Origin of the sequence: Klebsiella sp. HN106, from assembly GCF_051209435.1 — a bacterium.
GTDB lineage: Bacteria > Pseudomonadota > Gammaproteobacteria > Enterobacterales > Enterobacteriaceae > Klebsiella > Klebsiella oxytoca.
Window position 1 is genome coordinate 284,996 of the sequence record NZ_JBLURD010000002.1, and the last position, 230,686, is coordinate 515,681.

Consider the following 230,686-nt stretch of genomic DNA (forward strand, 5'->3'; position numbering starts at 1 on the left):
TTGATTACTCTGCATTAACGAATTCTTATGAATTAAAAATTGCACACCATTTCTCTGAAATGGTGAAAAAACCGTATAACAAAGATGATGTTATCACTCATCTTTGTTAGTTGATTATGGCTAAAATAACCCGGGATTAACCATGCAGATAAAGAACACCATTCCAGCAGAATTTATATTTAACTCTGCGTTGTTGAAAAACATCGAACATATGGTGCGAATGGAGAACGAGGCCGTGAGCAATGAACGTTTAATCGTTGAGGTTCAGCGCCGTCTGAATGTCGAGAAAAATGAAATACTCGCTGACTTATACACCCAGACGCTGCATATGTTACGCGCGAAAAATCATCACTAAGCGTGATTTGTTAAAGTATTCTTTAATTAACACTTCTGCCTCGGAGGACAAATGAATAACGACAAGCAAGGTCTCTTTTTTAATCATTACGATCTTTGGATTAACAATAACCTTCTTCGTCAAGGATTACATCTTGTACTAGATTCATTATCACCAGGCTGTTTTCATGGAAAATACGTCTTTTTCACCAGCGATAACTATTATGCGGTGCTCAATCATCATTACGACCGCAAAAGAGTTCGTTTTGTCCTGCTCACCGACGGCAACGATCTGAACTTCCTTAGCGAAATTCCGATGTACAGAATTCCTGCGCGCTCAACGCCCGCTGAGATAAAATCTTTTATTCTTCGCCCGACGTTGTTTGGTAAAAAACCTGACAGTGAAGCTGAAAGTATTGTTTTTACCAACCGCGAAAAAGAAGTGATTCGCCTGATGAACGATGGCGAAGCGATGGTTAATATTGGGAAGTCACTGAATTTACATATTAAAACAATTTACCAAATTCGCCTGACCTTAATTAAAAAACTAGGCTGTTCTGGTCGCACTGATTTTTTTAATATTAGCCGCAGCGAAACATTTAAAGCCTGGACTCAGCAAAATTTCTGATAGTTTACCTGCCAGCGCATGTTGCCATGCTTCAGGAAGACAAGCGGCGGAAAAACATCTCTAAGAATGTTCCGCTGCTAACCCTCTAAGACACTTACTCTCCGTGAAACTCGATGGTAAAGCCCTGACTTTGCCAGTGGCTAAGTAATTCTGCCTGCAAAGGGGTCAGCGCGCGGCCGGTCCAGACAAAAATGTGCTGACCCGGGAACAGTTCCGGGCGAGGAGAGTCGAGCGGTTCCGCCAGCACATTAACGTGCCAGGCGCGCTGGGACAATCGCCATGCTTCCAGCCACAGGCGAGTGCGATCTTCATTACCCCATCCTACTAACAGCGTCTCTTTACCCACCTTCTTACGCGATTCCGCAAGGATGGACGCCACGCAATCTATCAAAATGCCATCCAGCATACTGATGATAGCCAGGGAAGTGTTCTGGTCGAGATTAAGCTTGCTGCGCACGGGGACAAACAGCCGGTCAATAAGTTTATCTACGGGATATTCATGGCTGAGGGACATGATGCGGGTGCGTAATTTTGAGGGCTGAACACCTCGCAGAAGCGTCATCATCTCTTCCTGGAGCAGGACGGCTGCGTCTTGCGTTTCAGGCTGATGGCCTTCCAGAAGCGCCTTAACTTTGCCAACGGAGACGCCGCGATCGATCCAGCGTTTGATTTCCTCAATCCGCTGAACGTCCTCCTCGTCAAACTGGCGGTGTCCCCCCTCGCTTCTCTGCGGCTTCAGCAGACCGTATCTACGCTGCCATGCACGCAAAGTAACAGGGTTGATTCCGCAACGTTCGGCAACTTCACCGATGCTGTAATATGCCATTAGCGCCCTCTAACCTGATAATACTTTACCGACTAAATTAACTAATTTAGACGAGTTGTACAATTAACTTTTCTTGTACAGCTAAAATTAACAGGTCGGACGCCAATGTACACAGCAAAAAACAAGGCTTATTTTGCCGTTATACACGGCTTTTTAAGCGAAACGCTGCGCTGAGCAGCGTTCAAAAAATTAAAGAAGCTCGCAGGCTATTTTTTTCTCCGGCCAGGCTACCGGCGGAATGCCCCCGAAGCACGGGCTGGCAAATAAATTTCCCTGGAAATGCGTAATCCCCGCTGATTCCAGCCACATCCACTCTTCCGCCCGCTCAACCCCCACCGCTGAAATGGCAATTTCCAGGGAATTACAACATTTAATAATCGCCTGAACGATTGCCTGTTTCGGGCCGTGCTTATGGATATCTTTGACCAGCTGGCGATTAATCTTAATGCGGTCCGGCTGAAACTGCGCCAGCAGCACTAGCCCGGCAAACCCGGCGCCAAAGTGATCGATAGCCACGCGAATTCCCGCAGATTTTAGCTTTCGTACTGAATCGGTAAATTCATCAACGCGAGAAATCGCTTCGCTCTCGGTAAATTCCACAATAATTTGCTCGGGAATCAAACCACTGGCTTCAATTTCAGCCAACAGAAATTCGACAGCGTTGGGAACATTGACCAGCGTCATGGGTAACAGATTAATCGACAAGGTGCGTCCACGAAGATGCAAACGTCCCGCCATGGCGAAGGCGATGCGCTTACTGTGCAGATCCGTCCAGTAGATTTCCTCTCGCGAAAGTCCGTCAAAATAGACCGCTGGCGATTCACCGGAGTTGGTGCGCAGCAGCGCTTCATAGGAGACGACCTCTTTGGCAAACGGATCGATCACCGGCTGAAAAGCAAAGCTGCACTCGGCCTGCTCGAGCGGGGTTTCAGGATACCAGGCCTCGTCTTCTATCACAAAGTCCCAGCTTTCGGCCGCAGGAATTTCGTAATAGTTCTCCTTTTCCGTGGCTTCGACGAAGGTACGGAAAAAGTGGAGAGCTCTGTCGTCATAGATGAGCTGATATTTTGAGGTTCCTTTGTCCAGCACGGCCTGCAGAACTTCATCGCGGTCAAACTCTCGTAAATCAAAGAGTTCCATACCGATTTTGCCAAAGCGACGGGTTGGCCCATGGTCTCTGAGGAGCTCAACGAGGTTATGGTGCCGCGGGTCTTCGCAGATATGGCGATAAATTTCCTCAACCTTCTCTTCAGGTCCTTCTAATAGTTGAAAAAAATGGGTGCCGTTAAAAAGCAAAATACCCGACACGTCTTCCTGACCATTTTTTACATTTGCTGCAGCAACCATGCTTTCGAGCGATTTAATTGACACGTTGTCGCAGATATGGCTGCGATAAATGATGGTAGTGAGCATGAAATTTCCGACAGAAGAGATGAATGCTAATGAGATATTACAGTAGCAGGTCTACCCACATAAGTCCTGTAAAACAGCGCGCGTCCTTAACAAATAAATCACATTAACATCCTCTTTTCGCTGACATTCTTACCATCCTGCACACCTGTACAAGCCGTACATCTCCATTCGCTGTTTACCTTAAGATTTGTACAATTTAAAAAGCATACAAATCAATATGTTATAAAAAATATTAAGAAAATTAACATATTTTTTCCATTTTCTATGTACAAGTTGGCAAACATTGTATAACTTTAATCGCAACTTTACTGATAATTGAACTGACAGGAGCACATATGCAGCAGAACGGTTACATTCCTGACACGGCTAACGCTATTGCCCATTACTTCAATAAAGCTTCGTTGCCTTCTCAGCAGGAAACGTTGGGACAGATTGTTATGGATATCCTGAATGAAGGACGGAACCTGAATCGCAAATCCCTGTGTACGAAACTGCTGAGTCGCCTTGAAGTGGCTTCAGAACCTGAAGAAGAAAACCATTATCAAACGTTGATTGGTCTCTTGTTTGAGCATCAGGGGTAAAAGTAGCTTCAGTTATCTGGTGATTTAAGTCGTTACTGAATGAGGAAATATAGGGGATGGGCCAGTATCTGACACGGATTACCGGCTTGCTACTAAATTCCCAGTCAAGGAGATGACAATGATCAGAGATACCGTTATGAATCACAATGATTATGATCCATTAACCGATGTATTGATTGGAGAGGCTGTCCTCTCGCTACTCAAAAGCAAGGGGCCTATTAGTAAACAAGCACTGATCGGTAAACTCCAGGCCATGCAGGCCGGAGAACAAGATAAAAAGCGGCGGAATGCAATTGGGCGTATTATCGATGAAATCAGTAATATGGTAGCTCGCCGTGGAAACAACAAAACTGTGGGTACTTCAGGCGCTAAACACAATTGGGATAAGCCGAATTCATTATTAGGCTCCCCTCAGCAGCCAGGTACTAATAAAATACACTGACCTCTAACGGTCGAATGTTTAACTCACAACGTAGAGAATATGATGAGACAGACTATGCATCAGCAACCGGATATTTACGCAGGCCTGAACGATACCGCACTCTCTGAATATTTCCGCAACGCAGGCGACAGGCTGATCGATGAATCAGCGGTGATGTCACTGGCTATCAGTAGCATCCTGGAGTCTGAGGGGCATCTCAACAATAAAGCGATTATTCTGTGGTTAATTACGGCGCTGGAGACTACCAGCGATGTCGTAACCGCCGACGTTATCCGCAAAACGCTGGAAATCGTCGTAAGCTACACCATGGATGATATCTGATTTTTTAACCGGCAGTCATTCACAGGGATGTCACCTATCGCTAAGCGAATGGTTGTTTCGTTATATAGCTGTGGATACATCTACAATCCATGCGCAATATTATTGTTCTTAACACTCGCCACCGCTGAGCAGATGACTCATCTGCTCAGCGGTGTGTGTTAATTATAAATAAGATTTAATTTATTTTTGCTCGCCCTCGCCAGAAATAAACGCGATAGTTTTTGTTTCAATAAAGCCTGCGGTATTGGGTTATATGACCGCCGCCAGACGGCGAATCCCCTCAGCCAAAACCTCTGGCGGATGGTTTGCAAAGCCAAGCAATATTCCCTCACGTGACATTGGCCGCTGGCAATAGCGCGCAAAAGTTTGTACACCTAAGCCTATCTGGCGCGCCTTCCGCACCACCTCCTGTGCCCGTAAGCCATCCAGCAGCCAGCAGACTATATGCACGCCGGAATCCGTAGGATGCACCAGCATGCGCCCGGAAAAATAGAATTTAATCGCCGCCTCCAGCGCGCTTTTTCGCTCAAAACAGGCTTTACGGATCCGACGAACGTGGCTGGCATAGTGCCCCTCGCGGATGAAACGCGCCAGAACGGCCTGTTCCAGATATCCGCTACAGAGGTCAGTATAATATTTGGTGATGGCAAACTGTTCGCGCAAATGCTCGGGGACAACTAAAAAGCCCAGACGAAATGCCGGATACATCATCTTAGAGAATGTACCCGCATAGATGACCCGCTGATGTTTATCCAGCCCCTGTAACGCCTGCAGAGAGCGGGCGGCATAGCGAAATTCGCTATTGTAATCATCTTCGAATATCCAGGCGCGGTTAGCTTCCGCCCACTCCAGCAGAGCAAGCCTCCGCGGCAGACTCAGCGTGCCGCTGAGCGGAAACTGATGCGACGGCGCGGTATAGACCAGCTTAGCCCCGGGATAATGGTCTATTCCATCCTGAATATCCATGCCCTCATCGTCAACCCGAACGGGCCGAACAACGGCTCCCCTGGCGGCGAATGCACCGCGAGCGCCGTTATATCCGGGATCGTCCAGCCAGACTTCATCGCCCTTTTCCAGTAAAGCCTGCGCGGCGATCGTCAACGCTTGCTGAATGCCGTTAACAATAATCACCCGATCTTCGTGGCAATTTACGCCGCGCGTCGCCTGTATATAGTCGCTGATTGCCTGACGCAGCGGCAGGAATCCCCAGGAGGAGGCGTGCGATGCGAGTTCACGGCGCGATTGCCGCCAGACGCGCCCCAGCAATCGCCCCCACAAAGCATGAGGGAAAAGATCGGTACAGCCGATACCGACGGCGAAAACCGCGCCCATCTCTCCGCTATCTTCGCTTTCCGTCCATGAGGGTACCAGGGCTGACACATCAGGGTTCAGCGGCCCAACGCTGGCTATTGCCGTTTCCGGCGCCGTCGGCGACCCGTACTCGCTAATGACGTGATCCGGAATATGGTCGCAGACAAAGGTGCCTGCCCCCTTGCGCGTCAGCAGATAGCCTTCATCAATCAGGCGCTCAAACCCGGCAATGACCGAGTTGCGGGAGATCGCCATCATCTCAGCCAGCGCCCGGCTGGAGGGTATTTTTGCACCCGCCGATAACCGGCCATCCAGAATCGCGTGGCGCTGGGCGTGATAGACCTGGTCTTTAATCACGCCGCGCGTTAATAACAGTTCCAGGAACAGAGGGGCAATGGGTTTTGGCATGAGCGGCAGCGGCATCAACGTAATAAAAGTGGATCCTATAAATATACAGAAAGTGTCACTTTTTAGGAACCAGAACGCCTCCTATCATAACGCACAACCATCCGGTTTCTAAAAGTAAGGAATAAGCATGAAGAGCCAGAAAACCGACGTTAACCTCGCGGAAATTACCCTCCAACCCGCAGCTGAAACTGACTTTGCCGCGTGGCTGCCGCTGTGGAAAAGCTACCAGACGTTTTATCGCGTCGACATCCCGGACACCGTCACGCAACTCACCTGGAAGCGTTTTTTCCATTCTGTCGAACCCATGTATTGCGCGGTGGCAAAATGCGAAGGCAGGATTGTGGGATTCGTTCACTATCTCTTCCACCGCTCTACCTGGGCCGAAAGCGACTACTGCTATCTGGAAGATTTGTTCGTTGATCCGGCCGTTCGGGGCCAGCATATCGGCAAACAGTTGATTGAGTATGTACAGCTACAGGCGCGGAAGCGTCACTCAGCCAGCCTGTACTGGCACACGCATGAAACCAATCTGCGGGGTCAGCGCTTGTACAACTGGGTCGCGGAGAAAAGCGGCATGATTGAGTATCGTATGCGGGTGAAATAGCCCTTGCGCCAGGCGTAAAAAAACCTCGCCGCGGCGAGGTTTCGGTCACACCTGCGGGCTTAACGAGCGTTGACCACCACCCACATCGGGCCCTGGCCTACGGCATAGCGCCCTTTTTCCTGCAGCAGCCCCTGCTTGCCTTCGATTTCATACACCGCAATATGATGCGATTTCTGACCGGCAGCGATGAGGAATTTGCCGCTATGATCGAGATTAAAGCCGCGCGGCTGGGTTTCGGTATTTTGATAGCCCTCGATGGACAGCACGCTGCCGTCTTCCGAAACGCTAAAGATGGTAATAACGCTGGCGGTGCGATCGCAGGCGTAGAGGTGACGGCCATCGGACGTCAGGTGAATATCCGCCGCCCAGCGAACGCCGGTGAAATCAGGCGGCATCATGTCCAGCGTCTGCACGCACTCGATTTTGCCGTGTGGATCCTTCAGCTCCCATACGTCAACGGAGCTGTTCAGTTCGTTAACGCAGTAGCCGTATTGCTGGTTCGGATGGAAGACCATATGACGCGGGCCAGCGCCTTCAACGGTGGTCACCTCAGCCGGTTCCTGGGCAGCCAGGAAACCGTCGTCGCTCAGGGTAAACAGGCAGATACGATCCTGTTTCAGCGCCGGAACCCACAGGGTGCGATTGTCCGGGGAAATATTTGCCGAGTGGCAGCCTTCCAGCCCTTCCACCACCGCCACCGCTTCCCGCGGCAGGCCGTCCACCAGCGGCGTAACGCTTACGCAGCCCGCATTATAGGATGCGCTGAACACAAAGCGGCCCTGATGATCGGTAGAGATGTGCGTTGGGCTACCGGGCAGCGCGGCTTCGCCAGCGAAGGTCAGGGCGCCATTATCGGGCGCAATGCGGTAGGCCAGTACGCGAAACTCCGGACGCACGCCGACGTAGAGATACTCTTTGTTCGGGCTCACCACCATCGGCTGCACCTGCCCCGGGGCATCAACAACCTGCACCAGGGTCAGTTTCCCCTCAGGATCCAGATCCCAGACGTGAATCTGCTGGCTTTCCGGGCTGGCGGTATAAACGGTTTGTTTCATGAATACTCCTTCCTCACTGCACGTGGAAATTTCATTTTTCAGACTAACGGCGCCCTGAAAAATACAATACGCATACACAACATTTTTCAGATTGCCTCCAGGCAGCCTGAAAGATCAAGTGTATCGGCTCTTTAGCGGTAGATGCTGAAAAGTTTGCCGGAATGGCACAGCGGTGTACCATCATAGCCTGCTAACTTTTCATCATTAACCGGAAACAACACATGACCTCACGCGTGATTGCCCTCGATTTAGACGGCACGCTCTTAACCGGCAAAAAGACCATCCTCCCCGCCTCGCTCGACGCGCTGGCTCGCGCCAAAGATGCTGGATACCAGATCATTGTCGTCACCGGACGACATCACGTCGCTATCCATCCTTTTTATCAGGCACTGGCTCTCGATACACCTGCAATTTGCTGCAATGGTACTTATTTGTATGATTATCATGCAAAAAAGGTGCTTGAGTCCGATCCGATGCCGGTCGATAAAGCCCTGAGCCTGACGGAGCTGCTGAACCAGCATGATATTCACGGCCTGATGTACGTTGATGACGCCATGCTCTACGAGCAGCCGACCGGGCACGTCATCCGCACTGCCAACTGGGCCCAGTCTCTGCCCGTCGAGCAGCGCCCGGTATTTACTCAGGTCGACTCTCTGGCGCAGGCGGCGCGCGAAGTTAACGCCGTGTGGAAATTCGCCCTGACCGATGAAGATACCGCCAAACTGCAGCGTTTTGCCCTGCACGTTGGCCAGACGCTGGGCCTGGAGTGCGAATGGTCGTGGCACGATCAGGTGGATATTGCCCGGGAAGGCAACAGTAAAGGTAAACGCCTGGCGCAGTGGGTGGCGTCCCGGGGACTGTCAATGCAGGATGTTATCGCTTTCGGCGACAACTATAACGACCTCAGCATGCTGGAGGCCGCCGGCACCGGCGTAGCGATGGGCAACGCGGTAGAGGAAGTGAAAGCACGCGCCAACGTGGTGATCGGTGAAAACGAAACCACCAGCATCGCCGACTACATCTATCGCCACCTGCTGTAATCAGGCGGCTATCGACACGCTTTTTATCTGCGCATACAGCCGCTGGCCCGGGGCAACGCCCAGATCATCGCGAGCCCAGGGGCTGATGCGCGCCCACAGCGTGCGGCCGCTTATCTCCAGCCTGACCTCAACCTGCCCATGGCTTTCAATACACTGCATAACCTCCGCGGGCAAAATATTGCGAATACTGGTTTGCTGAGCGGGCTGCAGTACCAGAGACACGTCCGAGGCCTGAATGCGGATGCGCGCGGTTTCGCCCAGCGGCCTGTCAAGCCGGTTGACCCATATCTGCTGGTCGCCGATCGCCAGGGCGGTCATCGTATACTGCGGATGCTGGGCGGCAACAATCGCGCTCAGGATGGTACTTTGCTGATCCTCGGGCAGCCAGGGGTGCATCACGCTACTACTCCACACCTCTTCCAGGCAGCCAAAGGCTTTCACCTTCCCCGCCTCCAGCACCAGCACGTTATCCGCCAGGTGCTGGATCTCATCAAGAGAGTGGCTGACGTACAGCATCGGGATGTTAATTTCGCGCGCCAGCCGCTGCAGATAGGGCAACAGCTCGCGCTTGCGCGGAATATCCAACGATGCCAGCGGTTCATCTAACAGCAGCAGCTCCGGCGCGGTAAGCAGCGCCCGGCCAATCGCGACCCGCTGTTTTTCTCCGCCGGAGAGTCCTCCCGGTAGCCGATCAAGCAGTGGCGCAATGCCGAGCAGATCGACCAGCTTATCGAACTGTCCGGCCATATTTTTTGCCATGCCATATTGCAGATTACCCCGCACTTTATAGTGCGGAAACAGGCGCGCGTCCTGAAAAACATAGCCAATGCGGCGTTTTTCCGGCGCCAGGCAGATACGTTTTTCAACATCGTTTAGCACTCTGCCGTTAAGGACAATGCGCCCCTGCTGCGGGCGGGTCAGGCCGCTAATAGCGTTGATCAGCGAGGTTTTTCCCGCGCCAGAGACGCCGAATACCGCTGTAATGCCGCTGGCAGGGAGCGTCTCGCGGATTTGCAGACAGTGGGTTCCCAGCGTCTGGGTAAAATCGAGTTCAAGCATGTTATTTCCCCATCCGCTGACGGCTGAGGCGGGCCAGCCATTCGGAAATCAGCAGCGATACCAGCGCCAGCACAATCGAAATCAAGCATAAACGCGCGGCTGCGCCCTCGCCGCCGGGAGTCTGAATCAGGGTATACATTGCTGAAGGGATGGTACGCGTTTCACCGGGAATATTGGAAACAAAAGTGATAGTGGCGCCAAACTCGCCCAGCGAACGGGCAAAAGCCAGCACGGTGCCGACGATAATACCGGGTAGCGTCAACGGTAGCGTAATAGTGAAAAATACGCGCCAGCGCCCAGCGCCCAGGGTACGCGCCGCCTGCTCAAGCTTGATGTCCACCCCTTCCAGCGCGAGGCGAATGGCCCGCACCATCAACGGAAAGGACATGACCGCCGCCGCCAGCACCGCGCCGCGCCAGCTAAACGCAAAGCTCAGCCCAAACCAGTCATATAGCCAGCTGCCGATAAAGCCGCGGCGCCCCATCGCAATCAGCAACAGATAGCCCACCACCACCGGCGGCAGCACCAGCGGCAGGTGGATAACGCTATCGAGCAGCGCTTTGCCGGGAAAATCCCGACGAACCAGCAGCCAGGAAAAAAAGATGCCGAAAGGTAAGCTAACTACCACCGCCAGGGAGGAGACTTTCAGGCTCAGCAGTACCGCCTGCCATTCAGGATCGCTTAAGAACATTAGTGGGTAGTGAATCCGTAACGTTTAAAGATGGCGGAAGCTTCCGGCCCTTTTAAATAGTCATAAAACGCGCTGACCGTCGCACTGTTATGCCCGTCGACGATAGCCAGCGGATATTCCACCTTCTTATGGGAATCTTCCGGGAAGGTTCCGACGACTTTTACGCCTTTGCTGGCGACCGCATCAGAGCCGTACACGATCCCCAGCGGGGCTTCGCTGCGTTCAACCAGGGCCAGCGCGCCGCGCACGTCCTCTGCCGGCGCCAGCTTCGGCGACAGGGTTTCCCAGGCTCCCAGCTTTTGCAGCGCCTCTTTCGCATAGATGCCAGCAGGCACGTGTTCCGGGTCACCTACGGCCAGGCGGCCGCCTTTCAGCAGGCTGGTCCAGTCGGTTTTATCATTGATGTTTATCTCGCCCTGCGCGCTGGCTTTTGGCGCCACGACAACCAGGCTGTTACCGAGAAGGGTCGTCCGAGAAGCAGAATCAATGCTCTTTTTCCCGGCCGCGTAATCCATCCATTTTTGATCGGCGGAGATAAACAGATCCGCCGGCGCGCCCGCTTCAATCTGGCGCGCCAGCGTGGATGAAGAAGCAAATGAAGAGACAACCTCAACGTTCTTCTCTTTCTTATACTCTTTAGCGATATCCTGCATGGCGTTAGTGAGCGATGCTGCGGCAAAAACCGTCACTTTGCCCTCATCCGCCAGCGCGTGACCGGCAACGCAGAGCGTTAACGTTGTTCCGGCAAAAAAGCGTAACCATTGACCTGCCATCTGAATCTCCCGTAGGTTCGTTATGTAGCTGACAATATAACGATAGAGCCAGGACTTTCCCAGAGAAAATTAGGGGTAATGAGCGGAGGATCAAACGAAGGGGGAAAAATAAAAACGCCCGGTCAAACCGGGCGCGGGGGAAATCAGTGGTTTTGCGGCCTGCTGTCTTTATGGCCGGCTCCGGAGAAGAGGTTAAACACTTCGCCCAGCCCGTAAATCAAACCCAGGATGACAGCCATCACCACAGGGACCATGACTACGGCAAAAACCAGACTTTTCAATAGCTCTAACATGGTTGGCTCCAGAAAGTACGAATACTTTATTGTAACGAATTCCGCCGGAAAAACACGCCCCATTTGTGCGGTGCCTCACGGACTGCCGCCGCAGAAGCATCTTGCAAGATGACCGCTATCGGTCACAATACCTTTTTTTCATCAGGACATGATTATGCAGGCCGAAATTCTCCTTACCCTTAAATTACAGCAGCGCCTGTTCGCCGATCCCCGTCGTATCGCCCTGCTGAAGCAAATTGACCTGACCGGCTCCATTAGCCAGGGGGCCAAAAATGCCGGCATCAGCTATAAAAGCGCATGGGATGCCATTAATGAAATGAATCAGCTCAGCGAGCAGACCCTGGTTGACCGGGCGACCGGCGGCAAAGGCGGCGGCGGCGCGGTCCTCACCCGTTACGGGCAGCGGCTGATTCAGCTCTACGACCTGCTGGCGCAGATTCAGCAGAAAGCGTTCGATGTCCTGAGCGATGATGACGCCCTTCCCCTCGACAGCCTGCTGGCCGCCATTTCGCGATTCTCTCTGCAGACCAGCGCGCGCAACCAGTGGTTCGGCACGATTACCGGCCGCGACCATCAGCAGGTTCAGCAGCACGTAGAGGTCCTGCTGGCCGACGGGCAAACCCGTCTCAAAGTCGCGATTACCGCCCAGAGCGCCGAGCGTCTTGGCCTGGATGAAGGCCAGGAAGTATTAGTGCTGCTGAAGGCGCCGTGGGTTGGCATCACCCTGGATGCCGCGGAGGCGGTACAGGCTGATAATCAGCTGTCCGGCCGAATCAGCCGCATCGAACGCGGGCCGGAGCAGTGCGAAGTACTGATGGCGCTCCCGGATGGTCAAAGCCTTTGCGCCACCCTGCCGGTGGAACAGACGCGCGATCTGGCCGAAGGCGCGGAAGCGATAGCATATTTCAATGCCGATCGCATCATTCTCGCCACGTTATGCTAACGCCATTGACATTGTGGGCGTGAAGACGTATCCCTGAAATAAATCGCTGCAAAAAGTGGGATACACAATGTCATCATTGCAAATTTCGCAAGGCACGTTTCGCCTGAGCGACACCAAAACGTTAAATATTGAACAACTCTGCGTGCAGGCTGGCGAGAGCTGGGCTTTCGTCGGCAGCAACGGCAGCGGGAAGTCGGCCCTTGCGCGGGCGCTATCCGGAGAGCTGACACTGCTCAGCGGACAGCGCGAGAATACGTTCGCACGCATTACCCGCCTCTCTTTTGAACAGCTGCAGAAGCTGGTCAGCGATGAGTGGCAGCGCAACAACACGGACTTGCTCAGCCCCGGAGAAGAAGATACCGGACGCACGACAGCGGAAATTATCCAGGATGAGATTAAAGACCCCTCCCGCTGCGCCCGCCTTGCAGAACAGTTCTCTATCAGCCACCTGCTTGAGCGCCGCTTTAAATATCTCTCTACCGGAGAAACGCGTAAGACTCTGCTGTGCCAGGCGCTGATGGGCGACCCCGACCTGCTTATCCTTGATGAGCCGTTCGACGGTCTTGATGTCGCCTCACGCCAGCAGCTTGCGGCGCTGCTGGCCACGCTCAACGGCGAAGGGATCGCCCTGGTGCTGGTTCTTAATCGTTTCGATGAAATCCCGGAGTTCGTTCAGTTTGCCGGCGTGCTGGCGGAGTGTGTTCTGAGCGAAACCGGCGAAAAGCAGGCCCTGCTGCAGCAGGCGCTCATTGCCCAGCTGGCCCACAGCGAAAGGCTTGATGGCATGACGCTGCCGGAGCCCGATGCCCCGGCCGCGCGTCTTGGGCTGGACGACGATGCGCCGCTCATCGTGCTCAACGACGGCAGGGTTTCCTACAATGACCGCCCCATCATTAATCATCTGAACTGGACGGTAAATCCCGGCGAACACTGGCAGATAGTCGGCCCCAACGGCGCCGGTAAATCGACGCTACTCAGCCTGGTCACCGGCGACCATCCCCAGGGCTATAGTAACGACCTGACCCTGTTTGGCCGCCGCCGCGGCAGCGGGGAAACGATCTGGGATATTAAGAAGCATATCGGTTACGTCAGCAGCAGCCTGCACCTTGAATACCGCGTCAGCACCAACGTACGTAACGTGATTCTCTCGGGCTATTTCGACTCGATTGGCATCTATCAGGCCGTTTCCGACAAACAGCATAAGCTGGTGCAGAACTGGCTGGATATTCTGGGGATTGATAAACGCACCGCCGATGCGCCGTTCCATAGCCTCTCCTGGGGGCAGCAGCGGCTGGCGCTGATCGTCCGCGCGCTGGTCAAGCACCCTACCCTGCTGATCCTCGATGAACCGCTGCAGGGGCTGGATCCGCTCAACCGCCAGCTGGTGCGCCGCTTTGTTGATGTGCTCATTAGCGAAGGGGCGACGCAGCTGCTGTTTGTCTCCCACCATGCAGAAGACGCTCCCGACTGCATCACCCATCGCCTGGCATTTGTGAGCAGTGGAGACGGTTACACCTACCGGGTCGGCCCGCTGGAAAAATAAGCCTGTAAAGGGGTCTGTGGATCCCTTATTTTTTCAGAATAATAGCCTGACCATAAATTAACCCCCTGTTCTATAATCAAAAAATCTTAAAAGCTACGGCTGGAAATTTTAGTGTAAACGATTCCACCAATTTGCCCTGTGTCACACTTTTACCTTCTTTGGTATGCTATCTTCTTCTCACACGATAAGCCTATTGGAGCGAATCATGAAAGTACTGGTTACAGGTGGTAGCGGTTACATTGGAAGTCACACCTGCGTTCAACTGCTACTGCAGGGACACGACGTGATTATTCTCGACAATCTCTGCAACAGTAAGCGCAGCGTATTGCCAATCATTGAACGTCTCGGCGGCAAAAGCGCCACCTTTGTTGAAGGCGATATTCGTAATGAAGCGCTGATGACGGAAATTCTTCACGATCACGCCATTGAAGCGGTGATCCATTTTGCCGGCCTGAAAGCCGTCGGGGAATCCGTCGCCAAACCGCTTGAATATTACGACAACAACGTAACCGGAACGCTAAAACTCGTTTCCGCTATGCGCGCTGCGGGCGTGAAAAACTTTATTTTCAGCTCCTCCGCCACCGTCTACGGCGACCAGCCCAAAATTCCTTATGTCGAGAGCTTCCCGACCGGTACTCCGCAGAGCCCGTACGGCAAAAGCAAGCTGATGGTTGAGCAGATCCTGACTGACCTGCAAAAAGCGCAGCCGGACTGGAGCATCGCACTGCTGCGCTACTTCAACCCGGTCGGCGCCCATCCATCGGGCGATATGGGCGAAGACCCGCAGGGCATTCCGAACAACCTGATGCCGTATATCGCGCAGGTCGCGGTCGGGCGCCGTGAATCGCTGGCGGTATTTGGCAACGACTACCCAACCGAAGACGGCACCGGCGTACGTGACTACATTCACGTCATGGACCTTGCCGACGGCCACGTCGCGGCGATGGAAAAACTGGCCGACAAAGCCGGCGTGCATATCTATAACCTTGGCGCAGGCGTCGGCAGTAGCGTACTCGACGTGGTCAATGCCTTTAGCAAAGCCTGCGGCAAACCGATTAACTACCACTTCGCGCCGCGCCGCGAAGGCGACCTCCCGGCCTACTGGGCGGACGCTGAAAAGGCCGACCGCGAGCTGAACTGGCGCGTGACGCGCAACCTTGACGAAATGGCGCAGGACACCTGGCACTGGCAGTCCCGTCATCCGCAGGGTTATCCAGACTAAGGAACCTTCATGAGCGTATTTAACCCCGTCGACCATCCACATCGTCGTTATAACCCGTTAACCGGGCAGTGGATTCTGGTTTCTCCGCATCGCGCCAAGCGCCCCTGGCAGGGGGCGCAGGAAACGCCGGCAAAGCAGACCTTGCCCGCGCACGATCCGGACTGTTTCCTTTGCCCGGGCAATACCCGCGTCACCGGCGACAAAAACCCGAACTACACCGGCACGTTTGTTTTTACCAATGACTTTGCGGCTTTGATGACCGATACCCCTGATGCCCCGGAAAGCGACGATCCGCTGATGCGCTGTCAGAGCGCCCGCGGCACCAGCCGGGTCATCTGCTTCTCGCCAGATCACAGCAAAACGCTGCCGGAACTGAGCGTTGAGGCGCTGGAAGGCGTGGTTAAAACGTGGCAGGAGCAGACCGCCGACCTTGGAAAGAGCTACCCCTGGGTGCAGGTCTTTGAAAATAAAGGGGCGGCGATGGGCTGCTCCAACCCGCACCCCCATGGGCAGGTGTGGGCCAACAGCTTTCTGCCTAATGAAGCGGAACGCGAAGATCGTCTGCAAAAAGCGTACTTCACCGAGCACGGCGCGCCGATGCTGGTGGATTACGTGCAGCGCGAATTAGCCGACGGTAGTCGTACTATCGTTGACACTGACCACTGGCTCGCCGTGGTTCCTTATTGGGCCGCGTGGCCTTTTGAAACGCTGCTGCTGCCAAAAGCGCACGTCCAGCGCCTGACTGATTTAACCGACGACCAGCGCAGCGATCTCGCGCTGGCGCTGAAAAAGCTGACCAGTCGTTACGACAACCTGTTCCAGTGCTCATTCCCCTACTCCATGGGCTGGCACGGCGCGCCGTTTAACGATGAAGAGAATAATCACTGGCAGCTGCACGCCCATTTTTACCCGCCGCTGCTGCGTTCCGCCACGGTGCGTAAATTTATGGTCGGCTATGAAATGCTGGCTGAAACCCAGCGTGACCTGACGGCCGAGCAGGCCGCCGAGCGTCTGCGCGCTGTGAGCGACGTCCATTTTCGCGAATCCGGAGTATAACCATGAGTCTGAAAGAGAAAACCCAAGCCCTGTTTGCTGAGAAATTTGGCTACCCGGCCAGCCATGTTATCCAGGCCCCAGGCCGCGTTAACCTGATCGGCGAGCATACCGACTATAACGATGGGTTCGTGCTGCCCTGCGCCATTGATTACCAGACGGTTATCGCCTGTGCGCCGCGCGACGATCGTACCGTGCGGGTTATTGCCGCCGATTACGACAATCAGACCGATGAATTCTCTCTCGACTCGCCGATTACCAGCCACGACACCCAGCAGTGGTCAAACTATGTCCGCGGCGTGGTGAAGCATCTCCAGCAGCGGAATAACGCCTTCGGCGGCGCGGACCTGACGATCAGCGGTAACGTGCCGCAAGGCGCCGGGTTAAGCTCCTCGGCTTCGCTGGAGGTCGCCGTCGGCACGGTGTTCCAGCAGCTGTACCACCTGCCGCTCGATGGCGCGCAAATTGCCCTGAACGGCCAGGAAGCGGAAAATCAGTTCGTCGGCTGCAACTGCGGCATTATGGACCAGCTGATCTCCGCGCTTGGTAAAAAAGATCACGCTCTGCTGATCGACTGCCGCTCCTTAGGGACGAAAGCGGTGTCGATGCCGAAAGGCGTCGCGGTAGTGATTATCAACAGTAACTTTAAGCGCACCCTGGTGGGCAGCGAATACAACACCCGTCGCGAGCAGTGCGAAACCGGCGCGCGCTTCTTCCAGCGTCCGGCTCTGCGCGACGTCACGCTGCAAGAGTTTAACGCCGTGGCTCACGAGCTTGATCCGGTAGTCGCCAAACGCGTTCGCCACGTGCTGACTGAAAACGCCCGCACCGTAGAAGCCGCATCGGCGCTGGAAAAAGGCGACCTGCAGCGGATGGGCGAACTGATGGCGGAATCTCACGCCTCCATGCGCGATGATTTTGAAATCACCGTACCGCAGATTGATACCCTGGTAGAGATCGTCAAAGCGACCATCGGCAACAAAGGCGGCGTTCGCATGACCGGCGGCGGCTTCGGCGGCTGTATCGTCGCGCTGGTGCCGGAGGAGCTGGTTGATACCGTGCAGCAGGCCGTTGCCAGAGAGTATGAAGCGAAAACGGGCATTAAAGAGACCTTCTACGTCTGCAAACCGTCGCAGGGAGCCGGGCAATGCTAAAGCAAACAACGGAGCTGGCGCCGGACGGCCAGCCATGGAATCTTCTTACCCTGCGTAACGACGCAGGCATGACGGCCACCGTGATGGACTGGGGCGCGACGCTGCTCTCCGCGCGCGTGCCCCTGGCGGACGGTAGCGAACGAGAAGCGCTGCTCGGCTGCGCAACCCCCGGCGACTATACGCGCCAGGCCGCTTACCTTGGCGCTTCCGTAGGCCGTTACGCTAACCGTATTGCCAACAGCCGCTTTACCCTGGATGGCCAGCTCATCAATCTGACGCCCTCCAACGAGGCTGGCCATCAGCTCCACGGCGGACCGGAAGGTTTTGATAAGCGCCGCTGGCAAATTGTTAGCGCTGACGCTCGCCACGCGCTGTTTTCTCTCTCCTCCCGCGATGGCGATCAGGGCTATCCTGGTAATCTGACGGCAACCGCGCACTACCGCCTGACCGACGATAACCGGATCGCTATTGAGTATCGCGCCACCGTGGACCAGCCGTGCCCGGTGAATCTGACAAACCACGTCTATTTCAACCTCGATGGCGTGCAGAGCGACGTGCGCAACCATAAGCTGCAAATTTTTGCCGATGTTTATCTGCCCGTCGAAAGCGACGGTATTCCGGGGGGAGATCTGCAAAACGTCACCCTGACCAGCTTCGATTTCCGCACGCCGAAAACCCTGGCGGACGACTTCCTGCGCGACGAAGATCAGCAAAAAGTAAAAGGTTATGACCATGCCTTCCTGCTACAGGCGCTGGGGAATGCCGATACTCCGGCCGCTCACGTCTGGTCGCAGGACGAAAAGCTACAGATGACGGTTTATACATCCGCCCCCGCGTTGCAGTTTTACTCCGGCAACTATCTTGGCGGCACGCCGTCGCGCACAGCGCAGGCGTACGATGACTGGCAGGGCCTGGCTCTGGAGAGCGAGTTCCTTCCAGATTCTCCGAATCATCCGGAATGGCCGCAGCCGGATTGTGTACTGCGCCCCGGCGAAGAGTACGTCAGCCTGACGGAATATCAGTTTATCGCTCGATAGCCTCTGGCCCTCCCGATGGAGGGCTTTTTATCATTTTGCTGAAAATTACGTCACTTACAGACAAAAACATAACCTCTGTTTTACAAGCACCTTACACTGAGCCACTATTTTCGCTATGGTTAGGGATAAGCATTGCCGTGAGGTAAATCGCGGCAATATAATGAGAATAGTTATCAATCAATAAATATACACACTACAGATTTCGGGTCGCATCAAGGCGGCAAATGAGCAAATCCCCGGGAACATAGTGAACTATGTGACCAGGGTGAGTGAAAGTAGCCAACGACGAGGCGGCGCGAAAGATGACGTGTATTGAGGAGTAAGTGTATGGCTGTAACTAAGCTGGTACTCGTTCGTCACGGCGAAAGCCAATGGAATAACGAAAACCGTTTCACCGGTTGGTATGACGTTGACCTGTCTGAAAAAGGCGTTGGTGAAGCAAAAGCGGCCGGTAAGCTGCTGAAAGAAGAAGGCTTCAGCTTCGACTTTGCTTATACCTCTGTGCTGAAACGTGCCATCCACACCCTGTGGAACGTGCTGGACGAACTGGATCAGGCCTGGCTGCCGGTTGAGAAATCCTGGAAACTGAACGAACGCCACTACGGTGCGCTGCAGGGCCTGAACAAAGCGGAAACCGCTGAAAAATACGGTGACGAACAGGTTAAACAGTGGCGTCGCGGCTTTGCGGTAACGCCGCCGGAGCTGACCAAAGACGATGAGCGCTATCCGGGCCACGATCCGCGCTACGCCAAACTGACCGATGCAGAACTGCCGACGACCGAGAGTCTGGCGCTGACCATCGACCGCGTTGTGCCATACTGGAACGAAACGATTCTGCCGCGTCTGAAAAGCGGTGAGCGCGTGATTATCGCCGCTCACGGCAACTCCCTGCGTGCGCTGGTGAAATACCTCGACAATATGGGCGAAGCAGAGATCCTTGAACTGAACATCCCGACTGGCGTACCGCTGGTGTATGAGTTTGACGAAAACTTCAAGCCGATCAAACACTACTATCTGGGTAACGCCGACGAGATCGCTGCGAAAGCGGCTGCCGTTGCCAACCAGGGCAAAGCGAAGTAATCCTCGCAGGATGTAAAAAAAGCGTGGAGCAATCCACGCTTTTTTTGCGCCGTTCGCTGCAGACTTAACCGCGACGCGCTTTTACCGCCTCGGCCAGCTGGCGAAGAAGCGTATCGGTATCTTCCCAGCCGATGCAGGCATCGGTAATACTTTTACCGTAGGTCAGCGGTTCGCCGCTTTCAAGACTCTGATTGCCTTCCACCAGGTGGCTTTCAATCATCACGCCCATAATCGACCGCTCGCCGCCGGCAACCTGCTGACATACGTCAGCGCCGACATCCATCTGCTTTTTAAACTGTTTGCTGGAGTTGGCGTGGCTGAAATCAATCATAATTTGAGCGGGCAGACCTGCTTTCGCCAGACCGACCTTCACTTCGGCAACGTGCTGCGCGCTGTAGTTCGGCTCTTTTCCGCCGCGCAGGATAATATGGCAATCGCTATTACCGCTGGTGTTCACAATTGCCGAATGCCCCCATTTGGTCACCGACAGGAAACAGTGCGGCGCGCCAGCGGCGTTAATGGCGTCGATAGCCACTTTGATGGTTCCATCGGTGCCGTTTTTAAATCCGACCGGGCAGGACAGACCGGAAGAGAGCTCACGATGCACCTGCGACTCCGTGGTCCGCGCGCCAATCGCGCCCCAGCTCATCAGATCGGCAAGATACTGCGGCGTGATCATATCGAGGAATTCCCCCGCCGCGGGCAGCCCGCTGTCGTTGATATCAAGCAGCAGCTTGCGCGCGATACGCAGGCCATCGTTGATGCGGAAGCTGTTATCCATATGCGGATCGTTGATCAGCCCTTTCCAGCCGACGGTGGTACGCGGTTTCTCAAAATAAACGCGCATCACGATTTCCAGCTCGCCTTTTAGCTCTTCACGAAGCTTAAGCAGACGTTCAGCATACTCTTTTGCCGCCGCCGGATCGTGAATGGAGCAGGGCCCAATGACCACCAGCAGGCGATCGTCATTCCCTTTCAGGATCTGATGGATCGCTTTACGAGCATGCGCAACGGTATTGGCAGCATTTTCGGTAGCGGGGAATTTTTCCAGGAGCGCAACGGGAGGTAATAATTCGTTGATCTCTTTAATACGTAAATCGTCGTTCTGATAATTCATCTTATTTCCAGCGTTGCCATACTTATCCAGTGAAATGCAATCCCTCCAATCTATCTCTTCATGCAAAAAGTGTAAACGTGATTTTACAGTAGCGGCAGAATATTCCTGGAAATAGGCTAAAAAACGCCATAAAGTCGCGGAATAGTGGCCACAAGCTATAATTTTTAACTGTTAGGACTTAATTTTCTTTAGCATTCAGCATTATATATTAATGCCGCTCGCTATCACCGAAGCTTTAACCACAACGAGTCAAACCTCCGGCAAATGCACTGTTGGAAGAGGTAATTCGACAAATCGACATAACAGGAGCATCCAATGAAAATGAATAAGCTAACCAGTCTTCTCCTCGCAGCAACCCTTGGTCTGGCCAGCGGCGCGGCCCTGGCCGCCGATACCGGGGCGCAGTCGAATAATGGGCAAGCGAATGCAGCGGCCGACGCGGGCCAGGTCGCCCCCGATGCGCGTGAAAACGTGGCGCCAAACAACGTCGACAACGGTAAAATCAACTCCGGTTCCACCGATACCAATGGCACCATGCTCCACCCTGACGGCTCGACCATGAACCATGACGGCATGTCGAGCGACGAAGTGCACAAAAACTCAATGTGCAAAGATGGCCGCTGTCCGGATACTGATAAAAAAGTCGGTCAGGACGAAGCGACGAAAACCGACGGTACCACCCAGTAAGCTGAGTACCGGACACCAGGGAGGAGAGCTAAGGCTCTCCTTTTTTTCATTCTATTCACCCCAGAAAGGGAATCATGTCATAAAGTAATCATCAAAATAATAATGTAGGGAAGGCACCATGGGGCAATCACACTCGCATAATTCTGCGCAACCCACCGAAGATAAAAATGCCCGTCGGCTACTGCTGGCGTTCTGCGTTACTGCCGGGTTCATGTTGGTTGAGGCCGCAGGCGGACTCATTTCAGGTTCACTGGCGCTGCTGGCCGATGCCGGGCATATGTTGACGGACGCAGCAGCGCTGCTGTTCGCCTTTCTGGCAGTGCGTTTCGCCAGTCGACCGCCGAATGCGCAACATACCTTTGGCTGGCTGCGGCTGACCACGCTGGCGGCTTTTCTCAATGCCATTGCTTTAGTGGTCATTACGATCCTCATCGTCTGGGAGGCCATTCAGCGCTTTCATCATCCGCAGCCGGTGGCCGGTAAAACGATGATGGTTATTGCGGTTGCCGGCCTGCTGGCCAATATTCTGGCCTTTTGGATCCTGCATCGCGGCAGTGAAGAACGTAATCTCAATGTGCGGGCCGCCGCTCTGCATGTGCTGGGGGATTTACTCGGCTCGGTCGGGGCGATTATTGCCGCTATCGTGATCCTTACGACCGGCTGGACGCCTATCGACCCCATCCTGTCCGTGCTGGTATCGTGCCTGGTTTTGCGCAGCGCCTGGCGTTTGCTGCAGGAGAGCGTCAACGAACTGCTGGAGGGGGCGCCGCGCTCGCTTGATGTTGAGGCACTAAAGCGCGATCTGCGTCGCTCAATACCGGAGGTGCGCGATGTACATCACGTCCACGCCTGGCTGGTCGGCGAAAAAACGGTGATGACGCTGCACGTGCAGGTGGTGCCGCCGCACGATCACGATGGCCTGCTGGAACGGATCCAACATTTCTTACAGCATAAGTACGAAATTGGACACGTAACGGTGCAGATGGAGTATCAGCCCTGCAGCGGCCCGGAGTGCCGTCTCAACATGACGCACGCCGGGCATGGCCATCACCATCACCACTAGCGTGAAAACGCGCGAGAGCCTCGCTCACGCGCGCTATTAATCCACATCCGGCTGCCGTTGAGGGCGATGAATGTCAGAATCAAATATTCGAGCGACATCGCATAAACCCCCTGGAGGGCGAAAATAACGACGCTAATAACGTTGATGATCACCCACAGCAGCCAGTTTTCAACGTATTTTCGGGTCATCAGAATCATCGCCGCAATCGAGAGTACCATCATGCAGGAGTCCCAGAACGGGAATGCGTCTGGCTGCAGCGCCGGCATAACGACCTGCAGGCCCAGGGCGTGCATCAGCGCAACGGCAATCCTGGTCAGATACGCAAAAACCGGATCGATAAATAGCGTCATCAGGCCAATCGCCACCACGCAGGCCGCCAGCCAGCCTAACGCTTTCGGCAGCGGTAGCCAGCGGATTTGCAGCTCAGCCTGGTTATCGCTGGTCTGTCGTGACCAGGCATACCAGCCGTAGACGTTGGCAACAAAGAAGAAGACCTGGAGCAGAAGGCTGGCGTACAGCTGGATCTGAAAAAAGATAATGGCAAACAGCGTGACGTTGATTAACCCAAAGGCATAGTTGACGATCTTCTCCAGGCTCGCCAGCCAGATACACAGCAGGCCTGCGATAGTACCGACGGCTTCAATCCACGACAGATCATATCCCCCGGCGCCAATGGGTATGTGAACTAAAATATTCTGCGTACTAAAAAAATCCATCTTATCCCCAGAGCGTACTGTGACGCAGTAATGAACTATCCCCGAAGTGTAGCCGCAAAATCGAGCATTCTGTTTAGCGGAACCAGCGCCCCGGTACGCAGCTGTTCATCAACATGAATTTCATGTTCAGCGCCCCCGTTCTCCAGCGCTTCAGCAATGGCCTGCAGGCCATTCATCGCCATCCACGGACAGTGCGCGCAGCTGCGGCAGGTCGCCCCTTCGCCTGCCGTAGGGGCTTCCAGCAGCTCTTTTTCCGGCACCGCCTGCTGCATTTTGTAAAAAATACCCCGGTCGGTGGCGACAATCAGCTGCTGGTGCGGGAGCGTTTTTGCCGCACTGATTAACTGGCTGGTTGAACCTACCGCATCGGCCATATCGACGATCGCCTGCGGTGATTCCGGGTGAACCAGAACCGCAGCCTGCGGATATAGCGCTTTCATTCTTGCCAGCGCTTGAGTTTTGAATTCATCATGAACAATACAGGCCCCATGCCAGCACAGCACGTCGGCGCCGGTCTGTTTTTGCACGTAGCTGCCCAGATGGCGGTCCGGCGCCCAGAGGATTTTTTCCCCCATGCTATCCAGATGCTCAATGAGTTCCACTGCGATACTGGAGGTCACAACCCAGTCGGCGCGAGCCTTAACCGCCGCAGAGGTATTGGCATAGACCACAACGGTACGGTCCGGGTGAGCGTCACAAAAAGCGCTGAACGCCTCGATCGGGCAGCCAAGATCCAACGAACACTCCGCCTGCAGCGTGGGCATCAGGATGGTTTTTTCCGGACTGAGGATTTTTGCCGTTTCTCCCATAAACCGTACGCCGGCGACCAGCAGCGTAGAGGCGGAATGTCGGGCGCCGAAGCGCGCCATTTCCAGAGAGTCGGAGATGCAGCCACCGGTCTCTTCAGCCAGTTGCTGAATTTCGGGGTCGGTGTAGTAATGGGCCACCATTGCCGCATCGCGTTCACGCAGCAGGCGTTTAATTTTTTCACGATAGAAGTGCTTCTCATCGCGGTTTAACGGCATGGGCTTGGGGGGAAAGGGATAAATTGCCGCTTCCGGATCAAACATTACGCTCATCTTGCAGTCTCGTTTCACTGGCTTAACTTGAAAACCGCAATAACGCCCGAAAAACGGCATTATTCGGTAATGGTGTTTTATATGCTAAACAAGATAGCCGATTGTGCAGAAAATGTCGTGAGGAATTTTGCCCTCAGGGACCATTTCCCGGAGGCGATGCTGCGCATCTGTCCGGGCTGCCAAACCTGCAGAACGCACGAATCTGTAGCCCGGGCAAGGCGCGTCAAGCGCCGCCCCCGGGATGAAGCCACGCAAAGGCATCAGGCCCGGCACATTTCCCGGAGGCGATGCTGCGCATCTGTCCGGGCTACTGGCCTGTGCCAATTGTAGCCACGGTAAACACAGCGCGACGGTAGAATAACGCAGCATTAAAGTATTGCGGATTGTTGTGATTTTCGAGGAAATGGCAGATAGCAAAAAAGCGCCTTTAGGGCGCTTTTTTGCATTGGTGGGTCGTGCAGGATTCGAACCTGCGACCAATTGATTAAAAGTCAACTGCTCTACCAACTGAGCTAACGACCCCTTGCGGGTTTACTGCTAACTGGAACGATTCAGGATGGGGCGTCGTGCAGGATGACTCGGCTTTGCCTCGCCCTACGGGCCGTTGCTGACGCAACGCTATCCTTCACGCTTACTACCCGCCCTCGGCTGAGGATTGGTGGGTCGTGCAGGATTCGAACCTGCGACCAATTGATTAAAAGTCAACTGCTCTACCAACTGAGCTAACGACCCGCTCGGGTACTGCCTGAATATTCTTCACTCGTCACCAATTCCAAATTGGTGGGTCGTGCAGGATGACTCGCTTTCGCTCGCCCTATGGGCCGTTGCTGACGCAACGTTATCCTTCACGTTTAACATCTGAGTTTAATGTTAAATTGGTGGGTCGTGCAGGATTCGAACCTGCGACCAATTGATTAAAAGTCAACTGCTCTACCAACTGAGCTAACGACCCGAGTGGTGGGTGATGACGGGATCGAACCGCCGACCCCCTCCTTGTAAGGGAGGTGCTCTCCCAGCTGAGCTAATCACCCGATACTGCGCTGGATACATCTTTTCACGGTGGCTCGTGCAGGATGACTCGGCTTCGCCTCGCCCTACGTGCCGCTGCTGACGCAACGTGATCCTTCACGTTTTACTATCGCGTTCCACCAGAACGATTGGTGGGTCGTGCAGGATTCGAACCTGCGACCAATTGATTAAAAGTCAACTGCTCTACCAACTGAGCTAACGACCCACTATTTTCGTCGCTTTGGGCTTGTTCGATATCCCTTGGCAACGGCGGCATATATTACTGATTTCAGAATTCAGCGCAACAACAATTTAGATAAAGATTGCTTAACTGCTTAGGATTCATGCGACAAGACCAGAAATGATGCGATTTCTGGTCATGCCATAATCATCCGAGGGCGTTAAGGCGTTTTTGCGCTTGTTTGGCTCCGTCGGTGCCAGGAAATTTACTGACCACCTGCTGATAAACCGCTTTGGCTTTTGCGGTATCGCCTTTGTCCTGCATGATTACGCCGACTTTAAACATCGCATCGGGCGCTTTCGGAGATTTAGGGTAGTTTTTCACCACGGAAGCGAAATAGTACGCCGCATCGTCCTTTTTACCCTTATTGTAATTCAGTTGACCGAGCCAGTAGTTGGCGTTCGGCTGATAAGTTGAATCGGGGTACTTTTTGACGAAGTTCTGGAAAGCCGCCATCGCGTCGTCCTGGCGGGAAGCATCCTTCACCAGCGCGATAGCCGCGTTGTAATCGGTGTTTGCATCGCCGGTCGACGCCGGAGCGCCTGATGAAGCCGCTGGCGCGCTTGCCGCAGCGCCTTGCTCACTGGCTGACGACGGGCTTTGCGCGCCCGTCGCGCCGCCACCGCTGCTCAGACCGTCGATCTGCAGCAGGATCTGCTTCTGGCGTTCAACAACCTGATTCAGCTGATACTGGCTTTCCTGAATTTGGCCGCGCAGGGAATCAATATCGGACTGATTATCGGAGAGTTGTTGCTGGAGCTGGGTTAAAAGCTGGCTGTGCGCATTGGAAATACGCTCGAGTTGAGTGACACGGTCTTCGACCGAGCCTGAGCCGACACTACTGATTGGCGCCTGAGCAAAAGCGGCCCAGGGGGCCGCTATGCCAACCAGTAACGACAGACTCAATAGATGATGTCTGAAGTTACTGCTCATGCAATTCTCTTAGTAAACCAGTACGGCGCGACGGTTTTTGGCGTAAGCCGCTTCGTCGTGGCCCAGTACTGCAGGTTTTTCTTTACCGTAAGAAACGATGGAGATCTGGTCAGCAGAAACACCTTTGCCCTGCAGATACATCTTAACGGCGTTAGCACGACGCTCACCCAGAGCGATGTTGTATTCCGGCGTACCGCGCTCATCCGCATGACCTTCTACGGTCACTTTGTAAGACGGGTTGCTACGCAGGAAGTTAGCGTGCGCGTCCAGCATTGCAGCGAAGTCAGAACGGATATCGTATTTGTCCAGATCGAAGTAAACGATATTGTTCTGCTGCAGCTGTTGCATCTGCAGACGAGCCTGCTCTTCGGAAGACATGTTGCCGCCGTTAGCGTTACCGTCCATACCAGTGCCGGCACCCAGCATGCCTTCACCGCTCTGGTCGTTGCTGGCGTTCTTGTTAGAAGAACACGCCGCGATTGCCATAACCGGCAGAGCGATCAACAGCCCTTTCAGCACTTTGTTCAGTTGCATTTCTTTGATTCCTTTAATAATCAATTATTTATTATCACAGATACGGCGACCAGGCAGGCGATTTTACCTGTCCATCAGTTGCCGGAAGACGCGCTTTGAAACGCCCATCTGTAGAAACCAGATTCAGCACGGATCCCATCCCCTGAGAAGAGCTGTAGATTACCATAGTGCCGTTAGGTGCCAGACTTGGCGTTTCATCTAAAAACGTTGATGACAGAACCTGCACACCACCCGCTTCCAGATCTTGTTTGGCAATGTGCTGCTGACCACCGGCCGAGCTTACCATTACCATAGTTTTACCATCAGCGCTCACGTCAGCATCCTGGTTTTGTGAACCTTCCCAGGTAATACGCTGCGGCGTGCCGCCATTAATATTGACTTTATATACCTGCGGACGTCCCGCCTGGTCGGAAGTAAAGGCCAGATTCTGGCTATCCGGGAACCAGCTTGGTTCGGTGTTATTGCTACGACCATTGGTCACCTGGCGAATCTGACCGGATCCGAGGTCCATCACGTACAGGTTCAGGCTACCGGTTTTCGACAGAGCGAAGGCCAGTTTGCTGCCGTCCGGCGAAAACGCCGGGGCGCCGTTGTGCTGCGGGAACGAAGCAATCTGACGAACGGAGCCGTTAGCCAGAGTCTGCACCACCAGCGCAGAACGACCGCTTTCAAAGGTTACGTAGGCCAGTTTCGCACCATCCGGAGACCAGGCCGGAGACATCAGCGGCTGGGTGGAACGGTGAACGAGGAACTGGTTATAACCATCGTAGTCGGATACGCGCAGTTCGTACGGGAACTGGCCGCCGTTCTTCTGCACCACGTAAGCGATACGGGTACGGAAGGCGCCCTTGATGCCGGTCAGCTTTTCAAATACCGCGTCGCTGGCAGCGTGCGCGGCATAGCGCAGATACTGCTTAGTTACTTTAAATGAGTTCTGTGCAAGCACGGTACCCGGCGCGCCGCCGGTATCAACCAGCTGGTAGGCCACGTTATAGGAGCCGTCAGGGTTTTGCGTCACCTGACCCACCACAACGGCGTCAATACCCAGCGCAGACCATGCCGCAGGCTGTACTTCCTGAGCGCTACCCGGCTGCTGAGGCAGGCGAGAGCGATCGAGCGGATTAAACTTGCCGCTGTTGCGCAGGTCAGCCGCCACGATACCGCCCACATCTTCAGGTGCAGCACCCTGCCCCGCCCACTGGAACGGCACTACGCCGATTGGGCGTGCCGAGTCAACCCCTTGGGTAATCTCGATGCGTACTTCTGCGTGCAGCACTGCCGCCCACAGCATTAAAAAACCAAATGCTACTCGTAATGCCTGCTTCATCATATCTCCCTTATCCAGGCGGAAAGCCCACGATAATTTAGCAGAATGTTAACAAACCCAAATACACAAAACTACTAAAACCCTGTGACTACAATAGATTGTTTTTCCCCGCTTGCACGGGGAAAAATATCACTGAGGTTTGAAGTCCAACGGCGCATTTTTGAATACTTCATATACCGCCTGACTAGGCGGTTTTGGGAACTTAGCCTGTCGGGCTGCTGCAAGAGCGGCCTGACAAAGCGCAGGATCCCCACCTTCAGACTGTATATTTAGCAACATGCCATCCGGAGCAAGTTTAATACGCAAGGTACAGGTCTTGCCTGAGTAAGACGCTGCGTCGTAAAACTTACTTTCAATGGCAGATTTGATCTGCCCGGCATAATTGCTGATATCAGCTCCTGATGCGCCATTATTTTTAGTATTACCACTCCCGGCAGCAGATGCATTGCTCCCTTTCGCCCCACCGCCAGTTTTAGGCGCATTCTTACCGGAGCTCAGGTCGCCGAGCAGATCGTCCACGCCGTTGGCCTCTTTGGCCGCAGCGGCTTTCTTCGCGGCTGCTGCCTTAGCGGCTGCGGCTTTCGCTGCTTTGTCTGCGGCGGCCTTCTCTGCTGCTGCGGCTTTGGCTGCCGCAGCTTTCTCAGCGGCGGCTTTTTCCGCTGCGGCGGCTTTCTCGGCTGCTGCTTTCTCAGCAGCGGCTTTCTGCGCGGCGGCTTTTTCTGCCGCTTTTTCGGCAGCAGCCTTTTCAGCCGCAGCCTGTTTCGCCGCTTCTTGCTGCGCTTTTTTCTCTGCCTGCTGCTGCGCTTTCTTCTCGGCTTCCTGCTGAGCTTTCTTCGCTGCATCCGCTTCGGCTTTCTTCTGCGCGTCCGCGGCCGCTTTCGCGGCTTCTGCTTCTGCCTGTTTCTTCGCATCCGCCGCCGCTTTCGCCGCAGCGGCTTCGGCTGCTTTCGCCTGAGCATCGGCCTTCGCTTTTGCATCAGCGGCGGCTTTGGCGGCAGCTTCCTGCGCCTCTTTCGCCTGAGCGTCCGCTTTCGCTTTGGCCGCTGCGGCGGCTTTCGCCGCGGCTTCTTCCGCCTGTTTCTGCTGCTCTTTCGCCTCTTTAGCCGCTTCCTGCGCCTGCAGACGCTCCTGTTCCAGCTGTTTTAGCCGTTCCTGCTCGGCGGCCTGCTTTTCGCGCAACTCTTCCGCCTGCTGCTGAGCCTGCTTTTCACGCTGCTCGGCGGCGCGGCGGGCGCTGGCCTGCTGCTGCTGTTGACGGTCATAATTCTTCACAACCGCCCCCGGATCGACCATAACCGCATCTATAGAAGAGCCCCCGCCGCCGCCGGCAGAAGCATCCAGATGCTCGTCAAACGAACTCCAGATCAGCAGCGCTATCAAGACGATGTGCAGCGCGACTGAAACTATGATCGCTCGTTTAAGCTTGTCGTTTTGTTCGGTTGCCTTTGACACTATCGGTTCCCAAAAACTGTTCGCCTGTTCCCGTTCGATGACGTCGGCCGCGGGACACGTTTGTCCCACCGTCGCCATATTGGCGGGGGTGCGTATTGCGAGCGATTAGATCGGCTTAGTCATCAAGCCAACCGATTTAACCCCTGCGCTATGCAACAGGTTAAGCGCTTTAATAATCTCATCGTATGGCACCTCTTTCGCACCGCCGATCAGGAACACCGTTTTCTCATTCGCCTCAAGTCGACGCCTGGCTTCGGCAATAACCTGTTCAGGCGGCAGCTGCGATAGCGTTTCCGGGCCAATTTTCACGTTGTACTGCCCGACTCCGGAAACCTCAACGATCACCGGCGGTTCATCGTTGCTTTTTACCGCCTGCGATTCCGTTGCGTCCGGCAGGTCGACCTCTACGCTCTGCGTAATGATCGGCGCTGTCGCCATAAAGATCAGCAACAGCACCAGCAGGACATCCAGCAGCGGAACGATGTTGATCTCGGACTTCAGTTCGCGACGCCCGCGTCCACGTGCTCTGGCCATGGCTTACCCCTTATTGCTTTCGCTGCTGGTAAACGCCTGACGGTGCAGAATAGCGGTGAACTCTTCCATAAAGTTGTCGTAGTTCAGCTCAAGTTTGTTCACGCGCTGGTTCAGACGGTTATAAGCCATAACCGCCGGGATAGCGGCAAAGAGACCAATTGCGGTCGCAATGAGCGCCTCTGCAATACCCGGTGCCACCATTTGCAGCGTCGCCTGTTTTACCGCGCCCAGCGCGATAAAGGCGTGCATGATCCCCCATACGGTACCAAACAGACCGATATACGGGCTGATAGAACCTACCGTACCGAGGAACGGGATGTGCGTCTCCAGGGATTCCAGCTCGCGATTCATCGAGATACGCATCGCGCGCGATGCCCCTTCAACAATTGCTTCCGGCGCATGGCTGTTGGCGCGATGCAGACGAGCAAACTCTTTAAAACCGCTGTAGAAGATTTGTTCCGAACCGGTCAGATTATCGCGACGGCCCTGGCTTTCCTGATACAGACGAGAAAGCTCAATACCTGACCAGAACTTATCTTCAAACGCTTCGGCTTCACGCGACGCCGAGTTAAGAATGCGCGTTCTCTGGATAATAATGGCCCAGGAGGCGATAGAAAAACAAACTAAAATCAACATGATAAGTTTAACCAGAAGGCTTGCCTTCAGGAACAAATCAAGGATATTCATCTCAGTCACTGCTTAAACTCCGCGACAATAGACTTGGGAAGCGCACGAGGCTTCATTAAGAGTGGATCAACGCACACGATCAGAACTTCAGCTTCATTCAAAACCACGTTCTCGGCGTTGACGATTCGCTGCGTGAAAACCAGGGTCGCCCCTCGCATTGAGGTTATCTCCGTCTGGATTTCGAGCATGTCGTCGAGTCTGGCGGGCGCAAAATACTCCAGCGTCATTTTGCGAACCACAAAGGCAACTCGTTCAGCCAGCAAAACCTGTTGGCTGAAGTGATGATGGCGCAGCATCTCTGTGCGTGCTCTTTCATAGAAAGCGACGTAGCTGGCGTGGTAAACCACACCACCGGCGTCGGTGTCTTCGTAGTAGACCCGAACCGGCCATCGAAACAGCGTTGTATTCACTTTACATCCCGGTAATGCAACAAAAGGTTAGTGCTTTCAAACTTCGCTACTATACGCGCGGGAATCGTGGTTTGGAATGGGGGAAAGTAAACGAGGAGTAAATTTTTATGGGCTTATGCAAGCCCATATGGTTAACAGAGATTTCTTATTCAAAAGAAGAAAAAGAACAGGCCCAAAACGAGCACAATATCAGCGATAAGCGGACAAAAAATTCCCTGCCAGTGGATGGCGCGCGGGCGAAAGCCCACGCCGTGGATAACGCCGGTACACACCGCCCACATCAGCAGGAAGCCGTGCCAGATTTCCAGCTCACTGGTTTTGGCCGCAAAGCGCGACGGGTCCCAGAAGATGCAGCCCGCTAGCGCCAGCGCCATCAATAAGGAAAGCGCCCTTAACGGGCGCTTGTCCATTATCGCGTAAAGAGTCGCGATAATACTCATCAGTGTTCTTCTTTACCTGCTTTGGTGGCTTCCACGTGCTCAAGCGCCAGCGCGGTAATCACCCCAAAGGCACAAGCAAGAAGCGTTCCCAAAATCCATGCGAAATACCACATATATAGCTCCTTACCTTAGTACAGCGAGTGGGTGTTCTTTTCGATGTCTTCGCGAGTGATGCGACCGAACATTTTCCAGTAACACCAGGTGGTGTAGGCCAGAATAATCGGTACGAAGACAATCGCCACGTAAGTCATCAGGTTCAGCGTCAGCTGGCTGGAGGTGGCATCCCACATGGTCAGGCTCGCGTTCATCGCCGTGCTTGAAGGCATAATGAACGGGAACATGGCGATACCGGCAGTCAGAATGATGCACGCCAGCGTCAGCGAGGAGAACAGAAATGCCCAGGCGCCTTTATCTGCTTTGGTCGAAATGACGGTCAGCAGCGGCAGCGCCACGCCCAGAGCAGGAATCGCCCATAGCGCCGGCATATTATTAAAGTTCACCATCCACGCGCCGGCCTCACGAGCCACTTCTTTGGTCAGCGGGTTAGACGGGCCGGTATGATCCATGACGGATTTCACTACGTAACCGTCGATGCCATAGTAGACCCAAACGCCTGCCAGCGCGAAGCAGACCAGCGTCACCAGCGCCGCTACCGTTGAGACGGTGCGGGTACGCAGGTGCAGTTCGCCCACGGTACGCATCTGCAGATAGGTCGCGCCCTGCGTCAGGATCATCGCCACGCTAACAATACCGGCCAGCAGTCCAAACGGATTCAGCAGCTGGAAGAAGTTGCCGGTGTAGTACAGACGCAGATATTCATCAACGTGGAACGGAACGCCCTGCAGCAGGTTACCGAACGCCACGCCAATCACCAGCGGCGGTACGAAGCTGCCGACGAAGATGCCCCAGTCCCACATATTACGCCAGCGGGTATCCTCAATCTTCGAGCGGTAGTCGAAACCAACCGGACGGAAGAATAAAGATGCCAGCACCAGGATCATTGCCACGTAGAAGCCGGAAAACGCGGCGGCGTAGACCATCGGCCAGGCGGCAAAGAGCGCGCCGCCTGCGGTGATCAGCCACACCTGGTTTCCGTCCCAGTGCGGAGCAATGGAGTTAATCATAATTCGACGCTCGGTGTCGTTACGACCGAGGAAACGGGTGAGCATGCCCACCCCCATGTCGAAGCCATCGGCGACGGCAAAACCAATGAGCAGAATGCCAATCAGCAGCCACCAGATAAAACGCAATACTTCATAATCGATCATTTGACGACTCCTGTCTTAGCGTGCCGACTGAATAGCCGCAGAGGACTGTTCAAAGTGATAGCGACCGGTTTTCAGGCTGCTTGGTCCTTTGCGGGCAAACTTGAACATGAGGAACAGTTCAGCCACCAGGAACAGCGTGTACAGGCCACAAATCAGCACCATAGAGAAGATCAGGTCGCCCGCAGTCAGCGACGAGTTCGCTACAGCCGTTGGTAGCACTTCACCGATAGCCCAGGGCTGACGGCCATACTCAGCAACAAACCAGCCAGCTTCTACGGCAATCCACGGCAGCGGCAGGCCATAGAACGCAGCGCGCAGCAGCCATTTTTTCTCGCCAATGCGGTTACGAATCACGGTCCAGAAGGAGGCGCCAATAATCAGCAGCATCAGCACGCCGCACGCCACCATGATACGGAAGGCAAAATAGAGCGGCGCCACGGCAGGAATGGAGTCCTTGGTCGCCTGCGCAATCTGCGCTTCCGTCGCGTCGGAGACGTTGTCGGTATAGCGTTTCAGCAGCAGACCATAACCAAGATCTTTCTTCACGTCGTTAAACCGATCGCGAACGGCCTGGTCAGTTGAACCTGCACGCAGCTGTTCCAGCAGCGCGTAAGCCTTCATCCCGTTACGGATACGCTCTTCGTGCTGAACCATCAGATCCTTCAGGCCGGTAACCTGTTTATCGACGGAGCGAGTCGCAATGATGCCCAGCGCGTAAGGAATCTGAATCGCGAAGCGGTTCTCCTCTGCTTTCTGGTCAGGAATACCAAACAGGGTAAAGGCCGCCGGAGCAGGCTGAGTTTCCCATTCTGCTTCGATAGCCGCCAGCTTGGTTTTCTGCACGTCGCCCATTTCGTAACCGGATTCATCACCGAGAACGATAACGGAGAGGATTGCCGCCATGCCGAAGCTTGCTGCGATAGCAAAGGAGCGCTTGGCAAAAGCAAAGTCGCGCCCTTTGAGCATATACCAGGAGCTGATAGCAAGAATGAACATCGCGCCGGTCACGTAGCCGGAAGCCACGGTATGCACGAACTTAACCTGAGCCACCGGGTTCAGAACCAGCTCAGAGAAGCTGACCATCTCCATACGCATGGTTTCAAAGTTGAAGTCCGACGCAATCGGGTTCTGCATCCAGCCGTTAGCGACAAGAATCCACAGCGCCGACAGGTTGGAGCCGAGCGCTACCAGCCAGGTCACGGCCATGTGCTGCACTTTACCCAGACGATCCCAACCGAAGAAGAACAGACCTACAAAGGTAGATTCGAGGAAGAAGGCCATTAAACCTTCAATGGCCAGCGGCGCACCGAAGATATCGCCCACGTAGTGAGAGTAGTAAGACCAGTTTGTCCCGAACTGGAACTCCATGGTCAAACCGGTTGCCACACCCAGAGCGAAGTTGATACCAAACAACTTGCCCCAGAACTTGGTCATATCTTTATAAATCTGTTTGCCGGAAAGGACGTAGACCGTTTCCATGATGGCCAGCAGGAACGCCATACCAAGCGTCAGCGGCACAAACAGGAAGTGGTACATCGCGGTCAAGGCAAACTGTAAGCGCGACAGTTCGACTATATCTAACATCATGACTCCTTGCTCATCGCATGAAGACTCCGAGAGTGAACCCCGTTAGAAAGGGTCACACGCATGCCCCAATACAAATTTATTTGCTTCTTCTCGTCACGCCCGTTTCCTCTGTCAAGGAAACGGTAGTGGTGAAAAGTTACAAACATGTTAACAAAACACCCAAATTGATCCCGTGATTATATTACGCTGCAAAACCCTTACAATAAATAGGTTTTTATTGTGATAAATTTGCAGTTTTCGACGGCGATCAATTTATAGCGAAAATATCAGATTTTGGTCAATTTGATCCGCGACAATTTAACTCCATTTCTTGTTCTTTTCCAAGTTTTAAACATTGATTTAAATCAATTTTCATTTTAAATGTTAATTATGTTTACTGTGTACAACACTAGTAAACACAAGGTTAACGGTATGTTTTTCAGGAGTGTCATCAGTTACTGAAAATGATAGACCATTTATTTCACAGCGGAGCGGTACTTAATGAGCCCTCGTGAGCGGCTTAAATGCCGACCTCAACTGATAATGTTGCGTAGTTCACAGATTTTTTTTATCAAGTTACTATCGTTTATTTTTTTACTGATTATATTTATCATTGCATTTACCTTTAATTAACACCCCTATGTGACTATCGTTTATCCCGTCACCGCCGCCCATCGATTTCTTTTTTGTGCAGGTCAGGCCCCCTACTCTTCTTAAGGATCATCTGCAGTCTGCATTTTTACTCTCTGACGACGTATGTCTGCCTCATCAACAAAAATAGAATATGAAACGAACAATTCATCATTTGATAGCTTTATTCTAACAAATTGCCTTTGACACATATAAAAACCAGCCCATAAATTCCGTTACCGCGCTCACAGAAAATTTTAAAGAATTGTATTTAACCCGTTATTTAGAAATACAGAAGCCAGCCAAAAATAAAATAAGATCTCGCTCACAAACATCGCAATATATTTATTACGAGAACTCAAAAAGGACCAATCAAATTTATAAGCATTAAGTACATCACTATGATAAACAAAGAATTTTTAACGAAAACTCAAAAATGCGCTTTTTTTGAATGATATTCTGAAAATAGATCAATTGCTTCCTCCCGACGAACCAAAGACACTCCAGCCCTATTAACAGGCATCCATAACCCAGGCTGCCAAATATTAGATCGTCGTTTTTATTTTTATACCATCAGCCCTACAGAGGATTACCCATGAAGAAATCAACACTCGTTATTGGCGTCATTGGTGCTGACTGCCATGCAGTAGGCAATAAAGTCCTGGACCGCGTTTTTACTGCCCATGATTTTCGCGTAATCAATCTGGGCGTGATGGTCAGCCAGGATGAATATATTGATGCCGCCATCGAAACTGGTGCGGATGCCATCGTCGTGTCGTCGATTTACGGCCACGGCGATATCGATTGCCTGGGACTGCGCGAGCGCTGCATCGAACGCGGTATCGGCGACATTCTCCTTTACGTCGGCGGCAATCTGGTGGTCGGAAAGCATGACTTTGCCGACGTTGAAGCGAAGTTCAAAGAGATGGGGTTCAACCGCGTTTTTGCCCCCAGCCACGATCTGGAAGACGTCTGCCAACTGATGGCAAACGACATCAACCAGCGCCATGGCGTTAAACACCCGTGTCTGGAAGAGGCCATCTGATGCAAACCGTCTCAGTCGATATCGGCTCGACGTGGACCAAGGCGGCCCTCTTCACCCAGGAGGGGGATGAGCTGACGCTGGTAAACCACGTTCTGACCCCGACAACCACCCATCACCTGGCGGAAGGCTTTTTTGCCAGCCTGAACCAGGTGCTTAACGTTGCCGATGCGCGCCCGCTGCTGAACCGCGGTGACGTCACGCTGAAATACTCCTCATCGGCCAAAGGCGGTCTTGCCGTCGCCGCGATGGGGCTGGTGCCGTCCATCACCCTGGAGTCAGCAAAAGTCACCGCCCACTCGGCGGGGGCCAAAATCGCCCAATACTACTCTTATAAACTGAATCGCCACGACATTCAGGCGCTGGAAGCCTCGCCGCCGGACATTCTGCTGTTTACCGGCGGGACCGACGGCGGTGAAACGAGCTACGGCCTGGCTAACGCCCACGCGCTGGCGGAGTCAACGCTCGACTGCGCCATTATCTATGCCGGCAACCGCGACATTCAGGACGAGATTCAGACCATCCTCGGCCATAAAGATCTGACCACGGTAGACAATATTCTGCCCGATCTTGATCACCCGAATCCGTACGCGGCCCGCAAGGCAATATGCGATGTTTTCTTATCCCGGATCGTCAAAGGTAAAGGACTGGACGTTATCGTCGCAGAAACCGGCGAAGAGCCGATGCCAACGCCGTGGACCGTCTACGAGCTGGTGAAAACCATCAGTCATTACGACAGTACGTGGAAAGAGTTCATGCTGATCGACATGGGCGGCGCGACTACCGATGTCTACTCCGCCAGCGCCAACACGCTCTCGCCGGATACCGTTCTACACGGCGTTCCGGAGCCATATGTAAAACGCACGGTGGAAGGCGATCTCGGCATGCGCGTCTCGGCGATGGTTGTCGGTGAAAGCGCCCGGGAGCTGGTGAACGTGGTCTTTGCCCACCAGCCGCAGCGTCAGGAGGCTTTTTACCGCTATCTGCGCCATCTTGTCGCTCAGCCGGATTATCTGCCGGCCAGTGAAGAAGAAAAGTATTTCGACACCGTTCTCGCCGGGCTCTGCGTGGGCTACGCCAGCGAACGCCACGCGGGAACCAAAAAACAGGTCTGCACCTGCGTGGGCAACGTCGACCTGCAGATGGGGCGCGACCTGACCCCGGTGCGCAAAGTCGTCGGATCCGGTGGATGGCTCTCCCGCGCCAGCCGCTTTGACATCCACCGCTGGCTGAAATACCGCGAACTGGATGACGACGGCAGACGCATTCTCTTACCGACCCAGTTTGACTATTACCGCGATGCAAAAGGCATGCTTCCGCTGCTGGCAAACGTTGCCAGGCTTTATCCCGAACTCGCCGCTCGCACCAGCATTCACTGTTTAACCCTATAAATGAAGGCAGCTACGAATGGAACTTCGAAATAAAAAATTAACCCATGACGAATTCATGACCGAGCGGCATCAGGTATTGCAGACCTGGCATACCGGCAAGGACGTTGAGCACTTCGAAGATGGCGTGAAGTACCAGCAAACTATTCCAGAGAAAAAACGCTTTTCTCACGCCCTGCTTAAGGCCGACCAGGAAGGTAAAACGTTGAGCCAGCCGCGCGCGGGCGTAGCGCTGATGGATGAACACATTGCGCTACTCAAGACGCTGCAGGAAGAGTGCGATCTACTGCCCAGTACCATCGATGCCTACACCCGCCTTAACCGTTACGAAGAAGCGGCGGTCGGCATTCAGAAGTCTATCGAAGCGGGTACCTCCAAACTCAACGGTTTACCGGTGGTTAACCACGGCGTCGCTGCCTGCCGCCGGATGACCGAAGCGCTGGAAAAACCGGTGCAGGTACGTCACGGTACGCCGGACGCGCGTCTGCTGGCGGAAATTTCCATGGCCAGCGGCTTTACCAGCTACGAAGGCGGCGGTATCTCCTACAACATTCCCTACGCCAAGCGCGTGACCCTGGAGAAGTCGATTCGCGACTGGCAGTACTGCGACCGTCTGATGGGCCTTTATGAAGAACACGGCATTCGAATTAACCGCGAACCTTTCGGCCCGCTAACCGGCACTCTGATCCCGCCGTTTATGTCCCACGCGGTGGCGATTATCGAAGGGCTGCTGGCGCTGGAACAGGGCGTCAAATCAATTACCGTCGGCTACGGCCAGGTGGGCAGCCTGACCCAGGACATTGCAGCGATTAAGTCGCTTCGCGAACTTTCTCACGAATATTTTGGCAATTACGGTTTCGACGATTATGAGCTGAGTACCGTCTTCCACCAGTGGATGGGCGGCTTTCCGGAAGATGAATCGAAAGCATTCGCCATTATCTCCTGGGGCGCGGCGGTGGCCGGCATGTCCGGCGCCACCAAAGTGATCACCAAGAGCCCGCATGAAGCGTTCGGTATTCCAACCGCAGCGGCCAACGCGCAGGGCCTGAGGGCCTCCCGCCAGATGCTCAATATGGTCAGCGATCAGAAGTTCCCGCCGTGCGCCGCGGTAGATCAGGAAGTGGAGCTGATAAAAAGCGAGGTACGCGCGGTACTGAAGAAAGTCTTCGAACTGGGTAACGGCGATATCGCCCGCGGTACGGTGCTGGCCTTTGAAGCGGGCGTGCTGGACGTGCCTTTTGCTCCGGCATCCTGCAACGCGGGCAAAATTCTGCCGGTTCGCGACAATTCCGGCGCTATTCGCGTGCTTGAAGCTGGCGCGGTTCCGCTGCCGAAGGACATCCTCGCCCTGCACCACGATTACGTCGCAGAACGTGCGCATTTTGAAGGTCGCAAGCCCTCATTCCAGATGGTTGTTGATGACATCAACGCGGTATCCCACAGTCAATTAATAGGAAGACCATAATGAAAATTAAACAGGCCCTTTTCACCGCTGGCTACTCCTCATTCTACTTTGATGACCAGCAGGCGATTAAAAACGGCGCGGGTCACGATGGATTCATCTATACCGGCGCGCCGGTTACCCCCGGATTTACCTCCGTGCGCCAGGCAGGTGAATGCGTTTCCGTGCAGCTAATTCTGGAAAACGGCGCGGTAGCGGTCGGTGACTGTGCCGCCGTACAGTATTCCGGCGCCGGCGGCCGCGACCCGCTGTTCCTCGCGGAAAATTTTATTCCCTTCCTCAACGATCATATTAAACCGCTGCTGGAAGGCCGGGATGTCGATACGTTCCTGCCGAACGCCCGCTTCTTCGACAAGCTGCGCATCGACGGCCAACTGCTGCATACCGCCGTCCGCTATGGTCTTTCCCAGGCGCTACTCGATGCCACGGCGCTGGCCAGCGGCCGTCTGAAGGCGGAGGTGGTTTGCGACGAATGGCAGCTGCCCTGCATCCCGGAAGCGATTCCTTTATTTGGTCAGAGCGGAGACGACCGCTATATCGCCGTGGACAAGATGATCCTCAAAGGCGTCGATGTTCTGCCGCATGCGCTGATTAACAACGTTGAAGAGAAGCTGGGTCTGAAAGGGGAGAAACTGCGCGAGTATATCCGCTGGCTGTCCGACCGCATCTTAAGCCTGCGCACCAGCCCCCGCTACCGCCCGACGCTGCATATCGATGTTTACGGCACCATCGGCCTGATTTTCGATATGGACCCGCTTCGCTGCGCCGAATATATCGCCAGCCTGGAGAAAGAGGCCCAGGGCCTGCCGCTCTATATAGAAGGCCCGGTGGATGCCGGCAACAAACCGGATCAGATCCGCATGCTGACCGCCATCACCAAAGAGCTGACCCGCCTGGGTTCCGGGGTGAAAATCGTCGCCGACGAATGGTGTAACACCTATCAGGATATCGTTGACTTCACCGATGCCGGCAGCTGCCACATGGTACAGATTAAAACCCCGGACCTCGGCGGCGTCCATAACATTGTGGACGCGGTGCTGTACTGCAACAAACATGCGATGGAAGCCTATCAGGGCGGGACCTGTAACGAAACCGAGATCAGCGCCCGCACCTGCGTTCACGTCGCGCTGGCCGCGCGTCCTGTACGCATGCTGATCAAGCCAGGCATGGGCTTCGACGAAGGTCTTAACATCGTGTTTAACGAAATGAACCGCACCATCGCGCTGTTGCAGACTAAGGATTAAGAGATGGCTCGTACCTTTAAGATCTTATCGCCGACCGCGATTCTGGGTTATGGCTTTCCGGAAGAGAGCTTTCTTAAAGCCATGGCGGAGTCTCCTGATCTGATTGCCGTTGACGCCGGTTCATCCGATCCCGGCCCCCATTATCTGGGAGCAGGTAAACCCTTTACCGACAGAGCCGGAGTGAAACGCGATCTGCGCTATATGATCGTCGCCGGCGTAAAAAACAGTATTCCGGTGGTGATCGGCACGGCCGGCGGCTCCGGCGCGGCCCCGCACCTGGAGTGGTGCCGGCAAATCATCCATGAGATTGCGCAGGAAGAGCAACTGTCGTTTTCCATGGCGCTGATCCCGTCTGACGTCGAGAAATCCATCGTGCATCAGGCGCTGGATAACGGCAAAATCACCGCCCTCGACTTTGTGCCCGAGCTGACCCACGAAGCTATTGAAGAGAGCACCTATATCGTCGCCCAGATGGGTATCGAACCGTTCCAACGAGCGCTGGCCGCTGGCGCCCAGGTGGTGCTGGGCGGACGGGCGTACGATCCAGCCTGCTTCGCGGCGCTGCCGATTATGCAGGGCTTCGATGAGGGACTGGCCCTGCACTGCGGCAAGATCCTTGAATGCGCGGCCATTGCGGCGACCCCAGGGTCCGGCTCCGACTGCGCGATGGGGATCATCGACGACAACGGTTTTACGCTGAAAACCTTCAATCCACAGCGCAAATTCACCGAAACGTCCGCCGCGGCGCACACGTTATACGAGAAGTCCGATCCGTACTTCCTGCCGGGGCCCGGCGGCGTGCTGAACCTCAAAGGATGCAGCTTCAAAGCGGTCAACGAAGGCGAGGTGTACGTTAGCGGCTCTCGCCACGAAGAGACGCCCTACGCGCTGAAGCTGGAAGGCGCGCGTCGGGTCGGCTTTCGCTGCCTGACCATTGCCGGAACCCGCGACCCGATCATGATCGCCGGGATCGACACGATTCTTGCCGAGGTACAGGCCAGCGTGGCGCGCAACCTCTCGCTGAGTGACGACAGCATCCGCATGACTTTCCATCTGTACGGAAAGAACGGCGTGATGGGCAATCACGAACCGATGAAAACCGCCGGGCACGAGCTGGGGATTTTACTGGACGTCGTCGCCCCGACTCAGGATACCGCCAACAGCGTCTGCTCGCTGGTGCGCTCTACCCTGCTGCACTACGGTTATGAAAACCGCATTGCGACCGCGGGCAACCTCGCCTTCCCGTTCTCGCCTTCCGATATCCAGAGTGGCCCGGTGTATGAGTTTTCAATCTATCACCTGATTGAAGCCTGCGACGCGCTGCGCTTTGACTTCCATATCGAGCAGGTCACGCCAGAAGGAGTTCAGGCATGAAACAATCTCTATGCTCACTGGCGCAGGTGATCCGCTCCAAAAACGCCGGGCCGTATGAATTAGTTTTAGATATTTTATTTAAAACCCGGGAGGATTATCAGCGGGTAAAACGATCTGAGCAATTAACTCCGCAGCTTATTGCCAGCTTATATAACGTGAGACCTGATTTTATTCATCGCATTGTCTGGTTTGACCCGGCTAACGCGGTAAAAATTGTCATGCCGCGGGATATTATTTCCGGCAACGTTGGCGACAATGATGTTTATGGCGCTCAGCAACATGCGCCGTTATTAAGTATTGAGTTCGATTTCTAATTCTATATCCAATGGATTTCGAGTTGCATTGAGGCGGCAACTGAAGGACAAATTCGTCAGGAACGAATTTGAACAGCCGGAGGCTGCCTTCGGTGAGGGACATGGATGTCCCTCATTCATTCCCAGGAGCGTACATCCGTACATGACGGGGGTGAGCAAAGGCAGCCAACAAAAATGCAGCCTGAAAGACAACGGATTTAAAAATACAACAACATCCCTTGGTGTACAGGATTTCGCTGTATCACTGTATTCCAGACAATTTATGCGGTTGGTCACCACAGGCGCCCGTCTGAGCGGTTTGCAGGCTCAGGCGTGCGCTGCCCTACAACACTTCACCGACTAACCTCGATCCGATGGAGTAAACATGAAAAAAATAAGTTTAACCAAAATGATCATATTAGGCCTGATACTCGGCATGATTGCCGGGGTGGCAATTAATAATATGGCATCGGCTGATACAGCAAAATCATACGCGCAGGATATTTCTATTTTCACCACCATATTTTTACGCATGGTAAAAATGATTATCGCTCCGCTGGTAATATCCACGCTGGTAGTTGGCATCGCCAAAATGGGCGATGCTAAAACGCTCGGGCGGATATTCTCGAAAACTTTTTTCCTGTTTATTTGCGCCTCGCTGCTGTCGATTGCGCTGGGGCTGGTGATCGTTAATCTGTTCCAGCCGGGGGCGGGGATTAATTTCGTCGCCCACGATGCCGGAGCGGTCGCGGCCGTTCAATCTGAGCCCTTCACACTGAAGGTATTTATCTCTCACGCGGTGCCGACCAGCATCGTTGATGCGATGGCGCGCAACGAAATCCTGCAAATCGTGGTGTTCTCCATTTTCCTCGGCTGTAGCCTGGCGGCTATCGGCGAAAAAGCCGAACCCATTGTGAAAGTGCTCGATTCGCTGGTCCACGTAATGTTGAAGCTGACGGGCTACGTCATGCTCTTCGCGCCGCTAACCGTCTTTGCCGCTATCTCCGGGCTGATCGCCGAGCGCGGTCTGGGCGTAATGGTCAGCGCCGGTATCTTTATGGGTGAGTTCTACCTGACGCTTGGCATGCTGTGGGCGATGCTGATTGGCCTGTCGGCGGTCATTGTTGGTCCGTGCATTGGCCGTCTGACCAAAGCGATCCTTGAGCCCGCCCTGCTGGCCTTCACCACGTCCAGCTCTGAAGCCGCCTTCCCGGGCACCCTCGATAAGCTGGAAAAATTTGGCGTCTCTTCCAAAATCGCCAGCTTCGTTCTGCCCATTGGCTACTCCTTTAACCTGGTTGGCTCCATGGCCTACTGCTCGTTCGCCACGGTGTTTATCGCCCAGGCCTGCAACGTGCACCTCGGCATGGGCGAGCAGATCACCATGCTGCTGATTCTGATGCTGACCTCAAAAGGGATGGCGGGCGTACCGCGCGCCTCAATGGTGGTTATTGCCGCGACGCTGAACCAGTTCAACATTCCGGAAGCGGGCCTGATCCTGTTGATGGGCGTCGATCCGTTCCTCGATATGGGTCGCTCCGCCACTAACGTAATGAGTAACGCCATGGGCGCCGCCATCGTTGGCCGCTGGGAAGGCGAGCACTATGGAGAAGGCTGCCGCGGCACCGCCCCGGTCAAAAAACCCGAGCAGGAGCGTCCTGCCAGCGAAACGTCCGAAGTGGCGATGTCCTGACGGCAAGATGGCTACGAACCCCAGGCCGGATCTATCCGGCCCGGTTCCTCTCAATAATCTCAACAGGACATACCATGAACGTTAAATTTCTCGGCACCTGCCTGTTCACCGCCAGCTTATTGTTTAGCGGCGCCTCCGCAGCTCAGGGCGCACCGGACTACGCCAGCATTATCGAGCAGGCGCATCAGAAATATAAAAATAACCACGAGGGTAAAGTCGCCGACTACATCCCCGCTCTGGCGACCTATAGCCCGGATAATTTCGCCATTACGCTCGCGACGGTAGAAGGCAAAATTTACCAGACCGGCGACGTAAAAAAAGCGTTCCCGATGGAGTCCCTGAGCAAAGTGTTCACCCTGGCGCTGGCAATGGAGCAACGCGGACCGCAGGAAGTGTTGGATAAACTCGGCGCCAACGCCACCGGCCTGCCCTTCAATTCCGGATTAGCCGTCGAACTCACCCAAGGCGCGCCGGAGAATCCGTTAGTCAACGCCGGCGCCATGAGCACCGTGAGCCTGATTGCGGCGCAGGACAAAACCGACCGCTGGAATAAAATCCTCAACAATCTCAGCGCCTGGGCCGACAGTACGCTGAGCGTGAACGAGCCGGTATTTCAATCCGAAATGGCAACCAACCAGCATAACCAGGCGCTGGCCATGTTGATGCATTCCTACCGCAGCTTTTATGGCGATCCGCAGGAAGCCGTCGAAATCTACACCCGTCAATGTTCGGTGGATATCACCGTTGAGCAGCTCGCCAAAATGGGAGCCGTGCTGGCCAACGGCGGTAAATCGCCGTTCAACGGCAGGCAACTGCTTAACGCCAGCTATGTGCCGCAGGTACTGGCGGAAATGGCGATAGCCGGGCTGTACGACGGCAGCGGCAGATGGCTGTATAGCGTCGGTATTCCGGCGAAATCCGGCGTTGCCGGCGGGATGATCGCCGTGGTGCCGGGGCGGTACGCCATCGCCGTCTACTCCCCTCCGCTGGATGCAGCCGGTAATAGCGTTCGCGCCCAGCAAACCATCGAGTACGTCGCTAAAGCGACGCAGGCCAATCTCTTTTTCGCGAAATAGTGAGATGTCACATGTCTAAACCCTTTGTCTGGCAGGAACTCTTTGTACAGAGTAAAGATAATACGGAATATGAACTACTCAGTAATCAACATGTTAAGGTGACAGAGTTAGATGGTGAAGAGGTCATCAAGGTTGCGCCCGAAGCGTTAACGTTGCTGGCTCAGCAGGCATTTTATGAGGCTTCATTTTTCCTGCGCGCCGGACATTTAAAACAGATCGCCAGTATCCTGCACGATCCGCAGGCCAGCAGTAACGATAAATACGTTGCGCTGCAGCTGCTGCGCAACGCCGAAGTCTCGGCAAAAGGCGTGCTGCCAAACTGCCAGGATACCGGGACCGCAACCATCGTGGCGAGCAAAGGCCAGAACGTCTGGACCGGCGGCAACGATGCTGAAGCCCTGAGTCAGGGCGTCTACAACACCTTCCAGGAAAATAATTTACGCTATTCGCAAAATGCCCCCCTCGATATGTACACCGAGGTCAACACGGAGACCAACCTGCCGGCGCAGATCGACATCAGCGCCGTGCCGGGTAGCGAATACCGCTTCCTGTTCGTCAACAAAGGCGGCGGCTCGGCGAACAAAGCAGCGCTGTTTCAGGAAACAAAATCCATCCTGCAGCCGGAAAAACTCACCGCCTTCCTGATAGAAAAAATGAAAGCGCTGGGCACCGCCGCCTGTCCACCGTACCACATCGCCTTTGTGGTGGGCGGCCTCTCGGCGGATCAGGCATTGAAAGTGGCGAAGCTGGCTTCGACCAAATATTATGACAATCTGCCCACCAGCGGAAATGCGCTGGGCCAGGCGTTTCGCGATACTGCGCTGGAGGCGACGTTGCTTAACGCCAGCCGCGAGTTCGGCATCGGCGCGCAGTTTGGCGGCAAATATTTCGCTCACGATATTCGCGTGATCCGCCTGCCGCGGCACGGCGGCTCCTGCCCTATCGCTATGGCCCTCTCCTGCTCCGCCGATCGAAACATTAAAGCCAAAATCAACAAGCACGGCATCTGGCTGGAGAAGCTGGAACATAACCCGGGCAAGTTTATTCCTGATTCTCAGCGGATAGAAAACGGGGCGCAGACCGTCCAGCTCGACCTGAATCGGCCGCTGCGCGATATCCTTCGCGATATGTCAGCCCTGCCGGTCGGTACCCGGCTGTCGCTGAGCGGTCCAATTGTCGTCGCCCGCGATATTGCCCATGCCAAAATTAAAGAGCGGCTGGATAATGGCGAACCGATGCCGGCTTACATGCGCAATCATATCGTCTACTACGCCGGACCGGCGAAAACGCCAGACAATCTTGCCTGCGGCTCGCTGGGTCCCACCACCGGCGGACGGATGGACGGGTATGTTGATGCTTTCCAGGCCGCGGGCGGGAGTCTGATCATGCTCTCAAAAGGCAACCGCAGCCCACAGGTGACCGAAGCCTGCCTGAAACACGGCGGTTTTAATCTCGGCAGCATCGGCGGTGCGGCGGCTCTGCTGGCGCAGCAGTACGTGAAAAGTTTACGCTGCCTTGAGTATCCGGAACTGGGCATGGAAGCGGTATGGATGATGGAAGTCGAAAACCTGCCCGCGTTTGTGCTGGTTGACGACAAAGGCAACAACTTCTTTAGCCAGTTCGAGCAGCAGCACCGCTGCGCCACCTGTCCGGCAGGGCACTAAGGAGCATTTATGCACGCGCGAGGTAATCCTGACCGCCATCGTCAGCGCCAGCAGAAGCTGAAAACGCAGGTTGATACCCGCGTGGCGGCGGCAACGGAGCAAAAAGGCATCTTGATCGTCTTCACCGGCAACGGTAAGGGCAAATCTACTGCCGCCTTTGGTACGGCAACGCGAGCCGTCGGACATGGTAAGCGCGTCGGCGTTGCCCAGTTCATTAAAGGCCAGTGGGATAATGGAGAGTACAATACGCTGCATCCTCTGGGCGTTGAGTTTCACATTATGGGCACCGGCTTTACCTGGGAAACGCAAAACCGGGAAACGGATATGGAGGCGGCATCGGCCGTATGGCGAGAGAGTAAGCGCATGCTGGCCGATCCGAGCTACGATCTGGTGGTGCTGGATGAGCTCACGTATATGCTGGCGTATCGCTACCTGGATCCACAGGAAGTGATTGCCGCTATTGTCAATCGTCCGCCGCAGCAGAACGTGATTGTTACCGGCCGCGGCTGCCATGCCCGCCTGCTGGAGCTTGCCGATACGGTCAGCGAGCTGCGCCCGGTGAAGCACGCCTTTGACGGTGGTATTCAGGCGCAGGCAGGAATCGACTGGTAGTTTGACCCGGCTCGCGCTGCGTTCTGCTCCCTGGGCTACTCTGCGCGCTGCTCCCGGGGGCGGCGCTTGACGCGCCTTGCCCGGGCTACGGGTTCACCGCCGTTTGCAGCGCGGTAGCCCGGACAGGTGCGCAGTACAGGTTCACCGCCGACTCCGGGCCGGTAGCCCGGACAGATGCGCAGCATCGCCTCCGGGGAGTTCAACGACTCTGCTCTCTACTGGGGTATTCTGCGCGCTGCTCCCGGGGCGGCGCTTGACGCGCCTTGCCCGGGCTACGGGTTCACCGCCGTCTGCGGGCCGGAAGCCCGGGCAAAGCACCGTCAGGCAGCCGACACCACCGATTTTTGCAGCAGCCAGTCGCGAAATACCTGCAAATGACGGGATTCCGTTTTATCCTCCTGCCACGTCATAATAAAACGGTTACCGGTACGAATCGGCACATCGCAGGGGATCACCATCTCACCGCTATCCAGGTCATGCTGAATGGCAAAACGCGGCAGTAGCGCGACTCCCAGATTTGAACGCACTGCCGCAATCAGCATCGAGAGCAGATCGAAACGTGGACCGATGTTGATCTGCGGGCTGGTGATATTCGACAGCGCAAACCACTCCTGCCAGCCGTGAATCCGCGTGCTTTGATGCAGCAGCGGAAATTCGCCCAGCAGCTCCTCCACCGCCAGCTTTTGCCCGGGTTCCGACAGCAGTCCGCAGCCGCACACCGGCAAAATTTCCTCTTCAAACAGATACTCCACTTCAGACCACGGCGAGCAAAAATCCTCGCGCATAATGGCGGCATCGTACTCGCGGCTCAGAAAATCACTCATGCTGGCCAGCGAATGAATATTAACGATGATGTCAGGATTTAATTTATTAAACTCGCGCAGGTTGGGGATCAGCCAGTGGGTGCTAAAGGTGGGATTAACGGCCAGTTCAAGAACCTGCACCGTCGGTTGCCAGGTCATAATCGAATTGGTATCACGCTCCAGTTTGTTCAACGTTTCTTTAACGATAGACAAATAATGCTTGCCGGCCTCATTTAAAAAAATCCTTTTTTTAGCATGATTAAATAATGACGTATGGAGGAAATCCTCCAGCGCCGTGACCTGTCGGAACACGGCGCTTTGTGTTAAAGCCAACTCTTCCGCTGCCCGGGTATAACTTTCATGGCGAGCCACAACCTCAAAAGTCACCAGTAATTCAGTTTTCGGTATTTTTCCTCTCATAACGTCTTCCATTTACGGCGTGCAAAAATTGTTTAATAGATAAAAAAAGCGCGCAAGGACATCAGGTTAGCCCCCGGTGTTATATTTTATTTTACCGTCAGGTGTCATTGATCTATTCCATGATTAATGCATACTATCACTGATCAAATAATAACCAATGATACCCAGGCGCTACAATAAAGACAATTTAAACAACGTGATTGCTGCACAATTAAAAGCATTAAGTTGTCAATATTTTTTCACGTTAACTTGTTTATTAGCGAAGACATGAAGAGAGCCAATGGGAATTAATTACCTGACCATGGGCATAATTGAAAAATTCCGCGATCGGGCACACATTATGAATGCTCCAGGAAAAATCTGTATTAGCCTGAATTCGAGGCTAACCGATGCGAGGTGAAGATCTCCAGAGGTTCCGTTCGCGGAACGACTGGGGGGTCGTGCGGTGAGCAGCGCGGAACACCCGGCAAAAGTAGCTGGTTTGCGCAAACTGAAGCTTACGCGCCACGCTGTCTATGGAATTAGCCGGGTCCCCCAGCAGCTCTCCGGCACGCTGCATTTTCTTCTGATTGACCCACACCTTAAAATTTACGCCCTGACGCTTTTTAAAAAAACGGCTGAAGTAGTTAGCGCTGAGACAAACATGGGCGGCAACAGATTCCAGAGACAGCTCATCATATAAATGTTCATCAATATAGCGCAGCGCAGCCGCCAGTTTTATTTCATGCGGCGATTTTTGCGCATAATAAAAAGTGCTCTTTTGTCGCGCCAGTCTCGCACCTTCCTCCTCTGCTTCTTCCATCGCTGAGTAATGACTAACGATGAAATGCAGAAGCCTTATCGCCGCCGAGCGATGATTATTATCGGTTGCTGCTCGATGGTCAAAAATAATATACCCGCATATTTTATTGCTTTGAACCAGCGGTAGGGAAAAGAACTCTGCCCCCGCATAGCAATCGGGCAAGCGACCGTCGGTTACCTTAATAACCGTCGCCGTCAGCCCCGTTGCCCGCGAAAAAACATCTGTTAACGAACTAAAAAAAACGATGCCATTATCCCTTTTATTTTCCGCCATCTTATTCTCCGTAAGCTTTTGCAAGCGGTTAATATGCAAAATATTACGGATAAAAAGGATGATGACTGACGCAAAAAATAATCTCATTTAAACAGATGAATATGATCAAAATGCACAACCGTTACGCCGGTTCAGGAGGTCGATGCCTGAGAGCTGCCCGCGCTCAGGCGGCCAGCGTTCTCAAACTTTAACGAATCTTCACAGAAAACTGTGAGCACAAATTTCTGACCGACAAATGATTAATTGTTATATTTCATACAGTTATAAAAATACCATGCGTTTTCGTGATGTTGTTGTTTGTGAGAATCATCATGTGAATGTGAAATGCCCTCCTGAATAATAGGTTCAATGTGAAAACAACTTGAACGGAGTGGATCCATGGCCGTCACTACAGGCGTTATCGCCGACGATTTTACCGGCGCAACGGATATAGCAAGCTTTATGGCTGAACAGGGCTGGCGAGTCGCGCTGCTGCCCGGCATGCCCGATATCACTCAGTGCTGGAACGAAGAGGTTGACGCTATCGTCATCTCGTTGAAGAGCCGCGCTTTACCGGCAGAACAGGCCGTCGCCCAGTCCCTGGCCTGCGCCCGCTGGCTAAGACAAAACGCCGGCGTCCGCCAGCTCTATTTCAAGTATTGCTCAACCTTTGACTCCACGCCGGCGGGCAACATCGGCCCGGTAAGCGATGCGCTGATGAACGACATTCAGGCCCCGCTAATCGTTCACTGCCCCGCTCTGCCGCAAAATGGGCGCACGGTGGTCCACGGCCATCTGTTTGTGAACGGGGTGCTGCTTAACGAATCCGGTATGGAAAAACATCCGCTAAATCCGATGACCGATGCCAGCGTACCGCGCCTGCTGGCCGCGCAGACGGCCAGCCCGGTTGGGCACATTGCTCTCAATACGATTCGCAGCGGTGTGGAAGCGGTCACTTGCGCCTTAGAACGCTATCAGATTGAAGGAACGCGCCATGTGATTGTCGATACGCTGGACGACACCGATCTCCATACCCTGGCTCAGGCGCTGCAGGAGTATCCGCTGCTGGCCGGAGGTTCCGGTCTCGGCGGCGCGCTGGCCGCTAACGCTGGTGGTCATCCTGTTGCGTCGCCGCACCGCTTTCCCTCTCCCGCCAGAGCAGTCGTGTTCTCCGGCAGCTGTTCGACGATGAGCAACCGCCAGGTCAACCGCTATAAAGCCCAGGCGGCATCCTGTTTGCTTGACGTTGCCCGCTGCCTGTCGGATACCGAAAGCTACAGCGACGAGCTGTCTACCTGGGCGATGGCGCATATCAACGACCCGCTCGCGCCGCTACTTTATGCCACCCAGCCGCCAGAGGCGCTACAGCGCATTCAGCAGGAATACGGCGAACAGGCCGCCAGTCGGGCAATCGAACGCACTTTCGCCCGGCTGAGCGCCAAACTTCTGGCCGCAGGCGTCAACACCTTTATTGTCGCTGGCGGAGAAACCTCCGGCACCGTCGTGGAAGCGCTACAGGTGAAGCGCCTGGCCGTCGGCAGAGCGATCGCGCCGGGCGTACCTTGGGTCTTCTCCTCCGGCCTGGCGCTGGCCCTGAAGTCAGGCAACTTTGGCGACGAAGATTTCTTTTTTACGACCCAGGAGTATCCATCATGAATCCGGTGAGTGAACACCAACTCCGCGAACAGCTGGTCCACTATGGGCGCTCGCTGTTTATGCGCGGCTACAGCAGCGGCGGTTCCGGCAATCTCAGCGTGAAGCTGCCGGACGGCGGCTATCTGGTGACCCCAACCAATTCCTGTCTGGGTGAACTGCAGGCCGCCACCCTGAGTCGACTGGATGCCGATGGCGTGCATCTCAGCGGCGATAAGCCGTCAAAAGAGGTCCCTATGCATCTGGCGTGGTACCGCCACCGGCCTTCCTGCGGGGCCGTAGTACATCTGCACTCTCCGTGGCTGACCGCGCTCTCCTGTCTACCGTGCGCCACGCCGGAAAACTGCCTGCCGCCGCTAACGCCGTACTACGTGATGCGCGTCGGACGGCTGCCGCTGCTGCCCTATTTCAAACCCGGACACGAGGGCATTGCCAGCGCGCTCAGTGACATCGCCGCAGACCATACGGCGGCGCTACTGGCCAACCACGGGCCGGTAGTGAGCGGTCGCTCGCTGCGCGAGGCGGTGTTTAACGCCGAAGAACTGGAAGACAGCGCCCGTATCTGGCTGACCTTAAAACCGCTCGGCTATGTCCCGCTCTCAGAAGCAGCGGTGGCCGAACTCGAACAATCCCGACCGGCCTGAGGTGCGATGATGATCCCGGAACAACGGCGCGACTTTATTTACCGCTACGTGCATGAAAAAAACGCCGCCTCCTTCAATGAACTGGCGGAGCTGATGAGCGTGTCGCATATGACGGTACGCCGCGACATTCAGTTGCTGGAAGAAGAAGGCAAGGTTATCGCCATTAACGGCGGCGTAAAGCTCAATAACCTGCTTAAATCCGAGCTGCCGTGGCGAGAGAAAGCGGAGTTGCATCATGAAGTAAAACGCAAAATGGGCCAGCTGGCGGCGATGCTCATCGAGCCGGGTCAAACGCTCTACCTCGATGCCGGCACCTCGTTGTTTGAAGTGGCGAAAGCGGTGGCCGCCAGCCGCTGTTTTAACCTGACGGTCGTCACCAACGACTTTTCCATCAGCCACTACCTGATGGATATGCCGCATATCACGCTCTATCACACCGGCGGCCTGGTGGACCAGCGCAACCGCTCAAGCATTGGTAAAAGCGCCGCCAGCTTTCTTCGCACCATTAATATTGACGTGGCGTTTCTGAGCTCCTCTTCGTGGGATACCGAACGCGGGATGTCAACGCCGAGCGAAGGGAAAGCCTCGGTCAAGGAGGCGGTGCTCACCGTTTCCCGGCGTCGGGTACTGGTCTGCGATAGCAGTAAATTTGGCAAATACGGCATGTTCCATATCTGCGGGCTGGAGCAATTGACCGATATTGTTTCTGATAACCGGCTACCGGAGGATGCGCAACACACTATTGCCAGCCAGGGGGTGAAACTGCATCTGGTAGATAGCCGGGAGGGAGCGCATCATGCTGAAGCTCGCGGCTAACCTCGACTGGCTATTTACCGATTTACCGATAGCGGCCCGTTTCCAGGCGGCAAAAGCGGCCGGTTTTCACGGTATTGAAGGGCTATTTCTCTGGCAACACCCGCTGGAACAGCTGCAGGCGGCACAGCGGCAAACGTCTCTACCGCTGGTGCTGATGAACGCTCCGGCAGGCAACTGGTCTCAGGGTGAACGCGGGCTGGCAGCGCTACCCGGGCGCGAAGAGGAGTTTCACCGCAGTCTGGAGCGGGCTCGTCATTATGCCACGGCGTTGGGCTGCCGCCGGGTTCAAGTTATGGCGGGCTTGCGCTGCGACGCTCTGACGCATCAGGCCCAGCTTGAGCTCTTGCGCAACAGGCTGCGTATCGCCTGCGATGTGCTGGCTGTTGCGGGAATAGACGTGCTGATTGAACCATTAAACTCGCAGGATATGCCCGGCTATTTTATTGATAGCTTTCCGCTGGCCGCAGCAATCATTGACCAGGTCGCCAGGAACAATATCGGTTTACAGTTTGATATTTATCATTGCCAGAAAATTCACGGCAACGTCGCCAAAAATATTGAACGCTACTTTACGCTTATCAAACATATTCAAATTGCTTCCGTTCCTTATCGCCATGAACCTGGGACCGGCGAATTAAATGAAGCATGGTTATTCGATTTTATTAAAAAAATGAACTACAGGGGCTGGATTGGTTGTGAATATCAACCCTCAACATCAGGCCCCGAATCATTACGCTGGATAACGCCTTACCTGGAATTTTAATCTCTCTGTACCGGAGGAAAATATGTCGGATACCGTTATTATCTCGCTGGCACCCGTTGCCGCGGATTGCCCTCGAGTCATACCCGAAGAACTGGCGCAGGAAATACTCGCCAGCGTAGAATATGGCGCGGCGATTGTTCATCTGCACGTCCGTGATAAGCAGGGGCGTCTGACGCCGGACACCGTCGATTTTCAGGCCACAATCGACCCTGTGATGCGCCACTCAAACCTGATAATTCAGGCCTCTACCGGCGGCGTCTCTTCGCTGTCCATCGCCGAACGCTGCGCGCCCCTGGCCTGCTCAGGAGTGGAGATGGCGTCGCTTAACGTCGGCTCCGTTAACCTTGGCGATGCCGTTTACTTTAATCCCGGCCCGGACGTCGAATATTGTGCAAGACAAATCATCGCGCATAACATAATTCCCGAGTTTGAAGTTTTCGAAATTGGCATGATTAATAATATCCTTGCTCTGCAGGAAAATATAAAATTCAAAACCCCGATGCTGTTTAATATTGTACTGGGGCATCGCGGCACTACCCCCGCCACGATTGATACATTAATTGCCATGCGCAGCATGCTCCCCCGCGAGGCCTTATGGGGAATAACACATTTTGGCAGAAAGAATTTCGACATTATCGCTGCCGCAGTCGCCATGGGCGCCAGCGAGGTTCGAATTGGCTTTGAGGATAGCTATTATTTAAGCGCGGAAGAAAAAGCCCAGAATAACCATCAGCAGGTCGCCAAACTCGCCACCCTGATTCGCAGCATGGATAAGAAAGTCGCCACGCCCGACATTGCGCGGCAAATGTTATCTATTCCCCCCCGGCAGCAATAACAACAGAAAGGACATTTCGCTATGACTATGACCACTGTTATTCACAAAACCGGTCTCGGCGTCAGCATCGCCGGTGCCGCCCTGGTGGCGGTTGGCGCGCTGATGCATTCACCCGCGCTCTGGCAGCCTGGGCTGGTGATGTTCACCGCCGGTTTTGCGGCGGGAGCAGGATACTGGCCGGGGTTACGCAGCTATCAGTTTACCTTGTGGATCATCGCCGGTTTCGTTGCCGCGATGACCTGGTCTACGGATCTGATCGTCTGGGGCGGCTTTAACATCACCCATAAATGGATCGTTTTCCTGGTCATCCAGGCCACTATGTTCAGCATGGGCACCAAGCTGACGATCCAGGATTTTATCGATGTCGCCAAAATGCCATGGGCGGTGTTTATCGGTACCTTCTGCCATTTTGTCATTATGCCCCTGCTCGGCCTGACCATTACCCTGGTCTTCAACTTTCCGCCGGAAGTCGCGGTGGGCATCCTGCTGATTGGCGCGTGTCCCAGCGGCCTCTCTTCGACGGTGATGGTTTACATCGCCAACGCTAACCTGGCGCTGGCGGTATCGATAGCGGCAGTATCAACCCTGGCGGCCACGGTGATGACGCCGCTGTGGGTTAACCTGCTGGCGGGCTCGATGATCGATATTCAGCTGACCGCAATGGTGATGGACGTGGTGAAAATCGTGCTCATCCCGATCGGCGCGGCGATCTTACACGACTACCTGAAAACCTACGCCAGTATACGCGGCCGCCGTATTGTGCAGGGACTGGCCGGGCTCGGCGCCCTGTGGCTGCTGTATATGAGCGCCGGAGGCTGGAACACGCTGTTCGCCAGCGCCGGCGCCGAAGCGCAAATGTACGCCGTGGTTGTCAACTTCGTGGCTGGCGGTCTCGTCTGGGCGCTGTTTTACAACTGGCTGTATGGTCGCGTTGAAGGTATTAAGAAAATCATGCCGACTATCTCGATGATAGGGATTATTTTCTTCACGACCACCGCCGCCGCTGCGGGACGCGACAACCTGGTGCAGGTCGGCTTCCTGCTCTGTTTCGCCATGCTGATGCATAACCTCGGCGGTTTCCTGATTGGCTATCTGATGAGTCGCTGGATCTTTCGCATGGACGTACAGTCCGCCCGTACCGTGGCCTTTGAAGTCGGACTGCAAAACGGCGGAATGGCGTCGGGGCTTGCCGCCGCGATGGGCAAGCTGGCAACAGTGGGCCTTGCTTCCGCGGTGATGACTCCGCTTGGCAACGTCAGCGGCTCGCTGCTGGCGAACTACTGGCGCAAAAAGGACGCCCGACAGGCGCAGGCCGCCGCGAACAACCCCGCTCAAACCGTTTCTGAACATCTTTCAAAAGGATAATCACCATGACGACTATCACTCTGGAACAGGCTTTACGCGCCGTAGCGTTCGCGCTTGACCTCGCTGACTCCTGCTATGCAAAGCGCCCGCTAAGCGTAGCGGTGTGCGACGCCAGCGGGGAGCTGCTCAGCTTCGCGCGGATGGACAATGCCAAATTGTTAACCATTGAACTTACCCAGCGCAAGGCGCATACCAGCAGTCGCCTCGGCTGTACCACGCAGGCATTTTTACAGCGCCTGCAAAAAGAGCAGCTGGACATCAGTTACTTTGCCGATCCGCATTTTACCGCCCTGCCCGGCGGGGTCCCGCTTCTGTACGACGGTAAATGTCTCGGCGCCGTCGCGGTAGGCGGGCTATCGGCACAGGAAGATCACGACGCGGCGCTGGCCGTCGCAGAAAATTTGCTTAAGGAGATAGCCCAATGAAAAAGATCGCTATGCTGCACACCAGTTCAGCGACGCTCGCGATGATGCAGCAGCTGATTGCCGATATCATGCCGGAAGTGGAAGTCATGCATCTGGTGGAAGAATCCATGATCAAGCAGGTAATGAAGGCCGGAGGGGTAACGCCGAATATTGCCGCCCGCATTGCCGACTACGTGCATATTGCCGAAAAAGCGGACTGCGATATTTTCATTACCGCCTGCTCTTCTATTGGCACGGCGGTGGAACAGTGCCAGTTTCTCACGCCGCTTCAGCTCGCCCGTATTGACAGCGCGATGGTCGAAGAAGCGATTGAAAAAGGCGAGCGTATCGCCGTGCTGGCAACCGTAGCGACCACGCTAAAGCCGACGCTGGATTACGTCCAGCGCAAAGTACAGGAGAGCGGTAAGCCGCGCGCCATTACCCCCATATTAATGGAAGAGGCATTCCACGCGCTGCTGGCAGGCGATATGGATACCCATGACCGAATCGTCAGTGAAGGGCTACAAAGCGCGTTTAGCCAGGCGGATGTAGTGATGCTGGCGCAAGCCTCGATGGCCCGGGTATTGCAGCAGCTCCCTGCCCCGCCGGTACCGGTCATGACCTCACCAGAAAGCGGGATTCGCTGGCTGAAAGCGCTGGCGGAGAGCTGAGTTACGGGCAAAAAAAAGGCCATCATCAGATGGCCAACCATGTCGAAACTGGACCAGCCCTTGACCATGCAGAAAGTCAGGGCTGTTTTTTTACTTATTACTTAATGACGGTTTTCAGCGCTTCGCCGATATCGGCCAGGCTGCGAACGGTTTTCACGCCAGCGGCTTCCAGAGCGGCGAATTTTTCATCCGCCGTCCCTTTACCACCCGCAATGATGGCACCCGCGTGCCCCATACGTTTGCCTTTCGGCGCGGTCACGCCGGCGATGTAGCCGACAACCGGTTTGGTCACGTGATCTTTGATGTAAGCGGCCGCTTCTTCTTCCGCGCTACCGCCGATCTCACCGATCATCACAATCGCTTCGGTCTGCGGATCTTCCTGGAACAGTTTCAGGATATCGATGAAGTTGGATCCCGGAATCGGGTCGCCGCCGATGCCCACGCAGGTGGACTGACCAAAGCCGTAGTCGGTGGTCTGCTTAACCGCTTCATAGGTCAGGGTACCGGAACGGGAAACGATGCCCACTTTACCCGGCTGGTGAATGTGGCCCGGCATGATGCCGATTTTGCATTCGCCCGGAGTGATCACGCCCGGGCAGTTCGGCCCGATCATGCGCACGCCCGCTTCGTCGAGCTTCACTTTCACGGTCAGCATATCCAGCGTCGGGATACCTTCGGTGATGGTGATAATCAGCTTAATGCCAGCATCGATAGCTTCCAGAATAGAATCTTTGCAGAACGGCGCCGGAACGTAGATGACGGATGCGGTTGCGCCGGTGGCTTCGACCGCTTCGCGAACGGTATTGAATACCGGCAGGCCCAGATGCGTGGTGCCGCCTTTGCCCGGGGTGACGCCGCCGACCATTTGCGTACCGTAAGCGATGGCTTGTTCAGAGTGGAATGTGCCCTGGCTACCGGTGAAACCCTGGCAGATAACCTTGGTGTCTTTATTAATTAAAACGGACATTATTTCCCCTCCACTGCGGCAACAACCTGCTGAGCTGCATCCGTCAGACTTTTCGCTGCAATAATATTCAGGCCGCTGTCAGCCAGTTTCTTCGCGCCCAGTTCGGCGTTGTTACCTTCCAGACGTACGACTACCGGTACGTTAACGCCCACTTCGGCAACCGCGCCGATGATGCCGTCGGCAATCAGGTCGCAGCGTACAATACCGCCGAAGATGTTAACCAGAACCGCTTTTACGTTGTCATCAGAGAGGATGATTTTGAACGCTTCAGTGACGCGCTCTTTGGTTGCGCCGCCGCCAACGTCAAGGAAGTTAGCCGGTTCGCCGCCGTGCAGCTTAACGATGTCCATGGTGCCCATCGCCAGGCCCGCGCCGTTAACCATGCAACCAATGTTGCCGTCCAGCGCGACGTAGTTCAGTTCCCACTGCGCAGCCTGCGCTTCGCGCGGATCTTCCTGCGACTGGTCGCGCATTTCGCGCAGATCCGGCTGGCGGAACAGCGCGTTGCCGTCAGCGCCCAGCTTGCCGTCGAGGCAGATCAGATCGCCCTGTTTGGTGATAACCAGCGGGTTGATCTCGATCAGCGCCAGGTCGCGCTCAAGGAAAATGGTCGCCAGGCCCATGAAAATTTTAGTGAACTGCTGAACCTGTTTACCTTCCAGACCCAGTTTAAACGCCAGTTCACGACCCTGGTAAGGCATCGGGCCCGCCAGCGGATCGAGGGCGATCTTGTGGATCAGATGCGGAGTCTCTTCCGCCACTTTTTCGATTTCCACGCCGCCTTCGGTGGAGGCCATGAAGACCACGCGACGGGAGCTGCGGTCAACTACCGCGCCCAGGTATAGCTCTTTATCGATATCGGTCGCGGCTTCAACCAGAATCTGGTTAACCGGCTGGCCGTTCGCATCTGTTTGATAGGTGACGAGACGTTTGCCCAGCCAGTGCTCAGCAAATGCGCGAATGTCTTCTTTGCTTTTTACTACCTTCACACCGCCCGCTTTACCGCGGCCACCAGCGTGAACCTGACATTTCACTACCCACGGACCCGCGCCGATTTTAGAAGCGGCTTCTTCTGCTTCACGCGGAGTAGTACAGGCATAACCCACCGGCGCCGGTAAGCCATAGCGGGCAAAAAGTTGTTTTGCCTGATATTCATGTAAGTTCATGTGTTCAGTCCATCCTTCAGGGAATAATTATCTTTAAACCTGTAGGCCTGATAACGGCGCCAGGGCGCGTTATCCGGCCTACGGTAGGTAATACTCTTGCTGACTACACGTCCAGCAGCAGACGAGTCGGGTCTTCCAGCAGCTCTTTAATCGCTACCAGGTAGCCTACCGATTCACGTCCGTCGATCAGACGGTGGTCGTAGGAGAGCGCCAGGTACATCATCGGCAGAATTTCTACCTTACCATTCACCGCCATCGGGCGATCTTTAATGGCATGCATACCCAGAATCGCGCTCTGCGGCGGGTTGATGATCGGCGTGGACATCAGTGAACCGAATACGCCGCCGTTGGTAATGGTGAAGTTACCGCCGGTCAGATCGTCTACGGTCAGCTTGCCGTCGCGGCCTTTTACTGCCAGCTCTTTAATTTTCTTCTCGATATCCGCCATGCCCAGCAGGTCGACATCGCGCAGAACCGGCGTTACCAGGCCGCGCGGCGTAGAGACCGCCATGCTGACGTCGAAGTAGTTGTGGTACACCACGTCATCGCCATCGATAGAGGCGTTCACTTCCGGGTAGCGCTTCAGCGCTTCCACTACCGCCTTCACGTAGAAGGACATAAAGCCCAGACGGATACCGTGACGTTTTTCAAACGCTTCGCCGTACTGCTTACGCAGATCCATAATCGGCTTCATGTTGACTTCGTTGAAGGTCGTCAGCATGGCGGTAGAATTTTTCGCTTCCAGCAGACGCTCGGCAACGCGCTTGCGCAGACGGGTCATCGGCACGCGTTTTTCAGAGCGATTGCCCAGCTGTGGAGCCGGAGCAGCGGCTGGCGCTGCGGCCGGGGCCTCCGCCTTCGCTGGCGCTTTCGCCAGGTGTTTCTCAACGTCTTCGCGGGTCAGACGGCCGCCAACGCCGGTGCCTTTAATGGCTGCCGCGTCGAGACTGTGTTCCGCCAGCAGACGGCGGATTGCCGGGCTCAGCGCATCGTTATTTTGCTCTTCCAGAGAAGCCTGCTGACGCTGGGCCGGAGTCGACTCTTTAGCATCAGCTTTCGCTCCGGACTCTTTGCCCGCGCTGTTACCTTCGCGCAGGCGGCCGAGGATCTGACGGGAAAGCACGGTGGCGCCTTCGTCTTCAATCACCGCGTCCAGAATGCCATCCGCTGAAGCCGGTACTTCCAGTACCACTTTGTCAGTTTCGATTTCTACCAGCACTTCGTCACGAACAACCGCATCGCCCGGTTTTTTATGCCAGGTGGCAACCGTTGCGTCAGCTACGGACTCAGGCAGGTCGGGAACCAGAATATCTACGCTACTCATTATGTATCCTTTAATTAATCGACGTTCAGCGCGTCATTGACCAGATCTTGTTGCTGTTTCTGGTGAACGGACAGGTATCCTACCGCCGGAGAGGCGGAGGCCGGGCGGCCTGCATAACGCAGAGAGGCCCCAAACGGAATCACTTCACGGAAGTGATGCTGGCTGCAGTACCACGCGCCCTGGTTGAGCGGTTCTTCCTGGCACCAGACAAAATCATGCACGTGCGCATAAGGCTTCAGCGCTTCCTGTACCGCCTGATGCGGGAACGGATAGAGCTGCTCTATGCGAACGATAGCGACATCTTTTTGCTCGTTTTTACGACGCTGTTCCAGCAGGTCGTAGTAAACCTTACCAGAGCACAGCACAACCCGCTTCACTGCTTTCGGATCGAGCTGGTCGATTTCACCGATCGCTGGCTGGAAAGTGCCGTTAGCCAGTTCGTCCATGCTTGATACCGCCAGCGGGTGACGTAGCAGCGATTTCGGCGACATCACGATCAGCGGACGACGCATGCCGCGCAGCGCCTGGCGACGAAGCATATGGTAAACCTGCGCCGGGGTGGACGGTACGCAAACCTGCATATTCTGCTCAGCGCAGAGCTGCAGATAGCGCTCCAGACGCGCGGAGGAGTGCTCCGGGCCCTGGCCTTCGTAGCCGTGCGGCAGCAGCATCACCAGGCCGCACATACGGCCCCATTTCTGCTCGCCGGAGCTGATGAACTGGTCGATGACCACCTGCGCGCCGTTGGCGAAGTCGCCGAACTGCGCTTCCCAGATGGTCAGGGTGCGCGGCTCAGCGGTGGCGTAGCCGTATTCAAACGCCAGCACTGCTTCTTCCGACAGCACGGAGTCCCAGACTTTAAAATGGCCCTGGCCGTTGTGCACGTGCTGCAGCGGCGTATAGGTTGAGCCATTTTTCTGGTTGTGAATCACCGCATGGCGGTGGAAGAAGGTTCCGCGCCCGGAGTCTTCGCCGGACAGACGCACCGAAATGCCTTCATCGACCAGCGTGGCGTAGGCGAGGTTTTCCGCGCCGCCCCAGTCAAACATCTTCTCGCCGGCGGCCATAAGCTGACGATCGCCGTAGATTTTCGCCACGCGCGACTGCATTTCAACGGCTTCCGGCACCGTACTGATGCGTTTTGCCAGCTCCTGCAGACGCTTAGGTTCAACTTTGTCCGGATAGCTCTCATCCCACTCGTGGTTGAGGTACGGAGACCAGGTAAAGGAGTGCATATTCATCGGACGCCACTCCTTCACCACGCATTCGCCGGCATCCAGCGCGTCGCGGTAGAGGTTAACCTGCTCAGTGGCGTCTTCCAGCGTCGCGACGTTATCCGCTTCCAGCTTGTCAGCGTAGATTTTGCGCGGGGTCGGATGCTTTTTGATTTTCTGATACATCAGCGGCTGGGTTGCGCTCGGCTCGTCGGCTTCGTTGTGGCCGTGACGGCGGTAGCACACCAGGTCGATGAAGACATCGCGTTTAAAGGTGTTACGGAAGTCCAGCGCCAGGCGAGTCACGAAAGCGACCGCTTCCGGATCATCGGCATTCACGTGGAAAATAGGCGCCTGGACCATTTTACCAATATCGGTACAGTACGGGGTAGAACGCGCATCCAGCGGGTTGGAAGTGGTGAAACCCACCTGGTTGTTGATAACGATGCGTACGGTACCGCCGACTTCGTAACCGCGCGCTTTGGACATGTTCAGGGTTTCCTGAACCACGCCCTGGCCGGTTACCGCGGCGTCGCCGTGAATGGTGATCGGCAGAACTTTGTTGCTGCTCGGTTCGTCGAGACGATCGAGACGAGCGCGGACGGAGCCGATAACCACCGGGCTGACGATTTCCAGATGCGACGGGTTAAACGCCAGCGCCAGGTGCACCAGCCCGCCTTCGGTTTCCATATCGGAAGAGAAGCCCATGTGGTACTTCACGTCACCGGTGCCGAGGTGTTCTTTATGTTTACCGGCGAACTCGTCGAACAGGTCCTGCGGTTTTTTACCCAGCACGTTGACCAGCACGTTCAGACGTCCGCGGTGCGCCATACCCAGCACCACTTCGCGGGTGCCGCTCTTACCCGCGTGGCGGATAATCTCTTTCAGCATCGGGATCAGCGCGTCGCCGCCTTCCAGCGAGAAGCGTTTAGCGCCCGGGAATTTCGCGCCGAGGTAGCGCTCCAGGCCTTCCGCCGCGGTCAATTCGCTGAGGAAGCGTTTTTTCTCTTCGGCGCTAAAGTTCGCTTTGCCTGCTACCGACTCAATGCGCTGCTGGATCCAGCGTTTTTCTTCGGTGGAGGTAATATGCATATATTCCGCGCCGATGGAGCCGCAGTAGGTCTGCTTAAGGGCGGAGATCAGATCGCCCAGCTTCATCGTATCTTTGCCGATGGCGAAAGAACCTACGTTATAGATCTCCTGGAAATCGGCCTCGGTCAGATCGTGGTAAGCCGGATCGAGATCCGCCACTCTCTCTTGCTGCCACAGTCCCAGCGGATCGAGATTCGCATGCTGGTGACCACGGAAGCGGTATGCGTTGATGAGCTGCAGGACTTTAACCTGCTTCACATTGGTGTCAGGGTCGGAAATCGAAGAAGTGTAACGCGAGGCATCCTTCGCCAGGCGGCGGAAATAATCACGCGTTTTGGAATGAAATTGATCCGGTTTGACTCCGGTGCCAGGTAACTGCTGGAACATAGAACGCCAGTTGGCGTCAACAGAGTCAGGATCGGTTAAGAAGTCTTCATAGAGCTGTTCTATCCAGCTCTGGTTCGAACCAGAGAGGTAAGAAGAGTCCAGCCAGGCTTTCATTGCGCCGTTCTGCATCGTGATCCCTTAAGCATTTATATGCTTATTTCGCCGTAGAAACTACCACGCACAGAAGTTGTACGTGCCGGGGTTCACTTGTTGCGGAGGAGTTGTGGTTTCGTCCGCTAAGGAACCTTTAAAAACTGCCATTAATCTTCGGCGTTCAGGCTGCGGTTGCGTTAGCTGCCTTCACTTACCCCGGTCACATAGTTCACTATGCTCCCGGGGATGCGTTCAGTTGCCGCCTTACCTCGCTCTGAACGCCTTGATTACTGGTACATATTTGGCGGTTTTTAAAGATTTCCTGCTATATCCCCCGGCGGCGCGAACGCTTGCCGGGGCTACTGCTTCGGATTGCCCGGATACGCGGTAGCGCCATCCGGGACAGACCGGGTTACTTACGCACTGCGCTGCAGCAGCATCGACTTAATATGGCCGATGGCGCGCGTCGGGTTCAGCCCCTTAGGACACACACTGACGCAGTTCATAATGCTGTGACAGCGGAATACGCTGAAAGCATCGCTCAGCCCTTCGAGGCGATCGCTGGTTTCGGTATCGCGGCTGTCGATCAGGAAGCGATACGCGGCCAGCAGGCCAGCCGGGCCGATAAACTTGTCCGGGTTCCACCAGAACGACGGGCAAGAAGTCGAACAACATGCGCAGAGAATACACTCGTACAAACCATCGAGTTTCTCACGCTGCTCTGGCGTCTGCAGATGCTCACGAGCCGGAGGATTTTGCCCATTATTCAATAAGTAAGGCTTAATCTTCTCATATTGTGCATAGAATTGCCCCATGTCTACCACCAAATCACGGATAACCGGTAATCCTGGCAGCGGACGGATAACAATTTTCTTACCCGGCTGATTCAGCGCGGAGATCGGCGTGATGCACGCCAGACCATTTTTACCGTTCATGTTCAGACCGTCGGAACCGCATACCCCTTCACGACAGGAGCGACGGAACGACAGCGACGGATCTTTCTCTTTCAGCTGGATTAACGCATCCAGCAGCATCATGTCACGACCCTCTTCCGCTTCCAGGGTGTAATCCTGCATACGCGGAGCATCGTCTACGTCCGGGTTATAACGATAAACTGAAAACTCGAGTTTCATATTCCTGTCTCCGCATTAATAAGTACGAATCTTCGGCGGGAATGCCGGACGCAGTTTCGGTTCCATATTGACGCTACGACGCGTCATGGATTCCGACTCTGGCAGATACAGGGAATGGCACAGCCAGTTTTCATCATCACGATCCGGGAAGTCGAAGCGGCTATGCGCGCCGCGGCTTTCGGTACGATAATTTGCAGACATTGCGGTGGCGTAAGCGGTTTCCATCAGGTTATCCAGCTCCAGGCACTCAACGCGCTGGGTGTTGAACTCGCTGGAAGTATCATCCAGACGGGCGTTTTTCAGACGCTCGCGGATGGCTTTCAGCTGCTCAAGGCCCTTCGCCATCGCATCCCCTTCGCGGAATACCGAGAAGTTATGCTGCATACACTCTTGCAGCGCTTTGCGGATTTCGACCGGATCTTCGCCATTCCGGTTGCCGTTCCAGCGGTTCAGACGTTCCAGAGAAGCGTCGATCTCGTCATCCGTCGCATCGCGCAGTACGCCCTGCTCGGCGATAGACTCTTGCAGATGCAGACCTACCGCGCGGCCAAAGACCACCAGGTCAAGCAGCGAGTTGCCGCCCAGACGGTTTGCGCCGTGTACCGATACGCAGGCGATTTCGCCTACCGCAAACAGCCCCGGAATCACCACGTCTTCGCCCTGCTCGTTGACGGTCAGCGCCTGGCCGCTCACTTTGGTCGGAATACCGCCCATCATATAGTGGCAGGTTGGAATGACCGGAATCGGCTCTTTCACCGGGTCGACGTGGGCAAAGGTACGGGAGAGTTCCAGGATACCCGGCAGGCGGGACTCAAGCACTTCTTTACCGAGGTGATCGAGTTTCAGCTTGGCGTGCGGGCCCCACGGACCGTCGCAGCCGCGACCTTCACGGATTTCGATCATGATGGAACGCGCCACTACGTCGCGACCCGCCAGGTCTTTCGCGTTCGGCGCATAACGCTCCATAAAGCGCTCGCCGTGTTTATTCAGCAGATAGCCGCCTTCGCCGCGGCAGCCTTCGGTCACCAGAACCCCCGCCCCGGCAATACCGGTCGGGTGGAACTGCCACATCTCCATATCCTGTACCGGAACGCCGGCGCGGATCGCCATGCCAACGCCGTCGCCGGTATTGATATGCGCATTGGTGGTGGACTGGTAAATACGGCCGGCGCCGCCGGTCGCCAGCACGGTAGCGCGGGCTTTGAAGTAAACCACTTCACCGGTCTCGATGCATAGGGCGGTACAGCCGACCACCGCGCCATCGGCGTTTTTCACCAGATCCAGCGCGTACCACTCGGAGAAAATCGTGGTGTGATTTTTCAGGTTCTGCTGATAGAGAGTATGTAGCAGGGCGTGACCGGTACGGTCAGCCGCCGCAGCGGTACGTGCCGCCTGCTCGCCGCCGAAGTTTTTCGACTGGCCGCCGAACGGGCGCTGATAAATCGTGCCGTTATCGAGACGCGAGAACGGCAGACCCATATGGTCCAGCTCCAGAATCGCTTCCGGGCCGGTTTTACACATATATTCGATGGCATCCTGATCGCCAATGTAGTCCGACCCCTTAACGGTGTCGTACATGTGCCATTCCCAGTTATCTTCATGGGTATTACCGAGCGCGACGGTGATACCGCCCTGTGCGGAAACGGTATGGGAACGGGTCGGGAAAACTTTGGAGAGCAGCGCACAGCTTTGGCCGCTCTGGGAAATCTGCAGCGCCGCGCGCATACCTGCGCCACCGGCACCAATCACAACTGCATCAAATTCTCTGACAGGCAATTTCATTACACACCCCACACCACAACAAATCCATAAAGAACGTAAGCCACCAGCGCAACAACGATCAGCAGTTGCAGAATTAAGCGCACGGCCAGTGGTTTAACGTAGTCCGTTAACACCTGCCACATGCCGATCCAGGCGTGGATCAGAATGGAAACGAGAGCCAGCAGGGTGAAGACTTTAGTGAACGCGGAGGAGAAAAAGCCCGTCCAGACTTCCCATGAAATTTCACCGGTGGTGGCAAAGAAGCCAACCATATAGATGATGTAGAGGGTCAGAACGATAGCGGTAGCACGGACCAGAATAAAGTCATGTACGCCGTTGCGTCCTAGTGCTGAGGCGTTGCTTACCATACGAGGACTCCTGCGAGAAGTGAAAGCACGACAGTAATAACAAAAGAAATTTTGGCGGAGCGTGTCCCTGATTCGAGAGTTTCTGCAAGATAGCCAAAATCCATCAGCAGATGGCGGATACCGACCACCGCGTGATACGCCAGCGCGGTCAGGATGCCCCACATGATGAATTTCACAAAGAAGCTATCCATAATGGATGCCGCTGTGAGGAAACCTTCGGGAGAGGAAAGGCTGGTGCCCAGCAGCCATAGCAGAATCCCGATCGCCACGAAGGTGATCACTCCGGATACGCGATGGAGAATGGACGCTATCGCCGTGATTGGGAACCGGATCGTTTGCAGATCCAGATTGACAGGTCTTTGTTTTTTCACATTTCTTACCATGAATAACGCCCACATGCTGTTCTTATTGTTTCCTTCCTCCGGTCTGCTTGCGGGTCAGACAGCGTCCTTATCTATAACTAAAAGTCATGTTAAAACGCCTTTCCAGGAGTTAAAGCGTGACAAAATAACGCTGGGTGGCTCGGGATTGCAGGGTGTTCCGGAGACCTGGCGGCAGTATAGGCCGTTCACAAAATCATTACAATTAACCTACATATAGTTTGTCGGGTTTTCTCCCGAACAGTGATCTATGTCACGATAACAACATATTTTTAATTTTTAATCATCTGATTTGACAAATATTAAACATTATTGTTACAACCATTACCAGATAAATGCAATAATACGCAAAAGTTATGGGGTCACTCTTTTACCTGAGAATAAGTTATGCAACAGTGAGAGAGTATTGACCGATGTAATCAGGACAGTTATTAGTGGTATATAGTTTTATAATATTCGGGCTGCTAAAACGCTGATTTGCTGCTGTTTCATCGTAGGCTGAAGACGTACCATCAAGCGCCCTTGCTCTGTACCCTGCCCCTTTCGCGACGCAGAGCGATGTGCAACATAACAAACTGGTAACGTCATCTGCTACGGGCCGAATGCAAATCCACCACCCCGGCAGTCTTAAGCAATAAAGGCGCTAAGGAGACCATAAATGTCTGATGCTAAAGCAAAAATCACCCTGGGTGGTGATACTGCTATTGAACTGGATGTGCTAAAGGGCACTCTCGGTCAGGATGTTATTGATATTCGTAGTCTTGGTTCAAAAGGTGTATTTACTTTTGACCCTGGTTTCACCTCAACCGCATCCTGCGAATCTAAAATCACCTTTATCGACGGTGATGAAGGTATCCTGCTGCACCGCGGTTTCCCGATCGATCAGTTAGCAACCGACTCTAACTATCTGGAAGTATGCTACATCCTGTTAAACGGTGAGAAACCGACTCAGGCACAGTACGACGAATTTAAAACCATCGTGACGCGCCACACCATGATTCACGAGCAGATCACTCGTCTGTTCCACGCGTTCCGCCGCGATTCTCATCCGATGGCCGTCATGTGCGGTATTACCGGCGCGCTGGCTGCGTTCTATCACGATTCGCTGGATGTAAATAACCCACGCCACCGCGATATCGCCGCATTCCGTCTGCTCTCCAAGATGCCGACGATGGCGGCAATGTGTTACAAATATTCCATCGGCCAGCCTTTCGTTTATCCGCGCAACGACCTCTCCTACGCGGGTAACTTCCTGAATATGATGTTCTCCACGCCGTGTGAAAAATATGAAGTGAACCCGATTCTGGAACGCGCAATGGACCGTATTCTGATCCTGCACGCCGACCACGAACAGAACGCTTCTACCTCCACCGTGCGGACTGCCGGCTCTTCCGGCGCCAACCCGTTCGCCTGCATCGCTGCGGGCATTGCTTCCCTGTGGGGGCCGGCACACGGCGGCGCCAACGAAGCGGCGCTGAAGATGCTCGAAGAGATCAGCTCCGTTGAACACATTCCGGAATTCGTCCGTCGCGCGAAAGACAAAAACGACTCTTTCCGCCTGATGGGCTTTGGCCACCGCGTGTACAAAAATTACGACCCGCGCGCCACCGTTATGCGTGAGACCTGCCACGAAGTGCTGAAAGAGCTCGGTACCAAAGACGATCTGCTGGAAGTGGCCATGGAGCTTGAGCACATCGCGCTCAACGACCCGTACTTCATCGAGAAGAAACTCTACCCGAACGTCGATTTCTATTCCGGTATCATCCTCAAAGCGATGGGCATTCCGTCTTCGATGTTTACCGTTATCTTCGCGATGGCGCGTACCGTGGGCTGGATTGCGCACTGGAACGAAATGCACAGCGATGGCATGAAAATCGCCCGTCCGCGTCAGCTCTATACCGGCTACGAAAAACGCGACTTCAAGAACGATATCGCTCGCTAAGTCAGCTTTCGCAGCGACAAAAAACGCGCCTGAAGGCGCGTTTTTTTATTGCTGGCATCCGGGGCACCAGTAAAACGGCCGCGACGAGAGCATGGTCCTCTCGATAATCCCGCCGCAGCGCTCGCAGACCTCACCCTGGCGATGAAAAACCTTAAAGCGAAACAGCGCGCCGTGGTGCTTATTGTCGTCCACCAGACCGCGCGTGTTATAGGACAAACGCGGGATCTCCAGCAGCGCATGGGCCAGCGCATCGAGCTGCTTTTCATCCAGTTCAGAGGCTTTGTGACGACCGGTTAGCCCAACCTGCCAGAGGATCTCCACGCGCAGATAGTTGCCCAATCCGGCAAGAAACGCCTGATCCAGCAGCAGTCCGGAGAACTGGCGGTTGCGGAATTTCGCCGACAGCAGCCGCTCTTTAACCTGTTCAACGCTAAGGCTCATATCGAGCACATCCGGTCCGACCCGCAGCAAAAATGGATGTCGGGCGAGCTGCTCGGGCGTCAGCATTTCAATATCGGAGGCGCTGTAGAGCAAAATCGCTCTACGCGCCGTCTGCAGCCGAACGCGCAACACGCGCGTGGTTTCTGGCTGCGCCCCCGCATCCACCACTCGCCAGACGCCATACAGCTGGTTGTGGCTATACAGCGTTAATCCGCCGGAGAAATGGGTCAACAGCGCCTTACCGCGTGTTTCAATGCGCGTCACTCGCTGGCCGACAAGCTGAGATTGGTAATGTTGTAACTGCGGGAAGGCGAACCACGCCTCAGTCAGGGGTTCGCCTTTAATCGCCGCTTCCAGGCTATCCGCCGCACGGCGAATTTCCGGACCTTCCGGCATAATAATATCCTTGTGTTAATGCGTTGCGCCGCCGCCGATTTTCACGTCGCCATCCTGCTGCAGGGCAACGGCGATAGCCGTTTCCAGCGCCGCACGCACCGTCTCTACCGCCATACTGGCGGCACCGGGGTGAGCCGCAGCCTGCTCAGGCAAATACGGAATATGGATAAACCCGCCCTTCACGCCGCTGCTGTTACGCAGGCTATGCAGCAGACCGTACATCACGTGATTACAGACAAACGTCCCCGCCGTCTGCGATACCGACGCCGGGATCCCCTTGCTGCGCAGCGCGGCAACGATCGCTTTGATCGGCAGCGTGCTAAAGTACGCCGCCGGACCGTCAGCCACGATCGGTACGTCAATGGGCTGCAGACCTTTATTATCCGGGATCCGCGCATCATCGACGTTGATCGCTACCCGTTCAACGGTGATGTCGACGCGACCGCCCGCCTGACCAATCGCCAGGATCAGGCGCGGCTGCAGCTCATCCAGCGCGACGTTCAGCACCGTCAGGGCCTCGCCGAAGACGCAGGGCAGCTGCCGCGCCACCACCGGTTGCCCGGCAATGATAGCGCCATCCAGCTGCTTTACCACTTCCCACGAAGGGTTAACCGCTTCGCCGCCGAACGGTTCAAAACCGGTAATCAATACGCCAGCCATCATCCCTCCTTACAGGAACATCAGGAAATAGAGCAAAAATACGTTCACGATAAGTAACATAATGCCGGTCGGCACCTGGGCTTTGATCACCGCGTTTTTGTCCGGCAGCTCCAGCAGCGCGGCCGGGACGATATTGAAGTTCGCCGCCATAGGCGTCATCAGCGTTCCACAGTAGCCGGAGAACATGCCAATTGCCGCCATCACCGCCGGGTTACCGCCGTGCTGCAGCACCAGAATCGGGATCCCGACCCCTGCCGTCACGATGGGGAAAGCGGCAAACGCGTTGCCCATCACCATCGTCAGCAGCGCCATCCCAAGGGTATAGACGGCGACGGCGATAAACCGGCTGTCCACCGCCAGATAGTGCTGCGTCAGCCAGGAGATGCTGTTGCCGACGCCCGCGGCGGTAAACAGCAGCCCAAGAACCGCCAGAATTTGCGGCAAAATAAACGCCCAGCCCACAGAATCCAGCAGACGGCGAGCTTCCTGTAACGGCTGAACCGCCGTTTCATGGGTCATGCGGATAGCCATTACCAGACCAATCAACGTGCCCGCAGTCATTGAAAACAGCGTAATCAGCGTGGCGTGATTGCCCGGGCCAAAGATGGCGACCTGCAGCGAGGGCAAATTATTAAACAGCAGGACGCCGATCACCGTCACTACCGGGATCGCCAGCGCCGGGAAAAACAGCCGATTGCCGAGGCGCGCGGCGCTGGCGCTGCGTTCTTCCTGCGAGCGCTGGTGATAACGACCGAGACGCACGCCGCCAAATCCGGCGATCAGCGCCAGCACCACGACCACCACGCCAACGCCGATATTGACGAGGCGCTTGTCGCCGACCAGCGCATAGGTCCAGTCGCCGAACAGAAAGACCACGCCGTACAGACCCCAGAACAGACCGGTTGTCAGCCTGCGCGGATTAGCCTTATCGCGCCATGACATCACCGCTACCACCAGCAGAACGACGCCCGCCAGCCAGTACAACCAGGTTTGCTGAAAATTCATACGGCACCGCCTTTCGCCTGCCCGGCGTTAACCTTGTCCAGCTCGCGCTGGAGATGACGGTCGAGGCGCCACAGGCGGGCAGAGTGGATCAGGAAGGCGCATACCGCCGTTGGGATCCCCCACAGGGCAATATGCAGCGGCTCAGTCTGAATGCCCCCCGACTCCAGCATAAAGTTATGCATAAAGATAATCGCCCCGAAGGCAACGAAAATATCTTCGCCGAAGAACAGGCCCACGTTGTCGGTGGCCGCTGACATCGCGCGCAGGCGATAGCGGACATTTCCCGGCAAGGCGCCAAAGTTTTTTTCCGCCGCCCCTTCCGCCATCGGCGCCAGAAGCGGGCGCACCATCTGCGGATGACCGCCCAGGCTGGTAAGGCCCATCGCCGCGGTCACTTCACGCACGAAAAGATAGACGATTAGCAGACGACCAGCGGTGGCGCTGCGGATTTTCGCGATCCACGTCTGCGCGCGCTCTTTCAGACCGTGCCGCTCCAGCAGGCCAATCACCGCCAGCGGCAACAGAAGAATAAACGGCAGATTGCGGGTATTGAGAAATCCTTCACCCAGCTTCTCCAGAATGGTCGCGATCGGCATATGCGCCGTCAGACCCGTGATGATCCCGGAAACAATAACCACCAGCACCGGGTTAAAACGCAGAACAAATCCGACCACGATCGCGGCAATGCCGATCAGCGGCCAGAGAGATAATGACTCTCCCATAATTACATCCTGTATGTTGTTGTGAAGTGTTGTTTGTTATTAATTTATTGATTAATAATATTATTTTTATTCTTCTGCTTCCGCGCTCACCTGAATGTTACGTCCGGCGAACGCCGCGCGCAGGCGACGCGCAAAATCCAGCGCATGCTCGCCGTCGCCGTGCAGACAAACGGTTTCCGCCACCACGTGCGCCCATTCGCCGGTGATGCTGCGTACCCGGCTGTGCTGCACCATTTCCAGCGTTTGCGCCAGCGACTGCTCTTCACTCTCGATCAATGCCCCTGGCTGAGTGCGCGGCACCAGGCTACCGTCCGCCAGATAGCCGCGGTCGGCGAAGACCTCCTGGCGGGTGGTCAGCTGATAACGCTGCCCGGCGCGAATCAGCTCGCTGCCCGCCAGGCCCACCAGCACCAGACCGGCGTCAACGTCATATACCGCTTTGGCGATAGCGTCAGCAAGCTGCGGATCTTTTGCCGCCTGGTTATAGAGCATGCCGTGCGGTTTGACGTGCTGTAGTTCGCCGCCCTGCGCGCGCACCAGCGCCGCCAGCGCGCCCACCTGATACAGCGTTTGCGCATAAACCGTCTCCGGCGGCAGCTGCATCGCCGTGCGGCCAAAATTTTCCCGGTCGGGGAAGCTGGGGTGCGCGCCCACCGCGACGCCATATTTCAGCGCTTCGCGCACGCACTGCAGCATCATCACCGCATCGCCCGCATGGAAACCGCAGGCGATATTGGCGGAAGAGACCAGCTGCAGTAGCGCGCTATCGTTGGCGCAGCCTTCGCCAAGGTCGGCGTTTAAATCAATCTTCATCGTTCAGTCTCCATGCCAGTTGTTCAAAATAACGTTGCCGGTCGGCGCGCGCCTTCAGCGCCTCCTCCAGAGAGCAGGGAACAAAGTGGATCGGCTGCCCCAGCGGGATTTGCGCCAGCTGATACATATCGGCCTCGATAATCGTCGCGATGCGCGGGTAACCGCCGGTGGTCTGGGCATCGTTCATCAGTACGATAGGTTGACCGTTATGCGGAACCTGCACCACGCCAGGCAGCAGACCGTGCGAAAGCATCTCGCGATCGGTCGTCCGCTTCAGCGGTTGCCCCTGCAGACGATAGCCCATGCGGTTGCTCTGCGGGCTAAGCTGCCACGGCGAACGCCAGAAAGTGTCCTGCGACACGCTGTCAAACTCCTGATACTCGGGGCCGGGCAGCGCGCGGATGCGGTTGCCGATGGGCAGTTGCTTCACCCCGCGCGGCCCGCGGAACTGCTTATCCGATTTCCCCAGCTTCAGTCGGTCTCCATCCTGCAAACGTCGACCTTCCAGACCGCCAATACCCACTTTCAGATCGGTACTGCGCGAGCCCAGCACCTTCGGCACCGCGATACCGCCCGCCACTGCCAGATAGCTGCGCACGCCGTGCTGTGGATTCTTGAGCACCAGACGCTGCCCGGCCTTGACCGCCGTCCGCCAGCCCACCCACACCGGCTCGCCGTCAAGCTTCGCCTCGCAGGCGGCGCCGGTGAGCGCGAACCAGCCGCTGCGTTCAAATTGAATATCCACCTGGCCCAGCGTGATCTCCAGCGCCGCGGCATTGGCCCCGTTGCCCACCAGCAGATTCGCGGTAACCAGCGCCGGTTTATCCATCGCACCGCAGCGGCTGATGCCCAGCTGACGCAGACCTTCACGCCCGCCGTCCTGCACCGAGGTATACATCCCGGCACGGATGATTTTTAACATACGCCCTCCTTTTGCGGGACGAAACGCACTCTGTCGCCGGAGCGCAGCAGCACCGGCTCCTTGCGCTTCGGATCAAATAGCGCCAGCGGCGTTCGGCCCAGCAGTTGCCAACCTCCCGGCGTCGCCAGCGGATAAATCCCGGTCTGCGCTCCGCCGATCCCCACCGAACCCGCCGGCACCAGCAGACGCGGTTCCGCCCGCCGCGGCATCGCCAGGCGCTCTGGCAGGCCGCCGAAGTAGGGGAACCCCGGCTGGAAGCCGAGGAACCACACCACGTACTCCACCGATGAATGCAGCTCCACCACCTGCTTTTCGCTCAGTCCGCTGTGGCGAGCCACTTCCCCCAAATCCGGACCGCCTTCGCCGCCGTAAACGACCGGCACCAGAATCTCCCGCGATTCCGGTTCGAGCGTATCGCACTCCTCCCACCAGATTTGCAGGCGCTCGATCGCGTCCCACGCCGTCTGCTGGGGATTTCGCAGTATCACGGTAATGTTGTTCATACCCGGAACGGCTTCCACCACCTCGGTATGACCAACCAGCCGTTGGGCTAATCGCCAGATCCGCTTCTGACTCTCCAGCGTCACCGGAGGTTCAAGCTCCAGTACGACTGCCGTTTCACCTAATAGATAACAACGCGCTCGCTGCACTTTTACCTCCGTTCATCAGGCCGGGTTCGGGATATCAATAAAGGTGACATCCAGCTCGGTATTTTCCGTCAGCCATTCGCTTAACGCGCGAATTCCGCCACGCTCGGTGGCATGATGTCCGGCGGCGTAAAAATGCAGCCCCTGCTCGCGCGCCGAATGGATGGTTTGCTCTGAAACTTCGCCGGTAATAAATGCATCAACGCCAAAGCGGGCTGCGCTGTCGATAAAGCTCTGGCCGCCGCCGGTACACCACGCCACGCGGGCCACTTTGTCCGGCCCGGTGTCGCCGCACCACAGCGGTTTGCGCCCCAGCCGCGCTTCAATCCACGACGCCAGTTCCAGGCCCGAGACCGCCATCGACAGTTCGCCCCACGGCACCAGCGGTTCAATTTCGCCCATCACGTTAATGCCGAGCAGCGACGCCAGCTGGGCGTTATTGCCCAGCTCCGGATGGGCATCAAGCGGCAGATGCCAGCCGTAAAGGTTGATGTCGTTAGCCAGCAGCGTTTTGAGGCGATTACGCTTCATGCCGCGAATAATCGGCGACTCGCCTTTCCAGAAGTAGCCGTGGTGGACGATGACCGCATCCGCCTCAAGACGGACGGCCTCATCAAGCAGCGCCTGGCTGGCGGTTACGCCGGTGACGATTTTCCGAACCGTCTCGCGACCTTCCACCTGGAGCCCATTGGGTGCGTAATCACTGATGGCCGCGCTATTGAGTTTTTCATTAATCAGTTGTTCCAGTTCACTATTTTTCATTGCCGTTCCACCAGGTCATCGTTTTATGCAGAGGAATAACATAACGGTATCCGCCCAATCAGTCGATAGTCCTGCCGCGTCGCCGTCAATTTTGCCCATTCACAAAATCCCGCAATTTGTCTACTCACCTTCTCGCGCATTCGTGTATATTTATGCACTATTACAGCATATTAAATAACCAGAAAGCCTATAAGGCCATGAATATCACTAGCGAGTGGCTATTCATGCAGAAAGATCGACTTTCATTTTTATGGCAGGACAAAGCGTTTCATGAACACACAATCTTCACAGCCGCGGGCGATTTATTACGTCGTCGCGCTGCAAATCTGGGAATACTTCAGTTTTTACGGCATGCGCGCGCTGCTCATTCTTTATCTCACCAATCAGCTCAAGTATGACGATAATCATGCCTATGCGCTGTTCAGCGCCTACTGTTCTTTAGTCTACGTCACGCCGATTCTCGGCGGCTTCCTGGCCGATAAGCTGCTGGGCAACCGTATGGCGGTGATGCTCGGCGCGCTGCTGATGGCCATCGGCCATCTGGTGCTCGGCGCCAGCGAAATCGCCCCCACCTTTCTCTATCTGTCGCTGGCGATTATTGTCTGCGGCTACGGGCTGTTTAAATCCAACGTCAGCTGTCTGCTCGGTGAACTGTATGAACCCACAGACCCGCGTCGCGATGGCGGTTTTTCGCTGATGTACGCGGCGGGCAACGTCGGGTCTATCGTCGCGCCAATCGCCTGCGGCTACGTACAGCAAGAGTACAGCTGGGCGATGGGCTTCGCGCTGGCGGCCGTTGGCATGATTGCCGGGCTGGTGATTTTCCTCAGCGGCAATCACCATTTCCGCCACACCCGGGGCGTGAATCGCGAAGCGCTGCGGGCGCGGAGTTTTGTCTTACCGAACTGGGGCTGGCTGCTGGTTCTGCTGATCGCCGCGCCGCTGCTGATCACCGTGCTGTTCTGGCAGGAGTGGTCGGTGTACGCGCTGATTGTCGCGACGGTGATTGGTCTGGCGGTACTGGCGCGGATCTACCTGCGGGCAGAGACCGCCAGGCAGCGTAAAGAGCTGCGCCTGATTATGGTGCTCACCTGCTTCAGTCTGCTGTTCTGGGCCTTTGCGCAGCAGGGCGGCAGCTCCATCAGCCTGTACATCGACCGTTTTGTTAACCGTCATTTTATGGGCTATGAGATACCGACCGCGATGTTCCAGTCGGTCAATGCCTTTGCGGTGATGCTCTGCGGGGTGGTTCTGGCGTGGCTGGTGAAAGAAAACATCAACGGCAACCGTACCGTGCGCATCTGGGGTAAGTTCGCGCTGGGCCTTGGCCTGATGAGCGCCGGGTTCTGCATCCTGACCCTTAGCGCACGTTGGTCAGCCGCCTATGGGCACTCCTCAATGCCGCTGATGGTGCTGGGCCTGGCGGTGATGGGGTTTGCCGAACTGTTTATCGACCCGGTGGCGATGTCGCAGATTACCCGTATCGAGATCCCCGGCGTGACCGGCGTGCTGACCGGCATATATATGCTGCTCTCCGGCGCTATCGCCAACTATCTGGCTGGGGTTATTGCCGATCAGACCTCGCAGGGATCGTTCGACGCCGCCGGAGCCGTCAACTATTCAATTAATGCCTACATTGAGGTGTTCAGCCAGATAACCTGGGGCTCGCTGGCCTGCGTCGGCCTGGTGCTGGCTATCTGGCTGTATCACTCCGTTAAGATCAGGGCTCGCCGCCTGGCGATGGAGTCTTAACTTCTCTGGCGGCTTCCCAGGTCGCCAGCGTCTCCAGCCGCGCCTGCTTGTGATCGACAATCGGGCGCGGATAATCCAGCGTTACGCCCTGTTTCTCCGCCCACAGCCACGGTTGATGCAGCGCTTTCTCAGGCACCCCGGCCAGCTCCGGTAGCCATTGACGAATAAATTGCCCCGCTTTGTCGAAGCGCTCTCCCTGGGTCGTAGGGTTAAAAATACGAAAATAGGGCGCGGCATCGGTGCCGGTCGAAGCCGCCCACTGCCAGCCGCCGTTATTCGCCGCCAAATCGCCATCTATAAGCTGTTCGATAAAATAGCGCTCCCCCAGCCGCCAGTCGATGCGCAGATCTTTCGCCAGAAAACTGGCGACAATCATCCGCAGGCGGTTATGCATCCAGCCGGTCGCATTAAGCTGACGCATCGCGGCGTCGACAATCGGGAAGCCGGTTTGCCCACGCTGCCAGGCCTGAAGCGCGGATTTATCGTCCAGCCAGGCAACCTTATCGGTCCAGCCAATAAAAGGCCGACCTTTACACAAGTCCGGGTAGTAAACCATCAGGTGGCGATAAAACTCGCGCCAGATAAGCTCATTGAGCCATACCGCTCCGGCTTCGCCATCCAGCGCCCGCGGCAGCTCCACCAGCAAGCGGTGCAGACACTGGCGCGGCGAGAGCGCGCCCACCGCCAGGCACGGCGACAGTCGGCTGGTCCCTTCGATGGCCGGAAAATCGCGCTGCTGTTCATATTCGGCGGCCTTTTGCTGGCAGAAGCCGCGAAGCCGGGCGATAGCGCTTTTTTCATCCGCGGCGAACAGTTCGCTATCAAATGACGTCTGTGGAAAATCTATTTTTACTGCAGACGAGGCTGTGACGGGCCCACCCGCTCGGACTTTCGGCGCGGCGACGCACTCCGGCAGCGCCTCCTGTAAACGCCGAATAAAAGCATTTTTAAACGGCGTAAATACCTTATACATTTCGCGGCTGCCGGTCAGCACGCTGCCGGGCGGCAGCAGCACGCTGTCATCAAACCCCTGACAGGTCACCTCTGCTAAGGTTCTCTCCACCGCCGCATCGCGCTGGCGCTCATTGATTTCATACTGGTAGTTGTAAAACAGATGCGTCACCTGCTGCTGCCGGCAAATGCTGACGAGTAGCTCTACGCTGGCGGTGAAATCTTCAGCATGTTCAATCTGCAGCGGGATCCCCTTTTCGGCCAGCGCCGCTTGCAGGCTGTGCAGATGGCTGACCATAAACGCCGCCTGGCGCGGCGCCATACCGTGCAGACGCCATTGCCCTGGCGTGGCGATGAATAATCCCAGCACCCTGGCATGCGGATCGCGGCAGGCGGCGGCGAGCGCCAGGTTATCGTGGATGCGCAAATCCGCGCGAAACCAGACCAGATGGGTGGCCATAACATTCCTTTCATCATGAAAATTGATAAGTTCGACGTATATTTAACCCTCCCGCAGGTTAACCTTCGGGGAGTGAATAAGTGTAAGCCACTCATGGCAAAAAAAAACCGCCGGATAAACCGGCGGCATGATGATAAAGCAATCTGTTGGCACGCTGTGTCGCGAGTCTGGCGGAGGAGACAGGGTAAATAAACCGCAATCTCAATACATTAGCCTGTTTCCACGGCGCGCACGCGCTGAGCCATAAGCCGTTATTAATAAAAATCTGCGGAGGCTTTTTCGGCCTGCGCCATCCATACCGGCTGTTCGCTGGTCTTTGCCCACACGCGGTGCAGCCAGCTGTAAAAACGGGCGCGATCTTTCCAGAACAGCATCACCGGCAGCGCCAGTACGCCAGCCGCCACGGCGAAAGCGCGACGCGCAAAGATGATATGAGCAGGATAAGTTTTGTACAACGCCATAATTTCTCTCCCCTTTGTCAGGCCGGCAAGCAAAGCCGGTAAAGTTAATCTGTTTCTCTGCTTAAAATAGTACCGCTTTGGCTGTAATTTTACTACTCATCCGACCACTAAAAAACACCTATTCAGGATTTATTTACATTCATCCGGTAATTAAGTTACATAAAGGTTAAATTAATACTAATCATTAGTTAAATTGTGGTTTTGGCCATTTTTATATTTTTTTTACACCCCCGTGGCTGATTTTTGCGAAATCTTTGCGCCCGACTTCCTATTCTCCTCGTAAATCAAAAAAGACATCCGGAGGTGGATTGTGACTACAGGCGTAATCGCTGGCGTAGCGCTGGTGTTCCTGTTGCTGGTTTATCTGGTTTATGCCCTGATACATGCGGAGGCATTCTGATGGCCGCTCAAGGTTTTTTACTCATCGCGACTTTTATTCTGCTGCTAATGATCCTCGCTCGTCCGCTGGGTACGGCGCTGGCGACGATGATCAATGATATGCCGCTACCGGGTCTGGCCCGGATTGAACGCGGTTTATGGCAGGCAGCGGGGATTCGTTCGCAGGAGATGAACTGGCTCCAGTATTTAGTGGCGATTCTGCTGTTTAACGCGCTGGGTCTGGCGGCGCTGTTCGCTCTGCTGATGTTTCAGGGCTCTCTGCCGCTCAACCCGCAGCATCTGCCCGGTCTGTCATGGGATCTGGCGCTGAATACGGCGGTGAGCTTTGTCAGCAACACCAACTGGCAGGCCTATGCCGGTGAAGCCACCATGAGTAGCCTTAGCCAGATGGCCGGGCTGGCGGTGCAAAACTTCCTCTCCGCCGCTACCGGCATCGCGGTGATCTTTGCCCTCACCCGCGCATACGCCCGGCAGAAAGTCACCACTCTGGGCAACGCCTGGGTCGATCTGACCCGCATTACTCTCTGGGTGCTGCTGCCGATTTCGCTGCTGATTGCGCTGTTCTTTATCCAGCAGGGCGTGCCGCAAAGTTTATCGCCGAATAACGAATTTACCTCGCTTGAAGGGGTACGCCAGATGCTGCCGTTGGGGCCGGTGGCTTCGCAGGAAGCGATAAAAATGCTGGGTACCAACGGCGGCGGCTTCTTTAACGCCAACTCGGCGCATCCCTTTGAAAACCCCACCGCGCTGACCAACCTGGTGCAGATGCTGGCGATCTTTCTCATTCCGGCGGCGCTGTGCTTCGCTTTCGGTGAGGCGGTGGGCGATCGCCGTCAGGGTCGGGCGATTCTGTGGGCGATGACGCTCATCTTCATCGTCTGCGTGGCGGTAGTGATGTGGGCAGAAACCCGCGGCAACCTTCACTTGCTGAGCCTTGGCGCCGACAGCAGTAGCAACATGGAAGGCAAAGAGAGCCGGTTCGGTATTCTCGCCAGCAGCCTGTTTGCCGTGGTCACCACCGCCGCGTCCTGCGGAGCAGTCAACGCCATGCACGACTCCTTTACCGCGCTGGGCGGAATGGTCCCTATGTGGCTGATGCAGATAGGCGAAGTGGTCTTCGGCGGCGTCGGCTCGGGTCTGTACGGCATGCTGCTGTTCGTGATGCTGGCCGTGTTTATCGCCGGGCTGATGATTGGCCGCACCCCGGAATACCTCGGGAAAAAAATCGACGTCCGCGAAATGAAAATGATCGCACTGGCGATCCTCGTTACCCCGACGCTGGTGCTCCTCGGCACGGCGCTGGCGATGCTGACCGAGGCCGGTCGCGCGGGCATGTTTAACCCCGGGCCGCATGGCTTCAGCGAAGTACTGTATGCCGTCACCTCAGCGGCGAACAACAACGGCAGCGCCTTTGGCGGCCTCAGCGCGGCAACACCGTTCTGGAACCTGCTGCTGGCATTCTGCATGCTGGTCGGCCGCTTCGCGGTGATTATCCCGGTGATGGCGATTGCCGGTTCGCTGGTGACGAAGAAAATTCAGCCCGCCGGCAGCGGCACGCTCGCCACCCATGACGCGCTGTTTATCGGCCTGCTGATCGGCACCGTGCTGTTGGTCGGCGCCCTGACCTTTATTCCCGCGCTGGCGCTCGGCCCGCTGGCAGAACATTTTTCCTTACTTTAAGCGATTGCGGAGCAACCTGTTATGAGTCGCAAATCATTAGCCCTGCTGGAGCCGACGCTGGTGCGTCAGGCCCTGCTCGACGCCGTGAAAAAACTGAGCCCTGCCGTACAGTGGCGTAACCCGGTGATGTTTATCGTCTGGATCGGCAGCCTGCTCACCACCCTGCTGGCCATTGCCATGGCGAGCGGGCAAATCGCCGGCAGCGCCGGATTTACCGCCGCTATTAGTCTCTGGCTGTGGTTCACCGTCCTGTTCGCCAACTTCGCCGAAGCGATGGCGGAAGGCCGCAGTAAAGCGCAGGCCAACAGCCTCAAAGGTGTCAAAAAGACCGCCTTTGCCCGTAAGCTGCGCGCGCCGCAGCACGATGCGCAAATTGACCACGTCCCCGCCGAAGAGCTGCGTAAAGGTGACGTGGTGCTGGTGGAAGCGGGAGATATTATCCCCTGCGATGGCGAAGTTATCGAAGGCGGCGCATCGGTAGATGAGAGCGCCATTACCGGTGAGTCCGCGCCGGTTATCCGCGAATCCGGCGGCGACTTCGCCTCGGTGACCGGCGGGACGCGTATTCTCTCCGACTGGCTGGTGATCCGCTGTAGCGTCAACCCGGGCGAAACCTTCCTTGACCGGATGATCGCCATGGTTGAAGGTGCTCAGCGCCGCAAGACGCCGAACGAAATTGCGCTAACCATCCTGCTTATTGCCCTGACGCTGGTATTCCTGCTGGCCACCGCCACTATCTGGCCCTTCTCCGCCTGGAGCGGTAATGCTGTCAGCGTAACGGTACTGGTGGCGCTGCTGGTATGCCTGATCCCCACCACTATTGGGGGCCTGCTGTCGGCCATCGGCGTTGCCGGGATGAGCCGCATGCTCGGCGCGAACGTCATCGCCACCAGCGGCCGCGCGGTTGAGGCGGCGGGCGATGTCGATGTCCTGCTGCTGGACAAAACCGGCACCATTACCCTCGGCAACCGCCAGGCTTCGGCATTCCTGCCTGCGCAGGGCGTGGAAGAAAAAACCCTTGCCGATGCCGCCCAGCTGTCGTCGCTGGCCGATGAAACGCCGGAAGGCCGCAGCATCGTCGTCCTGGCCAAACAGCGCTTTAACCTGCGCGAGCGCGATCTCCAGTCGCTGCATGCCACCTTTGTGCCGTTTACCGCCCAGACCCGGATGAGCGGCATCAACATCGACCAGCGGATGATCCGCAAAGGTTCCGTAGATGCCATCCGCCGCCACGTTGAGGCCAACGGCGGCCACTTTCCGGCCGATGTCGATAAGCAGGTTGAAGAAGTGGCGCGTCTTGGCGCGACGCCGCTGGTGGTCGCCGAAGGCGAGCGGGTGCTGGGGATTATCTCGCTGAAAGATATCGTTAAAGGCGGCATCAAAGAGCGTTTTGCCCAACTGCGTAAAATGGGGATTAAAACGGTGATGATCACCGGCGATAACCGACTGACCGCCGCCGCTATCGCCGCGGAAGCCGGAGTGGACGACTTTCTCGCCGAAGCGACGCCGGAGGCCAAGCTGGCGTTGATCCGCCAGTATCAAGCGGAAGGTCGGCTGGTGGCGATGACCGGCGACGGTACCAACGACGCCCCGGCGCTGGCGCAGGCCGACGTGGCGGTCGCGATGAACTCCGGTACCCAGGCGGCGAAAGAGGCGGGCAATATGGTGGATCTCGACTCTAACCCCACCAAACTGATCGAGGTCGTACATATCGGTAAACAGATGCTGATGACCCGCGGATCCCTGACCACCTTCAGTATCGCCAACGACGTGGCGAAGTACTTTGCCATCATTCCGGCCGCCTTTGCCGCCGTCTATCCGCCGCTGGCGATGCTCAACGTGATGCATCTGCACTCGCCCTCTTCGGCGATCCTGAGCGCGGTGATTTTTAATGCGCTGATTATCATCTTCCTGATCCCGCTGGCGCTGAAGGGCGTGAGCTATAAGCCGCTGACGGCCTCGGCGATGCTGCGCCGCAACCTGTGGGTCTACGGCCTGGGCGGACTGCTGGTGCCCTTTATCGGTATCAAAGCTATCGACCTGTTATTGACCCTGACCGGGCTGCTGTGAGGAAAAAACCATGTCATTCATTCGTCCTGCCCTTGTACTGTTTATTCTGTTAACGCTGCTCACCGGCGGCGTCTACCCGCTGTTGACCACCGCGCTGGGACAGTGGTGGTTCCCGCAGCAGGCCAACGGCTCGCTGGTGCGGATTGACGGCGAAGTGCGCGGTTCCCGTCTCATCGGGCAGAACTTTACGGCGCCGGGCTATTTCCAGGGCCGCCCTTCCGCTACGGCGGAGATGCCGGATAACCCGCTGGCCTCCGGCGGCAGCAACCTCGCCGCCAGCAATCCGGCGCTGGACAACGCCATCAGCGAACGGGTGCAGGCCCTGCGCGCCGCCAATCCGGACGCCAGCGCCACGGTTCCGGTGGAGCTGGTCACCGCCTCGGCTAGCGGGCTGGATTACAGCCTGACGCCTGCCGCCGCCCTGTGGCAGGCGCCGCGCGTCGCCAAAGCGCGACAGCTCAGCGTGGAGCAGGTCACGCAACTGGTGAACGAGGCAACGCAAAAACCGTTGCTCAGTTTTCTCGGCCAACCTGTGGTAAATATACTGCAGCTGAATATGTCGCTGGATGCCCTGAAGGATAAGTAAGATGAGTGATGAGCCGCTGCGTCCGGACCCTGATCGCCTGCTGCAACACGCCGCCGCCCCGCATCGCGGTAAGCTAAAGATATTTTTCGGCGCCTGCGCTGGGGTCGGTAAAACCTGGGCGATGCTGGCGGAAGCGCAGCGGCTGCGCGCCCAGGGGCTGGATATCCTGATTGGCGTGGCGGAAACCCACGGGCGTAAAGAGACGGCGGCGATGCTTGAGGGGCTGAGTACCCTGCCCCAGCGCCGCCTTTCCCACCGCGGGCGCTACGTGAAGGAGTTTGACCTTGACGGCGCCCTGGCCCGCCGCCCGGCGCTGATCCTGGTCGATGAGCTGGCGCACAGCAACGCGCCCGGATCGCGTCATCCTAAACGCTGGCAGGACGTCGAAGAGCTGCTGGAAGCCGGCATCGACGTGTTTACCACCGTTAACGTTCAGCACCTCGAGAGCCTGAACGATGTCGTCAGCGGCATCACCGGCGTGCAGGTTCGCGAAACCGTCCCCGATCCGTTTTTCGACGCCGCCGACGATGTGGTGCTGGTTGACCTGCCTCCGGACGATCTGCGTCAGCGGCTCAATGAAGGTAAAGTCTATATCGGCGGTCAGGCTGAGCGGGCCATTGAAAACTTCTTTCGCAAGGGCAATCTCATCGCCCTGCGCGAGCTGGCGCTACGCCGTACAGCCGATCGAGTCGATGAGCAGATGCGCGCCTGGCGCGATCGCCAGGGCCAGGAAAAAGTCTGGCACACCCGCGACGCCATTTTGCTCTGCATCGGCCATAACACCGGCAGCGAAAAGCTGGTGCGCGCCGCCGCCCGGCTGGCCGCCAGATTGGGCAGCGTCTGGCATGCGGTGTATGTTGAAACCCCGTCGCTGCACCGCCTGTCGGAGGCGAAGCGGCGGGCGATTCTCGCCGCGCTCAGGCTGGCGCAGGAGCTGGGAGCGGAAACCGCCACCCTCTCCGATCCCTCCGAAGAGAAGGCCGTTCTGCACTACGCCCGCGAACATAATCTCGGCAAGATAGTGATTGGCCGCCAGCAGAAAAGGCGCTGGTGGGATCGCGGCGGCTTCGCCGATCGGCTGGCCCGTCACGCCCCGGATCTCGATCTGGTGGTGATCGCGCTGGATGAAAAAGCCGCCTCCCTGCCGGCTCGCGCCAGCGATAGCCGGACGGCGATGGATAAATGGCGTCTACAGCTCCAGGGCTGCGTCGTCGCCATCGCGCTGTGCGCGGTGATTACCGTTGTCGCCATGCAGTGGCTGATGGCCTTTGAGGCCGCCAACCTGGTGATGCTGTATCTGCTTGGCGTGGTGATTATCGCTCTCGTGTATGGCCGTTGGCCGTCGGTACTGGCGACGGTGATTAACGTGGTCAGCTTCGATCTGTTTTTCGTTGCGCCGCGCGGTACGCTGGCGGTTTCAGATGTACAGTATTTACTCACCTTTGGCGTGATGCTGACCGTCGGGCTGCTTATCGGCAACCTCACCGCCGGCGTTCGCTACCAGGCGCGGGTGGCGCGCTATCGCGAGCGGCGCACCCGGCATCTGTACGAAATGTCCAAAGCGCTGGCGGTGGGCCGCAGCCGTGAAGATATCGCCGCCACCAGCGAACGGTTTATCGCCTCGACGTTTCAGGCGCGCAGTCAGCTACTGCTGCCCGATGAGATGAACCGGCTCTCTCCATTGACTCAACCCACCGCGGCCATCACCTGGGACGACGCGATCGCCCGCTGGAGCTTCGATAAGGGGCTGCCCGCCGGGGCGGGTACCGATACGTTACCCGGCGTCCCCTACCAAATCCTGCCGCTGAAAAGCGCCGCCCGTACCTGGGGGCTGGTGGTGGTGGAGCCGGCTAACCTGCGCCAGCTGATGATCCCCGAACAACAGCGCCTGCTGGAAACCTTTACCCTGCTGGTCGCCAGCGCGCTGGAGAGACTGACGCTCACCGCCAGCGAAGAGCAGGCGCGGCTGAACAGCGAGCGGGAAAGCCTGCGCAACTCGCTGCTGGCGGCGCTGTCCCATGATTTACGCACCCCGCTGACGGTGCTGTTCGGCCAGGCGGAAATCCTGACCCTCGATCTTGCCAGCGAAGGGTCGAAGCACGCGCCGCAGGCCAATGAGATACGCCAGCACGTACTGAACACCACCCGGTTGGTGAATAATCTGCTGGATATGGCGCGGATCCAGTCCGGCGGATTTAATTTGCATAAAGAGTGGTTAACCCTCGAAGAGGTGGTCGGCAGCGCGCTGCGCATGCTGGAACCGGGGCTCGGTGGGCGGCATATTCAGCTCGATCTGCCGGACCCGCTGCTGCTGGTACACGTCGATGGCCCGCTATTTGAACGGGTGCTGATTAATCTGCTGGAAAACGCGGTGAAGTACACCGGGCCGCAGGCGCAAATCGGCATCGCGGCGCATGTCGACCCGCACCATTTATTGCTTGAAGTGTGGGATAACGGGCCGGGTATTCCTCCAGGGCAGGAACAGGCTATCTTTGATAAATTCGCCCGCGGCAATAAAGAGTCGGCGATCCCCGGCGTAGGCCTGGGACTGGCGATTTGTCAGGCCATCGTTGAGGTGCACGGCGGAACGATTAGCGCCGAGACGCGCCCGCAAGGCGGCGCCTGTTTCCGTGTTACACTGCCGCGAGAAGCGCCCCCTGAACTGGAAGAGTTAGCCGAGGAAATGTGATTAACGTTCTGATTATCGAAGACGAAAATGCTATCCGCCGCTTTCTGCGCACCGCGCTGGAAGCCGACGGCATGCGCGTATTTGAAGCAGAGACGCTGCAGCGCGGGCTGATCGAAGCCGCGACCCGCAAGCCGGATTTAGCTATTCTCGATCTGGGTCTGCCCGATGGCGACGGCAACGCGTTTATTCGCGAGGTTCGCCAGTGGAGCCAGATGCCGATTATCGTGCTGTCGGCGCGCACCGAGGAGCAGGACAAAATCGCCGCCCTCGACGCAGGAGCCGATGACTATCTCAGTAAACCCTTTGGCATTGGCGAGCTGCAGGCGCGATTGAGGGTGGCGATGCGTCGCCATGCCGGCGCCCAGGCCGACGAGCCGCGGGTGCGTTTTGCCGATATTGACGTTGATATCCCCGCCCGCCGCATCGTGCGCGGCGATGAAGAGATCCACCTGACGCCGATTGAATTTCGCCTGCTGGTGGTCCTGCTCAACAATCCTGGCAAAGTGCTGACCCAGCGACAGCTGCTCAAACAGGTCTGGGGGCCAAATGCGGTGGAGCACAGCCACTACCTGCGGATTTATATGGGGCACCTGCGGCAAAAGCTGGAGGCCGACCCGGCCCGTCCGCAGCACTTGCTGACCGAAACGGGGATCGGCTATCGGTTTATGCCCTAGCCGTTGTCCCCGGCTCGCGCTTCGCTTAGCCGGGCTACAGTTCCTGCGCTGTTTCATCGCGGTGGCGCTGCGCTGACCGGGCTACGGGTTCACCGTCGACTGCGGACCGGTAGCCCGGATAAGGCGTTTACGCCGCCATCCGGGGAATGCAGACAATTACTGCCCGTAGTAGGCCCCCGCGCCGTGTTTACGCAAATAGTGTTTATCCAGCAGGGTCGCAGAGACCGGCTGTTCGTCAGCGCTTAACTGGCGGGTCCACATATTCATATAGGCAATCTCTTCCAGCACCACGGCATTATGCACCGCGTTCGCCGGATCTTTTCCCCATGCAAATGGGCCGTGGCCGTGAACCAGCGCGGCGGGCACGCTGAGCGGATCGGTATGCTGCGCGCCCAGCGTTTCGATAATCACGTGACCGGTATTGGTTTCATAATCACCGCGGATTTCATCATCGCTAAGGGGACGGGTACAGGGGATCGGCCCATAAAAATAGTCGGCGTGGGTGGTGCCCATCGCCAGCAGCGACCTCCCCGACTGCGCCCAAATCGTCGCATGGCGCGAATGGGTATGCACAATTCCGCCCACGCCGCTGAATGCCTTATACAGCTCAAGATGGGTCGGCGTATCCGACGAGGGCTTATAGCGCCCCTCCACCACGCTGCCGGTCGCCAGCTCCACCACCACCATATCGTCAGCGGTCATCACGGCGTATTCCACGCCGGAGGGTTTGATCACCACCAGCCCGGCGTCGCGATCGATGCCGCTGACGTTGCCCCAGGTAAAGGTCACGAGATTAAATTTCGGCAGCGCCAGATTGGCATCAAGAACCGCCTGCTTGAGGTTATCCAACATACTTCACTCCTGAATTCACAATGCCTTCATAGTGCGGTGGACGAAATGTCTGCTGGTATTTATCCGTTAGCCACGCTTTAGCGTCGGCGATTCTCTCGCTGTCCAGCCCGTCGTTTTTGGCCCACATCTCAATCAGCCAGGCGCCGCGATAGTTCAGCGCCGAGAGCGTACGAAATATCTCCGTGAAATCGACGCAGCCGGTACCGAATGGCACATCGCGAAACTGCCCCAGCGAAGCGTGGGACACCTGCTGCGTATCCTTCAAATGAATGGCGGTGATTTTATGAATTCCCTTACTCAACTCTTCGGGAACATCGTTTTGCCATGCGCTTAAGTTGCCGACGTCCGGATAGACGCAAAACCACGGACTACAGACCTTCCGTTCGAGATCCAACCAGCGGGAGATATTGCTCATAAAGGCGGTGTCCATAATCTCCATCGACAGCATCACCTGCGCTTTCGCCGCTTCGGCCACCGCCCAGTTGATGCCCTCAATAAAGTATTCCCGGGTCTGCGCCGAAGAGGATTCGTAATAGACGTCATAGCCTGCCAGCTGGATGTTGCGAATACCGACGTGGCTGGCAAAATCCAGCGCATCAAGCATCAGTTCCCGCGCCTTGAGCCGGGTCTCACGATTGACGCTACCAAAAGGATGGCTGCGGTGCGCGGAGAGGCACATGCTCGGCACATCGATACCGCTGTTAATTTTGTCGGCCACAAATGCCAGCCGCTGTCCACGGTTCCAGCGCAGCCTGGCCTGGCGTTCAGGACTCTCATCAACGGAGATTTCGATAAAATCAAACTCCAGGCCAGCCGCCATTTCGAAGCGTTTCGGCCAGTCCAGCGCAGCGGGAAGCGCTTTTTCGTAGATACCAAGTCTCGGTTTCATTGCGCCGCCCCCGTTGCCCTGGAGAGGCTTTGCGCGACCTCTACGTAACGGGCATAACCTTCGCGCAGCTGCTGATGCCGCTTGCCGTCCGGTTGATAACTGACCACCTCGGGCTGCGTGGCCGCTATCGCTTCGCTGAAGTTGGCGTAGGCTCCGCTGCCGGCGGCTGCGCACAGCGCGGCGGCTCGACATCCCGCCTGTTCGATGTCCACGACTTCCAGAGGAAGATTGGCCGCGTCGGCGTACATCTGGGTCCAGCCTCTCGACTGGCTCGGCCCGCCGGTAAAGCGAATTTTTTCAATACCCCGATTGAGTTCAATAATGCGGTCCTGATGTATCAGGTGAGAAAAAACGATCCCGCGGTAGATGGCCGCAATAATATCCTTTTTCGTATGATGTCCCGCCAGACCTACCAGCGCACCCGGCAGATCCATCGCCAGATTGGAACCGAACAGATAAGGTAAAAAAATCAGGTTGCTGTCGGTCTCTTGCGCAATCCAGCTTTCGAAATGGTCGTAGCAGCGGTCATCGTCAGGGAAAAACTGTTTCACAAACCAGGAGAGATTGCTCGCCGAAGTGGGGCTGCCCTCATGAACAAAATATTTGCCCGGAATGCAGTATTTTCCCCAAATGTAGGGATAGTCGCTGGCAATAATGCTGTCCGTCACCGAGGTGGCGATACTCCATGTACCGGCCACTGCGCTCAGGGTATCCGCCCGGTCAATGCCCGATGAGACGGCGGAGGCCACCACGTCGAAAAAGCCGCCGAATACCGGCGTTCCGGGACATAATCCGCAGTCCAGCGAGGCCTGCAGGGTAATGTGGCCCACGCAGTCCGTCGAGTTGACCACCGGCGCGGTCTTATCCGCCACTTCCTCAATGCCGAACAGCGCCATCATGTCGCGGTCGTAGCGGGAGGTAAGCTGGTTATAAAAATTGCTGCCGGAGATATTGGTAATTTCCGCCGTCGCCTCGCCGGTCAGACGAAAGCGAATGTAGTCGTGCACCATTAAAACGGCGTCGATTCTGTCGTAGTTGGCGGGCTCATGTGCTTTTAACCACGCCAGCAGCGATACCGGGTGCCCGGTCCACAGCTGCTGCAGCCCTTTGGGATAGGCCAGTTTATCGACCCCTTCGCGGTACCATTTTTTGACGAACGCCAGCGCCCGGGTATCGGATGAGATAATTCCGTTGCGCACCGGCTCGCCTTTTTTATCTATCGCGTACAACCCTTTGCCGTGCGAGGAGAAGCCGATCCCGCCAATACTTAACGCTGGCACCTGGCTTTCAAACAGCGCTTTTTTTATTACGCTGCAAACGGTATCCCATAGCTCATGCATGTTCCGCTCGGTAAAACCCGGCTGTTCGGTTAATACCTGTGCATATTGCGAAGCCACGTGGATCTCCTGCCCGCACTCAGTATATATCCCGGCTTTGGTGACCGTACCACCGATATCCACTCCGATAAAATTCATATCCCTTCGTCCCATAATTAATATAAGTTAACGTCTGGCTGAGCTAATAAAGGTGGCGCCCCAAATAATAAGCCCTTTCACCACGTACTGAACGTAAGGTGAGATCCCTAACAGGTTTAATCCATTATTCAGTACGCCGAGCATCATGGCGCCGATCAGCGTGCCAATAATCATTCCGCGCCCACCGGCAATCGATGCCCCGCCGAGCACCACGGCGGCAATAGCATCCAGTTCAAAACCGACGCCCGCATTAGGCTGACCGCTCATCACCCGTGAGGTAAAAATAAGACCGGCAAAACTGGCGGTAAAACCGCTGATCACATAAACCAGCAATTTATAATATTTAACCCGCAGTCCGCTCAGGCGCGCCGCTTCTTCATTGCCGCCAAGAGAATAAACATAGCGGCCAAACGGCATATGATTCAGCACGATATAAAAGATGAAATATAAAACCACCATCAGAATAATAGGTACCTGAATACCGAACAGATATTCACGGCCCCAAAAAGCGAATGAATCCGGTAAGCCGGAGATGGGATAGCCGCCGGTATAGATCAGTGCCAGCCCCTTCGCAATAATCATCGCGCCGAGGGTTACGATAATCGGCGGCATTTTGCCGTAGGCGGTTAAAAAGCCGTTCAGCGCGCCAAAGGCGACGCCGGAACCCAGGCCGATAAGAATGGCTAACCACGGATCTAAACCATAGTACTTCATTAATCCCGCCATCAGCGTACCGGCCAGGGCCATGACCGCGCCGACGGAGAGATCGATCCCACCGGTCAGGATGGCAAAGGTCATTCCGATGGCGATGATGGCATTGATCGAGACCTGACGGGCGACGGTAGATAAGTTATCAACCGTTAAGAAGTAGTCATTAAAAATAGCCATACAGGAAAACAGGAGTACCAGACCAACGAACGGCAGGAATGCAGGCATTTTTAATAAACTATGCAGCATCTTTTTATTTTTATCAGGAGACACGGCTGGCGCTAATGATACGTTTTCATTACTCATTTAATACTCCCTAAATAATATTACCGGCAGCATGCAGCATAATGACGGTGGAATTAATTTGGTCGTTCTCAAGCTCCGCAACGATATTACCGTCGCGAAAAACCATCACCCGGTCGCTGACGCCTATGACCTCTGGAAGCTCAGATGAAATCATAATTATCGCAATCCCCTGGGCGGTGAGGTCGCGCATAATCTGGTAGATTTCTGATTTTGCTCCGACATCAATACCGCGAGTCGGCTCGTCAAAAATAAGAATATTGACGTCATGATTTAACCAACGAGAAATAACGACTTTCTGCTGGTTACCGCCGCTCAACGTCCCCACCGCGGTCCCGGCATCTGGCGTTTTCACACCAACGTGGCTAATTAAACGCTCGGCGGTCAGGCGCTCTTCGTTATCGCGGATAAGCGAGAACTGGCAGGCGTGTTTGTTAAGCCAGATATTGTCTTTGACCGAAAAAGGCAGTACCAGTCCCTGCGTTTTGCGGCTTTCCGGCAACAGGCCGATACCCAGACGCAGAGCCCGATCGGTTGAATTTATCGTCACCTCTTTTCCGGCCAGACGGACGCGTTTTTTGTAGCATTTATCCGCGCCGGTCAGAGCCAGAATCGCTTCGGAACGCCCCGACCCCACCAGCCCGGCAAGGCCTAAAATCTCCCCTTTGCGCAACGTCAGCCGATTAACCTGACTACTTTCGGTCAGCTGAATTTCCGCCTCCAGCAGTATTTCATCATGCGCCAGCGTCCGCCGCTCGGGATAGATGTTCTCCACCTCACGGCCGACCATCATCTGGATCATCTCTGCGATATCGATATTGTCGACCTTTGCCGATCCGATATATTTGCCGTCGCGCAGAATACTCAGGCTGTCGCAGATTTCATATATCTCCTCCAGGTGATGCGAGATAAAGAACATGCCGACGCCTTTAGCCTTTAAATCGCGCATCACGCGGAAAAGATGTTCCGCCTCGCCAGGAGTTAGGGTCGCGGTGGGTTCGTCCAGAATGAGAATTTGCGCATCCAGCGACAGCGCTTTGGCAATTTCCACGAATTGCTGCTCGGCGACGCTGAGATGGCAGATTTGCTCGTCGGGATCGAGCGTGACGCCAAGCTCTTTAAAAATGCGTAACGCCTCCCGACGCATCGCTTTACGATCTAACAGGCCAAAACGATTTACCTTTTCACGATTAAGGAAAATATTCTCATAAGCGTTCAGATAGGGAATAAGAGAAAACTCCTGAAAGATAATCCCTACGCCGCAGGCAATCGCATCGCGATAGTTATGAAAATGCTGCTGCTTACCATCAATATAAATATTACCGGCGTCAGGTTGATAGATCCCGCACAGGATTTTCATCAGCGTCGATTTACCCGCGCCGTTTTCACCTAATAAAGCGTGAACTTCTCCACGAGCAAGGGTGATATTAACATTATCCAGCGCCTTGACTCCGGGGAAGCTTTTACTGACGTTTTTGACTTCCAGTAAGCTGGGCATAAACATCGCTCCATAATGGCTCGATAAAATAGCGAGCCATACTTTAATAAGAATCCGGCACGGCTCACCTGAATAAGCGAGAGCCGCTGTGGCGTAATAACGCGATTACCAGTGGAAATCTTTGGCGTTGTTTTTATCGATAAGCTTCACATCAACAGGAATCTCTTTAGGAATATTCGCCCCCCAGTGTTTTGCCAGGGCAATACCTAAGCCAATACGCAGCTGATCGCGCGGGAACTGTGCTGCGGTAGCAATAAACGGCGTATTACCTTTGGCAATTTCAGCCACCGCTTCCGGAGAACCATCGACGCTGACCAGCTTGACATCGCGTCCAGATGACTGAATAGCCGCCAGGGCACCGAGTGAGCCAACATCATTGACGCTGAAAATACCGTTGAGCGTCGGGTTGGATTGCAGCATATTTTCCGTCACGCTCATGGAGGTATCGCGCTCTTGTTTACCATTCAGTTTGGTAAGCACTTTAATATTGGGATGCTTTTTCATCGCATCTTCAAAGCCGCGCACGCGCTCCAGAATAGGCACCACCGGAATTCCGTCGAGAATCGCCACGTTGCCTTTATCTCCCAGCGCTTTGGCTAAATGCTCTCCGGCAATAAAGCCCGCATCATAGTTTTTTGAACCCACAAAAGAATCAATCGGACCGTTAGCCTGAGCATCTATCGCCACCACCACCACGCCGGCTTTTTTGGCGGCCAGGACGGCGGTTTCCGCGCCAACGCTATCTGCCGGGTTAATCAGCAAAATATCAATTTTCTTTTGCAGCATATCCTCAACATCGCTAATCTGCTTGGAGACATCATGCGCCGCATCCGCAGTATAGACGGTCGCGTTAATATCTTTTGCCGACTGTTCAAGCGACTCTTTCATGGTCACGAAATATTCGTTGTTTAATTCCTGGAAGGACATGCCGATAGTCAAAGGCTTAGCATTAACGCAGGCGACCATGCTCATAGCCAGAAGTCCTGAGAGTAATGCTTTGGTATTAAATTTTACAGGCATTCAATATCTCCTTATTGAGTTGTGCGCTGCGGAATATAAATTATTCAGCAGCGTTTTCATGGTACTAATGTTGCCTGATTTACTGAGCAATAAATTCACCACTGGTAATTAGCAGAGGCTACCGACATTTATCTCAGCAATCCCCATGATTGAAGAAATCCAGTATTGATTTAGCAGCCATTTATGAAAGTGCAGAACAATAAATATAAATGACGCGAGTGAATGATGATAAATTTATGGCTTGATAACGACCTTGATGGAATCCAGCGATTTGGCCATCTCAAAAGCGGCTTTCCACTCATCGATAGAATAGAAATGCGTTACCACGCCTTTGGCGGTCAAGAGGCCACGCTCAAAAAGATCGATAGCGATTTCATAGCTGTAGGGGCCGAGATGCGCACCGCGAATATCGAGCTCTTTGCGGTCGCCGATGATCGACCAGTCGGCGGTGGTTTCTTTCCCAAACACGCTAAATTCAACGAAGCGCCCCAGTTTGCGTATCATCTCCAGTCCCTGAGTCACGCCAACAGGCGCGCCGGTCGCTTCGATATAAACGTCGCAGCCGTATCCGTCCGTCATGGATTTAACAATGGCGACGGCGTCCTCTTTCGCCGCGTTGATGACCACGTCGGCGCCAAACGCTTTAGCCAGCGCCAGGCGATCTTCCATGGTATCGATGACCACCAGTTTCTTCGGCGTCTTAAGATGAGCGACCTGCACCATGCACAGCCCCAGCGGCCCGGCGCCGGCGATAACGACCACATCATCCAGTTCGATATCCCCGCGGCGTACCGTATGGATTGCACAGGCCATAGGTTCGATCAGCGCCGCATCTTCTTCACTTAATGATTCAGGAATTTTATGAATAATCGCGCGTTCGGAGAAACGCATATATTCAGCCATACCGCCATCGGCGACATCTTTCTGGAAGCCGTAAATATCATGGGTTTCACACATCCAGTATTTTCCGGTTTTACAGAAACGGCACTCATGGCAGGGAACAATCTGTTCAGCGAGAATGCGATCGCCAATTTTTAATTTATATTTTTCAGCGGAACCCGGGCCTAATTCAGCAACCCGACCGTAAAACTCATGGCCGGGCACTACCGGCGTTTTTACCCACGGATTATCACCCCAGAACATCGGCGCACCGTCCTGGGCCTTGCAATCACCGGCGCATATTCCACAGCCGTCAACCTTAATGACCACTTCCTTTTCTTTGGCGATCGGGCGGCGAATTTTCTCAAAGCGATAATCCTGGGGACCGTGGCAGACAACCGCTTTCATATCTTCAGGTAATTGTTCCATCGTAAACCTCTTTTTCGGATAAATAATGAAGAGGGACAGTATTGCTAATGCAATACTCCTCCAACTGGTACAGAGCGATTAAATGATGATGCAATTAGATTATTATTCAGAGCCTTATTTGGTCTCTACAATATGTACCTGATGCTGGCGATAGATATCGCCGGGTAACTCATTAGTGATCAAGATATCAATATCCGCCAGATCGCATATTTTATAAAGCGAATAGCGTTCAAATTTACTGCTATCGACCATCAGAATTTTTTGATCGGCAACTTTCAGCATCTCTTGCTTTAGCCGGACGTTGACTTCATTACTGTCTTTAATTTCCAGACCGGAGTCCAGGCCCTGACAGGAAAAAAACAGCTTATTGACCTTAAAATTGTTGATAATGAACTCAGCAACCGGACCGTGAAAGTCACCGTGACGCTCAGAATATTCACCACCAACGCTGACAATTCTTATTTTTTTGCGACAGGCTAAGGTTTGAATAATATTCAAAGAATTAGTAATAACGGTCAATTCAATGTCAGGTAGCTGACGGGCTAAAAACCAGCAGGAGCTGCTATTATCCATAATGATGCACTCATGCTCATGAATAAATTGCAGCGCACCTTTGGCGATGCGCATCTTACGTTCTGGCTGTTCTTTCGTGCGTTTAATAAAGGCTTCGGCTTTATCGACAAAGTTTCCGTTATTTGCCGGCATATCGGCAGCTAAAAACGATGCCGTATTTTCGGAAATCATTGCGCCGCCAAAGCTGCGCACTATTTTCTTATTCCTGGCCAGCGCAGTTAAATCACGTCGAATAGTTTCCGGAGATACACCAAATAATCGCGACAGCTCATTAACTCTGGCACATCCCTTTTCTACGACATATTCCACAATTAATGAGTGACGTTTAACTTGTAACATATAAGTTCTCAAGAAAGCATCCAGGATTTAATGACATAAATATAACAAAATCATCCATATCAGTAAGTGACATAAATCATACAAAATCAAAACAAGCTTTTAGCTTTTTTTAATTTGAAGTAGATCATATATATATATGGGAAATTTCATTTTAATCACGAGAAATTTGTGACTAAAATCGCAGAATTAGCCGTGATTGTTCACCTGCTCCGGTAGTTAATTCGGCAAAACGGGCAAACCCGGTCAACGACCTGATACCCGTTTATGCCCGATTCGGTCACCGTGTTACCGGATACCCCTGCCCCGTGAAGATAACGCGAAAAGTTAAATCTTTCGCCATCGCCATAACGTCATCAATTTTGCCGCCTCAGAGACCAGCAGCAGAGCGATAAAGAAAGCCGCGCCTTTAACTCCCAGGACCTGCGCGCCCCATAGCACCAGCGAAAGTGAGGGCAGCATAAAGGCCAGCCGCAGGGGCGTTTGCGCACAGGCCAACCGCAGGGCATAGCGGCTCTGCCGCCAGAGGAGAACCATCGACACGGGAATAGTGACAATCAGCAGCACATTCAGCGGGAACAGCCAGGCGGCCGCGGGGCCAAGGGTGGGTACAAGCTGGAGATAAGAGAGGATGTCGTCGTAGAAAGGCAGGCGCTGATGGTAAAGATTCCAGCCGAGAAACTGGATGAGATAAAAGAGATCCATCCCGCCCCAGAACCGGAAGACGTGTTTACGTTTTAGTTTCATCGCCGCCTTGCGAAAAAAATCAGGCCCTGAAACGGGCCTGATTATCATGTGGGAGATTAGGCGTTTTTCAGCACTTCGCTGACAATCTCCACCGCTTCTTTTTCAATCTGCTGACGGTGTTCAGCGCCGAGGAAGCTTTCACAGTAGATTTTGTAGGCATCTTCGGTACCTGACGGACGCGCGGCGAACCAGCCGTTGTCGGTCATCACTTTCAGACCGCCAATCGCCGCCCCGTTGCCCGGAGCCGCAGTCAGACGCGCGGTAATCGGATCGCCTGCCAGGGTGCTGGCGCTCACCATTTCCGGAGAGAGCTTAGACAGCGCCGCTTTCTGGGCTGAAGTCGCGGAAGCCTGCAGACGATTGTAGCTTGGCGCGCCGAAGCGCTCTGCCAGCTCGTCGTAGTGCTGCTGCGGGTTTTTCCCGGTCACCGCGGTGATTTCCGCCGCCAGCAGGCACATGATGATGCCGTCTTTGTCAGTGGACCACGGCGTCCCGTCAAAGCGCAGGAACGACGCCCCCGCGCTCTCTTCGCCGCCGAAGCCGAAGCTACCGTCGAACAGGCCATCAACGAACCACTTAAAGCCAACCGGTACTTCCACCAGCTTGCGGCCCAGATCGTTGACTACGCGGTCAATCATCGCCGAGGAGACCAGGGTTTTACCCACCGCAACATCTTTGCCCCACTGCGGGCGATGCTGGAACAGGTAGTTAATCGCCACCGCCAGGTAGTGGTTCGGGTTCATTAACCCGGCCGGCGTGACGATACCGTGGCGGTCGTAATCCGGGTCGTTGGCGAAAGCCAGGTCAAACTTGTCGCGCAGCGCCAGCAGGCCCGCCATCGCGCACTCGGAGGAGCAGTCCATACGGATTGCGCCGTCTTTATCGAGGTGCATAAAGCGGAAAGTCTGATCCACGTGGTCATTCACGATAGTCAGGTTTAGGTTGTAATGCTCGGCGATACGCTTCCAGTATTCGATACCGGAGCCGCCCAGCGGATCGACGCCCAGCGTCAGTCCGGCTTTCTGGATCGCCGCCATGTCGACGATATCCGCTAATCCCTCAACAAACGGCTGCACCAGATCCTGCTCTTTGACGTGACCGGAGGCCAGCGCCGCATCAAGCGTCATACGCTTCACGCCCTGCAGACCCGCCGCCAGCAGTTCGTTGGCGCGGTTTTCGACCACTTTGGTGACGTTGGTATCAGCCGGGCCGCCGTTCGGCGGGTTGTATTTGATACCGCCGTCTTCCGGTGGGTTGTGGGACGGCGTAATAACAATACCGTCAGCCAGCGGGCCGCCCTTTTTGTTGTGCACCAGAATCGCATTGGAAATCGCCGGCGTCGGGGTGAAACCGTTGTTTTCCTGCACGATAACGTCAACCCCGTTCGCCGCCAGCACTTCCAGTACGGAAATAAAGGCAGGTTCGGAGAGCGCGTGGGTGTCCTTCCCGACGTAGCATGGGCCGGTGATCCCGTTCTTCGCGCGGTCTTCAGCAATTGCCTGGGCAATCGCCAGAATATGCTGCTCGTTGAAGTTATGGCGCGCCGCGCTGCCGCGATGGCCGGAGGTGCCAAACTTCACCGCATGTTCCGCATTGCCTACTTCCGGCTTCAGCACATAGTACTGGGCAGTCAGTTGGGCGACGTTAATCAAATCACTCTGTTGCGCAGGTTGACCTGCGCGCTTATCGATTGCCATTGCCTGATCCTTCTGGTGCAAAAGTTAAATGACTAGATCGTACCGCAAACCTTTTCGATCAATTCCGCAGGGAACTGCATGGACTGCATGATGTGTTCGATCATGCTGCATTTGCGACCGGTATTGGTATTTGTGATAACCCACCACGGCGTACCGGGGACCTGCTTAGGCTTAGTCTGATTACCGTTTTTCTGCAGCGTGCGCTCATCTTCAGCGAAATAGACGCGGGTGCGCCCGTGCAGAGACTCGGTGGCCTCGGCAAACGCTTTGCTGTCTAAGGTGTAGAGGGTAGTCAGAACCAGCATGAATCGGTTTACCGCGCGCTTTTGTTCGGCATACTCATCAGATAACAGCAGCTCACGCATCGCGCGAACTTTATCCTTCAGAGGATTAGCGGGCTTCACGTCAACGACAGGCGTTGGCGCCGGTGCCGGAGCGGCTTTCGCTACCGGTGCGGCAGGCTGGGAAACGGCGGAAAACTTCAACATGCGCCGTAAAATGTCGGATGCACTCTCGCCAATATGCTTGGTGTGGCTGGCAATATAGCTATAGAGTTCATCATCAACTTCAATTGTTTTCATCTTAATCCAGTGCGATATCTTTTTCTGAATACAAGTTGTCGGGATTATAGGGACAAATCCCAACCGCGGATAGCGTCAAACCAGGATGACGGCAAAACTCAGAAATCTTCCGGGTCTTGCAGCCGGATGGCAGAATGTTCAACATAATACCCTAACCCGACGGAGCGAAAAAAAGAACTTTGCCATGAAATTAAATAGCCGAGCGCAATCTGCACAGAATCAGCACAATAATCCCCCTATCGTCCTGGTCCACGGCCTTTTTGGCAGCCTGGACAACCTTGGGATCCTCGCCCGCGATCTGGTTGTCGATCACGATACGGTGCAGGTCGACATGCGAAACCACGGTCTCTCCCCGCGCGCGCCGGAGATGACCTACGCCGCGATGGCTGAGGATCTGCTTGATACTCTCAATGAATCGCAGATTGAGAAAGCCACCTTTATTGGTCACTCTATGGGCGGCAAAGCGGTGATGACGCTGAGCGCGCTGGCGCCAGAGCGCATCGCAGGCCTGGTAGCTATTGATATCGCCCCGGTGGATTATCACGTCCGCCGCCATGATGAAATTTTTGCTGCCATCAACGCCGTTACCGATGCGGGCGCCGCTACGCGTCAGCAGGCAACGACGGTCATGCGTCAACACCTTAATGAAGAGGGCGTGGTTCAGTTTCTGCTGAAATCCTTTGTGGATGGCCAGTGGCGTTTTAACGTACCGGTGCTGTGGGAGCAGTACGACAACATCGTCGGCTGGCAAACCGTCCCGGCATGGCCGCATCCGGCGCAGTTTATCCCCGGCGGCAACTCCCCTTACGTGACCGATGCCTGTCGTGACGCGCTGCTGGCGCAGTTTCCCGAAGCTCGGGCGCACGTTATCGCCGGCGCCGGACACTGGGTGCATGCTGAAAAACCGGAGGCTGTGATCCGCGCCATTCGCCGTTATTTGACCTCTATCGCCGCGTAACTGCCTAAAATATACTCGACCGCGCGGCTTAATGTCCGCGGCCGTTGGCGCAGCCCGCCGCCTGATGTATTATGGCGCGCTGTCTGCGTCGGCTATGCCCGATAGCTTGTTTCCCCCGAAGTCACTCTGAATCATGGCAAAAGAACAAACGGACCGTACGACATTAGATTTGTTCGCAACTGAGCGTCGGCCGGGAAGACCGAAAACGAATCCGCTTTCGCGCGATGAACAGCTGCGCATCAACAAACGCAATCAGCTTAAACGCGACAAGAGCCGCGGCCTGAAGCGCGTGGAGCTTAAGCTCAATGCCGATGCGGTCGATGCGCTCAATGAGCTGGCCGAAGCCCGTAACATGAACCGCAGCGATCTGATCGAAGAGATGCTGATGACCCAGCTGGCAGCCCTGCGCGGCCAGGATAAAGCCTAAAACCCTCAAAAAATAAGCTTTCATGTAGCAGAGTGTGCAGTTGGGCGTGATTGCTGTTTCCGCGCCCTTCTCAGTTCTGCTATCATTGCCCCTATCTGCGGGCATTACGCCACTACCACATCATTAAGTTTCAAGAGGTTATTTTACTCATGGCAATCATCGGCATCTTTTTTGGCAGCGACACCGGCAACACCGAAAATATTGCAAAAATGATTCAAAAGCAGCTTGGTAAAGATGTTGCTGATGTTCACGACATTGCCAAAAGCAGCAAAGAGGATCTGGAAGCTCACGATATCCTGCTGCTCGGCATCCCAACCTGGTACTACGGTGAAGCCCAGTGCGATTGGGACGATTTCTTCCCGACGCTGGAAGAGATCGATTTTAATGGCAAACTGGTAGCCCTCTTTGGCTGCGGCGACCAGGAAGACTATGCTGAATACTTCTGCGATGCGCTGGGCACCATTCGCGATATCATCGAACCGCGCGGCGCAACTATCGTTGGCCATTGGCCGACCGCTGGCTACCATTTTGAAGCCTCTAAAGGCCTGGCCGATGACGATCATTTTGTCGGTCTGGCTATCGACGAAGACCGTCAGCCTGAACTGACTAACGAACGCGTCGAAAAATGGGTAAAACAGATTTCCGAGGAGCTGCACCTCGAAGAAATCAAGAATGCCTGAGTCTAAACGGCGTAATCACCATATTTCGCCGAATTGATAGATAAAAGCAATCAAAGTTATAGCTACAAGTTTTTAACTTTTAATCACATATCTGTACAATGTCCTCTGATTTAACGGGGTCGCGTGAAGCACTTTGTAGCGAGTGCCTCGTTTTTGACAGCATACAAGGCCCGATGCTTGCAGTTTTCATTTCACCATGGCAGTTCTATAATGAGACGCATTACATCGGGTGATTCTCTGTATTACTTCCGCTGATGGAAGTAGATCGTTTAGCAACAGGACAGATTCCGCATGACTGACAACAATACCGCATTAAAGAAAGCTGGCCTGAAAGTGACGCTTCCGAGATTAAAAATCCTGGAAGTGCTGCAAGGACCGGATAACCATCATGTCAGTGCGGAAGACTTATACAAACGCCTGATTGATATGGGTGAAGAGATTGGCCTGGCCACCGTCTACCGCGTACTGAACCAGTTTGACGACGCCGGTATCGTCACCCGTCATAATTTCGAAGGCGGTAAATCCGTTTTTGAACTGACGCAGCAGCACCATCACGATCATCTGATTTGCCTGGACTGCGGCAAAGTGATCGAGTTTAGCGATGATTCCATCGAAGCGCGCCAGCGTGAGATTGCCGCCAGACACGGTATTCGCCTCACCAACCACAGTCTGTACCTGTACGGCCACTGTGCAGAAGGCGACTGCCGCGAAGATGAACATGCCCACGACGCGGTAGAGAAATAATCACCGCATCGTTTATCAGCCAAAGCCAGCCTGCGGGTTGGCTTTTTTTTGCCCGCCATCTGCCGCCTCTTCCTCTCGCGCCTGAATACGTTTACTGTCGGTGCATCCTGCTTTATACGGAGTGCTTATGGAGCTTCGCCAGCTACGCTATTTTGTGCGCATTATTGAAACCGGCAGTATGGGCCGCGCCGCGCTTGACCTGAATATCGGCGTCTCCGCGCTTAGCCAACAAATGGCGCGCCTGGAAAATGAACTCGCCATTCGCCTGCTACAACGGACGTCTCGCGGTGTAATGCCCACCAGCGCTGGCCTCGCCTTCTATTCACAGGCGCAGCTGGCGCTGCGTCACGCTGATGATGCGGTTCTTGCTGCGCGCGAGGCGCGGCTATCTGGCCACGTCAGCGTCGGCATGGCCCCCAGCACCGCCTCTGTGCTCGGCGTACCCTTTATCAACGCGATGCGCGAAAGCTATGCCGACGTCCGCCTGCATCTGGTAGAAAGTCTCTCCGGCAACCTTGAACGCATGATCAACACCCGTCAGCTCGATTTAGCGATCGTGTTCCAGAAGGAGAAGCTTGTGCGCTGGAGCGCCAGGCCGATTCTTGAAGAGCGTCTGTTTCTGATTGGCACCCATAAGGTACTGGCTCCCCTTCCCGACGATAGCATCTCGCCGGACCAGCTCTCCGCTGTCCCGCTGATTATGCCAAGCCTGGGGCATGGGCTGCGCGGCAGGCTGGAGGCGATGTGCCAGGAGCATGCGCTTAATGTCGATGTGGTCGCTGAAATCGACGGTCTGGCCCTGCTGATGCGCGCCGTGCGCGACGGCCTCGGCGCCACTTTGCAGCCGGGAGCAGCGATTTCTCATCTCGACGGCGAGCCCCTGAGAGTGATCGGCATCAACAATCCGATACTCAGTCGGCCTAATTTTCTCGTCAGTCTTTCCGATGATGAACTGACCCCATCGGGTCTCGCCGCGCGAGTCATACTGGCAAAAGTCATGCGTCAGCTGGTCGAATCTGGCCGCTGGCCTGGCGCCAGCCTTTACGCACACTAAACCCCTCTTTAGCAATACGCCATAGCGTCCTGCCGCCCTGAGCGCATACATTTCCATTACAAATTTAACAATAAAGCAAACCGTAATGGAGCCAAAAATGGTGGATGTACTGGTGATTGGCGGCGGCAACGCTGCGCTATGCGCCGCCTTGACCGCCCGGGAATCCGGCGCGTCCGTGCTGCTGCTGGAGGCCGCGCCGAAAGAATGGCGCGGCGGAAACTCTCAGCACACGCGGAACCTTCGCTGTATGCACGATGCTCCGCAGGATGTGCTGGTCGACAGCTATCCGGAAGAAGAGTACTGGCAGGATCTGCTGCGCGTCACCGAGGGTAATACCAACGAAGCGCTGGCGCGGCTGGTGATCCGTACCTCATCACAGTGCCGGGACTGGATGCGCCAGCACGGAGTTAACTTTCAGCCGCCGCTCTCCGGCGCACTGCACGTCGCCCGCACCAACGCCTTTTTCATGGGCGGCGGCAAGGCTCTTATAAATGCTTATTACCGCAGCGCGGAGCAGATGGGTGTACAGATCCGCTACAACACCCCGGTCCAGGCGCTCGAATTATATAACGGCGAATTCGTCGCCGCGCTGGCGGGTGAAGAAAGGATTGCCGCAAAAACCTGCGTCCTCGCCGCCGGCGGCTTTGAGTCTAACCGCGAGTGGCTGCGCGAAGCGTGGGGACAGAACGATCGCGGCGAATGGCCAGCCGATAACTTTCTCATCCGCGGAACCCGCTTTAACCAGGGCGTGCTGCTGAAATATATGATCGACGCCGGGGCTGACGTTATCGGCGATCCCTCGCAGTCACACTGCGTCGCCATAGACGCCCGGGCACCGCTCTATGATGGCGGGATCTGCACCCGCGTGGACTGCGTATCGCTGGGCGTGGTCGTAAACCGCGACGCCGAGCGCTTTTATGATGAAGGGGAAGATTTCTGGCCCAAACGTTATGCCATCTGGGGGCGGCTGGTCGCCCACCAGCCGGGACAAATCGGCTATTCAATTATCGACAGCAAAGCGATCGGTCACTTTATGCCGCCGGTTTTTCCCGGCGCCCAGGCCAATACTATCGAAGAACTGGCTCGCCAACTGGGGCTGGACGCGGCGCGTCTGGCGCAAACCATCGCGCACTATAACGCCGCCTGCGTGCCGGGCCAGTTCGATCATACCTGCCTTGATAACTGCGCAACATCAGGCCTGACCCCACCGAAAACCCACTGGGCGCGGCCCATCGATTCGCCGCCTTACTACGGTTACGCCTTGCGCCCGGGGATCACTTTCACCTACCTCGGACTGTACGTCAATGAACGCGCCGCCGTCCATTTTGCGGGCAAACCCAGCCGTAACCTGTTCGTTGCTGGCGAAATGATGGCCGGCAACGTGTTGGGCAAAGGCTATACCGCCGGCGTAGGCATGTCGATTGGTACGACGTTCGGCCGCATTGCCGGCCAGCAGGCCGCCCGTGCGGCACAGCAGGAGATACATCATGAAGTCGCTTGAAAAGTTGATTATCGACGCGCAGATCATCACCGAGCCGGAAGCGGAAGTTGAACGGGTGATGCAGGTCTGTAACGCCTGCCGCTATTGCGAAGGGTTTTGCGCCGTGTTTCCGGCCATGACTCAGCGCCTGGCTTTTGGTAAAGCGGATATTAACTACCTGGCCAACCTGTGCCACAACTGCGGCGCCTGCCTGCATGCCTGCCAGTATGCGCCGCCGCACGAGTTTGCCATTAATGTCCCGAAAGCGATGGCGGAAGTCCGCCTGGAAACCTATCAGCACTATGCCCAACCCGCGGCTTTCAGCAGCCTTTACCGTCGGGCCGGCGTGACCACGGTGCTGGCGCTGGTCGCCGGTTTGATCCTCTTTTTGCTATTGGCGATGGGGCTCAATGGCTCGCTGCTTCATCCACCGCTGGCCGGCGATTTTTACCGGATATTTCCCCATAACCTGCTGGCCTGGATGTTTGGCTCGGTCTTCATTCTGGCCATAGGGTTACTGATGAGCGGGGTGATCCGCTTCTGGCGCGAGATTTCACCGGGTCAGCCTCAGGCTATCGACATCGCTACAGCCTCGCATAATGCGCTCACGCTGAAGTATCTCGACGGCGGGCACGGTAAAGGCTGCAACGAGGCTGATGACGCGTTTACCCTGATGCGCCGCCGTTTCCATCACTTTACCTTCTACGGTTTTCTGCTCTGTTTCGCCGCCACCGTGGTGGCTACGGGTTATCACTATATCGCCGGCTGGGAAGCCCCCTACCCGTTCTTCAGCGTACCGGTTGTACTGGGCACGCTCGGCGGTATCGGCCTGCTGGTCGGCCCGGCGGGTTTGCTATGGCTAAACCTGCGCCGCTCGCCGCTGCACGGCGATGCGCGGCAAAAACCGATGGATCGCGGCTTTATTTTGCTGCTGTTTTTAACCAGCCTGACCGGACTGGCCCTGCTGGCAGGGCGCGATACCTCGTGGATGGGCGTCCTGCTCGCCATTCATCTCGGCGTTGTGATGGCGCTGTTTTTAACCCTGCCATACGGAAAATTTGCCCACGGATTTTATCGGTGTGCGGCGTTACTCAAGTGGGCAATTGAGAAACGGCGCGGAAAACAGGCGGCAGTCGCAGGCGACTAGTCCGCTCCTCTTACCTCTATAAAAACAAGATAAAGACAATGGAGAGCAACCCCTATGACGCAATCATCATCGCGCGCCGGTACCTTCGGCGCTATTCTCCGCGTGACCAGCGGTAATTTTCTCGAGCAATTCGACTTTTTTCTGTTCGGTTTTTACGCCACCTACATCGCCAGAACGTTCTTTCCGGCGGAAAGTGAGTTTGCGGCGTTAATGCTCACCTTCGCCGTGTTTGGTTCGGGCTTCCTGATGCGCCCTATCGGGGCGATAGTGCTGGGGGCCTATATCGACAGAATCGGGCGGCGTAAAGGGCTGATGGTGACGCTGGCGATTATGGGCTGCGGGACACTGCTGATAGCACTGGTCCCCGGCTATCACGCCATCGGCGTTCTCGCCCCCATTCTGGTATTAGTCGGCCGTCTGCTGCAGGGATTCTCGGCGGGCGTAGAGCTCGGCGGCGTGTCGGTCTACCTGTCGGAAATCGCCACCCCGGGGAAAAAGGGGTTCTATACCAGCTGGCAATCCGCCAGCCAGCAGGTGGCTATCGTGGTCGCGGCGCTGATTGGCTACGCGCTAAACGAAACGCTTGGCCATGATGAGATCGCCGAATGGGGCTGGCGTATCCCCTTCTTTATTGGTTGTCTGATCATTCCGCTGATTTTTGTACTGCGGCGTTCGCTACAGGAAACCGAAGCTTTCCTGCAGCGTAAACATCGTCCTGATACCCGAGAAATCCTGAGCACGATTGTAAAAAACTGGCGCATCATCTCGGCGGGCACCTTACTGGTGGCGATGACCACGACCACTTTTTACTTTATTACCGTTTATACCCCAACCTACGGGAGAGCCGTGCTGCATCTGAGCGCTCGCGATAGCCTGCTGGTCACCATGCTGGTCGGCATCTCTAACTTTATCTGGTTACCGATTGGCGGGGCAATTTCTGACAGAATAGGCCGTCGTCCGGTGCTGATGGGCATCACCCTGCTGGCGCTGTTTACCACCTGGCCGGTGATGCACTGGCTCACCGCCGCGCCGGATTTTACCCGTATGACGCTGGTCCTGCTCTGGTTCTCGTTTTTCTTCGGTATGTATAACGGCGCGATGGTCGCGGCGCTGACCGAAGTGATGCCGGTCTACGTCCGCACCGTGGGCTTTTCGTTAGCCTTTAGCCTCGCCACCGCTATCTTTGGCGGCCTGACGCCGGCTATTTCCACCGCGCTGGTCGAGATCACCGGGGATAAAAGCTCGCCGGGCTGGTGGCTGATGTGCGCTGCGCTATGCGGACTTGCCGCAACTGCCATGCTCTTTACTCGCCTGAGCCGCAGCTATCAGCCAGCAGAAATACCCCGCTAAAATAGCCGCGGGCGGAGTTTACGCTCCGCCCGCTTTGCCCGTCTCCGCCTGGATTAACGAGGCGTATTGTTGCTGCGGATCTCTTTCCAGAGCTGGTCGCAGCGCGCCTGCACGGCCTGATCGTTACCGGTTTTGCGCGCCTGGATACACTGTTGATAGTCCAGCACCCGCACGCTTTCCTGGGTGGCGAACTGCTGGTGCTGTTTCTCTTGCTTAAGCACGTTCAGTACGCTCTGACAGGCTTCAAGCTTATCCGGGTTCCCCTCCGCGCTAGTAATGCAGGCGCTGTAGGCGTCTCTCAACTTTGAGTCTTCTTTCGGCGCTGGCGACTGCGTACAGGCAACCAGGCCTGTTGCCATAATAGCGACAAGCAGTAACTTCTTCATAAATAACCTCGGGATATTGCGGCAGGCTCACGCCCGCCGCTCAGGCATCAGAAAATGGTGAACGGTGCGATAACCATGAACTTCACGTCGCGCTCATCCTGGAAGATGTTGCCGTAACCGCCGCTCCAGCTCGGGATATCAGAGTGGTTGTCGTATTGCGTAAAGTGGAGTTTGAACAGCGTGCCCTTCGCGCGCCCTTCCTGAACGGTATACATGGCGTCCAGGCTATAGGCGGACTCTTCCAGGCGTTTATCTGGGTTGTAGTAGGCATCAGGCGAGGACATTCTGCCCGGCTTCGCATCCCAGGCATAGACATAGGATGCGCCAAAGGCCCAGCCCGGCATGTTCCAGTTCTTCATGTCATACATCGCGCCGAAGAACACCGCTTTTTCACCGTTGGCGTTGAAGTCCGAGCGGTTATCCCACCAGATATCCAGCCGACCGTTAGAAGAGGCGTAGGTTGGCGTCATACGCTGCAGGAAGTAGCCCTGCTGGCCGTCAGCTTTAACCCAGGTTCCTTCCAGACGCAGGTCCAGCACGTCGGCCACCTTATAGCCAAAGGTCAATGCCTGCAGCCACGCGGTGCCGTCATAAATATCGTTAGCCCCGCCGTTGCTGACTTTATCGCGGGTGCCGTAGAACTGATAGCTGGTGGTTAACGGCGTGCCTGCAACATCAAATTTATAGCTGGCTTTGGCAAAATACTGGTCGATGTAACCCTGGGCCTGACCAAATGCCGCTTCCAGCACCAGGTCGTTTTTAAAATCATATTTGGCGCCGAGAGAGTGAAGGTAATCCACCTTGGTTTTCTTATCGTTCTGGTAAAACTCATCCATCTCAATATGCCACGGCGCTTTATACTCGTTCGTCCACATATAGGAGAAACTCAGCGCGCCCGCGTCGCCATAGTCAAAATTAGCGCCGGCTTCCGCGCCCTGATAGGTGCCGGGCATAAAGCTCCAGTGCGGAGCCAGCAGCGTTTGGCCGGTTGGCTGAATATAGCCCGCGCGCGCCCACGCCGGACCAAATTTAAATTTTGCGGCAGCTTTATACAGGCTGATCCCGCTCTTATCGCCGGAATAGTCTTCGTCGTAGGTTTTATTGCGCGAGGAGAAAGCGATTTCGTTCGGGTGACCGCTCTCGCTGCTTTCGCCCATTTCGATGGCGGTAAAGGCAGCAACGTCAATGCCGAACATATCGGCGGCGTAGCCGGACTGGAAGTCGAGGTTGGCGTTCCAGGTAGAGTGCGACAGGTTAGTTTTATATTTGTCGCCGTCGGTGACATCTTTACGGTCGCGTTCACGTTGCCAGTAATAGATGCCGCCGGTTAACGTTGAATCATCAATGAACCCTTCTGCTTTTGCATCCGGCACCATTGCAAATCCTGACAGGGCTGTGACACCGGCAATAGCCAGCGCCAGCGTACTACGTTTGCCACTAAACGTACGCATATGCATATCCTCTTTGACGTTTTAAAAGTGCGGTTACCAGGGGCAACACGCAAAAAATAAAATAAAAATACTTTAAAAGTGGTGCGGTAAAAATTCGCATAACCACTGGCTATAGACTATTTTTCGTGACGCGAATTATCAATCTCTTTCGCCGACCAAAGATGAAGATTATGACAAAGCGCACATAATTTATGTCTTTTTGTTTCAGTCTTAGAAGTCACACATTTAGCGGGGGAAGTGCTTGCAAAAACTGACAAAATTAAGAGAAATGAAAGCGATTACATATTTCCAGGGGATAAAGGGAAAGGGGTAAAAATCGCGTTTATTACAATCTGTAAACAAGATTAATTCGCATCGCGAAAATATGAGATTTTAATTCTCTGATTCTGAATAAAAAAAACGCCGCTGTAAGCGGCGTTGTCATTCGCGGCGGAGAATTACGCGCCGACTTTTGCCCATGTATCGCGCAGACCGACGGTGCGGTTAAACACCAGATTGGTTGCGGTTGCATAGCGGCTATCCAGGCAGAAATACCCTTCGCGCTCGAACTGATACGCTTTTTCCGGCTGCGCCTGCGCCAGGCTTGGCTCGGCAAAACCCTGTTTGATAACCAGCGATTCCGGGTTCATCACCGAGAGGAAATCCTCCGCCGCGCCCGGGTTCGGTACGCTGAACAGGCGATCGTACAGACGGATTTCGACCGGCAGCGCGTGCGCCGCGCTCACCCAGTGAATCACGCCCTTCACCTTGCGGCCGTCGGCCGGATCTTTGCTCAGGGTGTCGGCATCATAGGTACAGAAAATCGTGGTGATATTGCCTTCCGCATCTTTCTCCACGCGCTCCGCTTTGATGACGTAAGCATTGCGCAGGCGAACTTCTTTGCCCAGCACCAGACGCTTGTACTGCTTGTTCGCTTCCTCGCGGAAATCGGCGCGATCGATCCAGATTTCGCCGCTGAACGGCACCTCGCGGCTGCCCATCTCCGGTTTATTGGGATGATTCGGCATAGTGACGATTTCGCTGCCGCCCTGCGGATAGTTTTCGATCACCAGCTTAACCGGGTCGATAACGGCCATGGCACGCGGAGCATTTTCGTTCAAATCTTCGCGGATGCAGGATTCCAGGGCAGCGATTTCGATAGTGTTGTCCTGCTTGGTCACGCCGATGCGTTTGCAGAACTCGCGGATAGACTCTGCGGTATAGCCGCGACGGCGCAGGCCGGAAATGGTCGGCATACGCGGGTCATCCCAGCCTTCGACGTGTTTTTCCGTCACCAGCTGATTCAACTTACGCTTGGACATCACGGTGTATTCAAGGTTGAGGCGCGAGAATTCATACTGACGCGGATGCACGGGAATGCTGATGTTATCCAGCACCCAATCGTACAGGCGGCGGTTATCCTGAAACTCGAGAGTACACAGAGAGTGGGTAATTCCTTCCAGCGCATCGCTGATGCAGTGGGTAAAGTCGTACATCGGGTAGATGCACCACTTGCTTCCGGTCTGATGGTGATCGGCAAACTTAATACGGTACAGTACCGGATCGCGCATCACGATAAACGGCGAAGCCATATCGATTTTCGCGCGCAGGCAGGCTTTACCCTCGGCAAATCCACCGCTACGCATTTTTTCAAACAGCGCCAGGTTCTCTTCCACGCTGCGATCGCGATACGGGCTATTTTTACCCGGCTCTTTCAGGGTGCCGCGGTACTCACGGATCTCATCCGCTGACAGTTCATCAACGTAGGCCAGGCCTTTATTGATTAATTCAACCGCATACTGGTGCAGCTGATCGAAATAATCAGACGAGTAGCAAACATCCCCGGACCAGTGGAAACCTAACCACTGCACGTCGTTTTTAATCGACTCAACGTATTCGATATCTTCTTTCACCGGGTTGGTGTCATCGAAACGCAGGTTGCATTGGCCCTGGTAATCCTGAGCGATACCAAAGTTCAGGCAAATAGATTTTGCGTGGCCAATGTGCAGATAGCCGTTCGGTTCCGGTGGAAAACGGGTATGAACGGTGGTGTGCTTACCAGTAGCCAGATCTTCATCAATGATCTGACGAATAAAGTTAGTCGGGCGGGCTTCTGCCTCACTCATCGTGGGTTCCTCAAAGCGTAAACAACGTATAACGGCACATGATCTTACAAGCAGGGCGTAGAGACAACTATTAGTTACGCAAAATACGTATCAGAAGGAGATTATGGGGTTGTTTGCGGTAAAAAAAAGCGGCGCAGGTTTCGCTGCGCCGCCGAGGCATAAACGCCACTCAGGAGTCTTATTTGCCTTTAATTTCGTACAACGGCGTCTGGCCCGCTACAACCTTGCCGGTTGCCTGGATAACCAGCGCGCTGTAGTCGTCGCTGTTGCTGCATACGACCGGGCTAATCATCGAACGTGCGTTAGCGTTCAGGAACTCAAGATCCAGTTCCAGAATCGGCTGACCCGCTTTCACTTCCGCGCCCTCTTCCACCAGGCGTTTAAAGCCCTGGCCGTTAAGCGCAACGGTATCGATACCCATATGGACGACGATTTCCGCGCCGTTTTCCGTCTCCAGACAGAAAGCATGGTTAGTGTTGAAAATCTTCACTACGGTGCCCGCTGCCGGCGCAACAACAATCTTATCGGTCGGTTTCACCGCCACGCCGTCGCCGACGGCTTTGCTGGCGAAGGCTTCATCCGGCACCTGCTCCAGGGCCACAATGTCGCCAGTAATCGGCGAAACCAGCGCTTCGACGGTTTTCGCGTTAGCGACGGCCTGCGGTTTAGCGGCCGGAGCGGCTGCGGGCGCGCTGTTTGAAGTCGCTGCTGCTGCGGCAACCGGGCCGCGGGCAACCACTTTCTTCATTTCATCACCGACGGATTCGGCTTTCGCACCGACGATAACCTGGATGGTCTGCTTGTTCAGTTTAACCACACCGGAAGCACCGAGGCGCTTACAGGCCGCATCGTTTACCAGCGCGGAGTCCGCAACGGTCAGGCGCAGGCGGGTAATGCAGGCATCGATCGCTTTCAGGTTATCGGTACCGCCAACCGCCGCAATGTAGTTGGTCGCCAACTGGGTTAAGCCCTCTTCGGTATTGCTGTTGGCTTCTTCAGTGACCACATCATCCACTTTATCTTCACGACCCGGCGTTTTCAGATTGAACATGCGGATTACCGCGCTGAACAGCAGGAAGTAGATAACGAAGAAGACAACACCCATCACAATCAGCATCCAGACGTTCTTGCTGGCTGCCGGCAGGCTGTACATCAGAACATAGTCGATAGCGCCTGCAGAGAAAGAGAAGCCCGCATGGATACCCAGCGCCGTCGCAACGAACAGGCTGATGCCGGTCAGGATAGCGTGCAGGAGATACAGCAGCGGCGCCAGGAACATGAACAGGAATTCCAGCGGCTCAGTCACACCGGTCAGGAATGCGGTGATGGCAACCGACAGCAGCATACCGCCGACCATAGGACGACGCTCTTTAGGCGCCGCGAAGTACATCGCCAGCGCCGCGCCCGGCAGACCGAACATCATGATCGGGAAGAAGCCGGACATAAACATCCCCGCGGTGCCGTCACCGGCATAGAAGCGGTTGATATCACCGTGGAATACCGCGCCAGCAGCGTTAGTGAACTCACCAATCTGGAACCAGGCGATGGTGTTCAGCACCTGGTGCAGACCCGTCGGGATCAGCAGACGGTTGATGAAACCAAAGATACCGGAGCCGAGCGCGCCCGCGCCGACAATCCATTCACCACCAGCATGGATGGCGTTTTGCACCGGCGGCCAGACGTAGCCGAAGATGGCTGCCAGTACCAGACAGAAGAAGCCGGTTGCGATCGGCACAAAGCGTTTGCCGCCGAAGAAGCTCAGGAAGTCAGGCAGTTTGATGCCCGACCAGCGGTTATACACGGCGCCGCCGACCAGACCGGTAATGATACCTGCCAGGACGCCCATGTTGATGGCCGGGTTGATGGTGACCATCGCTTTAGTCAATACGAAGTAACCTACCGCCCCCGCCAGCGCTGCGGCACCGGCGCTGTCTTTCGACCAGCTGGATGCAACACCGATAGCGAAAATCAGCGCCAGGTTATCAAAGATTGCCCCGCCCGCCTGCGCGATAAACGAAATGTTAAGCAGATCGGGTTGCCCGAATCGCAGCAGCAGCGCCGCGACCGGCAGCACTGCGATAGGGAGCTGTAACGCCCTACCGAGTCGCTGGAAAAAACCTAAAATATTCATCTTATTCCCCCTATGAGACCCCGTTGAGGCTCATTAAAGCCACTTTATTATTGTGTAACCTGGTTAAATTTTTAACTTACCTGCAAAGTGTCTGAAAAATTAATTCGTCTCGCAAATTAAATGGCTATTTTTTGTGACAATAGTCACCAAATATCGTATTCACCTCCGCCTTTGACTGGCTAACAACGAAAACTTATTTTATCATTCAAAAAATCAACACGGATTGACCCCGGTCGGCGCAGTAACTGCAATACTCTTACTAGTATGCTGGCGCCAATCCGCCAGGTTCTAATTTAACTATTGAGGTGAACAATGAGACTGATCCCCCTGGTAACTGCTGAACAAGTCGGTAAATGGGCTGCCCGGCATATCGTTAACCGCATCAACGCGTTCAAACCGACTGCAGACCGTCCGTTTGTCCTCGGTCTGCCTACCGGCGGTACGCCTCTGACCGCTTACAAAGCGCTGGTTGAGATGCACAAAGCAGGCCAGGTTAGCTTTAAGCATGTTGTGACCTTCAACATGGATGAGTACGTTGGTCTGCCGAAAGATCACCCGGAAAGCTATCATAGCTTTATGCACCGCAACTTCTTTGATCACGTTGATATCCCGGCGGAAAATATTAATCTGCTGAATGGTAACGCGCCGGATATTGATGCAGAATGCCGTCGTTATGAAGAAAAAATTCGTTCTTACGGTAAAATCCACCTGTTTATGGGCGGCGTGGGTAACGATGGCCACATCGCTTTTAACGAACCAGCCTCTTCTCTGGCTTCACGCACGCGTATTAAAACCCTGACCCACGATACTCGCGTAGCGAACTCCCGCTTCTTCGACGGCGACGTTGATCAGGTGCCGAAGTACGCGCTGACCGTTGGCGTGGGCACCCTGCTGGATGCGGAAGAAGTGATGATTCTGGTACTGGGCCATCAGAAAGCGCTGGCGCTGCAGGCGGCGGTTGAAGGCAACGTTAACCATATGTGGACTATTACCTGTCTGCAGCTGCATCCGAAAGCCGTTGTGGTCTGCGATGAGCCGTCCACCATGGAACTAAAAGTTAAGACCCTGAAATATTTCAACGAATTAGAAGCTGAAAACATCAAAGGTCTGTAATGTAGTCTCGTCCCGCGGCTGCCCCCGCGGGACAATCATTTTTGATAACCGGGGGTCGTAATGTATGCATTAACCCAAGGCCGGATTTATACCGGTCATGAAATTCTGGATGACCATGCGATTGTTATCGCCAATGGCCTTATCGAACGTATCTGTCCTCAAACAGAGCTGCCAACCGGTATCGAACAGCGCTCGGTTGATGGTGCAATCCTTGCCCCCGGTTTTATCGACGTCCAGCTTAACGGCTGCGGCGGCGTGCAGTTTAACGACACGGCGGACGCGGTGACCGTTGAAACGCTGGAAATTATGCAGAAAGCCAATGAACGCTCCGGCTGCACCAGCTATTTGCCCACCCTGATTACCGCCAGCGATGATCTGATGAAACAGGGCGTGCGCGTGATGCGTGAATACCTGCAAAAACATCCTCACCAGGCCCTGGGTCTGCATCTTGAAGGCCCGTGGCTGAATATTGTTAAAAAAGGCACCCACAATCCGGACTACGTACGTAAGCCGGATGCCGCGCTGGTCGATTTCCTGTGTCAAAACGCGGATGTCATCACCAAAATCACCCTGGCGCCGGAACGCGTGGAACCAGAAGTTATCCGTAAACTGGTCGCGGCAGGCATCATCGTTTCCGCCGGTCACTCCAACGCGACGCTCAAAGAGGCAAAAGTCGGCTTCCGCTCCGGCATCACTTTCGCTACCCATCTGTTTAACGCCATGCCGTATATCACCGGCCGCGAACCGGGTCTCGCCGGCGCGATTTTCGACGAGCCGGATGTCTACTGCGGTATTATCGTCGATGGTATGCACGTCGATTACGCTAACGTTCGCCTCGCTAAACGCCTGAAAGGCGATAAGCTGTGTCTCGTTACTGATGCAACGGCTCCGGCAGGCGCCAATATTGAGCAGTTCATTTTTGCTGGTAAAACAATATACTACCGGAACGGCCTGTGCGTAGATGAGAACGGTACCCTCAGCGGGTCTTCATTGACCATGATTGAAGGGGTGCGTAACCTCGTTGAGCATTGCGGCATCGCGCTGGACGAAGCGTTACGTATGGCAACGCTCTACCCTTCCCGTGCGATTGGCGTAGACAAACAGTTGGGCTGCATTGCCCCGGGGATGGTCGCTAACCTGACCGCATTTACCCGCGACTATAAAATCACCAAGACCATCGTTAATGGTAACGAGGTCGTCACTGAGTAAGTAAAGTATGACAGCAGGCGGACAGGCTCAAATTGGTAACGTCGATCTCGTAAAACAGCTGAACAGCGCGGCCGTTTATCGGCTCATCGATCAGCACGGCCCCATCTCGCGTATCCAGATTGCGGAACAAAGCCAGCTTGCCCCTGCCAGCGTAACGAAAATTACGCGTCAGCTTATTGAACGCGGGCTGATCAAAGAAGTCGATCAGCAGGCCTCCACCGGGGGCCGCCGCGCTATCTCCATCGTTGCGGAAACCCGCAGCTTCCACGCCATCGGCGTACGCCTGGGCCGCTATGACGCCACCCTGACGCTCTATGATTTGAGCAGCAAAACGCTTGAAGAAGAGCACTACCCGCTGCCGGAAAGAACCCAGGAAACCCTGGAACACGCGCTGCTAAATATCATTGCCGCCTTTATGGAGCGCTGCCAGCGTAAAATCCGCGAACTGATCGCCATCTCGGTGATCCTGCCGGGACTGGTCGATCCGGAAAGCGGCGTCATTCGCTACATGCCGCACATCCAGGTTGAAAACTGGGGTCTGGTCGAAGCGCTGGAAAAAAAGTTTAAGGTCACCTGTTTTGTCGGTCACGATATCCGTAGCCTCGCGCTGGCGGAGCACTACTTCGGTGCGAGCCACGACTGCGAAGACTCCATTCTGGTGCGCGTACACCGCGGAACCGGCGCGGGGATCATCTCCAACGGGCGGATTTTTATTGGCCGTAACGGTAACGTCGGCGAAATCGGCCATATTCAGGTCGACCCCTTAGGCGAGCGCTGCCACTGCGGTAACTTCGGTTGTCTGGAGACCGTCGCCGCCAACGCGGCAATTGAACATCGCGTTCGTCATCTGCTGGAACAGGGTTATCAGAGCAAAATCTCCCTCGATGACTGTACGATCAAAACGATCTGTAAAGCCGCGAATAAAGGCGATGCGCTGGCCTGCGAGGTGATCGAGCACGTTGGCCGTCATCTGGGTAAAACTATCGCCATCGCCATTAACCTGTTTAATCCGCAAAAAGTGGTGATTGCCGGTGAGATCGTCGAAGCGGAAAAAGTGCTGTTGCCGGCTATTGAAGGCTGCATTAACACCCAGGCGCTGAAGGCATTTCGTAAAAATCTGCCGGTGGTCCGTTCTACGCTCGATCATCGTTCTGCCATCGGTGCTTTTGCTCTGGTCAAGCGCGCGATGCTTAACGGGATCCTGCTCCAGCGTTTGCTGGAAAGCTAAAGCCGCTTTATAGTTTCGCCTTTCTTTAACGATGTCGGACAGTCCATGACCATTCAAAACGTAATTTGTGATATTGACGGCGTGCTGATGCACGACAATGTGGCCGTACCGGGCGCCGCCGAATTCATCAAGCGCATTCTCGAAAAAGAGATGCCGCTGGTGATGCTGACTAACTACCCTTCGCAGACCGGCCAGGACCTGGCGAACCGCTTTGCGACCGCCGGAATTGATGTCCCTGATACTGCCTTTTATACCTCTGCGATGGCCACGGCGGATTTTCTGCGCCGTCAGGAAGGTAAAAAAGCCTATGTGGTCGGCGAAGGCGCGCTGATTCACGAACTGTACAAAGCCGGCTTTACCATCACTGACGTCAATCCTGATTTCGTTATCGTCGGTGAGACCCGCTCCTTTAACTGGGAGATGATGCATAAAGCGGCGTTTTTTGTCGCCAACGGCGCGCGCTTTATCGCCACTAACCCGGATACGCACGGCCGCGGCTACTATCCGGCCTGCGGCGCGCTGTGCGCCGGCATCGAGAAAATCTCCGGGCGTAAGCCGTTCTATGTCGGTAAACCAAGCCCGTGGATCATCCGCTCCGCGCTGAATAAAATGCAGGCGCATTCGGAACAAACGGTTATCGTCGGCGATAATCTGCGCACGGATATTCTGGCGGGCTTCCAGGCCGGTCTGGAAACTATCCTGGTGCTTTCGGGCGTTGCCACGCTCGATGATATCGACAGCATGCCGTTCCGCCCCTCATGGATTTATCCTTCCGTTGCGGAAATTGATATTTTCTGAATAAAACCACGTCTCATGACGTGGTTTTTCTCTTTTAAAGCCCCAAAAAAACCCTTCATCTAATAAAAAAGCCTCATTATTAAATATCATTCAATGAAAGCGCTTAAAACATGCTCTTTTTTCACTATTCAGCAATCGTCATTGCATTATTTCCTTTTCCAGCCGTAAAACCCTTGCGCCCTCCGCCCCTTTGCGGCATTTTCTTAAGCACGCACCAGGGCTTCGCAACGAGACGAAGCCTGCACAACATCAAATAAGACAGGGTAACGGAGAAGGCTATGTGTTCGATTTTTGGCGTACTGGATATTAAAACTGACGCAGGCGAGCTGCGTAAAAAGGCACTGGAGCTCTCCCGCCTGATGCGCCACCGCGGCCCGGACTGGTCCGGCGTCTATGCCTGCGATAAAGCCATTCTGGCGCATGAACGCCTGTCAATCGTTGACGTGAACGCTGGCGCACAGCCGCTGTATAATGCCGCAAAAACGCACGCGCTCGCCGTCAACGGGGAAATCTACAACCATCAGGCGCTGCGCGCGGAATACGGCGATCGCTATGCCTTCCAGACCGGTTCCGACTGCGAAGTCATCCTCGCGCTGTATCAGGAAAAAGGTCCGGACTTCCTCGACGATCTGCAGGGAATGTTTGCTTTCGCGCTCTACGACAGTGAAAAAGACGCGTACCTGATTGGTCGCGACCACATCGGGATTATCCCGCTGTATATGGGCCATGACGAACACGGCAACTTCTACGTCGCTTCAGAAATGAAAGCGCTGGTACCGGTCTGCCGCACGATTAAAGAGTTCCCGGCAGGCAGCTACCTGTGGAGCAAAGATGGCGAAATTCGCCAGTACTATCAGCGCGACTGGTTCGACTATGACGCGGTGAAAGACAACGTCACGGACAAAAACGAACTGCGTCAGGCGCTGGAAGAGTCGGTGAAAAGCCACCTGATGTCCGATGTTCCGTACGGCGTACTGCTCTCCGGCGGCCTGGACTCATCGGTAATTTCCGCTATCACCAAGAAATTTGCCGCCCGCCGCGTCGAGGATCAGGAAAAATCCGAAGCCTGGTGGCCGCAGCTGCACTCCTTCGCCGTTGGGCTGGAAGGCGCCCCCGATCTGAAAGCCGCGCAGGAAGTGGCTAACCATCTGGGTACCGTGCATCACGAGATCCACTTTACGGTCCAGGAAGGGCTGGACGCGATTCGCGATGTTATCTATCACATTGAAACTTACGATGTCACCACCATCCGCGCTTCGACGCCGATGTATCTGATGTCGCGTAAAATCAAAGCGATGGGCATCAAAATGGTGCTCTCCGGCGAGGGTTCTGATGAAGTGTTCGGCGGCTATCTCTATTTCCATAAAGCGCCAAACGCCAAAGAGCTGCACGAAGAGACGGTACGCAAACTGCAGGCGCTGCACATGTTCGACTGCGCCCGTGCGAACAAGGCGATGTCCGCCTGGGGCGTTGAAGCCCGCGTGCCGTTCCTCGATAAGAAGTTCCTTGATGTGGCAATGCGTATCAACCCGCAGGATAAAATGTGCGGCAACGGTAAAATGGAAAAACATATTCTGCGCGAATGTTTTGAATCTTATCTGCCAGCAAGCGTCGCCTGGCGGCAGAAAGAGCAGTTCTCTGACGGCGTCGGTTACAGCTGGATCGACACCTTAAAAGAGGTGGCCGCTGAACAAATTTCCGATCAGCAGTTGGAAACGGCCAGCTTCCGCTTCCCGTACAACACGCCATCGTCGAAAGAAGCCTATCTGTATCGTGAGATCTTTGAAGAGCTCTTCCCGGTACCGAGCGCCGCAGAATGCGTGCCTGGCGGCCCGTCCGTCGCCTGCTCCTCCGCAAAAGCGATCGAGTGGGATGAATCTTTCAAAAAAATGAACGATCCGTCCGGACGCGCGGTGGGCGTACACCAGTCGGCCTACTAAGCCTCGTTTTTTGCCAAACGGACTCTTCGGAGTCCGTTTTTACTTTGAGCCTTATTTAAGCCGCTAAAAACGATAAATAACCAATAATTGCCGATTATTGCGCCACGCTGTTCGCAACCTAACCAAACAGTTACTTTCAGCCCATTTTCAATGAAAAAGAGGTTGACGCTTCAAAGCTCAATACGCATAATGCGCCCCGCAACGCCGATAAGGTAACGCGAAAAAAAAGATGGCTACGTAGCTCAGCTGGTTAGAGCACATCACTCATAATGATGGGGTCACAGGTTCGAATCCCGTCGTAGCCACCATCTTTTTTGCGGGAGTGGCGAAATTGGTAGACGCACCAGATTTAGGTTCTGGCGCCGCAAGGTGTGCGAGTTCAAGTCTCGCCTCCCGCACCATTTACTCGTTCGCGTTGTAAGTAAAAGTTTTTTTTGTTGGGGTATCGCCAAGCGGTAAGGCACCGGTTTTTGATACCGGCATTCCCTGGTTCGAATCCAGGTACCCCAGCCATATTTTCGATGTTTGCGGTTAACCGCGACGGTATTGGGGTATCGCCAAGCGGTAAGGCACCGGTTTTTGATACCGGCATTCCCTGGTTCGAATCCAGGTACCCCAGCCATCGAAAATAGAATACGTATCTGGCTACGTAGCTCAGCTGGTTAGAGCACATCACTCATAATGATGGGGTCACAGGTTCGAATCCCGTCGTAGCCACCATATCAAGGAATTATTGATTCAGTTCGATAAATCCAGAAAGAAATTGGGGTATCGCCAAGCGGTAAGGCACCGGATTCTGATTCCGGCATTCCGAGGTTCGAATCCTCGTACCCCAGCCAATTTCAAAAGACGCTCGCTTCAGAGGAGCGCTTGTTGAAGTCTCTCCAGGCTGTGATTAAGTCTGACTTCAGCACAAGATAGCCAAAATAAAATTGGGGTATCGCCAAGCGGTAAGGCACCGGATTCTGATTCCGGCATTCCGAGGTTCGAATCCTCGTACCCCAGCCAATAAATAGCAAAAAGCTCGCTTCGGCGAGCTTTTTGCGTTCTGGTATTTCGGCGATACCGGCGGAACTTCCCGACCCGGCCGCATCTACGGCAGCCGGGCCGCTCAACGTTACAACCCCAACGCGTATTTCAACGCCTGACGCTTCAGTCCGCCAGCGCGCTCGGCCGCCATCAGCCCAATATTTCTCAGTATCCGCACCGGTGGCAAATCGTTGCTAAATCCGGCGTAAAACAGATCCATCCCCGACTGCATAATAAAATTGTCCGCCTGACGGCGCGTCTGGTAGCGCTTGAGCACCGGTAGGCTGGCCCACTCTTCGCCGTGGGTTTTTGCCCTGGCCAGGACATCCAGCAGCGCATCGACATCGCGATAGCCCAGATTGACCCCCTGCCCCGCCAGCGGATGAATGGTGTGCGCAGCATCGCCCACCAGCGCCAGCCCAGGTTTGGCATACTGCAATGCATGGCGACGGGTCAACGGAAACGCGCCCGCGCTTAGCGGCGTCATCTCTCCCAGCCGCGCCGGGAAGTGGCGAATAATTTCCTGCTGTAGCTGAGCCATGCTCATGCCCTGCAGCTGGCGAATCCTCGCCGGCGTGTCGTACCACACCAGCGAAGCCCAATGGTCGAACAGCGGTAAAAACGCCCGTGGCCCCGCAGGGGTGAACTGCTGCCAGGTACTATCGCCGGGATCCTCCGCGCACTGCACGCTGATTAACATACAGGATTGTTGGTACTGCCAGGCATGGATACCGATTCCTGCCAGCTGCCGCACCTGTGAACTGGCGCCGTCCGCGCCCACCACCAGCCGCGCATCAAGCTGGCTGCCATCGGTCAGCGTGACCGAAGCGTGCGTCTCTGCGCGACGCATCTCCTGAAGCGATGTGCCCACCCGCAGGGAGATGTTCTCGTGGGTCTCCAGCGCCTGCCATAGGGCACGCTGCAGGACGTTATTCTCTACCATATAGCCCAGTTCCGGCAGCTTCAGCTCCGCGGCGTTAAACACCACATGCGCGCTTTCCCACTCCCAGGTCTCGAGCTGGCGATAGGCATGGGCGCGCATGGACCGCACGCTATCCCAGACGCCCAGGCCTCTCAGCAGCCCTACCGATGAGGCGCCGATCGCCGAAATACGCACGTCAGGCGTGGAAGAAGCGTCAAAAGCCGGCGGCGCGTTTTTTTCAATGACCGTCACCGTAAAGCCCTGCTGCGCCAGGCCTAGCGCCAGGGCGCCGCCGACCATCCCGCCGCCAACGATAACGACATCTGTTGCATGAATTGTCATGGCTATTATCCTTAAACCCGAATCTCCTCAGTTTACCGGATTTTTATTCGGCTTGCGGTGATTACGGTCGTACTGGTCAGGGCGCGGTCAAAGCATTACAATACGCGCCCTGCAATCCTGGCTTTATATCCGTCACCCTTCACATTGCAGAGCAACATCCGGTGAAGACGCTGACTTTGGGTATACCTAATTAAGCATGAGCAAGTCGATGACAAAAAAACTCCATATTAAAACCTGGGGCTGTCAGATGAACGAATACGATTCATCAAAGATGGCCGATCTGCTGGATGCCACCCACGGGTATCAACTCACCGAAGTGGCGGAAGAAGCGGATGTGCTGCTGCTCAATACCTGCTCAATCCGTGAGAAGGCTCAGGAAAAAGTTTTCCATCAGCTAGGACGCTGGAAGCTGTTAAAAGAGAAGAACCCCAACCTGATCATTGGCGTTGGCGGCTGCGTGGCTTCTCAGGAAGGCGATCATATTCGCCAGCGCGCCCACTATGTCGATATTATTTTTGGGCCGCAGACCCTGCACCGTCTGCCGGAAATGATCAACTCGGTACGAGGCAACCGCAGCCCGGTCGTCGATATCAGCTTCCCGGAAATCGAAAAGTTCGACCGCCTGCCGGAACCGCGCGCCGAAGGCCCAAGCGCCTTTGTTTCCATCATGGAAGGCTGCAATAAGTACTGCACCTACTGCGTGGTGCCTTACACCCGCGGTGAGGAAGTGAGCCGCCCAAGCGACGATATCCTGTTTGAAATCGCCCAGCTTGCGGCTCAGGGCGTACGTGAAGTCAACCTGCTCGGGCAGAACGTGAACGCCTGGCGCGGGGAAAACTACGACGGCACCACCGGTAGCTTTGCCGATCTCCTGCGTCTGGTTGCGGCGATCGACGGTATCGACCGGATCCGCTTTACCACCAGCCACCCCATCGAGTTCACCGACGATATCATCGAGGTTTACCGCGATACGCCGGAGCTGGTCAGCTTCCTGCACCTGCCGGTACAGAGCGGTTCCGACCGCGTGCTGAACCTGATGGGCAGAACCCATACGGCGCTGGAATATAAAGCGATTATCCGTAAACTGCGCGCGGCGCGTCCGGATATTCAGATCAGCTCCGACTTCATCGTCGGCTTCCCTGGCGAAACCACCCAGGATTTCGAGCAGACCATGAAGCTGATTGCCGATGTGAATTTCGACATGAGCTACAGCTTCATCTTCTCCGCGCGTCCGGGAACGCCGGCGGCCGATATGGTCGACGATGTACCGGAAGAGGATAAGAAGCAGCGTCTGTATATTCTGCAGGAGCGCATCAACCAGCAGGCGATGGCCTGGAGCCGCCGTATGCTCGGCACCGTGCAGCGCATTCTGGTGGAAGGCACCTCACGCAAGAGCATCATGGAGCTGTCTGGCCGCACCGAGAATAACCGCGTGGTGAACTTCGAAGGCTCGCCTGAGATGATCGGTAAGTTTGTTGATGTCGAGATCACCGACGTCTGGACAAACTCCCTGCGCGGTAAAGTAGTGCGCACCGAGGACGAAATGGGTCTGCGTATCGCGGAAACCCCGGAGTCGGTGATTGCCCGTACCCGTAAAGAAAACGATTTGGGCGTCGGCATCTACCAGCCATAATCCGTTCAGGCCTGCCGCTCCGGCAGGCCTTGTATTTCCTCTCCTGAACCCAATATCTACAGCGATGCTTGCGCCATATTCCGATGACGTGAATAATTTCCTGACCGGCTACCCTCCGGCTATCAATGTATAAGAGGAACAGTTTGAATACAGACACTCGCGAAATCACCCTTGAGCCCGCGGACAACGCCCGTCTGCTGAGCCTGTGCGGCCCGTTTGATGACAACATTAAACAGCTGGAACGCCGTCTCGGCATCGAGATTAACCGTCGTGACAACCACTTTAAACTGACCGGCCGGCCGATTTGCGTCACCGCAGCGGCGGATATCCTGCGCAGTCTGTACGTTGATACCGCACCGATGCGCGGCGAAATTCAGGATATTGAACCGGAACAAATTCATCTGGCGATCAAAGAAGCCCGCGTGCTGGAGCAGAGCGCCGAAAGCGTGCCGGATTACGGCAAGGCCGTGAATATCAAAACCAAGCGTGGCGTGATTAAGCCGCGTACGCCGAATCAGGCGCAGTACATCGCCAATATTCTTGACCATGATATTACCTTCGGCGTCGGCCCTGCCGGGACCGGGAAAACCTACCTGGCGGTCGCCGCAGCGGTAGACGCGCTGGAGCGCCAGGAGATCCGCCGTATTCTTCTGACCCGTCCGGCGGTTGAGGCCGGCGAAAAACTGGGCTTCCTGCCCGGCGATCTGAGCCAGAAAGTGGACCCGTACCTGCGGCCGCTGTACGACGCGCTGTTTGAGATGCTCGGCTTCGAGAAAGTTGAAAAGCTGATTGAGCGCAACGTGATTGAAGTCGCGCCGCTGGCCTATATGCGCGGCCGTACGCTGAACGATGCGTTCATCATTCTTGATGAAAGCCAGAACACCACCATCGAACAGATGAAAATGTTCCTGACTCGTATCGGCTTTAACTCTAAGGCGGTCATTACCGGCGACGTCACACAGATTGACCTGCCGCGCAGCACCAAATCGGGCCTGCGCCACGCAATTGAAGTGCTGGCAGAAGTCGATGAGATTAGCTTCAACTTCTTCCATAGCGAAGACGTGGTGCGCCATCCGGTGGTTGCCCGTATCGTTAACGCCTATGAAGCCTGGGAAGAAGCAGACCAGAAACGTAAAGCAGAGCTGGCCGCCGAGCGCAAACGCGAAGCCCAGGAACAGGAGCATAAATGAGTCAGGTCATTCTCGATTTACAGCTGGCTTGCGAAGATAACAGCGGAATGCCGGATGAAGCCCTGTTTCAGCGCTGGGTCGATAGCGTTATTCCGCAGTTCCAGGAGGAGTCGGAACTCACGATTCGGCTGGTTGATGAAGCGGAAAGCCACGAGCTGAACCTGACCTATCGTGGGAAAGATAAACCGACTAACGTGCTCTCTTTCCCCTTCGAAGCGCCGCCCGGCATCGAAATGCCGCTGCTTGGCGATCTGGTCATCTGTCGTCAGGTGGTCGAGCAGGAAGCGCAAGAGCAAGGTAAACCGCTGGAGGCGCACTGGGCGCATATGGTCGTCCACGGTAGCCTGCATCTTTTGGGCTATGACCATATTATTGATGAAGAAGCGGAAGAGATGGAATCCCTCGAAACGGAGATAATGCTTGCTCTGGGCTATGAGGATCCGTACATTGCCGAGAAGGAATAACCTGTTGCCGGCTTTGCCGGCGACTGGCCGCTATGCCGGGCGCTGAGTATACGCGTGACGAGCGACTATTTAACCAACATGAGAACCCATACGACGCCATGAGCGACGACAATTCACACAGTAGCGACACAGTAAACAGCAAAAAGGGATTCTTCTCCCTGTTACTCAGCCAGCTTTTTCACGGGGAACCGAAAAACCGTGATGAACTGCTGGCGCTGATCCGTGATTCCGGGCAAAACGACCTTATCGACGAAGATACGCGCGATATGCTCGAAGGGGTAATGGATATCGCCGACCAGCGCGTCCGCGACATCATGATCCCCCGCTCGCAGATGATTACCCTGAAACGCAACCAGACGCTGGACGAGTGCCTCGATGTGATCATCGAATCCGCCCACTCGCGTTTCCCGGTGATCAGCGAAGACAAAGATCACATCGAAGGGATTCTGATGGCCAAAGATCTGCTGCCGTTTATGCGCAGCGATGCTGAAGCCTTCAGCATGGAAAAAGTGTTGCGCCCGGCGGTTGTCGTGCCCGAAAGCAAGCGGGTTGACCGCATGCTGAAGGAGTTCCGCTCCCAGCGTTATCATATGGCTATCGTTATCGATGAGTTTGGCGGCGTCTCGGGTCTGGTGACCATTGAAGATATCCTTGAGCTGATCGTCGGTGAGATAGAAGACGAATATGACGAAGAAGAAGATATCGATTTCCGTCAGCTGAGCCGCCATACGTGGACGGTACGCGCGCTGGCCTCAATCGAAGACTTCAACGAAGCCTTCAGCACCCACTTCAGCGATGAAGAGGTTGATACCATCGGTGGTCTGGTGATGCAGGCCTTTGGTCATCTGCCTGCCCGCGGCGAGTCTATCGACATTGATGGTTACCAATTCAAGGTCGCAATGGCCGACAGCCGACGTATTATTCAGGTACACGTAAAGCTTCCTGATGATGCCCCGCAGCCGAAGCTGGAAGACTAATCCAACGGGACGATTAACCTAAATGGTATTTGCCTCTCTCATTGAACGCCAGCGCGTACGCCTGCTGCTGGCGCTTTTATTCGGAGCCAGCGGAACGCTGGCTTTTTCACCTTATGACATCTGGCCGGCGGCGATTATTTCATTAATCGGCCTGCAGGGCTTAACCCTCAACCGCCGTCCTGTGCAAAGCGCCGCGATCGGCTATTTCTGGGGCTTAGGGCTGTTCGGCTCCGGTATTAACTGGGTCTACGTGAGTATCGCGCAGTTCGGCGGTATGCCCGGGCCGGTCAACGTTTTCCTGGTCGTTCTGCTGGCCGCCTATCTCTCTCTGTACACCGGATTATTTGCCGGTATTCTTTCGCGCCTGTGGCCAAAAACCAGCTGGGTACGCGTTGCCATCGCCGCCCCGGTGATATGGCAGGTTACCGAGTTTCTGCGCGGCTGGGTGCTGACCGGCTTTCCGTGGTTACAGTTTGGCTACAGCCAGATCGACGGTCCGCTCAAAGGGCTGGCGCCCGTTATGGGCGTCGAGGCGATTAACTTCCTGCTGATGATCGTCAGCGGTTTGCTGATACTGGCTATCGTGCAGCGCAGCTGGAAGCCGCTGGTCGCTGCCGTCGTGCTGTTCGCCCTGCCCTTCCCGCTGCGCTATATTCAGTGGTATCAGCTGCTGCCGGAGCGCGCGACCACGGTTTCGCTGGTACAGGGAGATATCCCCCAGGCGATGAAATGGGACCAGGATCAGCTACTCAATACCCTGAAAACCTATCTGGATCTCACCCAGCCGCATATGGGCAAATCGCAGCTGATCGTCTGGCCGGAGTCGGCGATACCGGATCTGGAAATTAATCAGCAGCGCTTCCTCAGTATGATGGATGACCTGATGCGGTCGAAAAACAGCTCGCTGATTACCGGCATCGTCGACGCGCGCCTGAACGCGCGTAATCGCTACGATACTTACAACACCATTATTACGCTGGGCAAAGATAACCCGTACAGCTACGACTCAAAGAATCGCTACAACAAGAACCATCTGGTGCCGTTTGGCGAGTTTGTGCCGCTGGAATCGATTCTGCGTCCGCTGGCGCCATTCTTTGATCTGCCAATGTCCTCTTTCAGCCGCGGTCCGTACGTACAGCCGCAGCTGGTGGCGCATAACATGCGACTGACGGCGGCTATCTGCTACGAGATCATCCTTGGCGAGCAGGTGCGGGATAACTTCCGCCCGGACACGGATTTTCTGCTAACCATCTCTAACGACGCGTGGTTCGGCAAATCTATCGGCCCGTGGCAGCATTTCCAGATGGCGCGTATGCGCGCGCTGGAGCTGGCCCGTCCGCTACTGCGTAGCACCAATAACGGCATAACCGCGGTCATCGGCCCGCGCGGTGAAATTCAGGCAATGATCCCGCAGTTCACCCGCGCCGTGTTAACCAGCAAAGTGACCCCAACGACAGGACTGACGCCGTACGCTCGTACGGGAAACTGGCCGCTGTGGGCGTTAACCATCCTGTTCGGTTTTGGCGCCCTGCTGATGAGTCTGCGCCAGCGCCGTCAATAATTCCTCCTTTCTCTTCTACCGCGGCGGCTTTCGTCGCCGCGATCATCTCTTCCTTTCGTTGCATATTGGCACGGCCATTGCTTAATAAATTCCCGTAGCAACGCGATCCTGAGGGGTACAACCCGGTTGCACCACCACAGATCATCAGGTAGCGCTATTTTGGTGCAATGGGGGATTTTTGCCTTTAAATGGTGCGGTGCGCCTCGCAAAAACCAACAATATAGCAGCAAAATCTTTACATTAAGCCAAACTAAATGCTAACAAACACATACAAATGCTGCACACAAAGACGGCAGCCATAAAAAGCACACACATTCACAATGGGTATCAATAGCGTTTAACGACGCTGAGGATAAGGAGTCGGATATGCAATTACGTAAACTGGCCGCAGCAATGCTGGTCATGGGACTGACCGCCGGCGCGGCGCAGGCAGAAGACGCAGCAGCAACCACCGGCCAGAGCACTCTGGATAAAATTGCCAAAAACGGCGTCATCGTCGTTGGTCACCGTGAATCATCCGTTCCATTTTCTTACTATGACAACAAGCAGCAGGTCGTAGGCTACTCCCAGGACTACTCAAATGCGATCGTTGATGCCATCAAGAAAAAGCTGAACAAACCGGATCTGCAGGTGAAGCTGATCCCGGTTACGTCTCAAAACCGTATCCCGCTGCTGCAAAACGGTACCTATGATTTCGAATGCGGTTCCACCACCAACAACCTTGAACGTCAGAAACAGGCGGCCTTCTCCGACACCATTTTCGTTGTCGGTACCCGTCTGCTGGTGAAAAAAGGCGGCGCGATTAAGGACTTTCCGGACCTGAAGGATAAAGCCGTCGTCGTCACCTCCGGAACTACCTCCGAAATTCTGCTGCATAAGCTGAATGACGAGAAAAAAATGAACATGCGCATTATCAGTGCTAAAGATCACGGCGACTCTTTCCGTACCCTGGAAAGCGGACGCGCGGTGGCCTTTATGATGGATGACGCGCTGCTGGCGGGCGAACGGGCGAAGGCGAAGAAGCCGGATAATTGGGAGATCGTCGGCACGGCGCAATCTCAGGAAGCTTACGGCTGTATGCTGCGTAAAGACGATCCGCAGTTCAAAACGCTGGTTGATGAGACGGTAGCCCAGGCGCAGACCTCCGGTGAAGCCGAAAAATGGTTCGACAAGTGGTTTAAAAATCCTATTCCGCCAAAAAACCTGAATATGAATTTTGAACTCTCTGACGAAATGAAAGCGCTGTTCAAATCACCTAACGACAAAGCTCTTAACTAATTAAAAAAACAAGGGGCAGGAACTCCTGCCCTCCCGATTGTTGCTACGGCGCGGACAGACTATACGGCGGCTGGTCGTTCCCCAGCGGCCGCGAATACCGAAACAGGCTGAGCAATAATCTTCGAGGGTAGCGCTGCTACCCTTTTTTTTCCAGGAGTCATGTATGTCAATAGACTGGAACTGGGGGATATTCCTGCAACAGGCCCCGTTCGGCAATACTACCTATTTAGGCTGGCTATGGAGTGGTTTTCAGGTCACCGTTACGCTGTCGGTCACGGCCTGGATTATCGCCTTCTTCGTAGGCTCGCTATTCGGTATTCTCCGTACCGTCCCTAATCGTCTACTCTCGACTATCGGTACCTGTTACGTTGAGCTGTTCCGTAACGTTCCGCTTATCGTGCAGTTTTTCACCTGGTATCTGGTGGTGCCTGAACTGCTGCCGGAAAATATCGGCATGTGGTTTAAGTCCGAGCTGGACCCTAATATTCAGTTTTTCGTTTCTTCGATGCTGTGTCTGGGATTATTTACCGCCGCTCGCGTCTGCGAACAGGTTCGTTCCGGCATCCAGTCCCTGCCGCGCGGCCAGAAAAATGCCGGGCTGGCGATGGGGCTGACGCTTCCGCAAACCTATCGTTACGTGCTGCTGCCCAACGCCTACCGCGTTATCGTGCCGCCAATGACCTCTGAAATGATGAACCTGGTGAAAAACTCGGCCATCGCTTCCACCATTGGACTTGCCGATATGGCCGCGCAGGCGGGTAAACTGCTGGACTACTCGGCCCATGCCTGGGAATCGTTTACCGCCATCACCCTCGCCTACGTCTTTATCAACGCCGTCATCATGCTGATCATGTACGTGGTCGAACGTAAGGTCCGCCTGCCGGGCAATATGGGGGGTAAATAATGTACGATTTTGACTGGAGTTCTATTATCCCTTCCATGCCATACCTGCTGGCTGGACTGGTCATCACGTTAAAAATCACCGTGACCGCGATTGTTATCGGGATTGTCTGGGGGACGATTCTGGCCGTGATGCGCCTGTCGAGTTTCCTGCCGCTGGCGTGGTTTGCCAAAACTTACGTTAACGTCTTCCGTTCTATTCCGCTGGTAATGGTACTGCTGTGGTTTTATCTGATTGTCCCGGGTTTCCTGCAGAACGTGCTTGGCCTGTCGCCGAAAACCGATATCCGGCTGATTTCGGCGATGATCGCCTTTTCCATGTTTGAAGCGGCTTACTACTCGGAAATCATTCGTGCCGGTATTCAGAGTATCTCCCGCGGCCAGTCCAGCGCTGCGCTGGCGCTGGGCATGACCCACTGGCAATCTATGAAGCTGGTGATCCTGCCGCAGGCGTTTCGCGCCATGGTACCGCTGCTGCTGACTCAGGGCATCGTCCTGTTCCAGGATACCTCACTGGTTTATGTCCTGAGCCTGGCCGACTTTTTCCGCACCGCCTCGACGATTGGCGAACGTGACGGAACCCAGGTGGAGATGGTGCTGTTCGCAGGCGCCGTATATTTTGTTATTAGCCTCAGCGCATCGCTGTTGGTCAGCTGGTTGAAGAAAAGGACTGTGTAATGATTACCCTGAAAAATGTTTCAAAATGGTATGGTCACTTTCAGGTGCTGACCGATTGCTCCACGGAAGTGAAAAAAGGCGAAGTGGTGGTGGTCTGTGGGCCTTCGGGTTCGGGTAAATCAACGCTGATTAAAACCGTCAACGGCCTGGAGCCCATCCAGCAAGGTCAAATCATCGTCGACGGCACCACCGTCAACGATAAAAAGACCAATCTCGCCAAACTGCGCTCGCGGGTCGGGATGGTATTCCAGCATTTCGAGCTGTTCCCGCACTTATCGATTATTGATAACCTCACCCTGGCGCAGGTTAAGGTGCTCAATCGCGATAAAGCAGCTTCTCGAGCAAAAGGGCTAAAGCTGCTGGAACGCGTGGGGCTTTCCGCCCATGCTGAAAAATTCCCCGCTCAGCTCTCGGGCGGCCAACAGCAGCGCGTGGCCATCGCTCGCGCGCTGTGCATGGACCCCATCGCCATGCTGTTTGATGAACCCACTTCCGCGCTTGACCCTGAGATGATTAATGAAGTGCTGGACGTCATGGTTGAACTGGCGAATGAAGGGATGACCATGATGGTGGTTACTCATGAAATGGGCTTTGCGCGTAAGGTCGCCAACCGGGTCATCTTTATGGATGAAGGTAAAATAGTCGAAGACGCCGATAAAGAAGCGTTTTTTGCTAACCCGCAATCAGAACGCGCCAAAGACTTCCTCGCCAAAATTCTGCACTAGGTTCTGCGGCGCGCACGATATCACCGTGCGCGCCCGCAGCCCTTCCCCTTTCAATCGCTTCATCTCAAGGCGTCAGCTTCACAACGTGAAGTAAATATTTCACAAAGAATTCAGGGGCCGGTGAATGGATAAACCGCCACGGCATCGTTAGCATACAGCCTCTCGTAATAATCCCCCCGGAGTATGAATTATTTAAAAATAATATTTCAATCGACTTGCTATACGTCGCTGGCTATTTCCGACCGCGCATAGCTATTAATAATAATCTCACTCAATGAAACAAACGGATATTGCTTCATGTGGACTAATACCAACAGCCTGGCCATTATTTTGTGTTTAAATCTGCTCACCTGTTTTACTGCCCGCGCGGGTATTGAGGCCGCAACGGTAAACCAGGTTGAACAGGATAAAGCCCGTGAAAGCGCATTAATGCCCCATCAGCAGCAATACCAATCCTCTCGTAGCCATGTAAAAACGCAAACTTTAATATTTCCCGAAGAAGCGACCTGCAGATATATCACGCAAGTTGATATTGCCTCCGAGGACAAAGCAAAAACCACCGCCCTCCTCGGAAAGATCGCCTCCCAGGCGATTGGCCATTGTTTAGGTGTGGAAGGAATTCGTCTGCTGACGACCGCTTTGCAAAATGAGCTGATAACGCAAGGGTATATCACTTCCCTGATCGATGTTCCGTCCCAGTCATTAGAAGGCGGCATTCTGAAGATAACGCTTGTTTATGGCAAAACGGGGCATATTGCTTTTGCGCCGAATAGCGCCACGACGAACCTGTGGACCTCGATGCCCACGCATACCGGTAAGATCCTGCGCCTTAGCGATCTTGAACAAGGAATGGCTAACCTGCAACGCCAGCCTGGCGCCAGCGCCCATATGAAACTGCGGCCGGGGGAACATATCGGCGAGAGCGATATTGAAATCGCCCGCGTAACGGATAAACAGTGGCAGGTTGGCGCCTGGCTTGATGATGCCGGTAGCCGCGCCAGCGGGCGCTATCAGGGCGGCGGCGCGCTGTACCTGTACGATTTATCCTCACTGAACGATATTCTGTCCATCTCGGCAGGCGGCGACGTTGAATTCAACCAGCACAACGACGGCAACCATAACGGCAACCTTTACTACTCCGTACCTTTTGGTTACTGGTCATTGAGCATGTACGGCTCCTACAGCCAGTACCGCCAGCTGTTTAAAGGAAGATGGTCAAGCATCGATTATAAAAGTAAAAACCGTTATTACAGCGCGACCCTTAGCCGCCTGCTTTCACACACCCGACAGCAAAAAACGACCGCCGATCTGCGCATAGCGAAAAGCAGTTCACACTACTTTTTTGGCGGCGATGAGCTTTACGTCATGCGCAAACAGAATCCGGTCTGGGAATTAACCCTGCGCCACCAGCGCTATTTTAACAATAAAATTGTTGACGCCAGCGTGGGTATTCAGCGCAGCCTGCCGTGGCTCAGCTCCGTGCCTACGCCAGAGGAAAAAGCCGGTTTATACAGCCGCCATTCGCGCGTCGTGCATGCCGATATTCAGGCATTAATGCAGTTTGCCGCAACCGGCGATAAATTTAGCTGGATGCCGCGTTTCCATGCCCAGTTCAGCCCGGATATATTATCTTCGGACAACCAGTTTAATATCGGCAATCGCTGGACGATTCGCGGTTTTGACGGCGAAAATACGCTATCGGCCAATCAGGGCTGGTACTGGCGTAACGATTTTAGCTGGAATATGCCTACTGCCGACCGGCAGTTATATCTTGGACTCGATTTCGGCAGAATCATCGGCAACGAGCGCGCGCGGCAAGGGAAAAGCCTTTCTGGCGCAGTCGGCGGGATCCGTGGAGAAATAGTATCAACGCAATATGACTTTTTTATCGGCACGCCTATCAGTAAACCTGATGACTTTCATAGCGATGCCATGAATATGGGCTTTTCATTACAGTGGAGGTATTAGTTTTCATCCGCGCATTACTGCTATTTACTGATTCATCTTTTTATATTTAAAGGAATAAATTACATGTTTAAATTCAAGGTTTCCTATGTTGCGCTGGCGGCAGCGCTAAGCTCATCCGTTGTTTATGCCGACCCGTCAAGCTATACGCATAGGTCAGGGGCAAATGTTATTGATATTGAAGCGCCTAATGCCGCAGGCGTCTCGCATAACTTATATCGCGAATTCAACGTCGGCCCTAACGGCACTATTTTAAACAACAGCGCCAGCGACGTGAACCACAGCACTCACGGTAATATCGCAAAGAATAATAATCTGACCAACGGCAGCGCTTCCGTTATTTTGAATGAAGTCACCTCCAATAAAATGAGTAACCTGCAGGGCTTTATCGAAGTTAACGGGCAAAAAGCCGATGTCGTGATCGCCAACCCCAACGGCATCACCTGCTCCGGGTGCAGTTTTATCAACACCAACAAAACGGTACTCACCACAGGCCAGGTCAACCTGAGCGATACCGGGGCGATTGATAGCTATACGGTCACACAAGGGAAAATCACCATCGGTGATAAAGGTATGAACGCATCCACTAACTATGCCGCCCTGCTTGCGGATGCCATTGCGATTAACGGCACCGTGACCGCCGCCAGTGCAGCCGTCGGCGCGGGCAATTTTACGTATAATAACCAGACCGGGGAAATGAACTCCCTGGGTAAAACAGCAACGGTTATGCAGATGATCTTTCCAGAATACAGCATTGATATCAGCAACCTGGGCGGTATCAAGGCCAATAGTATTAGCATGGTGGGTAATACCTTAGGTCTTGGCGTGCGTAATAAAGGCACTATTACCGCAAATGCCGCGCTCGCCATGACCAGCTATGGTTCTCTGGTTAATGAAGGTTCCATCAACACGAACGGCCTTATGGCTAAAATGGCATCTTTGGGCGATATGAAAAATACAGGTACAATTAATAGTACTGCTTACGTTACGCAGCTCAGTAGTGTGGGCACCCTGACCAATGAAGGCACAATTGCCAGTAGTAAACAGATTGCCATCAGCGCGACCGGCGATCTTGTTAACGCCGGCACGATGAAGGGAACGCAATTGTTATCCGTAGCCAGCGGGGGCAATCTCACCACCCGTAAGGGCTCAAATACCGTTTCCGATGGTCAGTTAGCGGTTTCCGCCAACAATATTGACAACGCGGGTTCAATGCGCGGCAATATAACCTACGTCGAATTCAGCGGCGATAAACTCAAAGTCACCGGTGAGCTCCGGGGTCATTCCACTCTGACCGTGCAATCTAAAAAGGATGACAAAGTCAATTCGGGGTTAATTTATAACACAGGAAGTATTTCCGGTAATGATGTAACGATTATCACTAACGGAAATTTGGATCAGGAGGGTAATATTATTGGTCAAAACTCGTTATCGATTAAAACTAATGTTTTAGACAATGTTTATTATATTTATGGGAAGTCACTAAATATTGAAAGTAATTATGTTCGCAACAGAGCAACAATCGATGGCTATAATAACACTATTAGCGCGGCCAACGGCATTCTTAATGAAGGGCAAATCTCTGCGAGCGGAGATTTGACTCTGAATACGCTAAATCACGCTAATATCACCAACTACAACACCATCAAAGCCAATGGTTCTCTCACCATGACCACAGGAACTGTTAAAAATGGCGGCTACCGCTGCGGCTTTTTAAATCTGGCAACCTGCGGTAAAGGCTCTATTTCCGCTAACAAGCTGGTCCTTAACTCTTATCATAACTATGCCTCTGAAATGGGCGGGCAACAACAGTATAAATATGCTGAAATAAATACTATTCGTTAAAAAATAAGCGATGCGCTGGTAACGGCGCATCGCCAATAATTAACCACAACAGGCCACGCCTTGCATCAGGCAAAGCCCATCCACCTTTAGCAAGCGATCGCCATCGTCACCTCGTGCATCGAGCATCTTATTGCAAACTAATTGGGTCAATAGAATATGCGGTGATACCTGCGATGGGCTGCACGATAATCCGTAGCTGAGTGAAAAAATGTGTAGCAAACCAGTTGAGATAAAAAAGATGAACGACGTATTCTTAAAACGGAAGCCAATATAACTTATATTGGCTAAAAAATTTACAATTAATCATTTTTAATCGGGCCCGATGCAATAATTATGCACCAGACCCGATCGATCAGGGCTCGAATGGACGACGCTGGAACTGATCGTGCCCGCATTTTGGACAACGCGGCAGCACGTCCGGCGTATAAACCGGCAGATGATAATGACACTTCTCACAAACCAGATTGCCGAGTCCAACCACTTCGCCGCTGTGATAAACGCCGTGGTGGCTGAGATCCTGGAAGACTTCGCGCCACTCAAGCTGGGTTTTGTCAGTGATATCCGCCAGCTCCTGCCACAGACTCTCCTTAATCACGCGCATAAAGACGCTATCGGTGAGCTCCTCCTGGCTCTCTTCATAGCTGAGCGCAAACTCTTCCAGATCGCGTCTGACGGCGCGAATGACGTTGTCGATTTCACTCTGCGTTAACTCGCCGGACTGGCTAATTCTTACCCTGGCCTGCTCCACCAGCGCATCGATATCGCGTTCTCCATTGCGTAACCGCTCGCTGAGCGTCGACACCAGCTCTCGGTAAAACTGAGCTACCTTGTTCATCTTTTCGCCTCCGGTGTGGTTAACTTCTTCTAATGATAGACGTTATCTGCGCATAGCTCTGCCCGTCATGCCACAGAGTCGCGAAATATTCTCTGGCGCTTTCCTCGCGGTAAGTGTGTGAAAGGCTGTTTTGACGTTGGCGTTTGGGCTATGCTATGCCGATCTGAAATAACACATCCATTGGCTACATTTTGTAGCTGTATTGAAAACAGGACCACTGGCTGCCATGCAAGAGCAATACCGCCCGGAAGAGATAGAATCAAAAGTCCAGCAACACTGGGACGAGAAGCGTACCTTTGAAGTTACCGAAGACGAGAGTAAAGAGAAGTATTACTGCCTGTCGATGCTTCCCTATCCTTCTGGTCGACTACACATGGGCCACGTGCGCAACTACACCATTGGCGACGTGATTTCCCGTTACCAGCGCATGTTAGGCAAGAACGTGCTGCAGCCTATCGGCTGGGATGCGTTTGGCCTGCCTGCGGAAGGCGCGGCGGTGAAAAACAACACAGCTCCGGCACCGTGGACCTACGACAATATCGCCTACATGAAGAATCAGCTGAAAAAGCTGGGCTTTGGCTATGACTGGAGCCGCGAAGTGGCGACCTGCACCCCGGAATACTACCGCTGGGAGCAGAAGTTCTTCACCGAGCTGTATAAAAAAGGCCTGGTCTACAAAAAAACCTCCGCGGTGAACTGGTGCCCGAACGACCAGACCGTTCTGGCAAACGAGCAGGTTATCGACGGCTGCTGCTGGCGCTGCGATACCAAAGTTGAGCGTAAAGAGATCCCGCAGTGGTTTATTAAAATCACCGCCTACGCTGACGAGCTGCTGAACGATCTGGACAACCTGGATCACTGGCCGGATACCGTGAAGACCATGCAGCGTAACTGGATTGGCCGCTCCGAAGGCGTCGAAATCTCCTTCGACGTTAACGACTACGCCGACAAGCTGACCGTCTACACCACCCGCCCGGACACCTTTATGGGCTGCACCTATCTGGCCGTGGCGGCGGGTCACCCGCTGGCGCAGCAGGCAGCAGCCAATAACCCCGCGCTGGCGACGTTTATCGACGAATGCCGCAATACCAAAGTTGCCGAAGCCGAAATGGCAACTATGGAGAAAAAAGGCGTCGATACCGGTTATAAAGCGATTCATCCACTGACCGGTGAAGCCATCCCGGTCTGGGCGGCAAACTTTGTCCTGATGGAGTACGGCACCGGCGCGGTAATGGCCGTTCCGGGTCACGATCAGCGCGACTACGAGTTTGCCAGTAAATACGGTCTGGAGATCAAGCCGGTCATTCTGGCCGCCGACGGTTCCGAACCGGATCTCTCCGAACAGGCGCTGACCGAAAAAGGCGTGCTGTTCAACTCTGGCGAATTCGATGGTCTGGATCACGAAGCTGGCTTTAACGCCATCGCCGATAAGCTGGCTTCACTTGGCGTCGGCGAACGTAAAGTGAACTACCGCCTGCGCGACTGGGGCGTTTCCCGTCAGCGCTACTGGGGTGCGCCGATTCCAATGGTGACGCTGGAAGACGGTACCGTAATGCCGACTCCGGAAGATCAGCTGCCGGTAATTCTGCCGGAAGATGTGGTCATGGACGGCATCACCAGCCCCATTAAAGCCGATCCTGAGTGGGCGAAAACCACCGTAAACGGCCAGCCGGCGCTGCGTGAAACCGATACCTTTGATACCTTCATGGAATCCTCCTGGTACTACGCGCGCTATACCTGCCCGCAGTACGACCAGGGCATGCTGGACCCGGAAGCGGCGAACTACTGGCTGCCGGTGGATATTTATATCGGCGGTATCGAACACGCCATCATGCACCTGCTGTACTTCCGCTTCTTCCACAAGCTGATGCGCGACGCGGGCATGGTTAACTCTGACGAACCGGCAAAACAGCTGCTTTGCCAGGGCATGGTGCTGGCGGATGCCTTCTACTACGTTGGCGCGAACGGCGAGCGTAACTGGGTCTCTCCGGTTGATGCGATCGTTGAGCGCGATGAGAAAGGCCGCATCGCGAAAGCGAGAGATGCTGAAGGCCATGAACTGGTCTATACCGGCATGAGCAAGATGTCCAAGTCGAAAAACAACGGCATCGACCCGCAGGTCATGGTTCAACGTTACGGTGCCGACACCGTGCGTCTGTTTATGATGTTCGCCTCGCCGGCTGACATGACGCTGGAGTGGCAGGAGTCCGGCGTGGAAGGGGCCAACCGCTTCCTGAAACGCGTCTGGAAACTGGTTTACGAGCATACCACGCAGGGTGAAGTTGCCGCGCTGGACGTTGCCAGCCTCAGCGAAGATCAAAAAGCGCTGCGCCGCGACGTACACAAAACGATCGCTAAAGTGACCGATGATATCGGCCGCCGTCAGACCTTCAATACCGCGATCGCGGCGATTATGGAGCTGATGAACAAGCTGGCGAAAGCGCCGCAGGAAAGCGAACAGGATCGCGCGCTGATGCGTGAGGCTCTGCTGGCGGTCGTTCGCATGCTCAACCCGTTCACCCCGCACGCCAGCTTTACCCTGTGGCAGGAGCTGGGCGGCGAAGGCGATATTGACAACACGCCGTGGCCGGTTGCGGACGAAAGCGCTATGGTTGAAGACACCACGCTGGTTGTCGTCCAGGTAAATGGTAAAGTTCGTGGTAAAATTACCGTTGCGGTAGATGCAACCGAAGAGCAGGTGCGCGAGCGTGCGGCTCAGGAGCATCTGGTCGCGAAATATCTCGACGGTGTGACCGTGCGTAAAGTGATCTACGTTCCGGGTAAACTGCTCAATCTGGTCGTTGGCTAAGCGCGGGAGGAAGCGTGCGATATCTGGCAACATTGTTGTTAACTCTGGCGGTGTTAATCACCGCCGGTTGTGGCTGGCACCTGCGTAGTACTACGCAGGTTCCGACCGCAATGAAAACCATGATCTTCCAGTCGGGCGATCCAAATGGTCCATTAAGTCGCGCTGTCCGTAATCAGCTGCGCCTGAACGGCGTCGAGCTGGTTGATGCCAGTACGCTGCGCAAGGATATCCCTTCCCTGCGTCTGGAGTCATCGTCCATTCAGAAAGACACGGCATCTATTTTCCAGGATGGCCGTACTGCTGAATATCAGATGGTGATGACGGTGAATGCCAGCGTCCTGATCCCTGGTCATGATATCTATCCCATCACGACCAAAGTCTACCGTTCGTTCTTCGATAACCCGCAGGCGGCGCTAGCGAAAGATGCCGAGCAGGACATGATCATTCAGGAAATGTACGACAAAGCAGCCGAACAGCTGATCCGTAAGCTGCCGAGCGTACACGTTGCGGATGTCGAAGCCACCAAAGAGGATGAGAAGCCGGTGAACGCCGCTTCCACCTCCGGCAATCGCGTCTCCACCACGCTGGGTAACTGATGATTCGGTTGTACCCGGAACAGCTCCGCGCGCAGCTCACTGAAGGGCTGCGCGCGGCCTATCTGCTGCTTGGCAACGACCCGCTGCTGTTGCAGGAAAGCCAGGACGCCATCCGCGAAGCCGCTGCCGCCCAGGGCTTTATCGAACACCATACCGCCAGCATTGATGCCAGCACCGACTGGTCTGCCCTTTTCTCCCTCAGTCAGGCGATGAGCCTGTTTGCCAGCCGCCAGACGCTGCTGCTGATCCTGCCGGAGAACGGCCCCAATGCGGCAATCAACGAACAGCTCGCCACGCTTGTCAGCATGCTGCATGACGATCTTCTGCTGATCGTGCGTGGCAATAAGCTGACGAAAGCGCAGGAGAACGCCGCGTGGATCGCCGCTCTTGCCAGCCGTGCCGTTCAGGTTAGCTGTCAGACGCCGGAATATGCCCAGCTGCCGCGCTGGCTTGCCGCGCGCGCAAAGCAGCATCATCTGCAGCTTGATGACGCAGCCAGCCAGCTACTGTGCTACTGCTATGAAGGCAATCTGCTGGCGCTGGCGCAGGCTCTGGAGCGCCTGGCGCTACTGTGGCCGGACGGCAAACTGACCCTGCCGCGCGTTGAGCAGGCAGTCAACGACGCCGCGCATTTCACGCCTTATCATTGGGTTGATGCGCTGCTGGCGGGTAAAAGCAAACGCGTCCTGCACGTTTTGCAACAGCTGCGGCTGGAAGGCAGTGAACCGGCTATCCTGCTGCGCACCCTACAGCGTGAACTGCTGCTGCTGGTCAACCTGAAGCGGCAATCAGCCCATACGCCGCTGCGTACCCTGTTTGACAAGCATCGGGTGTGGCAAAACCGACGCCAGCTGGTCAGCGACGCGCTGGCCCGCCTGAGCGCCGACCAGCTGCGCCAGGCCGTCACGTTGTTGACCCGCGCCGAGCTCACCTTTAAGCAGGATTACGGGCACTCCGTCTGGTCCGAGCTGGAAAGTCTCTCTTTGTTGCTCTGCCATAAAGCGCTGGCAGACGTTTTTATTGATGGTTGATATGACTCAGTTACAGGCGATGTACGGCGGCACCTTCGATCCGGTGCATTACGGTCACCTCAAACCGGTGGAAATTCTGGCCAACCAAATCGGCCTCAATCGCGTCACCATTGTGCCTAACAACGTGCCGCCGCATCGCCCGCAGCCCGAAGCGACCAGCGACCAGCGACGGCATATGCTGGAACTGGCTATCGCCGATAAGCCGCTGTTTATCCTCGACGATCGTGAACTTAGGCGCGATACGCCGTCCTATTCTGCGCAGACCCTGCGCGAGTGGCGCCAGGAGCAGGGGCCGGGACGGCCGCTGGCGTTTATCATAGGCCAGGATTCGCTGCTGACTTTTACCTCCTGGCACGACTATGCCAGCATCCTTGATAACGTTCATTTGATCGTCTGCCGACGCCCCGGCTACCCGCTGACGATGGCGTGCGAGCAGGATCAGCAGTGGCTGGACAAGCATCTCACCCATGACGTCGAGCGGCTGCATAGCGCCCCGGCAGGCGTTATCTACCTGGCCGAAACGCCGTGGTTTGATATCTCAGCAACCCTTATTCGCCAGCGTCTGGAAGCAGGCGAGTCCTGCGCGGACATGATGCCGGAAAGCGTGCTTGAGTATATCCACCAGCAAAATCTTTACTGCTAGCCTAGCAGCCAGGACGGTCTCAGAGACGCCTTTCGAGAGGGTCATCATGAAATTATGGTTAGTTCGGCATGGCGAAACCGAGGCCAACGTCGCAGGCCTCTACAGCGGGCATGCCCCCACTGAGTTAACGGAACGTGGAATCAGACAGGCCCAAACGCTCGGACAGCGTCTGCATGCCGTTCCGTTTGAGCGCGTGTTTTGTAGTGAGCTTGAGCGCACCCAGCGCACGGCCAGCCTGCTGCTGGGGGAACGGAGCATCCCCCGTCATACCTTCGCTGAGCTCAATGAAATGTTCTTCGGCGACTGGGAAATGCGCCACCATCGCGATTTGCAGCAGGAAGATGCTGAAAACTACGCCGCCTGGTGCGCCGACTGGCAGCATGCGGCGCCTACCAACGGAGAGGGCTTTCAGGCCTTTTCCGAGCGCGTTTGCCGCTTTACTGCCACCCTCTCTCAGTATCAGGAACTTAATCATCTGCTGATCGTCGGTCACCAGGGGGTTCTGAGCCTGTTAATCGCTCATCTTCTGCACATGCCGGCTTCGGCGATGTGGCACTTTCCCATCGAGCATGGCGCGTGGAGCCTGATCGATCTCCAGCCTGAATTCACCACGCTGCGGGTGCTAAATAGCCGGGCCGTTTGGCTGGCGGAAGAAGAATTGCGCGCAGACCATTGACAGTGCAAAGCAGGCTGCTATTCTCCGCAGCCAGGCTGTATCCGCTATTTGAACTTTGCAGAAATTGTTTTACAAAAATGGCGATGCAATCATCGGCGATGGATGGGATGATAGCCGCCTTCACCGCCCGTTTATCGACATTTATCCCGACTTTGCCAACAGTTCGGGTATACTGTCAGGCTGTTTATTGTTTTTCACTCTTCACACACCCAGGGGGAACTCTTGCAGGGTAAAGCACTCCAGGATTTTGTTATCGACAAAATTGATGACCTGAAAGGTCAGGACATCGTTGCCATTGACGTTCATGGCAAATCCAGCATTACAGATTGCATGGTCATCTGCACAGGCACTTCCACGCGCCATGTTATGTCCATCGCTGACCACGTCGTGCAGGAGTCTCGCGCCGCCGGGATGCTGCCGCTGGGCGTTGAAGGCGAAGCCGCCGCGGACTGGATCGTGGTCGATCTCGGCGACGTTATGGTTCACGTCATGCAGGAAGAGAGCCGTCGTCTGTACGAGCTGGAAAAACTCTGGAGTTAACGCGTGAAGCTGCACCTGGTAGCCGTTGGCACCAAAATGCCGGACTGGGTTCAGACCGGCTTTAGTGAATATCTGCGCCGTTTTCCAAAGGATATGCCGTTCGAACTGGTGGAAATCCCCGCCGGTAAACGCGGCAAAAACGCCGACATCAAACGCATTCTTGAAAAAGAGGGCGAAATGATGCTGGCGGCAGCAGGCAAAAACCGCATCGTCACCCTGGATATTCCGGGGAAACCGTGGGATACGCCGCAGCTGGCGCGCGAACTGGAACGCTGGAAACAGGATGGCCGCGACGTCAGCCTGCTTATCGGCGGTCCGGAAGGCCTTTCACCCGCCTGCAAAGCGGCGGCGGAACAAAGTTGGTCGCTCTCAACGCTCACCCTACCTCACCCGCTGGTTCGCGTACTGGTGGCCGAGAGTCTGTATCGGGCGTGGAGCATTACCACCAACCACCCTTACCACCGTGAGTAATGATGACCAGGGTAGACTAAGCAGCGAATGAAATTACAGAATTCTTTCCGCGACTATTCGGCTGAATCCTCGCTGTTCGTGCGCCGGGCGCTGGTCGCTTTTTTGGGGATTTTGCTGCTTACCGGCGTACTGATCGCCAACCTTTATAACGTGCAGATTGTGCGTTATACCGACTATCAAACGCGTTCAAACGAAAACCGCATTAAACTGGTCCCGATTCCGCCGAGCCGCGGCATTATCTACGATCGCAACGGCACGCCGCTGGCGCTTAACCGCACGATTTACCAGCTGGAGATGATGCCGGAGAAGGTCGACAACGTTCAGCAAACGCTGGATGCGCTGCGCGACGTTATCGATCTCACCGATGACGATGTGGCGAACTTTAAAAAAGAGCGCGCCCGCTCGCATCGTTTTACCTCCATTCCGGTCAAAGTTAACCTCAGCGAAGTGCAGGTTGCCCGTTTCGCGGTCAACCAGTATCGCTTTCCCGGGGTGGAAGTTAAAGGCTATAAGCGCCGCTACTATCCCTATAACTCCGCTCTGACCCACGTTATCGGCTACGTCTCTAAAATTAACGATAAAGACGTCGATCGCCTGGATAAAGAGGGCAAGCTGGCAAATTACGCCTCCACGCACGATATCGGCAAGCTGGGGATCGAGCGCTACTACGAAGATGTCCTGCACGGGCAAACCGGCTATGAAGAGGTTGAAGTGAACAACCGCGGCCGCGTGATTCGTCAGCTCAAAGAGGTGCCCCCGCAGGCCGGGCGCGATATCTATTTAACGCTCGACCTTAAGCTCCAGCAGTATATTGAAACCCTGCTCGCCGGCAGCCGCGCGGCGGTCGTCGTCACGGACCCGCGAACCGGCGCTATCCTCGCGCTGGTTTCGACGCCAAGCTACGACCCTAATCTGTTCGTTGACGGTATTTCCAGCAAGGATTACTCCGGACTCCTCAACGATCCTAATACGCCGCTGGTCAACCGCGCGACCCAGGGCGTTTACCCGCCGGCTTCGACGGTTAAGCCATACGTTGCGGTCTCAGCGCTCAGCGCCGGGGTCATAACCCGCAACACCAGCCTGTTTGACCCCGGCTGGTGGCAACTTCCCGGCTCGGAAAAACGCTACCGTGACTGGAAAAAGTGGGGCCACGGCCATCTGAATGTCACCAAAGCGCTGGAAGAGTCCGCCGATACCTACTTCTATCAGGTTGCCTATGATATGGGTATCGACCGCCTGTCTGAGTGGATGGGTAAATTCGGCTACGGCCACTATACCGGCGTTGATCTGGCGGAAGAGCGCTCCGGTAATATGCCGACTCGCGAATGGAAGCTCAAGCGCTTCAAGAAACCGTGGTACCAGGGCGATACCATCCCGGTCGGGATCGGACAGGGCTACTGGACCGCAACGCCTATTCAGATGAACAAGGCGCTGATGATCCTGATTAACGACGGAGTAGTTAAAGTACCGCATCTGCTGCAAAGCACGGTGGAAGACGGTAAACCGGTGCCCTGGGTTCAGCCGCATGAACCGCCGGTCGGAGACATTCACTCTGGCTTTTGGGAAATCGCTAAAGACGGGATGTATGGCGTAGCCAACCGAGGCAACGGTACCGCGCATAAATACTTTGCCAGCGCACCTTATAAAATCGCGGCCAAGTCGGGTACCGCCCAGGTCTTTGGCCTGAAAGCCAATGAGACCTATAACGCACACAGAATCGCCGAACGCCTGCGTGACCATAAACTGATGACGGCGTTTGCCCCTTACAACAACCCCCAGGTTGCCGTAGCCATTATTCTTGAGAACGGCGGCGCAGGTCCGGCAGTCGGTACCATTATGCGTCAGATTCTCGATCATATAATGCTGGGCGATAACAACACCAATCTGCCGACTGAAAATCCGGCGGTAACGGCTGGGGAGGATCAATAATGACTGATAATCCGAACAAAAAATCGCTATGGGATAAAATCCACCTCGATCCCACCATGCTGCTTATCCTGCTGGCGCTGCTGACCTACAGCGCGCTGGTTATCTGGAGCGCCAGCGGTCAGGATATGGGCATGATGGAGCGTAAAATCGGCCAGATCGCTATGGGGATTGTTATTATGATCGTCATGGCGCAAATCCCGCCGCGGGTCTATGAAGGCTGGGCGCCCTATCTCTATATTTTCTGTATTATTCTGCTGGTGGCGGTTGATGCCTTCGGCGCCATTTCCAAAGGGGCGCAGCGCTGGCTGGATCTCGGCATCGTTCGCTTCCAGCCGTCGGAAATCGCTAAAATAGCCGTACCGCTGATGGTGGCGCGCTTTATCAACCGCGACGTGTGTCCGCCATCGCTGAAAAATACCGCCATTGCGCTGGTGCTGATTTTCCTGCCCACGCTGCTGGTCGCCGCGCAGCCTGACCTCGGAACCTCGATTCTGGTCGCCCTGTCCGGTCTGTTTGTCCTGTTTCTCTCTGGCCTGAGCTGGCGTCTGATTGGTATTGCGGTGGTGCTGGTCGCCGCCTTTATTCCAATCCTCTGGTTCTTCCTGATGCATGACTATCAGCGCCAGCGCGTAATGATGCTGCTCGACCCGGAAACCGATCCGCTCGGCGCGGGTTACCACATTATTCAATCAAAGATCGCTATCGGCTCCGGCGGGTTGCGCGGTAAAGGCTGGCTGCACGGTACCCAGTCGCAGCTGGAGTTTCTGCCAGAACGCCATACCGACTTTATCTTTGCGGTACTGGCGGAAGAACTGGGGCTGATTGGCGTACTGATCCTGCTGGCGCTGTATATACTGCTTATCATGCGCGGACTCTGGATCGCCGCCCAGGCGCAAACCACCTTTGGCCGAGTGATGGCCGGTGGTTTAATGTTGATTTTATTCGTTTATGTCTTCGTAAATATTGGTATGGTAAGTGGTATTTTACCGGTGGTGGGGGTACCTTTGCCGCTGGTCAGCTACGGGGGCTCTGCCCTAATCGTATTGATGGCCGGGTTTGGTATCGTCATGTCGATCCATACTCACAGAAAAATGTTGTCGAAAAGCGTGTAAGGGGTTCGCGATGCGTAAGCAATGGCTGGGGATCTGCATAGCAGCAGGGCTGCTGGCGGCATGTTCGGGTGAAGACGTTCAACAGAAAACGGTCAGCACTCCACAGCCGGCCGTTTGCAATGGCCCAACGGTGGAGATTAGCGGCGCCGATCCGCAGTACGAAACGCCTAACGCCACGGCGAATCAGGATTATGAACGCGACGGCAAAAGCTACAAAATCGTTCAGGATCCGTCCAACTTTACCCAGGCCGGTTTCGCCGCTATCTACGACGCCGAGCCCAACAGCAATCTGACCGCATCGGGAGAAGCGTTCGATCCTACGCAGCTCACCGCTGCCCATCCTACGCTGCCGATCCCAAGCTACGCGCGGATCACCAACCTGGCGAACGGCCGCATGATCGTCGTGCGCATCAACGATCGCGGGCCTTACGGTAACGATCGCGTGATCTCACTGTCGCGCGCCTCAGCCGATCGTCTGAATACATCAAATAATACCAAAGTACGTATCGACCCTATCATCGTCGCACCGGACGGCTCGCTTTCCGGGCCGGGCATGGCCTGTACGACGGTAGCCAAACAGACCTACGCCCTGCCGGCGCGCCCGAATCTTGACGGCGACGGCAGCGCGGCGATGGGGCAACCCGCGCCAACTGACGTGCACGCCATCAGCAACGCAACGCTGAAGCCGGAAGATAGCACCGGCGCACCGGTCAACAGCGGCGGTTTTCTCGGCGCGCCGACGCCGCTGAATAACGGTGTGCTGGAAGGCAGCGAGCCCGTGGTGCAAACCGCGCCGGTTACCGCGCCGGGTTCTGTTCAGGGAAGCGTAGCGCCCGCCGCCGTCGCGACCGCAGCAGTGACGCCAGCCGCAGCGGCAAGCGCCAACGGCGATTTCGTCGTACAGGTCGGCGCCGTCAGCGACCAGTCCCGTGCGCAACAGTACCAGCAGCGTCTGAGTCAGCAATTTTCCGTTCCGGGCCGCGTCATGCAAAACGGCGCGGTGTGGCGTATCCAGCTTGGCCCATTCAGCAGCAAAGCGGAGGCTAGCACGATCCAACAGCGCCTGCAAAGCGAAGCTCAGCTGCAATCATTTATTACTCGCGCCAACTAAAGGCATTGGTCCAGCCGCCCCGGTTCATTGCGTATGACAAAGTCATTAACAAAGTCGTACGCAATGTCGGATGCTGGTTCGTAGTGCATTTGTTATAGTAAGGCACTTTTTTAACTCCATCACGGATGCCGTTGTTCAGACCATGAAGACCTCTTTTACCGCTCGTTTACTCGTTACGGCGCTCTCCGTGGCAGCGCTGTCCTCCGCTGCCCGCGCCGATGACCTGAATATCAAAACTATGATCCCAGGCGCCCCGCAGATTGACGCCGAATCCTGGATTCTTATCGATTACAACTCAGGCAAAGTGCTGGCGGAAAACAACGCTGACTCCCGTCGCGACCCGGCAAGCCTGACTAAAATGATGACCAGCTATGTCATTGGTCAGGCCATGAAAGCGGGCAAATTTAAAGAGTCCGACCTGGTCACCGTAGGCAACGACGCGTGGGCAACCGGTAATCCGGTGTTCAAAGGTTCTTCGCTGATGTTCCTCAAACCGGGTATGCAGGTGCCGGTATCCCAGCTGATCCGCGGTATCAACCTGCAGTCGGGCAACGATGCCTGCGTGGCGATGGCCGACTACGTCGCCGGTAGCCAGGACGCCTTCGTCAGCCTGATGAACAACTACGTTAACGCGCTGGGCCTGAAGAACACCCATTTCCAGACCGTTCACGGCCTGGATGCCGATGGTCAGTTCAGCTCAGCGCGCGACATGGCGCTGATTGGCCAGGCGCTGATTCGCGATGTTCCAAACGAATACACCATCTACAAAGAGAAAGAATTTACCTTCAACGGTATTCGTCAGCTCAACCGCAACGGCCTGCTGTGGGATAACAGCCTCAACGTCGACGGCATTAAAACCGGCCACACGGATAAAGCGGGCTACAACCTCGTGGCATCGGCAACTGAAGGCCAGATGCGCCTCATCTCCGCCGTGATGGGCGGTCGTACCTATAAAGGACGCGAGTCCGAAAGCAAAAAGCTGCTGACCTGGGGCTTTCGCTTCTTTGAAACCGTTAACCCGATTAAAGCCGGTAAAGAATTCGCCTCTGAACCTGCCTGGTTCGGCGATAGCGATCGCGCCTCTCTCGGCGTGGATAAAGACGTTTATCTGACGATTCCTCGCGGTCGGATGAAAGATCTGAAAGCCAGCTACGTGCTGAATAATGCCGAGCTGCACGCGCCGCTGCAGAAAAACCAGGTTGTGGGCACCATTAACTTCCAGCTTGATGGCAAAACCATCGATCAGCGTCCGCTGGTGGTCCTGCAGGAAATCCCGGAAGGCAATTTCTTCGGTAAAATCATTGATTACATTAAATTAATGTTCCATCACTGGTTTGGTTAAAAACCGAACGCTTGAAAGTGTGATTTACATCCCCATATACTAGATATCCTGATAACTCCCACACGTCGTGGGAGTTATTATTTTTTGTTGTAACACCGGAGCTGACATGAAAACCAAACTTAACGAACTGCTTGAATTCCCTACCCCATTTACTTACAAAGTAATGGGACAGGCGTTGCCGGAGCTGGTTGACCAGGTGGTTGAAGTGGTACAGCGCCATGCACCAGGTGATTACTCTCCGACGGTAAAACCCAGCAGCAAAGGCAACTACCACTCTGTCTCTATTACCATCAATGCAACCCATATTGAGCAGGTAGAAACCCTCTACGAAGAGCTGGGCAATATTGAAATCGTTCGGATGGTGCTGTAAATCTCTTCCCCTGACCCGGCGTCCACGCCGGGTCATTCTCGCTTTCTCGCTGTGATATACTTCCCCACTCAAATCATTCTCTCTCTGCGGAGACGTTGTTTTGCAGCACAATAAAATTCTCATCCGCCAGCTCGGCCTGCAACCTTACGAACCTGTCTCGCAGGCAATGCACGAGTTTACCGACACCCGCGACGAGACTACGCTGGATGAAATCTGGCTGGTAGAGCACCATCCCGTATTCACTCAGGGGCAGGCAGGCAAAGCCGAACATGTTCTCGTTCCCGGCGAAATCCCGGTGATTCAGAGCGATCGCGGGGGGCAGGTCACCTATCACGGTCCCGGCCAGCAGGTGATGTACGTTCTGCTGAACCTGAAACGCCGTAAGCTGGGGGTGCGCGAGCTGGTCACGCTTCTGGAGCAAACCGTCGTGAACACCCTGGCGGAATATGACATCGAATCACACCCGCGCGCCGATGCTCCCGGCGTCTACGTGGGCGATCGGAAAATCTGCTCTCTGGGTCTGCGCATTCGTAGAGGTTGCTCATTCCACGGCCTGGCGCTAAATATCAACATGGATCTGTCGCCGTTCCTGAGAATTAACCCCTGCGGCTATGCCGGAATGGAGATGACGCAGATGCGTCAGTGGCAGCCAGATGCCCAGCCGGAAAACGTATCGCCACGTCTGGTCGCTCATCTGCTGGCGCTCCTGAACGATCCGCCCTCGGAATACATTTTATCCCGTTAGCCATCACGTCCCGTTGCCGCGGGACGTCTCGTTTTTCCTCGGGCCGGATTAAGCCTTTTATTTGCAATCTATCATCACTAATAAAATAAATGTGACCGCTATAATGGTGCTAATTATCACTAGCGGAAATAAAGAGTGGACGACAATAACTCTCAGGCAGAATCAGGCGATCGGCTTGACGATCGCCACGGTCGGCAGATGTTTCGCATTCTGCGTACGATAGACCTCAATTTACTCACTATTTTTGAAGCGGTTTACGTCCATAAAGGCATCGTTAACGCGGCAAAGGTACTCAATATCACGCCGTCGGCGATAAGCCAGTCAATCAACAAGCTGCGCGCGCTCTTCCCTGACCCGCTATTTATTCGTAAGGGACAGGGCGTGACCCCCACGGCCTACGCTACGCATCTGCATAAGCATATTAGTCAGGGGATGGAGGCGTTTCTCAACGCGCTGGATCTCACCGGCAATACGCAGCGGGAGCGGGTGATAACGATTGCCACTTCCCCGGCTATTGGCGCGTTAATCATGCCGGTTATCACCCAAAAACTGCGGGCCGTCTTTCCCCAGATACTGCTGCACAATATCGCTATCAACGACGCAGTCAGTCAGCTAAACCAGCGTCAGGTGGACCTGCTTATCGACAGCTATCCCCACAGCGGGCAGACGATTACGCACCATGTGCTTTACCAGGACAGCGTGCACATCTTCTGCCGGGCAGGACATCCGGCTCTCGCCTTGCCTGCAACCGCAGATAATCTTAGTCAATATGAATTCGCTCTGCTGCAGCCAGAGGGGCAGCGCTACACCACCATCCTGCGTCGCCTGCAGGAACACCTCGGCGAACGCCGCTGCGGTTTTAGTAGCTACAATCTGTTAACTCAGGCGGCGCTGGTCAGCGAAAGCGATATGCTGGGGCTGATAACTTCCGGGATGTTTTCTCTGGTTGACAGAATATGGCCTTTGAAAATGATCGACTTCGCCCCTCTGCGCGAAGAAAAAATTGATATTGCGTTGCACTATAACAAGCTCAGCGCGCAGGAACCCTTGTTGAAAGAGATCGTCGGGACAATTCGTCAGGCTTTCTAGTCGATAAGGCACGTGTGGGAAAAGCATAAAACAACAACTATTTTACAATTTGCCCGGCAAGCAGGCTGCTTTATGCCCCGTATCAATGATATACTGCCTGCGTTTAATTCAAAAATAGTTGATAAATGCAACATTTACTTGAATTGATTCGCTTTCCTTCGTCACTCGCAACTGGAACACGCACGCTATGAGTAAACCCATTGTGATGGAACGCGGTGTTAAATACCGCGATGCCGATAAAATGGCCCTTATCCCGGTGAAAAACGTGGCAACTGAGCGTGAAGCTCTGCTCAGAAAACCGGAATGGATGAAAATCAAACTTCCGGCTGACTCGTCCCGTATCCAGGGGATCAAGGCAGCGATGCGTAAGAACGGCCTGCACTCCGTGTGCGAAGAAGCCTCTTGCCCTAACCTCGCGGAATGTTTTAACCACGGAACGGCGACCTTTATGATCCTGGGCGCCATCTGTACCCGCCGTTGCCCATTCTGCGATGTTGCCCACGGACGCCCGATAACGCCGGACGCCAACGAGCCGCAAAAGCTGGCGCAAACCATCGCCGATATGGCGCTGCGCTATGTGGTTGTAACCTCCGTGGACCGCGACGATCTGCGCGATGGCGGCGCTCAGCATTTTGCCGACTGCATCAGCGCGATTCGTGAAAAAAGCCCGACGATCAAAATTGAAACTCTGGTGCCGGACTTCCGCGGCCGTATGGATCGTGCGCTGGAGATCCTCCAGGCCACGCCGCCGGACGTGTTTAACCATAACCTGGAAAACGTTCCGCGCCTCTATCGTCAGGTTCGCCCTGGCGCCGACTACAACTGGTCCCTGAAGCTGCTGGAGCGCTTTAAAGAAGCGCACCCGGAGATCCCGACGAAATCGGGACTGATGGTGGGTTTAGGCGAAACGAATGCTGAAATCATTGAAGTCATGCGCGATCTGCGCCGCCACGGCGTGACGATGCTGACTTTAGGCCAGTATCTGCAGCCGAGCCGCCACCACCTGCCGGTACAGCGCTACGTGAGCCCGGATGAATTCGAAGAGATGAAAGCCGAAGCGATGGCAATGGGCTTTACCCACGCCGCCTGCGGACCCTTTGTTCGTTCGTCCTATCATGCCGACCTGCAGGCCAAAGGTATGGAAGTGAAGTAATTCCTGTTGCGACCGCGGCGTTATATTTGTAGCGCAGCGGTCTTTCCTGCCACTCATTTTGCTCGCCAATAATAAAACCCAACGCGGTAACAGTTAGTTGCATCTTTTTAAGCAAAATCCGTGCAGATGACAAAAAGAGGCCGCAGCGCTATCGCTGCGGCCTCTTTGCCGACGCGGTTTCCCCGTCGGTAGCGAGCCTCCTTCAGCGGGAAACTCGTCGCGAATTACTCTTTATGAGAGAGCTTCTGCGCCGGAGCCTCTTCGGCACTGGTCTTTTTCGCACTATCATCGTCATCGCTCATGGCTTTTTTGAAGCCTTTGATAGCCGAGCCCAGGTCTCCACCCAGCGTGCGTAACTTTTTGGTACCAAACACCAGGATAATCAGCGCTGCGACTACCAGCAGTTTGGTAATACTAATCTCACCCATAGCTAACCTTCTTCTCTAATACAAGCTGCGAATACGCCATCATACACGCATACAATTAACGGCTATTTGACGCGCGGACACAATAGCAATCTGTAACAAGGTGAATCAAGCCTTGTTTAAAAAAACGTCATAATAATTGCGGTGGCGCAAAGCGACGATTCTGCAGCACCGGCAGGCGCTCTCTTACCTGCTGAATATAATCGGTTGAAAGCTCCGCGAAAATCAGCTGCGGCTGCTCCCCTGCCCCGGCAATCGTCGTTCCTAAAGGATCGACAATTCGACTCTGACCAATATTACGCGTTCCGCACTCCCCCGCAGCGACAATATAGCAGGTGGTATCCAGCGCCCGTGCCGCCAGCAGAGTCGCCCAGTGATGCTCTTTCAGCGGCCCTTTTACCCACGCGGCGGGCAGGACAATAAGCTGCGCGCCGCTGAGCGCTAAGGATAGCGCCAGCTCAGGAAAGCGTAAATCGTAACAGGTCATTAACCCGACTCGCATCCCGTCGACCTCAATGAGCGGCGGAATTTGCTGACCGGCATCGACCAGCCGGGATTCCTGAATATTGAAAGCATCATACAAATGCAGTTTCTGATATTGCGCAATAATTTTCCCGTGACGTAACGCCACCAGCGTATTCGTTGCCCGCCCTTCTGCAGACGGCACGTGCAGGGTCAGCACCGTCGTCAAGGGACTGTTTTCGCTTTCCGCCAGCAGAAGCTGTAAAAAACCGCCGTCCAGCTGCTGGGCGGACTTGACTGATAAATCCGCATCGGCGTCGTTTCGCGCCAGCAACGCCTCGGGTAGCACCAGAAGCGTTGCTCCGCGCTCCCCTGCCTGACGCATCATGCTCACGCAGGTCTGAGCATTGACCGTCCAGTCCGGCGTTACGGCAAATTGTCCGGCAGCAACAAGCATCTTTTCTCTCCCGTCAGGTAATTCATAGCCAGCAAGGTATTTCGCGCGCTACACTCGAAGTTTAGTCGCAATCAATAAGCAGAGAACAATCGTGTTGCAACTCCTTTTGGCTGTATTTCTTGGCGGCGGCACCGGCAGCGTTTTGCGCTGGTGGCTGGGTATGAAGTTTAACCCCATGCACCATGCTATCCCCATTGGTACTCTCACCGCTAACCTGCTAGGGGCATTTATTATCGGGGCCGGTCTGGCCTGGTTTAATCGCCTGACGGACGTCGATCCGATGTGGAAGCTACTCATCACTACCGGCTTTTGCGGCGGGTTGACCACCTTCTCCACATTTTCCGCTGAAGTGGTGTTTTTGCTGCAGCAGGGGCGCGTTAGCTGGGCGCTGCTGAACGTTTTCGTCAATCTGTTAGGTTCATTTGCCATGACGGCCGCTGCGTTCTGGCTGTTTTCGCAAGCCGCCAGCCGCTAGACGCAGGCAAAAAAAAACCCGCTGAGAGCGGGTTTTTATATTCTGCTGACGCGTTGCTTAGATAGGCATTACGTTTGCAGCAGAAGGGCCTTTGGCACCGTTAGTGATTTCGAACTCTACGCGCTGACCTTCAGCCAGAGTTTTGAAACCGTTGGACTGGATTGCAGAGAAATGTACGAATACATCTTTGCTGCCATCTTCCGGAGTAATGAAACCGAATCCTTTGGACTCATTAAACCACTTAACGTTACCTTTAATCTTAGACATCAAAATTACCTTTATATGAAAAAATCGACACTAATACTGTGTCGGGTATCAGTACACCAATTGTGGTACCTTTTGTCCAGCGCAACTTTGCTAAAAAGTGATAAAAGTCTCTATCTTTTTGGGCAGGGTTCACATTAGTCTTTGTTTTTCCTCAAGACAGCCTGCTTATCTCTTTTATTGCTATGGAAAATCGCCTCAAAACTGAATGCGTGCCCATGCGAAGTAAACGTTTCCGTTGTTATAGGTGCCGGGAATATAGGTCATCTGGAAGGTGGCCGGGCCGTAGCCGATGGAAGCCAAAGGCAGCACTACCGGGATCGGGATATATTTCCAGTTGTCACGCGCCGTGACACCGAGCGTATAGCCTAAGCCAAGATGGAAATTATCATCTGCCAAAGGTCGCCAGGTCTTCTCCCAGCCATAGCCGCCGATGGGCTCCCACTTATTATAAGAATCCTTAAAAGCCATCAGATAGATGCCATGCCAGTTCCCTTTATCATCCCAGCGTGAAACGCCAAAACCGGCACCCCAGGGGCGCTCGTTGTACCTGTCGGTTTTCTCCTTGTCATAGGCAAAACGCGCATGCCAGGTCACCGCAGGGATATAAAGATCGTAGTGCTCAGGCTCATTCCAGGTCTGCGCAACGTTATCAGTCAGCGTGTTGTAACCATCGCGAAGCGTCGAGCTGAACGAAGCGTTAGCAGAAGTAGACGACAGCAGCAGCCCCAGGCACCCAAGAAAAAAACCTATAAATCGACGATGCATTAACACTTTTCTCTTACCAGTATCATTTTTTGAGCGGGTTAAAATAGCAAGGATAAGCTTAATACTTCCTTAACGAAATTAGGCAAACTCTTGATTTGCCCGCTACAAAAAATCTGAAAAACTCTCCGCGCGGTTTTGCCGGTTACGCCAGTAAAGCCCAACCATCCAGGGATTCTCATCGATTTATTGATTTGCATCAGCGAGTTTTGCCCGTTTTTTAGGCACATTCCCTCACTAAATTTTTCCTTCGCTTTATTTATCAGTAGATTCTTTGGGTTAATGGTTTAGGGGTTTAAGAATGCTTACGCTAGTAGAGATCCTGATTGGGATTGTGGTCATTGTGGGCGTCGCCCGCTATATCATTAAAGGTTATTCCGCCACCGGAGTGCTGTTCGTCGGTGGCTTAGTATTACTCATCGCCAGCGCGCTAATGGGGCATAAGATTTTACCTGGCGACGCAAAGAGCACCGGCTACTCTGCTACCGATATCGTTGAGTATATTAAGATACTGCTCATGAGCCGCGGCGGCGACCTCGGCATGATGATCATGATGCTCTGCGGTTTCGCCACCTATATGACGCATATTGGCGCCAACGATATGGTCGTCAAACTGGCCTCAAAACCGCTGCGCTATATTAACTCCCCTTATCTACTTATGATCGCTGCTTATTTCGTGGCCTGCCTGATGTCGCTGGCTGTTTCCTCAGCCACCGGCCTGGGCGTCCTGCTGATGGCCACGCTGTTCCCGGTCATGGTCAACGTTGGTATCAGCCGCGGCGCCGCCGCCGCAATCTGCGCCTCCCCGGCGGCGATTATTCTCTCACCGACTTCCGGCGACGTCGTGCTGGCCGCCAAAGCCGCCGAAATGCCGCTGATTGACTTTGCCTTTAAAACCACGCTGCCTATCTCTATCGTGGCGATTATCAGCATGGCGATTGCTCACTTCTTCTGGCAGCGCTATCTGGATAAGAAGGAAAACGTCGCGCATGAAATGCTTGATGTGAACGAGATCACCACCACCGCCCCTTCTTTCTACGCCATCCTGCCGTTTACGCCGATAATCGGGGTGCTGATTTTTGATGGCAAATGGGGTCCGGAGCTGCACATCATTACCATCCTCGTACTCTGCATGCTGCTGGCGGCAGTTCTGGAATTCTGCCGCGGCTTTAATACTAAAAATGTGTTTAATGGGCTGGAAGCGGCATATCGCGGGATGGCCGACGCCTTTGCCGGTGTGGTGATGCTGCTGGTCGCCGCTGGCGTCTTTGCGCAGGGGCTGAGCACCATTGGCTTTATTAACGGCCTGATCTCCATTGCAACTTCTTTCGGCTCCGCCAGTATTATTCTGATGCTGGTTCTGGTCATTCTGACCATGCTGGCGGCGATGACCACAGGCTCTGGTAATGCCCCCTTCTATGCTTTCGTTGAGATGATCCCGAAGCTGGCGCACTCGTCCGGCATTAACCCGGCTTATCTTTCGATCCCGATGCTGCAGGCGTCTAACCTTGGCCGAACCATTTCTCCGGTCTCCGGCGTCGTGGTCGCCGTGGCCGGTATGGCAAAAATTTCGCCGTTCGAAGTGGTGAAACGCACCTCTGTCCCGGTACTGGTTGGTTTATTAGTGGTTATTATCGCCACCGAAGTCCTCGTTCCCGGTAGCGCAATCCGCTAACGCTGAAACCGTGTGAAAAGGCGCCTGCTGGCGCCTTTTTTATGCTTTAATAACTCAAAGTTATTAATGACCATTCGTCATCAGGAATAAAAATGTTCAGGAAGGATTTCGTCGCTCTCGCTCTTTTGCTAAGCGCTTCTCAGGTCAGCGCCGATCCGCTGATCGCAACGCAATACGGCGATTTCGATCGCTACGTGCTGGCCCTCTCCTGGCAAACGGGGTTTTGCCAGAGTATGCAGGACCGAAACCGCAGCGAGCCGGAAGAGTGCCGCCTGCAGCAGGAACCAGACAACAAAGCCGATTTTCTCACCGTTCACGGCTTGTGGCCAGGCCTGCCCAAATCTATCGCCGCGCGCGGAGTGGACGAACGCCGCTGGATGCGTTTTGGCTGCGCGACCCGCCCTGTTCCCAATATGCCTGAAGCGAAAGCCGGGCAAAAATGTCGGGCGGCTGAAACCGGCCTTTCGCTGGAAATGGCGAATAAGCTTAACGGCGTGATGCCGGGATCCGGCGGCAATTCATGTCTTGAGCGTTATGAATACGCCAAGCACGGGGTTTGTTTTGGTTTCGATCCTGACAATTATTTCGGCACTATGGTGCGCCTGAACGGCGAGATTAAACAAAGCCCCCTTGGTCATTTCCTGGCCAGTCACTATGGGCAGACCGTTAGCCGGGATGATTTCAATGCTGCGGTCGCAGAGGCCTATGGAAATCAGAACGTTAAGGCTTTCAAGTTAACCTGTAACGGCAATCCCGCCTATCTGACCGAGATGCAAATTTCCATCAAAGCGGCGGCCATCAACGCGCCTCTCGCGGTAAATTCATTCTTACCTCAGCCTCATCCCGGGAACTGCGGTAAACAATTTCTGCTGGATAAAGCCGGCTAAGTTTCATACGGTTTAACTATTGTTCATTGATGAATGTGCGTTTAATCACTTCAAACCATCCGCAAGTCTCAGTATGATGAGAGAACATTAACCCTTGCCATTTTCGGTGAGGGTTTTCTTTTACGGACAGGTTCCTGGATAACATGGAGTATGAGATGACCAGACCCGCAATCATCATTAATGAACTGGATGCAGAACGCATCGACAGGCTGCTGGAACAACCGGCATTCGCTAACTCGCCGGTAGCGGACGCACTGAACGACGAGCTTGACCGCGCGCAGATGCTGGCTCCGGAAGCCATGCCGCATGATGTTGTCAGCATGAATAGCCAGGTGAGATTCCGCGATTTAACCACCGGCGAAGAGCGCATCCGCACGCTGGTTTTCCCGGCTCAGGTGACCGATAGCGCCACCCAGCTCTCGGTTATGGCGCCGGTTGGCGCAGCGTTGCTGGGGCTCAAGGTCGGCAGCGCCATTCACTGGGAGTTGCCCGGCGGCACCTCAACGCATCTTGAAGTGCTGGAACTGCTATACCAGCCGGAGGCCGCAGGCGATTTTCACCGTTAATCTCCCCGCTGCCTGAAGCGTTTCGCGCTTTATCCAGAGGATGTCGCTACATCCTCTTTCTGCACCTTCTCCTCTACGCCTCTCTTTTGACAAACTTTTACGCCACCCTCTAACCGATCTGACAATTTTGCGACCTGAATGGCACAATATTTTCCTATAATATGTTGATATAAAAGCAGACGAACAAGGAGGAATGCATATGTATAAAACAATCATTATGCCCGTTGATGTCTTTGAAATGGAGTTAAGCGATAAAGCCGTTCGCCATGCGGAGTTTTTAGCCCAGCAGGACGGGGTTATCCATCTTCTCCACGTACTGCCCGGTTCATCAAGCTTTACCATGAGCCGGTTTACCGCCGATCTGCGCCGCTTTGAAGAGCATTTGCAGCATGAAGCAGAAACGCGCCTGAAAACAATGGCCGGGCATTTCAGCATTGACCCGTCGCGAATCAAAATGCACGTTCGCTTTGGCAACGTGCGCGATATGGTCAATGAACTGGCCAATGAAATTAAAGCCGACGTAGTGGTGATAGGCTCGCGTAATCCGTCTATCAGCACGCATCTGCTCGGCTCCAATGCCTCAAGCGTGATCCGCCATGCGCATATTCCGGTGATGGTGGTGAGATAGCGTCAGAGAGCTAAAAAAAGAGGCTACCCAGGGGTAGCCTCTTTGCTGTGCAGGTTCGGTCTTACTTTATTATGAATTATGCCGTTTTAGTGCGGATCAGATAATCAAACGCGCTCAGAGACGCTTTTGCACCTTCGCCGGTAGCGATAATAATCTGCTTGTACGGTACGGTTGTGCAGTCCCCCGCCGCGAAGACGCCCTTCACGTTAGTTTCACATTTCGCATCAATGATGATTTCACCCATGCGGTTGCGCTCAATCGCCCCTTCCAGCCAGTTGGTATTCGGCAACAGGCCAATCTGTACAAAGATCCCCGCCAGCGCGACGTGATGCTCATCGCCGCTCACGCGGTCACGATACTGCAGGCCGGTCACTTTACTGCCATCGCCCACCACTTCTGTGGTCTGGGCATTGAGGATAATATCGACGTTCTTCAGGCTGCGGACTTTATCCTGCAGAACCTGGTCGGCCTTCATTTCCGGCGCGAATTCAAGCAGCGTTACATGTTCAACAACGCCTGCCAGGTCGATGGCCGCTTCCACACCGGAGTTACCGCCGCCGATAACCGCCACGCGCTTACCTTTAAACAGCGGGCCGTCGCAGTGCGGACAGTAGGTTACGCCCTTCGTGCGATACTGATCTTCACCTGGAACGTTCATGTTACGCCATTTCGCACCGGTGGCAATGATAACGCTACGCGCTTTCAGCACCGCGCCGGAGGCGGTTTCAATCTGGTGCAATCCGCCTTCAACCGTCGCAGGAATCAGCCTGGAAGCGCTTTGAGAATCAATAACATCAACATCGTATTCGCTGACGTGCGCTTTTAATGCGCCAGCCAGTTTCTGACCTTCGGTCTTCGGTACCGAAATATAGTTTTCGATATCAACGGTATCCAGCACCTGGCCGCCGAAGCGTTCACCCATCAGACCGGTACGAATGCCTTTACGCGCTGAGTAAACGGCAGCCGCTGCGCCTGACGGGCCTGAGCCGACGATTAAGACATCATAGGATTCACGTTTATTCAGCTCTTCCGCCGCACGTTTTTCCGCACCGGTATCCACTTTGGCCACAATTTCAGTCAGCGTCATGCGACCCTGGCCAAACTCTTTACCGTTCATGAATACCGCCGGTACGCCCATCACGTTGCGTTCGGTGATTTCATGCTGATAAGTGCCGCCGTCAATCGCCGTGTGCTTGATACGCGGGTTCAGTACCGCCATCAGGTTCAACGCCTGAACCACATCCGGGCAGTTATGACATGAAAGTGAATAGTAGGTTTCAAATTCAAAATCACCGTCGATATTGCGGATCTGCTCCAGCAGGCTCTGGGCTTCTTTTGACGGATGGCCGCCGGTCCACAGCAGAGCCAGAACTAAAGAGGTGAATTCATGTCCCAGCGGAGAGCCGGCAAAGCGCGGCCCCTGGCTGGAGCCTGGGTTGGTAATGAGGAATGACGGCTTACGCACCGCCAGGCCGTTATCTTCTTTGAAGGTGACTTTATCTGACAGTTCAGCAATTTCAGCCAGCAGTTCCCTGATTTCTGCCGATTTAGCGCCGTCATCCAGCGTGGCAATCAGCTCAACAGGTTTGGTCAGCTTCTCAAGATAGGCCTTGAGCTGGGTTTTCATGTTGGTGTCGAGCATTTTTATCTCCTGGGCTTAAAACATCATCATGCAAGCGGCCTCGTTCAGGCAGCCTGAATGCGCTTGCATCATGGTGTTGGAATAAAACGGGCGCAGATGCGCCCAGATATTACTACGCAATTTCCTCAGCATTTCGCGCAAGAGCAAGGCGGCTAGCCTGAGAATCCCCGGAAGCTTACCTCAGTAAGTGACCGGGGTGAGCAGGCGACGCCAACGCAGCAATTGCGTGAAAGGAGACGGAAATTTAGATTTTGCCGACCAGGTCCAGAGACGGAGCCAGAGTCGCTTCACCTTCTTTCCATTTAGCCGGGCAAACTTCGCCTGGGTGAGAAGCTACGTACTGAGCTGCTTTGATTTTACGCAGCAGGTCAGACGCGTCGCGGCCGATACCTTCAGCGGTAACTTCGATAGCCTGGATGATACCCTGCGGGTCAACAACGAAGGTTGCACGATCTGCCAGACCTTCATCTTCACGCATGTTGTCGAAGTTACGGGTCAGGGCGCCAGTCGGGTCGCCAATCATCGCATATTTGATTTTAGCGATGGTTTCAGAGCTGCTGTGCCACGCTTTGTGGGTGAAGTGGGTGTCGGTAGAGACGGAGTAAACGTCTACGCCCAGCTTCTGCAGTTCTTCATAATGATCTGCCACGTCGCCCAGTTCAGTCGGGCAAACGAAGGTGAAGTCAGCCGGGTAGAAGAAGAAGACGCTCCAGCGGCCTTCAGTATCTTTCTCGGTTACTTCGATGAATTCACCGTTTTTGAATGCCTGGTTTTTAAAAGGTTTGATTTTGGTATTAATTAAGGACATCTATACTTCCTCCGTGTTTTCGTTGAGGTCTAAGTTAACGAATTTTTCCTGACTCGACCAATGCGTTTGCATTATCGAATCAATAAGCGTTATCTAACAACCGGAACAAGACAACTTTGTGAACCTGTCAACGCGATGGCAAACTTCTGTCGCGTTTCGCATTATATGCGCTGAAAAGTAAAAAGGCCGCCCTCGCAGGCGGCCCCGTTACCTGAAACACCCGCAGGTAGGTTCAGCGCCAGTAGCTGGCAATGTGTTGCGCTCTACACCTTAATGTAACAGCTCAGGGATTACATCACCCACAGAACGAAAGGGCAATCCGCCCGGCCGCAGGTCTTACCTATGGCTGTAATAGGTTTTACCGCTACACTTACTCTTCTCTTTGATTTTACAAGGCATAATTATGTTAAAACGACTGTTCTTTCTGAGCTTATTACCTTTTTACTGCTCTGCAGAGGAGCTTCCCGCCCCCGTAAAAGCGATAGAAAAACAGGGAATTACCATTATTAAACCCTTCGAGGCGCCCGGAGGGATGAAAGGCTGGTTAGGGAAGTATCAGGATATGGGCGTCGCCATCTACCTCACGCCGGACGGCAAACACGCCATCTCGGGCTATATGTACGACGAAAGCGGTACTAATCTTAGTGAACAACTCTTCCAGCAAGAGCTCTATACCCCCGCGGGCCAGGAGATGTGGAAAAAGCTGGAAAGCGCTCGCTGGCTGCTTGACGGTAACGAAAACGCGCCGACGATTCTGTACGTTTTTGCCGATCCCTTCTGCCCCTACTGCCAACAGTTCTGGCAACAGGCTCGTCCGTGGGTAGAATCAGGGAAAGTTCAGCTGCGCACCCTGCTGGTTGGCGTCATAAAACCGGAAAGTCCCTCAGCCGCGGCGGCCATCCTGGCCAGCAAAGACCCGGCGAAAACCTGGCATCACTATGAGCAGTCTGGTGGCAAAGCAGCGCTAAATATTCCCACCAGTATTCAGCCAGAGCAAATGAAGATACTTAATTTCAACCAACAGCTGATGGACGAACTCGGCGCCAGCGTCACCCCTGCTATTTATTACATGAATAAAGAAAATATGCTGCAACAAGCGATCGGGCTTCCAGATAAAGAAAAACTACAGATTATGATGGGGGCAAGATAAGCATTTATAAACTAACTCCTCCGCCGGGTTTAGCAGTACACAAAAGGATCTGGCGGAATGCGCCGCTGTAGTATATATTTAGATAAACTTAATAAGGCATTAGCAATTAATAATAAAAAATGAATAATCACGTAATGTATATAATGCAGACATATAATAACCTCTTTTTCTACTCGCCAGCTTAACAGGACGTTGAAAATGGCTAATCTTTACGATCTCAAGAAGTTCGATCTGAACCTACTCGTTATTTTCGAATGTATTTACCAGCATTTAAGTATCAGTAAGGCTGCAGAAACGCTATTTATTACGCCGTCTGCGGTAAGCCAGTCGCTTCAGCGGCTACGCAACCAGCTCAACGATCCGCTATTCGTGCGTTCAGGTAAAGGGATTACCCCAACTACCGTCGGCGTTAATTTGCATCATCACCTGGAAAATAACCTTAATCAGTTAGAACAAACCATCAATCTCACCAATCGTTCTGAATTAAGGAAACGCCTCGTTGTCTATGCGCCGCAGCTTTTTATAACGCCCAAAACCACCAGCCTGATTCATATGTTATTAGATGATTCAAATCTGCAGGTTGAACATCATGATCTGCTCGCTTCAGGTGAATCGATAGAAAGTTTGTTATCCTACCGGAAGGCCGATCTGATATTTAGCACCACGGCGCTGTCATCACGAGCGACCGTCTGTAAACGCATCCAGGAGCTGGACATTTCATTAGTGTGTAATGAAAACCATCCGCGACTGGCGTCGCTAACGACGACAAAAGCCATAATGCAGGAGCGTTTCACCTATTATATTTGTAACGATCAGGGTACAAAATCCTTTCAGAGTCAAACTGCAGGTATGCTTTCTGACAGAAAAATCTCTTTCAGCAGCGATTCATACATAGCCATTCTTAATGTTATTCAACAAACGGATATAATTGGTTTCGTTCCGACATGTATTTTAGAACACATTAGCTTTCAGAATAAATTCAGGATCATTGAGACTCCCTTCAAAATTCCATCTATCAATATTTATATGATTTACAACCGGGTGAATCTTGACGACCCCAACTTCGCAAATTTTATCGAAGAGTGTGAAAGAAATAATATTATTGAATAGTTAAAGTGATTTCATTGAATTGGTGAATGATAACTAATCTCTTGATTAAGAAACGAATATGATATAAGTACACAGTCTCTTTGGCATTAAAGGAATAATGGCTGTGTCTTTTATTAAAATTCCATTACCAGAATCTGTTCTGCAAGCCAGTCAGCAAAGAATAGAGTGGGTTATGGAAAACTTCTCCCGCGTTTGCGTCTCTTTTTCTGGCGGTAAAGATTCAACAACCATGCTGCATCTCACGGCGCAGCATGCCCGCCAGGCCGGTAAAAAGATTTGCGTCCTGTTTATTGACTGGGAAGCGCAGTTCTCCTGCACCATTGCTCATTGCGAAAAGATGCGCGAGGAGTATCGCGACGTTATTGAGCAATTTTTCTGGGTGGCGCTACCTCTCACCACCCAGAACTCGCTAACCCAGTTCACGCCGGAGTGGCAGTGCTGGGAACCCGGCGCGCCCTGGGTGCGCCAGCCGCCGGAGGATGCCATCACCGATCCCGACTATTTCTCGTTTTATCAACCCGGAATGAGTTTTGAAACCTTCGTCCGCGAATTCGCCGATTGGTTCTCGCAAAATCGTCCGGCCGCGGTAATGGTCGGCATCCGCGCCGATGAATCGCTTAACCGGTTTATCACCATCTCCTCGCAGCGCAAACTGCGCTTTGCCGACGACAAACCCTGGACCACGTCGGCGCCGGGCGGACACGCCTGGTATATCTATCCCATCTATGACTGGAAAACCGCCGATATCTGGACCTGGTTCGGCAAAAGCGGTCTTTCCTATAACCCGCTCTATAACCTGATGTATCAGGCGGGGGTACCGCTGCGTTATATGCGCATCTGCGAACCCTTTGGCCCGGAGCAGCGCCAGGGTCTGTGGCTCTACCACGTCCTGGAGCCTGAACGCTGGGCCGCCATGTGCCAGCGCGTCAGCGGCGTTCACTGCGGCGGGGTTTACGCCGGTCACGACAATCAGTTCTACGGCCATCGAAAGCTGGATAAACCCGAACATCATACGTGGAAAAGCTACGCCCTGTTTTTACTCGACAGCATGCCGGAGAAAACGGCGGAGCATTACCGCAATAAAATCGCCGTCTATCTCCACTGGTATCAAAAAAAGGGCATGCTGGATATTCCGGACACCCAGCCGGCGGATATTGGCTCCAAAGACGTCCCGTCCTGGCGGCGCATCTGTAAAGTGCTGTTAAACAATGATTACTGGTGCCGCCAGCTCTCTTTCAGCCCAACCAAAGCGACTCAATATAAACGCTATCGCGAGCGGATGAATAAAAAGCGCCAGCAATGGGGAATACTATGCAACGACAATTAATCCAGGAAATAGAACGCTATCTGCAATCGCTGGAAAATGAAGAAGAAAAGATTACTGCGCTTAACGCCTTTCGCCAGATTCTGCATGAATATAGCCCCTTCAAATCCCAACCGGTTGATTGCGTACTGTGGGTAAAACAGGAAGCCGTTTCGCCTAATGATTACAACCCAAATAACCTTGCGCCACCGGAAAAACGCCTGTTGTTCACCTCGCTGGAGACGGATGGCTTCACCCAGCCTATCGTGGTGCTGAAACAGGGGCGGGAGCGCTATTCGATTGTCGATGGTTTTCATCGTCATGAACTGGCCAACGGCAAAGCGGCGCTGAAAAAACGGCTGAAAGGCTATCTCCCCGTCACCTGTCTGGAAAGGAGCAGCGCCAGGCGTGATTCACTGATGGCCGCCACCATCCGCCATAACCGGGCGCGCGGGCGTCACCAGATTCATGCGATGTCGGAAATCGTTCAGGAACTGGCGCGTCTCGGCTGGACCGATGAGAAAATCGGCAAAGAGTTAGGGATGGACGCCGACGAAGTATTACGCCTGAAGCAAATCAACGGTCTGGTGGAGATGTTCGGCGACCGTCAATTTTCTCAGGCGTGGACCGTTAAATAACTACAGACGGCACAGGCGTTCCGCAGCAGCCAGCAGCGTGGCTGGCTGTTTGGCGAAGCACAGGCGTATCAGCTTATGCGGGAACGGATCGGCACAAAACACCGACAGCGGGATCGCCGCGACGCCGATCTCGGTGGTGAGCCAGCGGCAGAAGTTGACATCATCCAGATCGGAGACTGCGCTGTAGTCCGCCAGCAGGAAGTAAGTCCCTTCGCAGGGCAAAATTTCCAGACGGCTGGAACGCAGCGCATCAATAAACAGGTCCCGACGCTCGCGGTAAAACGTCGGCAGCTGGCGATAATGCTCCGGCTCGCTGCGCAGCATATCGGCGATCGCCAGCTGAGCGGGGGTGTTGACGGCGAAGGTCAGATACTGATGCACTTTACGCAGCTCGGCGCTGATAGCGGCAGGCGCCACGCAGTAGCCCACCTTCCAGCCGGTCATATGAAACGTTTTACCGAATGAAGAGACCGCCACCGCGCGCTCGCGCAGCTGCGGATGCGCCAGCACGCTGGCATGCCCTTCGGCAGCAAAGCAGATATGTTCATAAACTTCATCGCTAAGTACGTAGATTTCGCGATCGGCAATCGCCTGCCACAGCGCGGCAAAATCTTCACGCTGCCACACCGTCGCTGACGGGTTGTGCGGCGTATTGAGAATAACCAGACGAGTTTTGTCGCTGAGGGTAGCGGCGAACTGCTGCCAGTCAACGCGAAAATGAGGCGGCTGCAGAGCAATGCGCTTCAGCACGCCGCCCGACAGCTCAACCGCCGGGGCGTAGCTATCGTAGCTGGGGTCAAAGCAAATGACTTCGTCGCCGGAACGGACCAGCGCGGTAATCGCCGCATACAGCGCTTCCGTCGCCCCGGCGGTGACGGTTACGTCGCTATTGGCATCGGGGCGATAGCCGAACAGCTCTTCGGTTTTATTGACAATCGCTTCGCGTAGCGCGGCGACGCCGGTCATCGGCGCGTACTGATTGGCCCCCTGCGCGACGTGATACGCCAGACGCTCCTGCAGATAGCGCGGGCCATCGAAATCCGGAAAACCCTGCGACAGATTAATCGCCTGATGCTGCTGGGCCAGGGCGCTCATCTGGCTAAAGATAGTGGTGCCCAGTGAAGGGAGTTTACTCTCAGGAATCAGTGGCTTATTGCTCATTCTTTTTGTACCGTCTGTGATGCTGTTGTTGAAGCCACTATAACACGATGTTAATATTTGGCAATCAAGACGCTTAGACGTCTAAATGATAATGTTATTTCGCTTAGGCTTTAATAACAGCTCTCAACACAACGCCACCGTCAGCACGACCCACCGCTCACTCTGGAGAACTCATGATCCGCGCTATCGTGACCGATATTGAAGGCACCACCAGCGACATACGCTTCGTCCACAACGTCCTGTTCCCGTACGCCCGCGAACGTCTGGCTGGTTTTGTGACCGCTCAGCAGTTTGGCGAGCCGGTCAAGACCATTCTCGATAACCTGCGCCAGGAGATCGCCCAGCCGGCGGCTGGCGCCGAACAGCTTATTGCTACCCTGTTCACGTTTATGGATGAAGACCGCAAATCCACCGCCCTCAAGGCGCTCCAGGGGATTATCTGGCGCGAAGGCTACGTCAACGGCGACTTCACCGGCCATCTCTATCCGGACGTTTTGCCGGCACTGGAAAAATGGAAGTCACAGGGTATTGATTTATATGTATATTCCTCAGGCTCTGTCGCTGCGCAGAAATTGTTATTTGGCTACAGCGATGAAGGTGATATTACTCATCTGTTCAACGGCTATTTTGACACCCTGGTAGGGGCCAAGCGTGAAGTACAGTCCTACCGCAATATTGCTGAACAACTGGGGCAGCCTCCTGCCGCCATCCTGTTTTTGTCCGATATCCATCAGGAGCTGGATGCCGCTGAAGAGGCCGGTTTCCGTACCCTGCAGCTGGTACGCGGCGACCGCGACCCGGCCAGCCATCATCCGCAGGTTCAGCGTTTCGACGATATTCACCCGGAGCAGATCCCAGCATGAGCGCATTAACCATATTTTCCGTAAACGACCCGCAAAACTCTCTCTGGCACAGTACTAACGCCGAAGAGATCCAGCAGCAGCTCAACGCTAAAGGCGTGCGTTTTGAGCGCTGGCAGGCCGACCGCGATTTAGGCGCGGCGCCAACGTCTGAAGCGGTCATTGCCGCCTATCAGCACGCGATTGATAAGCTGGTTGCAGAAAAGGGCTATCAGAGCTGGGATGTGATTAGCCTGCGCGCCGATAATCCGCAGAAAGAGGCGCTGCGGGAGAAGTTTCTCAATGAGCATACCCACGGAGAAGACGAAGTGCGTTTCTTCGTCGAGGGCGCCGGTCTGTTTTGCCTGCATATTGGCGACGAGGTGTTCCAGGTTCTGTGTGAAAAGAACGACCTGATTTCGGTCCCGGCGCACACGCCGCACTGGTTTGATATGGGCTCGGAACCCAACTTCACCGCCATCCGTATCTTCGATAATCCGGAAGGCTGGATTGCCCGGTTTACCGGCGACGATATTGCCAGCGCCTACCCGCGGCTGGCGTAACGCGCCCTATCCGGGCTACCGATCTGCAGACAACTGTGAACATGTAGCCCGGGCAGGCGCCCTGCGCCGCCCCCCGGGAGCAGAACGCAGCGTGGCTGATTTTCCCGGAGGCGATTCTGCTCATCTGTCCGGGCTATCCGCCCGCGGAGGGCTTTGATTCCATAAGCCGGGTATTACCGGGCGCCTAACCCTCAATAAACCTCGGCGGATCGAAAGCGGTCACCGGCGGCAGCGCGTCCCGCCACGGTTCGATCTCCACCCAGCAGCTTTGAGCGCTACAGCCCTGCCCCAGGCGCGAGCTGCCGCGATCCTCGGTTAACACGTTGGGATTGCCGTGCTTATCCAGCGAGCCTTTTTCATTCGGGTCCAGCGGATCGTACCAGGCCCCGGTCGACATCTGCACCACTCCCGGCAAAATCTGCTCGCTGAGATGGACGCCGGCGAGAATCGCTCCGCGCGCGTTAAAGACCTTGACCACGCTGCCTTCGCTGATGTCCCGCGCCTGTGCATCCTGCGGATGCATCCACAGCGGCTCGCGTCCCTGAATTTTCGTCGCCCGGCTGACGCTTCCGTGATCGTACTGGCTGTGCAGGCGGGTACGCGGCTGGCTGGAGAGCAGATGCAGCGGCCAGCGCGCAGCTTCCTGCCGCCGCCAGGCCGCTTCCTGCTCATCCCACCACGGATGGCCCGGGCACTCGCGATAGCCAAAGCCGGCAATGGTTTCTGAAAAGAGCTCAATCTTGCCGGAAGGCGTAGAGAGCGGATAGCGCTGCGGGTCGGCGCGAAAATCCGCCAGAAAAACCTGCGGTTGCTCAGGCGCGCTGTACTCCAGCACTCCCTGCTGCCAGAACGCCTCAAATGACGGCAGCGTAATCCCCTCTTCCTGCGCGCGCGGTCGCGAGGCTTCGTAAATCTCCCGCAGCCACTGCCCGGCATCGCGCCCCTCGCTAAAACGTTCGCCGCAGCCCAGCCGTTCGGCAAGATCGCAAAAGATGGCGTAATCATCACGCGCGTCGCCCACCGGCGGGATCTGTGCGCTCATGGCGATCATAAAACCGTCGTGACCGCCGCTGCCAATATCTTCCCGCTCCAGCGACGTGGTGACCGGCAGGACGATATCGGAAAATTTAGCCTGCGCGGTCCAGTACTGTTCGTGCACCACCACCGTTTCTGGTCGCCGCCAGGCTTCGCACAGGCGGTTAATATCCTGATGATGATGAAACGCGTTGCCGCCGGCCCAGTAGACGAGGCGGATGTCGGGATAGCGCAGATGCTGGCCGTCAAACTCGTATGCTTCGCCCGGATGCAGCAGCATATCGGAGAGGCGCGCCACCGGAATCACCTGGTTCACCGCGTTCTCCCCGGCGGGAAGGCGCGGCCCGGAAAAGGCCTTACGCCCCGCCCCCGCCAGATTGGTGCAGGCATAGCCAAATCCCAGCCCGCCGCCCGGCGTACCGATTTGCCCCAGCAGCGCGGTGAGCGCCACCGTCGCCCAGTAGGCCTGCTCGCCCTGGCGCGTCCGCTGAATCGACCAGGAGATATTGACCATCGTACGCTGGCTGGCCATCTCACGCGCCAGCGCGACAATCCGCTGCGCGTCAATACCGGTTATCGCCGCCGCCCACTCCGGCGTTTTTGCGACGCCATCGCTCTCCCCCATCAGGTAGGCGCGATAAGGTGCGAAACCCACGGTATGGCTGGCGATAAAACCGCTGTCGTAGAGGGATTCATTAATCAGTACGTAGCACAGCGCCAGCAGCAGCGCGGTATCGGTTCCGGGACGGACGGCGAGCCACTCGGCGCTCTCCACGGCGCTCAGATCGTTGCGCACCGGACTAATATTGATAAAGCGTGTCCCCTGCGCCTGCATCTTTTCCAGCCAGTATTTCAGCATATGGTCGTTGGCGCCGCCGCCGTTGACCTGCGCATTACGCAGCGGCAGGCCGCCGAATGCGACGAACAGTTGGCACTCCCGCGCCAGCTCGGAAAAATGGGTATGCTGACGGTGCAGCGGGCTCAGCGGCCCGAGAATATGCGGCAGGATACGCTCCCCCGCCGCGCTGCTGTAGGTATTAGTGCTGGCGGTATAACCGCCAAAGCATTTGAGGAAACGGTGCAGCTGGCTTTGCGCGTGGTGAAAACGGCCAGCGCTGGCCCAGCCATAGGAACCGCCGAAAATCGCCTCATTGCCGCAGCGCGCTTTGACCGACTGCAGCTCGCGAGCCAGCAGATCGAGCGCCACTTCCCAGCTCACCTCAACAAACGGCTCTTTACCGCGCCCGTCGCGGGAAGCCGGGCCATTTTGCAGGTAGCCGGCGCGCACCGCCGGACGGCGAATGCGCGTCTTGCTGGTGACCGCATCAGGGAGCGACTGACCAATGCGCGAGGGATTTTTATCCCAGGGCACCGGCGTCACCGCCTCAATTTTGCCGTCACCGGCCTGTACCCGCCAGGTTCCCCAGTGCATTACGGTCAGATTATGTTGTTTTCTCATGCGGTTTTTCTCACCTGCTAACGGCCGCTATAATAAAGCGTGCGAATCCTGGGAATAAAATACGTATCACCATACAATCTGCTGCTGAGAAAGGATTTTCCACGCAGAATAGTTCTACGCTATTCCGGGATGCGATATATTACAGCGACAGAATAATTTTAATTAAGCAGCAATCTTTATTTGAATAAATAAGAGTTGCAAGCAAATTAAGCCCACAAAATAAAAAGGGATTAAGCTGCATCATGAAATATTTTCAGGTTACAGATAACAAATTTACGTTTTCCTCAGGCAAATCTGCGATATAACATTGTTGATATAACTTAGACATATTTTGTATTTGAGGTTGTGTAGTTGTTGTTGTCATGCTACTGCTCCGCACAACCACCTCCATTACAGGACCATAATAAGAATGTCGCAGAAAAAGAAATTATTGCCCATCGCGCTGGGCCTGCTCTCGCTTGCCTCCGTTAACGCTCTGGCAGCAGAGGCTTTATCGCTTCAGGGAAAAACCATCGGTATTGCCGTCGTCGGCACGCAGCACTTCTGGGATCGCGAAGCCTATAAAGGCGCCAGCGAAGAGGTTGAGAAACTGGGCGGTAAAGCGATCGGCGTCGACGGCGGACGCGATAACCAGGTTCATGCTAATAACCACGATATTTTACTGTCGCGTAAAGTTGATGCGGTAATTAGCATTCTGGGCGACAGTTCCGTTGAGCCTAAATTTAAAGCGCTGCGCGATGCCGGTATTCCGGTATTTACCGTTGACCATGTCTCAAAATACTCGGTCAATAACACCACCTCCGATAACTACACGCTGGGGTCAACCATTGGTCGCTATATGGCCGATGAACTGGGCGGCAAAGGCAACGTGGCGGTATTTAACGCATTCTCTAGTTCCCTGCGTATTTGCGGGATTCGTTACGACCAGTGGAAATATGTCCTTAAGGATTATCCGGATATTCATATTATTCAACCGGAGCTGGCCGAACAGTTCGCCAACTCACCGGAAGATGCGCGGAAGAAAACCCTCGAACTGCTGAGCCAGTATCCGAAAGGCAAACTCGATGCGATTCACGTTGCCTGCTGGGATCAGCCGGCTATCGGTATTGTCCAGGCGCTGGAAGAGACCGGCCGCGATAAAGACGTCAAGGTTACCGCTATTGATGCTGGCCCGGAGACGCTGGAGATCATGGCCGAGCCGGGTAGCCCGCTTGTCGCCAACGTCGCCCAGCAGCCGCACCTGATCGGCCAGACTTCAGCCGATAACGTCGCTCGCTACTTCGAAAAACAGAAGCTGCCGCTGCAAACCTTTATCCCGGTGGTCCCGGTGAAAGGCCCGCAGGAGGCGAAAGCGGTCTACAAACAGCTGGGATATGGCGAACTGCAGTGATCACTCAATCCTCCGGCGGGGCGAATCCCGCCGCTGGTCTGGCGATGAACCAGATCGGCAAAAGCTTTGCCAACGTGACTGCATTAAATGCGGTCACGCTGCTTCTGAATCCCGGTGAAATTCACGGTCTGATTGGCGAAAACGGCGCGGGAAAATCGACGCTGATAAAAATCCTCGCCGGGGTCTACCAGGCCGATAGCGGCAGCGCCACCCTTGACGGCGCGCCGCTGCCGCTTGGCAATCCAGCGGCGATTGAAGCGCTGGGTATCCGCGTCATTCACCAGGAGCTCAATCTGATCCCCCACTTTACGGTGGCGGAATCGGTGTTTCTCGGCCAGGAGTACCGCACCCGCTGGGGCGCGCTGGACCGGCGGCGGATGAATGCCGCCGCCGAAGCGTTTTTCCGCGACAGCTGGCAGCTGGACATCAATCCCCGCCGCCTGATTCGCGACCTCAGCCTCGCCGAACGCAAGCTGGTGCAGATCGCCAGGGCGCTGATTGACGGCGCGGCAAAGCTGGTGGTCTTTGATGAACCCACCGCGCCGCTGGAAGCGCAGGAGGCCAGCCTGGTTTCCTCAGCGATTTTGCGCCTGCGGGAGCAGGGGATCGGCATTCTCTATATTTCCCACTACCTCAACGAGATCGCCGCCCTCTGCGATCGCGGCACGGTACTGCGTAACGGCGAGGTCGTTGGCTATCCCGACCGGGCGCTGCTGCAGGACACCGACGCGCTGATTAAAATGATGGTCGGTCGCGACATCGAACAGCTCTATACCCCGCGCCAGAGCAGCGCTCAACAGGTAGATGCCGCCGCGCCGGTTCTTTCGGTTCGCCATCTCAGCGACGGCGTCCATCTGAATGATATTACCTTTGATATTCAGCCGGGCGAGATCGTCGGCGTCGCCGGCCTGCTGGGCGCCGGGCGCGACGTACTGGTCGATCTGCTTTATGGGCTGCGCCGCGCGCGCAGCGGCACAATAAGCATCGACGGCCAGCCGAAGCGGCTGCGCACGCCGTATCAGGCCACCCGAGCGGGGATGGCGCTGGTGCCGCGCGACCGCCGCCATCAGGGGCTGATTCTCCCCTTCTCCACCGCCGACAATATCAATCTGGCCTCGCTAGCGGAGACCGCCACTTTCGGCTGGGAGCATCGCGGCCGGGCGCTGGCAAAAGCGCGCAGCTGGATTGAGCAGCTCTCCATCCGCCCTGGCCGTCCGGAGCTGCCGGTGCGCTTTATGAGCGGCGGCAACCAGCAAAAGGCGATACTTGCCCGCTGGCTCGGCACCGATGCGCGGCTTTTTATTCTTGATGAACCCACTCTCGGGGTGGATATCGGCGCGCGCAGCGATATTTATCAGCGCACCCGCGAGCTGGCGGATCGCGGTCGCGGCGTGCTGGTCTCATCCAGCGATGCGCCGGAGCTGCTCGGCCTTTGCGACCGCATCCTGGTGATGTGGCGCGGCGAGCTGGTGGCCAATCTCCCGACCCGGGGGCTGACGCTTGACGCGCTGCTGGTGACGATTAACGGTGGACAGGAACAACAGGTATGAGTGCAGATATTCAGCGCCGCCCCCTTCCGGGCATCACGACGCTTATCGAAAAATTCCCCCTGATTCTCTTTTTTGCGCTGCTGGTCTGGCTCAGCCTGCAGTCGCCTTTCTTTTTAAGCTGGCAGAATATCAGCATGATGCTGGTACAGAGCGTGCCGCTGGCGATCCTCTGTTTCGGCCTGGTCTGCGTGATTGCCGTCGGCGGCGATGACGTGGTTTCCGGCGGTATCGATCTGTCGCTGCCCGCCATCGCGGTGCTCGGCGTCGCGCTACTCAGCCTCGGTATGGCGGAGTGGAACACCCCTTACCTGGCGCTGATTCTGCTGCTGGTCGCCGTGAGCCTGGCCTGCGGCGCGGTCAACGCCGTGCTGGTGCTGGCGGCAGGCCTGCCGCCGCTGCTGGCGACCCTGTCGACCTCGGTAGCCTTCACCGGCCTGACCGACCTGCTGACCGGCCAGCGACGCATCGCGGTAAGCGACCCGCTGATGGTGGCCTTTCGCGATAACGCTCTCTTTGGCATTCCCTGGCCGCTTCTCTATCTGCTGGCGGTCTTCGCGCTGTTTCAGCTTTTGCTCCACCACTCCCGCTTCGGCCAGCATTTACAGGCGGTGGGCGGTAACCGCGATATGGCGCAGATGAGCGGGCTCAACGTTCGCCGTTTAACCCTTCTCGTCTGGCTGCTGGCGGGCCTCGCAGCCGGTCTGGCGATTTTTCCGCTGCTCAGCCAGGGCTCAGGCAGCTCGAGCGGCACGGCGACGCCGCTACTGCTGGAAACCGTCCTTGCCACTTTTATCGGCGCGGCGTTCTCGCGGCGTCGCGTGGTCACCATCTGGGGAGCGCTGCTCGGCGCGTTGCTGGTCAACGCGCTCTCTAACGGGCTCGGCCTGCTGGGAGTAAATATTTTCTGGATGGGCGCGATCAAAGGCGGCCTGATCCTCGTGGTGCTGGCGGCGTCAGCGGTCAGACATAAAGGAGGCAACTGATGAGCCAGATGACGCTCAAGACCCCCTCTACGGGACAAACCGGCAGCAGCCCGCTGGCGTGGCTATCACGGGCAGGGTTCGGCATCATTACCCTGCTGGCGATTGCCCTGTTCGGCTGGGCGAACCCGGTATTTCTGACCTTCGATAACTGGGCCAATTTGCTGCAGGGCAGCGCGATTCTGCTGATCGTGGCGATGGCGATGACCCTTATCGTTAGCGCCGGAGCGATTGACCTCTCCGTCGGCGTGGCGCTGGATTTCGGCGCCGCCTTTGCGCTGGTGGCGCTGAAAACCTGGCACCTGCCGTGGCAGGCGGCGGTGGGCTGCGCGCTGCTCGGCGGGGTGATTATCGGCCTGCTGAACGCCTTCCTGATCCTTGTCTGCCAGATTCGCCCGTTCCTCGCCACCCTCGGCACCTGGTTTATCGCCAGCAGCGCCGAGCGCATCTATACCGACGGCGGCGGCTCTATCTCCTACCGCCGGATGGCGCCGGAGTATCACGATCTGGCGGTCGGCACCGTCGCCGGAATTCCGACGCCGGTGGTGATAGTTCTGGCGCTGTGGTTGGCGGCCTGGCTGCTGACCGAACGCACGCTGTTCGGCAAGTACGTGCGCGCTATCGGTCAGAACAGCGAAGCGGCGCGTATCGCCGGGATCCGCGACCGCCGGACCATGCTGTGGGTGCTGGTAGCGGCCTCCGCGCTGTGCGCCGTCGGCGGCGTCATTCTCTCCGCCAACCTGCGCCAGTTTACGCCGCTGGCCGGCCAGGCCTACCTGATGGATGCCATCGCTGCGGTCTTTATCGGCACCGCCTTTAACCGGCTGGGCCGGGTCAGCATTGCTGGCACCCTCGGCGGCGTGCTGTTCCTCGCCATTATTGATAACGGCCTGAACCTGATGGGGCTGAACTACCTGGTGAAAGATGCGCTGGTTGGCGTAATCCTGGTGGTGGCGCTGGCCCTCTCCTTCTGGCAGGCGCGTTTGCGCCAGACCCACCGTTAAGCGGAGCACCTATGGCAGCTTTTGACGCCGTCTTTGTCGGCCTGACTATTCTGGATATCGCCGGTCGCCCGGTGATCGACATCCCGCCGCGCGGCGGGGTGGCCTTTATCGAACAAATTCGTCTGAACCCCGCCGGAACCGCCGCCGGAGCCAATATTAATGCCGCTAAGCTGGGCATTCGTACCGCCGCGGTGGCCTGCCTCGGCGAAGATGAAAAGGCCGATTTTATACTCGCCAGCTATGCACGGCTGGGAATCGACTGTTCGCTGGTCCAGCGTACCGCGCAGCAGGATACGTCGGCGACGATCCTCCCTATCCGCCCCAACGGCGAGCGCCCGGCGCTACACTGCCGGGGCGCTTCCGATACGCTTTTTATCCGCGAAGAGGAGTTTGCTGCCGTCCTCGACTGCCGCTTCCTGCACCACGGCGGCACCGGCCTGCTGGCGGCGATGGATCGCGGGCAGAGCGCCCTTCTGCTGCAAGCGGCGAAGGCTCGCGGCGTCACCACCAGCTTCGATTTGATTGCCCCCAATGAACATACCCTGGAACTGCTGCGCCCGCTGCTGCCGTCGGTGGACTACTTTATGCCCTCCCTTGAAGAAGCGGCGTATCTCTCCGGGGAGACCCAGCCGGAAGCGATCGCCCGCTTCTTTTTTGCCCTTGGCGTCGGGACCTGTATTTTGAAGGACGGCGAGAACGGTTCCTGGCTGCTGACCCGCGACGGCGCCGTTGAACATATCCCGGCGTACCGGGTCGATGCCGTGGATACCACCGGCTGCGGCGACAGCTACTGCGGCGGCTTTATTGCCGCGCTGGCCCGCGGGCTAAGCGTCAGAAAGGCATGCGAGGTGGCTTCCGCCGTCGCCGCGCTGGTGGCGACCGGGATGGGGTCGGATGCAGGGGTGGTGGACTGGCCGCATACCCGGCAGTTTATGGCGGCAAACCGGCGCGGATAACAAGCTTTGCCGCCGCATCGCGCGGCGGCAAAAGCCGGTTAACGCCACTGATAGAGCAGCGGCTCACCGGCGACATAGCGCTGAAGGTCGGCGGCAATCATCGCCGTATGCTTAGCGATGCTCTCCCGCGTCGCCCCGGCAATATGCGGGGTGATAATGACGTTATTCAACTCGGTGACAAACGGATGATCGCGCCACAGCGGCTCGCGATGGTAGACATCCAGCGCCGCGCCGCCCAGCGGGCCGTGGCGCAGCGCGTGAATCAGCGCCTCTTCATCCACGACCGCCGCGCGCGAGGTATTAATCAGCAGCGCGCCCGGCTTCATGCTATTCAACAACGCCGCGTTCACCAGGCCATCGCTGTGCGGGCCGCTGCTCAGATGCAGACTTACGATATCCGACTCGCGGAACAGTCCCTCAAGGGTCGTTTTTTGCAGCCCCGGCTCGTTAATCTCTTCGGCGGCGACAAACGGGTCCACCACCAGCACCGCCATGCCAAAGGCGCGAGCGATGCGCGCCACGCGGCGGCCAATATTACCGTAGCCAATCAGCCCCAGGGTTTTGTTACGCAGCTCGCTGCCTTTAAACACTTCGTAAGGGCTTTGCGGACTGACGTCCCACACCACATCGCGGCGCAGTCCGCTCTGGGTGGCCTGCGCCGCGTTTTCGGCGTGGGTGAATTCGCCGCGCTTCAGCGCCGCGTGCGATTGCGGAATATGCCGCGCCAGGCTCAGCATCAGCCCCAGCGTCAGCTCGGCGGCGGCGTCCGCGTTACGCCCCGGCGTATAGAGCACGCGGATACCGCGCGCCAGGGCGGCTTTGGTATCGATGTTCACCGGATTGGCGCGCGTGCAGGCGATCACCTGCAGACGCGGACAGGCGGCGATCACCGCTTCCGTCACCTCATCGTAGCTGGTCACCAGCACCTCGGCGTCGTGGGCCAGCTCGATCAATTGGTCTGCGCTCAGCTTTGGCTTGCCCAGCGCCCAGCCTTCCACCCGCAGTTCGCCCAGTTGCTGAAAAGCACTGAGGTCGCCGGCGTGTTCGGCGGTAAAAACAATTTTCATATGCGTTGTTCCTGAGAAATACGTTGAAGCGCCTCGCGGCGGGCGTGCCACACCGGCAGCATCTGCTCGCGTAGCAGGCGATAAACCGGATAGAGCGCGACGTAGCGGCTGTGCGCCTGTGGATTGGGCCGATAGCGGGTCTGCTCCAGCGCCGGATAGCGGCTGAGGGCATCAACGCTGCGCGCCGCCAGAATCGCCGCACCGCGCGCGCTAAGCTCGTTGAAAGTACTGGAAACCACCGTTCTGCCGGTACAGTCGGCAATAATTTGCAACCAGGTCGCTGAAGCCGCGCCGCCGCCGGTCAGGTACAGTTCGCCGCCCTGCGGGTAGCCCTGAAGCGAGTCGACGATAGCGTAAGCCAGACCTTCAAATACCGCCCGCTGCAGTTCTGCGCGGGTTGTGTGCTGGCTAATGCCGAAATAGCCTGCCCGCGCCTCGGGGCTGAAGAACGGCGCGCGTTCGCCGTTGAGATAAGGCTGCCAGAAGACGCCGCCGCTGCCCGGTTCAACGCTGGCGATATGCTGTTCCAGCTGCTGTAAATCCGGATCCAGCGAAATCTGCTGCTGGAGCCAGTCGATGTTCGGCGTCCCGGCCTGCATCGGAAAAAGGTTAATAAAGCTGCCCGCTTCGGTGTGGGTAACGTAGCGCGTCCCCTCATTGACCGTCTGGCGACCGTGACAGACGATGCCGGTGCAGCAGGTGGTGCCGAGAATAGTATAAATGTCGCCATCATTGACCGCGCCGCAGCCCAGCGCCGCGCTGCAGACATCCAGCGCGCCGGCCGCTACCGGTGTGGCAGCGGGAAGCCCGGTCAGCGCCGCGACCTCTTCACGCAGCGCGCCAGCCTGCGCGTCCGGCGCCAGCAGCGGCGGAAACAGAGGTTGTAAATCTGCCAGCCCCATCTCGTTGAGCACCACCGCGGATAGCTTCCCGCTCTGCTGATTCAGCAAAGAGGTGCTGGCATCGGTGAGATCCAGCGCCGCGACGCCGGTGAGGCGAAAGCGGATCCAATCCTTGGCGAAGAACAGATAGCGGGCCGCCGCCAGCCGCTCCGGCTGATGATGCTTGAGCCAGCACAGCTGCATGCTGGTGTTGCAGGGCTGAAGATGGGTACCGGTATCGTCAAAGAAACGGCGGTCAAAACCGGGGCGGCTGAGGAGTTCGTTCATCAGTTCCCGGCTGCGGGTGTCGCTCCACAGGATACCCGGCCCGACCGGTTCGCCCTCGGCGTCGCAGAGCCAGACGCCCTCCCCCTGCCCGGCGAGGCCAATGGCGCGTAAACGCCCGTTTTGCAGCGCCGGATTTTGCGCGATATCGCGCAAAATCGCCACCACCGACTGCCACAGCTGGGCCATATCCTGTTCGGCTTCACCGTTGGCCGACAGGCGCGGGCCGGTGTTCTGCGCCGCGCTGGCGCACGCCTGAAAATGTTGATCAAACAGCACCGCCTTCACGCGCGAAGTGCCGATATCAATTCCGAGATAAAAATCCATGCCTGACCCGTTGATGGAGGGAAATTTAGTCGCGCTCGTAGCGGCGGCGCATCAGCTCGCATTCGAAAAGAAACTCCAGTCCTTCCAGCTGGCGACGGGCTTCGGGAATATCTTTGCCCCAGCAGGTCAGGCCGTGGCCGCGCAGCAGGAAGCCGTAGCGCAGCGGGTGGGTCTGCGCATAATCTTCAATGCGCGCCGCCAGGGCGTCGATATCCTGGTCGTTATCAAAAATGGCGACCGGCACGGTATCAAGATGGCTGTGCTGGCCGGCCAGGGTTTTCTGCATCTCATAACCCTGTAGCGCCAGGGTGGCGCTTTTTTCAATCCGCGACAGCACGGTCGCGTTGACGGTATGCACATGCAGTACGACATTCGCTTCCGGGAACAGGCGATACACCAGGGTATGCAGGCCGGTTTCAGCTGAGGGTTTACGCCCGGAAGGCGCTTTATTGCTGGCGATCTCCACCTGCAGGAAATCCTCCGTCGTCAGGCTACCTTTATCGCGCCCCGACTCGCTCAGCCAGCACCAGGTCTCATCCTGACGCACCGACATATTGCCGCCGGTAGCGGGCGCCCAACCTTTCGCACCAATCCAATGACAGGTGGTGACCAGTTGCGCGAGTCTTTCTTGCCACATAGCAGTTCCTTAGTTTAGCGATGTTGTATTTAGCCGTCTAAATGGCTATTTACCCGATACTAACACCGCCGACGTAAGCGAACAATATTTCAGGAAAGACTTACATTGAGAATGGTTATATCAGAAATGCATATGTAATTACGATTTTTAACAACAATACAACTACACATTTTCATGACGCCAAAATTACCGGCTGCGGAGTGTTAAAAAGATGGCTAATCGTTCCAGCGGGAAAAGGCGCAAAATTGACATCATTTGTCAATTCGGCACGGTCTTTCAGGGCGGGTGAGGCGCCAGCCTCCGCCCGGTATTTATGCGGCTACCGTAGCCAACCCCCGCGCCCCGCGATGGTGCAAAACATGGCACTGTGCACAGATTGATGGCAATCGACGACCGAGAAATACGATTTTATGTGCAGATTGCCCACCCTCTTGTGTTATGCCTGCCTTGATTTTTTTGGCATACCTCTTGCTACCCATCAGCCATCGCTATTCGGATAGCCACTCAGAGGTTCCACCATGTCAAACAGCAATGATTTTCCACTCGTCGAAGCGCCCGCTTCCGGGCGCAAGGGCGTATTTTCCATCTCGATGGTTCTGTTCAGCTTTACCTTTTTCACCGGCACCATGTTCGCGGGCGGCAAGCTGGGCGTCTCTTTCTCCATCGTTAACCTGCTGTGGATTGCGGTAATCGGTAACTTTCTGCTGGCTCTGTACGCCGCGTCGCTCGGCTGGATTGCCGCGCGCAGCGGGTTAAATACCGTGCTGATGGGGCGTTTTTGCTTCGGGGAAATCGGCAGCAAGCTCGCCGATTTTATCCTCGGTTTCGCCGAGCTGGGATGGTACGCCTGGGGTACGGCGACGGTCGCCATCTCGCTGGTCAAAATCCTCGCCCTTCCTGAGGCGCTGACGACTCCGCTGATGATCCTGTTCGGTATCCTGTTTTGCGTCACCGCGCTGGTGGGCTACAAGGGGCTGGATGCGCTGTCGCGCGTATCGGTGCCGCTGATGTTTATTCTGCTGGTGGTGTCGATGTACCTTGCCGCCCATCACGCCGGCGGCTGGCAGGCGATGACCCAAATCGAACCCGGCGAAACCATGAGCTGGTCTGCGGCCATCACCATGGTATTCGGCACCTTTGCCAGCGGCGCGACCCAGGCGACCAACTGGACGCGGCTGGCCAACTCCAGCCGTACCGCCATCGTCGCCAGCATGAGTAGCTTCCTGATCGGCAACGGGCTAATGATTATCGCCGGCGCCTGGTGCGCCATCGTTTACCAGCAGGCTGATATCGTGGAAGTGCTGATTTTGCAGGGGCTGTCGGTCGCCGCGGTGGTGATGCTGTGCCTCAATCTGCTGACCATTCAGGGGCCGACGATTTATAACGTCTCGGCGGCGGCCTGCCATCTGCTGCGCAGCGAGCGTCGCCGCACCCTGACCGTAGTCGCCGCCGGGGTCGGCATTCTGCTGGCCATTGGCGGTATGTATGAAATGCTGATTCCTTTCCTGGTGCTGCTGGGCAGCATCATTCCCCCCATCGGCGGCGTGATCCTCGCCGACTACTGGTTTTATCGCGGCGGCCGCTACCCGCTGCTGCACACCACCCGTTTGCCGCGTTTTAACTGGCTGGGGCTTAGCGCCTACGCCGTGGGCGCGGTGGTGGCCTACCTCTCGCCGTGGATCGCCCCGCTGGTCGGTATCACCGTTTCCGCGCTGGTCTATATCGCGCTGACTCGTCTGAGCAAACGCCAGCCCGCCGCTGATTCCGTCGTGGAACAGTAGTCATGAGTCTGACGGTGAGCGAAATCCTCGCCCTTGATGGGCTTTCCGCCATGCGCCTGCGCGCCGGTAAGCAGGGGCTACAGCTGGCGGTGCGCTGGTACTACGTGGCGGAAAATGAAAATATCGCCGAATGGATTATGGGCGGGGAGCTGGTGTTCATCACCGGGATCAACCATCCCCGCGATGAAGACAACCTGATCCATTTGCTGATGGAGGGCAAGCAGCGCGGGATTGCCGGGATGGTGATCCTCACCGGCGATGCGTACATTCAGGCGATCCCGCCGCGCCTGATTGCGCTGGCCGATGAACTGGGCATACCGCTGATCGAACAGCCCTATCTGCTGAAGATGGTGATCGTGACCGAACGCATCGGTACCGCGCTGGTGCGCAGCGAAAACGCCCTGCAATCGCAGCGCGATATTCTGCTGCAGCTGTTAACCGGCGACTTTCCCGACCTGCAAATTCTGCATCAGCGCGCGCTCCACCAGCAGCTGGACTTTACCCGGCCGCTGCGGGTAGCGGCGCTGCGGCTGGAAGGTATCCAGCGCCTGTTTCGTCAGTTTCCGCCGGAGCAGGCCGAGGCCTGGCTGCAGCAGGCCCGCCGCACCGTACGCCAGCGCCTGCAGCAGCAGCTCAATCAGCAGGGCAATCCTTTTCCGCTGGTCGAGCGCGGCAATATGTTTCTCTTCCTGCTGCCGGATGAAGAGGGCGAGTTTTATCAGCAGAAAACGTGGCTCCAGACGTGGCTGCATGCGCTGGCGGAGGGCGACGACGGGCTATCGCTGCTGTGCGGCCTTTCGGCGCCGGTGCAGCAGCTACAGGAATATCAGCGCGCGCTGTCGCAGGCCCGTCAGGCGCTGGACCTCAGCGATAGCCTGCGTCCGGCCCAGCGCATCAGCGACTACCAGCAATTGGGCTTTATCAAGCTGCTCTCCGCCGTCGGCGACCCAGGGCTACTGAGCGATTTTATGCACGATACCCTCGGCTGTCTGATCGAACCCGATCGCAAAAGCCCATGGCTGCTGATGGAGACGCTGGAAACGCTGCTTCAGGAGAGCGGCAACGTGGTCCGGGCCGCCGAGCGGCTGGGTATCCACCGCAACACGCTGCATCAGCGTATCCAACGCATTGAAAAGCTGACCCGCTATCCGGTCAGCCACCCGCAGTTTCATCTCAACGCCTCGGTCGCCCTGGCGATCTGGCGTATGTCGCAAAACCATTTACGGGAACAACCATGAAAATTATCAACGCGCGTCTGCGCCAGCAAGAAGCGCTTTATACCCTTGAGCTAGAGGACGGTCTGTTTAAGAGCATCACCGCGCAGACCGCCGTGCAGACGGCTGACGCCGACGATATCGACGCAGAGCAAAAGCTGGCGATCCCGCCGTTCGTCGAGCCGCATATTCATCTCGATGCCACCCTGACGGCGGGCGAGCCGGAGTGGAATATGAGCGGTACCCTGTTTGAGGGCATCGCCCGCTGGAGCCAGCGTAAAGCGAGCGTCACCGTCGAAGATACCCGCCAGCGGGCGCTGAAAACCATCGGCATGCTGCGCGACAACGGCGTGCAGCACGTGCGTACCCACATTGATGTTACCGACCCTTCCCTGACCGCCCTTGAGGCAATGCTGAGGGTGAAAAAGGAGGCGGCTCATCTTATCGATCTGCAGATCGTCGCCTTCCCGCAGGAGGGCATTGAGTCCTTCCCCGGCGGACGCGAGCTGATGACCCGCGCCATCGAAATGGGCGCCGACGTGGTGGGCGGTATCCCGCACTACGAAAACACCCGCGATAAGGGCGTCAGCTCGCTGGTTTTTCTGATGGACCTGGCCCAGCGCCACGGCTGCCTGGTGGACGTGCATTGCGATGAAACCGACGATCCGCAGTCGCGCTTTCTGGAGGTGCTGGCGGAAGAGGCCCGGGTGCGCGGCATGGGCGCGCAGGTCACCGCCAGCCATACCTGCGCTATGGGTTCTTACGATAATGCCTACTGCTCGAAGCTGTTCCGCCTGCTCAAAGCGTCGGGCATCAACTTTATCTCCTGCCCGACCGAAAGCATTCACCTGCAGGGGCGCTTCGACAGTTGGCCGAAACGCCGCGGCGTGACGCGGGTGGCGGAGCTGGACCGCGCCGGGATCAACGTCTGCTTCGCCCAGGACTCCATTCAGGACCCGTGGTACCCGCTGGGCAACGGTAACATCATGCACATTCTCGACGCCGGGCTGCATATCTGCCATATGCTGGGATACGAAGATTTGCAGCGCTGCCTCGATCTGATTACCGATAACAGCGCCCGCACGCTGTGCCTCGGCGATAACTACGGTATTGCCGAAGGGCGCCCGGCGAACCTGCTGATCCTCGATGCGGAAAACGACTATGACGCGCTGCGCCGCCAGGCAAAAGTGCTGACCTCCATTCGTCACGGTAAGATCATTTTGCAGCGCCAGGCGGAGCAGATTCGCTATCCGGCATAAGCCTGACGTTGGCGCGGTACCTGTGCCGCGTCAACCCGCTGCTCGCCGGAGGATTTATGTGGTACCTTCTTACTACTTTTTCCGTGCCGACGATGGGCTCCTGCGTCGGCGCGGGCTCACTGAGGACAACCCGTACCCTGATACTATGAGCGAAAAAAAATGGATTAAGGCAGAGGACGTTGCCCGGCTCGCTGGCGTCTCCCGTTCCGCAGTTTCCCGCACCTTTACCCCCGGCGCGTCGGTGGCGGAAAAAACCCGCCAGAAGGTTCTCGCCGCGGCGGAAACGCTGGGTTATCAGGTGAATATCATCGCCCGCACGATGAACACCGGCAGTAGCAACTTTATCGGCATCGTCACCGCCGGATTTGATAACCCGTTCCGCAGTAAGCTGCTGTCGCCGCTGGTCCACCAGCTGGCGCTCAACGGTTTTATGCCGCTGCTGATGAACGCCGACGATCCGCAGCAGCTCGCCCCGTCGCTCAGACAGTTGCTGAGCTATCACGTCGCAGGCGTCATTATTACCTCCGGGGCGCCGCCGCTGTCGCTGGCGGAGGAGTATCTGGAGCGAAAAATCCCGGTCACCCTTATCAACCGCCACGCCGACCTGGCCGGCTGCGATCGCGTGTGCAGCGACAACGCGCAGGGCGCGAAGCTGGTCGCCGACCTGTGTACTCAGCGCCAGTGGCGCCAGGCCGGGTTTATCGGCGAAAGTCTGGATAACTTCAGCACCCGCCAGCGCTACGAAGCGTTTGTTGCCCATAGCCAGGGCATGGAGATCGCCGCGCACTTCTGCGACAGCAGCGGCTATCAGGCGGGATTTGCCGCCGCCAGACAGCTGCTTGCCGCACATCCGCAGCTGCAGGCGCTCTTCTGCGCCACCGATATGCTGGCGCTCGGCGCCCTGGACGGTCTGCGGGCAGACAACCCCGCCGCTTCGCTACCCGCTATTATCGGCTTCGATGATATCCCGCAGGCGGACTGGCAGCCCTATCAGCTGACTACCGTGCAGCAAAATACTGCCCTGCTCGCCCACCATGCGGTGGATCTGCTGGTCACGCGGATCGCCAAATTCAGTCTGCCGTCACGCCATCGTGAAGTGCCGGTGAAACTGATCGTTCGTCAAAGTACAAAATGAAAAATTCATTTTATGCCGGAGCGATCACAGAATAATTTTTTTAATCCATCCACACTCATTTTGCCCTTCGGGGCTGTTTTTTTCAGGCAAATTGCACACGTGTGCAAAATAGGGAGTTACGATGAAATCACTGGAATTACATGAACTGCAGGCCCGCTACCGCCTGGCCTGCGAGCTGGCGCAGGCCGGCGCGGAACTGGCGTTCGAATTCTATCAGCAGCGCGACCGGCTGGCGGTGGATCATAAAGGCGATGACCTGCAGGACGTGGTCAGCGTCGCCGATAAACAGGTCGAAGCGTTTGTGAAGCAGCGCATTATGGACGCCTTCCCGCAGGACGGCTTTCTCGGCGAAGAGAGCGGAACGCAGATGCCGGACGCCCGCGTCCTGTGGGTTGTCGATCCTATCGACGGCACCAGCTGTTTTCTTAACGGCCTGCATACCTGGTGCCTGTCGCTGGCTATCGTCGCCGACGGGGAACCGGTTATCGGCGTGGTGTACGACCCCAACCATCGCGAGCTGTTCCACGCCCTGAAAGGCCAGGGCGCATGGCTTAACGATGCGCCTGTCGCGCCGCATCCGGGTGCGACGGTCAAAGAGGGAGTGATGGGCGTCGGCACCTCGCACCGCGTGACGCCTGCGCTCTTTCTGCCCTTCCTCGATGCGCTGCTGAGCGACGGCGGGATGTTTATCCGCAACGGCTCCGGAGCGCTGATGAGCGCCTGGGCGGCGGCAGGCAGGCTTATCGGCTACTACGAACCGCATATGAACCCCTGGGACGGGCTGCCGGGGCTGGTGCTGATGCGCGAAGCGGGCGGCCTTAGCAACGATTATCTGGCAAACGACGGGATTCGTCACGGCAACCCGCTGCTGCTGGCCAGCAAGACGCTCTACCCACAATTAAAAAACATGCTTTGTCACCCATTACCTTAACCGTATCGGGTCAGGCTTTATCTGATTATGTACTCTACACAACGACGATAAACCTCACGGACGAACCACACTAATCAGTCAGGCCTCCGACCTTCGGAGATACCATTATGTCTGGAAGAATTATCGCATTTTTTCGCGCTTCGCCGCCCAAAGCGGGCGGAGAGTTCGATGAGCGGCGCTTTCGCAGCGTGCGCTGGCAAACCTTTATCACCATGACCCTGGCGTACGTCACGTTCTACGTTTGCCGGCTATCGTTCACCGTCGCCAAAAGCGCGCTGGTGGAACTCGGCATAACCCCAACGGAGCTGGGCATGATCGGCTCAACGCTATTTTTCAGCTACGCCATCGGCAAGCTGGTCAACGGCTTTATTGCCGATCATGCCAACGTAGTGCGCTACATGAGCCTCGGGCTACTGCTAAGCGCCGGAATGAACCTGATGATGGGGATGACCAGCAACGCCATGCTGCTGGCAATCTTCTGGGGGATTAACGGCTGGGCGCAGTCGATGGGCGTTGGCCCGTGCGTGGTATCGCTGGCGCGCTGGTACGGCTGTAAAGAACGAGGCACTTTTTACGCGATCTGGTCGACGGCGCATAACATCGGCGAAGCGATGACCTATATGGTGATCGCCGCGGTGATTGCCGGATTCGGCTGGCAGATGGGCTACCTGTCGACCGCCGCGCTCGGCGCCGCCGGGGTGGTGCTGATGCTGTTGTTTATGCGCGACTCGCCGCAAAGCTGCGGCTTCCCGCCCATCAACGTCATTCGCGATGAACCGCAGGAGGAGACGGAAGCCCGCGGCTCGGTATTTAAAAACCAGCTGCTGGCGCTGCGTAACCCGGCCCTGTGGACGCTGGCCCTGGCCTCGGCGTTTATGTATATCGACCGTTACGCAGTGAACTCGTGGGGGATCTTCTTTCTGGAACAGGATAAAGCCTACTCTACTCTCGAAGCGTCCGGGATTATCGGGGTCAACGCTATCGCGGGTATTGCCGGAACCATTATCGCCGGGATGCTCTCCGACCGCTTTTTCCCGCGTAACCGCAGCGTGATGGCCGGGTTTATCAGCCTGCTCAACACCGCCGGCTTCGCGCTGATGCTCTGGTCGCCGCACGGCTACTACACCGATATTCTGGCGATGATTATCTTCGGCGCCACCATCGGAGCGTTGACCTGCTTCCTTGGCGGACTGATCGCGGTTGATATTTCATCGCGTAAAGCCGCGGGCGCCGCGCTCGGCACTATCGGTATCGCCAGCTACGCGGGGGCGGGACTCGGCGAGTTTCTCACCGGCATCATCATCGATAAAACCTCAATGATCGAAAACGGCAAAACGCTATATGACTTCAGTACGCTGTCGCTGTTTTGGGTAGGCACCGGCCTCGTGTCCGCGCTATTCTGTTTTACCACCGCTGCGATTGTCGCCAGGCGACACGCGATAGAACGTCAGACCTCATTCTCGTCATAACCTTTTAACTTATAAGGAAGATTTTATGATGCCTGTACGACATCAGGTTTTGCTACGCCTGCTGCTTACCTGCGCTCTGCCGCTGCTGGCCGCACCGGGCCATGCCGCCACGCAGTATGCGCTGGAAAAAGTGGTTGAACTCAGCCGCCACGGCATTCGTCCGCCGACGGAGGGCAACCGGGAGGCCATCGAAGCCGCGACCCAGCGTCCGTGGACGCAGTGGACCACCCACGACGGCGAGCTGACCGGCCACGGCTATGCCGCCGTCGTCAATAAGGGGCGCGATGAGGGCGCGCGCTTTCGCCAACTGGGGCTATTGACGGCAGGCTGCCCGGCGAGCGGTGAGATTTATGTTCGCGCCAGCCCCCTGCAGCGTACGCGGGCCACCGCCCAGGCGCTGGTGGACGGCGCCTTTCCCGGCTGCGGCGTAATGATTCATCACGTCAGCGGCGACGCGGATCCGCTGTTTCAGACCGACAAATTTGCCGCTACGCAAACCGATCCCGCCCGCCAGCTGGCGGAAGTGAAGAAGAAGGCCGGCGATCTGGCGCAGCGTCGGCAGGCGCTGGCTCCGGCAATTCAGCTGCTGAAAAACGCGGTCTGCGTACCCGATAAGCCCTGCCCGGTGTTTGATCTACCGTGGCAGGTGGAGCAGAGCAAAAGCGGCAAAACCTCGATTAGCGGGCTGAGCGTGATGGCCAATATGGTTGAGACGCTGCGTCTGGGGTGGAGCGAGAACCTGCCTCTCAGCCAGCTGGCGTGGGGCCATATTACCCGTTCCAGCCAGATAACCGCCCTGTTGCCGCTGCTGACGGAGAACTACGATCTGAGCAACGATGTGTTTTATACCGCGCAAAAACGCGGCTCGATTCTGCTCAACGCCATGCTTGAAGGGGTAAAAGAGAGCGCCGCGCCGAACGTGCGCTGGCTGCTGCTGGTGGCGCACGATACGAATATCGCCATGGTGCGGACGTTAATGGACTTTAGCTGGCAGCTGCCAGGGTACAGCCGCGGCAATATCCCGCCGGGCAGCAGCCTGGTGCTGGAACGCTGGCGCGATACCCGCAGCGGTCAGCGCTACCTGCGCGTCTACTTCCAGGCGCAAAGTCTGGACGATTTGCGCCGCCTGCAAACGCCGGATAGCCAGCATCCGCTGCTGCGCCAGGAGTGGCGTCAGGCGGGCTGCCAGACGACCGATGTCGGGACGCTGTGCCCTTACCAGGCGGCGCTGACCGCGCTGGGCCGCAATATCGACCCGCAGTCCGCTCCGGCGGTGGAGATGGTGCTGCCATAAAATAAGTAGAAGGCGAAGCTTTGGCGGTCGCTTCGCTTTTTGGCTCAGGTTCAGGCTTTTTCTGGTTTGAAGGCCCCGGCGGCGACCTGCTCCGGGGTGACCACGCCGCTATCCAGCACCCAGCCGCTGACTAACGTTGCGGGCGTGACGTCGAACGCGGGATTGTAAACCGCAGCCTCTTTCGGCGCCCACTGCACCGCGCCAAAGCTGCCGGCGACGCCGGTGACTTCGGCGGCTGCCCGCTGCTCAATCGGGATCGCCGCGCCGTTCGGGCAATGGCGATCCAGGGTAGTTTGCGGCGCGGCTACGTAAAACGGGATCTGGTGATATTTTGCCAGAACCGCCAGCGAATAGGTGCCGATTTTATTGGCTACGTCGCCGTTGGCGGCAATACGGTCAGCGCCCACCCAAACCGCATCGACCTGGCCCTGCGCCATCAGGCTGGCGGCCATCGAATCGGTAATCAGCCGATACGGCACCCCCAGCTCACCCAGCTCCCAGGCGGTCAGGCGCCCGCCCTGCAACAGAGGGCGCGTTTCATCCACCCAGACGTTTGCCACTTTCCCCTGCTGATACGCCAGCGCAATCACCCCCAGCGCGGTGCCGACGCCCGCCGTCGCCAGGCCGCCGGTATTGCAGTGGGTCAACAGGCGGCTACCCGGCGTCACCAGCGCGCTGCCCGCCTCGGCGATGCTGGCGCAAAGCTGTTTATCCTCGACGATCAGGCGCAGCGCTTCCGCTTCCAGCGCCTGCGGATAGTGCTCCTCCGCCAGCGCCAGCTTCATGCGATCCAGATTATTCATCAGGTTCACCGCCGTTGGACGCGCGGCGCGCAGCGTCTCCAGCGCCTCAGATAGCGCATCGCGGGTCAGACCGCGCCGCGCCAGCAGCGCCAGCAGCAGGCTGGCGGACAGGCCAATCAACGGCGCGCCGCGTACCCGCAGGGCGTGAATATGGTCCACCAGCAATTCGACGTTATCCGCCGCCAGCCAGCGTTTTTCCTGCGGTAAGGCCTGCTGGTCAAGAATAAAGAGCTGATTTTCGCTTACCCGCAGGCTGGTGGTCTGTAGTGTCTGCATTTAGTTAAATCCCTGTTGCGTTGTTGTATCACATTGTGTCAGGATGAAATCCAGAAGTATAGACGTCTGAACGGCTTAATCAGAATTTTGAGGATCGAGGCAATGTCGCAATACCATACTTTCACGGCCAGCGATGCGGTGGCTTACGCCCAACAATTTGGCGGTATCGATAATCCGACAGAACTGGTGTCCGCGCAGGAAGTGGGCGATGGCAACCTCAACCTGGTGTTTAAAATTTTTGATACCGAGGGCGTGAGCCGGATTATCGTTAAGCAGGCGCTGCCCTACGTGCGCTGCGTAGGAGAGTCCTGGCCGCTGACCCTTGACCGCGCGCGCCTTGAGGCGCAAACCCTGGTGGCTCACCATCAGCACTGCCCGCAGCACACGGTGCGGATTGTGCATTTCGATCCCGAGCTGGCGGTGATGGTGATGGAAGATCTTTCCGATCACCGCATCTGGCGCGGTGAGCTGATTAACAACGTTTACTACCCGCGCGCCGCCAGCCAACTGGGGGAATACCTGGCCCAGGCGCTGTTCCACACCAGCGACTTTTATCTGCATCCTCACGAGAAAAAGGCCCAGGTGGCGCAATTTATCAACCCCGAGATGTGCGAAATCACCGAGGATCTGTTCTTTAACGATCCGTATCAGGTTCATGAGCGCAACAGCTATCCAACCGCGCTGGAAACCGACGTCGCCGCCCTGCGAGAAGATGCCCAGCTGAAGCTGGCGGTGGCCGCGCTCAAGCACCGGTTCTTCTCCCATGCCGAAGCGTTACTGCATGGCGATATTCATAGCGGCTCAATTTTCGTCGCCGAAGGCAGCTTTAAGGCCATCGACGCCGAGTTCGGTTTTTTCGGCCCGATTGGCTTCGATATCGGCACCGCCATCGGCAACCTGCTGCTCAACTACTGCGGTCTGCCGGGGCATCTGGGCATTCGCGATGCCGCCGCCGCTCGCGAACAGCGCCTCAACGATATACAGCAGTTCTGGACCACCTTTGCCGAGCGTTTCCAGGCGCTGGCGGCGGAGAAATCCCGCGACGTGGCGCTGGCCTGGCCCGGCTATGCCTCCGCGTTTCTGAAAAAAGTGTGGGCCGACGCGGTCGGCTTCTGCGGCACCGAGCTGATTCGCCGCAGCGTCGGGCTATCGCACGTGGCGGATATCGACGCTATCCCGGACGAAGCCATGCGTCATGAATGCCTGCGCCACGCCATCACCCTGGGTAAAGCGCTGATTGTGATTTCCGATCGCATCGACAGCGTGGATGAGCTGATTGCGCGAATTCGCCAGTACGGTTGAATCTCCGTCCAGCCTTTCCCGGCTCGCGCTGCGCTTAGCCGGGCTACGAGTGCACCGCCGTCTGTGGGCCGGTAGCCCGGACAGGCGCGTCAGGCGCCGCCTCCGGGTATTGGCCTCTTTCCCCGGAGGCGATGCTTCGCATCTGTCCGGGCTACGGGGGCACCACCGTCTGTAGCCCGGGTAAGGCGTTTGCGCCGCGACCCGGGAAGGCAACACCCCCCCATCCCCTACCCCAGATACTCAATCACCGACAGCCCGCCGTTATAGTCGGTGCTGTAGATTATTCCCTGAGCGTCGACGAACACATCGCAGGACTGGATCACCCGCGGACGACCGGGGCGGGTATCCATCATTTTCGCCGGCGCGGCGGGCACCAGCGCCCCGGTTTCCACCGGCCGATAAGGGTTGGAAATATCGTAAGCGCGAACGCCCGCGTTCTGATAAGTGGCGAAAATCAGCGTTGAGCTGACAAAGCTGCCGGGGCGATTCTCATGCAGGTTATGTGGACCGAAGTGCGCACCTTTCGCCACGTAATCAGCTTCATCCGGCTGCGGGAAAGTGGCGATACTCACCGGATTTGTCGGCTCGCGAATGTCGAACAGCCAGATCAGCTTCTCCCCATCCTGCTGGTTATCCAGTACCGCCTCATCAAGCACCACCAGCAGATCCCGGTCCGGGAGCGGCAGCGCGGTGTGGGTACCGCCGCCAAACGGCGGGCTCCAGTTACGGTGGCTGATTAGCTTCGGCTGAGAGCGATCCTGCACATCGAGCAGGGTCAGGCCGCCGTCGCGCCAGCTGCCGTAGGCGGTGTCGCCGGCGATAATCGCGTGATGCAGGGCATAGCGCTTACCTTCCGGCCACTGCGCGGTCTCCCCCGCCGCCTGGTTCATCCCCGGCAGCCACCAGCGCCCGGCAACTTCCGGCTTACGCGGGTCGGCCAGGTCGATAGTCAGGAAAATATAGTCGCTAAAGCCGTCAATCAGCGCGGAAACGTAGGCCCAGCGCCCGCCGACGTACCAGATTCGGTGAATACCGATGCCGTTAAGCGACAGAAAGGCGATCTCTTGCGGTTTATCCGGGGTGGAGATATCAAAAATCCGCAGCCCGGCGCTCCAGCCCTTCTCCCGTACGTCGCTGACCGTCTCGCCCACCGAACGGGTGTAATAAACCTTCTCGTCGGCGAAGCGGGCATCGGCGAACAGATCCCGGGCGTTGATCACCAGCAGCAGATCGTCGTGCGCCTGTAAATGGACGTTCCAGGTACCGGGTGGCGCGGCGATGTAATTGACCGTTCGCGGACTTTTCGCGTCACGTACGTCCACTACGGAAAAGCCCTGCGATACCATATGGCCAATATAGGCATAACCCCGATGTACCATCAGCTGGACGCCGTCCGGGCGTCCTCCCTGATCGCTATGTCCAATCAGCCGCATATTGCGGCTGTATTCCGGGCGCGGTAATTCAGCCACATAACCTCCTGTTGCCGGGCAGCGCTGGTTCCCTTCTACCGCTGGCAGAGGGTACCTGACAGCCGCCGGACGCTATTATTTGTTTTTCGCTTCGAGAGTGGCAAACCACGGGGCGATAAAGTCTTCAGTCTGGCCCCAGCCTGGAATAATTTTACCCAGCGAAGCGACGTTGACCGCTCCCGGCTGCGCCGCCAGCAGCGCCTGCGGAATCGCCGCCGCTTTAAAGTCGTAGGTTGCGGGGGTTGGTTCGCCGGCAATCTTATTGGCGATCAGACGCACGTTAGTGGCGCCGATAAGCTTCGGATCCACCGCTACGCTCACCTTCCACGGACTGCCGGATTCGCGCATCAGCTGCAGATCCTGGTTAGAAATATCGATGCTGTAGAGTTTGATCTCGCTGCGACCGTTCTCTTTCAGCGCTTTATAAGCGCCCTGGCTGAACGCGTCCCAGGTTCCCCAGATAGCATCAATTTTACCTTTCGGGTATTTCGCTAAGATCGCGCCAACCTTGTTGGCCGTATCGCCCTGCACATCGGATGAGACGGCGCCGATCGATTCCAGCTCTTTGATGCCGGGATTTTGTTTAAGCAGCGTCTGGTAGGCCGCCTGGCGACGCTCCATCGGCGGGAAGCCTGCAACCCACAGTTTGACGATATTGGCTTTGCCGTTGAAATCTTTCACCAGCTGGCCAAAGGAGAGTTCGGTCAGGGAAGCGTCATCCTGCTGGGTGACGGTGACGCCCGGGATCTGGCCGTTTACCGCGGTATCGAAGACCGAGACTTTGATCCCGGCGTCCACCGCTTTTTTCACCAGCGCAGTGGCGTAGGGATCGCGCCCCTGAGAAAGGATAATGCCGTCGTATTTCTGGCTAATCGCCTGGTTAACGAAGTCCTGGAATTTGGCGTCATCACCGTTGCTGAGGAAGGTACTGATTTTAAAGCCGAGCTTTTTGCCCTCCTGGACCGCTCCGGAGACAAACTGGGTGGTGTTATCGTCGGAGCCCAGGTTGCGGATCACCGCAATGCGAATCGGCCCGCTATGGTCGGCGATCGCTGTCGGAAGCGGCGCCGGGGTTTCAGCAAAAGCTGCCGTCGCGTTAAACAATCCCAGCGCGATGAGTGAAAGCGTTATCTTTTTCATAGTGTTTACCCTGTAAAATTTTAGGTACGGCGCTGAAAATAAGTCAGTGCGAGCGCGCCAGCCAGCACCAGCCCTTTAATAATGTCCATCGCGTAATACGGCACCGAGAGCATCACCAGGCCGTTGGAGAGCACGCCTAAAATGACCGCCCCCACCAGCGTACCGAGCGCATTCGGCTTACCGGAACCGGCCAGCGAGAAGCCAATCCACGCCGCCGCCACCGCATCCATCAGATAGCCGCCGCCGGCGTTCACCTGCGATGAGCCGATGCGCGACGCCAGCAGAATGCCGCCGAGCCCCGCCAGCAGGGAGGCAATCACGTAAGCGGCAACTTTGTACCGGGTGATCCGCAGACCCGAGAGGCGCGCCGCTTCCGGATTGCCGCCGATGGCGTACATCCGCCGGCCGTGAATGGTCAAGGAGAGCGCCAGCTGGGCGACAACGGTCACCACCAGCATAATAATGACTATCGTCGGCACCTGTCCGAGCGAACCAAACGCCGCCGGAATCGCGCCTTCCGCCATATCGCCGCTCGGCAGCACCATATTTTCGGTGATCGACCCGCCGTAGCTGTAAGTCATCGCCACGCCCTGAATCACGAACAGGCTGGCAAGCGTCGCCAGCATGTCGGGTATACGCAGGATCACGATCAGAAACGCGTTGAACAGCCCCACTAAGGTACAGAGCGCGAGGGTGACAAGAATTGCCTCGGTGGTGCCGAAGCCGTGCCAGACAAACAGCGAAATCACCAGCGCATTGGCCAGCGAGGCGGTGGAGCCTACGGACAAATCGAAGCCGCCGATGGTCAGGGATATCGATACGCCGATAGCGATCACCGTCACGATGGCGATAGATCGCAGGATATTGATGATGTTAAACGGGTCGAGGAAGTTGTCCGATGCCAGACCAAAAACGGCGATCAGCAGGACGACGGTCAGCAACATGCCCCATTTGTAGAGAAAATCGAAAAATCGCTGACGGCCAGAAACCGCCGCGTTAACTGCCAGGGCTTTACTCACGCTGCTGCTCCTCCGGTGGAGTAATAAAGAATGTTTTCTTCCCGGGCCTCCGCGCCCGCAATTTCCGCCACGATGCGTCCGTCCCACAGCACGCAGATGCGATCGCACAGGCCGACCAGCTCGGCGAATTCGCCCGAGGCGTAAATCACCCCTTTGCCTTCCCGCGCCAGGCCGTCGATCACATTGAATAAATCCGTTTTGGCTTTGACGTCGACCCCTTTGGTCGGCTCATCGAAAATCAGGACGTTGGCGTTGCCGCGCAGCCATTTGCCAATCGCTACCTTTTGCTGATTACCGCCGGAGAGCCGGCGCAGGCTCTGCGCCGGGCCTGAAGTCCGAATGCCTACGCGGGCAATCACCTCTTCCGCCCAGCGCCAGGCCTGACGATGGCCAAACAGGCTCCAGCGGGAGAAGCTGCTATCGGCGCTGACCGCCAGATTCATCGCCACCGGCTCCTCGATAAAAATGCCCTCCTTGCGCCGCTCTTCCGGCACCAGCGCCAGGCCGCGCGCTACCGAGTCCGCCGGGTCACGCGGTCGCCACGGCTGACTATTCAGTTCGCCGCGCGTCAAACGACTTTTGCTGGCGCCAAACAGCGCCTTGCACAGCTCGGTTTTGCCGGCGCCCGCCAGTCCGGCGATCCCCAGAATCTCTCCCTTGCGCAAACGCAGGGAGATATCCTGCAATAACCCTTCGTCGTGCAGCCCTTCCACCTGTAGCAGCACCTCATCGCTATGGGGCGGCCGCTTCGGCGGGAAGATATCGCTCAGCTCATGACCGAGCATTCTCTCGACGATCTGTTCGCCGCTGAGATCGGCCATCGGCCCGCTCTCAATCAGTCGGCCGTCGCGCAGCACCGTCAGGGTGTCGCAAACGGCTTTTAATTCATGAATGCGGTGCGAGATAAACACAATGCCAAGGCCCTGCTGTTGCAGGCGGCGAACCACCGCAAACAGGCGCTCGCTTTCGTTTTGGTCCAGCGGCGCGGTTGGCTCATCGAGGATAAGAAAGCGGCAGTGATGCGACAGGGCGCGAGCCAGCAGGATTTGCTGTTTTTCCGCCAGCGTGCAGCTGTCGATGGAGCGGCGCACGTCGAGGCTGACGTCAAGCTGAGCCAGCGCCTCGCGCGCCAGCTGGCGCAGCCGTCCCCAGCGGAAGGCGAGCCCCGGTTCCGCCAGCCTGTCGAGCATGATGTTTTCCGCGATGCTCAGGCCCGGAACCAGCGCCACGTCTACCTCCTGCTGCACCAGATGAATCCCCAGCTGTTTAGCATCGCGCGGCGAGCGAATGCTCACCGGCTGGTTGTTAATCACCACCTCGCCTTCGTAATGGGCGTGGGTGCCGCACAGCACCGCCATTAGCGTGGACTTGCCTGCGCCGTTAGCGCCGGTCAGCGCATGCACCGAGCCCCCTTGCAGGGTAAAAGCCACGTTGCTGAGCGCCCGAAAGCCGGAAAAGGCCAGGCTAATATTTTGCATCTCAAGGCGATTGCCGGTCATCCCCTGCACCCTGTCGATTAATCTTCTGATTTAACGAATTTTTCATAGCTGCCCTTGACTGACAAATGCATAAAAGGCATAAGATAAAGCGAAATAATATTAGCCATCTGGATGTCCAGACATAACATCGGGTTAGCGAAACAGAACAAGGACAGCATGAATGAGTCATAGTGATATCCGCGTGGTCCCCGGCCCCGCCAACTACTATTCCCATCCCGGCAGCCTTGCCCGGCTGCAGGATTTTTATAGCGAAGAACAGCTTTCACGTGCGGTGTGGGTTTACGGCGAGCGGGCTATCGCAGGCGCCCAGGCTTTTCTGCCGGCAGCGTTTAACGCTCCCGGAGCCAAAAAAATCCTCTTTAAAGGCCACTGTAGCGAAAGCGATGTCAGCGAGCTGGCCCGCGCGTCCGGCGACGATCGGTCGGTGGTAATTGGCGTAGGCGGCGGCGCGCTGCTGGATACCGCGAAGGCGCTGGCCCGACGCCTCGGCCTGCCGGTGGTGGCTATCCCCACCATCGCCGCCACCTGCGCGGCCTGGACGCCGCTGTCGGTGTGGTATAACGATGCCGGTCAGGCGCTGCAGTTTGAAATCTTCGACGATGCCAACTTTCTGGTACTGGTGGAGCCGCGCATTATTCTTAACGCGCCGGCGGAATATCTGCTGGCGGGCATCGGCGATACGCTGGCGAAATGGTATGAAGCGGTAGTGCTGGCCCCGCAGCCGGAGACGCTGCCGCTCACCGTGCGTCTTGGCATCAACGGCGCGCTGGCCATCCGCGATGTACTGCTGGAAAGCAGCGAAACCGCGCTGGCCGACCAGCAACGCGGCGAGCTAACCCAGGCTTTCCGCGACGTCGTGGATGCGATCGTCGCCGGCGGCGGTATGGTCGGCGGGCTCGGCGAGCGCTATACCCGCGTCGCCGCCGCCCATGCGGTGCATAACGGGCTGACGGTGCTGCCGCAGACCGAGAAGTATCTTCACGGGACCAAAGTCGCCTACGGTATTCTGGTCCAGAGCGCCCTGCTCGGCCAGGACGACGTGCTGGCACAGCTGGTGCAGGCGTATCAGCGCTTTAATCTGCCAACCACCCTGGCGGCGCTGGAGGTGGATATCAATAACCGCGAACAGCTGGATAAGGTGATTGCCCATACCCTGCGCCCGGTGGAGTCTATCCATTTTCTGCCGGTTGAACTGAACGCCGAAACCCTGCGCGCGGCGTTTGAGAAGGTCGAACGTTTCGCCGGTTAATCCCCGTTTTATTCGCCTCTGCCGCCCGGCGGAGGCGCTTTCGAGCCACCTCGCAAAGCCGATGTTTCTGCCTTCGCCAGATGACGATTCTGCGTTAGGCTACCCTTATAAGAAAATAGCAAACTTATCTTATAAACTTATTATTCTCTTATGTTCAACTGAGGTGTACAGTGGAGGTACATAGCATGCTCATCTGGTCAAAAGTGGCAAAAAAGGAACTGGCAAATATCGATTATCGCTATCAGCAGAGAATCAAAAGCAGGCTAGCTGATTTAGGTGACCGTACGGCTCCTCGGCCCGATGTCAGAAATTATCTAAACCAGAGAATCATTACCGTCTTCGGGTAGGGGATTATCGGATCATTTTCACACGTCAGGGGCTGACGCTGAACGACCTGTTTATCGTATCCGTTAAGCGCAGAACCTCACAACCTATTTGCATGAGGAGAATTTGCCATATGGCTGTTCAGATAATTAAGGATGATGAAGGGAAAGCGCAGTACGCGGTGATCCCCTACGACGAATACTTCCAGATGTGTTTGCAGCTAGCCGAGCTGGATGATGAAACGGAAGCCGATCTTGAAGATATTCCGGTAGAACACGATATCTACGACAACGTGATGCTGCCGGGTGACGTCTGCGACATCATGGATAAAGAGAAAGTCAGCCTGCAGGCGGCCTGGCGCATTCTGCGCGGCCTGTCGCAGCAGGAGGTGGCCAATAAGCTCGGGATTAGCCAGTCTGCGGTTTCCCAGCTAGAAGCTATCGACTCCCGCCCGCAAAAGCGCACTCGCGAAAAGCTGGCGGCCATTTACGGTTGTACGCAGGAGCAGATCAGCCTGTATCTGCCGAAAGAGGGTTAACAGCACTTCGCGCCGCCTTTACCGCCGTAGCGTGCGTCCTGACGTTCGCGGAAAAACTCTTCGTAGGTCATCGGCGTTTGCTCGGGGTGGGTCACGCGGATGTGCTCCACGTAGTTGTCGTAATCCGGGACGCCGATCATCATCTTCGCCGCCTGGCCCAGATATTTTCCTGCTTTCGATAGGGTATCAAACATTTCCAACTCCGCTAACCGCCCTCCTTCTCAAGAAGGAGGGCAATAAAATGACGCTTTAATGGGCGCGTTTCGCCTGGGTGACCAGGCTTTCAGCATCAGCTGGCATCGCCTGGTAAGGGGTCTCTTTCGCCGTCGGTTTGTCCTCTTTCAGCGCCGCCAGCGCGGTCTTAATTGAGAACAGCGCCAGAACCACCACCACTACCATGAAGAAGATGGTCAGCCCGGCATCCAGACGGTTGTTAAACACCAGTTGCGCCAGCTGCGACTCGGTGTACTGCGGCGGAATATTGCCGCTGTCAATCATCGCCTGGAACTTGTTGGCAATCGCCAGGAAGCCCACTTTGGTATCGGTGCTGAACGACTTCTGCCAGCCCGCGGTCAGGGTACAGATCAGCAGCCAGGAGGTTGGCAGCAGTGCGACCCAGGCATAACGCTGGCGCTTCATCTTAAACAGTACCACCGCGCAGAGCATCAGCGCCATCCCTGCCAGCATCTGGTTGGCAATACCAAACAGCGGCCAGAGGGTGTTGATGCCGCCAAGTGGGTCAACTACGCCCTGATGCAGGAAGTAGCCCCAGGCCAGCACGCACAGCGCGGTCGCAAGAAGGTTCGCCGGCAGGGAGCTGGTTTGCTTGAGCCCCGGGCTGATCACCCCAAGCAGATCCTGCAGCATAAAGCGCGCCGCCCGCGTGCCGGCATCCACCGCGGTCAGGATAAACAGCGCCTCAAACAGAATCGCGAAGTGGTACCAGAAAGAGACGTCCATCAGGCCGCCCAGCGAACCGTGGAGGATATAGGCCATGCCCACCGCCAGCGTCGGCGCGCCGCCCGCGCGTGAAATAATCGACTGTTCCCCTACCTCATTGGCGATCTGATTGAGCGTATCCGGGGTTACGGTAAAGCCCCAGCTACTCACCACCTGCGCCGCCGACGCCACCACATCGGTCACGCCCGCCGGAGCCAGCACCGCCATTGGGCTGTTCATCGCGAAGTAGACGCCCGGGTCGATAATACAGGCCGCCACCAGCGCCATGATCGCTACGAAGGACTCCATCAGCATGCCGCCGTAGCCGATAAAACACGCCTGGCCTTCGTTGGCCAGCATTTTCGGGGTGGTGCCGGAAGCGATCAGGGCATGGAAGCCGGAAACCGCGCCGCAGGCGATGGTGATAAACAAGAACGGGAACAGGCTGCCGCTCCATACCGGCCCGGTGCCATCGATAAATTTGGTCAGCGCCGGCATCGTCAGCGTTGGACGCATGATCAGAATCCCAATCGCCAGACCGACGATGGTGCCGATTTTCAGGAAGGTAGAGAGGTAGTCGCGAGGCGCCAGCAGCAACCAGACCGGCAGTACGGCGGCGATAAACCCGTAGCCCACCAGAATCCAGGTAAGCTGTACGCCGGTGTAATCAAACCACGGCGCCCAGGTCGGGCTTTCCGCCACCCAGCCGCCGGAGATGATGGCGAACACCAGCATCACCAGACCAATCACCGACACTTCGCCAATGCGCCCGGGGCGCAGATAGCGAATATAAATGCCCATGAATATCGCCAGCGGGATGGTGAAGGCCACGGTGTAGGTGCCCCACGGGCTGTGGGTCAGCGCTTTCACCACGATCATCGCCAGCACCGCAAGGATAATAACCATGATCATAAAGCAGGCCACCAGCGCCAGCACCCCGGCGGTTGGGCCCATCTCCTCTTTCACCAGCTCGCCGAGCGAACGTCCGTCGCGACGGGTTGAGACGAACAGCACCATAAAGTCCTGTACCGCCCCGGCCAGCACCACGCCCGCCAGGATCCAGATCATTCCCGGCAGATAGCCCATTTGCGCCGCCAGCACCGGGCCAACCAGCGGCCCTGCGCCGGCAATAGCGGCAAAATGGTGGCCGAACAGCACTTTCTTATCGGTCGGAACGTAGTCAAGGCCGTCGTTGTGACGCACCGCCGGAGTCATGCGCGTCGGGTCAACCGCCAGCACGTTTTTGGCGATATACAGGCCGTAGAAGCGATAGGCGATCAGATAGACGCAGACTGCCGCGACGACAATCCATAGCGCGTTAATCTGCTCACCCCGGTTTAGCGCGATATAGCCCAGGGCAAAGGCTCCGATAACGGAGAGCAGTGTCCAGATGAGGTATTTCCCTGAATTATTCATCATTGTGTTCCACAGGTAGGGTAATCAGGATGTTACAATTTGTTTCTAGAACACAATACGAGTTTTAACAACTCTGAAACGTTGCAGATGTCGCCTGACGGCAAGGATTTATCTCACATTGCAAGCGAGATCACTTCTGGCAGGAAAATGGATGAAAATGGGGAGGGATATTCTGTAACTGCATCGCAGGTTGTTTCCCGGAGGCGGCGCTTGACGCGCCTGTCCGGGCTACCGGCCCGCAGACGGCGGTGAACCTGTAGCCCGGGTAAGCGCAGCGCCACCGGGAAGAAGCTGCACCTATGTATTCATCGCGGCGCATCCCCGGGTTGCGGCGTAAACGCCTGACCCGGGAACAGGCTATGCCTCAGCCGAGGACCGCCGTGCCCAGACGGCAGGTGCAGCAGCGCCGTCCTCGCTCGTCGAATATCGCAATTTCCCAGCTCTGGCCCTGACGCCCCAGGTGCAGCGCCCGGCATTCGCCGCGGACTTTACCGCTGGAGACCGCCCGGTGATGGGTGGCGTTGAGCTCGGTCCCTACCACGCACTGTCCCTCTGCGGTCATCAACCATCCGGCCATCGAGCCGAGGGTTTCCGCCAGCGCCGCGGAGGCCCCGCCGTGCAGCAGGCCAAACGGCTGATGCGTTCGCGCGTCGACCGGCATTTCCGCCTCCAGCACGCCCTCCTCAAGGCGGGTATAGACGATGCCCAGATGGGCCACCATCGTATTGCTGCTGGTGGCGTTAAGCTCATCCAGCGTCAGCTGACGTTTCCAGGCCATTTATGCCCCCAGCGTCGAGCCGCCGTCCACCACGATATCCTGCAGCGTGATATGGCTGGCGTGAGCGGAGGCGAGGAACAGAATGGTATTGGCAATCTCCTGCGGGCGGGCGATTTTACCCAGCGGAATCCCCAGCTTAAACTGCTCGCCGAAGCCGCGAATGCGCTGCTGCTCTGCATCATCGCTCACCCACAGCGTCCGCTGCATATCGGTATCGGTAGAACCAGGAGAAACCAGATTACAGCGTACGCCGCTGCCCGCCAGCTCCAGGCCGACGGTCAGCGCCAGGCTCTTTAGCGCCGCCTTTGATGCGCCGTAGGCGCTCATGCCGATGCGCGGGGTATGCGCAGCGTCGGACGCCACAGTCACAATCGCCCCGCCTTTCTGGCGGCGGAACTGCGCCATCGTCTGCTGGAACAGGTTAAACGCCCCGCCAACGTTGACGGCAAAGGTCTGCTGCCAGTCTTCGAGGCTCAGCGCATCGGTCGCCCCCATCCGCAAAATACCGGCCGCATTAACCAACACATCCAGCCGCTCGATCCCTGCCAGCAGGCGGCCGCATACCTGCGCCACCTGCTGCGCGTCGGCGACGTTCAGCGTCTCGGTGGCATACGGATAGCTTGCACCGTCGAACGCCAGATCAAAACCGGTTACCTGCGCGCCGGCCTCAACGAACGCCAGCGCGGTAGCGTAGCCGATCCCCTTACCCGCGCCGGTGATCCACACGGTCTGGCCGTGAAAATCTAGCCCGTTCATTATTTCACCTCGCGAGAAAGCAGCGCCCACCAGGCATCGATGGTCGGTTTTTTCGCCAGCACCACGAAGTCAATATCGCCGTGCACTTTACGCCAGCGCGCGGCGAGCGCCATCATGCGTACCGAATCCAGGCCGTAGTCGATCAGGTTTTCGTCATCCATCGGTTCATCGGATTCATCGAGCAGTGGCAGCACCAGCGCGCGCAGCGCCGCTTTCGATGCCGGCAGCGGCAGCAGCTCTTCCGTCATCACCACGCGACCGGAGCGACCCGCCACGTAGTTGAGCGCCATCAGATGCTCCTCGCGGCTGAAATCAGCCAGCGCATCGGCAACGAAAAATGGCTTAATATCGCGCATAAACGCGTCGGTTGCGGTGGTCATGCAGCCGATATGGGCGTACACGCCGGTGATAATCAGCTGATCGCGCCCCGCCTCTTTCAGTATCTCCTCCAGCGGCGAGCGATGAAACGCGCTGTAGCGCCACTTCACCAGTACGGTATCGTTGTCGTCCGGCGCAAGAGCGGCAATGACCTGCTGCTGTTCAGGAGAACGGGTCAGACCCGGCCCCCACATGTCGTTCAGCAGCGCGCGGTCTTCATCGCTCTGCTCTTTCGGCTGGGCGGTGTAAAAAACCGGAATATTATTCTGTTTGCAGAACTCGCGCAGGGCGGCGATGTTGGCCACCACTTTCTCCATCATCGCGCTGTTTTCGCCCCAGAAATTAAGGAAATACTCCTGCATATCATGGATCAGCAGCGCGGCACGGGACGGCTCAAATGCCCAGTTCACTTTGTTCGCCGGGATATCGCTGGCTTCCGGCAGCGCGTAAGCCTGTAATTTAGGGATTGCCATTCTGTCTTCTCCTTCAGCCCAGCTTGCGTTCAGCCAGCCACTGACGTAATTGTTTTTTATCGACTTTGCCCACCGGCGTCAGCGGCAGCGCATCAACGCACTCCACGCGGTCCGGCAGTTTAAATTCTGCGACCCCTTGTTCCCGCAGGAAGCGGCGTACCGCCACCGCGCGCAGAGGTTCTTTTACCACCAGATATGCGCAGCTCTTTTCTCCCAGCAGGCTATCTTCCATACTGACCAGCGCGACGTGGATCACCGCCGGATGGCGCAGCAGCAGGTTTTCGATCTCTTCCGCCGCGATCTTCTCTCCGCCGCGGTTGATCTGATCTTTTTCCCGTCCCTGCACGGTGATATAGCCGTCTTCATCGATCGAGATCAGATCGCCAGAACAGTAGAACCCGTCGGCATCAAAGGCTTCGGCATTATGCTGCGGACTCTTGTAATAGCCGCGGAAGGTGTAAGGACCACGGGTCATCAGCCGTCCGACTTCGCCCCGCGGCAGCGGATTGCCCTGCGCATCGGCCACCCACACTTCATCGTCCGGACACATCGGGCAACCCTGAGTATTGATAATGCGCTCGGGGCTATCGTTGAGGCGGGTATAGTTCACCAGCCCCTCCGCCATGCCGAAGACCTGCTGAAGCTGACAGCCGATTTCCGCCGGAATACGCGCCGCGAGCGTCGCGGACAGGCGCGCCCCGCCAACCTGCAGCAGCCGCAGCGATTGCAGGCGGGCATTGCTGCCGGAATCCTGGATCTCCTGCAGCCACAGGCTGACCGCAGGCGGAACCAGCGAGGTCAGGTTAATCTGGTGTTTTTCAATCAGCGGGAAGCAGAGTGTGGCGCTCGGATCGTGCGCCAGTACCACCACACCGCCGGCGAGGAAGACGCCTAAAGAACCTGGCGAACTCATCGCGTAGTTATGGGCGGCGGGAAGCGCGTTCAGGTAGCGCGTTTCGGCGCTCACGCCGCACAGCTCGTTGCTGCGGCGAATGCTGTAGTCGTAGTCGTTATGGGTACGCGGGATGAGCTTCGGCGTACCGGTGCTGCCGCCGGAAAGCTGGAAAAAGGCCACTTCGTCGGCAGGCGTTGGTCCGGCAATGAAATTATCGCCAGGCCGCTCAATGGCTGCCGTCAGGCTCCGTTCGCCGCTGTCGTTGAGCAGCAGAGCCACGCGTATCGACGGATGCTGGCTGACAAAATCATTCAGAAATTCGTCATCGGCAAACAGCGCGTGTTCGCGATCGGCAATCAGCAAGGCGGGTTCAATCTGGGCGGCGTAGGCGTTGAGCTCGCTACGCTGATGGCTGAACAGCGCATTCACCGGCGCCACGCCGATCCGCAGCAGCGCGAAAAACGTCAGATAAAATTCCGCGACGTTGCCCAGCTGCACCAGCGCCGTTTCGCCGCGCTTCAGGCCCTGACGCTGCAGCGAGGAGGCGAGATTATCAACCAGGCGGTTGAACTCACGATAACTGTAGCGTTTGTCGCCGTCGATAATGGCGGGAGCATCGTTTTCGGCATGACGGGTAATCAGGTTAGTCAGCGGCAGATCCTGCCAGTAACCTTTTTGCCGATAGCGGGCCGCGAACGCTTCCGGCCAGCGGGTAAATTCGATCATCATAGTCCCTTATTGCAAGCCGAATACGTTCAGCATGGTGGTCAGTTTGACGCCGGTTTCGCGCCACTCGCCTAGCGGCGAAGAGGCCGGGACGATCCCTGCGCCTGCAAACAGCCGCAGCGTGCGTTGATGCAGGCGCGCGCAGCGGATGGTGACCACCCACTCGCCGTTGCCTTCATCATCGCACCAGCCGACGATACCGCCGAACAGCTGGCGATCGAACGGCTCCAGTTCGTTAATCAGGCGTTTTGCCGCCTGATGCGGGAAGCCGCTCAGCGCCGGGGTGGGATGCAGCAGACAGGCCAGCGACATGGCATTCTCGTTTGCCAGCGCGGCGCCCTGAATCTGCGTCGCCAGATGCCACAGGGTCGGCGTGGTGATCAGCTGCGGAGAATCCGGCAGGCTTAGCTCGCTGCTGCGCGGTGCCAGTACGGCCTTCATCGCCTGGGTCACCAGCTCATGTTCATGGCGGTCTTTTTCCGACGCCAGCAGCTTGTGCCCCGCTTCGCGGTCCAGCACATCGTCCGGCTGACGGCGGGCCGAACCGGCCAACGGCAGAGAGTAAAAATGCGCCCCTTCTTTACGTAACAGCAGCTCCGGGCTGGCGCCCAGCAGCACGCCGCCGTCCGAAAGCGGCACGTGGAAGTTATAGCTGGCGGGGTTCTGGGCAATCAGGCGCTCCAGCAGCGCACCGCTATCAACCCGCTCACGGGTGGTGATATCAATCAGGCGCGACAGGACCACTTTGTCCACTTCCGGCGTCGCGGTCAGGGCCGCCGCGCGCGTCACCATCGCCATAAAGGTGTCCTGTTCGGGGATCTCCCGGCGCTGAATCACGTCCATGGGCTGCAGCCCCGACGCATAGCGCGCGGAGTGCTGCTTTTCTGGTCGGGAGAAGGTTTCCCAGCTTGTGGGTATAAACAGCTCGGACGGCTCGCTGGTATCAAACGGAATGGCGCCGACCATTATCGGCTTAGCGATCCCGGCAGCCCGCGCCGCTGCAAAGGCGGCGGCCATTTTGTGCTGGAATTCCCCATCCAGATTTTCGCCATCGGCGGCAGGATGAGAAAACCGACTAAAGCAGCCAGCGGTGGTGAAACTGCGGTACGGCGACATAAAGAAGAAGCTTTCCGGCGGCAGAGTCATTTTTTTCTCCCGTACTTCCTCAGCCAAAGACGTTTCCATATCATCCTCCAAAAAACGATAAAGATATTACGAATAATTATCATTTATATTTTGGTTGGGTAACCTAAAAGGTATTGCGCGCTATGTCAACCGTACAGGTAGCATGTTGTGCGACTTAGGCTTGCATCCACGCGGCGCAAAGCTGAAAATGAGAAGCATTCATCACAGATTGCCGGTCACGTGCGTTTTTCCGGGAGCGCTTCGCCTGATGATGTTATGACGTTTACAGGCCGGGTAAGGCGCAAGCCTCCTCCCGGCAGAAAGGCGGGCATCGTCGCTGGCAAAGATCTGTTTTCAGCTCATTTATCACCACTTAATCAGGATGCGAATACGTGCATTTCTCCACCTTTTGCCGCCGTACCCTCCTCGCCAGCGGTCTGGCGATTTTAGGAATTAGCTCAGCGCTGGCGGCAGACTGGCCGCGGCAGATAACCGACAGCCGGGGAACACACACGCTGGAAAGCCAGCCCCTGCGAATTGTTTCCACCAGCGTGACGCTGACCGGCTCACTACTGGCGATTGACGCGCCGGTAGTCGCCAGCGGCGCCACGACGCCGAACAACCGCGTCGCCGACGGTCAGGGATTTTTACGTCAGTGGAGCGATGTGGCGAAAGCGCGGAAGCTGTCGCGCCTCTACATTGGCGAACCGAGCGCTGAGGCCGTCGCTGCGCAAATGCCGGATCTGATTCTGATTAGCGCCACCGGCGGCGATTCGGCGTTGACGCTCTACGACCAGCTTTCCACCATCGCCCCAACGCTTATCATTAACTACGATGACAAAAGCTGGCAGGCCCTGCTGACCCAACTGGGGACGATCACCGGCCATGAAAAACAGGCGGCAGAGCGAATTGCGGAATTTGATACTAAGCTGGCGGCGCTGAAAGAGAAGATGAAGCTGCCGCCGCAGCCGGTCACCGCGCTGGTCTACACCGCCGCGGCCCATAGCGCCAATATCTGGACGAAAGAGTCCGCTCAGGGGCAGATGCTTCAACAGCTGGGCTTTACCCTTGCCGATCTGCCCGCCGGGCTGCATGCCAGCCAGAGTCAGGGGAAACGTCATGATATCGTGCAGCTGGGCGGTGAAAATTTAGCCGCCGGACTTAACGGTCAGAGCCTGTTCCTGTTTGCTGGCGACCAAAAAGATGCCGATGCGATTTACGCCAACCCGCTGCTGTCGCATCTGCCCGCAGTCGAAGGTAAACGCGTTTATCCGCTGGGAACGGAAACCTTCCGCCTGGATTATTACAGCGCCGTACTGGTGCTGCAGCGCTTAGCCGCGCTCTTTGCTTAAAGCTCTTCTCCCGGCGCGGGTCGCCGGGATCTCATCGCGCATCACTCCTCACATCATCTCTTTGTTATAAAAGCTTATTTTCTCTCACTGTACCTCATCAGCCTCATCGCCGCCTCAGCTGAAATATCATCGCTGCCGGTGTTATTTTGTGATTAGCCCTGGCCGCCGCGTTGCCCGATTATCTGCCCCACACCGCTTGAGGTGGGCATTCAACACAGAAGGAAATTAACGTGGCAACAAGCAAATTGATTCAGGGCGATACGCTGACCGAAACCAGCAACGCCGCAGACGGCTTTAACCCGGCAACCGAAGTGAGCAACTACAGCTATACCTCCGCTCGCGTCGCCAAACCGGTCTATAACAAATACAAAGCCTCAACCAGCAAACCGAAAGTCTTTGGTTACTACACCGACTGGTCTCAGTATGACGGACGTCTGCAGGGCGGCGATGCGAAAGATAACCGCGGTCGCGGCTACGATCTGACTAACGTCTCCCCTACGGCTTACGACAAAATCATCGTCGGCTTCGTCGGCGTCACCGGCTTCCATAAAGTGGATGGGATGTACCGCGATGTGGTTGCCGAAGCCGCCGAGCAGTGCGGAAAAGTCAAATATGAGCCGACCTTCCTCGATCCGTGGGGCGATTTCCAGTCCTACGTTAACGTTGGCCACTCCGTCAGCGGCTGGGACGTCGATCCGAAAACCGTCACTCAGGCGAATACCAAAGGTCTGCTCGGCGGCCTGCGCGATCTGCAGGCCAAAGCGAAGCAGCAGGGTCACGATCTGGTGCTGTCCATGAGCATCGGCGGCTGGACCATGAGTAACAGCTTCCACGAAACCGCAGCTTCTGATTCCGCCCGTAAAACCTTCGCGAAAGGCGTGGTAAAACTGTTCAAACAGTTCCCGATGTTCAGCGAAGTGGATATCGACTGGGAATACCCGAACGCGGAAGGCGCGGGCAATCCTTACGGCCCGGAAGACGGCGAAAACTATGCGCTGCTGATCGGCGAGCTGCGTAAGCAGCTGGATTCCGCCGGTCTGAGCAACGTCAAAATCTCCATTGCCAGCTCCGCGGTAGTGAAGACCTTCGATTACTCCAACGTGAAAGCGCTGCTGCAGGCCGGTCTGTTCGGCATCAACGTGATGACCTATGACTTCTTCGGTACGCCGTGGGCGGAAACCCTGACGCATCACACCAACCTGAACGCGCTGGAAGAAGGCGGCTGGGCGGTCAATACCATCGTCGACCATCTGCTGGCCGAAGGCTTCCCGTCAGACCGCATTAATATTGGTTACGCTGCCTATAGCCGTAACGGCCGCAATGCAGAGCTGGAATCTCTGTCTCCGCTCAAGGGTACCTATAACCCGGGCACCGGCACCACCGTGGGTACCTTCGAGTCGGGTACCACCGAATGGTATGACACCATTTATAACTACCTGGATCTGGAAAACCAGAAAGGCCGTAACGGTTTCAACATCTATACCGACCAGGTGGCCAATGCGGATTACCTCTACAATCCGGAAAGCAAACTGTTCATGTCTCTGGACACCCCGCGTACGGTGAAAGCCAAGGGCGAATACGCCGCCAGCCTCGGTCTGGGCGCGCTGTTCACCTGGACTATCGACCAGGACAACGGCGTGCTGGTGAACGCCGCGCGTGAAGGTCTGGGCTATGAAATGGCCTCTGAAGTTATCGATATGGAGCCGTTCTATTTCGAAGGCATCAACGTCGAACCGACGGATGAAGCGGATGAAACGGATGAAAATGAGGAAGACGACGTTCAGCCTGAACCGGCGGTCAACCACGCGCCGAAAGCAGCCATCGAACTGATGGTGGTTGGCGGCTCCCGCGTGCGTCTTTCCGGCGAAAAATCCTCGGATGAAGATAGCGACGACCTGTCCTTCAGTTGGGGCGTGCCTGCGGCGATCGCCGTGGCGGATAAAACCGCCGCCGTCATCGAGTTCGACGTCCCGAAAGTGAGCGAAGATACCGAGTTCACCTTTACTCTGTTCGTGCGCGATACCTGGGGTGAGCCGTCAACGCAGCAGCGCTTTGTGCTCTCCGTCGTCGCCGCTACCCAGAGCGATGACAGCGAAGACGAGTCGGAAGACAAGAACGATGATGAGCCGTCGGACGACCAGGATAACAGCGATGATCAACCTCAACCGGCGGATGATGATGTAGTGCCGTCAGACGAAACCACGCCTTATCCGCTGTGGAATGCCAGCACCGTGTATGGCAGCAACTGGGGTACCTTTGAAACCGTCAGCTGGAAAGGCCACAACTACCAGGTGAAATGGTGGTCTCAGGGTGACCAGCCGGACCTGAACTGCGGTCAGTTCGCGGTATGGAGCGATCTTGGCGCGTACTAAGCGTTAATCGTCACTGACGAGTAATAGCCAGCCCCGGAGCCATCCGGGGCTTTTTATTGGCGCTCTTTTCGGTTTTCCCGGTGGCGCTAGCGGGCTACTGCAAGTCGATAGCCCGGAATGCGCCGGGATAAATACATCGGCGCGGCTTCTTCCCGGGTCGCGCTGCGCTAACCCGGGCTACGGGTAACGTGCCGTCTGTGGTTCCGGCCAACTCACCGTCGTCTGCGGTGTGCTCCCCCGGTAGCGCTGCGCTGACCGGGCTACGGGTTCACCGTCGTCTGCGGGCCAGTAGCCCGGACAGGCGCGACGCGCCGCCTCCGGGAAGACCGGCGGAACTAGCTTTCGCTGACCGTCTCCGGGCGCTGAAAGCGGCGCAGCTCGCGTAGCAGCCCGACCAGCACCACGCCCACAATCACCAGCGCCCAGCCGCTGGCGCTCGCCGAAGCGGCTGGCGTCAGAATCGCGCCCAGCCCCCCCAACAGCGCCGCGCCTATCGCATCGCCGGTCACGTTCTGCGCGGTCCACAGCCCGTTGATGCGCCCGAGCATATTCTCCGGGGTTTGCGTCTGGATCAGCGTATATTGCAGCAGCGAGCTTATTGCGCTCAGCCAGCCAAACAGCGCCAGGCACAGCGCGCCCAGCTCCCACACCGGCATCAGGCTGAACAGCGCAATCGCCACAAACGAGCCGACGGTGGTCGCCAGCATCAGCACGCCGGGCTTCGCCGTCTGCGCCAGCTGTCCGCTGGTCAACGCGCCGAACGCCGCTCCCAAAGGGATCGCCGCGTACAGCAGGCCAATCTGCGACGCCGACATCTGCCAGCTTCCGGCCAGCGCCGGATAGAGCACGCGTACCGCGCTGGCCATCGTCAGCAGTCCGCCAAGCAGCGCAATGCCGCCGATAAGCGGACTGTTAAACAGAAACTTCAATCCCGCGTTCAGCGATTTTAGCGGGTGTTCGCGCGGCTGCGGCGGCGGTGCCAGCCGCGGCAGACGCAGCAGGGTCAGCGTCGTTATAAAAGTACCTGCCGCCGCCAGCCCGTAGTTCCAGGCCACGCCGCCGGTTGCCAGCAGCAGACCGCCGATCATCGGTGAAATGACCGATCCCAGCCGCACCGTCAACATAGTGATCGCCCCGGCCTGCATCAGATTTTCCCTACCAACCAGCGCTGGGGTCGCCGCCAGCAGCGCGGTCACGCCGATTGAGGCAAACAGGCCGTCCCAGATGCCCAGCAGATAGATAGCGATGAGCGACGGTTCCGGCAGCATGGCGTTGAGGCACAGGCCGACGAAGCCGATGCCGCAGGTGCCGCGCGCCAGCAGGATCAGACGCTTACGCTCATAGCGGTCGGCAAGCACGCCGCCGATCATCAGACCGACAAACATCGAACCGCCGGTTAAGGTGACCGACAGCCCCACTTGCCAGGTCGAATGGGTCATCATCTGGATCTGTACCGGGATCGCCACGCCCAGCAGGCCAAGCGACAGAATGGAGATAAAGCGGGCGATAAAGACGGCACGAAAGGCCGGGTGGGTTTTCAGCAAGCTGAGATTCAGCAGCCAGGATTGTCGGTTCATGACAGCGCCTTGTTATTATTTTCCATACCATTTTTATGGGTGCACATGCTAACATAACTGGATAGAATCGATAACGATAATTACTATCATTATCATGTCAGGGATGTAAGCCATGTCGTCTTCAACGACCGCGGCGCGCGCCTTTGCCGTGCCGGGTCTTTTAATCGTGTTAATCATTGCGGTTGCGCTCAGCCTGCTGATCGGCGCCAAACCCCTACCGTTTAGCGTCGTCATCGATGCTTTCGCCGGCACCTGCCAGAGCGCCGATTGCACCATCGTCCTTGATGCCCGACTGCCGCGAACCCTTGCCGGGCTGCTGGCCGGCGCCGCGCTGGGCCTGGCCGGAGCGCTGATGCAAACGCTGACCCGTAACCCGCTGGCGGATCCGGGGATCCTCGGCGTCAACTCCGGCGCCAGCTTCGCTATCGTGCTGGGTGCGGCGCTGTTTGGTATCTCCTCACCGCAGGAGCAGCTGCTGATGGCCTTTTGCGGCGCGTTCGGCGCCTCGCTGCTGGTCGCCTTTACCGGCAGCCAGGGCGGCGGCCAGCTGAGCCCGGTTCGCCTGACCCTCGCGGGGGTCGCCCTGGCGGCGGTGCTGGAAGGCCTTTCCAGCGGTATCGCCCTGCTCAACCCCGACGTCTACGATCAACTGCGCTTCTGGCAGGCGGGTTCGCTGGACGTGCGCACCCTGCAAACGCTTAAAATTGTCCTGATCCCGGTACTCATTGCCGGCCTGGTGACGCTATTGCTGAGCAGGGCCTTAAACAGCCTGAGCCTCGGTAACGATACGGCCACCGCGCTCGGCAGCCGGGTGGCACGTACCCAGCTCATCGGCCTGCTGGCGATTACCGTCCTGTGCGGCAGCGCCACGGCGGTGGTCGGGCCCATCGCCTTTATTGGCCTGATGATGCCGCATATGGCCCGCTGGCTGGTGGGCGCGGATCATCGCTGGTCGCTACCGGTCACCCTGCTGGCCACCCCTGCCCTGCTGCTGTTTGCCGACGTGCTGGGCCGTCTGCTGGTCCCCGGTGAGCTGCGGGTTTCGGTAGTCAGCGCCTTTATCGGCGCGCCGGTGCTGATCTGGCTGGTCCGCCGCCAGCCGCGCGGAGGTGGAATGTGATGGCCCCGTCCCGCCGCCTGATGTTTAGCTGCCTGCTGCTGCTGATCGCCAGCGCCCTGGTCTCCCTGTGGGGGCTCGGCACCGGCCTGGTACCGTTAAGCGTTGAACAGGTTATCTCCGCGCTGCTCGGCGATGCGCCGCGCAATATCACCCTGGTGGTGACCGAGTGGCGCCTGCCCCGCGTGCTGATGGCGCTGCTGATCGGCGCCGCCCTCGGCGTCAGCGGCGCGATTTTCCAGTCGCTCACCCGCAACCCCTTGGGTAGCCCGGACGTGATGGGTTTTAACACCGGGGCGTGGAGCGGCGTGCTGGTCGCCATGGTCATGTTCGGCCAGAACCTGGCGGCCATCGCCGCGGCAGCCATGGCTGGCGGGATCCTCACCGCGCTGGTGGTCTGGATACTGGCGTGGCGCAACGGGATTGAAACCTTTCGCCTGATTATTATCGGCATCGGCGTCCGCGCCATGCTGGTAGCATTCAATACCTGGCTACTGCTGCGCGCTTCGCTGGAAACCGCCCTCTCCGCCGGGCTGTGGTATGCCGGCTCGCTTAACGGACTGACCTGGGGAAAAACCTGGCCCTCCGCGCCGCTGATTTTCTTGATGCTGGTTTGCGGGGCGCTGCTGGCGCGGCGCATGCGGCTGCTGGAGATGGGTGACGATACCGCCTGTGCGCTGGGCGTGCGGGTTGAGCGTTCGCGCCTGCTGATGATGCTGGTCGGGGTGGTACTGACCGCCGCCGCCACCGCGCTCGCCGGGCCGATTTCATTTATCGCCCTGGTGGCCCCGCATATCGCGCGCCGCCTCAGCGGTACCGCGCGCTGGGGGCTGACTCAGGCGGCGCTGTGCGGCGCCCTGCTGCTGGCCATCTCCGACTACGCCGCGCAGCGTCTGTTTATGCCCTATCAGTTACCGGTGGGCGTGGTGACCGTCAGCATTGGCGGCATCTACCTCATCGCGTTGTTAATTCAGGAGTCCCGCAAAAAATGACCGCTGTTACCTCCCGTTTGCGCGGCGATCGGCTGACCCTGGCGTACGGCAAAAAGACCATCGCCGAATCGCTGAACGTCACCATTCCCGATGGCCACTTTACCGCGATTATCGGTCCCAACGGCTGCGGTAAGTCGACCCTGCTGCGCACCCTGAGCCGCCTGATGACGCCTACCAGCGGCCATGTCTGGCTCGACGGCGAACAGATCCAGCATTACGCCAGTAAAGAGGTGGCAAAGCGCATCGGCCTGCTGGCGCAGAACGCCACCACGCCGGGGGATATAACGGTTCAGGAGCTGGTCGCCCGCGGCCGCTATCCGCACCAGCCGCTGTTTACCCGCTGGCGCAAAGAGGATGAAGAGGCGGTCACCAGGGCGATGAAGGCCACCGGCATTACCGACCTCGCGCAACAAAGCGTCGATACGCTCTCCGGCGGCCAGCGCCAGCGGGCGTGGATCGCCATGGTGCTGGCCCAGGAAACGGCAATTATGCTGCTGGATGAGCCCACCACCTGGCTGGATATCAGCCATCAAATCGATCTGCTGGAGCTGCTGAGCGAGCTGAATCGAGAAAAGGGCTATACGCTGGCGGCGGTGCTGCACGACCTGAATCAGGCCTGCCGCTACGCCACCCACTTGATTGCCCTGCGCGACGGTAAAATCGTCGCCGAGGGCGCGCCGAAGGAGATTGTCAACGCGGCGCTGATCGAGAAGATTTACGGCCTGCGCTGTACGATTATTGACGATCCGGTGGCGCATACACCGCTGGTAGTGCCGCTGGGTCGCAAGTAGAAATTCCCGGCTCGCGCTGCGCTTAGCCGGGCTACCCAATCTGGCACAAACGGTAGCCCGGGTAAGGCGTCAGCCGCAACCCGGGAGTTCATCGATCCCTAACCGAGTATCTCCCTGACCACCGGACCGATCGCTTCAAAAGCCTGCGGAGAGATAATATCCACGTGGGCGCAATCCTGGCTAAACACCTCCAGCTCGCCGATCCACGGCCCCCACACCACCTGCGGGTCCATCCCGGGTTGCCGGGTCTTCTCCGCCACGAACAGCGTCGCCTTACCGTCAAACTTCGCGCTGTGCGCGGTAGTCAGCAGGCGCACCGCATCGGCATAGTTGCCTTCAATCACGCTGAACAGCTCGCCGGAAGCCTGCCCCTGCTGGGCGGCCAGAAACGCCTCACGTTCGCGGGCAATTTCCGCCAGCACCTCAGGATCCAGACCGTTCGCCTCTTTCTCCGCCCAGTTCTGCGTCTCGGGCGGCCAGGTATCCAGCAGCCCGAGGAAGGCCACTGCTTCGCCGCGCTGGCGTAAACGGGCGGCAATTCCCTGCGCCAGGGTACCGCCGAGCGAATAGCCAAACAGATAGTACGGGCCGCGCGGCTGCTGCGAACGCAGGGTTTGCAGATGATGTTCGCATACCGCATCCAGATCCGCCGCCGTCGCCATCGGCCCCTGCGGTCGCGGCGACTGAATGCCGACGATCGACCAGCGCGGGCTTAAATAACGCGCCAGCACGCTGAACTGCCAGGCAAAACCGGAAGCCGGATGGAAGCAAAACAGCGTCGGGCCGTCGCTCTCGCGCAGCGGCAGGATCGCGTCGAAGCCCAGCCGTTGCGCCTGCTCATCGCTCAGATCCGATGCCAGCAGCGCGCTCAGCTTGCCGACGGAAGAAGCGACCATTATCTGGCCAGGCGTCACCTGGCGTTCCAGTTCGCGGCTCAGCAGCGCCGCCAGGCGCATCGCCAGCAGCGAATGGCCGCCAAGGGCGAAGAAATCGGCGTCGATGTCGTTCACCTCACAGCCGAGCAGCTGGCTGAACGCTGCGGCAACGGCAGTTTCCACGCCCGGCTCCGGCGGACGTCCGCTGCGCTCACTGCTCAACGTGGGTAACGGCAGCGCTTTACGATCCAGCTTGCCATTGGCGCTTAGCGGCAGCGCCGGCAGCTGAATCAGCACCACTGGCACCATATGCGGCGGTAGCTGTTCGCCAAGCTGCGCTTTGAGCGCGGCGGTGTCCAGCGGCAGACCGGAAGCAGAAACCAGATAGCCCACCAGCTGACGGGCATCGCCGCCGGTCGCCGCCGCCTGGTTGAAGACGCAGGCGTGAGCCACCGCCTGCGCAACGTCCGGCAGCGCAGATAGCGCGCGGTCAATTTCGCCCAGCTCAATTCGCTGGCCGCGTATTTTTAGCTGGTCGTCGCTGCGTCCGAGATACTCGACCGCGCCGTTATCCAGCCAGCGGGCAACATCGCCGGTGCGGTACATCCGCTCGCCCGGCGCGTAGGGGTCGGCAATAAAGCGGCTGGCGGTCAAATCGGGACGCCCCAGATAGCCCTGCGCCAGCTGAATGCCGGTCAGGTAGAGATCCCCCGCCACGCCCGGCGGTACCGGGCGCATGGCGGCATCAAGGATGCGCAAGCCGGTATTCCACACCGGCCAGCCAATCGGTACGCTGGCGCCGGTGACTGCCGCCAGTTCGGGCCCGCAGGCCGGATACCAGCTGACGTCCACCGCGGCTTCCGTCGGGCCGTACAGGTTATGCAGCGGCGCGCCGGTGAGCTGCTCCCATTCACGGCATAGCGCCGTCGGCAGCGCCTCTCCGCTACAGAATACCCGGCGCAGGGTTTGACAACAATCGACGTTTTCCGCCTCCAGCGAGGCAACGAACGCCGCGAGCATCGACGGCACAAAGTGGGTCGTTGTCACGCCGTAGCGGGCAAAAAACTGCTGCATCGCCAGCGGGTCGCGGTGGGCTTCCGGCTCGGCCATCACCAGCTGCGCGCCGGCGATAAACGGCCACCAGAACTCCCATACCGAGACATCAAAGCTGCACGGCGTTTTCTGCGCCACCACATCCTCAGCACAGAGCGGATAGTGGTCCTGCATCCACAGCAGGCGGTTGACGATGGCGGTCTGCCCGACCATCACCCCTTTCGGCCGCCCGGTGGAGCCGGAGGTAAAGATGATATACGCGGTATGCTCCGGCTGCGAGAGCGCCAGCGGCGCGGACTCGCCCGCCGCCAGCGGCTGCTGGTAGCAGAGGCTTTCCAGGCCGGGAATATCGCTAAAGCGCGCCAGCTGATCCTCAGAGGTGATCAGCAGCGACGGACGGGCGTCTTCCAGCATCATCCGCAAGCGGTCGTCGGGATAGCCGGTATCCAGCGGCAGCCACGCGGCTCCGGCCTCAACAATGCCGTGCAGCGCCAGCGTCAGGAACACCGAACGCGGCAGCGCGACCGCCACGCTATCGCCCGGTTTGACGCCCCGTGCGCGCAGACGCTCGGCCAGCGCTACCACCTGCTGGCGCATCTCACGGTAGCTAAACTGCCAGCAGCCATCCGCCAGCGCCGGGGCATCCGGGGTTTTTGCCGCCTGCGCCGCCACCAGCGCGCTCAGGGTGGTGAGCGGCAGGTCGACAGCGGTCGCGTTCACCTGCGCCAGGCGTTGGTTTTCCGCCGCCGACAGCATATTCGCCTCGCCGCAGGGCAGAGTGGGATTATCGGCAAACTGAGTCAGCAAAGAAGATAGACGGGCGATATGCCCGCGCAGCGTCTGTTCATCATATCGCTGCTTGTTCGCCAGCACCTCCAGCGATAGACCGCCGGTTTCATCCGGGAAGAGCGCCAGCTCCAGGTCATTGACCGGGCCGGTGGCCAGGGTGTGGGTAATCGCCTGTACGCCGTCGATATCCAGCTGATAGTCGAAGACTTTAATATTGAGTACCGGGCCAAACAGCGGTTCATCGCCCGCCGCCCTGCCGCTGTCGCGGACAATCTGTTCGGCATCATAGCGCTGGTGGCGGCGCATTTTCTTGAGCTGTCCGGCAAGACGCATGGCCAGCTCCGCCAGCGTTTCCCGGGCGTCAATATTGACCGCCAGCGGCAGAACGTTGAGCACCGGGCCGGTAGCGGTTAATGCCGCAGAGCCCATGCGGCGCATGAAAATAAAGCCCGCGGCGTAATCCATTCGGCTGCACAGCCGTCCCAGCCACAGGGCGGTCAGCGCCAGCGCCAGATCCGCGCGCTGGCACTGCGGCGCGCCTGCCGCCAGCCGGCTAAATACGCCGGCGTCGACCTCCAGCTTCATGCGCCAGATATCGGTGCTGGTCGCCCTTCCCGCCAGCGGCGCGTCGGAAAGGGAGGCCGGAGCCGGCAGCGCCTGACGCTGCGCCTGCCAGAACTGTTTATCACGCTGCCAGGCGTCGCTGCCGTAGTAGCGCTGGTACTCTTCCACCACCTCGGCAAACGGCGTGAACGGCGAAGCTGGCGTATCTTCGCCGCGCTGCCATGCGCGATAAATCGCGGCGATCTGGCGGGTAATAGCCGGGAAACTGAAGCCATCGACCAGCAAATGATGGTAACGCTGATACCAGTACCAGCACTTATCCCCCACCCGCAGCAGCTGATGGCAGACCAGCGGATTACCGCCGTCCACGCGCAGGTTTTGCCCGAGATCGGCCTGCATCAGCGCCAGCGCGGCAGCGTGCGGGTCGTGCGACGTGCGCAGATCCCGATAGTCCGGCTCGGCAAAATGACGATTTTCATCGACCCACTGCCAGGCTTCGCCGTTATCTTCACAAAAACGCATGCTGAGGGTGTCAGCCTGAGAGAGCCCGGTGACAATCGCCCGCCCGAGCAAGGTCGGGTCGATATCGCCGCGCAGCTCAACATAGTGGGCCACGCTCCAGGCGCCGGGCAGCGTCGAGAGGCGCTCCGCCATCCAGATCCCCGGCTGAGCCGCAACCAGCGGTAAACGTGTGGTCATTGTGAGCTCCTCAGGATGCATAGTGCGCGGGGGTAAGCGTTGACCAGTTCTCCGCCAGCCAGGCGTTGCACGCCTCTAACGACTGCGGCGGGCACTCTACCGTCCAGCCTTCCGGCAGGGCGCAGTGGTGCGGCCACAGGCTGAACTGCTGCTGGTCATTGCGCAGAATGTAAAACTGCCCTTGCGGATTGTCGAAGGGGTTACTGAATTGCATATCAAATTCCTCGTAAATCGCGCTTTGCTACTCTTCACGGCCTAATGGCTGCCACAGCTGGATGAGCCCGGCCGTCAGCCCGCCGCGCCAGCAAAGCGCATCATGTCCGCCGTCAACCTGACGCCAGAAAATCGTCTGCTGTTCCAGATGCGTCAGCAGCGCCTGGTTCGCGCGAAAAATGATCGGCTCGCGAACGCCGGCCTCCAGCCAGATGCGTAGCCCTTGCGGCTGTATTTCGCCGCGGCTGAGCCGCTCAATCAGCAGGCCCGTCTGCGCGCCGCCGCGATGCGGCCACCAGTAGGAGCCAGACTGGCTGAGCACGCAGCCAAATCGCCGGGGCCAGTAGAGCGCGGCGAACATCGCGGCCAGGCCGCCAAAGCTCTGGCCTGCCACCACGGTTCGGTCGGCGCTATCGCTGAAAGGTGCTATCCGGTGAACCATCGGCAGCAGCTCTTCCTGAACCGCCAGCCAGAACGTTTCATTGCAGGGAAGCTCTTCGGCGCGATGCTGGTTATCGATAACGTCAATCAGCAGATAAACCGCCTGCGGTAACCGCTTCTCGCGGGTTAATCCTGCTAGCGGCGCCCATACCGGCATGCTTTCTGCCCAGAACTGACCATCAAGCAAAATCGCCAGCGGGCGCGCTTGCGGCTGCGCATCGCCGGTGGCGTAAATCCATATCCGCCGACGGTTGCCGAGTCGCTGGCTCTGCCATTCAATGCAGACCGGCGGCTGATAAGGTTCATCACGCAGCGCCCAGCCGGGCTGTTCGGGGGCGTCCGGCAGCTCCAGCGCAGAGACCGCGTGGCCGCGCCCGCCCTTCCAGCTTTGCGGATTAAGCGGGTCGGCAATCGCCCGCGGCAGCAGCTTGCGCCAGCCTTCGCGCAGCAACGCGCGGTCCGGGCTGTCGCCGTTAAAAAGCTGAGGGGAAAAGTCGTCGTCCCGCGCGGAAGGAATAAAGCAGTAGCTGCCGCGCCAGGCGGCAGAGAGAGTGGTTTGCCAGCACCAGGCATCGGTACCGGGAATGCGCTGCAGCGTTTGCGGTACGGCGTTTTTATGATGGTCAGTCACGCCGGTAATATAAATCCATACCCGCCGGGTTGGCGAAGAGGCTTCGTTGCCCGCCGGATCGCGCCACCAAAAGGTCACCCGATACGCGTCGTCCACGACCTCAATTTGCGGACCGGAGATATGGCGCCACCAGTCGTCGCATCCTGTCTTATGCATTCCTTTCAACCCTATGTTTATCGTGACATTTATCAACAAACGCATTAATAAACGCAATATTTATTGATAATATTATTGATAACTATTTTCATTTGCAATAGCGTATTAGCGCGCTGTGGGAAGCGCGTCTTTTAAAAAATAAACATGTCAGAGAGAGCTTATGCAGCGCCGGGACTTTCGGGGAAACAATTTAGCCCGAAAGCCGGGTTCTGGTCAGCGACGGAGTGCCTGTGCTCTCTACCGGCAACATTGATACCGCCTCCCCTCCCGACGGGAAGGGGCCTTTGGGGAAGGCGGCGACGAAAAGCAGGATTTACAATGAATAACAGGATCAAATCCCTGGCCTTGCTGGTCAATCTGGGAATCTACGGGGCTGCTTTTCCGCTAAGCGCGGCGGAAACGGTCTCCGATAGCAAAACCGCAACCGCTGATGAAACCATGGTTGTCACCGCCGCCGAGCAGAACCTTCAGGCGCCTGGCGTATCAACCATCACCGCAGATGAAATTCGTAAACGTCCGCCTGCGCGCGACGTATCTGAAATTATCCGTACCATGCCGGGCGTTAACCTGACCGGCAACTCCACCAGCGGCCAGCGCGGCAACAATCGCCAGATTGATATTCGCGGCATGGGCCCGGAAAACACCCTGATCCTGATTGACGGCAAGCCCGTGACCAGCCGCAACTCCGTACGTTTGGGCTGGCGCGGCGAGCGCGATACCCGCGGCGATACCTCATGGGTTCCGCCGGAGCTGATCGAACGTATTGAAGTCATTCGCGGCCCGGCGGCCGCGCGCTACGGCAACGGCGCGGCGGGCGGCGTGGTCAATATCATCACCAAGAAGAGCGACGGCGAATGGCACGGTTCATGGAATACCTACATGAACGCCCCGGAGCATAAAGACGAAGGTTCGACTAAACGCACCAACTTTAGCCTCAGCGGCCCGCTGGGGGGCGATTTCAGCTTCCGCCTGCTGGGCAACCTCGACAAAACCCAGGCCGATGCCTGGGATATCAACGACGGACATCAATCCGAGCGTACCGGCGCCTATGCCAATACCATGCCTGCCGGGCGTGAAGGGGTGAAAAATAAGAATATTAACGGCGTCGTGCGCTGGGATTTCGCGCCGATGCAGTCGCTGGAGTTTGAATCCGGCTACAGCCGTCAGGGCAACCTCTACGCGGGCGATACGCAGAACACCAATACTAACGATCTGGTGAAAGAGAACTACGGGAAAGAGACGAACCGCCTCTATCGCCAGACTTATTCCGTCACCTGGAACGGCGGCTGGGATAACGGCGTGACCACCAGCAACTGGGCCCAGTACGAACGTACCCGTAACTCGCGTAAAGGCGAAGGTCTGGCGGGCGGCACGGAAGGTATCTTCAACAGCAACCAGTTCAGCGATATCGACCTCGCCGACGTGATGCTGCACAGCGAAGTCAACATCCCTCTGGATCTGGTGTTTAACCAGAACCTGACGCTGGGCTCCGAGTGGAATCAGCAGCGGATGAAGGATTTGGCGTCAAATACCCAGACCTTTATGGGCGGCGATATCGACGGCTATGACAGCACCGGCCGTAGCCCATACTCGAAGGCCGAGATCTTCTCCCTGTTTGCCGAAGACAACGTGGAGCTGACCGACACCACCATGCTGACGCCGGCGCTGCGTTTCGATCATCACACGATCGTCGGCAACAACTGGAGCCCGTCGCTTAACTTGTCTCAGGGTCTGTGGGATGACTTCACGTTAAAAATGGGCATCGCCCGCGCCTATAAAGCGCCGAGCCTGTACCAAACCAACCCGAACTATATTCTCTATAGTAAAGGCCAGGGCTGCTATGCCAGCGGCAACGGTACCGGTTGCTACATGATGGGTAACGATGACCTGAAAGCCGAAACCAGCATCAACAAAGAGATTGGCCTTGAGTTTAAACGCGACGGCTGGCTGGCGGGTGTGACATGGTTCCGTAACGACTACCGCGATAAAATCGAAGCGGGCTACGCGCCGATTTCACAGACGACGAACGGTAAAGTGAAAACCGATATCTATCAGTGGGAAAACGTGCCTAAAGCGGTGGTTGAAGGTCTCGAAGGCACCCTGAACGTGCCGGTCAGCGAAACGGTGAACTGGACCAATAACATCACTTATATGCTGCAAAGTAAAAACAAGAAAACCGGCGATCGTCTGTCGATTATTCCGGAATATACCCTGAACTCCACTCTGAGCTGGCAGATTCAGGAGGATATTTCGGTGCAGTCGACCTTCACCTGGTACGGCAAGCAGCAGCCGAAGAAATATAACTACAAAGGTGAGCCGGCGGTGGGTTCTGAAACGGATGAAGTCAGCCCTTACAGCATCGTTGGCCTGAGCGCCACCTGGGATGTGACGAAAAATGTCAGCCTGACCGGCGGCGTGGATAACGTCTTCGACAAGCGCCACTGGCGCGCGGGTAATGCGCAAACCACCGGTAGCCTGACGGATGTTTCTTATATGGCTGGCGCTGGCGCCAATACCTATAACGAATCAGGCCGCACCTGGTATCTGGGCGTCAATACTCACTTCTGATTGTCCGGCCGTTCCCCCCGCCCTCTTCCCATAGAGGGCGGAGGGGAGAATCTGTTAACATCCCCCTATGCAAACCCAACGTTCTATCATTCAGCTTGCCGATCGCTCGCTGCAGCGTGTCGATTTCGACCCATTGACCTTTCGGCCTGAAGATCTCCTCTGGCTGCCGCACCATGCCCGGCTAACCGGCTGCGCCCGCAAGCGGCAGAGCGAACATCTTGCCGGGCGTATCGCTGCGGTTTATGCGCTGCGGGAAGTCGGTGAAACAGAGGTCCCTGCCATTGGCGACCAACGCCAGCCCCTATGGCCGCACCCGTGGTACGGCAGCATAAGCCACTGTGAACGCAGCGCGCTGGCAGTCGTCTCTGTCCGGCCGATCGGCGTTGATATTGAGCGCATCTTGACTCCTGACCTGGCGGCTGAGCTGGAAAGCTGCATCATCAACAGCGCGGAAAAAAGTCTGCTGGACGCCAGCGGCCTGGGCCCCGAGCTGGCGCTCACGCTGGCATTTTCGGCGAAAGAGAGCGCGTTTAAGGCCAGCCATCCCGACGTACAGGCGGGCGTCGGTTTTAGCGATTTTACGCTGGCGTATATAAAGGAGGGAAATCTGCTTCTTCGGCTCTCCGCCGGGGAGTATCGGCTGCAATGGATTAAGGCCGATGACTACGTCATTACGCTCTGCGCGGCGTAAAAACAAAACCCGCGCGGCAGCCGCACGGGTTATCGGTTTAAGCCGGCGTAAAGTCAGCGCATTTTCTGCGCCAGCCCGGCGACGGAAGCGGCATCGAAACCGTGGTGTTTACGCAGCCAGCCGCGATCTGCCGCCGCCGCATACTCACCATCCGGGATCCCCAGGCGTTTGAGCGGAATTGCCGCCCCGGCCTCAGCCAGCACTTCCGCCACCAGGCTACCCAACCCGCCGTTGACGTTATGCTCCTCCACCGTTATCACCGCCTTGCAGGGTTTCAGCGCCGCCAGCAGCGCGGCGGTATCGCAAGGGCGAATGGACGGCACGCTCACCACTTTAGCCTGAATCCCCGCGTCGGCCAGCATCTGCGCGGCATCGACGATCTCATGCACCGTCGATCCGGTAGCGACCAGAGCGATATCCTCGCCTTCCCGCAGCGTAACGACCGCTCCCGGCACGAAGCGATAGCTTTCATCATGCAGTTCCGGCAGCGCCTTGCCGTCAAGACGAATATAGACCGGCCCCTGATAGCCGATGGCGTAATCGATAATCTGCCGGCATTCGCGCGGCGAAGACGGGGCGAAAATCTGGATATTGCCGAAGCCGCGCATCACCGCCAGGTCATCAATCGCATGATGGGTGCTGGCCAGCGGGCCGTAGCTGGCGCCGGCGTTAAGGCCAAATAGCTTAACGTTGGTGTTGTTATAGCAAACGTCGACTTTAATCTGCTCATTGGCGCGGGAAATCAGGAACGGCGCGGCGTTACAGGTGACCGCCACTTTCCCCCCCAGGGCCAGGCCCGCCGCCGTCCCGACCATGCTCTGCTCAGCGATACCCACGTTCACCAGACGCCCGGGGAACTGTTTAATAAACGGCGCGATTTTGGCCGTTGACGTGGAGTCAGCCACCACCGGCACCAGATCGACACCGCTGTCGACCGCATCAATAAAGGCCTGAACCATCACGCTCGCCAGGTGTTCTGCATTACTCATCTTTCAGTTCCTCCAGTGCCAGTGCAATTTCTTCGCCTTTCGGTACCCGGTGGTGCCACTCCGGGCGCCCCTGGATAAAGGAAATACCGGCACCTTTCGTGGTGTTGGCGATAATAACGTTGGGTTTACCTTCCTGCTTCAGCCCTTCCAGGGTCGCCACCACCGACGCCATGTCGTTACCCTGGCATTCGGTAACCGTCATTCCGAAGGCTTTCCATTTATCGGCCAGCGGATCGGTATTCATAATTTCCCGCGTCGGCCCCGCCAGCTGGAGATTGTTTTTGTCATTAATAATGACGAGGTTATCAAGGCCGTAGTGCGCCGCAGCCAGCGCCGCTTCCCAGTTGCTGCCTTCCGCCAGTTCGCCATCGCCGGTAATTAAAAAGATGCGGCGGGTGCTGTTGCTTTTTTTCGCAGCCAGCGCCAGCCCCACCGCAACAGGCAAACCGTGGCCCAGCGCGCCGGTGTTGAGTTCAATCCCCGGCGTTTTCTGACGAACCGGGTGACCAGGAAGATGAGAATTCGCATGCTGATAGGTTTCCAGCCAGTCAACCGGGAAGAAGCCCGCTTCGGCCAGCACGCAGTAGTAGCAGCCCACCGCATGGCCTTTCGACTGGATGTAGATATCGCGCTGGTCATCATCCACGCGGTCCGGCGCGACGTTCATAATGCGAAAATAGAGCGCAGTGAGCAGTTCAACCTGCGACAGGTCGGCGCCGGTGTGCCCGCCAGCGGGGCTATTGGCATTCAATCTGACGATATGGCGACGTACGGCGCGGGCTTTACGCTCAAGTGCCTGGACATCATAGCTATAGGGATTCATTTAATACCTCTGAATTTATTTTCAACTTGGAATATTTATTCCGTCAGGGACTAAAAAAACCAGACATCCCCAGGCAACGCATCGTAGGGCTCACGCCGCTGCATCATACTCAGGAACATTCTGCCTCCTTACCACCGGGTATCACTTCACCCGGGCACTTTTCAGTTGACCTGAAATCGCCATGAATATATATTCAGTAACGATTCTTTATTCAATTATGCGGCTACTGTTCTGTTTTTGTCCATAACTGATTTTGAGGATTGGCGAAAGTTAGATATTCATCACACTTAAATGTCTTTTCTTTTCGCGTATGATAATGAGCTCTAAGATAATGGCTGCACGTAAATGATTTTCGGGGAAATATATGGCTAAGCAGGATGAACAACGGCTATTAGTTAAGATTGCCACGCTCTACTATCTCGAAGGACGCAAGCAGTCCGACATTGCTCAACTTCTCTCGCTTTCTCAGTCATTTATCTCCCGAGCGATCACCCGCTGCCAGAAAGAGGGCGTGGTGAAAATTAGCGTTGTTCAGCCATCAAATATTTTTCTTAACCTTGAAAAAGGTCTTGAGGATCGTTACGGAATTAAGCAAGCCATCGTGGTGGATACCGAAGAGGATGCCAGCGATCACACCATCAAGCGCGCTATCGGTTCCGCCGCTGCCCACTACCTCGAAACGCGATTACGGCCAAAGGATCTGATTGGCGTCTCTTCGTGGAGTTCCACCATCCGCGCGATGGTGGATGAAGTACACGCCCAAAACCTGAAAGCCAGCGGCGTCATCCAGTTGCTCGGCGGCGTAGGGCCGAACGGCAACGTGCAGGCCACTATTCTCACCCAGACCCTGGCGCAGCATCTGAACTGTGAAGCCTGGCTGCTCCCTTCACAGAGCATTGAAGGATCCACCGAGGAGAAGAATCGTCTTGTTGCCAGTAAAGATGTCGCCGACGTTATTGCCCGCTTTGATGAAGTCGATATCGCAATTGTCGGGATCGGTATTCTTGAACCTTCGCAGCTGCTGAAAACATCCGGCAACTACTATCACGAAGATATGCTGCAGGTGCTGGCGGAACGCGGTGCCGTGGGTGACATTTGCCTGCACTATTACGATAAAAACGGCAGAGCAGTGTTACGCGATGATGAAGATCCTGTTATCGGTATGGCGCTGGAGAAGGTGAAGAAGTGCCCTAACGTGGTGGCCCTGGCCGGCGGCAGCGAGAAGGTCGCGGCTATCAAAGGTGCGCTTTCGGGCGGTTATATCGATGTTCTGATCACCGATTACCCAACGGCCAGACTGCTTATTGCCGGTTAATTTCCTCACTCAAACACTTTCCCACAGCCTTTACGCTTTGCCAGAAGCGTAAAGGTTACGCAAATAAGTCATTACATTTCAATAATATAAAACTCTAAAATCACCTCCTTTCCCACCCATAGCTGAACGCTTCGCCGATCGGATAAGTGTGATTGCCAGCACAATTGATAACTTTTCCAGTAGCCCGACGGGAAGTTTCTGGCTAAGGTATCAAATAAATAATCACTATCGAATATATATTCAGTGATTAAAAAAGTGAAAACGAATTGTCACATCATGCCCTGCCAGGAAGCAATGCGAACAAGAGGAATGCTCACCTTTTGCCCTCCGCACCAGGACGAAGTGTGACTCAGGAGACTACCTAATGCAGGCAACACCTAAAGAGTTCATCATTGCACTGGACGAAGGCACCACGAATGCCAAAGCCGTCGTGCTCGATAGCCGCGGCCAGGTCGTGGTGAAATTCTCCCAGCCGCTGGCGATTCAAACACCGCGTGAGGGCTGGGTTGAGCAGTCGGGAGAAGTGCTGGTAGAGGCGTCACTGGACGTTATTGCGCAAGCGGTTGAACACGTTGGCGCGGAAAACATCGCTGCCTTAGCCATCAGCAATCAGCGCGAGACGGCGATCGGCTGGTATCGCCAGAGCGGTAAGCCGATCAACGCGGCTATCACCTGGCAATGTACCCGCAGCGCTGCGTTTTGCGATGAACTACGCCGCGACGGTACTGAGCAACAAATTAAGGCCGCTACCGGCCTGCCGATTGCCCCCCTGTTCTCTGCTTCAAAAATGCGCTGGCTGCTGGAATCCATTCCTGAGGGTCGCATGCTGGCAGAGCGGGGAGAAATCTGCCTCGGCACTATTGACAGCTGGCTGCTGTGGAACTTAACCCAGGGCGAAGCGTTTCATTGCGATTATTCCAATGCCGCGCGCACGCAGCTACTGAACCTGCAAACCGGCCAGTGGGACGACGAAATGCTGGCGCTATTCCAGATCCCACGCGCCGCGCTGCCGGAGATTAAACCGTCCAGCGGATTATTTGGCTATACCCGCGGGCTGAATAATATTCCTGACGGTATTCCGGTGATGGCGATGGTCGGGGATTCCCACGCCGCGTTGTTTGGCCACGCACTGGGCGAACTCGGCTGTGTTAAAGCCACCTACGGTACGGGGTCATCGGTGATGGCGCCGGTAAAATCCGCACAGTGCGATATCGACGCGCTGGCCACCACCATCGCCTGGCACGACGGCGACAGCATCACCTACGGGCTCGAAGGTAATATTCCCCATACCGGCGACGCCGTGGCGTGGATGGCCGACAGCACCGGGTTAAGCGAGCTTTCGGACACCGAACTGGCTCACGAGCTTAACACCCTTCCCGGCTCCGTGGACTCCACTCTTGGCGTCTATTTTGTACCAGCCTTAACCGGCCTCGGTGCACCGTGGTGGGACGACAGCGCCCGCGGCGTGATTTGCGGTCTGAGCCGCGGCGTCAAGCGCGCCCATCTGATTCGCGCCGCGCTGGAATCCATTACCTATCAAATCGCCGATGTCGTCGTCGCCATGCGCCAGCAGGATGACTTCCATTTAGCGGCTCTGATGGTCGACGGCGGCCCGACCAAAAACGACTGGTTAATGCAGTATCAGGCTGACCTGCTCGGCTGCCCGGTGATGCGCAGCGACGTTGCCGAACTGTCGGCGATTGGCGCAGCCCTCCTTGCGCGCAAGGCCCTGAATCCGGGAACGGTCACCGACCTGAAAGCCTTTTTAACCGAACATAGCGAATTTATTCCCGATATGGCCCGCCACCAGCGCCTGCAGAAGAGATGGCAGGAGTGGCGCCATGCGGTGAACAGAACATTATGGAAACCGGCAACGTCCGCCTGACGCCCACCAGGGAATCGCACGCGTGACGCACCTTACTCATCAACAAAAGGAGACCCCCGGCCCATAAACTCGATTTACAGGCCTTACGTTGTTTCACCGTACCCGACAATAACAACCAAGAGAGAAAATTGTCATGAAATTACGTTTAACGCTTTTAACTGCTGCTACCCTGACCGCCTTTTCTTTTGCCGCTCAGGCCGCAGAAAAAGGCACCATTATGATCATGGTTAACTCGCTGGATAACCCGTATTACGCCTCTGAAGCCAAGGGCGCCAGCGAGAAAGCCAAAGAGCTGGGATATCAAACTACCATTCTGTCCCATGGCGAAGATGTCAAAAAACAGAACGAGCAGATCGATACCGCCATCGGTAAAAAAGTTCAGGGCATTATTCTGGATAACGCCGACTCCACCGCCAGCGTCGCCGCCATTGAAAAAGCGAAGAAAGCGGGTATTCCGGTGGTTTTAATCAACCGTGAAATTCCTGTCGATGATATTGCGCTGGAGCAAATTACCCATAATAACTTCCAGGCCGGTTCTGAAGTCGCCAACGTATTTGTCGAGAAAATGGCGGAGAAAGGCAAATACGCCGAGCTGACCTGTAACCTGGCGGATAATAATTGCGTAACGCGTTCAAAATCTTTCCACCAGGTTATCGACCAGTACCCGGATATGGTCAGCGTCGCTAAGCAGGACGCGAAGGGCACGTTAATCGACGGCAAACGCATTATGGACAGCATCCTGCAGGCGCACCCCGACGTGAAAGGCGTGATTTGCGGCAACGGTCCTGTCGCGCTTGGCGCCATTGCCGCGCTGAAAGCCGCTAATCGCAACGACGTGGTGGTGGTCGGTATCGATGGCAGCAACGATGAGCGCGACGCGGTAAAAGCCGGCACCCTGCAGGCCACCGTGATGCTTCAGGCGCAGGCCATCGCCGCTCAGGGAGTGACCGACCTCGATAACTACCTGCAAAAAGGCGAAAAACCGGCCAGGCAGCGCGTGATGTTCCGCGGCATTCTGATCACCCAGGACAATGCAGACAAAGTTCAGGACTTCAATATCAAATCCTGATTCCAGGTTGTTGCGCCCCTTCCGGGGCGCACAGGAGAGTATTATGTATAAAAAAATCTCGCTGATGCTGGTCGTTGTTGCCCTCGGAGGCTGCCGAATTGTTTCTCAGCAGGAGCTGGCCGACCTGAAATCCCCGCCTAATCCGCATATGGCGGATATCGATCGGACATGGCAAGAGCAGGTCGTTCCTCAGGTTGTGGCCAGGGCCCGCCCCGTTGCCGAGTTAATGACTGCCCTGCGCACGGCGAAAGACATTGATAGCGCCTGCAAAGCGTTAGGTTATCGCGCTCAGGATGAGAACCCGTGCGTGTTCTACGTCAAAGTGGAAGGCAATATCAGCAAAATTGATTCCGCTTCCCGCAGCGGAAAAATGACGATCCAGGATACCAGCGGCAGCAACGTGGTGGTGCAGATTGGCCCGACGCTGCGCGGCACGCTTTTACGCGACGGCTACCAGGGCGCCAGCTATCAGGACTTCAACGATCAGGTGCTGTTTGGTGAATATAGCCGGGCGATTAACGAACATGCGGTCAAAATGATCCAGACGGCGCAGGTTAAAACCGGTGAAGCGGTGCAGGTATATGGCGTGTTCTCGGCCTGGGATATTCCGCAGACCGTTCCTGATATTACGCCGGCAAAAATTGTTCGTTTGGGAGGACAATAAAATGCAGCGGCAAGAACTCGTCAATTCCCAACCAGTCGAATCTGAAGTTATTATCGAAACCCGTGAATTATCGCGCGTTTATCCCGGCGTCGTTGCCTTAGATAACGTCAATTACCGGGTCTATCGAAATAAAGTAAACGTTCTGATCGGTGAAAATGGTGCGGGTAAATCCACCATGATGAAAATGCTTGCTGGCGTTGAAACACCCTCCTCCGGTCAAATTATTCTTGATGGCGTTCCGGTTACCCTGAGCTCGACTCACCAGGCCGAAAAGCAGGGAATCAGCATCATTTTCCAGGAATTAAATTTATTTCCGAATATGAACGTCATGGATAATATTTTCATGGCTAACGAGTTCTTTCAAAAAGGAAAGATCAACGAAAAATATCAATACGAGTTAGCCAAAAAATTACTCGAGAGGCTGGAGCTCAACGTCGACCCTTATACCCAGCTCGGCGAGCTCGGTATTGGCCATCAGCAGCTGGTCGAAATTGCGCGCGCGCTTTCAAAAGACACCCGGGTATTAATTATGGATGAGCCCACCTCCGCGCTCAGCCAGTCGGAAGTCAAAATCCTGTTTAACGTTATTGAACAGCTTAAACGTCGCGGCGTCACCATTATCTATATTTCCCACCGCCTCGAAGAACTGATGGAAATTGGCGACCACATCACCATTTTCCGCGACGGACGCTTTATCAGTGAACGCGAGGTCAGCGACGCCAGTATCCCGTGGATTATCGAACAGATGGTCGGCGATAAGAAAAAACATTTCGACTACCGGCCCGCGCCGAAAGGCGAAGCGGTCCTTGCCGTTGAAGGTTTAACGGCGCTGCACCCGAGCGGCGGCTATAAGCTCAACGACGTGACCTTCACCTTAAGTAAGGGAGAGGTGATCGGCATCTATGGCCTGCTCGGCGCCGGACGCACGGAGCTGTTTAAAGGCCTGGTCGGATTAATGCCTTGCCAAAGCGGTAACGTCCATCTCAACGGCGAAAATATCGAAAAGTCCCCGTTCCAGGCGCGGCTGAAAAAAGGGCTGGCGCTGGTTCCCGAAGACCGCCAGGGAGAAGGCGTGGTGCAGATGATGTCGATTCAATCGAATATGACCCTCTCTGATTTCAGCCTTCAGGGCTTTCGTCGGGCGTGGAAATGGCTGAATCCGCAGAAAGAAATCACCTGCGTCAAAGAGATGATCCGCGAACTGGCGATCAAGGTCAGCGACCCCGATCTGCCCATCACCTCGCTCAGCGGCGGCAATCAACAAAAAGTGGTACTCGGTAAGGCGTTGATGACCAGGCCCGAAGTGGTGTTTCTCGATGAGCCCACTCGCGGTATCGACGTCGGCGCGAAAACTGACGTGTATCACCTGATCGGCAAAATGGCCCAACAGGGTCTGGCGGTGATGTTCTCTTCATCGGAGCTGGATGAAGTCATGGCGCTGGCGGATCGCATTCTGGTGATGGCCGATGGCCGGATTACCGCCGATTTACCGCGCCATGCGGTTACCCGCGAAAAATTGATCGCGGCTTCAACACCTCAAGATTAATCAGGCTGGAACCCATCATGAACCAGAAATATATGATTTATATGTACCTGCTGAAGGCAAGAACGTTTATCGCTCTGCTGCTGGTTATCGCATTCTTCAGCGTGATGGTACCGAATTTCCTGACCACATCTAACCTGCTGATTATGACCCAGCACGTGGCCATCACCGGCCTGCTGGCCATCGGCATGACGCTGGTTATCCTGACCGGCGGTATCGACCTTTCCGTCGGCGCCGTCGCCGGGATCTGCGGTATGGTTGCCGGGGCGCTCTTAACCAACGGTCTGCCCTTATGGAACGGCAGCGTTATCTTTTTCAACGTGCCGGAGGTGATCCTCTGCGTGGCGCTCTTCGGCGTGCTGGTTGGCTTTGTTAACGGCGCGGTAATTACCCGCTTCGGCGTGGCGCCCTTTATCTGCACCCTGGGCATGATGTATGTCGCCAGAGGCTCGGCGCTGCTGTTCAACGACGGCAGTACCTATCCGAACCTCAACGGCATGGAAGCGCTGGGCAATACCGGCTTCTCCACTCTCGGCTCCGGGACGCTGATGGGCATCTATCTGCCTATCTGGCTGATGATCGGCTTCCTGCTGCTGGGCTACTGGCTGACCACCAAAACCCCGCTGGGCCGCTATATCTACGCAATCGGCGGTAATGAATCCGCCGCTCGCCTGGCCGGCGTGCCTATCGTCAAAGCAAAAATCTTCGTTTACGCCTTCTCCGGCCTGTGCTCCGCATTCGTTGGCCTCATCGTCGCGTCACAGCTGCAAACCGCGCACCCGATGACCGGCAATATGTTCGAAATGGACGCCATCGGCGCCACCGTGCTCGGCGGAACCGCGCTGGCAGGCGGTCGCGGCCGGGTTACCGGGTCAATCATCGGCGCATTCGTCATCGTCTTCCTCGCCGACGGCATGGTGATGATGGGGGTCAGCGATTTCTGGCAAATGGTCATTAAAGGCGTCGTTATCGTCACCGCCGTCGTCGTCGACCAGTTCCAGCAGAAACTGCAGAACAAAGTCATCCTGATGCGCCGCCATGAGGAGAAGCTGGCTGCGGCAGGAGCCACCAGTTAATCACCTATTTATTACCCCGC

At 56.2% G+C, this 230,686-nt stretch carries 209 protein-coding genes, 12 tRNA genes and 1 pseudogene; 129 read left to right on the forward strand and 93 right to left on the reverse strand.

Going from position 1 to position 230,686, the window contains the following annotated elements; translation table 11 throughout:
• Positions 1 to 142: 142 nt before the first annotated feature.
• Complete coding sequence (locus tag ACSIPU_RS07965) at positions 143 to 355, forward strand: hypothetical protein (RefSeq protein WP_004100392.1); 213 nt, start codon at positions 143 to 145, stop codon at positions 353 to 355.
• A 51-nt stretch (positions 356 to 406) separates the two neighbouring features.
• Positions 407 to 961 carry a LuxR C-terminal-related transcriptional regulator gene (locus ACSIPU_RS07970; RefSeq protein WP_032727966.1) on the forward strand — a complete coding sequence of 185 codons (555 nt, stop codon included), beginning with the start codon at positions 407 to 409 and terminating at the stop codon, positions 959 to 961.
• A gap of 94 nt (positions 962 to 1,055) precedes the next feature.
• On the opposite strand, the gene ACSIPU_RS07975 is transcribed toward ACSIPU_RS07970, so the two are convergent.
• Both ACSIPU_RS07975 and ACSIPU_RS07980 read right to left on the reverse strand, forming a co-directional pair.
• The gene (locus ACSIPU_RS07975; RefSeq protein WP_004100389.1) at positions 1,056 to 1,787 is read right to left on the reverse strand and encodes a MerR family transcriptional regulator; all 732 of its coding nucleotides are present in this window, start codon (positions 1,785 to 1,787) and stop codon (positions 1,056 to 1,058) included.
• 189 nt (positions 1,788 to 1,976) lie between these two features.
• A complete protein-coding gene (locus ACSIPU_RS07980; protein WP_004100387.1) occupies positions 1,977 to 3,200 on the reverse strand; it encodes a diguanylate phosphodiesterase in 1,224 nt (407 codons plus the stop codon).
• Positions 3,201 to 3,535: 335 nt separating this feature from the next.
• Here ACSIPU_RS07980 and ycgZ point away from each other — a divergent pair, with 335 nt between their 5' ends.
• The 3 genes from ycgZ to ACSIPU_RS07995 all read left to right on the forward strand — a co-directional run bounded on the left by ycgZ (position 3,536) and on the right by ACSIPU_RS07995 (position 4,544).
• A complete protein-coding gene (gene ycgZ / locus ACSIPU_RS07985; protein WP_004100386.1) occupies positions 3,536 to 3,781 on the forward strand; it encodes a regulatory protein YcgZ in 246 nt (81 codons plus the stop codon).
• A 118-nt stretch (positions 3,782 to 3,899) separates the two neighbouring features.
• Entirely contained in the window at positions 3,900 to 4,223 is a 324-nt protein-coding gene (locus tag ACSIPU_RS07990; RefSeq protein ID WP_004111510.1) for a hypothetical protein, read from the forward strand.
• Between the two features lie 54 nt (positions 4,224 to 4,277).
• The gene (locus tag ACSIPU_RS07995) at positions 4,278 to 4,544 is read left to right on the forward strand and encodes a biofilm development regulator YmgB/AriR family protein (protein WP_004100382.1); all 267 of its coding nucleotides are present in this window, start codon (positions 4,278 to 4,280) and stop codon (positions 4,542 to 4,544) included.
• A gap of 249 nt (positions 4,545 to 4,793) precedes the next feature.
• Here the strand turns inward: ACSIPU_RS07995 and ACSIPU_RS08000 are convergent, their stop codons facing one another.
• Positions 4,794 to 6,263: a MocR-like pyridoxine biosynthesis transcription factor PdxR gene (locus tag ACSIPU_RS08000; protein ID WP_049101174.1), complete on the reverse strand. Its 1,470-nt coding sequence runs from the start codon at positions 6,261 to 6,263 to the stop codon at positions 4,794 to 4,796.
• A 127-nt stretch (positions 6,264 to 6,390) separates the two neighbouring features.
• On the opposite strand from ACSIPU_RS08000, the gene ACSIPU_RS08005 reads away from it, so the two are divergent.
• A complete protein-coding gene (locus ACSIPU_RS08005) occupies positions 6,391 to 6,867 on the forward strand; it encodes a GNAT family N-acetyltransferase (protein ID WP_004100378.1) in 477 nt (158 codons plus the stop codon).
• A 59-nt stretch (positions 6,868 to 6,926) separates the two neighbouring features.
• Here the strand turns inward: ACSIPU_RS08005 and pgl are convergent, their stop codons facing one another.
• Positions 6,927 to 7,922 (reverse strand): 6-phosphogluconolactonase, encoded by a 996-nt coding sequence (gene pgl, locus ACSIPU_RS08010; RefSeq protein WP_004100376.1) that lies wholly within the window; start codon positions 7,920 to 7,922, stop codon positions 6,927 to 6,929.
• Positions 7,923 to 8,143: 221 nt separating this feature from the next.
• Here pgl and ACSIPU_RS08015 point away from each other — a divergent pair, with 221 nt between their 5' ends.
• A complete protein-coding gene (locus ACSIPU_RS08015; RefSeq protein ID WP_004100374.1) occupies positions 8,144 to 8,962 on the forward strand; it encodes a pyridoxal phosphatase in 819 nt (272 codons plus the stop codon).
• On the opposite strand, the gene modC is transcribed toward ACSIPU_RS08015, so the two are convergent.
• From modC to ACSIPU_RS08035, 4 genes are all read right to left on the reverse strand, one after another.
• Positions 8,963 to 10,021 (reverse strand): molybdenum ABC transporter ATP-binding protein ModC, encoded by a 1,059-nt coding sequence (modC, locus tag ACSIPU_RS08020; protein WP_004100372.1) that lies wholly within the window; start codon positions 10,019 to 10,021, stop codon positions 8,963 to 8,965.
• A 1-nt stretch (position 10,022) separates the two neighbouring features.
• Complete coding sequence (gene modB / locus ACSIPU_RS08025) at positions 10,023 to 10,712, reverse strand: molybdate ABC transporter permease subunit (protein WP_017146315.1); 690 nt, start codon at positions 10,710 to 10,712, stop codon at positions 10,023 to 10,025.
• Complete coding sequence (gene modA, locus ACSIPU_RS08030) at positions 10,712 to 11,485, reverse strand: molybdate ABC transporter substrate-binding protein (RefSeq protein ID WP_017146316.1); 774 nt, start codon at positions 11,483 to 11,485, stop codon at positions 10,712 to 10,714. Before modA ends, modB begins: the two co-directional genes overlap by 1 nt.
• Before the next feature lie 143 nt (positions 11,486 to 11,628).
• Positions 11,629 to 11,778, reverse strand: a complete 150-nt coding sequence (locus ACSIPU_RS08035) for an AcrZ family multidrug efflux pump-associated protein (protein WP_004848993.1) — start codon at positions 11,776 to 11,778, stop codon at positions 11,629 to 11,631.
• Between the two features lie 154 nt (positions 11,779 to 11,932).
• Between ACSIPU_RS08035 and modE the strand changes: the two genes are divergently transcribed.
• From modE to gpmA, 7 genes are all read left to right on the forward strand, one after another.
• A complete protein-coding gene (gene modE / locus ACSIPU_RS08040; protein WP_049127783.1) occupies positions 11,933 to 12,721 on the forward strand; it encodes a molybdenum-dependent transcriptional regulator in 789 nt (262 codons plus the stop codon).
• A 67-nt stretch (positions 12,722 to 12,788) separates the two neighbouring features.
• A complete protein-coding gene (gene modF, locus ACSIPU_RS08045; RefSeq protein ID WP_064355377.1) occupies positions 12,789 to 14,264 on the forward strand; it encodes a molybdate ABC transporter ATP-binding protein ModF in 1,476 nt (491 codons plus the stop codon).
• Between the two features lie 205 nt (positions 14,265 to 14,469).
• Entirely contained in the window at positions 14,470 to 15,486 is a 1,017-nt protein-coding gene (gene galE, locus ACSIPU_RS08050; RefSeq protein WP_004100360.1) for a UDP-glucose 4-epimerase GalE, read from the forward strand.
• Positions 15,487 to 15,495: 9 nt separating this feature from the next.
• On the forward strand, positions 15,496 to 16,542 hold the full coding sequence (galT, locus tag ACSIPU_RS08055; protein ID WP_017146318.1) for a galactose-1-phosphate uridylyltransferase: 1,047 nt from the start codon (positions 15,496 to 15,498) through the stop codon (positions 16,540 to 16,542).
• Between the two features lie 2 nt (positions 16,543 to 16,544).
• On the forward strand, positions 16,545 to 17,693 hold the full coding sequence (gene galK / locus ACSIPU_RS08060) for a galactokinase (RefSeq protein WP_017146319.1): 1,149 nt from the start codon (positions 16,545 to 16,547) through the stop codon (positions 17,691 to 17,693).
• On the forward strand, positions 17,687 to 18,730 hold the full coding sequence (gene galM, locus ACSIPU_RS08065; RefSeq protein WP_023320599.1) for a galactose-1-epimerase: 1,044 nt from the start codon (positions 17,687 to 17,689) through the stop codon (positions 18,728 to 18,730). Before galK ends, galM begins: the two co-directional genes overlap by 7 nt.
• Positions 18,731 to 19,057: 327 nt before the next feature.
• Positions 19,058 to 19,810 carry a 2,3-diphosphoglycerate-dependent phosphoglycerate mutase gene (gpmA, locus tag ACSIPU_RS08070; RefSeq protein WP_004100351.1) on the forward strand — a complete coding sequence of 251 codons (753 nt, stop codon included), beginning with the start codon at positions 19,058 to 19,060 and terminating at the stop codon, positions 19,808 to 19,810.
• Between the two features lie 64 nt (positions 19,811 to 19,874).
• Here gpmA and aroG read toward each other — a convergent pair whose 3' ends face one another.
• Entirely contained in the window at positions 19,875 to 20,927 is a 1,053-nt protein-coding gene (gene aroG / locus ACSIPU_RS08075) for a 3-deoxy-7-phosphoheptulonate synthase AroG (protein WP_004100348.1), read from the reverse strand.
• 315 nt (positions 20,928 to 21,242) lie between these two features.
• Between aroG and ACSIPU_RS08080 the strand changes: the two genes are divergently transcribed.
• On the forward strand, positions 21,243 to 21,614 hold the full coding sequence (locus ACSIPU_RS08080; protein ID WP_004100346.1) for a YbgS-like family protein: 372 nt from the start codon (positions 21,243 to 21,245) through the stop codon (positions 21,612 to 21,614).
• A 118-nt stretch (positions 21,615 to 21,732) separates the two neighbouring features.
• Positions 21,733 to 22,677: a CDF family zinc transporter ZitB gene (zitB, locus tag ACSIPU_RS08085; protein WP_196557887.1), complete on the forward strand. Its 945-nt coding sequence runs from the start codon at positions 21,733 to 21,735 to the stop codon at positions 22,675 to 22,677.
• Here the strand turns inward: zitB and pnuC are convergent.
• The 18 genes from pnuC to cydA form a co-directional block, all read right to left on the reverse strand.
• Positions 22,674 to 23,393 (reverse strand): nicotinamide riboside transporter PnuC, encoded by a 720-nt coding sequence (gene pnuC, locus ACSIPU_RS08090; RefSeq protein WP_004100343.1) that lies wholly within the window; start codon positions 23,391 to 23,393, stop codon positions 22,674 to 22,676. The two genes, zitB and pnuC, sit on opposite strands and share 4 nt — an antisense overlap.
• Before the next feature lie 35 nt (positions 23,394 to 23,428).
• Complete coding sequence (gene nadA, locus ACSIPU_RS08095; RefSeq protein ID WP_004100341.1) at positions 23,429 to 24,472, reverse strand: quinolinate synthase NadA; 1,044 nt, start codon at positions 24,470 to 24,472, stop codon at positions 23,429 to 23,431.
• Positions 24,473 to 24,918: 446 nt separating this feature from the next.
• Positions 24,919 to 24,994: transfer RNA gene (locus tag ACSIPU_RS08100), tRNA-Lys, on the reverse strand.
• 134 nt (positions 24,995 to 25,128) lie between these two features.
• Positions 25,129 to 25,204 (reverse strand) — tRNA-Lys (locus ACSIPU_RS08105).
• A 144-nt stretch (positions 25,205 to 25,348) separates the two neighbouring features.
• Positions 25,349 to 25,424, reverse strand: a tRNA-Lys gene (locus tag ACSIPU_RS08110).
• A 3-nt stretch (positions 25,425 to 25,427) separates the two neighbouring features.
• A tRNA-Val gene (locus ACSIPU_RS08115) sits at positions 25,428 to 25,503 on the reverse strand.
• A gap of 127 nt (positions 25,504 to 25,630) precedes the next feature.
• Positions 25,631 to 25,706, reverse strand: a tRNA-Lys gene (locus tag ACSIPU_RS08120).
• Positions 25,707 to 25,868: 162 nt separating this feature from the next.
• Positions 25,869 to 26,654, reverse strand: a complete 786-nt coding sequence (gene cpoB, locus ACSIPU_RS08125; protein ID WP_004111482.1) for a cell division protein CpoB — start codon at positions 26,652 to 26,654, stop codon at positions 25,869 to 25,871.
• Positions 26,655 to 26,663: 9 nt separating this feature from the next.
• Complete coding sequence (pal, locus tag ACSIPU_RS08130; RefSeq protein WP_004100337.1) at positions 26,664 to 27,188, reverse strand: peptidoglycan-associated lipoprotein Pal; 525 nt, start codon at positions 27,186 to 27,188, stop codon at positions 26,664 to 26,666.
• A gap of 34 nt (positions 27,189 to 27,222) precedes the next feature.
• Positions 27,223 to 28,515, reverse strand: coding sequence for a Tol-Pal system beta propeller repeat protein TolB (tolB, locus tag ACSIPU_RS08135; RefSeq protein WP_004100336.1), 1,293 nt, complete (start codon positions 28,513 to 28,515; stop codon positions 27,223 to 27,225).
• Between the two features lie 129 nt (positions 28,516 to 28,644).
• A complete protein-coding gene (tolA, locus tag ACSIPU_RS08140; RefSeq protein ID WP_017146322.1) occupies positions 28,645 to 29,967 on the reverse strand; it encodes a cell envelope integrity protein TolA in 1,323 nt (440 codons plus the stop codon).
• A gap of 105 nt (positions 29,968 to 30,072) precedes the next feature.
• Positions 30,073 to 30,501, reverse strand: a complete 429-nt coding sequence (tolR, locus tag ACSIPU_RS08145) for a colicin uptake protein TolR (protein WP_004100333.1) — start codon at positions 30,499 to 30,501, stop codon at positions 30,073 to 30,075.
• A 3-nt stretch (positions 30,502 to 30,504) separates the two neighbouring features.
• A complete protein-coding gene (tolQ, locus tag ACSIPU_RS08150) occupies positions 30,505 to 31,197 on the reverse strand; it encodes a Tol-Pal system protein TolQ (RefSeq protein WP_004100332.1) in 693 nt (230 codons plus the stop codon).
• Positions 31,194 to 31,598, reverse strand: a complete 405-nt coding sequence (gene ybgC, locus ACSIPU_RS08155; protein WP_004100330.1) for a tol-pal system-associated acyl-CoA thioesterase — start codon at positions 31,596 to 31,598, stop codon at positions 31,194 to 31,196. Before ybgC ends, tolQ begins: the two co-directional genes overlap by 4 nt.
• Positions 31,599 to 31,747: 149 nt before the next feature.
• Complete coding sequence (gene ybgE / locus ACSIPU_RS08160) at positions 31,748 to 32,038, reverse strand: cyd operon protein YbgE (protein WP_004100327.1); 291 nt, start codon at positions 32,036 to 32,038, stop codon at positions 31,748 to 31,750.
• Positions 32,038 to 32,151, reverse strand: coding sequence for a cytochrome bd-I oxidase subunit CydX (gene cydX, locus ACSIPU_RS08165; RefSeq protein ID WP_004100325.1), 114 nt, complete (start codon positions 32,149 to 32,151; stop codon positions 32,038 to 32,040). The genes ybgE and cydX overlap by 1 nt, the downstream gene beginning before the upstream one ends.
• 15 nt (positions 32,152 to 32,166) lie before the next feature.
• Positions 32,167 to 33,306, reverse strand: coding sequence for a cytochrome d ubiquinol oxidase subunit II (gene cydB, locus ACSIPU_RS08170; protein WP_004100323.1), 1,140 nt, complete (start codon positions 33,304 to 33,306; stop codon positions 32,167 to 32,169).
• 15 nt (positions 33,307 to 33,321) lie between these two features.
• Complete coding sequence (cydA, locus tag ACSIPU_RS08175) at positions 33,322 to 34,890, reverse strand: cytochrome ubiquinol oxidase subunit I (RefSeq protein WP_004100321.1); 1,569 nt, start codon at positions 34,888 to 34,890, stop codon at positions 33,322 to 33,324.
• A 1,207-nt stretch (positions 34,891 to 36,097) separates the two neighbouring features.
• Here cydA and glmS point away from each other — a divergent pair.
• The 10 genes from glmS (at position 36,098) to cobO (ending at position 47,350) form a co-directional block, all read left to right on the forward strand.
• Complete coding sequence (gene glmS / locus ACSIPU_RS08180) at positions 36,098 to 36,547, forward strand: methylaspartate mutase subunit S (RefSeq protein WP_004100319.1); 450 nt, start codon at positions 36,098 to 36,100, stop codon at positions 36,545 to 36,547.
• Entirely contained in the window at positions 36,547 to 37,935 is a 1,389-nt protein-coding gene (glmL, locus tag ACSIPU_RS08185) for a methylaspartate mutase accessory protein GlmL (protein WP_032727964.1), read from the forward strand. Before glmS ends, glmL begins: the two co-directional genes overlap by 1 nt.
• 16 nt (positions 37,936 to 37,951) lie before the next feature.
• Positions 37,952 to 39,397 (forward strand): methylaspartate mutase subunit E, encoded by a 1,446-nt coding sequence (locus ACSIPU_RS08190; RefSeq protein ID WP_004100317.1) that lies wholly within the window; start codon positions 37,952 to 37,954, stop codon positions 39,395 to 39,397.
• The gene (locus tag ACSIPU_RS08195) at positions 39,397 to 40,638 is read left to right on the forward strand and encodes a methylaspartate ammonia-lyase (RefSeq protein WP_004100316.1); all 1,242 of its coding nucleotides are present in this window, start codon (positions 39,397 to 39,399) and stop codon (positions 40,636 to 40,638) included. The genes ACSIPU_RS08190 and ACSIPU_RS08195 overlap by 1 nt, the downstream gene beginning before the upstream one ends.
• Positions 40,639 to 40,641: 3 nt before the next feature.
• Positions 40,642 to 42,012: an acyclic terpene utilization AtuA family protein gene (locus ACSIPU_RS08200; protein ID WP_017146324.1), complete on the forward strand. Its 1,371-nt coding sequence runs from the start codon at positions 40,642 to 40,644 to the stop codon at positions 42,010 to 42,012.
• On the forward strand, positions 42,009 to 42,326 hold the full coding sequence (locus tag ACSIPU_RS08205; RefSeq protein ID WP_004100314.1) for a DUF4387 domain-containing protein: 318 nt from the start codon (positions 42,009 to 42,011) through the stop codon (positions 42,324 to 42,326). Before ACSIPU_RS08200 ends, ACSIPU_RS08205 begins: the two co-directional genes overlap by 4 nt.
• A 364-nt stretch (positions 42,327 to 42,690) precedes the next feature.
• On the forward strand, positions 42,691 to 43,998 hold the full coding sequence (locus ACSIPU_RS08210; RefSeq protein WP_004100312.1) for a dicarboxylate/amino acid:cation symporter: 1,308 nt from the start codon (positions 42,691 to 42,693) through the stop codon (positions 43,996 to 43,998).
• A gap of 74 nt (positions 43,999 to 44,072) precedes the next feature.
• Positions 44,073 to 45,074, forward strand: coding sequence for a glutaminase A (glsA, locus tag ACSIPU_RS08215; protein ID WP_196557889.1), 1,002 nt, complete (start codon positions 44,073 to 44,075; stop codon positions 45,072 to 45,074).
• An 11-nt stretch (positions 45,075 to 45,085) separates the two neighbouring features.
• On the forward strand, positions 45,086 to 46,738 hold the full coding sequence (locus ACSIPU_RS08220) for a class I fumarate hydratase (RefSeq protein ID WP_004100308.1): 1,653 nt from the start codon (positions 45,086 to 45,088) through the stop codon (positions 46,736 to 46,738).
• Positions 46,739 to 46,747: 9 nt separating this feature from the next.
• Positions 46,748 to 47,350, forward strand: a complete 603-nt coding sequence (cobO, locus tag ACSIPU_RS08225; RefSeq protein ID WP_023320590.1) for a cob(I)yrinic acid a,c-diamide adenosyltransferase — start codon at positions 46,748 to 46,750, stop codon at positions 47,348 to 47,350.
• A 320-nt stretch (positions 47,351 to 47,670) separates the two neighbouring features.
• Here cobO and ACSIPU_RS08230 read toward each other — a convergent pair whose 3' ends face one another.
• Together ACSIPU_RS08230 and ACSIPU_RS08235 are read right to left on the reverse strand one after the other, a co-directional pair.
• A complete protein-coding gene (locus ACSIPU_RS08230) occupies positions 47,671 to 48,573 on the reverse strand; it encodes a LysR substrate-binding domain-containing protein (protein ID WP_004100304.1) in 903 nt (300 codons plus the stop codon).
• A gap of 382 nt (positions 48,574 to 48,955) precedes the next feature.
• Positions 48,956 to 49,648: a helix-turn-helix transcriptional regulator gene (locus ACSIPU_RS08235; RefSeq protein ID WP_024273927.1), complete on the reverse strand. Its 693-nt coding sequence runs from the start codon at positions 49,646 to 49,648 to the stop codon at positions 48,956 to 48,958.
• Positions 49,649 to 50,026: 378 nt separating this feature from the next.
• Here ACSIPU_RS08235 and otnK point away from each other — a divergent pair, with 378 nt between their 5' ends.
• The 8 genes from otnK to ACSIPU_RS08275 are packed head-to-tail and all read left to right on the forward strand — an operon-like array spanning position 50,027 to position 56,778.
• A complete protein-coding gene (otnK, locus tag ACSIPU_RS08240; protein WP_196557891.1) occupies positions 50,027 to 51,283 on the forward strand; it encodes a 3-oxo-tetronate kinase in 1,257 nt (418 codons plus the stop codon).
• A complete protein-coding gene (gene otnC, locus ACSIPU_RS08245) occupies positions 51,280 to 51,924 on the forward strand; it encodes a 3-oxo-tetronate 4-phosphate decarboxylase (protein ID WP_017146328.1) in 645 nt (214 codons plus the stop codon). The genes otnK and otnC overlap by 4 nt, the downstream gene beginning before the upstream one ends.
• A gap of 6 nt (positions 51,925 to 51,930) precedes the next feature.
• Complete coding sequence (locus ACSIPU_RS08250) at positions 51,931 to 52,740, forward strand: DeoR/GlpR family DNA-binding transcription regulator (protein WP_017146329.1); 810 nt, start codon at positions 51,931 to 51,933, stop codon at positions 52,738 to 52,740.
• On the forward strand, positions 52,721 to 53,503 hold the full coding sequence (locus ACSIPU_RS08255) for a hydroxypyruvate isomerase family protein (RefSeq protein ID WP_435321853.1): 783 nt from the start codon (positions 52,721 to 52,723) through the stop codon (positions 53,501 to 53,503). The genes ACSIPU_RS08250 and ACSIPU_RS08255 overlap by 20 nt, the downstream gene beginning before the upstream one ends.
• 22 nt (positions 53,504 to 53,525) lie before the next feature.
• On the forward strand, positions 53,526 to 54,338 hold the full coding sequence (locus ACSIPU_RS08260; RefSeq protein WP_004100292.1) for a 3-keto-5-aminohexanoate cleavage protein: 813 nt from the start codon (positions 53,526 to 53,528) through the stop codon (positions 54,336 to 54,338).
• A gap of 21 nt (positions 54,339 to 54,359) precedes the next feature.
• Positions 54,360 to 55,703, forward strand: a complete 1,344-nt coding sequence (locus ACSIPU_RS08265; protein ID WP_004100291.1) for a bile acid:sodium symporter family protein — start codon at positions 54,360 to 54,362, stop codon at positions 55,701 to 55,703.
• Between the two features lie 5 nt (positions 55,704 to 55,708).
• Positions 55,709 to 56,128, forward strand: coding sequence for a GlcG/HbpS family heme-binding protein (locus ACSIPU_RS08270; protein WP_017146331.1), 420 nt, complete (start codon positions 55,709 to 55,711; stop codon positions 56,126 to 56,128).
• Positions 56,125 to 56,778 (forward strand): aspartate/glutamate racemase family protein, encoded by a 654-nt coding sequence (locus ACSIPU_RS08275; RefSeq protein WP_023329450.1) that lies wholly within the window; start codon positions 56,125 to 56,127, stop codon positions 56,776 to 56,778. Before ACSIPU_RS08270 ends, ACSIPU_RS08275 begins: the two co-directional genes overlap by 4 nt.
• Before the next feature lie 97 nt (positions 56,779 to 56,875).
• On the opposite strand, the gene sucD is transcribed toward ACSIPU_RS08275, so the two are convergent.
• The 8 genes from sucD to sdhC form a co-directional block, all read right to left on the reverse strand.
• Positions 56,876 to 57,745, reverse strand: coding sequence for a succinate--CoA ligase subunit alpha (gene sucD / locus ACSIPU_RS08280; RefSeq protein WP_004100288.1), 870 nt, complete (start codon positions 57,743 to 57,745; stop codon positions 56,876 to 56,878).
• Positions 57,745 to 58,911: an ADP-forming succinate--CoA ligase subunit beta gene (gene sucC, locus ACSIPU_RS08285; RefSeq protein WP_004100286.1), complete on the reverse strand. Its 1,167-nt coding sequence runs from the start codon at positions 58,909 to 58,911 to the stop codon at positions 57,745 to 57,747. Before sucC ends, sucD begins: the two co-directional genes overlap by 1 nt.
• A gap of 103 nt (positions 58,912 to 59,014) precedes the next feature.
• Entirely contained in the window at positions 59,015 to 60,235 is a 1,221-nt protein-coding gene (odhB, locus tag ACSIPU_RS08290) for a 2-oxoglutarate dehydrogenase complex dihydrolipoyllysine-residue succinyltransferase (protein WP_004100284.1), read from the reverse strand.
• Between the two features lie 14 nt (positions 60,236 to 60,249).
• Complete coding sequence (gene sucA, locus ACSIPU_RS08295) at positions 60,250 to 63,057, reverse strand: 2-oxoglutarate dehydrogenase E1 component (RefSeq protein WP_004100282.1); 2,808 nt, start codon at positions 63,055 to 63,057, stop codon at positions 60,250 to 60,252.
• Positions 63,058 to 63,437: 380 nt separating this feature from the next.
• Positions 63,438 to 64,154: a succinate dehydrogenase iron-sulfur subunit SdhB gene (sdhB, locus tag ACSIPU_RS08300; RefSeq protein WP_004100281.1), complete on the reverse strand. Its 717-nt coding sequence runs from the start codon at positions 64,152 to 64,154 to the stop codon at positions 63,438 to 63,440.
• 15 nt (positions 64,155 to 64,169) lie between these two features.
• Positions 64,170 to 65,936 carry a succinate dehydrogenase flavoprotein subunit gene (sdhA, locus tag ACSIPU_RS08305; protein ID WP_004100279.1) on the reverse strand — a complete coding sequence of 589 codons (1,767 nt, stop codon included), beginning with the start codon at positions 65,934 to 65,936 and terminating at the stop codon, positions 64,170 to 64,172.
• Positions 65,936 to 66,283, reverse strand: a complete 348-nt coding sequence (gene sdhD / locus ACSIPU_RS08310; protein ID WP_004100278.1) for a succinate dehydrogenase membrane anchor subunit — start codon at positions 66,281 to 66,283, stop codon at positions 65,936 to 65,938. Before sdhD ends, sdhA begins: the two co-directional genes overlap by 1 nt.
• Positions 66,277 to 66,681: a succinate dehydrogenase cytochrome b556 subunit gene (gene sdhC / locus ACSIPU_RS08315; RefSeq protein WP_004100277.1), complete on the reverse strand. Its 405-nt coding sequence runs from the start codon at positions 66,679 to 66,681 to the stop codon at positions 66,277 to 66,279. Before sdhC ends, sdhD begins: the two co-directional genes overlap by 7 nt.
• 274 nt (positions 66,682 to 66,955) lie before the next feature.
• Here sdhC and ACSIPU_RS08320 point away from each other — a divergent pair, with 274 nt between their 5' ends.
• Both ACSIPU_RS08320 and gltA read left to right on the forward strand, forming a co-directional pair.
• Positions 66,956 to 67,108 carry a hypothetical protein gene (locus ACSIPU_RS08320; protein WP_418268728.1) on the forward strand — a complete coding sequence of 51 codons (153 nt, stop codon included), beginning with the start codon at positions 66,956 to 66,958 and terminating at the stop codon, positions 67,106 to 67,108.
• 213 nt (positions 67,109 to 67,321) lie between these two features.
• Positions 67,322 to 68,605 carry a citrate synthase gene (gltA, locus tag ACSIPU_RS08325; protein ID WP_004100276.1) on the forward strand — a complete coding sequence of 428 codons (1,284 nt, stop codon included), beginning with the start codon at positions 67,322 to 67,324 and terminating at the stop codon, positions 68,603 to 68,605.
• Between the two features lie 45 nt (positions 68,606 to 68,650).
• Here gltA and nei read toward each other — a convergent pair whose 3' ends face one another.
• The 8 genes from nei to ACSIPU_RS08365 form a co-directional block, all read right to left on the reverse strand.
• Positions 68,651 to 69,442, reverse strand: a complete 792-nt coding sequence (gene nei / locus ACSIPU_RS08330; RefSeq protein ID WP_016807948.1) for an endonuclease VIII — start codon at positions 69,440 to 69,442, stop codon at positions 68,651 to 68,653.
• 15 nt (positions 69,443 to 69,457) lie between these two features.
• On the reverse strand, positions 69,458 to 70,102 hold the full coding sequence (gene pcp, locus ACSIPU_RS08335; RefSeq protein ID WP_004100274.1) for a pyroglutamyl-peptidase I: 645 nt from the start codon (positions 70,100 to 70,102) through the stop codon (positions 69,458 to 69,460).
• A 9-nt stretch (positions 70,103 to 70,111) separates the two neighbouring features.
• Positions 70,112 to 71,107 carry a DUF979 domain-containing protein gene (locus ACSIPU_RS08340; protein WP_004100273.1) on the reverse strand — a complete coding sequence of 332 codons (996 nt, stop codon included), beginning with the start codon at positions 71,105 to 71,107 and terminating at the stop codon, positions 70,112 to 70,114.
• A complete protein-coding gene (locus ACSIPU_RS08345; protein WP_004100271.1) occupies positions 71,104 to 71,829 on the reverse strand; it encodes a DUF969 domain-containing protein in 726 nt (241 codons plus the stop codon). Before ACSIPU_RS08345 ends, ACSIPU_RS08340 begins: the two co-directional genes overlap by 4 nt.
• A 66-nt stretch (positions 71,830 to 71,895) precedes the next feature.
• A complete protein-coding gene (gene pxpA, locus ACSIPU_RS08350; RefSeq protein ID WP_004100269.1) occupies positions 71,896 to 72,642 on the reverse strand; it encodes a 5-oxoprolinase subunit PxpA in 747 nt (248 codons plus the stop codon).
• Positions 72,632 to 73,564 (reverse strand): 5-oxoprolinase subunit PxpC, encoded by a 933-nt coding sequence (pxpC, locus tag ACSIPU_RS08355; RefSeq protein ID WP_004100268.1) that lies wholly within the window; start codon positions 73,562 to 73,564, stop codon positions 72,632 to 72,634. The genes pxpA and pxpC overlap by 11 nt, the downstream gene beginning before the upstream one ends.
• Positions 73,558 to 74,214: a 5-oxoprolinase subunit PxpB gene (pxpB, locus tag ACSIPU_RS08360; protein WP_004100266.1), complete on the reverse strand. Its 657-nt coding sequence runs from the start codon at positions 74,212 to 74,214 to the stop codon at positions 73,558 to 73,560. The genes pxpC and pxpB overlap by 7 nt, the downstream gene beginning before the upstream one ends.
• A gap of 15 nt (positions 74,215 to 74,229) precedes the next feature.
• Entirely contained in the window at positions 74,230 to 74,973 is a 744-nt protein-coding gene (locus ACSIPU_RS08365) for a type 2 GTP cyclohydrolase I (RefSeq protein WP_004100265.1), read from the reverse strand.
• A 270-nt stretch (positions 74,974 to 75,243) separates the two neighbouring features.
• Between ACSIPU_RS08365 and dtpD the strand changes: the two genes are divergently transcribed.
• Positions 75,244 to 76,725 (forward strand): dipeptide permease DtpD, encoded by a 1,482-nt coding sequence (dtpD, locus tag ACSIPU_RS08370; RefSeq protein WP_024273922.1) that lies wholly within the window; start codon positions 75,244 to 75,246, stop codon positions 76,723 to 76,725.
• On the opposite strand, the gene phrB is transcribed toward dtpD, so the two are convergent.
• Positions 76,694 to 78,136, reverse strand: coding sequence for a deoxyribodipyrimidine photo-lyase (gene phrB / locus ACSIPU_RS08375; RefSeq protein ID WP_194308209.1), 1,443 nt, complete (start codon positions 78,134 to 78,136; stop codon positions 76,694 to 76,696). The two genes, dtpD and phrB, sit on opposite strands and share 32 nt — an antisense overlap.
• Before the next feature lie 254 nt (positions 78,137 to 78,390).
• A complete protein-coding gene (locus tag ACSIPU_RS08380) occupies positions 78,391 to 78,597 on the reverse strand; it encodes a DUF2517 family protein (protein ID WP_004100261.1) in 207 nt (68 codons plus the stop codon).
• A 310-nt stretch (positions 78,598 to 78,907) separates the two neighbouring features.
• Between ACSIPU_RS08380 and kdpF the strand changes: the two genes are divergently transcribed.
• The 6 genes from kdpF to kdpE are packed head-to-tail and all read left to right on the forward strand — an operon-like array spanning position 78,908 to position 86,695.
• Positions 78,908 to 78,997 carry a K(+)-transporting ATPase subunit F gene (gene kdpF / locus ACSIPU_RS08385; RefSeq protein ID WP_016807944.1) on the forward strand — a complete coding sequence of 30 codons (90 nt, stop codon included), beginning with the start codon at positions 78,908 to 78,910 and terminating at the stop codon, positions 78,995 to 78,997.
• Positions 78,997 to 80,676 carry a potassium-transporting ATPase subunit KdpA gene (kdpA, locus tag ACSIPU_RS08390; RefSeq protein ID WP_196557893.1) on the forward strand — a complete coding sequence of 560 codons (1,680 nt, stop codon included), beginning with the start codon at positions 78,997 to 78,999 and terminating at the stop codon, positions 80,674 to 80,676. The genes kdpF and kdpA overlap by 1 nt, the downstream gene beginning before the upstream one ends.
• Positions 80,677 to 80,697: 21 nt before the next feature.
• A complete protein-coding gene (kdpB, locus tag ACSIPU_RS08395; RefSeq protein WP_017146339.1) occupies positions 80,698 to 82,746 on the forward strand; it encodes a potassium-transporting ATPase subunit KdpB in 2,049 nt (682 codons plus the stop codon).
• A 10-nt stretch (positions 82,747 to 82,756) separates the two neighbouring features.
• Positions 82,757 to 83,332, forward strand: a complete 576-nt coding sequence (kdpC, locus tag ACSIPU_RS08400; protein WP_016807942.1) for a potassium-transporting ATPase subunit KdpC — start codon at positions 82,757 to 82,759, stop codon at positions 83,330 to 83,332.
• A gap of 1 nt (position 83,333) precedes the next feature.
• Positions 83,334 to 86,021 carry a two-component system sensor histidine kinase KdpD gene (gene kdpD / locus ACSIPU_RS08405; RefSeq protein WP_016807941.1) on the forward strand — a complete coding sequence of 896 codons (2,688 nt, stop codon included), beginning with the start codon at positions 83,334 to 83,336 and terminating at the stop codon, positions 86,019 to 86,021.
• A complete protein-coding gene (gene kdpE, locus ACSIPU_RS08410) occupies positions 86,018 to 86,695 on the forward strand; it encodes a two-component system response regulator KdpE (protein ID WP_004111427.1) in 678 nt (225 codons plus the stop codon). Before kdpD ends, kdpE begins: the two co-directional genes overlap by 4 nt.
• Positions 86,696 to 86,851: 156 nt before the next feature.
• Here kdpE and araD read toward each other — a convergent pair whose 3' ends face one another.
• The 11 genes from araD to seqA all read right to left on the reverse strand — a co-directional run bounded on the left by araD (position 86,852) and on the right by seqA (position 98,682).
• Positions 86,852 to 87,547 (reverse strand): L-ribulose-5-phosphate 4-epimerase, encoded by a 696-nt coding sequence (gene araD / locus ACSIPU_RS08415; protein WP_004111424.1) that lies wholly within the window; start codon positions 87,545 to 87,547, stop codon positions 86,852 to 86,854.
• On the reverse strand, positions 87,537 to 88,436 hold the full coding sequence (locus ACSIPU_RS08420; RefSeq protein WP_133497491.1) for an L-ribulose-5-phosphate 3-epimerase: 900 nt from the start codon (positions 88,434 to 88,436) through the stop codon (positions 87,537 to 87,539). Before ACSIPU_RS08420 ends, araD begins: the two co-directional genes overlap by 11 nt.
• Entirely contained in the window at positions 88,433 to 89,911 is a 1,479-nt protein-coding gene (locus ACSIPU_RS08425) for an FGGY-family carbohydrate kinase (RefSeq protein WP_196557897.1), read from the reverse strand. The genes ACSIPU_RS08420 and ACSIPU_RS08425 overlap by 4 nt, the downstream gene beginning before the upstream one ends.
• A gap of 27 nt (positions 89,912 to 89,938) precedes the next feature.
• A complete protein-coding gene (locus ACSIPU_RS08430) occupies positions 89,939 to 90,925 on the reverse strand; it encodes an ABC transporter permease (protein ID WP_004100252.1) in 987 nt (328 codons plus the stop codon).
• Between the two features lie 10 nt (positions 90,926 to 90,935).
• The gene (locus tag ACSIPU_RS08435) at positions 90,936 to 92,420 is read right to left on the reverse strand and encodes a sugar ABC transporter ATP-binding protein (RefSeq protein WP_126488796.1); all 1,485 of its coding nucleotides are present in this window, start codon (positions 92,418 to 92,420) and stop codon (positions 90,936 to 90,938) included.
• Positions 92,421 to 92,525: 105 nt separating this feature from the next.
• Positions 92,526 to 93,440: an ABC transporter substrate-binding protein gene (locus ACSIPU_RS08440; protein WP_004100249.1), complete on the reverse strand. Its 915-nt coding sequence runs from the start codon at positions 93,438 to 93,440 to the stop codon at positions 92,526 to 92,528.
• Between the two features lie 234 nt (positions 93,441 to 93,674).
• On the reverse strand, positions 93,675 to 94,748 hold the full coding sequence (locus ACSIPU_RS08445) for an erythritol/L-threitol dehydrogenase (protein WP_004100247.1): 1,074 nt from the start codon (positions 94,746 to 94,748) through the stop codon (positions 93,675 to 93,677).
• A 114-nt stretch (positions 94,749 to 94,862) separates the two neighbouring features.
• On the reverse strand, positions 94,863 to 95,660 hold the full coding sequence (locus ACSIPU_RS08450; RefSeq protein WP_004100245.1) for a DeoR/GlpR family DNA-binding transcription regulator: 798 nt from the start codon (positions 95,658 to 95,660) through the stop codon (positions 94,863 to 94,865).
• A gap of 324 nt (positions 95,661 to 95,984) precedes the next feature.
• Positions 95,985 to 96,404, reverse strand: a complete 420-nt coding sequence (locus ACSIPU_RS08455; protein WP_004100239.1) for a hypothetical protein — start codon at positions 96,402 to 96,404, stop codon at positions 95,985 to 95,987.
• Between the two features lie 56 nt (positions 96,405 to 96,460).
• On the reverse strand, positions 96,461 to 98,101 hold the full coding sequence (pgm, locus tag ACSIPU_RS08460) for a phosphoglucomutase (alpha-D-glucose-1,6-bisphosphate-dependent) (protein WP_024273919.1): 1,641 nt from the start codon (positions 98,099 to 98,101) through the stop codon (positions 96,461 to 96,463).
• Between the two features lie 32 nt (positions 98,102 to 98,133).
• Complete coding sequence (gene seqA / locus ACSIPU_RS08465) at positions 98,134 to 98,682, reverse strand: replication initiation negative regulator SeqA (protein WP_004111417.1); 549 nt, start codon at positions 98,680 to 98,682, stop codon at positions 98,134 to 98,136.
• Between the two features lie 184 nt (positions 98,683 to 98,866).
• Between seqA and ybfF the strand changes: the two genes are divergently transcribed.
• The 8 genes from ybfF to ACSIPU_RS08505 all read left to right on the forward strand — a co-directional run bounded on the left by ybfF (position 98,867) and on the right by ACSIPU_RS08505 (position 106,522).
• Positions 98,867 to 99,640 carry an esterase gene (gene ybfF, locus ACSIPU_RS08470; protein ID WP_196557900.1) on the forward strand — a complete coding sequence of 258 codons (774 nt, stop codon included), beginning with the start codon at positions 98,867 to 98,869 and terminating at the stop codon, positions 99,638 to 99,640.
• 133 nt (positions 99,641 to 99,773) lie between these two features.
• On the forward strand, positions 99,774 to 100,067 hold the full coding sequence (ybfE, locus tag ACSIPU_RS08475) for a LexA regulated protein (protein ID WP_004100235.1): 294 nt from the start codon (positions 99,774 to 99,776) through the stop codon (positions 100,065 to 100,067).
• A 149-nt stretch (positions 100,068 to 100,216) separates the two neighbouring features.
• Positions 100,217 to 100,747 carry a flavodoxin FldA gene (gene fldA / locus ACSIPU_RS08480; protein ID WP_004100234.1) on the forward strand — a complete coding sequence of 177 codons (531 nt, stop codon included), beginning with the start codon at positions 100,217 to 100,219 and terminating at the stop codon, positions 100,745 to 100,747.
• A gap of 291 nt (positions 100,748 to 101,038) precedes the next feature.
• A complete protein-coding gene (fur, locus tag ACSIPU_RS08485; protein ID WP_004100233.1) occupies positions 101,039 to 101,491 on the forward strand; it encodes a ferric iron uptake transcriptional regulator in 453 nt (150 codons plus the stop codon).
• A 127-nt stretch (positions 101,492 to 101,618) separates the two neighbouring features.
• The gene (gene tcuR, locus ACSIPU_RS08490; RefSeq protein WP_004111412.1) at positions 101,619 to 102,545 is read left to right on the forward strand and encodes a tricarballylate utilization LysR family transcriptional regulator TcuR; all 927 of its coding nucleotides are present in this window, start codon (positions 101,619 to 101,621) and stop codon (positions 102,543 to 102,545) included.
• A gap of 97 nt (positions 102,546 to 102,642) precedes the next feature.
• Positions 102,643 to 104,046 (forward strand): FAD-dependent tricarballylate dehydrogenase TcuA, encoded by a 1,404-nt coding sequence (tcuA, locus tag ACSIPU_RS08495; RefSeq protein WP_004100231.1) that lies wholly within the window; start codon positions 102,643 to 102,645, stop codon positions 104,044 to 104,046.
• Positions 104,033 to 105,172, forward strand: a complete 1,140-nt coding sequence (tcuB, locus tag ACSIPU_RS08500; protein ID WP_023320572.1) for a tricarballylate utilization 4Fe-4S protein TcuB — start codon at positions 104,033 to 104,035, stop codon at positions 105,170 to 105,172. Before tcuA ends, tcuB begins: the two co-directional genes overlap by 14 nt.
• Positions 105,173 to 105,226: 54 nt before the next feature.
• Complete coding sequence (locus ACSIPU_RS08505) at positions 105,227 to 106,522, forward strand: MFS transporter (RefSeq protein WP_016807938.1); 1,296 nt, start codon at positions 105,227 to 105,229, stop codon at positions 106,520 to 106,522.
• Between the two features lie 53 nt (positions 106,523 to 106,575).
• On the opposite strand, the gene chiQ is transcribed toward ACSIPU_RS08505, so the two are convergent.
• The 4 genes from chiQ to nagE all read right to left on the reverse strand — a co-directional run bounded on the left by chiQ (position 106,576) and on the right by nagE (position 112,595).
• Entirely contained in the window at positions 106,576 to 106,908 is a 333-nt protein-coding gene (gene chiQ, locus ACSIPU_RS08510; protein ID WP_023320571.1) for a ChiQ/YbfN family lipoprotein, read from the reverse strand.
• Between the two features lie 47 nt (positions 106,909 to 106,955).
• Positions 106,956 to 108,359 (reverse strand): chitoporin ChiP, encoded by a 1,404-nt coding sequence (chiP, locus tag ACSIPU_RS08515; RefSeq protein WP_004100225.1) that lies wholly within the window; start codon positions 108,357 to 108,359, stop codon positions 106,956 to 106,958.
• 437 nt (positions 108,360 to 108,796) lie between these two features.
• On the reverse strand, positions 108,797 to 110,464 hold the full coding sequence (gene glnS / locus ACSIPU_RS08520) for a glutamine--tRNA ligase (RefSeq protein WP_016809295.1): 1,668 nt from the start codon (positions 110,462 to 110,464) through the stop codon (positions 108,797 to 108,799).
• Between the two features lie 178 nt (positions 110,465 to 110,642).
• Positions 110,643 to 112,595, reverse strand: a complete 1,953-nt coding sequence (gene nagE, locus ACSIPU_RS08525; protein ID WP_004100222.1) for a PTS N-acetyl glucosamine transporter subunit IIABC — start codon at positions 112,593 to 112,595, stop codon at positions 110,643 to 110,645.
• 312 nt (positions 112,596 to 112,907) lie between these two features.
• On the opposite strand from nagE, the gene nagB reads away from it, so the two are divergent.
• From nagB to ACSIPU_RS08585, 12 genes are all read left to right on the forward strand, one after another.
• Positions 112,908 to 113,708, forward strand: a complete 801-nt coding sequence (gene nagB / locus ACSIPU_RS08530) for a glucosamine-6-phosphate deaminase (RefSeq protein ID WP_004100220.1) — start codon at positions 112,908 to 112,910, stop codon at positions 113,706 to 113,708.
• Positions 113,709 to 113,768: 60 nt separating this feature from the next.
• Positions 113,769 to 114,917: an N-acetylglucosamine-6-phosphate deacetylase gene (gene nagA, locus ACSIPU_RS08535; protein ID WP_004100218.1), complete on the forward strand. Its 1,149-nt coding sequence runs from the start codon at positions 113,769 to 113,771 to the stop codon at positions 114,915 to 114,917.
• A 7-nt stretch (positions 114,918 to 114,924) separates the two neighbouring features.
• Positions 114,925 to 116,145 (forward strand): DNA-binding transcriptional regulator NagC, encoded by a 1,221-nt coding sequence (nagC, locus tag ACSIPU_RS08540; protein ID WP_004100216.1) that lies wholly within the window; start codon positions 114,925 to 114,927, stop codon positions 116,143 to 116,145.
• A 45-nt stretch (positions 116,146 to 116,190) separates the two neighbouring features.
• Entirely contained in the window at positions 116,191 to 116,943 is a 753-nt protein-coding gene (locus tag ACSIPU_RS08545) for an HAD-IIA family hydrolase (protein ID WP_004100215.1), read from the forward strand.
• 278 nt (positions 116,944 to 117,221) lie between these two features.
• On the forward strand, positions 117,222 to 118,883 hold the full coding sequence (gene asnB / locus ACSIPU_RS08550; RefSeq protein WP_004100213.1) for an asparagine synthase B: 1,662 nt from the start codon (positions 117,222 to 117,224) through the stop codon (positions 118,881 to 118,883).
• Positions 118,884 to 119,114: 231 nt separating this feature from the next.
• Positions 119,115 to 119,191: transfer RNA gene (locus ACSIPU_RS08555), tRNA-Met, on the forward strand.
• Positions 119,192 to 119,199: 8 nt separating this feature from the next.
• Positions 119,200 to 119,284, forward strand: a tRNA-Leu gene (locus ACSIPU_RS08560).
• Between the two features lie 37 nt (positions 119,285 to 119,321).
• A tRNA-Gln gene (locus tag ACSIPU_RS08565) sits at positions 119,322 to 119,396 on the forward strand.
• Positions 119,397 to 119,430: 34 nt separating this feature from the next.
• Positions 119,431 to 119,505 (forward strand) — tRNA-Gln (locus ACSIPU_RS08570).
• A gap of 21 nt (positions 119,506 to 119,526) precedes the next feature.
• Positions 119,527 to 119,603: transfer RNA gene (locus ACSIPU_RS08575), tRNA-Met, on the forward strand.
• Between the two features lie 44 nt (positions 119,604 to 119,647).
• Positions 119,648 to 119,722 (forward strand) — tRNA-Gln (locus ACSIPU_RS08580).
• A 94-nt stretch (positions 119,723 to 119,816) separates the two neighbouring features.
• A tRNA-Gln gene (locus tag ACSIPU_RS08585) sits at positions 119,817 to 119,891 on the forward strand.
• A gap of 109 nt (positions 119,892 to 120,000) precedes the next feature.
• Here the strand turns inward: ACSIPU_RS08585 and ubiF are convergent.
• Entirely contained in the window at positions 120,001 to 121,176 is a 1,176-nt protein-coding gene (gene ubiF / locus ACSIPU_RS08590) for a 3-demethoxyubiquinol 3-hydroxylase (RefSeq protein WP_196557902.1), read from the reverse strand.
• Between the two features lie 208 nt (positions 121,177 to 121,384).
• Between ubiF and miaB the strand changes: the two genes are divergently transcribed.
• The 11 genes from miaB (at position 121,385) to ACSIPU_RS08645 (ending at position 134,392) form a co-directional block, all read left to right on the forward strand.
• Positions 121,385 to 122,809, forward strand: a complete 1,425-nt coding sequence (gene miaB / locus ACSIPU_RS08595) for a tRNA (N6-isopentenyl adenosine(37)-C2)-methylthiotransferase MiaB (protein WP_004111391.1) — start codon at positions 121,385 to 121,387, stop codon at positions 122,807 to 122,809.
• A 143-nt stretch (positions 122,810 to 122,952) separates the two neighbouring features.
• Positions 122,953 to 123,999 (forward strand): PhoH family protein, encoded by a 1,047-nt coding sequence (locus tag ACSIPU_RS08600; RefSeq protein WP_004100205.1) that lies wholly within the window; start codon positions 122,953 to 122,955, stop codon positions 123,997 to 123,999.
• A complete protein-coding gene (ybeY, locus tag ACSIPU_RS08605; protein WP_004100202.1) occupies positions 123,996 to 124,463 on the forward strand; it encodes an rRNA maturation RNase YbeY in 468 nt (155 codons plus the stop codon). Before ACSIPU_RS08600 ends, ybeY begins: the two co-directional genes overlap by 4 nt.
• A gap of 98 nt (positions 124,464 to 124,561) precedes the next feature.
• On the forward strand, positions 124,562 to 125,440 hold the full coding sequence (gene corC, locus ACSIPU_RS08610; RefSeq protein WP_017146349.1) for a CNNM family magnesium/cobalt transport protein CorC: 879 nt from the start codon (positions 124,562 to 124,564) through the stop codon (positions 125,438 to 125,440).
• A gap of 22 nt (positions 125,441 to 125,462) precedes the next feature.
• Positions 125,463 to 127,001, forward strand: coding sequence for an apolipoprotein N-acyltransferase (gene lnt / locus ACSIPU_RS08615; protein ID WP_023329448.1), 1,539 nt, complete (start codon positions 125,463 to 125,465; stop codon positions 126,999 to 127,001).
• 366 nt (positions 127,002 to 127,367) lie between these two features.
• Entirely contained in the window at positions 127,368 to 128,279 is a 912-nt protein-coding gene (locus ACSIPU_RS08620; RefSeq protein ID WP_004100196.1) for an amino acid ABC transporter substrate-binding protein, read from the forward strand.
• A 163-nt stretch (positions 128,280 to 128,442) separates the two neighbouring features.
• Positions 128,443 to 129,183, forward strand: a complete 741-nt coding sequence (locus ACSIPU_RS08625) for an amino acid ABC transporter permease (RefSeq protein ID WP_004111387.1) — start codon at positions 128,443 to 128,445, stop codon at positions 129,181 to 129,183.
• Positions 129,183 to 129,857, forward strand: coding sequence for a glutamate/aspartate ABC transporter permease GltK (gltK, locus tag ACSIPU_RS08630; RefSeq protein WP_004100190.1), 675 nt, complete (start codon positions 129,183 to 129,185; stop codon positions 129,855 to 129,857). Before ACSIPU_RS08625 ends, gltK begins: the two co-directional genes overlap by 1 nt.
• A complete protein-coding gene (locus ACSIPU_RS08635) occupies positions 129,857 to 130,582 on the forward strand; it encodes an amino acid ABC transporter ATP-binding protein (protein WP_004100186.1) in 726 nt (241 codons plus the stop codon). Before gltK ends, ACSIPU_RS08635 begins: the two co-directional genes overlap by 1 nt.
• Positions 130,583 to 130,879: 297 nt before the next feature.
• The gene (locus tag ACSIPU_RS08640) at positions 130,880 to 132,550 is read left to right on the forward strand and encodes a ShlB/FhaC/HecB family hemolysin secretion/activation protein (protein ID WP_049593398.1); all 1,671 of its coding nucleotides are present in this window, start codon (positions 130,880 to 130,882) and stop codon (positions 132,548 to 132,550) included.
• A gap of 63 nt (positions 132,551 to 132,613) precedes the next feature.
• On the forward strand, positions 132,614 to 134,392 hold the full coding sequence (locus ACSIPU_RS08645) for a filamentous hemagglutinin N-terminal domain-containing protein (protein WP_049593399.1): 1,779 nt from the start codon (positions 132,614 to 132,616) through the stop codon (positions 134,390 to 134,392).
• 352 nt (positions 134,393 to 134,744) lie between these two features.
• On the opposite strand, the gene ACSIPU_RS08650 is transcribed toward ACSIPU_RS08645, so the two are convergent.
• Entirely contained in the window at positions 134,745 to 135,227 is a 483-nt protein-coding gene (locus ACSIPU_RS08650) for a zinc ribbon-containing protein (protein WP_004100180.1), read from the reverse strand.
• Between the two features lie 226 nt (positions 135,228 to 135,453).
• On the opposite strand from ACSIPU_RS08650, the gene leuS reads away from it, so the two are divergent.
• The 15 genes from leuS to lipA all read left to right on the forward strand — a co-directional run bounded on the left by leuS (position 135,454) and on the right by lipA (position 150,844).
• A complete protein-coding gene (leuS, locus tag ACSIPU_RS08655; RefSeq protein WP_004111380.1) occupies positions 135,454 to 138,036 on the forward strand; it encodes a leucine--tRNA ligase in 2,583 nt (860 codons plus the stop codon).
• A gap of 14 nt (positions 138,037 to 138,050) precedes the next feature.
• Positions 138,051 to 138,632 carry an LPS assembly lipoprotein LptE gene (gene lptE, locus ACSIPU_RS08660; RefSeq protein ID WP_004100169.1) on the forward strand — a complete coding sequence of 194 codons (582 nt, stop codon included), beginning with the start codon at positions 138,051 to 138,053 and terminating at the stop codon, positions 138,630 to 138,632.
• A complete protein-coding gene (gene holA, locus ACSIPU_RS08665; protein ID WP_049593400.1) occupies positions 138,632 to 139,663 on the forward strand; it encodes a DNA polymerase III subunit delta in 1,032 nt (343 codons plus the stop codon). The genes lptE and holA overlap by 1 nt, the downstream gene beginning before the upstream one ends.
• Entirely contained in the window at positions 139,656 to 140,306 is a 651-nt protein-coding gene (nadD, locus tag ACSIPU_RS08670; RefSeq protein WP_064355363.1) for a nicotinate-nucleotide adenylyltransferase, read from the forward strand. The genes holA and nadD overlap by 8 nt, the downstream gene beginning before the upstream one ends.
• A gap of 46 nt (positions 140,307 to 140,352) precedes the next feature.
• Positions 140,353 to 140,982, forward strand: coding sequence for an adenosylcobalamin/alpha-ribazole phosphatase (locus tag ACSIPU_RS08675; RefSeq protein WP_023320562.1), 630 nt, complete (start codon positions 140,353 to 140,355; stop codon positions 140,980 to 140,982).
• 222 nt (positions 140,983 to 141,204) lie between these two features.
• Entirely contained in the window at positions 141,205 to 141,522 is a 318-nt protein-coding gene (gene rsfS, locus ACSIPU_RS08680; protein ID WP_004100162.1) for a ribosome silencing factor, read from the forward strand.
• A gap of 3 nt (positions 141,523 to 141,525) precedes the next feature.
• A complete protein-coding gene (gene rlmH, locus ACSIPU_RS08685; RefSeq protein ID WP_004100160.1) occupies positions 141,526 to 141,993 on the forward strand; it encodes a 23S rRNA (pseudouridine(1915)-N(3))-methyltransferase RlmH in 468 nt (155 codons plus the stop codon).
• Between the two features lie 27 nt (positions 141,994 to 142,020).
• Positions 142,021 to 143,922, forward strand: coding sequence for a peptidoglycan DD-transpeptidase MrdA (gene mrdA, locus ACSIPU_RS08690; protein ID WP_004100158.1), 1,902 nt, complete (start codon positions 142,021 to 142,023; stop codon positions 143,920 to 143,922).
• Entirely contained in the window at positions 143,922 to 145,034 is a 1,113-nt protein-coding gene (gene mrdB / locus ACSIPU_RS08695) for a peptidoglycan glycosyltransferase MrdB (protein WP_004100156.1), read from the forward strand. Before mrdA ends, mrdB begins: the two co-directional genes overlap by 1 nt.
• 10 nt (positions 145,035 to 145,044) lie before the next feature.
• Positions 145,045 to 146,145 (forward strand): endolytic peptidoglycan transglycosylase RlpA, encoded by a 1,101-nt coding sequence (gene rlpA / locus ACSIPU_RS08700; protein ID WP_004100155.1) that lies wholly within the window; start codon positions 145,045 to 145,047, stop codon positions 146,143 to 146,145.
• 142 nt (positions 146,146 to 146,287) lie between these two features.
• A complete protein-coding gene (gene dacA / locus ACSIPU_RS08705; protein WP_004100154.1) occupies positions 146,288 to 147,487 on the forward strand; it encodes a D-alanyl-D-alanine carboxypeptidase DacA in 1,200 nt (399 codons plus the stop codon).
• A 106-nt stretch (positions 147,488 to 147,593) separates the two neighbouring features.
• Positions 147,594 to 147,857, forward strand: a complete 264-nt coding sequence (gene ybeD / locus ACSIPU_RS08710; RefSeq protein ID WP_004100153.1) for a DUF493 family protein YbeD — start codon at positions 147,594 to 147,596, stop codon at positions 147,855 to 147,857.
• 100 nt (positions 147,858 to 147,957) lie between these two features.
• Complete coding sequence (gene lipB, locus ACSIPU_RS08715; protein WP_004100152.1) at positions 147,958 to 148,602, forward strand: lipoyl(octanoyl) transferase LipB; 645 nt, start codon at positions 147,958 to 147,960, stop codon at positions 148,600 to 148,602.
• A gap of 135 nt (positions 148,603 to 148,737) precedes the next feature.
• A complete protein-coding gene (locus ACSIPU_RS08720; RefSeq protein WP_004100151.1) occupies positions 148,738 to 149,691 on the forward strand; it encodes a YbeF family transcriptional regulator in 954 nt (317 codons plus the stop codon).
• 187 nt (positions 149,692 to 149,878) lie between these two features.
• Positions 149,879 to 150,844 carry a lipoyl synthase gene (lipA, locus tag ACSIPU_RS08725; RefSeq protein ID WP_004100150.1) on the forward strand — a complete coding sequence of 322 codons (966 nt, stop codon included), beginning with the start codon at positions 149,879 to 149,881 and terminating at the stop codon, positions 150,842 to 150,844.
• Between the two features lie 224 nt (positions 150,845 to 151,068).
• Here the strand turns inward: lipA and tatE are convergent, their stop codons facing one another.
• Positions 151,069 to 151,272, reverse strand: coding sequence for a twin-arginine translocase subunit TatE (tatE, locus tag ACSIPU_RS08730; protein WP_004100149.1), 204 nt, complete (start codon positions 151,270 to 151,272; stop codon positions 151,069 to 151,071).
• A 127-nt stretch (positions 151,273 to 151,399) separates the two neighbouring features.
• Entirely contained in the window at positions 151,400 to 152,188 is a 789-nt protein-coding gene (locus ACSIPU_RS08735) for a deaminated glutathione amidase (RefSeq protein WP_004100148.1), read from the reverse strand.
• A 91-nt stretch (positions 152,189 to 152,279) separates the two neighbouring features.
• Here ACSIPU_RS08735 and crcB point away from each other — a divergent pair, with 91 nt between their 5' ends.
• The gene (crcB, locus tag ACSIPU_RS08740; RefSeq protein WP_004100147.1) at positions 152,280 to 152,663 is read left to right on the forward strand and encodes a fluoride efflux transporter CrcB; all 384 of its coding nucleotides are present in this window, start codon (positions 152,280 to 152,282) and stop codon (positions 152,661 to 152,663) included.
• A 57-nt stretch (positions 152,664 to 152,720) separates the two neighbouring features.
• On the opposite strand, the gene cspE is transcribed toward crcB, so the two are convergent.
• Entirely contained in the window at positions 152,721 to 152,930 is a 210-nt protein-coding gene (cspE, locus tag ACSIPU_RS08745; RefSeq protein WP_004100146.1) for a transcription antiterminator/RNA stability regulator CspE, read from the reverse strand.
• A gap of 195 nt (positions 152,931 to 153,125) precedes the next feature.
• Positions 153,126 to 153,701: a lipid IV(A) palmitoyltransferase PagP gene (gene pagP / locus ACSIPU_RS08750; RefSeq protein ID WP_160887563.1), complete on the reverse strand. Its 576-nt coding sequence runs from the start codon at positions 153,699 to 153,701 to the stop codon at positions 153,126 to 153,128.
• Positions 153,702 to 153,993: 292 nt separating this feature from the next.
• Between pagP and dcuC the strand changes: the two genes are divergently transcribed.
• The 4 genes from dcuC (at position 153,994) to uspG (ending at position 157,448) form a co-directional block, all read left to right on the forward strand.
• Complete coding sequence (gene dcuC, locus ACSIPU_RS08755) at positions 153,994 to 155,367, forward strand: anaerobic C4-dicarboxylate transporter DcuC (protein ID WP_004100144.1); 1,374 nt, start codon at positions 153,994 to 153,996, stop codon at positions 155,365 to 155,367.
• Between the two features lie 92 nt (positions 155,368 to 155,459).
• A complete protein-coding gene (gene rna, locus ACSIPU_RS08760; protein WP_133497866.1) occupies positions 155,460 to 156,254 on the forward strand; it encodes a ribonuclease I in 795 nt (264 codons plus the stop codon).
• Between the two features lie 155 nt (positions 156,255 to 156,409).
• Positions 156,410 to 156,820 carry a nucleoside diphosphate kinase regulator gene (gene rnk, locus ACSIPU_RS08765; RefSeq protein ID WP_004111326.1) on the forward strand — a complete coding sequence of 137 codons (411 nt, stop codon included), beginning with the start codon at positions 156,410 to 156,412 and terminating at the stop codon, positions 156,818 to 156,820.
• Between the two features lie 199 nt (positions 156,821 to 157,019).
• Entirely contained in the window at positions 157,020 to 157,448 is a 429-nt protein-coding gene (uspG, locus tag ACSIPU_RS08770; RefSeq protein ID WP_004100140.1) for a universal stress protein UspG, read from the forward strand.
• Positions 157,449 to 157,524: 76 nt separating this feature from the next.
• On the opposite strand, the gene ahpF is transcribed toward uspG, so the two are convergent.
• Both ahpF and ahpC read right to left on the reverse strand, forming a co-directional pair.
• On the reverse strand, positions 157,525 to 159,090 hold the full coding sequence (gene ahpF, locus ACSIPU_RS08775) for an alkyl hydroperoxide reductase subunit F (protein ID WP_133497867.1): 1,566 nt from the start codon (positions 159,088 to 159,090) through the stop codon (positions 157,525 to 157,527).
• A 244-nt stretch (positions 159,091 to 159,334) separates the two neighbouring features.
• Positions 159,335 to 159,898, reverse strand: coding sequence for an alkyl hydroperoxide reductase subunit C (ahpC, locus tag ACSIPU_RS08780; protein WP_002894394.1), 564 nt, complete (start codon positions 159,896 to 159,898; stop codon positions 159,335 to 159,337).
• A 403-nt stretch (positions 159,899 to 160,301) separates the two neighbouring features.
• Between ahpC and dsbG the strand changes: the two genes are divergently transcribed.
• The 4 genes from dsbG to ACSIPU_RS08800 all read left to right on the forward strand — a co-directional run bounded on the left by dsbG (position 160,302) and on the right by ACSIPU_RS08800 (position 164,099).
• Positions 160,302 to 161,048: a thiol:disulfide interchange protein DsbG gene (dsbG, locus tag ACSIPU_RS08785; protein ID WP_024273912.1), complete on the forward strand. Its 747-nt coding sequence runs from the start codon at positions 160,302 to 160,304 to the stop codon at positions 161,046 to 161,048.
• A gap of 198 nt (positions 161,049 to 161,246) precedes the next feature.
• Positions 161,247 to 162,158 (forward strand): DNA-binding transcriptional repressor CitR, encoded by a 912-nt coding sequence (gene citR, locus ACSIPU_RS08790; protein WP_004100136.1) that lies wholly within the window; start codon positions 161,247 to 161,249, stop codon positions 162,156 to 162,158.
• 103 nt (positions 162,159 to 162,261) lie between these two features.
• Complete coding sequence (locus ACSIPU_RS08795; RefSeq protein ID WP_024273911.1) at positions 162,262 to 163,485, forward strand: phosphoadenosine phosphosulfate reductase; 1,224 nt, start codon at positions 162,262 to 162,264, stop codon at positions 163,483 to 163,485.
• Complete coding sequence (locus tag ACSIPU_RS08800; protein WP_004100133.1) at positions 163,470 to 164,099, forward strand: IbrB-like domain-containing protein; 630 nt, start codon at positions 163,470 to 163,472, stop codon at positions 164,097 to 164,099. Before ACSIPU_RS08795 ends, ACSIPU_RS08800 begins: the two co-directional genes overlap by 16 nt.
• On the opposite strand, the gene ACSIPU_RS08805 is transcribed toward ACSIPU_RS08800, so the two are convergent.
• Positions 164,100 to 165,245, reverse strand: a complete 1,146-nt coding sequence (locus tag ACSIPU_RS08805) for a pyridoxal phosphate-dependent aminotransferase (protein WP_163466539.1) — start codon at positions 165,243 to 165,245, stop codon at positions 164,100 to 164,102.
• Between the two features lie 188 nt (positions 165,246 to 165,433).
• Between ACSIPU_RS08805 and mtnC the strand changes: the two genes are divergently transcribed.
• Together mtnC and ACSIPU_RS08815 are read left to right on the forward strand one after the other, a co-directional pair.
• Positions 165,434 to 166,123: an acireductone synthase gene (gene mtnC, locus ACSIPU_RS08810; protein ID WP_004100131.1), complete on the forward strand. Its 690-nt coding sequence runs from the start codon at positions 165,434 to 165,436 to the stop codon at positions 166,121 to 166,123.
• On the forward strand, positions 166,120 to 166,662 hold the full coding sequence (locus ACSIPU_RS08815; protein WP_004111302.1) for a 1,2-dihydroxy-3-keto-5-methylthiopentene dioxygenase: 543 nt from the start codon (positions 166,120 to 166,122) through the stop codon (positions 166,660 to 166,662). The genes mtnC and ACSIPU_RS08815 overlap by 4 nt, the downstream gene beginning before the upstream one ends.
• Before the next feature lie 184 nt (positions 166,663 to 166,846).
• On the opposite strand, the gene ACSIPU_RS08820 is transcribed toward ACSIPU_RS08815, so the two are convergent.
• Positions 166,847 to 169,156, reverse strand: coding sequence for a molybdopterin-dependent oxidoreductase (locus tag ACSIPU_RS08820; RefSeq protein ID WP_196557910.1), 2,310 nt, complete (start codon positions 169,154 to 169,156; stop codon positions 166,847 to 166,849).
• 409 nt (positions 169,157 to 169,565) lie between these two features.
• Between ACSIPU_RS08820 and ACSIPU_RS08825 the strand changes: the two genes are divergently transcribed.
• The 5 genes from ACSIPU_RS08825 to ACSIPU_RS08845 are packed head-to-tail and all read left to right on the forward strand — an operon-like array spanning position 169,566 to position 175,036.
• Positions 169,566 to 170,546, forward strand: a complete 981-nt coding sequence (locus ACSIPU_RS08825; RefSeq protein WP_004111301.1) for a sugar ABC transporter substrate-binding protein — start codon at positions 169,566 to 169,568, stop codon at positions 170,544 to 170,546.
• A 44-nt stretch (positions 170,547 to 170,590) separates the two neighbouring features.
• Entirely contained in the window at positions 170,591 to 172,096 is a 1,506-nt protein-coding gene (locus ACSIPU_RS08830; RefSeq protein ID WP_029496855.1) for a sugar ABC transporter ATP-binding protein, read from the forward strand.
• Entirely contained in the window at positions 172,093 to 173,079 is a 987-nt protein-coding gene (locus ACSIPU_RS08835) for an ABC transporter permease (protein ID WP_435321871.1), read from the forward strand. The genes ACSIPU_RS08830 and ACSIPU_RS08835 overlap by 4 nt, the downstream gene beginning before the upstream one ends.
• Positions 173,079 to 174,080: an ABC transporter permease gene (locus tag ACSIPU_RS08840; RefSeq protein WP_024273906.1), complete on the forward strand. Its 1,002-nt coding sequence runs from the start codon at positions 173,079 to 173,081 to the stop codon at positions 174,078 to 174,080. The genes ACSIPU_RS08835 and ACSIPU_RS08840 overlap by 1 nt, the downstream gene beginning before the upstream one ends.
• A gap of 11 nt (positions 174,081 to 174,091) precedes the next feature.
• The gene (locus ACSIPU_RS08845; RefSeq protein ID WP_196557912.1) at positions 174,092 to 175,036 is read left to right on the forward strand and encodes a carbohydrate kinase family protein; all 945 of its coding nucleotides are present in this window, start codon (positions 174,092 to 174,094) and stop codon (positions 175,034 to 175,036) included.
• Positions 175,037 to 175,074: 38 nt separating this feature from the next.
• Here ACSIPU_RS08845 and ACSIPU_RS08850 read toward each other — a convergent pair whose 3' ends face one another.
• Genes ACSIPU_RS08850 through ACSIPU_RS08860 form a run of 3 tightly spaced genes read right to left on the reverse strand, consistent with a single transcriptional unit; the run spans position 175,075 to position 178,233 of the window.
• On the reverse strand, positions 175,075 to 176,103 hold the full coding sequence (locus tag ACSIPU_RS08850; RefSeq protein ID WP_196557915.1) for a 2-hydroxyacid dehydrogenase: 1,029 nt from the start codon (positions 176,101 to 176,103) through the stop codon (positions 175,075 to 175,077).
• Positions 176,100 to 177,596: an FGGY-family carbohydrate kinase gene (locus ACSIPU_RS08855; RefSeq protein WP_017146369.1), complete on the reverse strand. Its 1,497-nt coding sequence runs from the start codon at positions 177,594 to 177,596 to the stop codon at positions 176,100 to 176,102. Before ACSIPU_RS08855 ends, ACSIPU_RS08850 begins: the two co-directional genes overlap by 4 nt.
• Before the next feature lie 25 nt (positions 177,597 to 177,621).
• Positions 177,622 to 178,233 carry a methylthioribulose 1-phosphate dehydratase gene (locus ACSIPU_RS08860; RefSeq protein WP_004111298.1) on the reverse strand — a complete coding sequence of 204 codons (612 nt, stop codon included), beginning with the start codon at positions 178,231 to 178,233 and terminating at the stop codon, positions 177,622 to 177,624.
• Between the two features lie 518 nt (positions 178,234 to 178,751).
• On the opposite strand from ACSIPU_RS08860, the gene codB reads away from it, so the two are divergent.
• From codB to ACSIPU_RS08895, 7 genes are all read left to right on the forward strand, one after another.
• Entirely contained in the window at positions 178,752 to 180,014 is a 1,263-nt protein-coding gene (gene codB / locus ACSIPU_RS08865) for a cytosine permease (protein WP_004100109.1), read from the forward strand.
• 2 nt (positions 180,015 to 180,016) lie between these two features.
• A complete protein-coding gene (locus tag ACSIPU_RS08870; protein WP_017146370.1) occupies positions 180,017 to 181,252 on the forward strand; it encodes a PucR family transcriptional regulator in 1,236 nt (411 codons plus the stop codon).
• Positions 181,249 to 182,487 carry a cytosine deaminase gene (gene codA, locus ACSIPU_RS08875; protein WP_017146371.1) on the forward strand — a complete coding sequence of 413 codons (1,239 nt, stop codon included), beginning with the start codon at positions 181,249 to 181,251 and terminating at the stop codon, positions 182,485 to 182,487. The genes ACSIPU_RS08870 and codA overlap by 4 nt, the downstream gene beginning before the upstream one ends.
• Positions 182,488 to 182,632: 145 nt before the next feature.
• A complete protein-coding gene (locus tag ACSIPU_RS08880) occupies positions 182,633 to 183,622 on the forward strand; it encodes a LacI family DNA-binding transcriptional regulator (RefSeq protein ID WP_029496856.1) in 990 nt (329 codons plus the stop codon).
• A gap of 121 nt (positions 183,623 to 183,743) precedes the next feature.
• Positions 183,744 to 184,553 carry an inositol monophosphatase family protein gene (locus ACSIPU_RS08885; protein WP_004100102.1) on the forward strand — a complete coding sequence of 270 codons (810 nt, stop codon included), beginning with the start codon at positions 183,744 to 183,746 and terminating at the stop codon, positions 184,551 to 184,553.
• A gap of 107 nt (positions 184,554 to 184,660) precedes the next feature.
• Positions 184,661 to 186,022, forward strand: coding sequence for an MFS transporter (locus tag ACSIPU_RS08890; RefSeq protein ID WP_004100101.1), 1,362 nt, complete (start codon positions 184,661 to 184,663; stop codon positions 186,020 to 186,022).
• A 25-nt stretch (positions 186,023 to 186,047) separates the two neighbouring features.
• Positions 186,048 to 187,316 (forward strand): histidine-type phosphatase, encoded by a 1,269-nt coding sequence (locus ACSIPU_RS08895; protein ID WP_017146374.1) that lies wholly within the window; start codon positions 186,048 to 186,050, stop codon positions 187,314 to 187,316.
• Positions 187,317 to 187,366: 50 nt separating this feature from the next.
• On the opposite strand, the gene mtnA is transcribed toward ACSIPU_RS08895, so the two are convergent.
• Complete coding sequence (gene mtnA, locus ACSIPU_RS08900) at positions 187,367 to 188,395, reverse strand: S-methyl-5-thioribose-1-phosphate isomerase (RefSeq protein WP_435321875.1); 1,029 nt, start codon at positions 188,393 to 188,395, stop codon at positions 187,367 to 187,369.
• A 102-nt stretch (positions 188,396 to 188,497) separates the two neighbouring features.
• Between mtnA and mtnK the strand changes: the two genes are divergently transcribed.
• Positions 188,498 to 189,697, forward strand: a complete 1,200-nt coding sequence (gene mtnK / locus ACSIPU_RS08905; RefSeq protein WP_196557917.1) for an S-methyl-5-thioribose kinase — start codon at positions 188,498 to 188,500, stop codon at positions 189,695 to 189,697.
• Positions 189,698 to 189,924: 227 nt separating this feature from the next.
• Here the strand turns inward: mtnK and ACSIPU_RS08910 are convergent, their stop codons facing one another.
• The 4 genes from ACSIPU_RS08910 to ACSIPU_RS08925 all read right to left on the reverse strand — a co-directional run bounded on the left by ACSIPU_RS08910 (position 189,925) and on the right by ACSIPU_RS08925 (position 194,824).
• Positions 189,925 to 191,166: an LVIVD repeat-containing protein gene (locus ACSIPU_RS08910; protein WP_017146376.1), complete on the reverse strand. Its 1,242-nt coding sequence runs from the start codon at positions 191,164 to 191,166 to the stop codon at positions 189,925 to 189,927.
• A gap of 75 nt (positions 191,167 to 191,241) precedes the next feature.
• Entirely contained in the window at positions 191,242 to 192,306 is a 1,065-nt protein-coding gene (locus tag ACSIPU_RS08915; protein ID WP_004100093.1) for a sugar ABC transporter substrate-binding protein, read from the reverse strand.
• Positions 192,307 to 192,326: 20 nt separating this feature from the next.
• A complete protein-coding gene (locus tag ACSIPU_RS08920; protein ID WP_196557919.1) occupies positions 192,327 to 193,325 on the reverse strand; it encodes an ABC transporter permease in 999 nt (332 codons plus the stop codon).
• Positions 193,322 to 194,824, reverse strand: a complete 1,503-nt coding sequence (locus ACSIPU_RS08925) for a sugar ABC transporter ATP-binding protein (protein WP_004100089.1) — start codon at positions 194,822 to 194,824, stop codon at positions 193,322 to 193,324. Before ACSIPU_RS08925 ends, ACSIPU_RS08920 begins: the two co-directional genes overlap by 4 nt.
• A gap of 160 nt (positions 194,825 to 194,984) precedes the next feature.
• Here ACSIPU_RS08925 and ACSIPU_RS08930 point away from each other — a divergent pair, with 160 nt between their 5' ends.
• The 3 genes and pseudogenes from ACSIPU_RS08930 (at position 194,985) to ACSIPU_RS08940 (ending at position 196,935) form a co-directional block, all read left to right on the forward strand.
• Positions 194,985 to 196,073, forward strand: a complete 1,089-nt coding sequence (locus ACSIPU_RS08930; RefSeq protein ID WP_004100087.1) for an oxidoreductase — start codon at positions 194,985 to 194,987, stop codon at positions 196,071 to 196,073.
• A 185-nt stretch (positions 196,074 to 196,258) separates the two neighbouring features.
• A pseudogene (locus ACSIPU_RS08935) lies at positions 196,259 to 196,550 on the forward strand (type II toxin-antitoxin system RelE family toxin).
• Entirely contained in the window at positions 196,531 to 196,935 is a 405-nt protein-coding gene (locus ACSIPU_RS08940) for a helix-turn-helix domain-containing protein (RefSeq protein WP_004100084.1), read from the forward strand. The pseudogene ACSIPU_RS08935 and the gene ACSIPU_RS08940 overlap by 20 nt, the downstream one beginning before the upstream one ends.
• Here ACSIPU_RS08940 and ACSIPU_RS08945 read toward each other — a convergent pair.
• The 7 genes from ACSIPU_RS08945 to entC all read right to left on the reverse strand — a co-directional run bounded on the left by ACSIPU_RS08945 (position 196,932) and on the right by entC (position 204,481).
• On the reverse strand, positions 196,932 to 197,129 hold the full coding sequence (locus ACSIPU_RS08945) for a YbdD/YjiX family protein (RefSeq protein ID WP_004100083.1): 198 nt from the start codon (positions 197,127 to 197,129) through the stop codon (positions 196,932 to 196,934). The genes ACSIPU_RS08940 and ACSIPU_RS08945 overlap by 4 nt on opposite strands.
• Before the next feature lie 55 nt (positions 197,130 to 197,184).
• Entirely contained in the window at positions 197,185 to 199,290 is a 2,106-nt protein-coding gene (gene cstA, locus ACSIPU_RS08950; protein WP_032727939.1) for a pyruvate/proton symporter CstA, read from the reverse strand.
• A gap of 364 nt (positions 199,291 to 199,654) precedes the next feature.
• Entirely contained in the window at positions 199,655 to 200,068 is a 414-nt protein-coding gene (gene entH, locus ACSIPU_RS08955; protein WP_023329428.1) for a proofreading thioesterase EntH, read from the reverse strand.
• Positions 200,069 to 200,824, reverse strand: coding sequence for a 2,3-dihydro-2,3-dihydroxybenzoate dehydrogenase EntA (gene entA / locus ACSIPU_RS08960; protein WP_196557921.1), 756 nt, complete (start codon positions 200,822 to 200,824; stop codon positions 200,069 to 200,071). It abuts the gene before it with no gap.
• On the reverse strand, positions 200,824 to 201,675 hold the full coding sequence (gene entB / locus ACSIPU_RS08965; protein WP_004100078.1) for an enterobactin biosynthesis bifunctional isochorismatase/aryl carrier protein EntB: 852 nt from the start codon (positions 201,673 to 201,675) through the stop codon (positions 200,824 to 200,826). The genes entA and entB overlap by 1 nt, the downstream gene beginning before the upstream one ends.
• 13 nt (positions 201,676 to 201,688) lie before the next feature.
• Positions 201,689 to 203,296 (reverse strand): (2,3-dihydroxybenzoyl)adenylate synthase EntE, encoded by a 1,608-nt coding sequence (entE, locus tag ACSIPU_RS08970; protein ID WP_004100075.1) that lies wholly within the window; start codon positions 203,294 to 203,296, stop codon positions 201,689 to 201,691.
• 9 nt (positions 203,297 to 203,305) lie between these two features.
• A complete protein-coding gene (gene entC / locus ACSIPU_RS08975) occupies positions 203,306 to 204,481 on the reverse strand; it encodes an isochorismate synthase EntC (RefSeq protein ID WP_023329427.1) in 1,176 nt (391 codons plus the stop codon).
• 332 nt (positions 204,482 to 204,813) lie between these two features.
• On the opposite strand from entC, the gene fepB reads away from it, so the two are divergent.
• Together fepB and ACSIPU_RS08985 are read left to right on the forward strand one after the other, a co-directional pair.
• The gene (fepB, locus tag ACSIPU_RS08980) at positions 204,814 to 205,773 is read left to right on the forward strand and encodes a Fe2+-enterobactin ABC transporter substrate-binding protein (RefSeq protein WP_435321879.1); all 960 of its coding nucleotides are present in this window, start codon (positions 204,814 to 204,816) and stop codon (positions 205,771 to 205,773) included.
• 230 nt (positions 205,774 to 206,003) lie between these two features.
• On the forward strand, positions 206,004 to 208,145 hold the full coding sequence (locus ACSIPU_RS08985) for a glycosyl hydrolase family 18 protein (RefSeq protein WP_196557924.1): 2,142 nt from the start codon (positions 206,004 to 206,006) through the stop codon (positions 208,143 to 208,145).
• A gap of 335 nt (positions 208,146 to 208,480) precedes the next feature.
• On the opposite strand, the gene entS is transcribed toward ACSIPU_RS08985, so the two are convergent.
• The gene (entS, locus tag ACSIPU_RS08990) at positions 208,481 to 209,722 is read right to left on the reverse strand and encodes an enterobactin transporter EntS (RefSeq protein ID WP_004111272.1); all 1,242 of its coding nucleotides are present in this window, start codon (positions 209,720 to 209,722) and stop codon (positions 208,481 to 208,483) included.
• A 112-nt stretch (positions 209,723 to 209,834) separates the two neighbouring features.
• Between entS and fepD the strand changes: the two genes are divergently transcribed.
• The 3 genes from fepD to fepC are packed head-to-tail and all read left to right on the forward strand — an operon-like array spanning position 209,835 to position 212,622.
• Positions 209,835 to 210,842, forward strand: a complete 1,008-nt coding sequence (gene fepD / locus ACSIPU_RS08995) for a Fe(3+)-siderophore ABC transporter permease (RefSeq protein WP_004111269.1) — start codon at positions 209,835 to 209,837, stop codon at positions 210,840 to 210,842.
• A complete protein-coding gene (gene fepG / locus ACSIPU_RS09000) occupies positions 210,839 to 211,831 on the forward strand; it encodes an iron-enterobactin ABC transporter permease (RefSeq protein WP_163525220.1) in 993 nt (330 codons plus the stop codon). The genes fepD and fepG overlap by 4 nt, the downstream gene beginning before the upstream one ends.
• Positions 211,828 to 212,622, forward strand: coding sequence for an iron-enterobactin ABC transporter ATP-binding protein (fepC, locus tag ACSIPU_RS09005; RefSeq protein ID WP_004111265.1), 795 nt, complete (start codon positions 211,828 to 211,830; stop codon positions 212,620 to 212,622). Before fepG ends, fepC begins: the two co-directional genes overlap by 4 nt.
• Positions 212,623 to 212,720: 98 nt before the next feature.
• Here the strand turns inward: fepC and entF are convergent, their stop codons facing one another.
• The 3 genes from entF to fes are packed head-to-tail and all read right to left on the reverse strand — an operon-like array spanning position 212,721 to position 218,043.
• Positions 212,721 to 216,602 (reverse strand): enterobactin non-ribosomal peptide synthetase EntF, encoded by a 3,882-nt coding sequence (gene entF, locus ACSIPU_RS09010; RefSeq protein ID WP_435321881.1) that lies wholly within the window; start codon positions 216,600 to 216,602, stop codon positions 212,721 to 212,723.
• 10 nt (positions 216,603 to 216,612) lie between these two features.
• On the reverse strand, positions 216,613 to 216,816 hold the full coding sequence (locus ACSIPU_RS09015; protein ID WP_004100064.1) for an MbtH family protein: 204 nt from the start codon (positions 216,814 to 216,816) through the stop codon (positions 216,613 to 216,615).
• Between the two features lie 27 nt (positions 216,817 to 216,843).
• Positions 216,844 to 218,043: an enterochelin esterase gene (fes, locus tag ACSIPU_RS09020; protein WP_004111260.1), complete on the reverse strand. Its 1,200-nt coding sequence runs from the start codon at positions 218,041 to 218,043 to the stop codon at positions 216,844 to 216,846.
• Between the two features lie 318 nt (positions 218,044 to 218,361).
• On the opposite strand from fes, the gene ACSIPU_RS09025 reads away from it, so the two are divergent.
• Both ACSIPU_RS09025 and entD read left to right on the forward strand, forming a co-directional pair.
• Positions 218,362 to 220,611, forward strand: coding sequence for a TonB-dependent siderophore receptor (locus tag ACSIPU_RS09025; RefSeq protein WP_004100062.1), 2,250 nt, complete (start codon positions 218,362 to 218,364; stop codon positions 220,609 to 220,611).
• A 67-nt stretch (positions 220,612 to 220,678) separates the two neighbouring features.
• Complete coding sequence (entD, locus tag ACSIPU_RS09030) at positions 220,679 to 221,302, forward strand: enterobactin synthase subunit EntD (RefSeq protein ID WP_024273893.1); 624 nt, start codon at positions 220,679 to 220,681, stop codon at positions 221,300 to 221,302.
• A 53-nt stretch (positions 221,303 to 221,355) separates the two neighbouring features.
• Here the strand turns inward: entD and ACSIPU_RS09035 are convergent, their stop codons facing one another.
• A complete protein-coding gene (locus ACSIPU_RS09035; protein WP_004100059.1) occupies positions 221,356 to 222,291 on the reverse strand; it encodes a transketolase family protein in 936 nt (311 codons plus the stop codon).
• Entirely contained in the window at positions 222,284 to 223,114 is an 831-nt protein-coding gene (locus ACSIPU_RS09040) for a transketolase (RefSeq protein WP_023329422.1), read from the reverse strand. Before ACSIPU_RS09040 ends, ACSIPU_RS09035 begins: the two co-directional genes overlap by 8 nt.
• A gap of 364 nt (positions 223,115 to 223,478) precedes the next feature.
• Between ACSIPU_RS09040 and ACSIPU_RS09045 the strand changes: the two genes are divergently transcribed.
• The 6 genes from ACSIPU_RS09045 to ACSIPU_RS09070 all read left to right on the forward strand — a co-directional run bounded on the left by ACSIPU_RS09045 (position 223,479) and on the right by ACSIPU_RS09070 (position 230,666).
• Positions 223,479 to 224,429: a sugar-binding transcriptional regulator gene (locus ACSIPU_RS09045; protein WP_004100053.1), complete on the forward strand. Its 951-nt coding sequence runs from the start codon at positions 223,479 to 223,481 to the stop codon at positions 224,427 to 224,429.
• A gap of 364 nt (positions 224,430 to 224,793) precedes the next feature.
• Positions 224,794 to 226,314 (forward strand): FGGY family carbohydrate kinase, encoded by a 1,521-nt coding sequence (locus ACSIPU_RS09050; RefSeq protein ID WP_196557928.1) that lies wholly within the window; start codon positions 224,794 to 224,796, stop codon positions 226,312 to 226,314.
• Between the two features lie 133 nt (positions 226,315 to 226,447).
• Positions 226,448 to 227,383, forward strand: coding sequence for a D-ribose ABC transporter substrate-binding protein (locus ACSIPU_RS09055; RefSeq protein ID WP_196557930.1), 936 nt, complete (start codon positions 226,448 to 226,450; stop codon positions 227,381 to 227,383).
• 43 nt (positions 227,384 to 227,426) lie between these two features.
• Positions 227,427 to 228,047, forward strand: a complete 621-nt coding sequence (locus tag ACSIPU_RS09060) for a DUF2291 family protein (RefSeq protein WP_004100050.1) — start codon at positions 227,427 to 227,429, stop codon at positions 228,045 to 228,047.
• Position 228,048: 1 nt separating this feature from the next.
• Positions 228,049 to 229,593 (forward strand): sugar ABC transporter ATP-binding protein, encoded by a 1,545-nt coding sequence (locus ACSIPU_RS09065; protein WP_004100049.1) that lies wholly within the window; start codon positions 228,049 to 228,051, stop codon positions 229,591 to 229,593.
• Between the two features lie 17 nt (positions 229,594 to 229,610).
• Entirely contained in the window at positions 229,611 to 230,666 is a 1,056-nt protein-coding gene (locus tag ACSIPU_RS09070; protein ID WP_004100048.1) for an ABC transporter permease, read from the forward strand.
• Positions 230,667 to 230,686 lie beyond the last annotated feature (20 nt).

Coding starts and splice junctions, on each gene's coding strand:
- ACSIPU_RS07965 (WP_004100392.1), top strand. CDS start 143: ATGCAGATAAAGAACACCATTCCAGCAGAATTTATATTTAACTCTGCG.
- ACSIPU_RS07970 (WP_032727966.1), top strand. CDS start 407: ATGAATAACGACAAGCAAGGTCTCTTTTTTAATCATTACGATCTTTGG.
- ACSIPU_RS07975 (WP_004100389.1), bottom strand. CDS start 1,787: ATGGCATATTACAGCATCGGTGAAGTTGCCGAACGTTGCGGAATCAAC.
- ACSIPU_RS07980 (WP_004100387.1), bottom strand. CDS start 3,200: ATGCTCACTACCATCATTTATCGCAGCCATATCTGCGACAACGTGTCA.
- ycgZ (WP_004100386.1), top strand. CDS start 3,536: ATGCAGCAGAACGGTTACATTCCTGACACGGCTAACGCTATTGCCCAT.
- ACSIPU_RS07990 (WP_004111510.1), top strand. CDS start 3,900: ATGATCAGAGATACCGTTATGAATCACAATGATTATGATCCATTAACC.
- ACSIPU_RS07995 (WP_004100382.1), top strand. CDS start 4,278: ATGCATCAGCAACCGGATATTTACGCAGGCCTGAACGATACCGCACTC.
- ACSIPU_RS08000 (WP_049101174.1), bottom strand. CDS start 6,263: ATGCCAAAACCCATTGCCCCTCTGTTCCTGGAACTGTTATTAACGCGC.
- ACSIPU_RS08005 (WP_004100378.1), top strand. CDS start 6,391: ATGAAGAGCCAGAAAACCGACGTTAACCTCGCGGAAATTACCCTCCAA.
- pgl (WP_004100376.1), bottom strand. CDS start 7,922: ATGAAACAAACCGTTTATACCGCCAGCCCGGAAAGCCAGCAGATTCAC.
- ACSIPU_RS08015 (WP_004100374.1), top strand. CDS start 8,144: ATGACCTCACGCGTGATTGCCCTCGATTTAGACGGCACGCTCTTAACC.
- modC (WP_004100372.1), bottom strand. CDS start 10,021: ATGCTTGAACTCGATTTTACCCAGACGCTGGGAACCCACTGTCTGCAA.
- modB (WP_017146315.1), bottom strand. CDS start 10,712: ATGTTCTTAAGCGATCCTGAATGGCAGGCGGTACTGCTGAGCCTGAAA.
- modA (WP_017146316.1), bottom strand. CDS start 11,485: ATGGCAGGTCAATGGTTACGCTTTTTTGCCGGAACAACGTTAACGCTC.
- ACSIPU_RS08035 (WP_004848993.1), bottom strand. CDS start 11,778: ATGTTAGAGCTATTGAAAAGTCTGGTTTTTGCCGTAGTCATGGTCCCT.
- modE (WP_049127783.1), top strand. CDS start 11,933: ATGCAGGCCGAAATTCTCCTTACCCTTAAATTACAGCAGCGCCTGTTC.
- modF (WP_064355377.1), top strand. CDS start 12,789: ATGTCATCATTGCAAATTTCGCAAGGCACGTTTCGCCTGAGCGACACC.
- galE (WP_004100360.1), top strand. CDS start 14,470: ATGAAAGTACTGGTTACAGGTGGTAGCGGTTACATTGGAAGTCACACC.
- galT (WP_017146318.1), top strand. CDS start 15,496: ATGAGCGTATTTAACCCCGTCGACCATCCACATCGTCGTTATAACCCG.
- galK (WP_017146319.1), top strand. CDS start 16,545: ATGAGTCTGAAAGAGAAAACCCAAGCCCTGTTTGCTGAGAAATTTGGC.
- galM (WP_023320599.1), top strand. CDS start 17,687: ATGCTAAAGCAAACAACGGAGCTGGCGCCGGACGGCCAGCCATGGAAT.
- gpmA (WP_004100351.1), top strand. CDS start 19,058: ATGGCTGTAACTAAGCTGGTACTCGTTCGTCACGGCGAAAGCCAATGG.
- aroG (WP_004100348.1), bottom strand. CDS start 20,927: ATGAATTATCAGAACGACGATTTACGTATTAAAGAGATCAACGAATTA.
- ACSIPU_RS08080 (WP_004100346.1), top strand. CDS start 21,243: ATGAAAATGAATAAGCTAACCAGTCTTCTCCTCGCAGCAACCCTTGGT.
- zitB (WP_196557887.1), top strand. CDS start 21,733: ATGGGGCAATCACACTCGCATAATTCTGCGCAACCCACCGAAGATAAA.
- pnuC (WP_004100343.1), bottom strand. CDS start 23,393: ATGGATTTTTTTAGTACGCAGAATATTTTAGTTCACATACCCATTGGC.
- nadA (WP_004100341.1), bottom strand. CDS start 24,472: ATGAGCGTAATGTTTGATCCGGAAGCGGCAATTTATCCCTTTCCCCCC.
- cpoB (WP_004111482.1), bottom strand. CDS start 26,654: ATGAGCAGTAACTTCAGACATCATCTATTGAGTCTGTCGTTACTGGTT.
- pal (WP_004100337.1), bottom strand. CDS start 27,188: ATGCAACTGAACAAAGTGCTGAAAGGGCTGTTGATCGCTCTGCCGGTT.
- tolB (WP_004100336.1), bottom strand. CDS start 28,515: ATGAAGCAGGCATTACGAGTAGCATTTGGTTTTTTAATGCTGTGGGCG.
- tolR (WP_004100333.1), bottom strand. CDS start 30,501: ATGGCCAGAGCACGTGGACGCGGGCGTCGCGAACTGAAGTCCGAGATC.
- ybgE (WP_004100327.1), bottom strand. CDS start 32,038: ATGAGTATTATCGCGACTCTTTACGCGATAATGGACAAGCGCCCGTTA.
- cydX (WP_004100325.1), bottom strand. CDS start 32,151: ATGTGGTATTTCGCATGGATTTTGGGAACGCTTCTTGCTTGTGCCTTT.
- cydB (WP_004100323.1), bottom strand. CDS start 33,306: ATGATCGATTATGAAGTATTGCGTTTTATCTGGTGGCTGCTGATTGGC.
- cydA (WP_004100321.1), bottom strand. CDS start 34,890: ATGTTAGATATAGTCGAACTGTCGCGCTTACAGTTTGCCTTGACCGCG.
- glmS (WP_004100319.1), top strand. CDS start 36,098: ATGAAGAAATCAACACTCGTTATTGGCGTCATTGGTGCTGACTGCCAT.
- glmL (WP_032727964.1), top strand. CDS start 36,547: ATGCAAACCGTCTCAGTCGATATCGGCTCGACGTGGACCAAGGCGGCC.
- ACSIPU_RS08190 (WP_004100317.1), top strand. CDS start 37,952: ATGGAACTTCGAAATAAAAAATTAACCCATGACGAATTCATGACCGAG.
- ACSIPU_RS08195 (WP_004100316.1), top strand. CDS start 39,397: ATGAAAATTAAACAGGCCCTTTTCACCGCTGGCTACTCCTCATTCTAC.
- ACSIPU_RS08200 (WP_017146324.1), top strand. CDS start 40,642: ATGGCTCGTACCTTTAAGATCTTATCGCCGACCGCGATTCTGGGTTAT.
- ACSIPU_RS08205 (WP_004100314.1), top strand. CDS start 42,009: ATGAAACAATCTCTATGCTCACTGGCGCAGGTGATCCGCTCCAAAAAC.
- ACSIPU_RS08210 (WP_004100312.1), top strand. CDS start 42,691: ATGAAAAAAATAAGTTTAACCAAAATGATCATATTAGGCCTGATACTC.
- glsA (WP_196557889.1), top strand. CDS start 44,073: ATGAACGTTAAATTTCTCGGCACCTGCCTGTTCACCGCCAGCTTATTG.
- ACSIPU_RS08220 (WP_004100308.1), top strand. CDS start 45,086: ATGTCTAAACCCTTTGTCTGGCAGGAACTCTTTGTACAGAGTAAAGAT.
- cobO (WP_023320590.1), top strand. CDS start 46,748: ATGCACGCGCGAGGTAATCCTGACCGCCATCGTCAGCGCCAGCAGAAG.
- ACSIPU_RS08230 (WP_004100304.1), bottom strand. CDS start 48,573: ATGAGAGGAAAAATACCGAAAACTGAATTACTGGTGACTTTTGAGGTT.
- ACSIPU_RS08235 (WP_024273927.1), bottom strand. CDS start 49,648: ATGGCGGAAAATAAAAGGGATAATGGCATCGTTTTTTTTAGTTCGTTA.
- otnK (WP_196557891.1), top strand. CDS start 50,027: ATGGCCGTCACTACAGGCGTTATCGCCGACGATTTTACCGGCGCAACG.
- otnC (WP_017146328.1), top strand. CDS start 51,280: ATGAATCCGGTGAGTGAACACCAACTCCGCGAACAGCTGGTCCACTAT.
- ACSIPU_RS08250 (WP_017146329.1), top strand. CDS start 51,931: ATGATGATCCCGGAACAACGGCGCGACTTTATTTACCGCTACGTGCAT.
- ACSIPU_RS08255 (WP_435321853.1), top strand. CDS start 52,721: ATGCTGAAGCTCGCGGCTAACCTCGACTGGCTATTTACCGATTTACCG.
- ACSIPU_RS08260 (WP_004100292.1), top strand. CDS start 53,526: ATGTCGGATACCGTTATTATCTCGCTGGCACCCGTTGCCGCGGATTGC.
- ACSIPU_RS08265 (WP_004100291.1), top strand. CDS start 54,360: ATGACTATGACCACTGTTATTCACAAAACCGGTCTCGGCGTCAGCATC.
- ACSIPU_RS08270 (WP_017146331.1), top strand. CDS start 55,709: ATGACGACTATCACTCTGGAACAGGCTTTACGCGCCGTAGCGTTCGCG.
- ACSIPU_RS08275 (WP_023329450.1), top strand. CDS start 56,125: ATGAAAAAGATCGCTATGCTGCACACCAGTTCAGCGACGCTCGCGATG.
- sucD (WP_004100288.1), bottom strand. CDS start 57,745: ATGTCCGTTTTAATTAATAAAGACACCAAGGTTATCTGCCAGGGTTTC.
- sucC (WP_004100286.1), bottom strand. CDS start 58,911: ATGAACTTACATGAATATCAGGCAAAACAACTTTTTGCCCGCTATGGC.
- odhB (WP_004100284.1), bottom strand. CDS start 60,235: ATGAGTAGCGTAGATATTCTGGTTCCCGACCTGCCTGAGTCCGTAGCT.
- sucA (WP_004100282.1), bottom strand. CDS start 63,057: ATGCAGAACGGCGCAATGAAAGCCTGGCTGGACTCTTCTTACCTCTCT.
- sdhB (WP_004100281.1), bottom strand. CDS start 64,154: ATGAAACTCGAGTTTTCAGTTTATCGTTATAACCCGGACGTAGACGAT.
- sdhA (WP_004100279.1), bottom strand. CDS start 65,936: ATGAAATTGCCTGTCAGAGAATTTGATGCAGTTGTGATTGGTGCCGGT.
- sdhD (WP_004100278.1), bottom strand. CDS start 66,283: ATGGTAAGCAACGCCTCAGCACTAGGACGCAACGGCGTACATGACTTT.
- sdhC (WP_004100277.1), bottom strand. CDS start 66,681: ATGTGGGCGTTATTCATGGTAAGAAATGTGAAAAAACAAAGACCTGTC.
- gltA (WP_004100276.1), top strand. CDS start 67,322: ATGTCTGATGCTAAAGCAAAAATCACCCTGGGTGGTGATACTGCTATT.
- nei (WP_016807948.1), bottom strand. CDS start 69,442: ATGCCGGAAGGTCCGGAAATTCGCCGTGCGGCGGATAGCCTGGAAGCG.
- pcp (WP_004100274.1), bottom strand. CDS start 70,102: ATGGCTGGCGTATTGATTACCGGTTTTGAACCGTTCGGCGGCGAAGCG.
- ACSIPU_RS08340 (WP_004100273.1), bottom strand. CDS start 71,107: ATGAATTTTCAGCAAACCTGGTTGTACTGGCTGGCGGGCGTCGTTCTG.
- ACSIPU_RS08345 (WP_004100271.1), bottom strand. CDS start 71,829: ATGGGAGAGTCATTATCTCTCTGGCCGCTGATCGGCATTGCCGCGATC.
- pxpA (WP_004100269.1), bottom strand. CDS start 72,642: ATGAAGATTGATTTAAACGCCGACCTTGGCGAAGGCTGCGCCAACGAT.
- pxpC (WP_004100268.1), bottom strand. CDS start 73,564: ATGTTAAAAATCATCCGTGCCGGGATGTATACCTCGGTGCAGGACGGC.
- ACSIPU_RS08365 (WP_004100265.1), bottom strand. CDS start 74,973: ATGAAAAATAGTGAACTGGAACAACTGATTAATGAAAAACTCAATAGC.
- dtpD (WP_024273922.1), top strand. CDS start 75,244: ATGAACACACAATCTTCACAGCCGCGGGCGATTTATTACGTCGTCGCG.
- phrB (WP_194308209.1), bottom strand. CDS start 78,136: ATGGCCACCCATCTGGTCTGGTTTCGCGCGGATTTGCGCATCCACGAT.
- ACSIPU_RS08380 (WP_004100261.1), bottom strand. CDS start 78,597: ATGGCGTTGTACAAAACTTATCCTGCTCATATCATCTTTGCGCGTCGC.
- kdpA (WP_196557893.1), top strand. CDS start 78,997: ATGGCCGCTCAAGGTTTTTTACTCATCGCGACTTTTATTCTGCTGCTA.
- kdpB (WP_017146339.1), top strand. CDS start 80,698: ATGAGTCGCAAATCATTAGCCCTGCTGGAGCCGACGCTGGTGCGTCAG.
- kdpC (WP_016807942.1), top strand. CDS start 82,757: ATGTCATTCATTCGTCCTGCCCTTGTACTGTTTATTCTGTTAACGCTG.
- kdpD (WP_016807941.1), top strand. CDS start 83,334: ATGAGTGATGAGCCGCTGCGTCCGGACCCTGATCGCCTGCTGCAACAC.
- araD (WP_004111424.1), bottom strand. CDS start 87,547: ATGTTGGATAACCTCAAGCAGGCGGTTCTTGATGCCAATCTGGCGCTG.
- ACSIPU_RS08420 (WP_133497491.1), bottom strand. CDS start 88,436: ATGAAACCGAGACTTGGTATCTACGAAAAAGCGCTTCCCGCTGCGCTG.
- ACSIPU_RS08425 (WP_196557897.1), bottom strand. CDS start 89,911: ATGAATTTTATCGGAGTGGATATCGGTGGTACGGTCACCAAAGCCGGG.
- ACSIPU_RS08430 (WP_004100252.1), bottom strand. CDS start 90,925: ATGAGTAATGAAAACGTATCATTAGCGCCAGCCGTGTCTCCTGATAAA.
- ACSIPU_RS08435 (WP_126488796.1), bottom strand. CDS start 92,420: ATGCCCAGCTTACTGGAAGTCAAAAACGTCAGTAAAAGCTTCCCCGGA.
- ACSIPU_RS08440 (WP_004100249.1), bottom strand. CDS start 93,440: ATGCCTGTAAAATTTAATACCAAAGCATTACTCTCAGGACTTCTGGCT.
- ACSIPU_RS08445 (WP_004100247.1), bottom strand. CDS start 94,748: ATGGAACAATTACCTGAAGATATGAAAGCGGTTGTCTGCCACGGTCCC.
- ACSIPU_RS08450 (WP_004100245.1), bottom strand. CDS start 95,660: ATGTTACAAGTTAAACGTCACTCATTAATTGTGGAATATGTCGTAGAA.
- ACSIPU_RS08455 (WP_004100239.1), bottom strand. CDS start 96,404: ATGAAACTAAAACGTAAACACGTCTTCCGGTTCTGGGGCGGGATGGAT.
- pgm (WP_024273919.1), bottom strand. CDS start 98,101: ATGGCAATCGATAAGCGCGCAGGTCAACCTGCGCAACAGAGTGATTTG.
- seqA (WP_004111417.1), bottom strand. CDS start 98,682: ATGAAAACAATTGAAGTTGATGATGAACTCTATAGCTATATTGCCAGC.
- ybfF (WP_196557900.1), top strand. CDS start 98,867: ATGAAATTAAATAGCCGAGCGCAATCTGCACAGAATCAGCACAATAAT.
- ybfE (WP_004100235.1), top strand. CDS start 99,774: ATGGCAAAAGAACAAACGGACCGTACGACATTAGATTTGTTCGCAACT.
- fldA (WP_004100234.1), top strand. CDS start 100,217: ATGGCAATCATCGGCATCTTTTTTGGCAGCGACACCGGCAACACCGAA.
- fur (WP_004100233.1), top strand. CDS start 101,039: ATGACTGACAACAATACCGCATTAAAGAAAGCTGGCCTGAAAGTGACG.
- tcuR (WP_004111412.1), top strand. CDS start 101,619: ATGGAGCTTCGCCAGCTACGCTATTTTGTGCGCATTATTGAAACCGGC.
- tcuA (WP_004100231.1), top strand. CDS start 102,643: ATGGTGGATGTACTGGTGATTGGCGGCGGCAACGCTGCGCTATGCGCC.
- tcuB (WP_023320572.1), top strand. CDS start 104,033: ATGAAGTCGCTTGAAAAGTTGATTATCGACGCGCAGATCATCACCGAG.
- ACSIPU_RS08505 (WP_016807938.1), top strand. CDS start 105,227: ATGACGCAATCATCATCGCGCGCCGGTACCTTCGGCGCTATTCTCCGC.
- chiQ (WP_023320571.1), bottom strand. CDS start 106,908: ATGAAGAAGTTACTGCTTGTCGCTATTATGGCAACAGGCCTGGTTGCC.
- chiP (WP_004100225.1), bottom strand. CDS start 108,359: ATGCGTACGTTTAGTGGCAAACGTAGTACGCTGGCGCTGGCTATTGCC.
- glnS (WP_016809295.1), bottom strand. CDS start 110,464: ATGAGTGAGGCAGAAGCCCGCCCGACTAACTTTATTCGTCAGATCATT.
- nagE (WP_004100222.1), bottom strand. CDS start 112,595: ATGAATATTTTAGGTTTTTTCCAGCGACTCGGTAGGGCGTTACAGCTC.
- nagB (WP_004100220.1), top strand. CDS start 112,908: ATGAGACTGATCCCCCTGGTAACTGCTGAACAAGTCGGTAAATGGGCT.
- nagA (WP_004100218.1), top strand. CDS start 113,769: ATGTATGCATTAACCCAAGGCCGGATTTATACCGGTCATGAAATTCTG.
- nagC (WP_004100216.1), top strand. CDS start 114,925: ATGACAGCAGGCGGACAGGCTCAAATTGGTAACGTCGATCTCGTAAAA.
- ACSIPU_RS08545 (WP_004100215.1), top strand. CDS start 116,191: ATGACCATTCAAAACGTAATTTGTGATATTGACGGCGTGCTGATGCAC.
- asnB (WP_004100213.1), top strand. CDS start 117,222: ATGTGTTCGATTTTTGGCGTACTGGATATTAAAACTGACGCAGGCGAG.
- ubiF (WP_196557902.1), bottom strand. CDS start 121,176: ATGACAATTCATGCAACAGATGTCGTTATCGTTGGCGGCGGGATGGTC.
- miaB (WP_004111391.1), top strand. CDS start 121,385: ATGACAAAAAAACTCCATATTAAAACCTGGGGCTGTCAGATGAACGAA.
- ybeY (WP_004100202.1), top strand. CDS start 123,996: ATGAGTCAGGTCATTCTCGATTTACAGCTGGCTTGCGAAGATAACAGC.
- corC (WP_017146349.1), top strand. CDS start 124,562: ATGAGCGACGACAATTCACACAGTAGCGACACAGTAAACAGCAAAAAG.
- lnt (WP_023329448.1), top strand. CDS start 125,463: ATGGTATTTGCCTCTCTCATTGAACGCCAGCGCGTACGCCTGCTGCTG.
- ACSIPU_RS08620 (WP_004100196.1), top strand. CDS start 127,368: ATGCAATTACGTAAACTGGCCGCAGCAATGCTGGTCATGGGACTGACC.
- ACSIPU_RS08625 (WP_004111387.1), top strand. CDS start 128,443: ATGTCAATAGACTGGAACTGGGGGATATTCCTGCAACAGGCCCCGTTC.
- gltK (WP_004100190.1), top strand. CDS start 129,183: ATGTACGATTTTGACTGGAGTTCTATTATCCCTTCCATGCCATACCTG.
- ACSIPU_RS08635 (WP_004100186.1), top strand. CDS start 129,857: ATGATTACCCTGAAAAATGTTTCAAAATGGTATGGTCACTTTCAGGTG.
- ACSIPU_RS08640 (WP_049593398.1), top strand. CDS start 130,880: ATGTGGACTAATACCAACAGCCTGGCCATTATTTTGTGTTTAAATCTG.
- ACSIPU_RS08645 (WP_049593399.1), top strand. CDS start 132,614: ATGTTTAAATTCAAGGTTTCCTATGTTGCGCTGGCGGCAGCGCTAAGC.
- ACSIPU_RS08650 (WP_004100180.1), bottom strand. CDS start 135,227: ATGAACAAGGTAGCTCAGTTTTACCGAGAGCTGGTGTCGACGCTCAGC.
- leuS (WP_004111380.1), top strand. CDS start 135,454: ATGCAAGAGCAATACCGCCCGGAAGAGATAGAATCAAAAGTCCAGCAA.
- holA (WP_049593400.1), top strand. CDS start 138,632: ATGATTCGGTTGTACCCGGAACAGCTCCGCGCGCAGCTCACTGAAGGG.
- nadD (WP_064355363.1), top strand. CDS start 139,656: ATGGTTGATATGACTCAGTTACAGGCGATGTACGGCGGCACCTTCGAT.
- ACSIPU_RS08675 (WP_023320562.1), top strand. CDS start 140,353: ATGAAATTATGGTTAGTTCGGCATGGCGAAACCGAGGCCAACGTCGCA.
- mrdA (WP_004100158.1), top strand. CDS start 142,021: ATGAAATTACAGAATTCTTTCCGCGACTATTCGGCTGAATCCTCGCTG.
- mrdB (WP_004100156.1), top strand. CDS start 143,922: ATGACTGATAATCCGAACAAAAAATCGCTATGGGATAAAATCCACCTC.
- rlpA (WP_004100155.1), top strand. CDS start 145,045: ATGCGTAAGCAATGGCTGGGGATCTGCATAGCAGCAGGGCTGCTGGCG.
- dacA (WP_004100154.1), top strand. CDS start 146,288: ATGAAGACCTCTTTTACCGCTCGTTTACTCGTTACGGCGCTCTCCGTG.
- ybeD (WP_004100153.1), top strand. CDS start 147,594: ATGAAAACCAAACTTAACGAACTGCTTGAATTCCCTACCCCATTTACT.
- lipA (WP_004100150.1), top strand. CDS start 149,879: ATGAGTAAACCCATTGTGATGGAACGCGGTGTTAAATACCGCGATGCC.
- tatE (WP_004100149.1), bottom strand. CDS start 151,272: ATGGGTGAGATTAGTATTACCAAACTGCTGGTAGTCGCAGCGCTGATT.
- ACSIPU_RS08735 (WP_004100148.1), bottom strand. CDS start 152,188: ATGCTTGTTGCTGCCGGACAATTTGCCGTAACGCCGGACTGGACGGTC.
- cspE (WP_004100146.1), bottom strand. CDS start 152,930: ATGTCTAAGATTAAAGGTAACGTTAAGTGGTTTAATGAGTCCAAAGGA.
- dcuC (WP_004100144.1), top strand. CDS start 153,994: ATGCTTACGCTAGTAGAGATCCTGATTGGGATTGTGGTCATTGTGGGC.
- rna (WP_133497866.1), top strand. CDS start 155,460: ATGTTCAGGAAGGATTTCGTCGCTCTCGCTCTTTTGCTAAGCGCTTCT.
- rnk (WP_004111326.1), top strand. CDS start 156,410: ATGACCAGACCCGCAATCATCATTAATGAACTGGATGCAGAACGCATC.
- uspG (WP_004100140.1), top strand. CDS start 157,020: ATGTATAAAACAATCATTATGCCCGTTGATGTCTTTGAAATGGAGTTA.
- ahpF (WP_133497867.1), bottom strand. CDS start 159,090: ATGCTCGACACCAACATGAAAACCCAGCTCAAGGCCTATCTTGAGAAG.
- ahpC (WP_002894394.1), bottom strand. CDS start 159,898: ATGTCCTTAATTAATACCAAAATCAAACCTTTTAAAAACCAGGCATTC.
- dsbG (WP_024273912.1), top strand. CDS start 160,302: ATGTTAAAACGACTGTTCTTTCTGAGCTTATTACCTTTTTACTGCTCT.
- citR (WP_004100136.1), top strand. CDS start 161,247: ATGGCTAATCTTTACGATCTCAAGAAGTTCGATCTGAACCTACTCGTT.
- ACSIPU_RS08800 (WP_004100133.1), top strand. CDS start 163,470: ATGCAACGACAATTAATCCAGGAAATAGAACGCTATCTGCAATCGCTG.
- mtnC (WP_004100131.1), top strand. CDS start 165,434: ATGATCCGCGCTATCGTGACCGATATTGAAGGCACCACCAGCGACATA.
- ACSIPU_RS08815 (WP_004111302.1), top strand. CDS start 166,120: ATGAGCGCATTAACCATATTTTCCGTAAACGACCCGCAAAACTCTCTC.
- ACSIPU_RS08820 (WP_196557910.1), bottom strand. CDS start 169,156: ATGAGAAAACAACATAATCTGACCGTAATGCACTGGGGAACCTGGCGG.
- ACSIPU_RS08825 (WP_004111301.1), top strand. CDS start 169,566: ATGTCGCAGAAAAAGAAATTATTGCCCATCGCGCTGGGCCTGCTCTCG.
- ACSIPU_RS08830 (WP_029496855.1), top strand. CDS start 170,591: ATGAACCAGATCGGCAAAAGCTTTGCCAACGTGACTGCATTAAATGCG.
- ACSIPU_RS08835 (WP_435321871.1), top strand. CDS start 172,093: ATGAGTGCAGATATTCAGCGCCGCCCCCTTCCGGGCATCACGACGCTT.
- ACSIPU_RS08840 (WP_024273906.1), top strand. CDS start 173,079: ATGAGCCAGATGACGCTCAAGACCCCCTCTACGGGACAAACCGGCAGC.
- ACSIPU_RS08845 (WP_196557912.1), top strand. CDS start 174,092: ATGGCAGCTTTTGACGCCGTCTTTGTCGGCCTGACTATTCTGGATATC.
- ACSIPU_RS08850 (WP_196557915.1), bottom strand. CDS start 176,103: ATGAAAATTGTTTTTACCGCCGAACACGCCGGCGACCTCAGTGCTTTT.
- ACSIPU_RS08855 (WP_017146369.1), bottom strand. CDS start 177,596: ATGGATTTTTATCTCGGAATTGATATCGGCACTTCGCGCGTGAAGGCG.
- ACSIPU_RS08860 (WP_004111298.1), bottom strand. CDS start 178,233: ATGTGGCAAGAAAGACTCGCGCAACTGGTCACCACCTGTCATTGGATT.
- codB (WP_004100109.1), top strand. CDS start 178,752: ATGTCAAACAGCAATGATTTTCCACTCGTCGAAGCGCCCGCTTCCGGG.
- ACSIPU_RS08870 (WP_017146370.1), top strand. CDS start 180,017: ATGAGTCTGACGGTGAGCGAAATCCTCGCCCTTGATGGGCTTTCCGCC.
- codA (WP_017146371.1), top strand. CDS start 181,249: ATGAAAATTATCAACGCGCGTCTGCGCCAGCAAGAAGCGCTTTATACC.
- ACSIPU_RS08880 (WP_029496856.1), top strand. CDS start 182,633: ATGAGCGAAAAAAAATGGATTAAGGCAGAGGACGTTGCCCGGCTCGCT.
- ACSIPU_RS08885 (WP_004100102.1), top strand. CDS start 183,744: ATGAAATCACTGGAATTACATGAACTGCAGGCCCGCTACCGCCTGGCC.
- ACSIPU_RS08890 (WP_004100101.1), top strand. CDS start 184,661: ATGTCTGGAAGAATTATCGCATTTTTTCGCGCTTCGCCGCCCAAAGCG.
- ACSIPU_RS08895 (WP_017146374.1), top strand. CDS start 186,048: ATGATGCCTGTACGACATCAGGTTTTGCTACGCCTGCTGCTTACCTGC.
- mtnA (WP_435321875.1), bottom strand. CDS start 188,395: ATGCAGACACTACAGACCACCAGCCTGCGGGTAAGCGAAAATCAGCTC.
- mtnK (WP_196557917.1), top strand. CDS start 188,498: ATGTCGCAATACCATACTTTCACGGCCAGCGATGCGGTGGCTTACGCC.
- ACSIPU_RS08915 (WP_004100093.1), bottom strand. CDS start 192,306: ATGAAAAAGATAACGCTTTCACTCATCGCGCTGGGATTGTTTAACGCG.
- ACSIPU_RS08925 (WP_004100089.1), bottom strand. CDS start 194,824: ATGACCGGCAATCGCCTTGAGATGCAAAATATTAGCCTGGCCTTTTCC.
- ACSIPU_RS08930 (WP_004100087.1), top strand. CDS start 194,985: ATGAGTCATAGTGATATCCGCGTGGTCCCCGGCCCCGCCAACTACTAT.
- ACSIPU_RS08940 (WP_004100084.1), top strand. CDS start 196,531: ATGGCTGTTCAGATAATTAAGGATGATGAAGGGAAAGCGCAGTACGCG.
- ACSIPU_RS08945 (WP_004100083.1), bottom strand. CDS start 197,129: ATGTTTGATACCCTATCGAAAGCAGGAAAATATCTGGGCCAGGCGGCG.
- cstA (WP_032727939.1), bottom strand. CDS start 199,290: ATGAATAATTCAGGGAAATACCTCATCTGGACACTGCTCTCCGTTATC.
- entH (WP_023329428.1), bottom strand. CDS start 200,068: ATGGCCTGGAAACGTCAGCTGACGCTGGATGAGCTTAACGCCACCAGC.
- entA (WP_196557921.1), bottom strand. CDS start 200,824: ATGAACGGGCTAGATTTTCACGGCCAGACCGTGTGGATCACCGGCGCG.
- entB (WP_004100078.1), bottom strand. CDS start 201,675: ATGGCAATCCCTAAATTACAGGCTTACGCGCTGCCGGAAGCCAGCGAT.
- entE (WP_004100075.1), bottom strand. CDS start 203,296: ATGATCGAATTTACCCGCTGGCCGGAAGCGTTCGCGGCCCGCTATCGG.
- entC (WP_023329427.1), bottom strand. CDS start 204,481: ATGGAAACGTCTTTGGCTGAGGAAGTACGGGAGAAAAAAATGACTCTG.
- entS (WP_004111272.1), bottom strand. CDS start 209,722: ATGAACCGACAATCCTGGCTGCTGAATCTCAGCTTGCTGAAAACCCAC.
- fepD (WP_004111269.1), top strand. CDS start 209,835: ATGTCGTCTTCAACGACCGCGGCGCGCGCCTTTGCCGTGCCGGGTCTT.
- fepC (WP_004111265.1), top strand. CDS start 211,828: ATGACCGCTGTTACCTCCCGTTTGCGCGGCGATCGGCTGACCCTGGCG.
- entF (WP_435321881.1), bottom strand. CDS start 216,602: ATGACCACACGTTTACCGCTGGTTGCGGCTCAGCCGGGGATCTGGATG.
- ACSIPU_RS09015 (WP_004100064.1), bottom strand. CDS start 216,816: ATGCAATTCAGTAACCCCTTCGACAATCCGCAAGGGCAGTTTTACATT.
- fes (WP_004111260.1), bottom strand. CDS start 218,043: ATGCATAAGACAGGATGCGACGACTGGTGGCGCCATATCTCCGGTCCG.
- ACSIPU_RS09025 (WP_004100062.1), top strand. CDS start 218,362: ATGAATAACAGGATCAAATCCCTGGCCTTGCTGGTCAATCTGGGAATC.
- entD (WP_024273893.1), top strand. CDS start 220,679: ATGCAAACCCAACGTTCTATCATTCAGCTTGCCGATCGCTCGCTGCAG.
- ACSIPU_RS09035 (WP_004100059.1), bottom strand. CDS start 222,291: ATGAGTAATGCAGAACACCTGGCGAGCGTGATGGTTCAGGCCTTTATT.
- ACSIPU_RS09040 (WP_023329422.1), bottom strand. CDS start 223,114: ATGAATCCCTATAGCTATGATGTCCAGGCACTTGAGCGTAAAGCCCGC.
- ACSIPU_RS09045 (WP_004100053.1), top strand. CDS start 223,479: ATGGCTAAGCAGGATGAACAACGGCTATTAGTTAAGATTGCCACGCTC.
- ACSIPU_RS09050 (WP_196557928.1), top strand. CDS start 224,794: ATGCAGGCAACACCTAAAGAGTTCATCATTGCACTGGACGAAGGCACC.
- ACSIPU_RS09055 (WP_196557930.1), top strand. CDS start 226,448: ATGAAATTACGTTTAACGCTTTTAACTGCTGCTACCCTGACCGCCTTT.
- ACSIPU_RS09060 (WP_004100050.1), top strand. CDS start 227,427: ATGTATAAAAAAATCTCGCTGATGCTGGTCGTTGTTGCCCTCGGAGGC.
- ACSIPU_RS09065 (WP_004100049.1), top strand. CDS start 228,049: ATGCAGCGGCAAGAACTCGTCAATTCCCAACCAGTCGAATCTGAAGTT.
- ACSIPU_RS09070 (WP_004100048.1), top strand. CDS start 229,611: ATGAACCAGAAATATATGATTTATATGTACCTGCTGAAGGCAAGAACG.